Below are 225,097 nucleotides of genomic sequence, written 5' to 3'. Positions count from 1 at the left end.
CTTCACCAGCGCCAGCGCCTCGGCGACGCGCGTCTCGATCTCGCGCTTCGCCACGCCGCGCATCCGGAGGCCATAGCCCACGTTCTTCGCGACATTCATGTGCGGGAACAAAGCGTAGTTCTGGAAGACGACGCCGATCTCGCGATCATAGGGCGCGGTCTCGGTCATCAGCCGTCCGCCGACGAAGATCTCGCCGCCGTCCGCCTCGAGAAACCCGGCGATCAGGTTGAGCAGCGTGGTCTTGCCGCAGCCGGACGGTCCGAGCAGCGTCATGAACTCGCCGTCGGCGATCTTCAGCCACGCCTCGTGCAGAGCGGTGGCATCGCCGAAGCGCTTGGTGACGCCGTCGATCTGGACGCCGGCGACGCGCGCGGCAGCGTCCGCGACAGGCGCGGAGACGGCGGGGGAGACAGGCTCCCGGGGATCGATGCGTTCAGCGGACATGCTCAACGTTCAGAACCTTTCCGAGGCCAAGGAAGGCGTTGGCGATGGTGAGAAGCAGCGCCGTGACCACGATGTAGATGACGGACAGCGCCGCGAGCGTCGGATCGGCGTATTCGCGGACGTAATTGTACATGGCCACCGGCAGCGTCTGCGTCGCCTGGGCGGTGACGAACAGCGAGGCGGTGAACTCGTTGAAGGACAGGATGGCCGCGAACAGCCAGCCCGAGAACAGGCCGGGGATGAGAAGAGGCAGCGTCACGGTGAACAGTGCCCGTCCAGGCCGCGCCCCGAGGCTCGCAGCGGCGAGTTCCAGCCGGCTGTCGAGATTGCGCAGCGAGACATAGACCGAGCGCATCACGAAGGGCAGCACCAGCACCACGTGGCAGACGATGACGAGGGCGAAGGTACGCGTGGCGTGGATCTGCGCCGCGAGGATGAGGAAGCCGAGGCCGATGGTGAAATGCGGGATCACCAGCGGCGAGGTCAGCACCGCCTCCAGCGCCATCTTGCCCCGGAAGCTGTAGCGATCGAGGGCGAAGGCGAAACCGGCGCCCACCACGAGCGCGATGGACGAGGCGAAGGCGGTGATGATGAGGCCGTTGCGAAAACCCTCGGAGAAGTCCCGATAGGAGAAGGCCCGCGCGAACCAGCGCGTGGACCAGGCCTGCGGCGGGAAGGAGAGGATGGCGCGATCGTTGAAGGCCGAGATGCCCACCACCACCGCCGGCAGGATGATGAAGGCCACCACCAGCCACACCACGGTCCAGCCGGCGATGGCGAGAAGCCGCTCGCCGGCCTTGGCGGAGATGAGACGCTTGCGCGGATCGGACATCAGTGGGCTCCGATCTTTTCCAGCGGCTTGATGGCCTGCTTCGCCATGGCGAGCACCGCGAAGGTGAGCGCGAGGCCGGTGACGGAGAGAGCCGCCGCGAAGGGGAAATTGAAGGAGGCGAAACCGAGCTGGTAGACCAGCGTCGAGATCATGCTCACCTTGCCGCCCCCAATCATCTGCGGCGTGGCGAAGGCGGAAAACGTCCAGGCGAAGGCGGTGGAAACGCCCGCCACCACGCCGGGCATGGAAAGAGGCAGCATCACGGTGAGGAAGGCCTTCACTGGCCCCGCGCCGAGGGAGGTCGCGGCCTTCTCGTAATCGCGATCGATGTGGGAGAGCGCGGCCGAGAGCATGATGACCATCACCGGCAGCGTCACATGAACGAGGGCGGTGACGACGCCGAAGGTGGTGAACATCATCTGGATCGGCCGGTCGATGATCCCGAGACCCTTCAGCACCGAATTGATGAAGCCGGTGTTGCCCAGCACGATGATCCAGGAATAGGTGCGCACCACCTCGCCGAGGAAGAGCGGCGTGACTGCGGTAATCAGCAGGAAGGATTTCAGCGCCACGTTCCGCGTCCGCACCAGCGCGAAGGCGAGCGGATACGCCACCACCAAAGTAATGAGCGCGGTGAGGAGGCAGATCCACACGGTCTGGATGAACACCTGCGCATAGAGCGGGCGCAGCAGCGCGAAGAAATTGTCCAGCGTGAGCCCGCCCGGATTGAGCGAGCCCGGCACGTAGGCACGGAAGGCATATTGCAGGATCGCCGCGAGCGCCGCCGCGGAGGCGATGGCCGCCAGCGTCGCGGGGGCGACGAACAGGGCGAGGAAGGGGCGCTTGTTCACGGCTCTCGCTCTTGGTTCTGTGGGAAGCCCCGGCGGAGGCAGGGAAGATGACAGGGGACCCATCTTCCCTGCCCGCCGCGCTACGGAGCCGCTTCCGGGTCAGGGCAGTCTAACGGAAGCGGCTGTCCGCCTCACCCGTCGATCACTCGCCGATCACTCACTTGGCGATCATGTTTTCCGAAAACCACTTGCGCCACTCGGCGGTCTTCTCCGCGCGGAGCTTGTGGTCGATGATGATGGTCTCCTTGTCCCACTGCTCGGCAGTGGTGAAGACGCCGGGAAGCTTCGCGGTCTCGGGGCTCACCTTGGCGCCGAGCACGGTGGGCGAGCCCTTCTTCAGCTCGGCGATCTTGCCCTGCACCTCGGGATCGAGCGCGGTGTTGATGAACTTCTCCGCCAGCTCGCGGTTCTTGGAGCCCTTCATGATGGCCATGGTGTCGATGCCCAGCACGCCGCCCTCCTTCGGGATGACGAGCTTGATCGGGACGCCCTGCGCGATCATGTAATAGGCGTTCATGGACAGCATGATCTGCACCGGCGTCTCGCCGGTGGCGATGAGCTGCTGGGAGTTCGCGTCGTTGGTGTAGAAGGCCTTGAAATTGGGCTTCAGCGCCAGGAGCTTCTGCTCACCCTTCTGCCAGTCCGCCGGCGAGCCGCCCGCCAGCAGGGCCGAAACGGCGATGATGTGGCTCGGGTCGAAATCAGGCGCCGCCAGCATCCCCTTCAGCTCGGGATTCCAGAGGTCTCCCCAGGAGGAGAAGGTGATGTTCTTCGGGGTCAGGTCCGGCCGGTAGCCGATGGTGTAGACATAGGCCCAGGCGCCGATGTGGTAGGGGCTCACCTTGGCCTGCGGCACCAGCTTCGACGCATTCGGGATCTTCGAGAGATCGAGGGTCTCGAACAGATCGTCATTGGCGTAGAGCCAGCCCACATGGGCGGTGGTGAAGGTGATGTCGCTCTCCGGCGAGCCCTTGGCGAGCTTCGCCTTGTTCAGCCGGTCGATGGTGCCGCCGGTGATGTATTCCACCTCGACGCCGGTATCCTTGGTGAATTTCGAGGCGATGGCCTCGGCGATGAGGTCGCGGAAGCTGCCGCCCCACGTGCTCACCACCAGTTTTTCCGCCGCGCTCGCCGGGCCCGCCACGAAGGCGGCCAGCGCGAGCCCGAGGGCAACGATCTTGCCGTTCATCCGTCTCTCCTCTGGATCCGCCTTCTGGCGGTTTCTTTTCGTGTGACCGCGAAGGTCGCCGATACGTAAATCTACGTAATTCGGATGACGATGGAAGCAAAAAATGCCTGTGAGTGGCGATTTTTATTTTGGAAATCAATATTTTATCGAAACAACACAAATATTCCCCGCGCCATTTGCGGCGCGAGGAAAACCGGACGCGGCGTGCCGCTGCAACGCGTGGCGACGCCTCAGGCGCGCTCGGACGGGATCTCGGCGATGATGTCGATTTCCATCAGATATTCGGGCTTGGCGAGCCCCTGCACGATGATGCCGGTGGAGACCGGGAAGACGCCCTTCAGCCACTGGCCCACCACGCGATAGACCGGCTCGCGATAGGCCCGGTCCGTGATGTAGATGACGATCTTCACCACGTCCTCAAGCTTGGCGCCGGCCTCTTCCAGCAGCACCTTGGCGCAGGCCATGGCATTCTCGGTCTGCGCCGCGGCATCACCCACGCCGACGATGTTGCCGTCGAGGTCCATGGCCGTCTGGCCGCGGAGATAGACGGTGTTGCCGGCGCGGACCGCCATGCACACGTCGTTGTCGAGCTTCTGCTCAGGATAGGCTTCCTTCGTGTTGAAGGGGCGGATGCGGGTATGGGTCGGCACGGTTCTTTGCCTCATGCAGCGGTCAGGCGCCGGTAGGCGCGGTTGGCGTAAAGCAGCGGCTCGGCCTCGTCCTCAAGACCATGGACGGCGGTCACGGCGCCGACGACGATGCGGTGGGTGCCGTAGGCGTGATGGGTGGCGAGCCGGCAGTCGAAGCTCATGAGCGCGCCGTCGAGCACCGGCGCGCCGCTCGCCGCCGCCCGCCAGTCCGCGCAGGCGAACTTGTCGTCGCGAAACTGCGGCACCTGCCCCGCGAAGGTGTCGGAGACGTGCGACTGATGGTGCGCCAGCACGTTGGCGACGAACACACCGTTGGCCTCGATCACCTTCAGCGCGTTGCTCTGCTCGTGGATGCAGAGGATGACCGAAGGCGGCTCCATGCACAGCGAGGCCAGCGAGGAAACGGTGAGTCCCGCCCGCCCGGCCGGGCCGTCGGTGGCGATCACCGCGACACCCGACGCCATGCGCCGCATGGCGTCACGAAACAGGCCCGCATCCACGGAGGAGATGTCGCCGGCCGCGCTCATTTCAGCGAGCCTTTGACATTGTCCGAAAGGCCCGCGGTCTTGCGCACGAAGTCGAGGGGTCCGGAAAAATCGAAGCTCTTGTAGACCGCCGCGAGGTGGTTGAAGTGCGGCGCCTGCGCGAACTGCACGAAGGCGAGGCGGTGGCCGGCATAGTCGGAGGACACGAGATCGCGGGCGAAGGCAAGCAGCTTGCGCCGGTCCTCGGACTCCCAATTGTCGTTGAGCGTATAGAACTTCTTCAGCCACTCGGCGGTGCCCTCGGCCTCGAAGGCGGCAACATTGGGCGTGACGCAGATCTGGCCGCCGATCAGCTCGCGGGTGGCATGCATCATGGTTGGCAGCTGCGAGCAGGCGAGCACGCGGCCGGCATAGAGAATGGACTGGTTGGGCATCAGCAGGCCCGCCGGACTCTTCTCGGCGAGGGCGATGGAAGCGGTGAGGTGGGCGTTGATGCCCTCGCGATAGACCGCGAGATCCGCCAGCTTCTCCTGCACCGATTGCAGCTTGTCGAGGCCGGTCTGCTTGGCGTTCCACAAGGCCGCGCCGATCATCATGTCGGCCACGTAGAGCAGGCGCAGGACATAGGGATAGGCGGAGTAGCGGTGCAGCGTGCCGCGCACAAACTGGGCCGCCTTGGTGTAGCGATAGAAGAAGACGTCTTCCCAGGGGATCAGCACGTCATCGAACACCACCAGCGTATCCACCTCGTCATAGCGGTTGGCGAGGGGATAATCCTTTGGGTCCGAGCGGCCGGCGAAGGAGGAGCGGCAGATGTGCTTCACGCCCGGCGCCCCCATCTTCACGATGCAGCCCAGCGCGTAGTCGCTTTCCTTCTCGTCCGTCCAGGCGCCCACGGTGGGCTTGAGATAGGCCTGGTCGGCATAGGCGGCGGCGGTCTCGTATTTGGCGCCGCGGATGATGATGCCGGCGTCCGTCTCCTTGGTGACATGCACCATCATGTCCGGATCGCGCTCGGAGATGTGGCGGGAGCGGTCGCCCTTGGGATCGGTGTTGGCGGAGACGTGGAAGGGATCTTCCTCCACCACGCGCTTGATGTGGTTGTCGATGTTGGCGGCGAAGCGCGGATCGATCTCCGCCAGCATGTCGCGCCCATCCTGCAGCGACCACATCTCGCCGATGGTCTCGTCGCCGACGCGGGTGACGACGCCGCCCACGTCCTTCAGCAGGATGTCGACGCCCTTGCGCTTGGCGTCCCAGTGCGCGGTCTCCGTCGGCGGCTGGTGGAAGACGGAATGCACCGCATTCTCCTCCACATAGGTCAGCGCCGGGGCGGTCGCCTCCTCGTGGTGGAGGTCGTACATGCGCGCCTTGATATCGACGATGGGCTTGAAAGCGGGATGGGTGGTGACGTCGGCCACGCGCTCGCCGTCGATCCAGATCTCGCGGCCGTCGCGCAGGCCTTCCTTGTACGCGGCACCGGTCCTGATCATCACGCCTGCTCCCGAATTGGTCATGCCCACGATTGGAGCAAGAGTGGGCGAGGCCGCGGGATCGATAAAATATTTTATCTTTGGCGAAAAGATTGGCTTTTCTGATCCAGATCAATGCGCGACACTGACGGCTCACCGGAGCCCCGCCCGTGACCAAGCCGACCCCTGCCGGCGCGCCCCTGCGTCCGTGCCATTGCCACGCCCTCGCCTGCGGGGAACGGGCGAAATGAACGTGTCGCTCAGGGCGCTCAAATATGTCGTGGCCGCTGCGGATCTCGGCAACGTCACGGAAGCCGCGCGCCAGCTCAACGTCTCCCAGCCGTCGATTTCCGCCGCCATCGCCCAGACCGAGGCGGAACTCCGCATCCCGCTGTTCATCCGCCATCATGCGCGCGGCATCTCGCTGACACCCGCCGGCCAGCGTTATGTGAACGAGGCCCGGCATCTCCTTGCCCACGCGCGTGATTTCGCCCAGAGCGCGCAGGCGCTGGGAGATACGCTGCGGGGCGAGATTTCGCTGGGTTGCTTCCTCACCATCGCCCCGCGCTTCATGCCAGCCCTGCTGGCCCGTTTCGCGGAGGTGCAGCCCGGCATCACGGTGAAGCTGGAGGAAGGCGACCAGAAGGAGATCTTCGACGGCATCCTCTCCGGCCGGCTGGAGATCGCCGTGTCCTATGGCTATGCGGTGCCTGAGGATTTTTCCGGCGAACTCCTCATCGACCTGCCGCCGCTCCTCGTGCTCGCCGCCGACCATCCCTTGGCGCGCAAGCCCGTGGTTTCGCTGAAGGACGTGGCCGACGAGCCCTTCCTGCTCTACGACCTGCCCCACACGCGCGACTATTTCTTCTCGCTGTTCGATTCCTGCGGCATCACCCCGCGCATCGCCTACCGCTCACGCTCCTACGAGCTGATCCGCGGCCTCGTCGGCCAGAAGCGCGGCTACACGCTGCACAATGCCTCGCCACGCACGACCATGGCCTATGACGGCAGCCGGGTGGCCGTGCGGCCGCTGAAGGAGCAGCTGGCGCCGGTGCGCGTCATGCGGCTGTCGCTCCGCCGCCAGCCCATGCGGCCGGCGGTGGAGGTGTTCGCCCGCTTCCTCGCCGACGCCTTCTCGCCCGGCGGCATGTTCGCGCCGGGCTCGATCGCGCCAGATATGGACTAGAGGCCGTCAGCCGCCGATCTTCTTGCCGGCGGTCCAGCAATCCTGCACCGCGCCGATGGCCTGGCCGGCATCGGTCATGTCCCAGTCGAAGGACTTGCCGGCGATCTTGAGCGAGACACGGCCCCCCTGCCGCAGGGCATTGAGCACGTCGTCCGTGATGAACACCCGCTCGCGCACGCCCGCCTGGCTGGCCACCAGTTCCACCGGCTGCGACGCCTTGCCGATCTCCAGCGATCCCGAGACCTTGCTGCCCGGCTTCAGGCTGAGGTCCGGGAAGGCGATGGCCCACTTGCCGTTGGGATAATAGAGCAGACCGACGATGCCGCCGTTGGTCTTGGTGACGCCCCGGCACAGGAAGAACTTGCCGTCGTCCAGCACGGTCTCGACCTTCCACTGGCCGAACGCGCGGAACTGGGTGTTGGTCTGCTTGCCCGCCTCGGCTGCCCCTGCGGCCATGACCGCCGCCGCCACGATCGCGATTCCCCAGAAACGCATGTCATTCCCCTGAGCATCTGCCCGCCACGCCAAACCGGCACGCCGGAGCCTGGCCGCAGCCAGACCCGGTGCAATTCACCCGCTAAATTTGCCCGCATCGTGTCGGGGGCGGCGTTCGTCCGACGTCCTTACAGCATCGAGCCGATCCGCCCCAGGGAGAGTGACATGCGTGTGATGGTGATCGTGAAGGCGACCGCGGACAGTGAAGCCGGGCTGATGCCCTCCCCGGACCTGCTGGAGGCCATGGGCCGGTTCAACGAGGAACTGGCCAAGGCCGGCATCATGCGCGATGGCGCCGGGCTCAAGCCCTCCAAGCTCGGCAAGCGCATCGGCTTCGACGGTGCCTCCCGCATCGTCATGGACGGTCCGTTCGCCGAGACCAAGGAGCTGATCGCCGGTTACTGGCTGTGGGAGGTCAGGGACATGGAGGAGGCGGTCGCCTGGGTGAAGCGCTGCCCCAATCCCATGCCCGGCCCGAGCGAGATCGAGATCCGCCCGCTCTACGAAATGGAGGATTTCGGTGACGCCGCGACCGAGCAGTCACTGGCGCCGCACGAGCGGGCGCGGGAGATTCTCGCGGGGCGGGACGGGGCTCAGTAGCCCCGCGCCGGGTCCACCCGGTTCTGCACCTCCTCGCCCGCCTCCACCCGCCGGATGTTCTCGGCGATCTGGGCGGAAGCGCTGGCGGGGATGGCGATGGAGGCGAGGTGCGGCGTCACCAGCACATTCTCCATACCCCAGAGCGGGCTTTCGGCCGGCAACGGTTCCACCTCGAACACGTCGAGCGTGGCCTCCGAAATGGCGCCGGAGCGCAGCGCCGCGATCAACGCCGCCTCATCCACCACCGGCCCGCGGGCGACGTTGATGAACTTCGCCCCTTTGGGCAGCAGAGCGAGGCGCCCGGCATCGAGAAGATGGCGCGTCTCGCCGGTGAGCGGCAGCATCACCACGAGGATGTCCGCCTCGGCGAGGAAACCCGGCAGCGCGCCGGCCCCATGGCAGGTCTCCACGCCTTCGAGCTGCTTCGGTGAGCGGGACCAGCCGCGCACGTCGAAGCCGTGCCGCACCAGCTCCAGCGCGGCCGTGGATCCGAGTTCGCCGAGCCCGAGCACGCCGACGCGGATCTCCCCCGCCGTACGCGGATGCACATAATGCCAGCGCCCCTCCCGCTGCGCCCGCTCGAAGGTCGGGATCTCGCGGGCATGGCGCAGCACGCAGAACAGCACGAAGGACGCCATCATCTGCGACATGTTCGGGTCGGAGAGGCGGGTGATGGGCACGTCGGGAAGATCATCCCGGGCGACCAGCGCATCCACGCCCGCGCCGAGATTGATGACCAGCCCGAGGTTGGGAAAGCGCGCGAAGAACCCCTGCGGCGGCTTCCAGACGAGGGCGTAGCGCACATCCGCGGAATCGCCGTCCACGGCACCGGTCGCCACATCTGCGATCCGCACATCGAGGCCCGGCACCGCCGCCTGAAGCGCGGCCTTCCATTCCACGGGATCATCGAAGGCGCTGTAGAACACCAACGCCCCGCGCGAAGTCGCTGTCACTTGCCACCCTCCTTGCGCTCGCCGGCGAGCTTCGCCGCGGCGCCGATGGCAAGCTCGTAGCCCAGCGCGCCGAGCCCTGCCACCACGCCGGTTGCGGCCTTCGACACGAAGGAGTGGTGCCGGAAGGGTTCGCGCTTCCAGATGTTGCTCATGTGGGTCTCGATGATCGGCCCGTCGAAGGCGAGCAGCGCATCGAGGATGGCGATGGACGTGTAGGTGAGGCCGGCCGCGTTGATGACGATGGCATCCGCCTTCAGCCGCGCCTCCTGGATCCAGTCCACGATCTCGCCCTCGTGGTTCGACTGCCGGAAGTCCAGCGCCACGCCAAGCCCGGCGGCATGGGCGAGGCAGCGCCCGCGGATGGCCGGGAAGCTCTCGCGCCCGTACGTGCCGGAGGGATCGAGGCCGTAGAGGTTGGCGTTGGGTCCGTTGAGAAAGAAGATCGTCAGGGCCAAGGGGGTCGTCCTGCTGCGAGAAAGAGGCCGCAACCGTCGCGCCGGAGGGGGCGTCCTGCCAATCGGAAGATGAAATGAGCGGGATCGGCTTTTTTGATGGACCGTATTCGGGAACCGAAGCGCGGCTACGGCGTTTTCAGGCTGCACCTTGGAATGGGCAACAAAAATGACATTTGGGGAAGCCCAGCCGATGGCGGAGCCGGTTCCTCTCACCGTGCTGCTGGTCGAGGATGACGCGCTCGTGCGCATGGTGACAGCCTCGGAGTTGCGTTCCGCCGGATTGCTGGTGATCGAGGCCGTCTCGGCCGAGGAGGCGCATGAGGCCATCATCGCCGGCCTGCATGTGGATGTCGTGTTCTCCGACGTGCACACCGAGGGCGCGCTGGACGGCTATCAGTTTGCCCTGCTGCTCAAGACCGAGCGTCCGCATCTGCCGGTGATCCTCACCTCGGGCCAGTTCGACCGTTCCGTTGCCGCCGTGGTCGCGCCCTTCCTCGCCAAGCCCTACCGGGTCGAGAGCGTGCTGCAGATCATCCAGGCCCAGCTTCAGGGGAAAGCAGGTTCGTAAAACACGATCGAGGAAAGGCGACCGATGAACGACAACCGTCCGAGCGAACTCCCGCCCGTCGTGCTCGTGGTCGAGTCCGACATTCTCGTGCGCCACGTGATCGCGGAGTATCTGCGCACCTGCGGCTATGAGGTGCTGGAAGCCGCGACGGGTGCCGAGGCCGAGATCATCCTGGAAGTCGAGGCCGAGCGGGTCGAAGTGGTGCTGGCCGATGCGTCCGCCACCGGTGATCGCGAGGGCTTCGCTTTGTCCCAGTGGCTGCGCGAGGCACACCCGAAGATCGACGTGATCCTCGCCGGCTCCACCGCCATGGCGGCCGCCCACGCCACCAATCTCTGCGAAGACGGGCCGGGGGTCGACAAGCCTTACCAGCCCCAGCAGATCGTCAACCGCATCAAGTGGCTGAAGTCGCGCCGCGACAAGGCGCGCTGATCCAGCCGGCCACAGTGCTGAAACGAAAACGGGCGGCCCAGGGCCGCCCGTTTTCTTTTGTGTCCTGCACTCACTCCGCCGGAGCGGGATGGGACGGCGGCGGCGCTTCCGCCTCGCGGCGGCGGCCGAGGGACGCGATCCACTGGGCGAAGACGTAGAACACCGGGGTGAAGACGAGGCCGAACAGCGTCACGCCGATCATGCCCGAGAACACCGCCGTGCCCAGCGCCTGCCGCAGCTCCGCGCCCGCGCCGGTGGCCCACACCAGCGGCACGACGCCGAGGATGAAGGCGAGCGAGGTCATGATGATGGGGCGCAGACGCAGCCGTGCCGCCTCCACCGCCGCCTCGCGCCGGCCGTGTCCCTGATCCTGCAATTGCTTGGCGAATTCCACGATGAGGATCGCGTTCTTCGCCGCGAGGCCGATGAGCACGATGAAGCCCACCTGGGTCAGGATGTTGTTGTCCTGCCCCCTCAGGATCACGCCGATCAGCGCCGCGACAAGGCACATGGGCACGATGAGGATGACCGCCAGAGGCAGTGTCAGGCTCTCATACTGCGCCGCCAGCACCAGGAACACGAACACCACGCCGAGAGCAAAGGCGAAGATGGCCGTGTTTCCGGCCCGCTGCTGCTGGTACGCAAGCGCCGTCCACTCATAGGAGAAGCCCTGCGGCAGCACCTTGGCGGCCAGCTCCTGCATGATCTGGATGGCCTGCCCCTGCGAGTAGCCGGGGGCCGGGGAGCCGTCGAGCTCGGCAGTGGGGTAGAGATTGTAGCGCGGCACGCGGTAGGGGCCGGAAATGTCGCGCACGGTGGTGAAGGAGCCGAGCGGCACGGTCTCCCCGTTGGCGGCGCGCACCCGGATGGAGAGCACGTCCTTGGGATCGAGTCGGAACGGCGCATCGGCCTGCACCTGCACCCGGAAGGTGCGGCCGAACAGGTTGAAGTCGTTGACGTAGGACGAGCCGATATAGGTCTGGAGCGCCGAGAACACGTCGGCGATGTTGATCTTCAGCAGCTGGGCCTTCTGCCGGTCGATGTCGAGGAAGAGCTGCGGCGTCGAGGTCTCGAACAAAGAGTAGACCTGCATCAGCCCCGGCGTCTGCGCCGCCGCGCCCATCATGGCATAGGTGGCATTGCGCAAGGCGAGGAGGCCGGCGCCGGAGCGGTCCTCCAGCATCATGCGGAAGCCGCCGGCATTGCCGATGCCCTGCACGGGCGGCGGCTGCACCACGATCATCTGCGCTTCCTGGATGGACGCCACCTTGCCGAACAGCACCTTCTGGATGGCTGCCGCTGTCTGCTCGGGGTGCCCCGCGCGCGAGGTGAACGGATCGAGGATCACGAACATGGCGCCGGCGTTGGGCGCATTGGTGAAGGTGGCGCCGGAAAAGCCGGCGATGTTGACGATGTGGCCGACGCCGGGCGTGCCGAGCACGAGGTTGCCGGCGCGCTTCATCACATCTTCCGTGCGCTGCATGGAGGCGCCGGGCGGCAACTGGGCGACGACGATGAGATAGCCGCGGTCCTGCTGCGGGATGAAGCCCTGCGGCGTGGTCGCGAACAGCCAGCCACCGAAGCCGACGATGCCGGCATAGACGATGAGCACGAGGGCGACGAACCGCACGAGGCGGGCCGTCATCCAGGCATAGCCGTTGCCGACCTTCTCGAAGCCGCGATTGAACAGGCCGAAGAAGCCGACGATGGGCCGGGCATACCAGGCTGGCTTCTCGTGCTTGGAGCGGTGCGGCTTCAGCAGCAGCGCGCACATGGCCGGCGAGAGCGTCAGCGACACGAGCAGCGAGATCAGCGTCGAGCCGGCGATGGTCAGCGCGAACTGCCGGTAGAACTCGCCCGAGATGCCGGTGATGAAGGCGGTGGGCACGAACACCGACGACAGCACGAGGGAGATGGCGACCAGCGCCCCGCCCACCTCGTCCATGGTCTTGTAGGCGGCATCGCGCGGGGAGAGTCCCGCCTCGATGTTGCGCTCCACGTTCTCCACCACGACGATGGCGTCATCCACCACGATGCCGATGGCGAGCACCAGTCCGAACAGCGACAGGTTGTTCAGCGAGAAGCCGAACAGGGCCATGACGAAGAAGGTGCCGATGAGCGAGATCGGGATGGCGAGGATGGGGATGATCGCCGCCCGCCACGTCTGCAGGAACAGGATCACCACCAGCACCACCAGCACGATGGCCTCGCCGATGGTGTGCACCACGGCATCCACCGACTGCTGGATGAACTCGGTGGGGTTGTAATAGATCGCGTACTTCAGGCCGGCCGGAAAGCTCTTGCCGATGCGGGCCATCTCCGCCACCACCGCATTGCCGGTGGCGAGCGCGTTCGAGCCCGGCCGCTGGAAGATGCCGAGGTTAATGGAGATGTCCTTGTCGAGGAACGACGTGGACGCATAGTCCTGCGCCGCGATCTCGACCCGGCCCACATCCTTCAGCCGCACCAGCGCCTGATCGGTCTGCTTGATGACGATGTCGGCGAACGCCTGCGGGTCGGTCAGTCGGCCGAGGGTCCGCACGGCGATCTGGAACGCCCGCTGGTTCGGCACCGGCGGCTGGTTCAGGATGCCTGAGGCCACCTGGACGTTCTGCGCCTTCAGCGCCTGCACCACGTCGGTGGTGGTGAGGTTCAGCGCGGACAGGCGATCGGGATCGAGCCAGATCTGCATCGCATATTCGCGCGAGCCGAACACGGTGATGGAGCCGACGCCGTCGATGCGCGACAGCACGTCCTTCACCTCGATATTGGCGAAGTTCGAGATGAACAGCGGATCGCGCGAGCCATCCGGCGAATAGAGGCTGACCACCAGCAGGAGGTCGGGCGAGGCCTTCGCCGTCACCACGCCCACCTGCTGCACCTCGGCCGGCAGGCGCGGGGCGGCGATGGCGACGCGGTTCTGCACCTGCACCTGGGCGATGTCGAGATTGGTGCCGATGTCGAAGGTGACGGAGATGGAGAAGCGACCGTCCGCCGTCGAGTTCGACGACAGGTAGATCATCTTCTCGACACCGTTGATCTGCTGCTCGATGGGCGCGACCACGGTCTCCGCGACGATCTCGGCCGAGGCGCCGGGATACTGGCCCGTCACCGTGATGACGGGCGGGGCAATGTCCGGATACTGGGCCACCGGCAGGCGCAGGTAGGAAACCGCGCCGAGGATGATGACCACCACCGACACCACCGAGGCGAAGATGGGGCGGTCAATGAAGAAGTGGGAAAAGCGCATGGTTCCGCCTCCTCACTTGGAGGCGGCGGAGGAGGAACCGGCAGGCGCGCCCGGGGCCCCGGCCGCCGGCGCAGCACCGGCAACCTGCGGCGTAACCGTCACGCCGGGCCGCACGCGCATCAGGCCATTCACCACCACCTTGTCGTCCGGGGAAAGGCCCTCGCGGATCACCCGCATGTCGCCCTGGAGCGGACCGAGGGTGACGAACTTCTGGCTGACCTTGTTCTCGGTGCCGACCACGTATACGAACTTCTTCACCTGCTCGGTGCCGATGGCCACATCCGGCACCACCAGCGCCTGATAAGGGTCCGAGGACTGGAGCCTGAGGCGCGCGAACATGCCGGGGCGGAACAGGCCATCCTTGTTGTCGAACACGGCGCGGCCCCGGATGGTACCGGTCTCGCGGTCGACGACGTTGTTGAGGAAGTCGAGCTTGCCCTTGTGGACGAAGTCCTTGTCGTCGATCAGCTTGAGGAAGACGGGCTCGCCCTTGAAGTCGGTACCGCCCTTGCGGCGGGTCAGGCGCAGCAGCGAAGCCTCGTCGATGGTGAACTCGAAGCGGATCGGATCGGTGGAGACGATCACGGCCAGAAGCGTGGGCGTGGCGCCCGTGCCGCCGGTGACATAGTTGCCGACCGACACCCGGCGGTCGCCGATCTGGCCCGACACCGGCGCCTTCACCTCGGTGAAGCCGAGATCGAGCTGGGCGGAGCGCACCTGCGCTTCCTGCGACTGCACGATGGCGGCGGCGGTGCGCTCGGCCTGGGTGCGCTGGTCGAAGGCCTGCTTGGAAATGGCGTTGGAGGTCTTGTCCTCCAGCAGCGTGCGGGCGCGCTCGAGGTCCGCCTTGGTGAAGTCGAGGTTCGCCTTGGCCTGGGCGAGATTGGCCTGGGCCTGATCCACCGCGATCTTGAACGGGCGCTGGTCGATGGTGAAGAGCACGTCGCCCTCCTTCACCATCTGGCCGTCGGTGAAGCCGATCTTGTCCAGATAGCCGGAGACGCGGGCGCGCACGTTCACTTCATCGATGGCGACGAAGCGGCCGACATATTCATCGGTGTCGGTGACGTTCGCGGACGTCGGGGAAGCCACCGTCACCTGGGGCGGCGGGGGCGCACCCTGCTGCTGCGCGGTAGGCTGGCCGCAGCCGGCGAGCGCCAGCGCAAGTGCGAGCACCGGAACGGCCGCAGCGGCCGAAACGAGATGGCTGGGGAGGGCAAGACGCGGGGCAGGCGACATGGGCATCCGGCTCCTGGACGGACGGGTGTCCGCACTTGTTCTTTTCGGAGAAGGTTCGGCACCTCCCGCAACCGATGAGCCGAGACCGGAAAATCGGCGGATCGATAGCACAGCGCGGGTGCGATGCAAAAGGGCAGATTTCCCGAACGTCGATTTTGGAGCGCTTCCGGGCTTCAGACCACGGGCGGCAGGGGCGGAGGTGCCCGCCGTCCGATCACGCCGGCGATGAAGCCCCTGCCCAGCAGCAGCCACAGCCCGGCGAGGTAGGCGGCGCCTCCCCCCAGCACCACCAGCGCCAGCATCAGCTCGTCGCGAGCGCCCATGCCGATGGGAAGGATCGCCGATGCCGCGGCCTGCGCCCCGACGAGCGCGGCGCCCACCACCACGAGCAGGCCCACGAGCCGAACCAGATGCCCGCCGAGGGCCGCATCGCCCACCGGATAGCCCCGCCGCACGGCGAACAGCACGAGCAGGCCCACATTGATCCAGCCGCCCACCGCCGTGGCGAAGGCGAGGCCCACCTGGGCGAAGCTGCCCATGAGCGCGAACTTGAGCGCCACATTGAGCGTCACCGCGCTGAGGGAAGCGATCATCGGCGTCTTGGTGTCGCCGCGGGCGTTGAACGGGGCGATGAAGGCGCGCACCACCACGAAGGCGAGAAGGCCGACGCCATAGGCCCGCAAGGTGGCCGCGGCATCGGCCGCATCCGCCGCAGTGAAGGCGCCGCGGGCGAACAGCGCCCGCATGGTCAGATCCGGCACGAGAAGCGCGGCGGCGACAAAGGGGATGGCCAAAAGCGCCGCCAGCTCGATGGAGCGCGCCTGGGCATGGGCCGCCCCGGCATCGTCCTTCGCCGCGAGGCGCCGGGACATTTCCGGCAGCAATACGGTGCCGACGGCGATGCCGACCACGCCGATGGGCAGCTGGTTGATCCGGTCCGCATAATAGAGCGCCGAGAGCGCGCCCACCGGCAGGAAGGTGGCGATGATGGTGTCGGCGAAGAGGGCGATCTGCACCCCGGCCGAGCCGATGATGGCCGGCCCCAGCGCCTTGAGGAACTGCCGCGTGCCCGGATCGAGCTTCGGCTTGGCGAAGCGCAGCCCGATGCCGTGCCGCTCCGCATCCACACCGACGACGAACAGCTGCGCCACACCCGAAATCAGCACGCCCCACGCCGCCGCATGGCCGGCCGTGGGGAACAGCGCGGCGCAGAGCAGGGTGCTCACCATGCACACGTTGAGCAGGATGGGAGCGGCGGCCGCCACGGCGAAGCGGTCGGAGGCATTGAGCGCGCCCGTCACCAGCGTCGCGATGGAGATGAGCGCCAGATAGGGAAAGGTGATGCGGGTGAGCGTGACCGCGAGGTCGAAACGTTGGCCGTCCTCCGCGAGGCCCGGTGCCAGAAGCGAGACGAATTGCGGCGTGAAGCCCAGCGCCAGCGCCAGCAGCACGATGTGCACCAGCGTCATGGCGGTGAGGATTTCATCGGCGAACCCGCGCGCCACCGGCACCCCGTCCTGCTCCCGGAGCCGGGCATAGGTGGGCACGAAGGCGGCGTTGAAGGCCCCCTCGGCGAAGATCGCGCGGAAATGGTTCGGCAGGCGGAAGGCGATGAGAAAGGCGTCGGCCACCGGCCCGGCGCCGAGCACCGCCGCCATCACCACGTCACGGATGAAGCCGGCGAGGCGGGAGAGCAGCGTCAGGCCGCCGACGGAGAGGATGTTGCGGAACATGGGATGCGGGCGGCCGGCGGTCTGGCGAAAGGGTGGCCGGACCCTAATGGCCCGCGCGCGGCAAGGAAAGCCTTACACCGCCGCCGCGCCCCAGCGCGGCAAGGAAAGCCTCAGCCGTCCGCCTTCGCCTCGCCTCCGGCCGGAAAGGTGAGCCGGTCGTAAAGCTCAGCCATGGAGAGGCCCGCCTCGATGTCCGGCAGGTCGAAGCCGCCGTCGAGCCCCTGGACCTCCTCAAGCTCCCAGCCTGCGGCTCCGCGCCGCCAGAGCAAAGCGTGGGGCACGTCCGGCTCCACGAGCAGGATGTAGGAGAGGCCGGGAACAGATTTGTATTCCTCGAGCTTGCGCACGAGGTCGATGCCGCGCGTGGAGGGGGAGAGCACTTCCACCACCAAGCGAGGGTCGGCGAGTTGCTGTGAACGATCATCCAGCTTTCCACAGCTGACGCTGACGTCCGGCCGCCGCACATTCCCATTGGGCACCACGACGGCGAGGTCATCGGTGGAGGCGCGGCAGGGCGAGCCCCTCAATTTCGCATGCAACGTTGCGAGGATGTTGACCAGCACGAGGTCGTGCCGCTGGCTCGCCCCCGTCATCGCGCGCACCAGAATCCCGTCCACCAGTTCGTAGCGCACGCCCTCCTCGCCGCGATAGGCGAAGAATTCGGCGATGCTCATGGGCGGGAAGGCGCGGGCTCGGTTCGACATGAGAAGCTCCCGCGCCAAGCCTAGCACGAAAGCGCCCGCCCCTCACCCGCCGAGGCGGGCCTTCAGCTTGAACGGGGCCATGCCCTCACGGGCAAGTTCATCGGCGCGCTCGTTCTCGGCGTGGCCGGCGTGGCCCTTCACCCAGTGCCAGCGGATCTCGTGGCGCTTGAGCGCCTCGTCGAGGCGCTCCCACAGGTCCTGGTTTTTCACCGGCTTCTTGTCGGCGGTGCGCCAGCCGTTGCGCTTCCAGCCGTGCATCCACTTGGTGACGCCGTTCTTCAGATATTCGCTGTCCGTGTGCAGATCGACGGTGCACGGCTCCTTCAGCGCCTCAAGGGCGGAAATGGCGCCCATCAGCTCCATGCGGTTGTTGGTGGTCAGCCCCTCGCCGCCGCAGAGCGGCTTCTCGTGGGCGCCGAAGCGGAGCAGCGCGCCCCAGCCGCCGGGGCCGGGATTGCCGGAGCAGGCCCCGTCGGTGAAGATCTCCACGGACTTCATGCGGCGAGACCATAATCCTGCGCCCGCTCCACCGCCTGGTGAAAGCGCAGCTTCTTCAGATATTCCAGCGGGTCCTTGGGCCGCACCAGCGCCCCCTCCGGCACGTTCAGCCAGTCCACAAGGCGCGTCAGCAGGAACCGCAGCGCCGCACCGCGCGCAAGGCGCGGCAGGGCCGCCTTTTCGCCCTCCGAGAGGGGCCGCACGGCCTCATAGCCCGCCAGCAACGCCCGCCCCTTGGTGACGTTGTAGGCCCCGTCCGCCTCGAAGCACCAGGCGTTCAGACAGATAGCGACGTCGTAGGCGAGGAAGTCCGTGCAGGCGAAATAGAAGTCGATGATCCCCGAGAGCTGGTCGTCGAGGAAGAAGGCGTTGTCGGGGAAGAGATCGGCATGGATCACGCCCGAGGGCAGGTCCTGCGGCCAGTTCGCCTCCAGCACGGCAAGCTCGGCCGCGACCGCATCGGACAGGCCCGGAGCCACCGTGTCGGCCGCGGCGCCGGCCGCCTCGAACAGCGGCCGCCAGCCGGCGACGGAGAGCGCATTGGTCCGCTTCAGCGCAAAATCCGCTCCGGCGAGATGCAGCTGGGCGAGGCCCCGCCCAAGCTCGGCGCAATGGTGGGCCGTGGGCCTGCGCACCGAAACGCCCGGCAGGAACGTGACCATCGCCGCCGGCCGCCCCGCCACTTCCGCGAGGATGGCGCCGGAGCGTGCCGCCACCGGCTCGGGGCAGGAGAGCCCCCGCGCGGCGAGGTGCTGCATGAGGCCGACGAAGAACGGCAAATCTTCCCGCTTCACCCGCTTCTCGTAGAGGGTGAGGATGAAGCTGCCGGTCGTCGTCTGGACCAGGAAGTTGGAGTTTTCCACCCCTTCGGCGATGCCGTGGAAGGAAGTGAGGGAGCCGATGTCGTAGCCCGAGAGGAAAGCCTCGAGCTCGGCCGGCGCCACATCCGTATAGACCGCCACGCTCTACTCCGCCGCCGCATCCGGCCGCAGCACGCGCGGCAAGGGGAAAAACACGTCCTCTTCGGTGGAGGTCACGGTCTCCACGCGCACGTCGTAGCGCGCGGCGAAGGCGTCGATGATCTCCTCCACCAGCACTTCCGGGGCCGAGGCCCCTGCGGTGACGCCAAGGCTGGAAAGCCCTGAGAACACCGACCAGTCGATGTCCGACGCCCGCTGCACCAGAGCGGCACGCGGGCAGCCCGCCCGCTCCGCCGCCTCGCGCAGACGCTGGGAATTGGAGGAATTGGGTGCACCCACCACGATCAGCGCGTCCACCTTCGGCGCGATGGCCTTCACGGCCTCCTGCCGGTTGGTGGTGGCGTAGCAGATGTCTTCCTTGTGCGGCTCGGAGAGCTTGGGGAAGCGCCGCCGCAGGATGGCCACCATCTCCGCCGTGTCGTCGAGCGACAGGGTGGTCTGCGTCACATAGGCGAGGTTATCGGCATCCGGTGGCGATACCCGCTCGGCCTCCTCGGCCGTCTCGATCAGGGTGAAGGCGCCGTCCGGCAGCTGGCCGATGGTTCCGACCACCTCGGGATGGCCCTTGTGGCCGATGAGGAGGATGTGCCGGCCACGCTTGAAATGGACCTGCGCCTCGCGATGCACCTTGGTGACGAGCGGACAGGTGGCGTCGATGGCGAAGAGGTTGCGGCCGGCGGCCGCCTCCGGCACCGACTTCGGCACGCCATGGGCCGAGAAGATGACTGGCGCAGTGGTATCCGGCACCTCATCCAGCTCCTCGACGAAGATGGCGCCCTTCCGCTTCAGGTCTTCCACCACATACTTGTTGTGCACGATCTCGTGCCGCACATAGACCGGCGCGCCGTAGAGCTTGAGCGCCTGCTCCACGGCATCGATGGCGCGCACGACGCCGGCGCAGAAGCCGCGCGGCGCCGCGAGCAGGATTTTCAGCGCGGGCCTTTCGGCGGGCGCGGCACGGTCGGGCACGATCGGAGTGTCGGACATGGCGCGAATTGGCGACCTCCTTGGGCCGGTGTCAAGCTTCAGCGGCGATTTCGGGGCCGACGGCGCTGCGGGAATTGCAACTTGTGCCCGGCCCGCTTATGTTGGTGCCATCCCGGACATATGCGATGCATTCCGCGGTCCGCCCCGAAAGGTGGGGTGGCCAGGCGAAGACGCATATGCCCGACCCATTCTTTTCATGACCGGCGCGTCTCACCCCGACGGGCCCGATAGACCAACAAGCCGAAGAGGCCGTCATGTCGAACGTACCTTTGATGCCCAAGGCCACAGCCGTCTGGCTCGTGGACAATACGGCGCTCTCCTTCGAGCAGATCGGCGACTTCTGCAAGCTGCACCCGCTTGAGGTGAAGGGCATCGCCGACGGCGAGGTGGCGCAGGGAATCAAGGGGCTCGACCCCATCTCCACCGGCCAGCTCTCCCGCGACGAGATCACCCTCGCCGAGAAGGACGCCAACCGCCGCCTGCGCCTGCTGGACCCCAAGGTGCGCCTGCCCGAGCAGAAGAAGCGCCGCGGTCCGCGCTACACCCCGGTGTCGCGCCGCCACGACCGGCCCAACGCCATCCTCTGGCTGCTGCGCAACCATGCCGAGCTGAAGGACGCGCAGATCATCCGCCTCGTCGGCACCACCAAGTCGACAATCCAGTCCATCCGCGACCGCACGCACTGGAACTCGCCCCAGCTTTCCCCCATGGACCCGGTGACGCTCGGCCTGTGCAGCCAGATCGACCTCGACCTGGAAGTGCAGCGCGCCGCCAAGGACCGTCCGGCCACCGCCGGCCATGAGGACCGCGGCGCCACCCTGCTGCCGGCGGACGTCACCACCGGTCACGACGAGCACGAGGACGAGCCGCCGAAGGGCCGCACGAGCCTCGACCTCGAGACCGTGTTCGCCAAGCTCGGCGGCTCGAAGAAGAACGAGGCCGAGGACGACGAGGACTGACCTCCGGTCGCCGGCCCATTGCTGCAAATGAAAATGCCCCGGCCATGGCCGGGGCATTTTTGTTTCAGGACCGTCCGGGCTGGAGCGCCCTCAGTGGGCCATCAGCACCGGCACGGTCATGGTGTTGAGGATTTCCCGGGTCACGCCGCCGACGATCATCTCGCGCAGGCGCGAATGATTGTAGCCGCCCATCACCACGAGGTCGGCGCCCTGATCGGAAACCTCGTTGAGGATGGCCGAGGCCACGGACTCGCCCGAGCCCACCGGCAGCTTGCGCACGGTGGCGGAAAGGCCATGGCGCGACAGATGGCGCGCCACCTCGACGCCGGCGGTGTCATCGTCGTCCGCGTGGGTGACGACCCGGAAGATCTCCACCACCTTGGTCCGGTGCAGCAGAGGCAGCGCTTCGGCGAGGGCACGCGCGGCCGGCCGGCTGCCGTCCCAGGCCACCACGGCTCGCTCGGCGGTGAAGGGCTTGGTCTGCACGTAGGGCACGATGAGAACCGCGCGGCCGGACTCCATCAGCACCGTCTCGGAAATCACTTCCTCCGGTCCGGGCCGGTCCGGATCGGGCTGGGCGACGACCGTGAGGTCATACAGCCGCGCCAGCTCGGCGAAGCTGTTGGCCGCGACGCCGAGCGAGGCGGAGAGGCTGCGCACCTCGTGCGACAGCCCCGCGGCCGCGGCAGAGGCGGAGAAGCGGGCGGCGGCCTTTTCGGCGGCGGCCTGATTCTCCAGCACCTGGGCATCGATGAAGTCGGTCGGCAGGGCGCCCATGTAGAAGGGCGGAACGTCGATCTCATACGCCACCGACAGGCCCGTAAGATGGGCACCGAAGCTGGCGGCAAGGCTCGCCGCGTAGTCGCAGGCGACGTCCGTCTCGACCCCTTGGGCGAGATTGACCAGAATGTCGCGAATCATATGGGAAGGCCCCCGTTCGGCCGTTTGAACGACGCGACCTTACCCTAAACTCGCCCAAAGTCTCGGGTCTTGATGTGGAGCAATCGGCTCCGGTCTTCGGGGTCGCACGCATGCGGCGGAAAATGACCGGAACAGCCGAACACCCCCCTGAAATGACGACGCGGCCGCCCTGGGGGAAGGCGGCCGCGCCAATGGCACGATCAATTGGGGGGGATGATCGCGCTGACTTGAAAACGCTGGTTCCGCCGTTGGGTTCCATGCATTCCAAAAAAATTATGCGCAATTGTCCGCAGCCCCGGCTAGATGCGGTCTCCATCCCCGGCGCGGGATCGACGGTAGTATCATGACACCAGACTTAAGCATCGTCATACCGCTATACAACGAGGCCGCCGGCCTTCCCGGTTTCCACGATCGCGTGACGGCCATCGCCTCGGCTGAGGCGGCGCGGCGCGGGATGCGGGTGGAGATCGTCTATGTGGACGACGGCAGCCGCGACGGCTCCGCGGCCGTGGCGGCCTCCCTCCCGGCGGATCGGGCGGACGTGCAGGTGGTGGCGCTGAGCCGCAACTACGGCAAGGAAGCCGCCCTCATGGCGGGCCACGACCATGCCCGCGGCGATGCGGTGATGTTCATGGACGGCGACGGCCAGCACCCGCCCGAGATGATCCCGACCTTCATCGGCCTGTGGAAGGACGAGGGCTGGGACGTGGCCTATGCGGTGAAGGCCGATCGGTCCGACGAGGCGGCGAGCCGGCGCATTTTCGTGCGCACCTTCTACAAGCTGCTGAATTTCGGGGCCACCGCCCGCATTCCAGAGGACGCGGCCGATTTCCGCATCCTCTCGCCGCGCGCTGCTGCGGCCCTGCGGCGGATGCCCGAGCGCAACCGCTTCTTCAAGGGCCTGACGAGCTGGATCGGCTTCCGGCAGGTGGCCGTGCCCTATCGCCCGGCGCCCCGCGCCCACGGCTCCACCTCGTTCAACTTCCTGCGGCTGCTCGGCCTGTCCATGGAGGCGCTGACCTCCTTTTCGCCGGCCCCGCTCCGGCTGGCCGCCTTGTTCGGCGCCTCGCTCGCGGGCCTTGCATTGCTCTATGGCAGCTGGATCGTGGTGGAGCGCCTCGTCTGGGGCATCCCCCTGCCCGGCTATCCCTCCATCGTCGTGGGCCTGATGGTGATCGGGGGCACGCAATTGCTGGTGATGGGGCTGATGGGCGAGTACATCGCCCGCATCCTGTCGGAGATCAAGGCGCGGCCGGTCTATTACGTGGCCGACCACGTCTTCAACCGGGCGCCCGAGGCGGAACTGAACGTGCCGGCGCACGGCCAAGCGCACGGACACGCCCAGGTGATCTCCCATCCGGCGGTGCTCGCCTCGCGGGGCGACCAGTGAAGCGCGTCATCCTCTGCGCCGACGACTACGCCATCTCTCCCGGCGTATCCGAGGCCATCGCGGCGCTGATCGCCGACCGGCGCATCAACGCCACCTCGGTGATGACCGTGTTCGACGGTCTCGGTCCCGCCGCGCGGGCGCTGGACGATGCGGCGGCCGACACTGGCGCCAGCATCGGCCTGCATGTCACCCTCACCGGAGCCTTCGCGCCGCTGACGCCCGGCATGGCCGAGCCGTCAGGCTCCCTCCCCGCCTTGCCCCGCCTGCTGCTCTCGGCCCTGTCGCGCCGGCTCGACGCGAAGGCCGTCGCGGCGGAGGTGGAGGCGCAGTTCGCCGCCTTCCACGACGCCTTCGGCCGCCCGCCCGACCATGTGGACGGCCACCAGCACGTCCATGTGCTGCCGGTGATCCGCACGGCGGTGATCGCCGCCACCGCCCGCCATGCCCCCCGCGCCTTCCTGCGGGATGTGACCCCGGCGCGCGGCGCCCTCAACGGCCTCGACCTCAAGGGCCGGCTGATCGGCGCCTTCTCCACCGGCTTCGCCCGCGATGCGGCGCGGGCGGGGCTTGCCACCAACCGCGGCTTCGGCGGCGCCTACGACTTTTCCGGCGACCATGATTTCGCGACGCTGCTCGGCCATTTCCTCGCCGGCGTGCCGGATGGCGGACTGGTGATGGTGCATCCCGGCCGGGTGGATGACCCGCTCGTCGCCCGCGATCCCCTCACCCATCAGCGGGAAGTGGAATACGGCGTGCTGCGCGGGCCGCAATGGCGCGACATCCTTGACGGCGCCGACGTGAGCCTCGCCTTGCCGGACCTTGCCACTCGAAAAGCCGCCTGAACGAAAAAGGCGCCCGCGAGGGGCGCCTTTCCGAACCGGCTTTTGCGCACAGCGATCAGGCGAGGCCGACCTCGAACTTCGCCTCGGTCTTGGCCTTCACCTCGTCGAGGGTCACGCCCGGCGCCAGTTCCTTGAGCACCAGCGTGCCGCCGCGCTTGGTGAACTCGAACACCGCGAGGTCGGTGATCACGAAGTCGGTCACGTGGGTGCCCGTGAGGGGCAGCGTGCAGCGCGTCACCAGCTTGGGCGCGCCGGACTTCTCCACATGCTCCATGAGCACGATGACTTCCTTGGCGCCGGCCACGAGGTCCATGGCGCCGCCCATGCCCTTCACCATCTTGCCGGGCACCATCCAGTTGGCGATGTCGCCTTCCTCGGACACCTGCATGGAGCCGAGGATGGAGAGGTCCATGTGCCCGCCGCGGATCATGGCGAACGAATCGGCGCTGGAGAAATAGGAGGTGTCGGGCACCTCGGTCACGGTCTGCTTGCCGGCGTTGATGAGGTCGGGATCCTCCTCGCCCTCATAGGGGAAGGGGCCGATGCCGAGCATGCCGTTCTCGCTCTGGAAGCTCACGGTCATGCCGGGCGGCAGGGCGTTGGCGACCAGGGTGGGGATGCCGATGCCGAGGTTCACGTAGAAGCCGTCGCGGATCTGCTGGGCGGCGCGGGCCGCCATCTGCTCACGGGTCCAGGCCATCACTTCACCTCTTCGCGCTTGCGGGTGGTCACCTTCTCGATGCGCTTCTCGGCGCCGACCTCGACCACGATGCGGTCCACATAGATGCCGGGGGTGTGGATGTTCTCGGGATCGAGCTCGCCGACCTCCACCAGTTCCTCCACCTCGACCACGGTGATCTTGCCGGCGGTGGCCATCATCGGATTGAAGTTCCGCGCGGTCTTCCGGTAGATCAGGTTGCCTTCCTTGTCGGCCTTCCACGCCTTGATGATGGAGAGGTCTGCGACGAGGCCGGTCTCGAGCACGTAATGCTGGCCGTTGAACTCGCGGGTCGGCTTGCCCTCGGCGATGATCGTGCCGTAGCCGGTCTTGGTGTAGAAGCCGGCGATACCGGCGCCGCCGGCGCGGATGCGCTCGGCCAGCGTGCCCTGCGGGTTGAATTCCAGCTCGAGGTCGCCGGCGAGATAGAGCTGCTCGAACAGCTTGTTCTCACCCACGTAGGACGAGATCATCTTCTTGATCTGGCCGTTGGCGAGCAGGATGCCGAGGCCGAAATCGTCCACGCCGCAATTGTTGGACACCACGGTCAGGTGCTTGGGCCCGAGGTCGCGGATGGCCGCGATCAGGTTTTCGGCGATGCCGCACAGGCCGAAGCCGCCCGCCATGATCGTCATGCCGTCGGAAACGATGCCCTCAAGGGCACTCTTCGCGTCCGGATACACCTTGTGTCGCATCACTTCCTCCTGGGCGCTCCCTGGGGCGCTGGCACCGAGATGAACTTATTGGGACATGGGGCGAAGCGGAAGCGGGTCCGCTGCGCAATCATGAGCACCTGCGGAATCAGAGCGAAGACACCAGGTGGCCGCCATCGACCGCCAGCGTCGTGCCCGTCACGTAGGCGGAGGCATCGGAACTCAGGAACAGGAGCGGGCCCTCCAGATCGGCGAGGGCGCCGAGCCGCCGGGTGGGGATGCGCCGCACCAGCGCCTGCCCCGCCTCGGTGGCGAAGAAGTCGCGGTTGAGGTCGGTCTCCACATAGCCCGGACACAGGGCGTTGGCGCGGATGGAGTGGCGCGCCCACTCCAGCGCCATGGACTTCGTAAGCTGCACCAGCGCCGCCTTGGACGCGGCATAGGCGGCCACCTGCCCGGCGACGCGCAGCCCGAGGATGGAGGCGACATTGATGATGGAGCCGCCGGTCTTCGCCTTGGCCATGGCCCGTGCCGCCGCCTGGGCGACGAGGAAGGAGCCCTTGAGGTTGGTGTCGATGATGCGGCCGAAATCCTCGGCCGTCTCATCCATCAGCGGCGTGGTGCCGGTGACGCCGGCGTTGTTCACGAGGATGTCGAGCCCCCCGAAAGCCTCGACGGTTGCGGCAACCGCCGCGGCGGCGGACGCCGGATCGGTCACGTCCAGGGCGACGGCGATGGCCGTGCCGCCGGCAGCCTTGATCTCATCGGCGAGGGCGGCACAGGCCTCGGCCCGGCGCGCCGCGAGCGCGACCTTGGCGCCAGAGGCCGCAAGCCGGCCCGCAAAATACGCTCCAAGACCACCGGACGCCCCCGTCACCAACGCGGAGCGCCCGTCCAACGAGACGCGGAAATCCATGAAATTCTTCCCGGTAGCGTTTCTCTCACCTGCGCAGCGACCGTTTGCCGGTTCTTGAAAAGCGAGCGTCCGTTTTCATAGACGCGGCCCGTGCTGCGGCGCAAGTGTCGCAGTGCAGAACGTGTGCGAGAGAGGGCGGCGGGACCTACTCCCGCCAGCGGTCCGCGGCCGCGTCGTCGCTGGCCTTGGCCTCGACCCACCCCCCGGAACGGGCGGCACTGATCGGCTCCTCCTTCTTCCAGAAGGGGGCGCTGGTCTTCAGCCAGTCCATCAGGAATTCGGCGGCGGCGAAGGCGGCGGCGCGGTGGGACGAGGCGGTGGCGACGAACACGATGGGGTCGCCCGGCTCCAGACGCCCGTGCCGATGGACCACGATGGCGCCGGTGAGCGGCCAGCGGTGGCGGGCTTCCTCCACGTGGCGCTCGATCTCCTCTTCCGCCATGCCGGGATAATGCTCCAGCGTTAGCGCGGCGAGACCTGCGCCATCCGGGCCGGCATCGGCGCGGCAGAGGCCGGTGAAGGTCACGATGGCACCCACATCCGTGCGTCCGACGGCGAGCGCGGCGCTTTCCGCCACGGCGTCGAACGGCTCGCGCTGGATGCGGACGGCGAACATGAGCCTCAGCCCCCGGTCATGGGCGGAAAGAACGCCACTTCCCGCGCGCCGGAGATGGCGGAATCCGGCTTCACATGGCGGCGGTCGATGGCGGCGCGCACCACGGCGGGGTTGTCGAAGGCGTGCGCGTGGGCCTCGTCCTGCGATGCCAGCCAGCGGGCGAGGTCGGCGACGGTCACAACCTCGGCAGGAGGGGCAACCTCCTCCTCCGCAAGGCCGACGCGCTCGCGCAGCCAGGCGAAATAGAGCACCTTCACCGCTCGTCCTCCACCAGATGGCGGGCGCCGGCGCGGAAATAATCATAGCCGGTGTAGAGCGTGAGCACGGCCGAGATCCACAGCAGCGTCAGGCCGACGAGCATAACGCCCGGCAGAACAGCCTCGCCGGCCGTGCCGGTGATGAGCACGCCCACGGCGACGAGTTGCAGGGTCGTCTTCCACTTGGCGAGGCGGGAGACCGGGACCGACACCCGAAGCTCGGCCAGGAACTCGCGCAGGCCGGAGACGAGGATCTCCCGGCACAGGATGACAATGGCCGCCCAGAGCGACCAGCCGCGGATGGTGCCATCCGACGCCAGCATCAGCAGGCAGGTGGAGACGAGCAGCTTGTCGGCGATGGGATCGAGCATCCGCCCGATGGCCGATTGCTGGGACCAGGCGCGGGCGAGGTAGCCGTCGAAGAAGTCGGTGATGGCTGCCGCCACATAGATGAACAAGGCGACCCAGCGCAGCCACACGCCGCCGGCCAGGATGTCCGACCAGAACAGGCTCGCGGCCACCAGCGGCACCGCCACGCAGCGCGAATAGGTGAGGATGTTCGGCAGCGACAGGGCATGCCCGCGGGAACGCCGCTCGGTCGCGGGCGGGGCATCGGATCGTGTCGCTGCGTCGGACATGGGCACCACTTCAGAAAGCACGGCCGCGATGGTGGCCATCGCGCCGGCCGTCGTTCCTATTTAGGCCGGGCGGGCGGCCGGCGAAAGCCTTGAGGGCTTTTCATGATGAAGGCCGCTCGTGGAAATAATCATACACCGCCTTGGCCGTACCGGCATTGATGCCCGCCACCTGCTCCAGATCGGCCAGCGAGGCGCGCTCGATGGCCTTCAGCGTGCCGAAATGGCGCAGCAGGGCGCGCTTGCGTGTCGGCCCCACCCCCGGAATGGCCTGAAGCCCGGCTTCCGTGATGTCCTTCTTGCGCCGCGCCCGGTGCGAGCCGATGGCGAAGCGGTGCGCCTCGTCCCGCAGCCGCTGGATATAATAGAGCACCGGATCGCGCGGCTCCATGCGGAACGGCGTGCGGCCGGGCAGGAAGAACTGCTCGCGCCCCGCCTCGCGGTCCAGCCCCTTGGCGATGCCCACGAGCGGCACGTCGGTGATGCCCAGTTCCTCCAGAACCTTCCGCGCGGCATTGAGCTGGCCGAGGCCGCCGTCAATCAGCACGAGGTCGGGCCACGGCGAGGCGCCGGTGGCGTCCGGCAGGGCGTCGGGCTCGTCTTCCATCTCGAGCTCGGCCGGTGTTGTGGCGGAGGGGTCTTCCCCCCTCACCCCACCCCTCTCCCGCAAGGGGAGAGGGGGGCCGGCCGATTTGTCGGTCCCTGCGGCGGCCTCAATCGGCGCCGGACGGCCCTCGGCGTCCCCGCCCAGCACAACGGGGGCTCCCTCTCCCCTTGCGGGAGAATGCGGGGGTGAAGGGGGCGCGGCCTCGGGAACCGGCGCCACCTCCCGCGGCGCCTCCTTCAGCAGGCGGGCGAAACGGCGCGTCAGCACCTCGCGCATCATGCCGAAGTCGTCGCCGGGCACGAGATCGGCCGACTTGATGTTGAACTTGCGGTATTGCGACTTCCGGAACCCCTCCGGGCCGGCCACGATCATGCCGCCCACCGCATTGGTGCCCATGATGTGGGAATTGTCGTAGACCTCGATGCGTTGGGGCGGCGCCTTGAGGCCGAAAGTGGCGGCGACGCCTTCCAGCAGCTTCGCCTGCGTCGCGCTTTCGGCGAGCGTGCGGGCCAGCGCCTCGCGCGCGTTTTGCAAGGCGTGGTCCACGAGGTCGCGCTTCTCCCCGCGCTGGGGCACGGCGATCTCGACCTTGTAGCCGGCCTTCTCGGACAAGGCCTCGACCAGAAGCTCCTGCTCCTCCACCTTGTGGGACAGCAGGAGAAGGCGCGGACAGGGCTTGTCCTCGTAGAACTGGGCAAGGAAGGCGCCGAGCACCTCGGCTTCGGTGAGCGAGCGGTCGGCGCGGGGATAATAGGCGCGGTTGCCCCAATTCTGGCCGGTGCGGAAGAAGAACACCTCCACGCAGGTGGCGCCGCCCTGCTGGTGGCAGGCGAACACGTCCGCCTCCTCCACCCCGCGCGGATTGATGCCCTGCGACCCCTGCACGGCGGAGAGCGCGGCAAGACGATCCCGCAGGCGCGCGGCGCGCTCGAATTCCAGTTCCTCGGCCGCCTGCTCCATCTCCTTCGCCAGTTCCTCCTTGATGGCGCGCGAGCGGCCGGAGAGGAAGGCGCGGGCCTCGCGCACCAGCTCGGCATAGTCCTGATGGCTCACCTCGCCGGTGCAGGGGCCGGCGCAGCGCTTGATCTGGAAGAGAAGGCAGGGCCGCGTGCGATTCTCGTAATAGCTGTCGGAGCACGAGCGCAGCAAAAAGGCCCGCTCCAGCGCGTTGATGGTGCGGTCCACCGCCCAGACGCTGGCGAACGGGCCGTAATAGTCCCCCGGCCGGTTGCGCGCGCCGCGATGCTTGGCGATCTGCGGCGAGGCGTGATCGGCGGTGATGAGGATGTAGGGGAAGGACTTGTCATCCCTCAACAGCACGTTGAAGCGCGGCTTCAGCTGCTTGATGAGGTTCGCCTCCAGCAGCAGCGCCTCGGGCTCGGTGCGGGTGGAGACGAACTCCATCTGCGCCGTCCCGGCGATCATGCGGGCGATGCGGTTGGTGTGGCCCACGGGGCGCGTATAGCTGAGCACGCGCTTCTTGATGCTCTTGGCCTTGCCCACATAGAGCACGGTGCCGTCCGCCGCGATCATGCGGTAGACGCCCGGCCCGTTGGGCGCGTGCTTCACCGCGCGGATGATGGCGGCGCGGCCGGTGGCCAGGCTTTCCTCGCCCGGCAGGGTCTCGTCCGCGGGCTCGAGCTCGAGAAGCACGGCCTCTTCCGTCTCTTCCACCGTCCCCTCACCCACTCCCGGCGGCAAGGCTTCGCCCGGCGCGTCGCCATCGGCGCGGGCAAGGGCAATCTCGGGCGGGTCGGCAGGTCGGCGGCGGGTCATGGATGCGTATGTAATGCGCCCGGCGCCCGGAGGGAACGGCGCACCCGGCCGCTCATTTTCACCGGGCGTCAACCATAGCGGCATTCGCTTCTTTTGCCGGGCCGCGCGCCAGCTCCGCACAAGGCCAAAAATCCACATTCAACGCAAAGTCATAGATAGTTACTACGTCATCAACCATGTGCGCGAACGACAGCAACCGCAGAGAAATAGGCAAGTTTCACCTGCGAGGGTGCGCGGAAGGCCGGATGCCAACCGGCCGCCCCCTCTCGGAGGATGATCCATGCGTATCCGTCTGCTTGCTTCCGCCGCTGCGCTGGCGGGCTTCGCTCTCGCCGCGCCGGTTGAGGCGGCCGACCTTGGCTATCCCGCGCCTTACGTGCAGCCGGTGGCAGCCTTCACATGGACCGGCTTCTATCTGGGCGCCAACGCCGGCTACGGCTGGGGCTCCTCGTCGTTCAGCAGCCCCAGCGGCTTCCTCGGCGGCTTCCAGGCCGGCTACAATTTCCAGTTCGGCAGCCCCTTCGTGCTCGGCATCGAGACGGATTTCGACTTCGCGGGCATGTCGGCCGGCGCTTACAGCCTCAACAATCTCGGCACCGTGCGCGCCCGCCTCGGCTATTCGTTCGACCGCGTGCTCATCTATGGCACCGGCGGCTTCGCTTATGGGCAGGGCAGCGCGAATTTCTTCAGCCTGACCTCCTCCTCGACCCAGACCGGCTGGACGTTGGGTCTTGGTGCGGAGGTAGGATTTGACCGAAACTGGTCCGCAAAGCTTGAATACCTTTATGTAGACTTGGGGAGCGCCACGTTCCCCACTGCAGTCGGTCCGGTCACTACTGGCTTCGACGCAAATATTCTTAGAGCCGGTGTGAATTATCGATTCTGAGGAGAGACGTAACGCAACGAAAAGAAATGCGGCAAAACATGGGAACAATCCCAAATCTGCCGCGTTTACGCGCCAATGTGTCGCGGAGATTAAAGAAAGTTAGGAAAAGGCCACATCTCTGCCCGGTTTGATTTTTCGGGTGTGGCCCGATCGCTACAGACGGCACCGGTCAGGAGCTGTAAGAAAGAACCACCCGACGGCGACCTCCTCAGGGAGCAGCCGGCGAAACCACAAAGGTAGATACTCATGTTGAAGCGTGCACTTCTGGGCGCCACCGCCCTGGTTCTCCTCGCCGGCACCGCCTCTGCGGCCGACCTGGCCACCCGCTATCCGGTGAAGGCCGCCCCGATCCCCGTGCAGGTCTTCTCCTGGACCGGCTTCTACATCGGCGGCAACGTGGGCTGGGGCTGGGCTGACAACACCTACGACTACACCCCCTTCGCTTCGCCCACCTACAGCTACAGCCCCGGCACCTCCAACGGCTTCACCGGCGGTCTGCAGCTCGGCTACAACTACCAGTTCGCCAACAACGTCGTGCTCGGCGTCGAGACGGACTTCAACTGGGCCGACATCAACACCAGCGGCGTGCTGTTCGGCGGCCCGCTCGGCGGCGGCGTGATCGACCAGAAGGTTGACTACTTCGGCACCATCCGCGCCCGCCTCGGCTACGCGATGGACCGCTTCCTGCCGTACATCACCGGCGGCGCGGCCTATGCCAACACCAAGTACACCGACCCCTTCGGCTTCTCCGACAGCAACCTGAAGTGGGGCTGGACCGCCGGCGCCGGCGTCGAGTACGCCATCACCAACAACTGGACGATCAAGGCCGAGTACCTGTACCTCGGCTTCGACAACAGCAAGACCAACTACGTCAACGGCGATCAGCTGTCCGTCGGCAGCAACATCCAGACCGCCCGCCTCGGTGTGAACTACAAGTTCTGATCCGAAGCACCCCCTTGCATTGGGCCCCCGGCATCGCCGGGGGCCTTTTGCTTTGGGCGGTCCATTCAGACATCCGTCCGCAGCGGCACCTTCTTCTCGCAGCCGCGTTCGTCGCGGACCGCGAATCGGTAGGCGCCCGCGCTGTCGCGGGTGACCTCGTAGGTGAGCCGGCCGGTGATGCGGTTCTCCCTGTCGAAGGTCAGTACCTTCGGCCGCAGCGCCACGATCTCCCCTTCCGGCACATAGACCGAATTGCAGATGATGACCTCGTCGCCCGGCTGGCAGGTACGCGCCGCCGCGCCATTGAGGATGCAGCAGCGTGATCCGCGCTCGCCGAGGATGACGTAAGTGGAGATGCGGGCGCCGGAATTGCGGTTCCAGATCTCCACGAATTCCAGCGGCAGGATGCCGGCTTCCTCGCAATGCTCGGGATCGAGCGTGATGGAGCCGTGATAATTGAGGTCGGCCCCGGTCACGGTCAGTCCGTGCAGCTTGCCAGCGACGATCTTGCGCATGCCCCTGTCCCCTCCTCCCGCAGTCTGGTCCCGGCGGGTGATAGGCCGGCCCATCGCCGGAGGGAATAGGACACGGCCATCCCCCGGCGCCGGACCGCGCGGTAACACGGGGATGCAATTCTTGAACGGGGCCAGGGGCCGGATTTGACCCACTGCCTCGCCTTCTCAACTATGATCGTGCTAGAGCGCGCAATCGTTGAACGGCAGAAGAGGGCTGAAATGGCTCATCCGGCAGCGCCCGATCAGGAGCGCGCCTCGAACCGTCCGGTACGCATCGGCGTCACGGGCATCGGCATCATGGGATCGAATCACGCCCGCGTGCTGGCCGAACTCCCCGGCGCGGAACTGGTGGCGGTGGCGGATCCCGACCAGGCACAGGCCCAGCGGGTCGCCAATTTTCTCGGCTGCAAGGCGGTGGGCGACCACCGCGAACTCCTCGCCCTCGGCCTCGACGCCGTCGTGGTGGCAGCGCCCACCCACCTGCACCACTCCATTGCCCTCGACGTGATCGCCGCCGGCTGCTCGGTGCTGGTGGAGAAGCCCGTCGCGTCCACCACCGAGGAAGGCCGCGAGATCGTGGCCGCCGCCCACGACAAGGGCGTCACCCTGATGATCGGCCACGTGGAGCGGTTCAACCCGGCGGTGCGCGCCATCAAGGACGCCATCCGCGACGAGAACCTGCTCTCCATCGCCATCACCCGCGTCGGCCCCTTCCCGCCGCGCATGTCCAATGTGGGCGTGGTGATCGACCTCGCGGTGCACGACATCGACCTGATCCGCTGGTTCACCGGCTCGGACATCCTGGAAGTGCAGCCGCAGACCCGCGCCGCCATCGCCGAGCGCGAGGACATCGCTTTGCTCCAGTTCCGCACCGCCACCGGGGCGCTGGCGCATATCAACACCAACTGGCTGACGCCCTTCAAGGCGCGCACGGTCCACGTCGCCACCTCCAAGAAATACGTCATCGGCGATCTGCTTACCCGTCAGGTGACCGAGCATTTCGACTATCGCCCCGACGGCTCCTATTCCACCCGGCACCTGCCGGTGGCCTATGCCGAGCCGCTGCGCGCGGAGCTGGAGAACTTCCTCTCCGCCGTGCGCACCGGCCGTCCGCCGGAAGTGACCGGCGAGGAGGGCGTGGCGAGCCTGGAGATCGCCATGGCGTGCCTGCCCGGTGCCGCTGCCTCGTCGCGAGGCTCCGCCACCAAGCGCCGCGCGGTGGGCTGAGCCTGCTGCTGAACGCGCGCCGCGCCGGCCCCTGGCCGGCGGGCGGGTGCGCGCCTGCGAAACGCCCGACGACCGGGCCTTCTGAAACGGACCAGAGATGACCTCTCCCGCGTCGGGCGCCAGCGCCCCCATCGCCTTCATCGACCTTGCCGCCCAGCGCGCCCGCATCGGCCGGCGCGTGGATGATGCGGTGCAGGCGGTGCTCGCCTCCTGCCGCTTCATCAACGGCCCGGAAGTGACGGAATTCGAGCAGAAGCTCGCCGCCTTCGCCGGGGCGAAATACGCCGTCTCCTGCTCCAGCGGCACGGATGCGCTGGCCCTGCTGCTGATGGCCTGGGGCGTGAAGGCGGGCGACGCCGTGTTCTGCCCGGCCTTCACCTTCTGCGCCACCGCCGAGGTGGTACCGTGGGTGGGCGCCACCCCTGTCTTCGTGGACGTGAAGGAAGACACCTTCAACATGGACCCGGAGAGCCTGGAGCGGGCGATCCAGGTGGCCATCGAGCAGGGCCTCGACCCGCGCGTGGTGATCCCGGTGGACCTGTTCGGCCAGCCGGCGGACTATGACGCCATCCTGCCGATCGCCGAGAAGTACGGCCTGAAAGTGCTCTGCGACACCGCGCAGGGCTTCGGCGGCACCTGGAACAACCGGCGCACCGGCTCCATCGGCGATGCCACCGCCACCTCCTTCTTCCCCGCCAAGCCGCTGGGCGCCTATGGCGACGGCGGCGCGATCCTCACCGACAACGAGGAACTGGTGACCATCCTCAAGAGCCTGCGCGAGCACGGCCAGGGCGTCGACAAGTACCAGAACGTGCGCATCGGCATGACGGCGCGCCTCGACACCATCCAAGCCGCCGTGCTGCTCGAAAAGCTCGCCATCTTCGAGGAGGAGATCGCGGCGCGCGAGAAGGTGGCGCGGCGCTACAATGAACTCCTCAAGGACGTGGCCGGCGTGCCGGTGGTCGATCCGCGGGCGACGTCGGTGTGGGCGCAGTACACCATCAGGCTCGCCCCCGGCGTGCGCGACGGCCTCGCCGAGAAGCTGAAGGCCGAGGGCGTGCCCACCGCCGTCTACTACCGCCTGCCCATGCACCTCCAGCCGGCCTATCGCCACTACCCCTCCGCCGGCGCCATCCTGCCGGTGTGCGAGGCGCTGGCGGAGGAGGTCATCTCCCTGCCCATGCACGCCTATCTCGACGAGGCGACGCAGGACCGCATCGTCGACGCGGTGAAGCGGGCGCTGGCGGCCTGAAAACGCAGGACGGACCCATAAAAAGGGCCGCGGGAGACGATCTCCCGCGGCCCTTTCTTTTTCAGGCCGGAATGAAACCGGCCGCGCCTCACTTCCCGCGCTTGAAGGTGTTCCAGGTCTTGGTGATGACCCGCTGCACCGGCGGCTCGTTGGTGGTGACGATGAAGAGGCGGTCGAACACCTCCTTCGTCGGATAGATGGACGGGTTATCCATGATATCCTTGTCGATGAACTTCTGCGAGGCGAGGTTGCCGTTCGCGTAGGAAATGAAGTTCGAGTTCTTCGCCGCCACCTCGGGCCTCATCATGTAGTTGATGAAGGTGAGGGCATTGTCGATGTTCTTCGCATCCTTGGGGATGGCGAAGTTGTCGAACCACATGAGCGCGCCTTCCTTCGGCAGCGCATAATCCACGTTCACCAGCTTCTTCTTGGTCTTCTTCGCCGCCTCCTGGGCGCGGGTCCTGGCCTGGTAGATGTCGCCGGACCAGCCGAGGGCGATACAGATGTCGCCGCGGGCAAGAGCGTTGATGTAGCCCGAGGAATCGAACTTCTTGATGTAGGGCCGGACCGTCATGAGCAGAGTGCCGGCCTTGGCGATGTCGTCCGGATTCTTGGAATTGGGATCAAGACCCAGATACTTCATCGCGGTGGGGATCACCTCCTCCGGGCCGTCGAGGAAGTAGACGCCGCAGTCCTTCAGCTTGGAGAGGATCTCCGGCTTGAACATGATGTCCCAGGTGTTGAGTGGGATGTCGCCGAGGCGCTCCTTCACCTTGTCCACGTTGTAGCCGATGCCGGTGGTGCCCCACATGTAGTTGACGGCGTGATCGTTGCCGGGGTCATACACGGCGAGGCGCTTCGTGACCTCGGGCCAGGCGTACTGCAGGTTCGGGATCTTGGACTTGTCGAGGGGGATGAACACGCCCGCCTTGATCTGCCGCTGCAGGAAGGAGCCGGACGGCACCACAACGTCGTAGCCGGTCTTGCCCGCCAGCAGCTTCGTCTCCAGCACCTCGTTGCTGTCGAAGACGTCGTAGCGGACCTTGATGCCGGTTTCCTTGGTGAAATCTTCCAGCACGGTCGGATCGATATAGTCCGACCAGTTGAAGACGTTGACGACCTTTTCCTGGGCCGTCGCCACGCCGGTAAGGCCGAGCGTGGCCACGACGACTGCAGCTAGCGTTTGGCGAAGCATCCGCCGTTCTCCTCTTGCGCGGGGCGGGCTTATCCTGCCGTCCCCGGTGGTGGAAGGCTATTGCGTTGCGGCACAACGCTCAACAGGAAACGGCCACGCCGCAGCGCTCAGAGGTAGGTGTCGTATTCCAGCGGTAGAATCTGCCGGGTAAAGGCGGCAAGCTCCTCCTGCTTCATCACGCCATAGATGCGGCGATAGTCCTCACCGAAGGCGCGGGCGATGAAATCGGATGCAAAGAACCGCCGCACCGCCTCCTCCATGGAGGGGGAAAGGCGCTCGGCCGCGTGCTCGTAGGCATTGCCCGAGAGCGGCGCAGGCGGCTCGATCTCCCGTTCCAGACCCTCCAGCATGCCGGCGAGAATGCCGGCGAGGACGAGATGGGGATGGGCTTCTGCCCCGGCGATGCGATGCTCCAGCCGGCGGGCGGCGGGCGGTCCGTTGGGCACGCGCACGGCCACCGAGCGGTTGTCATAGCCCCAGCTGATGGAGACCGGCGCATAGGAGCCCGGCACCAGGCGGCGATAGCCGTTGTAGCTGGGCACGAACAACAGCGTTGAGTCCGCCATGGTGGCGAGGAGCCCCCCGGCGGCATGGCGCAGGGCCCGGTCGCCCACGCCATCGGGCTTGGCGAAGACATTGCCGCCGCCCGTCTCCATCAGGCTCACATGGACATGCATGCCGTTGCCGGCGAAGTCCACGAGGGGTTTGGCCATGAAGCTGGCGCGCAGGCCGTGGCGCCGTGCGACACCGTCGATGAGCCGGCGCAGCAATATGGCGTCGTCCGCCGCCGCGAGCGCATCCACGCGGTGGTAGAGATTGACCTCGAACTGGCCGGGCGCCGCCTCGGAGATCACCGTATCCGCCGGCAGGCCCTGCTGCTCGCAGGCGGCGCGCATGTCGTGGAGCACCGGCGCGAAGGCGTCGAGGTCCGACATGGAATACATGTTCTGCCGCGCCTGCCCGGTGGCGGGGAACACCGGTTCCGGCGGCGCGCCGGGCACGTCGGACGGCTTCAGCAGATAGAATTCCAGCTCGAAGGCGACGCAGGGGGCAAGGCCCCGCGCGGTGAAGCGGTCCACGATGCCGGCAAGCTGCTGGCGCGGATCGAGCTTCCACGGCGCGCCCTTGGCCGAGCCGTCGGGCTCATGCATGGTGATGAGCACCTGCGCGGTGGGCCGCGGCGCCCAGGGCACGGGCTTCAGCGTGCCCGCCACCGGCCAGCACAGGCCGTCCTTGTCGCCGGTCTCCAGGTGGATCTCGGTGGCCTCCACCTCGCAACCCCAAATATCGAGGCCGAAGATGGAGAGCGGGATGGCCACCCCGTCCTTCCAGATCTTGGTGATGGACCGGCCGGGGATCCATTTGCCGCGCAGCACCGCGGACGTGTCGGGCAGAAGCACTTCCACCACCTCCGGCTCGCCGTAGGTGGAAAGATAGGCCGCGACCTCGTCGGCAGGCTCTGCTGTGGCAGAGGCCTCGTCGGGTCGGCGGCCGGGGAGTGTGACCGGCATGATACTCCGTCTTCAAAAAAGCGACGTTCAAGCCGCATCCAAGCGCTAACGCGGGGAACCTTCAAGCGAGTCCGCACTTATCACACCTTGAGCGGGCGCGGATTGATCCCGTAGAGGTTTCTTGTTACCGCGCCGCCAGAGAGGCGGGACGAAATGGGACAATGGGCGGCTCGCGCCCTCGGTGAGGCGGCTTCCGCGCGCGGCACGGTTAAGGCCCGCTCGGCCACGTTCGGCCGGCGGGCGCATTGGCGCGCGCGCCTTCCCATTCCGCCCGTTGGTACCCCGTCATGACGGCCACCCTCAGCGAAACCGCCCCGCGCCCCTGGCAACGCCGCTTCGCGACACCGGGCCCGACGCTGCTCCTGCTGCTCGGCTTCGCCATCCTCGTCGCCATCAGCGCGTCTTCAATCTCCCTCATCCACCGCGCGCGGTCGGATGCGGAGAGCGTCGCCCATACGCTTCAGGTGATGAACGCCGTTTCCCAATTGCAGGTCCTCATCCGCCGTACGGAAAGTGCCGAACGCGGCTACCTGATCACCGGACGCGAGGGTTTCGCCCGCTTCTATGAGCAATCAAAGGCCCAGACCGGGCCGACGCTCGAACAGATCGGCGCCCTCACCGCAGATAATCCCGAGCAGCAGCAACGCGTGGCGGAGGCCCGCACCCTGATCGCCGAACGCCTTGCCTCCTACGAGCGGTCCATGGCGCTCAGGACCGCGGGCGATCTGGAGAGCGCCACCGCCGACCTCCGGGCCGATCGCACCGAGGGCGCCATGACCCGCCTCGGTACGCTGCTGGTGGAGATGAAGGCGGCGGAGACCGAGCTGCTCGACAAGCGGACCGACGCCTCCCACGACAGCACGGTCTGGCTCACCGTGGTGAGCCTCGCCGGCCTCGCCGTGGTGCTGGTCCTCGGCGCCCTCGCCCTCACCCTCAATCGCCGCCAGGTCGGCGCCTTGCAGGCGGCGCAGCGCGAGCTGGAGGCCGCCAACCAGGGGTTGGAGAAGCGCGTCGCCGAGCGCACCGCCGACCTCAAGGAAGCCAACGACGAGATCCAGAGCTTCGCCTACATCGTCAGCCACGATCTGCGCTCGCCGCTGGTCAACATCATGGGCTTCACCAGCGAGATCGAGGCCATGCGCGGCGACCTGTTCGAACGCCTCGCCCAGCTGAGGGCGCAGGCGGGCGAGGCGCCGGAGGCCGATGCGCAGATCGCCGCCGACTTCGAGGAGGCCCTCGGCTTCATCAAGACGTCCATCACCCGGATGGACCGGCTCATCCACGCCATCCTCGCCTTGTCGCGGGAAGGCCGGAAGGAATTCGTGCCGGTGGACGTGGACATGGGCCAATTGTTCGCGAACCTGCGGGACAGCATGACCCACCAGCTTCACGAGGCCGGCGGCGAGATCGCCATCAAGCGCCTGCCGGTGATCCAGTCCGACCGGCTGGCGCTGGAGCAGATCTTCACCAACCTCCTCGACAACGCCTTCAAATACCGGCGGGACGACGTGCCGCTCCGGGTGGAAGTGAGCGCGGTGGATACGCCCGGCTTCGTCACCTTCGTGATCGCGGACAACGGCCGGGGCATCGATCCCAAGGATCGCGGCCGGGTGTTCGAGCTGTTCCGCCGCTCGGGCCGGCAAGACCGCCCCGGCGAAGGCATCGGCCTGGCCCATGTGCGCGCGCTGGTGCGACGCATGGGTGGCCTCATCTCCCTCGATTCCAAGCTGGGCGAAGGCTCCACCTTCAAGGTGACGGTGCCGCGCCGCCTGCCCACGGAGACCGGAAAGAAGGACCATGGTTGAGCACGTCACCATCATCATGATCGAGGACGATGAGGGCCATGCGCGCCTCATCGAGAAGAACATCCGGCGCGCCGGCGTGAACAACGAGATCGTCGCCTTCAGGGACGGCACCAGCGCCGTCAACTTCCTGTTCGGCGCCGATGGCAGCGGGCGGGAGAGCAGCGGGCGCGCGCTCCTCGTGCTGCTCGACCTCAATCTGCCCGACATGACCGGCGTGGAGATCCTCGGCCGCATCAAGCAGAACGAGCATCTCAAGCGCTCGCCGGTGGTGGTGCTCACCACCACCGACGACAAGGTGGAAATCCAGCGCTGCTATGACCTCGGCGCCAATGTCTATGTGACGAAGCCGGTCAATTACGAGAATTTCGCCAACGCGATCCGGCAGCTTGGCCTGTTCTTTTCCGTCATCCAGGTGCCGGAGACCGACTGATGGAATGCGCCGTGTCCGACCCTCTGGCAACCCAACTGGACGCGGCATCCGCTCCGCCGCCGCCGCTGCGCGTGCTCTATGTGGACGACGACCCCGCCCTCGGGCGGCTGGTGCAGCGCCAGCTCGGCCGGCTCGGGTTCGAGGTGGTTCCGGCCTTCTCGGGCGAAGACGGACTGGCCCGGCTCGGCACCGAGCGGTTCGACGTGGTCGCCCTCGACCACTACATGCCCGGACAGGACGGCATGACCACCCTGCGCGCCATCCGCGCCCTCGAAAACGCCCCGCCGGTGGTCTACGTCACCGGCGCGCAGGACGGGCGCCTCGCCGTCGCCGCGCTCAAGGCGGGCGCGGCCGACTATGTGGTGAAGGAGGTGCAGGCCGACTTCATCGAACTGCTGCGCGCCGCGTTCGTGCTGGCGGTGGAGCAGGTGCGCATGCGCCGCGCCCACGAGGCGGCGGAGGCCGAGATCCGCGCCGCCCGCGACCGGTTCGAGGCGCTGGCCGCCGAGCGGGCGCTGCTGCTGCGCGAGATGAACCACCGCGTCGGCAACTCGCTGCAGATCATCGTCTCGCTGCTCAACGTGCAGGCCGGCGCCACCGATGAGCCCCGGGTGAAGGAAGCGCTGAATTCCGCCCGCAACCGCGTCTCCGCCGTCGCACAGGTGCACCGGCGCCTCTACACCTCCGACCAGATCGCAACCGTTGCGCTCGACCAGTATATCGGCTCGCTGCTGGACGACCTTCAGGTGTCGGCGCACCGCGAGCACGGCGGCATCACCCTCACCTATGATGCGGACCCCATCCACATTGACCCCGATCGTGGCGTGGCCCTGGGCATCATCGCCACCGAACTCGTCATCAATGCCATGAAATACGCCTATCCCGACGGCGAGGGGCCGGTGCGGGTGAAGCTGAAGCGCATGGGCGACCGGCTCGACTTCACCGTGGAAGACGACGGCGCCGGTATCTCCCCGGAAAAGCCCGCGAAGTCCACGGGCCTCGGCAACCGCATCGTCAAGGCCATGTCCATGAAGCTCGGCTGCGAGCCGACATTCGACCCGCGCGATCGCGGCACCTGCGTGCGCCTCACCTTCCGCCTCGCCGATCCCGCCAAGGCGTGAGGCGCGGCCTTCGATGTGATTAGCCGTCATCCCCCGGCTCGTCCGGGGGATCCACCTCTCCGCTTGTCCGGATTGCCGGAAAGCCGTCCCGGCCCGACCGTGGATCGCCCGCACAAGGCGGGCGATGACAGCAGTGAGGACGTTGCCCGCAGACTTTTCAGATGCGGGGAACGATGATGAGCCGCTCCACCGGCTTGCCGCCGAGGAGATGCTCGGTGACGATCTCGTCGATGTCCTCGGGGGTCTTGGGCGTGTACCAGATGCCCTGGGGATAGACGACCATGATCGGCCCCGCCTGACAGAAGCTCAGGCAGCCGGCGGAGGTCATGGCGATGTCGCGGCGGCCGGAGGCTTCCAGCTTCTTGCCCAGACGCTCCCACAAGGGCTGCGCACCGTTGGCCCCGCAGGAGCCGCGCGGATGCATCGGCGGCCGCTGGGTGAAGCAGCAGAAGACGTGGTGGGTGTAGACCTGCGGGATATCGAGGACTTCGACTTCGGCGGCTTCGGACATGACGGCTCGCGGCTCGGTGGGCGTTCCCTGGAGCCATTCAAATTGCATGCCGTCCCATCAAAGCCATCGGAAAGCTTCGGCCGTTCAAGGGAATAGCAGATGCAGAAACGCCGGCGCCCCCGAGGGACGCCGGCGCGAATTGCCGGACTGGCGGGAATGCGACACGCCCCGAGCCCCGCGCCCCGCGCCCCGCGCCCGACGCGTCACACGGTCATTTGCCCACGAACAGGCTGTCGAGCTTGCCGCCGGAAGCGAAATGGGTGGCCTGCACCTTCTCCCACCCGCCGAACACGTCCTCCACCTTCACGAGGCGGATGGGCGGGAACTGGCCCTTGAATTCCTCGACCACCTTGGGGTCCACCACCCGGTGGAAGGCCTTGGCCGCCACCGTCTGCCCGGCCGGAGAATAGAGGAACTCGAGATAGGCCGTGGCGGAGGCGCGGGAGCCGCGCTTGTCCACCACCTTGTCCACCACCGCCACCGGGAACTCGGCGAGAAGGCTCACGGATGGCACGACCGTGAGGAGCTTCTTGTCGGGATAGAGCCCCTCGATGGTGCGGGTCTCGGCCTCGAAGGTCACCAGCACGTCGCCGGTGTCACGCTCCACGAAGGTGGTGGTGGCCGCACGGCCGCCGGTGTCGAACACCGGGACGTTGGCAAGCAGCTTCTTCACGAAGGCATCCGCCTTGGCGGCGTCACCCTTGTTCTGCTCCAGCGCATAGGCATAGGCGGCAAGATAGGTGTAGCGCGCATTGCCCGAGGTCTTGGGGTTCGGGAAGATCACCTTCACGTCGTCACGGACGAGGTCGGACCAGTCCTTGATGTTCTTCGGGTTGCCCGCGCGCACGAGGAAGGCCGGGAAGGAATAATAGGGCGAGGCGGAATTGGGGAATTTCTTCGCCCAGTCCTTGGCCACATAGCCGGCCTTGGCGAGCGTATCCACGTCGATCACCTGGTTGAAGGTGACCACGTCCGCCTCCAGCCCCTCGATGACCGCGCGGGCCTGCCGCGAGGAGCCGGCGTGGCTCTGGTTCACCGTCAGCTGCTGGCCGGTCTTCTCCTTCCAGAACGGGATGAACTCGGCATTGATGGCCGTGAACAGCTCACGGGAGATGTCGTAGGAGACGTTCAGCAGCGTGTTCGGCCCCTGCTGGGCCAGCGACGGCGCGGCGCCGAACGGGGCCGCGGCCGCGCCGGCGAGCGCGGTGGCGAGGAGGGCGCGGCGGGTGATCATGGAACGTGCTCCCGATTTCACATTTCACAAATGATGAAATGTTATATTCACATGCACCATGTCTAGCATGTGAAATCGGGACTGTGAACCTCCCGGCGCGCCCGCCGCCCAGAAACTTTCCCCATGGGAATAGGAAAGGCCCGCGAACAGGTCGCGGGCCTTCAGAAATCGCGGGCGGATCAGACGTCCGGCGTCAGAGATTCAGCATCGCCATGGCGGCCTCGGGATAGCGGGTGCCGGCCACGGCCTCGGGTGCGAAGAGCGCGTCGAGGGTGGCGACCTCCTCCGGCGAGAGGCGGATGCGGGTCGCAGCCACGTTCTCCTCCAGATACTTCTGCCGCCGCGTCCCGGGGATCGGGATCACGTTGTCCTGCTTGTTGAGGATCCAGGCCAAAGCGATCTGCGCACTGGTCGCCCCCTTCCCTGCGGCGAAGTCCTTGAGCGCCTCCACCAGCGTGAGGTTGGCCTTGAGCGCATCGCCGCTGAAGCGGGGATTGGCGCGGCGGAAATCGTCGGCGGCGAGCGTGTCGGGGCTCGTCACCGCACCGGTCAGGAAGGAGCGGCCGAGCGGGGAATAGGCGACGAAGGCGACGCCAAGCTCGCGGCAGGCCGCCAGCATGTCCTCTTCGGGATCACGGCTCCACAGGGAGTATTCGATCTGCACCGCGGAGATGGGATGCACCGCGTGTGCCTTGCGCAGCGTCGCCACCGAGCATTCGGAGAGGCCGAGGAAGCGCACCTTGCCGGCCTCCACCAGCCCCTTCATGGCGCCCACCGTCTCCTCGATGGGTGTCTTGGGGTCCACGCGATGCTGGTAATAGAGGTCGATGGTGTCGATGCCGAGCCGTTCGAGGCTGGCGTCGCAGGCGGAGCGCACATAGTCCGGCGTGCCGGAGACGCCGAGGCGCTCGCCATTGGGGCCGCGCACATTGCCGAACTTGGTGGCGAGGATGATCCTGTCGCGCCGCCCTTTCAGGAAGCGGCCGAGCAGGCGCTCGTTGTGGCCGACGCCGTACATGTCGGCCGTGTCGAAGAAATTTATGCCGAGGTCGAGAGCGGCTGCTAGGGTCGCGAGCGACTGTTCGTCGTCGCTCGGCCCATAGAATTCAGACATGCCCATGCAGCCGAGACCGATGGCGGACACGGACAGACCCGAGCGACCGAGGGAGCGATGGTCCATGGGGGACCTCATATGAAGGGGAAAGAAGGGTACAGCCAGGCGGACCCGCGCTGGCCATGAATGTAAACTACACCGTATAGTGTACTTATGTCAAGCGACAGTCCCTCCCCTCCGCCCGTGCCGGGCGCCGCGACCGATTTCGCACCGGCTGACGCCCGCACGGGGCGCGACCGCCGCACCACCGTGCCGCGCATCCGCGCCGCCGCGCGCCGGCTGTTTCTGGAGCGCGGCTATGAGGGCACCTCCATGGACGCCGTCGCAGCGGCCGCCCCCGTTTCCAAGCGCACGCTCTACCAGCACTTTCCCGGCAAGGCCGAGCTGTTCGCCGCGGTCATCGACGACGCATGGTCCCACTTCACCCGCGCGCCCATGCTGCCCGGCGACACCGCCGGCGATCCCCGAGCGGTATTGCGCGCCTATGTGGGGCGTCTCACCGAGCATTGGGAGCGGCCGGACGTTGTGCCGCTGCTGCGGCTGGTGATCGCCGAGGCGCCGCGCTTTCCCGAACTGTCGCAAGCCTATTTCGCCGTGGGCAAGGAGCCGGCGCTGAAGGGCCTCGGCGCCTATTTCGCCACCCTCGCCGGGGAAGGCCGCCTCGCCACCAGCGATCCGCAGCTGGCGGCGGCGCAATTCCTGGGGGCCATCAAGGAGCCGTTGTTCTGGCCGCGGGTGCTCGGCGTGCCGGTGGCGTTCGATGCCTCCGCCGCGGTGGAGCGGGCCATCGACGGGGTGCTGAAGGACCGCTGAGGGCGGGGCATTTCGCCCCTTCCCTTGCCCCTTGGGCGCCCCCCTGCTAAGAGCCGCGCCATCCGCGGGATGCTCGCGGCATTCCTTTTCCATGAACAGACAGGACGGTCCCCCATGGCGATCGAGCGCACTTTCTCGATCATCAAGCCCGACGCCACGCGTCGGAACCTCACCGGCGCCATCAATGCCGTCATCGAGAATGCAGGCCTCAAGATCGTGGCCCAGAAGCGCATCCGCATGACGCGCGAGGAGGCCGAGACCTTCTACGCCGTCCACAAGGAGCGCCCCTTCTTCGGCGACCTCGTGGCCTTCATGACCTCCGGCCCGGTGGTGGTGCAGGTTCTCGAAGGCGAGAACGCCGTCGCCAAGTACCGCGAAGTGATGGGCGCCACCAACCCGGCGAACGCCGCCGAGGGCACCATCCGCAAGCTGTTCGCCGAGTCCATCGAGGCGAATTCCGCCCACGGCTCCGACAGCACCGACAATGCGAAGGTGGAGATCGCCCAGTTCTTCTCCGGCAATGAAATCGTCGGCTGAACTGGTATTTGATTAGGATTCCGCGGCGCGCGATCGAATTTGTGCGCCGCGGCGTCCGGTTTTTGTTGAGCGTTCCCTTCCGGCAGAATAACGTAGCGTCAAAATCCAAAATACGGCGCACCAGACGCAGAATACAATCTGGCGGTGACGCTGACGCTCTAATGGCCCGGGGTAGGGATCATGTCGCTCGATTCACCAGTGCTCTGGCTGGCACTGCTGCAGATCATATGGATCAACGTCCTGTTGTCCGGCGACAACGCGGTGGTGATTGCCCTCGCCTGCCGCTCATTGCCGGAGAAGGTGCGCCGCACGGGCATCATCCTCGGCGCCGGCGTGGCCGTCGGCCTGCGCATCATCTTCACCGGCATCGTCGCGACACTTCTGGCCCTGCCGTGGCTGAAGCTCGTGGGCTCGCTCGCCCTCATGTGGATCGCGGTGGATCTCGCCAGCCCCGACGAGGGCGGCGAAGAGGCCATTCAATCCAGCGACAACCTCTGGAAGGCCGTGGGCACGGTGGCGGTGGCCGACATCGTCATGAGCCTCGACAACGTGGTGGCCGTGGCCGCCATCGCCGACGGCAACTGGTTCCTGCTGGTCTTCGGCCTCGCCATCTCCATTCCGCTCATCATCGCCGGCTCGTCGCTGGTGATGGCCCTCATCAACCGCTTCCCGCTGCTGGTCTGGGCCGGCGCGGCGCTGCTCGGCTGGGTGGCCGGCGACATGCTGCTCGGCGATGTGGCCATCATCGAGCGCCTGGGCGAAGAGACCACCCATCACCTCCACCGCATCGTTTCGGCTGGAGGCGCCGCGCTTGTGGTCGGCCTCGCGCTGGCCCTGCGCTGGTACAAGGGTCGGCGCGCGCACGCCCACGACGACCTCGCAGTCTGAGACGATCGAGACGAAAGGGGCCGCATCCGGCCCCTTTTTTCTGCCCTTTAATTGACGTAACGGAAGATCTGCTGCGTCATCAACATGACGCAACGTAATAATAACTGCGGCGCGCCCAAACCCGAGGGCCCCGCCCGCATCACCCGCCTGCACCCCATGGAGTGGACGATGGATTTCACCGCGCCGACCTTCTGGGTCGCCCTTCTGCAGATCATCTGGATCGACCTGCTCCTGTCCGGCGACAATGCGGTGGTGATCGCGCTGGCCTGCCGCTCGCTGCCGGCGAAACAGCGCAAATGGGGCATCCTGCTCGGGGCTGGCGCGGCGGTGGGCCTGCGCATCCTGTTCGCGCTGGCGGTGTCCTACCTGCTCGGCGTGCCGTTCCTGAAGGTGGTGGGCGGGCTCCTGCTGTTCTGGATCGCCATCAAGCTCGTCACCGACAACGGCGGCGATGCCCACGAGGTGGCCGCTTCGGACAGCCTGTGGAAGGCGGTGCGAACCATCGCCATCGCCGACGCGGTCATGAGCCTCGACAATGTGGTGGCCATCGCCGCCGCCGCCCGCGGGCATTGGGAATTGTTCGTGTTCGGCCTGCTGCTGACCATCCCGCTCATCATCTTCGGCTCGCAGTTGCTGCTCTCGCTGCTCACACGCTTCCCGATCCTCATCTGGGCTGGCGCGGCGCTGCTCGGCTGGATCGCGGGGGAGATGCTGGTGGGCGACGTGATGGCGCTCAGCTACCTGCAGCACATCAACCCGGCGCTGGTGAAGGTGGCGGAGGACGGGCTCCACCCGGCCGCCCTGCCCCATTATGTGGCCAGCACCATCGGAGCGCTCTTCGTGCTGGGGCTCGGCTACGTCCTGCGCAACCGGGAGCGCGACCGCGCCGCCGAGGCCGGGCACGGCGCCTGAGCCTCTCCTAACGTAAGACCTGAAAAGGGGGCGACGGAACGCGTCGCCCCCTTTATTGTCTCGGGGCCATGAACGTCCATGCCCCGACCGTTTCGCACACCGCCCACAGCCCGGTTGCGACCCACCCGTCCGTCTGTCCCCATGACTGCCCGTCCGTCTGCGCCCTGAAGGTGGACGTGATGGCCGACGGCCGCATCGGCCGGGTGCATGGCTCCAAGGATCAGCGCTATACCGCCGGCGTCATCTGCGCGAAGGTCGCCCGCTATGCCGAGCGGGCGAACCACCCGGACCGCCTGACCCGTCCCCTGCTGCGCACCGGCCCCAAGGGCTCGGGCCAGTTCACCCGCATTTCGTGGGACGAGGCGCTGGACCGGGTGGCCGAAGGCCTCCTGAAGGCCGAGCGCGAGCACGGCGCCGAGTCCGTCTGGCCGTACTATTATGCCGGCACCATGGGCCTCGTGATGCGCGACGGCATCAACCGGTTGACCCATGTGAAGCGCTATTCGCGCTTCTTCGCGTCCATCTGCGTCAATCCCGCCTGGAGCGGCTACATGGCCGGCGCCGGCCAAATCTCCGGCGTGGACCCGAGCGAGATGGCCTCTTCCGGCCTCATCACCCTGTGGGGCACCAATGCGGTGTCCACGCAGGTCAACGTGATGACCCATGCCATCCACGCCCGGAAGAAGCACGGCGCCAAGATCGCGGTGGTGGATGTCTATCGGACGCCCACCATGGAGCAGGCGGACATTCCCCTCCTCATCCGCCCCGGCACCGACGGGGCGCTGGCCTGCGCGGTGATGCACGTGCTCTTCCGCGACGGCCTCGCCGACCGCGCCTATCTGGAGCGCTACGCCCGCGACGCTGCCGCGCTGGAGACGCATCTCGCCACCCGCACGCCCGAATGGGCCTCCGCGCTCTGCGGCCTGCCGGTCGATGAAATCGAGGCCTATGCGCGGCTCGTGGGCACGACGCCCGCCTCCTATTTCCGCATCGGCTATGGCTTCTCCCGCAGCCGCAATGGCGCGGTGAACATGCACTCGGTGGCGTCCATCCCGGTGGTGGCCGGAAGCTGGCAGCATCTCGGCGGCGGCGCGCTGCACTCCATGTCCGGCACCTATGGCTGGCGCAAGAAGATGATCGAGGGGCTGGACCGACTCGATCCCACCGTGCGCGCCCTCGACCAGTCCCGCATCGGCCCCATCCTGATGGGCGAGGAAGATGCGCTGGCGGGCGGCGGCAAGGTGGCGGCGCTGTTCATCCAGAACACCAATCCGGTCGCCGTCGCCCCCGAGCAGGACAAGGTGAAGCGCGGCTTCGCGCGGGACGACCTGTTCGTCGCGGTCCACGAGCAGTTCATGACCGATACGGCGAAGATGGCGGACATCGTGCTGCCCGCCACCATGTTCACCGAGCATGACGACATCTACGGCGCGGGCGGCCATCCCCACATCCAGATCGGCACCAAGCTGGTCGAGCCGCCGGGCGAGTGCCGCACCAACCACGACGTGATCTGCGCTCTGGCCTCACGCCTCGGCGCCGAGCACCCCGGCTTCGCCATGACCGCCCGCGAGCTGATCGACTGGACCCTGCGCGAGAGCGGTCGCGGTCCGGTGGAAGCGCTGGAGGACGCCCGCTTCATGGACGTGGGCCAAGACTTCCGCGCCGCCCATTTCCTCGACGGTTTCGCCCACCGCGACAAGCGCTTCCACCTCGCGGTGGACTGGGCGAACCTCGCATTCCCCGCGCCCGGCAAGTTCGGCCCGGTGGCGGACATGCCGGCCCTGCCCGACCATTGGGCGGTGATCGAGGAGGCGGATGCAGCCCATCCCTTCCGGCTCGTCACCGCGCCGGCCCGCAACTTCCTCAACTCCTCCTTCACCGAGACCCCCACCTCGCAGGAGAAGGAGGGCGCGCCTTCCCTGCTGGTCCATCCGGATGACGCAGCGGCGCTGGGTGTGGCCGAGGACGATCTGGTGGCGGTGGAGAACCCGCGCGGGCGAGTGGAACTGCGCGTCCGCCTGTTCGACGGGCTGCGGCGCGGTGTCGTGGTCTCCGAGCAGATCCAGCCGGCCGGTGCCCATCGCGGCGGGCACGGCATCAATACGCTGACAGGCGCCGATCCGGTGGCACCGGTGGGCGGCGCGGCCTTTCATGACAACAAGGTGCGGGTGGTGAAGGTCGGGGTTTAGAGGAAGGAAACGGCTTGCGGGATCGCCGGAGCTATTGGACCGGTAGTCTGCTGAGGTCACGGGCGGCGTCGCACCGGTTCACGCCCGGCATTGGCGCGAATGCACGCCCCTCGGGGCCGGCGAGGGCGAACCAGCGGTCCTTCAGGGCCGGTACTGCGTGGCCTTTCTCGTCCACTTCGGTGAGTGGAGAGCCGTAGACATAAGCTGCGCCCGAGAAGCCGTAATGATAGAGCGTGCCGGTCAGGATGCAGCGCGCCCGTGAGGCGAGGCTGGCATCCGGCATGATCCGAACGAAGGTTGCGGCTACGTTCGTCGACAGTCGGTATCGCGCCAATCCACATCCGTTCGGCAGCGCTTCCCGATCCACAATGTAATTGTCTTCCGGCAAGAACGCCTTTGCGGCACTCTTCAATTCGTCGTCAGACGACGAAACGAAAAATGACATTTTCCTCACAGATTGGTCGTGCGCTGGCGGAGCGTCTGCATCGGCGACGTACTGAATTGAACGACCGGGGACATATCTCACCTGAATCTTCTGATCCAGATATTGAAGAACGATCAGAGGAGGACGGCTGCTGTTGACCGTGGCATTTATGGAACCATCGGGATTGAGCGCCCGGTTGAAGGTGAGGATGTCGCTCAGGCTGGCCACGTCGCCTATGATGTTCGCGGAGATCGGGGTTACGGACGCGTCGCGGTAGACGCCGCCGTATGTGACCCGCCCAACCTGGCGATCGTCTGAATTCTGGAGATCAGGAGAGTCGCAATTCCCGAACCGGGCTTGAAGGTAGGCCCGCCTCCAGCCGGACAGTGCGCCTTCTTCATCGCAAACGCAGGAGGAAGGGGCCTCAGCCCGCCCGGCAGCCGGAGCGAGGAGCGCCAGCAGAATGATCGCCCAGCTCCCGCGCCCCATTCGACCTCACACCCCTGGCGAAACCAGCGGCGGCAGACCGCCCTTGGCGCCGGTGATCTCCACCCGCTCGTCGGCGACCTTCAGCCGGCCGGCGGCCAGAAGCTCCAGCCCCTTGGGGTAGATCACGTGCTCCTGCGCCAGCACGCGAGCGGCGAGGACGTCCGGCGTGTCGTCGGCTTCCACCGGCACGGCCGCCTGGAGAATGATCGGCCCCTCGTCCATCTCGGCGCGCACGAAATGAACGGTGCAGCCGTGGAACCGCACCCCCGCCTCCAGCGCCCGCTCGTGGGTGTGCAGGCCCTTGAAGCTCGGCAGGAGCGAAGGGTGGACGTTGATCATCCGGTTGCGCCAGCGCTCCACCAGCCAGGGGGTGAGCAGGCGCATAAAGCCGGCGAGGCAGACGATCTCGATGCCCTCGGCCTTCAGATAGGCGTCGAGGGCCGCGTCGAAGGCGAGGCGGTCGGAATAGCCCTTGTGCGACAGCACGAGGGTCGGCACGCCGTGCTCCTTGGCGAAGTCGAGGCCGGCGGCGTCCTCGCGGTTGGAAAGGACCAGCGCGATCTCGGCCGGAAAATCCGGCGCCTCGGCGGCCTTCACCAAAGCCGCCATGTTGGAGCCGCGACCGGAGATGAGGATCGCGGTGCGTTTCGGCGCCGCCTCGCTCATGACGCGAACCCGAAGTCGGCGGCCCCGTCATAGACCACATGGGCCGCGCCGGCGCCGGGCTCGATGACGCCGAGGCGGATCACTGTCTCGCCCGCGGCGGCGAAGGCGTCGGCCACCTCTTCCTCGCGCTCCACCGGCACCACCACGGCCATGCCGACGCCGCAGTTGAAGGCGCGCAGCATCTCTTCCGGCGCCACCGCGCCGACGCTGGCCAGCCAGCGGAAGACCGGGGGGACGATGAGGTTGGAGAGGTCGATGCGGGCGATGGTCCCGGCCGGCAGCACGCGCGGCAGGTTCTCGGTGATGCCGCCGCCGGTGACATGGGCGAGGGCCTTCACCGCGCCGGTCGCGCGGATGACGGAGAGTACGCTCTTCACATAGAGCCGGGTCGGCGTGAGGAGCGCGGTGCCGAGGTTCTGACCCTTGTTGAAGGGCGCCTCGTCGGTCCAGGCGAGGCCGGAACGCTCGACGATGCGGCGCACCAGCGAATAGCCGTTGGAATGCACGCCGTCCGAGGCGAGGCCGAGGATCACGTCGCCCGGGCCAACATCCTTGCGCGGCAAAAGCTCGGTGCGCTCGACGGCGCCGAGGGAGAAGCCGGCGAGGTCATAGTCGCCGTCGCGGTACATGCCCGGCATCTCGGCCGTCTCGCCGCCGATGAGGGCGCAGCCGGCTGCCTTGCAGGCCCGCGCGATGCCCGCGACGATATGGGCGCCCACATCCGGCGCGAGGCGGCCGGTGGCGAAATAATCGAGGAACAGCAGCGGCTCGGCGCCCTGCACCACGAGGTCGTTGACGCACATGGCCACGAGGTCGATGCCGATGGTGTCGTGCACGCCGGTATCGATGGCGATCTTGAGCTTGGTGCCCACGCCGTCGGTGGTGGCGATGAGGAGGGGATCGGCGAATCCCGCCGCCTTCAGGTCGAACACGCCGCCGAAGCCGCCGATGTCCGCGTCGGCGCCCGGCCGGGCGGTGGCCTTCACCAGCGGCTTGATGAGATCGACCAGCCGGTTGCCCGCATCGATGTCCACGCCCGCGTCGCGGTAGGAAAGTCCGTCCTGAGCCATAGGATCCCCGTCTTTGCGCGGGGCTTAGCCGCGAACGCGGGTCAAAGCAAGGCAGAGCGCCGGTCTTCGCCGTCTTGCACAGCCGGGCGGCAGGCCCGGACCATGGCGGCGACCTGCTCCACGTCGTCGCGGAACGGCAACGTGCGCCGCCAGACGAGGCCGATGGTGCGCGACGGAGCGGGATCGGGAAAGCGCAGCAGCCGCACGCGCGGGATGCGCCCGCCCTCTGATGCTACGAACATCTGCGGCAGCAGCGTCACGCCCTGCCCGTTGGCGACCAGTTGAGCCAGCGTGGACAGGCTGGAGGCGCCGAAGCGCCGCAGCTGGCGGGCATCCACCTTGCGGCAGACGTTGAGCGCCTGGTCGCGGAAGCAGTGGCCGTCCTCCAGCAGCAGGAGGTCGGCGGCGAGGATGTCCTCGGCGGCCGCGGTCTCGCCCGGAAAATCCGCCGAACTTTCGGGAACGGCGAGCAGGAACGGGTCCTCGAACAGCGCCTTGGTCTCCAGCGCCGGGTGCTCCACCGGGAGGGAAAGGATGACGAGGTCGAGGTCGCCATGGGCGAGGTCGTTCACCAATTGCTCGGTCTGGCTCTCCCGCAGCGCGATCTCGACGCCCGGCCAGCGGCCCGCCATCTCCGGCAGCAGGCGCGGCAGGAGATAGGGCGCGATGGAGGGGATGACGCCGAGCCGCATCCGCCCTTCCAGCAGGCGCCCGCGATCGCGGATGGTGCGCTCCATGTCCGCGAGGGCCGCGAGCACGCCGCGGGCGCGGGAGGCCGCCTCCTCCCCCACCGGCGTCAGCCGCACACCGCTGCGCCCCCGCTCGACGAGGCGCACGCCGAGCGCCTCCTCCATCTCGCGGATCTGCATGGAAAGGGCCGGCTGGGTGACGGCGCATTCCTCCGCCGCACGGCCGAAATGACGGTGGCGGGCGAGGGCGTCAAAGTAGCGGAGCTGACGGGTGGAGAGCACGTGATAAGATTACCTTATCAAAAACTCAATGCAATCTGATTTGTGCTTATTCCAACTCACGGCCATCCTGCGCTCCGGATGATCCGCAGCCGTCACGGCGCGAATCCAAGCAGGGAGCCCTTCATGACGCGACCCACCCTCACCACCACCGCCGGCAATCCCATCGCCGACAACCAGAATTCGCTCACCGCCGGTCCGCACGGTCCGGTGCTGATGCAGGACTACCAGCTCCTGGAGAAGCTCGCCCACCAGAACCGCGAGCGCATTCCCGAGCGCGTGGTGCACGCCAAGGGCTGGGGCGCCCATGGGACGCTGACCATCACCGGCGACATCTCGAAATACACCAAGGCGAAGGCCCTCCAGCCCGGCGCGCAGACGCCGATGATCGCCCGCTTCTCCACGGTGGCCGGCGAACTCGGCGCGGCGGATGCCGAGCGCGACGTGCGCGGCTTCGCGCTGAAGTTCTACACCCCCGAGGGCAACTGGGACCTCGTGGGCAACAACACCCCGGTCTTCTTCGTCCGCGACGCCTACAAGTTCCCGGACTTCATCCACACCCAGAAGCGCCACCCCAAGACCAATCTGCGCTCTCCCACCGCCATGTGGGACTTCTGGTCCCTCTCCCCGGAAAGCCTGCACCAGGTGACGATCCTGTTCTCCGACCGCGGCCTGCCCGTGGGCGTCAGGAACATGAACGGCTACGGCTCGCACACCTATTCCTTCATCAACGAGGCGGGCGAGCGCTTCTGGGTGAAGTTCCACTTCAAGACCCTGCAGGGCCACAAGCACTGGACCAATGGCGAGGCCACCGAGGTGGTGGGCCGCACCCGCGAATCCACGCAGGAGGATCTGTTCACCGCCATCGAGCGCGGCGAATTTCCCAAGTGGAAGGTGCAGGTGCAGGTGATGCCGGAGATGGATGCGGAGAAGACCTCCTACAATCCCTTCGACCTCACCAAGGTGTGGCCGCACGGCGAGTATCCGCCCATCGACATCGGCGTCATGGAGCTGAACCGCAATCCGGAGAACTATTTCAACGAGATCGAGCAGGCGGCCTTCTCGCCGTCCAACATCGTGCCCGGCATCTCCTTCTCGCCGGACAAGATGCTGCAGGCCCGCATCTTCTCCTATGCGGACGCCCACCGTTATCGCCTGGGCACGCATTACGAGCACCTGCCGGTGAACGCCGCCAAGTGCCCGGTGCATCACTACCACAAGGACGGCGCCATGCGGTTCTTCCCGCAGATGACCGGGAATACCGACGCCTATTACGAGCCCAACTCGTTCAACGGCGCCGCCGAGGATGCCAAATATGCCGAGCCGCCGCTGAAGATCTCGGGCGATGCCGAGCGCTACAGCCACCGCATCGGCAATGACGACTTCTCCCAGCCGCGCGCCCTGTTCGAGCTGTTCGATGCCGGCCAGCGCCAGCGGCTCTTCAGCAACCTCGCGGCGGCCATGTACGGCATTCCGCAGGAGATCGCCGACCGGCAGATCGCCCTCTTCACCAAGGTCCACCCGGAGTACGGGGCGGGCGTGAAGGCGGCGCTGGAGCACGAGACCCGGACCAAGGCGGCGGAGACGGCCCAGCAGCAGAAGAACCCAGCGGGCCCTGTCGCCGCCGAGTGACGTGATCCCGGAGCGGGGGGTTGCCGGGAGCCCCGACCCGGCAAACGGAAAGGGGGCGCGCCTTGCCGGCGCGCCCCCTTTTTATGCGTCCTGCCGACGGAGCCTCAGTCCTCGAGCACCTTCAGCTTGAACAGAAGGCCGGCGAGATAGGCGCCCACCAGCGGCACCACGATGAACAGCCAGAGCTGGGAGATGGCCTTGCCGCCCGCGAACAGGGCCGGGCCGATGGAGCGGGCGGGGTTCACCGACACGCCGGTGACGGGGATGAAGACGATGTGGATCATCACCAGCGACAGGCCGATGGCGAGACCGGCCGCCTGGGTGATGCCGGCCTTGGAGGTGGAGCCGAGGATCACCACCAGGAACACGAAGGTGCCCACCAGCTCGGCGAGGATCGCGGCGCCGAGGCCGTAGCCGCCGATATAGCCCTCGCCCCAGCCGTTCTGGCCGAGACCGGCGGTCTTCACATCGAAGCCGGCCAGCTTGCCGGAAGCGATCATGAACAGGATGGCGGCGCCGGCGATGCCGCCCAGGATCTGGGCGATCCAGTATTTCGGCACTTCGGAGGTGGGGATGCGGCCGGCCGCCCAGACGCCGATGGTGACGGCGGGATTGATGTGGCAGCCGGATACATGGCCGATGCCGTAGGCCATGGAGGTCACGGCAAGGCCGAAGGCGAAGGCGATGGCGAGCATCCCGATGGGCGCGGAGCCGTAGCCGGTGAGCACGGCGGAGCCGCAGCCGAAAAGGACGAGTACCGCGGTTCCGATGAACTCGGCGACGTATTTGTTCATTGCCCAGTCTCCCCCGCGCGCCTCCGCCCGTCGCGACCGGGCAGTTGGCACGCATCCAGCACAGGTTCAGGGGCCGAATTCACCGCCAAGGCCGATCGAAACCGGGCGGATCCGGCTCCCCCGCGGCGCATTGAAGGCGCGCCGCAGCCCAAGCGAACTCCGGCTAACGGCAGAGATCAAGACTGGAATTTCAAATCGGAGCCGCCCCCGCCCACCTTTTTGACGTGCGGCGACGCAGCATCGCGTGCCGCGCTCGCGAAAAGATGAACGGAAGGTAAAGGCCCGTGTCGGCACGGGTTCAGCCCCGGCGTCGTACAAGCAGGATGAAAACATCCTCCATTGAGGGGACGACCTGCCTCGGTCCGGCGTTCTAAGCCGGCCACGCGACGTCGAACAAAGAGCTGCCCCGGACCCTGCCATGAAGACCTCATCCCTGATCGCGGCTGCCGCCACCACCTTCATCGCCATCGCCGCCTGGGGTGGCGGCGACCTCGTGCGTGCCTTCCCCGGCGATGCCGCTCCCGCCATGGCGAAGGCGGACCAGCCTGCGGCACGCAACGTCGCCTACCAGTGGCGCGACTATTGGGATCGCGGCGGGGCAGACGCTGCGACGCGGGCCTGCCCGGCGCGCAAGGCCATCAGCCTGTCGTGGCAGGGGCCGCGCCTCTCTTGGCAGCGCAGCTGCGCCCGGGCTGGCTGAGCTTGATGCCTCGCGCGCCACGGCCGGGCGGAGCAACCCGCAGGCGCCGCGCGGCCACGCTGACGTTCGACTGCGAACATGGTAGGTGTGCGCGCCCCGGTGTTTCGGGAGGGAGGGAGTTCATGAAGCGACTTTGGAGCGGCGCCTCAGCCGCCGCGCTGGTTGCAGCGGCGATGCTGTGGACCGCGACGGCCGACGCCCAGCAACCCCAGTCGACACCTCAGGCGCAGGCCCAGCCCGGAGCCACGCCCTCCGCGCCGCCGACCTGGCCGCGCGTCTATGACCTGCCCGACAATCAGGTCCTCCAGCTCTACCAGCCGCAGATCGACGTGTGGACCGGCGACACCATGTCCGGCCGCGCCGCCGTCGCCATCGGCGTCAAGACGGGGACGCCGACCTACGGCATGGTGAAGTTCACCACCCGCGTCGCCATCGACAAGCCGGCCGGCCTCGTCCATTTCGCCACCTTCACCATCGATGGCGTGCAGGTGCCCACCGAGCCGGCCAAGGCGAGCGAAATCCGCTCCGCCCTCCAGACCCGCCTGCCGCCCGACGGCATGACCGTGCCGCTCGACCAGCTCCAGGCGAGCTATGCGGTGAACCAGGAACTGGCCAAGGTCCAGACCCAGCCGGTGGACAACACTCCGCCGCAGATCCTGTTCGCCACCACGACCACGATCCTCGTCCCGGTCGCCGGCGAGCCGGTGCTGCGCCCGATCAAGGGCGTCAGCGGCTTCCAGCGGGTCGTCAACACCCGCCCGCTGCTGCTGAAGGACGATGCCGGCACCTATCATCTGGAAGCCGCCGGCCACTGGTACGAGACGCCGAACCTCGGCGGCACCTGGATCGTAACCCCTCAGGTCTCCGATGCCCTCGCCTCCGCCGGCAAGGCCGCCATCGCCGAGACCCCGGCCGATCCGCTGCTCAACAACGACAAGAAGCCCATCAACCCGGCCCCGGCCATCATCGCCGTCACCAAGCCGTCCGAGCTGATCCAGACCGACGGCCAGCCGCAGATGCTCCCGGTCGCGGGCACCAACCTGCTCACCATGAACAATGCCGATCATGCGGTGTTCATGGAGACCACCTCCAATTCCTATTACGTCCTGATCTCGGGCCGCTGGTTCAAGGCGCCCGACCTCAAGGGGCCGTGGGCCTTCGTCGCCAGCAACGCGCTGCCCAAGGACTTCTCGAAGATCTCGCCGAACGATCCGAAGGCCAACGTGCTGGTCTCCGTCGCGGGCACGCCGCAGGCGAAGGAAGCGGCCATCGCCGCCACCATCCCGCAGACCGCAACCGTGAAGCGCAGCGTGGAGCTGAAGGTCGCCTATGAGGGCGCGCCCAAGTTCGAGCCCATCAGTGGCACCGCGCTCGCCTATGCGGTGAACACCGCAACGCCGGTGATCCGCCTCGCCCCCGACCGCTTCTATGCGGTCAACAACGGCGCCTGGTTCGCGGCCGTCGATCCCGCCGGCCCCTGGCGGGTCGCCGATGTGGTGCCGGACGTGATCTACACCATCCCGGTGTCCTCGCCGATGCACTACGTCACCTACGTCCGCATCTACGGCTCGACGCCGGACGCGGTGGTGGTGGGCTATACCCCCGGCTACATGGGCGTCGTCGTCTCCCCCGGCGGCACGGTGGTCTACGGCACCGGATACAATTGCGTCGGCTATGTGGGCTTTGCCGACTGGTATTCCTGCCCGGTCACCTACGGCGTCGGCGCTGGCTTCGCGCTGGGCCTCGACACCGGCTTCGCCTTCGGCTTCGCCGCCGGCTGGGGCTGGGGCGCGGCGGTCTATCCCTATTGGGGTCCCTACTGGCATCCCTATGGCCCCTATGGGCCTTACGGACCCTACGGCCCGTGGGGCGGCCACTGGGGCTACACCAACCTGAACCAGACCAACCTCTATGGCCGCTGGGGCGGCGCCGCGACCGTCAACCACGCCTGGGGCACCACCTGGAACGGCACCGACTGGTCAGGCCGCGACTGGCACGGCACCACGGCCAACGGCACCAACTTCGCCGGCCGCTCGGCCGCCGCGTTCAATCCCTATTCCGGCAACTACGCCGCCGGACGGGAGAACGCCCGCTACAACCCCACCACCGGCGCCCGCGGCGAAAGCCGCGCCGGGGTGGAAGGCAACGCCTATACCGGCAATGCCGCCGCCGGGCGTGAATCCGCCGGCGCCAACCCCACCACCGGCACCTATCACGCCTCCCAGACCGGCGTGACCGACAACCACGGCAACGTGAACGTCAACAGCCGCGGCGTCGCCGGCAATGCCAAGACCGGCAATGCGGTGGCCTGGGACAACGGCCATGTGGCGGTGGACCACGACGGCAACGTCTACCAGCACAATGACAATGGCAGCTGGAGCCAGCACACCACCTCCGGCTGGCAGAACACCACCCGCGACACCTCCAGCCTCGATCACGAGGAGCAGGCCCGCTCCTATAGCAATCGGCGGGTGTCGAGCTACGGCGGCGACGGCTTCGGCGGCGACGCCTATGGCCGTGGCGACAGCTTCGGCTCCGGCGGCTTCGACCGCGACTTCGGCGGCTTCGGCGGCGGCGATCGCTTCGGCGGCGGCGGCAGCTGGGGCGGTGGAGACCACTTTGGCGGAGGCTTCGGCGGTGGTCGTGGCTTCGGCGGCGGGTTTGGCGGCGGCTTCGGCCGGCGCTGATCCCACCCCATCGCACAGAACAGGAAAGGCCGGGCTCGCGCCCGGCCTTTTCGTTTCTGCGCCGTTCGAGATCAGGCCGCCCGGCGGGCCTCGAAGCTTTCGCCGGCCAGCAGGCGCTGCACCCGGCTCGGGCGGAACTCCTCCGGCACGGCACACAGGCCAAGGCGCACGCACAGCCGGCCGAGGCGCGGATCGGCGGTGGCCATGGTGAAGGGAATGGCGAGCACGTAGCCCGCCAGCACTGGCGCCGCCCACAGCGCCAGCACCGGCTGCACCGCCAGCAGCGCGGCAAGAACGGCGAGGCCGAACACCGTCTGCGGCCAGAACGCCCGGGCCGCATGGGCGAAGTCCACCCCGTGGCCATCGCGCGCCTGCGCGCGCCACGAGGCCCGCACCCGGCCGAGCAGCAGGCGGACCATCTCCAGCGTCACCGCCATGGCGGTGATGGCGCTGAGCAGGAAGGAGAACACCAGCTCCACCGCCACCGAGCCGGCAAAGCGCAGCGCGCCGCCATAACGGGCGACGCCGCCCGAGGTCAGCAAAACGTCGGCGACACCGGCGAGCTTGGGCAGGAGCGCCATCGCCATCATGCCGGCGTAGAGCGCCAGAGCGAGCGCGGCGGGATAGGCCGGCCCTGCCTCCGCCGCCGCCATCGGCAGCAGCGCCAGAAGCGCCGGATGGGCCGGCACCGTCACGAACATCAGGATGGCCCAGACGAGCTGGAACCGGCTCATGGGCTGGAGGCTCCTTGCGAGGCCCGGCACCGTCAGCAGGCGCAGATACTGGAGATTGCCGAGGCACCAGCGCAGATCGCGGCCGACGAAATCGGTGGCCGCGGGCGGGTTCTCCTCATAGCTCTCGCTCTCCACCGGCAGCACGCGCACCTCGTAGCCGGCGCGACGCATGAGCACCGCTTCCACCTGATCGTGGGAGAGCACGGGCCCGCCGAATGGCGCGCCGCCGGGAAGCTCGGGCAGATGGCAGGCGTCGCGGAAGGGGGCGACGCGGATCACCGCATTGTGCCCCCAGAACGGCCCGCAATCCCCCGCCCACCAGCTCGCGCCGAGGGTGTAGCTGCGCATGCCGTGGCGCATGCCGAACTGGAAGATGCGCCCGAACGCGCTCTGGGAGGGGAGCCCCACCACGAGGCTCTGCAGGATGCCGAGGCGCGGATAGGCCGCCATCAGGCGCACCATGGAGAGGATGGTGTCCGCCCCCATCAGGCTGTCGGCATCGAGCGGCAGCATGAAGTCGTAGCGATCGCCCGCATCCGTGCAGAAGGCGCGGATGTTGCCGGCCTTGAACCCGACATTGTCGGCCCGGCGGCGGTAGAAGATGCGGGACGGCCCCTCCTGCGCCCGCCACGCCGCCACCAGTGCCTCCTCGGCGGCGGCGATCTCCGGCCGCGAGGTGTCGCTGAGCACATGGAAATCGAAGGCGCCGCCGTGGCCGGTGAGATCGAGGTCGGCCTTCACCGCCTTCAGCCGCGCCAGCGCCCGCGACGGGTCCTCATTGCGCACGGTGAGGAGGATGGCGGTGCGCGCCGTGATCGGCCCCTCGGGCAGAGGCGGGGCGAGAAACGGCGCGGCCGCCTCGATGCCCCGGCGCCGCCCGTGCAGCAGATAGAGCCCCACCGCCGCATTCCAGAAGCCGATGGAATTCCACGGCGTGATGGCGAGCGCGCAGATCAGCAGCAGCCCATCCACCAGCGAGAAGCCGTCATGGGCGCCCAACGCCACCATGCCCGCGAGGACGAGGCCCACCGTCGCGAGATTTGCGACCAGCATGAACAGACGGCGCCGCCGGAGCGTTGAGAGCGGCTGGATCAAGGCCGGCGTCAGCGTGGCCGACGCGTGTGCGGGTTTTTCTGGAAGCGTGGACAGTGGACCGGACCTTGAAGACATGCATAGCTCCCTGGGTGCCGGCGGCCCGCGGCGACGAAACCCCAAGCGTATACGAGAGCCAAAGCATGGCCGTTCATCCTGCGTCAACTTGCCACGCTTCGGTTTTCGCCCGCGCCCTCTGGTACGTCGCGCCCGGCGTCAGCGAGCTGAGGCCCGGCGTGTTGCCGGCGGTGGACGAGGCGACCGCACAGGTGCGCACCGAATACAGCGCCATCAGCCGCGGCACCGAGCGGCTGGTGGCCGCCGGGCTCGCCGATCCCGTCCACCGCAAGCGCATGCGCGCGCCGTTGCAGGAGGGCGAGTTCCCGTTTCCGGTGAAGTACGGCTATTGCGCCGTCGGCGCGGTGGAAGTGGGGCCGCCCGAGCTTCTCGGCCGCCGCGTCTTCTCCCTCGCGCCCCATCAGGAGCGCTTTGTGGCGCTCACCGAGATGCTGACCCCGGTGCCCGATGCCGTGCCGGCGCGGCGCGCCACCCTCGCCGCCAACATGGAGACGGCCCTCAACGCGGTGTGGGACGGCGGCGCCGGTCCCGGAGACCGCATCGTGGTGGTGGGCGCGGGGCTCGTCGGCCTGCTGGTCACCTATCTCTGCGGCCGCCTGCCCGGCGCGGAGGTGACGGTGGTGGACACCGATCCCGCCCGCGCGGCGGTGGCCGCGACGTTCGGCGCCGGTTTCCTGCCCGCCGAGCCCGGCCCGACCGATCTCGATGCCGATCTCGTCTTCCACACCTCCGGCTCCTCGGCGGGCCTCAACACCTGCCTCGCCTGCTGCGGCGACGAGGGCCGCGTGATCGAGATGAGCTGGTATGGCGACCGTCCGGTGGACGTGGCGCTGGGCGGCGGCTTCCATCACAAGCGGCTCGCCATTCTCTCCTCGCAGGTGGGGGCCGTGAGCCCGGCCCGCCGCCCGCGCTGGAGCCGGCGCCGCCGCCTGCTCAAGGCGCTGGACCTCCTCGCCGACGACCGGCTCGATGCGCTCATCACCGAGGAGGTCGCCTTCAATGATCTGCCGGCCCGGCTGCCGCGTATTCTCGCAGCCGGTGCGGAAGGGATCGCCACCGTCGTCAAATACGGCTGAAGCCGGACCACCGGACAGAAAGGACATTCCATGTATGCGGTAGAGGTGCGGGACCACATCATGATCGCCCATTCCTTCCGGGGCGACCTGTTCGGCCCGGCGCAGGCGCTGCACGGGGCGACCTTCGTGGTGGATGTGGCCTTCTATCGCGAGGACCTCACCGAAGAGGGCGTGGTGGTGGACATCGCCCGCGCCCACGAGGCGCTGAAGGGCGTGCTCGGTCCGCTCAACTACAAGAACCTCGATGAGGTGCCCGCCTTCGCCGGCCGCAACACCACAACCGAGGTGCTGGCCCGCCACGTGTTCGACCACATGGCCGCCGCTGCCCGCGCGGGCGATCTTGGCACCGGGGGCGACGGCATCGTGCGCATCCGGGTGTCTCTGCACGAATCCCACGTCGCCCGTGCCTGGTACGAGGCCGATATCGGCCCCGCCGCGTGAGCGCTCCCGCGCGGCCGGCGGTGGCGCTGGTCCATCCCGGTGCCATCGACACCCCCAGCGGCGGCTATGCCTATGACCGGCGCATCCTCGCCGGTCTCAAGGCGCAGGGTTTCGATGCGACGCCGCTCTCGCTCAAGGGCAGCTTCCCCTGTCCCACGGCGGACGAGATCGGGGCGGCTCTGGCCGCTCTTGCCGCGACGCCTTCCGGCACCGTGCTGCTGGCCGATGGCCTCGCCCTCGGCGCCCTGCCGGGCGAGGCCCTGCGGCGGCTGGGCCGACCCGTGGTGGCGCTGGTACATCATCCCCTCGCGCTGGAGACCGGCCTTCCGGAGGAGGTCGCGGCCCGTCTGCTGGAAAGCGAGGCGGGGGCGCTTGCCGCCGCCGCCGCCGTCATCGCCGTCAGCCCGGAGACGCGGCGGATGCTGGTGGAGCGCTATGGCGTGCCGCCGGAGAAGATCACCCTCGCCTTGCCCGGCACCGCCCCCGCGGCGCGCGTGCCGGCGGACGGCCACCCGCCGCACCTGATCGCGGTGGGGTCGCTGACGCCCCGCAAGGGCTATGGCGTGCTGCTCGACGCCCTCGACGGCCTCACGGATCTCGACTGGACGCTGACCATCGTCGGCAGCCCGGATTTCGAGCCGGAGACGGCGCGGGAGATCGCCGCGCGCGCGGCCGGGTTCGGCCCCCGCATCCGCCTCGCCGGCGCGCTCCATGTGGCGGCGCTGGATAAGGCCTATGCCGCCGCCGACATCTTCGTCCATCCCTCCTTCTATGAGGGCTACGGCATGGTACTGGCCGAGGCGCTGCGGCGCGGCTTGCCGGTCATCTGCACCACCGGCGGCGCGGCGGGCGAGACCGTTCCCGACGGGGCCGGCCTGAAGGTGCCGCCCGGCGATGCGAACGCCCTCGCCGCGGCGCTGCGCGCGCTGCTCATCGATCCCGCGCGGCGGCGGGCGATGGCCGATGCCGCCTTCGCCGCCGGCACCGCCCTGCCCGACTGGTCCGACACCGTCGCCGTGATCGGCCGGGTTCTGATGGAGGTCGCCGACCGATGAGCGAATGGGCCCCCGCCCCTGCCGCGACGTTCTCCGCCGACTGGCTCGCCCTGCGGGAGGCCGCCGACCATCGCGCCCGATCGGCGGCGCTGGAGGCGAAGCTGGCCGCCCGGCTGTCGTCCCACACGGAGCAGCGCATCGTCGATCTCGGCGCCGGTTCCGGCTCCAACCTCCGCGCCCTCGCGCCGAAGCTCGGACCGCGCCAGCACTGGATATTGGTGGACCACGACGACACCCTCGCCGAGGCCGCCCGGACCGCCTTTCGCACCTTCGCGGACGGCTCGCGGGAGGACGGCGGAACGCTGGTGCTCGATCTCGCGGGCAAGGAGGTGACGGTGGAATTCGCTTTGCGCGACATCGCCGCCGATCCAGCCGCGCCGCTGGCCTTCCAGCCCCATCTCGTCACCGCCTCGGCCTTCTACGATCTCGTGTCGGCGGACTGGTGCCAACGCTTCGCGGCAGCGTTCGCCGGCACCGGCGTGGTGCTCCATGCGGCGCTGACGTGCGACGGCCGGGATGCGTGGTCGCCACCGCATCCGGCGGATGCGGAAATCGCGGACGCCTTCCGCGCCCATCAGGGCACCGACAAGGGCTTCGGCGCCGCCGCAGGTGCGGAGGCCGCCACCATCCTTGGCGAGGCCCTTGGGGCGGCGGGCTACGCCATCGAGACGGCAGACAGCCCGTGGCGGCTCGGTGCCGGCGACAGTCAGCTGATCGCCGAGCTGGCGAAAGGCACCGCGCAGGCGGCGGTGGAGAGCGGGCGCTTATCGGCAGAAGTCGCAGCCGATTGGCATCGGGCGCGGGCGATGGCGCAGGGCTGCGTCATCGGCCATGTGGACCTGCTGGCGGTGCCCCGCGACTAGTCCTCAGCTGCAGTTCGTGACCTGGTTGGAGCAGATGCCGCGCCACCAACCGCGCTTGCCATCCCGGCTCTTGGTCAGCGCCCAGTTGGCCGAGCAGGCGTAGAGGCGCTCCAGCGTGCCGTCGATGGGCAGATTGCCGGAGGGGTCGGCCGCGTCATCGCCGGGCGGGATGTCTTTGGAATCGACGTTCGGCGCCTGATGCAGGCGCATGACAGGCATCTGCGTGTTGGCATAGGCGCCGCCCGCCTTGTCCGCCGGAATCCAGCCGGCGCCCTTGTAGGTCTTCGGGTATGAGCGCGGCGGCGGATCATCGTAAGGCGCGCCGGGCGGGGTGGCGTTGCGGATGCGGAACCAGCCGTCCTTGTAGCCGGTGATCTCGAACTCCGCGTGCCAGCTGTCGTCCTCGCCCTGCCCGGACTCGGGCGTATGGCGCGGCGGGGCGAGGGTGCCCACCACCTTCGCCGTGGCCGAAGGCGCGGCGCGCACGGCAAGGCCCTTGCGGCTGGTGTCTATGGACCATGCCTTGATCTGGCAGGGCTCGACACCCGGCTCCGCCTTCTGCTTCACCAGACCGGCGAGGATATCCGCCTGCTCCTCCGCGAAGGGATCGTCCCCGGCCGGGTCCTGAGGGGTGCGCGGGCGTACGGTGGCGGAGACGACGCGGCGGGCCTCCCCCTCCGGTGCCAGCGTCACCTCCAGCACCTGCCCGGGCGCGAAGGCGCTGCCCGGCGTTTTGGGATCGTCCGCGCCAGCGGGAAAGACGGCGATCAGCGCCGTCTGCCCCATCTCCCCCGTGCGCAGAACGCGGCCGGCCACCAGCGTCTTCGGCAGCTGCGCCGTGGCGGCGGCGACCCACGCCGGGTCTTCCGCGCGGGCCGCGCCCGCCAGCACAGGCACGGCAAGCGCGAGGAGGAGGAGGCGCCTCATTGGGGGGCGATGATCTTCAGCGGGGTGGTGTAGGGCTCGACCCGCAGGCTGTCATTGCCGAGGATGCTCACGCGCGCCACCGGCGCCTGCTCCAGCGCCCCGTCGGCGGCCTTGCGCACCGCATAGCGCCAGAGCGTCACCTCGCCCTTCCCCTTCAGCGCCTTACCGATGGCGGTGACATCGCTGCCGCCGAGGGCCGCCACATCCTGCGGCGAGAGGCCGACGACGATCTCGTCCTTCACCGTGACGATCTTGAACAGCGGCGTCGTTTCCGCAGCAAAAGCCGCTCCGGAGAGGGCCAGAAGCGTCCCTGCGGCCAGCGAGAGGGAGAAGAGGCGTCGGGAAGACAGGGTCATTGCGGCGATCCTCGGGATGGCGCACGGCGGCGCTCAAGGCCGACATTTCCCGAGGAACGGCGGATTCGCAACCGCCGCGTGCCGAAACGGCAGCGGGGCGGCAGAGAGCTACCGCACAGGCGCGAAAGACCTCATTCCAGCCCGGCGATCGCCCGCGCAAAGTCCCGCGCCGCGAACGGCTGGAGGTCGTCCTGCCCCTCGCCCACACCGATCAGATGGATGGGCAGCTTGTGCTTCGCCGCGATGGCCACGAGGATGCCGCCGCGCGCCGTGCCGTCGAGCTTGGTCATGACGAGGCCGGTGACGCCGGCGATGCGCGCGAACGCCTCCACCTGCGAAAGCGCGTTCTGGCCCACGGTGGCGTCGAGCACGAGGAGCACCGCGTGCGGGGCGGTGGGCTCCTGCTTCCTGATGACCCGCACCACCTTTTCCAGCTCGGCCATCAGCTCGGCGCGGTTCTGCAGGCGGCCGGCGGTGTCGATCATCAATATGTCGGCGTTCTGGGCGCGCGCCTCGGTGATGGCGTCATGGGCGACGCCCGCCGCATCGGCCCCCTGCTCGCGAGCGATGACGGTGGCGCCGGTGCGTTCTCCCCACACCTTCAGCTGCTCGATGGCGGCGGCGCGGAAGGTGTCGCCGGCGGCGAGCACCACCTTGCGGCCCTCGGCGCGCCACTGGGAGGCGAGCTTGCCGATGGTGGTGGTCTTGCCCGATCCGTTGACGCCGACCATCAGCAGGATGAACGGCTTGTGCGCGGTGTCCACCACCAGCGGCGTCGCCACCGGGGCGAGGATGCGCTCCACCTCGGCGGCGATGAGGCTCTTCACCTCCTCGGCCGAGATCATCTTGTCGTGCCGGCCGCGCCCCACGTCCTCGACGATGCGCATGGAGGTCTCGACGCCGAGGTCGGCGCGGATCAGCACCTCCTCCAGCTCCTCCAGCGTCGCCGCATCGAGCTTGCGCTTGGAAACAAGGTCGGTGATGCCCTGCCCAAGGCTGGAGGCGGTGCGGGCAAGGCCCGAGGCGAGGCGGCTCCAGAAGCCCTTGCGCGGCTCCGGGGCCGGAGCGGGAGCGACGGGTTCGGGCGACGGCGGGGGAAGATCGGGCGGAGGAGCTTCGGGCGCGACGGCCGGGGTCGGCTCAGGAGCGGGAATTTCGACCGGCTCAGGCTCAGCCGCTGTGACGGGCTCCGGCGCAGCCTCGGCAAGCGCCTCGGGTTCGGCGGGCTCAAGCGCGGGTGCTTCGACGGGCGACGCGGCGACGGGCTCCGGCACCGGCGGCGCGGCAGGCTCCGCCGCAGCGCTCTCCACCGAGGTCGGCAGCGGTACATCCGGCGCAACAAGCGCGGGCGCGGCTTCCGCCGTGTCGGGAACAGGCGCGTCGGGCGGCGGCGCAACCGGCGTTTCGGCCGCCGGCTCGCCCTTCAGCCAGCCCCAGAAGCCGCGCTTCTTCTTGTCGTTTCCGCCGTCCTGCTGGCTCATGCCCAAGATCCCATAAAATGTGTCACGCCGCGATGAGCCGCGCGCCGTCGTGCCCGGCGATCCTCAGATCGGCGAGGCTGCCGCGCACGGCTGCGCCCGAGAGGCGCACCGGGGTGAAATGTTCGGTATGTCCGCGCCCGCCGGCTTCCACCAGCACGGTGCGGCGGCGGCCGACTTCGGCCGACAGGTGCCGGCGCAGCAGCCCTGCCCCGGTCTCGCGCAGCCGCGCCGCGCGCTCGGCCACCAGCGCCGGGGCGAGTTGCGGCATGCGGGCCGCCGCCGTGCCCGGCCGGGCGGAAAAGGGGAAGGCGTGGAGGAAGGCGAGGCCCGCCTCCTCCGCGAAATCGCGCGTGGCGCGGGCCTGCGCCTCGGTCTCGGTGGGAAAGCCGGCGATGATGTCGGCGCCCAGCACCACGTCCGGCCGCGCCTGTCGCAGCGCCGCGATGAAGGCCAGCGCATCGGCGCGGCTGTGGCGGCGCTTCATGCGCTTCAGGATGAGGTCGTCGCCGGACTGGAGGGAGAGGTGCAGATGCGGCATCAGCCGCTCTTCCTCGGCGAGGGCGCGCATCAGCTCGGCATCCGCCTCCACCGCGTCGATGGAGGAGAGGCGCAGCCGCTTCAGCTCCGGCACGCCGGCGAGCACCGCCCGCACCAGCCGCCCGAGGGTCGGCGCGCCCGGAAGGTCGGCGCCATAGGCGGTGAGGTCGACACCGGTCAGCACCACCTCGCCATGGCCGCTTGCGACGAGCCGCGCCACCTGCGCCACCACCGCGCCCATGGGCACGCTGCGCGAGGGGCCGCGCCCAAATGGGATGATGCAGAAGGTGCAGCGGTGGTCGCAGCCGTTCTGCACCTCCACGAAGGCACGGGTATGCCCCTCGAACCGGTCGGCGAGATGGGGCGTCGCCTCGCGCACGGCGGAAATGTCCTGGACCTGCACCTTCTGCTCGGCGCTGATGCCGAAATCGAGGCGGGAAGCGAGCATCTGGCGGGCGCCCGCCCACGTCTCGACGCCGGTCTTGGCGGCATTGCCGAGCACGAGGTCCACCTCCTCCATGGCCGCGAAGGTGGCGGGCTCGGTCTGCGCGGCACAGCCAGTTACGACGACCCGGAGCGCGGGATCGCGCCGCCGGGCACGGCGGATGGCCTGCCGCGCCTGCCGAACGGCCTCAGCCGTCACGGCGCAGGTATTCACCACCAAGGCGCGATCGAGCCCCGCGGCCGCGGCGGCGCGGGCGATACCGTCACCTTCCAGCGCATTCAGGCGACAGCCGAAATTGACCACCTCGACGCCGGCTTGCACGCCCGGTCCCTCCGCCATCAGGCGGCCTCCCCCAGCATGGCAGGGGTGAGGGTGCCGGCGAACTCGTGCTCCACGGGGCCGGTCATCAGCACGTGGCCGTCGCTCTCGCGCCATTCGATCTCCAGCGGCCCGCCGGGCAGCGTCACCGTGACGGCCCGACCGGTGCGGCCCGTGCGAACGGCGGCGACGCCGGTGGCGCAGGCGGCGGTGCCGCAGGCCCGCGTGCGGCCGGCGCCGCGTTCCCACACATGCAGCAGGATGCGATCCGGCGCGGTGAGGCTGGCGAAGGAGATGTTGGCGCGCTCGGGGAAGAGCGGATGGTGCTCCAGCGCGGCGCCGAGGCCTTCCACATCCATGGCGTCCGCGTCGGGGACGAAGAAAATGGCGTGGGGGTTGCCCATGCTCACCATCACCGCCGGCCCGAGAGTCTCGAAGCCGGGCACGAGAATGGAAGCGGTATCGCCCACGTCTTGAGCCAGCGGAATGTCGCGCCAGCCGAGGCGGGGGGCGCCCATGTCCACCTTCACCTGCCCGTCCGGGCGCACGGTGCAGTCGAGCAGCCCCGCCTCGCTCTCGAACAGAACGTGGGGCGTGCCGGTGCGCTCGGCCTCCAGCGCGGCGATGCAGCGGGTGCCGTTGCCGCAGGCGGCGGAAAGCGAGCCGTCATTGTTGAGGATGCGCACGAAGGCGGCGGTGTCGGCGCGGCGCGGGGGATAGAGCACCATGGCCTGGTCGAACGGCAGGACCGAGGGCCGCGCCAGCGCCCGCGCGGCGGCGGGCGGCACCTCCACCGGATCGGCGCGCAGGTCGAGGACGAGGATCTCGTTGCCGAGACCGTTCATCTTCACGAAGGGGCGGTGGCTGAGCGGGTTCACGGGCGTCCGGGCTGTCCGACAAGGTCTTTGCCCTATATGGCGCCGTTCCGTCCATCACACCACCCCCGCGCCGCCCGCAAGGCGCCGCAATCACGCCGAACTGCGCCATGAGAACATGCTAGACAGAGTGCGTCGCGGCCCTTCGGCCCGCGGGAGGATGGACGATGACGGGCGTTTGGGGGACGAGGCTCGGACGGGCGGCAGTTGTTTTCGGGCTCATGATGGCGCTGGCGGCTCCCGCGGTCGCGCAGGCGCCGAAGGATGCGCCGCAGAAGGATGCTCCGCAGAAGGGGCAGGACACGCTGACCCCGCCGCCGGTGGTGGACCCGAAGAAGGTGGAGACGACGCCCGTCACACCCGGCGCGCCCGCCGCATCCACCTTTGCGCCGGACGAACTGACGCTGCCGCCCGTGCCGGTGCTGACGCTCTCGGGCTCGTCCTCGTGGGAAGACGCCTATGACAAGCTGGTGGAGGCCGTCCGCAAGGCCGACACCGAGCTGAAGCGGCTGGGCCTGACGCGGGCCGGCCAAGTGTTCGTCATGTACACCACCAGCGACGACCGCGGCTTCGACTATGAGGTGCAGGTGCCGTTCTCGGGCACCACGACGCAGAAGCCGGCGGAGCCCATGAAGCTCGGCGGCTCCTTCGCGGGCAAGGTTCTACGGTTCGTCCATACCGGCTCGTTCGGCGACATGGACAACACCTACGAGCAGATCGCCAATTATCTCGACGAAAAGAACGTCGAGCAGAACGACCTCTATATCGAGCGTTACCGCACCGACCTCCTGACCGCCTCCCCGGAGGCCCTTGAGATCGAAATCCTCGTGCCCCTGCCCTGAGCAGACACCCCGAGAAAATAGAGCAACATCAAGGAACGACGGCGCCCGCGGATCTAACCTAGGGTCAAAGCGCCGCCACAAGGAGGGCCGCATGGGTGGCATATCCGTAAGAAACTGCGTCAAGGGGCGGACGGGAAACCTCTCGCGCATCGCACTCGCGGCGGTGTTCGGCTGGTCCACCATCTATCCCGCCCTCGCCCAGACCCCGCCTCCCGGCCCGCAGGGCGCCCAGGGCTATCCGCAGGGGGCGCCTCCGGCCGTCCAGCCCGGCGCCGTCCCGCCGCCGCAGGGCCAGCCGCTGCCGCCGCCCCAGCCGGGCGATCAGGTGCAGCCGGCCTATTCGCTCAGCGAGCTCGAATATCTGCTCGGCCCGGTGGCGCTTTATCCGGACCCGCTGCTCGCCATCCTGTTCCCGGCGACCCTGTTCCCGGAACAATTGGTGGAAGCCTACAACTGGATCGTCGCCAATCCCGGCCTCGTGCAGGAGCGCAACTTCACGGCGGTGGATGCCTTCAACTGGGATTCCTCGGTGAAGGCGCTGGTGCGCTTTCCGGACGTGGTCACGCTCCTCCATGAGCACATGGAATGGTCGGAATCCCTCGGCCTCGCTTTCTCGACCCAGCCGCAGGACGTCTCCAACACCATCCAGATGCTGCGCGCCAAGGCGCAGGCCGTCGGCAATCTGCAGACGACGCCGCAGCAGGTGGTGACGACGCAGGAAGTCCCCGCCAGCAGCGGCGGCAGCGGCCCCGCGCGCACCATCTATATCCAGCCGGCCGATCCCGAGCGGATCTACGTGCCGGCCTATGACAGCTCGGAGGTGTTCACCACCTTCGCCACCGGTGCGCTCGCGTTCGGCGCCGGCGTGCTGGTCGGCTCCTACTGGAACAACAACTGGGGCTGGAACAACCGGCCGTGGAATTCGGTGTGGGTCGTGCCGCCGCGCTGGGTGCGCCCGCCCTACTGGGGTCCGGGCTGGGGTGGCCGTCCGCCGGCATGGGGTCCGGGACCGTGGGTTCCCGGCCGTCCCGGCTTCCCGCCGCCGGTCCGTCCCGGCTGGCCGGGTGGCCCCGGAGGTCCCGGTCGTCCGGGCTGGCCCGGTGGTCCTGGTGGTCCTGGTGGCCCCGGCGGTCCCGGTTGGCCGGGTGGACCGGGTGGTCCCGGTCGTCCTGGCTGGCCTGGCGGACCTGGAGGACCTGGTGGTCCCGGTGGACCCGGCCGTCCCGGAATGCCCGGCTATCCGGGTGGACCGGGCGTCGGTCCCGGCCGGCCCGGTATGCCGCTTGTTCCCGGAGCCCCCGGCCGTCCCGGCTATCCCGGTGGTCCGGGCCGTCCCGGCACGCCCGGCTATCCCGGCGGACCCGGCGTCGGACCCGGCCGGCCCGGTATGCCGCTTGTTCCCGGAGCCCCCGGCCGTCCGGGCTATCCCGGTGGTCCGGGCCGTCCCGGCACGCCCGGCTATCCCGGTGGACCCGGCGTTGGTCCCGGCCGTCCCGGTATGCCCGTCGTTCCCGGCACGCCTGGCCGTCCGGGCTATCCCGGGGCGGGACCGGGTCGTCCCGGCTATCCCGGCACACCCGGCGTCGGCCCCGGCCGTCCCGGTCGCCCCGGCATGCCCGGCAATATCCCCGGCCAGCCCGGCGGCCCCGGTGTGGGTCCGGGCCGTCCCGGATATCCCGGCACTCCCGGCGTCGGACCCGGTCGTCCGGGCCGTCCCGGCCAGCCCGGTGTTCCGGGCGCGGGACCGAACCGTCCCGGTTATCCGAATGCCGGCCCGAACCGGCCCGGCTATCCGAACGCGGGTCCCAACCGGCCCAACCGGCCGTCGGTGCAGCCGAACCGGCCGGCCAACCGTCCCGCCAACGTGCGGCCGCAGAACCGGCCGCAGCAGGTTCGCCCGCAGCAGCGACCCCAGCAGATGCGACCCCAGCAAAGGCCGCAGCAGATGCGCCCGCAACAGCGGCCCCAGCAGATGCGGCCTCAGCAACGGCCGCAGCAGATGAGGCCCCAGCAGATGCGTCCGCAGCAGCGGGCCATGCCGCAGCAGCGGGCGGCGCCGCAGAACCGCCCGCGGCCCGGCCAGCGCTGAGCCCAGACATTCCGCCCGGCTTCGGCCGGGCGGTTTGTTTCAGCGCCGCCGAAGACGGGGCAGAGCCCTTTCCTTCGGCGCGCGAATCTCCTTCACTGGAAGCGTTGGGCCCGCGGTTGCGCCGCGGTTCCTCGTGAGACCGGCCCCGTTCCGCCGGCCATCGCGGAGGGTTCAATGCCGCGACTGTTCACCGCCATCGAGATCCCCCCCGAGGTGGGGCTCGACCTCTCCATGCTGCGAGGCGGGCTGTCCGGCGCACGCTGGATCGATTCCGAGAACTATCACGTCACCCTGCGCTTCATCGGCGATGTGGACGACGCCACCGGCCGCGACATCATGCTGATGCTCGGGCAGGTGCGCCGCCCCGCCTTCGATATCGCGCTGGACGGGCTGGACCAGTTCGGCGGCCACAAGCCGCGCGCAGTGTTCGCGGCGGTGAAGGCGAATGCGGCGCTCATGGAGTTGCAGGCCGAGCAGGAGCGCATCATGCAGCGGCTCGGCCTCGGTGCCGAGCGCAACTACAAGCCCCACGTCACCCTCGCCCGGCTGCGCGACGCGTCCTCGCGGCAGGTGGCAGATTACCTTGCCGCGCGCGGCTCCTTCCGCACCCCGCCGTTCCACGTGCCGCGCTTCGTGCTGTTCTCCTCGCGGGATTCGGTGGGCGGCGGCCCCTACCTCGTCGAAGCGGCCTACCCTCTCCTGTAGGGCGCCCCTCTGTAGGACGACCCGCCTCTTGCAGCGCTGTGCGCGGTCCCCATTTCATTGGCATGACCACGCACACGCTGAACTCCGACGATTTCGACCGCCTCTCGGGCGCCGAGCGGGACAAGGCCGCGCAAGACGAGGCCAGCGTCCGCAAGGGCTTCTGGAAGAAGATGCGCGGCGCCGCCCGCCACGTCCCCTTCGCCGAGGACGCGGTTGCGAGCTATTACGCCGCCTTCGACCGCGAGACGCCGCTGCGCGTGCGGGCGACGCTGCTCGGCGCGCTGGCCTATTTCGTCCTGCCGTTCGACATCGCGCCGGATTTCCTGCCGCTCGTGGGCTTCGGCGACGATGCGGCCGTGCTCATGGGCGCGCTGAAGCTGCTCTCCGGCCATGTGAAGCCCGAGCATTATGAAGCGGCCAAGGCAGCCCTCGATCCCGACCATCAGGTGAGCGGGGAGGAAGGCCGCCCGGCCTGAGCTTCAGTCCGCCACGGTCAGCACCACCTTGCCCTTCACCCGGCGACCGGAAATCTCGCCGAGGGCCTCGGCGCAGTGTTCCAGCGGGAAGGTCTTGTCCACGTGCGCGGAGATGCGCCCGTCGCGGGCATAGCCCATCAGTTCGGCCACCGCGTCGCGCAGCCAGCCGGGATTGGCCCGGGCATGGGCACCGAAGGCGACGCCGCGCATGTCGCAATTCTTCACCAGCAGCAGGTTGAGCGGGATCTTCGGGATTTCGCCCGCGGCGAAGCCCACCACCAGGAAGCGGCCGAGTGAGCCCAGCGCACGCAGGGCCTGCTCCGCCATGTCGCCGCCCACGGGGTCGTAGATCACGTCCAGCCCCTTCTCGCCGCCGAACGCCTTGAGCGCGGCCTTGAGGTCGCCGGAGGCATAGTCGAAGCCTTCGTCCGCGCCATGCTCCAGGGCGAAGCGCACCTTCTCCGGCGAGGAGGCGCAAGCGATGATGCGGGCGCCAAGCACCCGGCCGAGCTCCACCGCTGCCAGCCCGACCCCGCCCGAGGCACCGAGCACAGCGAGCCGCTCACCCGCCTTCAGTTCGCCGCGGTCGCGCAGGGCATAGAGCGCCGTGCCGTAGGTGACGATGAGGCCGGCAGCCTTCACGAGGTCGACGTCGTCCGGAACCTTGGCCAGGAATTGGGCCGGTGCCGCGACATACGCGCGCGCCGCGCCGTAGGTCTGATAGCCGCACACCCGATCGCCCACGGCAAAGCCGGTCACGCCCGCGCCCAGCGCCGCCACATGGCCGGCATATTCCGCGCCGGGGGAGAACGGCAGCTCGGGCTTCACCTGGTAGAGATCGCGGATGATGAGCGTGTCGAAGAAGTTGAGGCCGATGGCCGCGACCTTCACCAGAACCTCGCCGGGACCGGGCACCGGCTGCGGCAGGTCGCGAATCTCGAGGGTTTCGGGGGCACCATGGCGCGCGCACACCACCGCTTTCATGAACGCTCCTTCTCTCCCGCGTGACGGGACCGGATTACCAAAAATTAACCCAAACGGGCGGAAGCACGGGGTAAACACGCCCTTCCGCGACGGCACCGGCCCCTTACGATCCCTGCGCCTTGCGCTTCACCGAGCGGCCGGACAGTCTCGCAAAGTCCCATGGCGCAACGAATCGGGCGACTTCGCACGTCCGGCGCATTGAGCGGAGCCGAGCCTTTGGGTTAGGAAAACGCAAGACCACCCCGCCATTTTTTTGACCGCCTGCCTCGCTACCCGACAGCCGGCGGCCAGCCTGAAGTCCGATTGCCTTAAAGGGCCCCAGCGATTTAGGAGAAGCCATGACGCTTCCTCGTGTCCATCCTGCACTCCTGGGCGTGTTCCTCGCCTGCGCCGCAGCCGTCCCGGCCGTCGCGCAGGGTCAGCCTCAGTCGAAAGCGGTGGCGCAGTTCGGCGACTGGAGCGTCTACGTCTCCACCTCCAGTCCGAAGGTCTGCTACGCCATCTCCCAGCCGAAGACCCGCGCGCCCGAAGGGCTGAAGCGCGATCCGGCCTATTTCTTCATCTCCACCCGTCCCGGTGAGAACGTGAAGAACGAAGTGACCGTCACCATGGGCTTCCCCCTGAAGGAGGGCTCGGACGCCACCCTGACGGTCGGCAACGCGACGCTCCAGCTCTACACCAAGGATCAGGGCGCCTGGGTGCGCAACGTGGCGGACGAATCCAAGCTCGTGGAAGCCATGAAGCGCGGCAAGGACCTCACGGTCGCCTCCACCTCCCTGCGCGGCAACGTGACCACCGACAAATATTCGCTGGTCGGCCTCGGCCAGGCCATCGATCGGGTGGCGCAGGAGTGCAAGTGAACGACGTCGGCTGAACGCGTTCAGGTGATGCGGAAGGGACGGGCCAAGCCCGTCCCGGAAATCACCGTCCCGATCGTCACCGGCCGGGCAATCACCGCCCGGGAAGTTCCAGCACGGCGTTGGGGCTGAAGCGGTCGATGATGGCCGGCAGATGCTTGGCCAGGAGTTCCGGCAGCATCTCCGGCTGGAGGCCCAGCCCGTTCGCGATGGCGGTGAGAGGTTCGGCGCCAAGCGCGTTGACGATCTCGTCCGCGCTCACCGGCACGTTGGGGCCGGTGGACAGCCAGCTCTCCACCTCGTGGGCAAGCCCGGCCTCGTGCAGTTGCGCCAGCACGCCCTCGATGCTGCCGTAGGGCGTCTTCGCCAGTGCGCCATCGAGGATGCCGGGCAGCGCCGAGGCCATGGGGCCGCTGAGCAGCGTGTCGATGAGGGCGCCGGCGCCCTCCGGACCGGCGCGTCCGAGCATGTTGGAGAGCATACTGCCCGCCATCTGATCGAACAGGCCCATCCCCATCTCCTCCTGCTGCGCTGCACGATGCGGCGCACTTCGGGTTGGTGTACCGGATCGCCCGAGCGGTGTCGATCTGGCGTGGATCGGTCACGAATGCCTGATCGCCTGCGGCTCCGCGCCGCTGGGACGGCGTGTGACCTATGCACGACGATCGTCAGCCGCTAACGGCTCGCAGGTGATGATCCCACTCCCTCTGTTCACGGCCCTCGCCCTCATGACCGCCGTCGCGGCCCTCGCCGTGCTGTGGCCGCTGTCGCGCGCCCGCACCATGAAGGCGACACGGGAGGCGGACCTCGCGGTTTATCGCGACCAGCTGGCCGAGCTTGCCCGCGATGCCAAGTCCGGCCGCCTGCCCGTCGCCGAGGCGGAGGCCGCGCGCATCGAGGTCGCCCGGCGGATGCTGGCCGCCGACGCAGCGGCCGATGCCGCCTCCGCCGACCCTGCGGTCGCCGGCCGGCGCCGGCGCGCGGCAGCCATCGTGGCGCTGGTCTTCGTGCCGGTCTGTGCCGCCGCGCTCTATGCTTTCATGGGCTCGCCCGGAATCCCCGGCGCCCCCCTCGCCGAGCGCCTGTCGGCGGCGCCGGATCGCAGCGACGTCGCGATCCTGGTGCGCCGCGTGGAGGAGCACCTCCAGAAGAACCCCAATGACGGGCAGGGCTATGAGATCCTCGCCCCCATCTATCTGCGCCTTGGCCGGCCGGAGGATTCCGCCCGCGCCTACGGCGAAGCCATCCGCATCCTCGGCCCCACCGCCGAACGGCTGTCGGCACGGGGCGACGCGCTTGTCGTGGCGGCGGACGGCCTCGTCACCGCAGACGCCGCCAAGGCCTTCGCCGCCGCGCTCGCGCTGAACCCGGACGAGCCGCGCGCCGCCTATTTCCTCGGCCTCGCCGCCGAGCAGGACGGCCGGGCGCAGGATGCGGCGCGCATCTGGAGCGAGCTGCTTGCCCGCACGCCGGCTTCGGCCCCCTACCGGCCCGTGGTGGCGGAGGCGCTGGCCCGGGTCGGTGGCTCGGCTCCGCCCACGGCCACTTCCCCTGCGACACCGGGTCCCGGTGCCGCCGATGTCAATGCGGCCGCCCAAATGTCGCCGCAGGACCGGAACGCCATGATACGTGGCATGGTGGACCGTCTCGCCGCCCGGCTCGACAAGGAGCCGAACGACATCGACGGCTGGGAGCGGCTGATCCGCGCCTACGGCGTGCTCGGCGACAAGGACAAGGCGGACGCCGCGCTCAAGACGGCGCGCGCCGCCTTCAAGGACGATCCGGCGGCCCTCGCCCGTCTCGACGCGGCGGAGAAGGCCCTGCCGACAGGAGGAAAAGGATGACGCGCAAGCAGCGCAGGCTGATCCTCATCGGCGCCGGACTCGGCGTGCTCGCGCTCGCCGCCGGCCTCATCCTCTCGGCGCTCAACGACACCATCGTCTTCTTCCGCACCCCCACCGAGGTGGCGCAGAAGCAGGTGACGCCGGGTGCTCGCCTCAGACTCGGCGGGCTGGTGGAGACCGGCAGCGTGGTGAAGGCCGGCACGCTGACCACCTTCTCCATCACCGACGGCAACGCCGCGGTGAAGGTCGCCTATCAGGGCATCCTGCCGGACCTGTTCCGCGAGGGTCAGGGTGTGGTGGCCGAGGGCGCGTTGCAGCCGGACGGCCAGTTCAAGGCCGACAGCGTGCTTGCCAAGCACGACGAGAAATACATGCCCCGCGAGGTCGCCGACGCGCTGAAGCAGCAGGGTCTGTGGAAGGACGGCGCGCCCGCGCCGGGCGCAGCCTCCCCCTCCACCCGCCAGCCCGGGAGCTGAGGCATGATCGCCGAGATCGGACAATACGCCCTCGCCCTCGCCTTCGCCCTCGCCCTCGCGCAGGTGATCCTGCCCGGCTGGGGCGCGACGCGGGGCGATGCGGTGCTGATGGGGTCGGCAGGGCCGATCGCCCTCGCGCTGTTCGGCTTCGTCGCCTTTGCGTTCGGCGCGCTGGTGCAGCTCTACGTCACCTCCGATTTCACGGTGGTGAACGTGGTGGAGAATTCCCACTCCCAGATGCCGCTCATCTACCGCGTGACCTCCACCTGGGGGAATCACGAAGGTTCCATGCTGCTGTGGGTCTTCGTGCTCGCCATCTTTGGCGCGCTGGTGGTGGTGTTCGGTGCCAACCTGCCGGACCGGCTCAAGGCGCTGGTGCTGTCGGTGCAGGGCGCCGTGGCGTCGGCTTTCCTCTCCTTCATCCTGTTCACCTCCAACCCGTTCGCGCGGATCGTGCCGCCGCCGGCCGAGGGGCGCAGCCTCAATCCCATCCTTCAGGACCCCGGCCTCGCCATCCACCCGCCGCTGCTCTATCTCGGCTATGTGGGGCTCTCCATCTCCTTCTCCTTCGCCATCGCGGCGCTGATCGAGGGGCGGATCGACGCCGCCTGGGCGCGCTGGGTGCGTCCGTGGACGCTGGCGGCCTGGGTGTTCCTCACGCTGGGCATCGCGGTCGGCTCCTACTGGGCCTATTACGAGCTGGGCTGGGGCGGCTGGTGGTTCTGGGACCCGGTGGAAAACGCCTCCCTCATGCCGTGGCTCGCCGCGACCGCGCTCTTGCATTCCGCCGTGGTGATGGAGAAGCGCGACGCGCTGAAGGTGTGGACCATCCTCCTCGCCATCCTCGCCTTCTCGCTGTCGCTGGTCGGCACCTTCCTGGTGCGCTCGGGGGTGCTGACCTCCGTGCACGCCTTCGCCACCGATCCGGCGCGCGGCGTGTTCATCCTCGGCATCCTCACCTTCTTTATTGCCGGCGGGCTGGCGCTGTTCGCCTTCCGCGCCTCGGAGCTGAAGCAGGGCGGCCTCTTCGCGCCCATCTCGCGGGAGGGGGCGCTGGTGTTCAACAACCTGTTCCTCACCGCGGCAGCGGCGGCGGTGCTGGTGGGAACGCTCTATCCGCTGGCGCTTGAAGCCTTCACCGGCGCCAAGATCACGGTCGGCCCGCCCTACTTCAATCTGGTGTTCGGCGGACTGATGCTGCCCCTCATCTTCGCCATGCCGTTCGGCCCGCTGCTGGCCTGGAAGCGGGGCGACATCCTGGGCGCGGCGCAGCGGCTGATGCTCGCCGCCGGCCTCGCCATCGTGGCGGCAGTGGTGACGGCGGCCGCCACCACAGGCGGCCCGGTTCTGGCGCCGCTTGCGGTGGGCCTTGCCGCCTTCATCATGCTCGGCGCCCTGACCGACCTGGCCGAACGTGCCGGCCTCGGCCGGGTGGGGGCGAAGGTGGCTCTGGCCCGGCTCGCCGGCGTGCCCCGCTCCGCCTATGGCACGGCCATCGCCCATTTCGGCGTGGGCGTGTGCCTGCTCGGCATTGTCTGCGAGACCTCGTGGAGCCTTGAGAAGATCGCCGCGGTGAAGCTGGGCGACACCATCACCATCGGTTCGCGCACCCTCACCCTCGACCGGCTGGAAAACCGCACCGGGCCGAACTTCCGCGCCCGCACCGCCGTGTTCTCCATCCGCGACGGCGGCGTCCCGGAAGGCACCGTCGAAGCCTCCCGCCGCACCTTCGCCGCGCGGCAGATGGCAACCACCGAGGCGGGCCTGCGCACCTTCGGCTTCAGCCAGCTCTATGTGAGCATGGCCGAGGAAGCCGCCGACGGCCACGTCTCCGTCCGCGCCACCTTCAAGCCGTTCGTGACGCTGATCTGGCTCGGCGCGGTGGTGATGGCGCTGGGCGGCGTGCTCTCCCTCGCCGACCGGCGCCTGAGGGTCGGCGCCCCACGCCCGGCGGCGAAGAAGCAGCGGCAAGCCGTGGCGCCGGCGGAGTAGGCCGTGGCGCCACGCATACGGCTCGCGCAGCATGCCGAGGTGGTGATGCGCGAGCGCGATATCGCCTCCGCGTGGATCGAGCGAACCCTCGCCGCCCCGGACTGGGATGTGGAGGATCCGAACGATCCCAGGCTGCGGCGATCCTATGCCGCCATTGCCGAGCGCGGCGGCCGCATCCTGCGCGTAGTATATCGACCCGACGAGACGGACATCTTCGTTGTGACCGTCTTTTTCGACCGCGGAGCGCGACGGCCATGAAAGTGGACTACGATAAAGAGACGGACGCCATGTTCGTCCGCTTTGCCACGGGCGCCATCGTGGAGAGCGAGGAAGTCTCGCCCGGCATTGTCCTCGATTTCGATGCCGAAGGGCGGATCGTGGCCATGGAAGTGCTCGACGCGCGCAAGCGGCTTGCGCCCGGCGCCGTCCCCTCGGCGGCGGAGTGAGGGGCATGGCACAGAACACGCGCACGCGCCTCGCCTCCTTCCTCCTCCTGCTCTCCCTCAGCGCCCCGGCCTTCGCCGTGCAGCCGGACGAGGTGCTGGGCGATCCGGTGATGGAGAGCCGGGCGCGGACCATTTCGGCGGAACTGCGCTGCATGGTCTGCCAGAACCAGTCCATCGACGATTCCGACGCCCCGCTGGCCAAAGACCTGCGCATCATCGTGCGCGAGCGGCTGAAGGCGGGCGACAGCGACAGCCAGGTGCTGGACTTCATGGTGGCCCGCTACGGCGAGTTCGTGCTGCTCCGCCCGCGCATGTCCTGGCGCAACGCGCTTTTGTGGGGCGCGCCCATCCTTGTGCTGCTGCTGGGCGGCTTCGGCGCCATCCTCGCCATGCGCCGCCGCAGCGCCGCGCCCCCGGCGCCCCGCCTTTCGGCGGCCGAAGAGGCCCGGCTGAAGGCGTTGCTTGCCGAGGGCGACGGGGCCGGCCCGACCAAGCCCTGAGGCGGACGCGGGACGGCTCCCGCATTCTTCCCGTGGAAAGGTGGGCCGCGAGGGATTATGTGTGGCGGATGATGCCCACGCCCGAAACCATGCCTGAAGCCACGCTCACGCCTGAAACCGCCATGCCCGCCATGGCTCCCGAGGCCGCGCCGGCGCCTGCGCGCGCGTCCCTCGTCGGCCTCGACCGGGACAAGCTGGGCGATGCGCTCGACGCCATCGGCGTGAAGGGCTCGGAGCGGCGCATGCGCGTCAACCAGCTCTGGCACTGGATCTACCTGCGCGGCGCCCTGGATTTTTCGGAGATGACCAACGTCTCCAAGCACCTGCGCGCGCGGCTGGAGGAGGCCTACACCCTCGCCCGCCCCGAGATCGTGGCCGAGCAGGTCTCGCAGGACGGCACCCGAAAGTGGCTGCTGCGCTTCCCGGCCGATCATCCCGGCGAGCGGCCACACGACATCGAGACGGTCTATATCCCCGAGAGCGACCGCGGCACGCTGTGCGTCTCCTCGCAGGTGGGCTGCACGCTCAACTGCTCCTTCTGCCACACCGGCACCCAGCGCCTGGTGCGCAACCTCACCGCCGCCGAGATCGTGGCGCAGGTGATGGTGGCCCGTGACCGGCTGGGCGATTATCCCGGCCGCGAGCGTGCCGTCGGCCCCGGCCTGCCCACCGAGGGCGACCGGCTCGTCACCAACATCGTCTTCATGGGCATGGGCGAGCCGCTCTATGCTTATGACAGCGTGAAGGAAGCCATCGAGACCCTCTCGGACGGCGACGGCCTCGGCCTCGGCAAACGGCGCATCACCGTCTCCACCTCCGGCGTGGTGCCGGAGATCGAGCGGCTGGGCTCGGAAGTTGGCCCCATGCTTGCCATTTCCCTGCACGCGGTGCGCGACGATCTGCGCGACGTGCTGGTGCCCATCAACAAGAAATACCCCATCAGGGAGCTGATGGAGGCCTGCCGCACCTACCCGGCCGCCTCCAACGCCAAGCGCATCACCTTCGAATACGTGATGCTGAAGGGCGTGAACGACTCGCCCGCCGACGCCCGCGCGCTCGTGAAGCTGCTGGAAGGCGTGCCGGCCAAGATCAACCTCATCCCGTTCAATCCCTGGCCCGGCACGCAATATGAGTGCTCGGACTGGGAGACCATCGAGCGCTTCTCGGACATCGTGTTCCGCGCCGGCTATGCGAGCCCGGTGCGCACGCCGCGCGGGCGCGACATCCTCGCCGCCTGCGGCCAGCTCAAGAGCGAGAGCGAGAAGCTCACCGCCCGCGAGCGCCTTGCCTATCGCGCCATGATGGCCCAGGCAGAGGATTAGCCCCCGCCCCTTCCCGGAGACGCGTGCCATGCTCGACCATGTGGGGATCTCGGTGCGCGACGTGTCGCGCTCCCGCGCCTTCTACCTCGCGGCGCTCGCCCCCCTCGGCTACGGCATCCTCATGGAGGCGAGCCCGCCGGGCGGGCATACCTATATCGGTTTCGGCGTGATCGGCTCCGGCAAGCCGGACTTCTGGATCGGCGATGCGCCGGTCGCCACCGGGCACCTGCATCTGGCCTTCGCAGCCAAAGACCGCGCGGTAGTGGATGCCTTCTACGCCGCCGCCATGGCCGCCGGTGCGCGGGACAATGGCGCACCGGGCCTGCGCCCGCACTATCATCCCAATTATTACGGGGCCTTCGTGTTCGACCCGGACGGGCTGAACGTGGAAGCCGTTTGCCACATGCCCGAGACCGCCTGAACCCATGGACAACCTGGTCCGCCTGCTGCTGCGCTTCGTTCTGGTACCGCTCGGCTATTTCGCGTCGGTGATCGCCGGGGCGTGCGTGATCCTCATAGGCGAATGGCGCATCGGTACGCTGTTCACCGCCGACGATCCCAATGTACGGGCGTGGGGCATCATCATCGCCATCATCACCACGGTGGTGGTGCTGTTCCTGCTGCTGATGCTCATGTGGCTGGTGGCGGCGGTGGGCATCCTGTTCTCGGAGGCCTTCGCCATCCGCTCGTGGATGTTCCACGTGGCCAACGGCGTGGTCTCGGCCTGGATCGGCGCCCAGCTCTTCTCGCCCAGCGATGGCGCCCCGGCGGTGGCCGGCGATCCCTTCTACGTGGTGGCGGCGGGTCTTGCCGGCGGGCTCGCCTATTGGCTGGTGGCGGGCTCCACGGCGGGCTTCTTCAAGCCCATCCTGCGCTCCCCCGCCGAGCGGGCCGGCGCCCTTCCCCCGCCGCCGCACCGGCCGGACCTGTCGCCGCCGTCCCCTGAGTCGCCCCCCAGATGAGCCCCGCCGCCGACGATCCCGGTGCGGCCCGGCGCACGGGTCGTCTGGCGTTGGCCTATCTCGCGTCCGTCCTCGTCACCGTAAGCCTGCTGCCGCTCGTGGGCGCCGCCATGGACCGGATAGCGCCCGCGCCCGGCGCGTCCGAGGGGCTGGCGCTGTATTATGGCGTGGCGATCGCGTCCGCCGGCTTCGCCTATCTGCTGGTGGCCGTGTGCGGACTTGCGCCGGCGTTGGTGTGGATGGCCATCTCGGAGCGGAAAAGCCTGCGTCACCTGCTGGCTCATATGGCGGCCGGCGCGATCTGGGCCGCGGCAGGCTGGCTGGGCTTCTCCCTCGTCACCGATTCTCTCGGCGATCCGCTGCTGGCGCGGGTGACGATGGACCTTCTCATTGCCGGTGCCGGCGGCGGCCTTGCCTATTGGGCGGTGGCCGGGCGCAGCGCGGGCGGCGGCACGCCCCTTCCCTGAGGAGCGCACCCACGACGAAAAACCGCGGACGTTGCCGTCCGCGGTTCAAAACGTCTCGGAAAGCCGAAAGCTCAGGCCGCGGCAGCGGCCGCAACGGCCTTGGCGATCTGGCGCTTGAGGTCGAGGGCGACGGGAGACAGCTCCTCGTCGCGGGCCTTGGCGAGGAAGGCGTCGAGACCACCGCGGTGGTCCACGCTCTTCAGCGCATTGGCGCTGACGCGCAGGCGCACGGAACGCTTCAGCGTCTCGCTCTCCAGCGTCACGTTGCACAGGTTCGGCAGGAACCGGCGCTTGGTCTTGCGGTTCGAGTGGCTCACGAGGTTGCCGCTCTGAACCCCCTTGCCGGTCAGGTCACACCGCCGGGACATGGCGAAAGTCCTTTTTTCTTCGTATGGCGCGGGGAACGCGTCGGGGCCAGAAGACCCGCGTGCACTCACCCGCTCTATCGGGAAGCGGCTCGTATAGGGGGAGAGGGGGAGCCAGTCAAGGTGCGGAGCATATTGCGCCCGCCCGCCCCCTGCTGTGAGAATGACGTTACGGTCAGGCTCGACGGGGAACAAGGGTCGGGCTTCACGGCCGGGATGGGGGATTTCATGAAGTTCGGAAACTGGCTGTTCGCCGCCGCTCTGTCGACGGCGGGGATTTTCTGCGCGGGCGAGGTAAGCGCGCAGGGCAGGTTCATCGTCAACCAGCTCTCGGGCAAGTGCATCGATGTCTCGGGTGCACCCGGCGTCAAGAACGGCTCCCCGCTGATCCTTTATACCTGCGAGTTCTCCGCGCTGAACCCCAACGGGTCGCCCACCGACCAGATGTGGGAAATCCTGCCCCAGGGCTTCATCCGCAACGCCCTCTCCGGCAAGTGCATCGACGTGCCCGGCGCCCCCGGCATCAAGGCCGGCACGGCGCTGATCCTTTATGATTGCGAGATGTCGGGGCGGAACCCCAATGGCTCGACCACCGACCAGCAGTGGCAGTTCACCAAAGAGGGTCTGATCCGCCACAAGCTGTCCGGCCTGTGTCTCGATGTGCGCGGCACCCCAGCCACTGCCAACGGCGCGCCCCTCCAGCTCGCGCCGTGCGAGGTGGCCGGAGGGCCGTCCGACCAATACTGGCGCCTGAAGTAGCGCCCGCTTTCAGCCCGGCATCAGCACGCCCCTGCCCTTCTGCGCCGCCTCGGCGATGAAGTCGGCGGCCACGCGGATGCGGGCGAGGTCGCGCGTGTCGGCGTGGGTGAGGAGCCAGAAGGTGCGCGTGAGGCCCACCTCCGTGGGCAGGATGGGCACCAGCCCTTCCGGCCCCTCGCCTGCGAACAGGTCGGCCATGAAGCAGGGCAGCACGCACACGCCGGCACCCGCGCGCGTCGCCGTCATCTGGGCGACGAGGCTGGAGCTTTTCAGCCGCACCCTGAGGTCCTTGGCCACCAGCGGCACGTAATCCAGCTCGGGCGCATAGATCAGGTCGTCCACATAGCCGATGAAACGGTGGCGCTGGAGCGCGGCGCGGCTGTCGATGGCGCCATGCTTCTCCAGATAGGCGCGGGCGGCATAGAGGCCGAGCCGATAGTCCGTGAGCTTCCTCGCATGGAGCCGCCCCTCCTTCGGCCGGGACAGCGAGATGGCGATGTCCGCCTCGCGCTTCGACAGGGAGAACAAGCGCGGCATGGCGAGGAGCTGGATGTCCAGCTCCGGGTGCAGATCCGAAAGCGCCCCGATGCGCGGGGCGAGGAAGAAGGTGCCGAAGCCATCCGGCGCCCCGATCCGCACCGTGCCGGAGACGCCGAGGTCCGATCCGGCGATCTCGCCCTGCGCGGAAAGCGCCAGCGTCTCCATGCCTTCGGCGGCGGCGAGCAGGCGATCCCCGGCGGCGGTCAGCGCATAGCCATGGGGGCGCCGGTCGAACAGCTTCGCCCCCAGTGCCGTCTCCAGCGCGGCGATGCGCCGGCTTACGGTGGAGTGCTCCACCTTCAGCCGCGCCGCCGCCACCGTGAGCCGCCCGGCCCGCGCCACCGCGAGGAAGAAGGTGAGGTCGGACCACTCGAAATCGCCGCCGGGCATGGCTCTCAGGACTGTGAAAGGGCGCACATCAATGGTGCGGAGATTGCCGTAGCTGTGCACAAAAAGATAGGGCAGTGTGCCGGCCAACGAACGTCGTCCCAAAACGGCGTCCCTCGTCTGGAAACGTTTTTCCCAAGAAGGAACCGCATCATGCGCGAGATTGGCCATTTCATCGGCGGCAAGCACGTTGCCGGCACGTCCGGGCGCTTCGCCGACGTCTACCAGCCCATGACGGGCGATGTGGTCGGCCACGTGGCCCTCGCCTCCAAGGACGAGCTGAACGCCGCCGTAGCCAACGCCAAGGCCGCGCAGCCCGCCTGGGCCGCCACCAATCCCCAGCGCCGCGCCCGCGTGCTGATGAAGTTCCTGGAGCTGGTGCACCGCGACTACGACATGCTGGCGGATCTGCTCGCCCGCGAGCACGGCAAGACTGTTCCCGACGCCCGCGGCGACATCCAGCGCGGCCTTGAGGTGATCGAGTTCGCCATCGGCATCCCGCACCTGATGAAGGGCGATTTCTCCGACAGCGCCGGCCCGGGCATCGACATCTATTCCATGCGCCAGCCGCTGGGCGTGGTGGCCGGCATCACGCCGTTCAACTTCCCGGCCATGATCCCCATGTGGAAGTTCGGCCCGGCCATCGCCTGCGGTAACGCCTTCATCCTGAAGCCGTCCGAGCGCGATCCCGGCGTACCCATGCACCTCGCCGAGCTGATGCTGGAAGCCGGCCTGCCCCCCGGCATCCTCAATGTGGTGAACGGCGACAAGGAGGCCGTGGACGGCCTTCTCGACCATCCCGATGTCCACGCCATCGGCTTCGTCGGCTCGTCCAATATCGCCCAGTACATCTATGCCCGCGGCGCGGCCAACGGGAAGCGCATCCAGGGCTTCGGCGGCGCCAAGAACCACATGATCATCATGCCCGACGCGGACATGGACCAGGCCGTGGACGCCCTCATCGGCGCCGGCTACGGCTCCGCCGGCGAGCGCTGCATGGCCATCTCCGTGGCGGTTCCGGTGGGCCCCGAGGCGGCCGACAAGCTGCTGGAGAAGCTCGTTCCCCGTGTCGAGAACCTGAAGATCGGCCCGTCCACCGACGGCTCCGCCGACTTCGGCCCCCTCGTCACCCGCGAGGCGCTGGAGCGCGTGCGCGGCTATGTGGACCTCGGCGTCCAGGAGGGCGCAAAGCTGCTGGTGGATGGCCGCGGCTTCAAGATGCAGGGCTATGAGAACGGCTTCTACATGGGCGGCTGCCTGTTCGACCATGTGACCGCCGACATGCGCATCTACAAGGAAGAGATCTTCGGCCCCGTGCTCTCCGTGGTGCGCGCGCCGGACTACAAGGAGGCCCTGCGCCTTCCCACCGAGCATGAGTATGGCAACGGCGTCGCCATCTTCACCCGCGACGGCGATGCCGCCCGTGACTTCGCCTCCAAGGTGAACGTGGGCATGGTGGGCATCAACGTGCCGATCCCGGTGCCGCTCGCCTACCACACCTTCGGCGGCTGGAAGCGCTCCGGCTTCGGCGACCTGAACCAGCACGGCCCGGACGGCGTGCGCTTCTACACCAAGACCAAGACCGTGACCTCCCGCTGGCCCTCGGGCATCAAGGACGGCGCGGACTTCGTGATCCCCACCATGGGCTGACACGCCGGATCGGCCGCTCCGTCCTCAGGGCGGGGCGGCTCTGGCATCGGCGGGTCCGTCGGGCGCATATCTCGGCGGGCACTGGATGGCTCGCACGAAGGCGCCCCCTACATGTTCACGCTCTCCGAGGACCAGATCGCCATCCGGGACATGGCGCGCGATTTCGCCAATGAGCAGATCGCGCCCTATGCCGTGGAGTGGGACGAGAAGAAGCACTTCCCCGTCGAGCAGTTGCGCGCTGCCGCCGCGCTCGGCATGGGCGGCATCTATGTGCGGGAGGACGTGGGCGGCTCCGGCCTCACCCGCCTCGATGCGGCGCTCATCTTCGAGCAGCTCGCCACCGGCTGCCCCGGCACCTCGGCCTATCTCTCCATCCACAACATGTCGACCTGGATGATCGACCGCTTCGGCGACGACACCCAGCGCAGGCAATGGGTGCCGCGCCTCGCCTCGATGGAGCATTTCGCCTCCTACTGCCTCACCGAGCCCGGCGCGGGATCGGACGCGGCGGCGCTGAAGACGAAGGCGGTGCGGAACGGCGACCATTACATCGTCGACGGCCAGAAGCAGTTCATCTCCGGCGCCGGCTCCGCCGACATCTATGTGGTGATGGTGCGCACCGGCGGCGACGGGCCGAAGGGCATCTCCACCCTCGTCATCGAGGCGGGCGCGCCGGGCCTCTCCTTCGGCGCCAATGAGCGCAAGATGGGCTGGAACGTGCAGCCCACCCGCACCGTCACCTTCGAGGGCGTGCGCGTGCCGGTGGAGAACCGGCTGGGCGAGGAAGGCGAGGGCTTCAGGATCGCCATGGCCGGGCTCGACGGCGGCCGGCTGAACATCGGCGCCTGCTCGCTGGGCGGGGCGCAGGCGGCGTTGGAGAAGGCGCTGTCCTACATGCGCGAGCGCAAAGCGTTCGGAAAGCGCCTCGACGAGTTCCAGGCGCTGCAATTCCGGCTCGCCGACATGGCGACCGAGCTGGAATGCGCCCGCACCTTCCTGTGGCGCGCGGCGTCCGCGCTCGACGCCAAGGCGCCGGACGCGACGCAGCTCTGCGCCATGGCCAAGCGCATCGCCACCGATCGCGGCTTCGAGGTGGCCAACGACGCCCTGCAGATGCACGGCGGCTACGGCTACCTCGCCGACTACGGCATCGAGAAGATCGTGCGCGACCTCAGGGTCCACCAGATCCTCGAAGGCACCAACGAGATCATGCGCCTCATCGTCGCCCGCGCGCTGATCGCGCAGGGGAACTGAGGGCGCGTCTCACGTGCGGCGTCTCTCTCGCGGCGTCATGCCCGGGCTTGTCCCGGGCATCCACGTGGAGAGGCCGGGCGCCCCGTCTGCGGTCGTGCAGGCGGAACGACGTGGATGGCCGGGACAAGCCCGGCCATGACGGCGGCGAAAACCATCCATAGCTGCACCGGCGGCACCCAATTCGGGAGGAAACCATCATGGCCACCATCGCATTCATCGGCCTCGGCAACATGGGCGGGCCCATGGCCGCCAACCTCGTGAAGGCGGGTCACACCGTCACCGGCTTTGACCTCGTGCCCGCCGCGCTGGAGGCGGCGAAGGCCAAGGGCGTCGCCATCGCCGACAGCGCCAAGGCGGCGGTGGCGTCCGCCGATGCGGTCGTCACCATGCTGCCCTCCGGCAAGCATGTGGTGGGCGCCACCACCGGCGCGGACGGCCTGTTCGCGGCGGCGCGGCCCGGTACGCTGTTCATCGACAGCTCCACCATCGACGTCGCCTCCGCCCGCGCCTTCCACGAGGCGGCCAAGGCGGCGGGTCACGCGAGCGTGGATGCCCCCGTCTCCGGCGGCGTCGGCGGGGCGGAGGCGGGCACGCTGACCTTCATGGTGGGCGGCACGGACGAGGCGTTCGCGGCGGCAAAGCCCATCCTGGAGCTGATGGGCAAAAAGATCGTCCATTGCGGCGGCGCCGGCGCGGGTCAGGCGGCGAAGATCTGCAACAACATGATCCTCGGCATCTCGATGATCGCGGCCTCGGAAGCCTTCGTGCTGGCCGAGAAGCTGGGCCTCTCCCATCAGGCGCTGTTCGACGTGGCCTCCACGTCTTCCGGCCAGTGCTGGTCCATCAACACCTATTGCCCCGTGCCCGGCCCGGTGCCGACCAGCCCCGCCAATCGCAACTACCAGCCGGGATTTGCGGCGGCCCTGATGCTGAAGGACCTGAAGCTCTCGCAGGAAGCCGCGGAGACAGCCGGCGCCGCCACCGCGCTGGGGGCGGCGGCGACCGCCCTCTACACCGCCTTCGCGGCCGAGGGGAACGAGGGCAAGGATTTCTCCGGCATCATCGAGTGGATCCGCACGCGGGCGGACGAGACCTGAGCCCGAGCGATCGACGCACGGACATGAAAAAGGCCCGCCGCAGGATGCGCGCGGGCCTTTTTATTGGGCCGGAGACCTACCGCACCGGCAGCAGCGGCGGCCCGTAGACATTGGGCTCGCGCTGGGAGGGCTGCACCCACCAGAACAGGAGCACGAAGAAGCCGAACGGGACGAACAGGATCAGGAACCACCAGCCGGTGCGGCCGATATCGTGCAGCCGCCGCACGGCCACCGCCAGCGAGGGCAGGATCAGGCCGAGGTGGACGACGGTCGAAAGCCAGTTGGGTCCGGCAAAGAAATACCACGCGTCGATCTGGCCACCGCTGACCTGCGTCGCGGTGATGGACCCGGCGAGCAGCATGGTGCCGATGACGAAGGCCGCGATCTCCATCAGCAGGGTGAATACCCAGAACCACCAGAATTCGCTGCGGGGCGCCCGTCCCTGAAAGCCGGCATATTGGCTGAGGCAGCTGCGAACGGCTTGCGTGAATGTCATGGCCCCTCCTCGCGCGCCGAGACTCAAATCATCTCGCGCCTACACTCATGCCCAAATCATTTCTGATTGGCCACCTCGAACCGGTCCCATGCGTTCCCTCCTAGGACCAACAGGGCGCAAGCGCGAATGAAAGCGACGCTCGCCTCCAGCGAAGGCGGGTTGTTCGGGGCCGCGCATACCCCTGGAGCATGGCGAAAGTGATTGGCTGCCTGACGAACTCTCTTCCACTCTTGCCCATCAAGAGAGGGTACTCGCTTAAGTCTACGCCCATCGCCCACAATTTTTTCCATAATTTCCATAGTCTTATAGACATCAAACCAATTGTCGCTTCGATCCAAGTGTATAAAAAGATCGGAAACTAAATCGCTTTTCCCCGAAACACTAAGCCAATCCTGCAAAATCGAGGGTTGATCTCCGTTTTCAAAACCGCCTTCGCCGACCGTCCCCTCCGCCCTAAACCTAACTCTGCCGAGCGTTACGTTAAAATGCCCAGTGACAGCCGGCAATATGAACTCACGTCGCCCGTCCGCATGGAATCGAACAACGTTGCTGACTCCGACTGGCCTATAGTCACTGTGGAGTAACCGCGCCGCACCATTGATGTGCGAGACGATTCGCTGTGCGTCCGCGACGACATCGGAAACGCTCGTGAACTGGGCCCACCCCGAATGGCGCATGTGCGGATTCGGTTCTCCTCCGGAGGCGATATCCTCTATCCAGGGATCGAACGGAAAACGGAGGACACGCCGCAAGTCGTCGATGTCGAACGGCTCGCCCGTTAATTCTACCGCCCAGCCAGAGCTGCTCATGATGCCCCCAACTTGCTGACAAGTCCCAGTGGGGAAACTGGTGGATGGTAGCAGCGGGTGGATTTGAACCACCGACCTCCGGGTTATGAATCCGGCGCTCTCACCGACTGAGCTACGCTGCCACAACACATCCGACGCAAGTTGCGTCAGGAGACGCGCATATAGAGGCGGGGCCACGCGGGTGTCAAGAATCCCCGCGCGCCCTGTGAACAGAAGGCTTGTGGGCAGAAGTTGCGGCCGAAAGGCTCAGGCCGCCTTCTTCTTGATGCGCACCATCTTGAAGAAGCCCACGGGGAAGACGGGGGCGATGCTCACCACTTCCATGTCGGGATACTTGGCCGCCCAGTTGCGCAGGCGGCTCGCCTTGAAGGCGATGCTCCAGCCGATCTTCTTCACCAGCGGGGCGAGGGCCGCCTCCACATGCATGGTCGCGCCTTCATCGGCACCCAGCTTGGAGGCGATGACGATCTCGCCGCCCGGCCGCAGCACGCGGTACATCTCGTCCAGCGCGCCCTCGGGGTCGGGCACCAGCGTGATGACGAAAGGCACGGTGACGGCGTCGAAGCTGTGGTCGGCGAAGCCGAGCTTGCAGGCGTCCATGGCGCAGAGCAGGCCCACCTGCTTCAGGCCCCGCTCCACCTTCTTCTCCACCGCCTTCTGCAGCATGTGGAAGGACAGGTCGATGCCGGTGACGCGGCAGCCGGCGGGGTAATAGGGCAGCACCAGCCCGGTGCCGACGCCCACTTCCAGAATGTCAGGCCCACAGGCGGCGGCGGCAGCGGAGGTCTTGCGCTGGGCGTCCGCCAGCAGCTTCACATAGACCTTGTCGTAGATGGGCGCCCACTTGGCATAGGCCTTCTTCTGGCCTTCGAGATCGTACTGAACCGCCATTGTGCCGTCTCTCCCGCCCCAAGTCCCGAGGGCAACCCGTCCTCAGGCGACCTCTGCGACCGCCTTCGCCACCCGCTCCGCCTTCACGATGGTGCCGCCGCCCAGAAGGCGGGCACCGGCGCCGGGGGCATCGTAGAGCACGCAGGCCTGCCCCGGCGCAACGCCTTCCTCGCCGAGCGCGAGATGCACGGCCGGGGTGCCATCCGCCGTGCGGCCGAGGCGCGCCGGTACCGGGGGACGGGTGGACCGCACCTTCACATGAACTTCAGCCTCGGCATCCAGCGCCGCGGCGAAGGGGATGTCCCCCAGCCAGTTCACGTCGGCCATGGAGATGGCCCGCACCGCCAGCGCCTCGCGCGGGCCGACCCGCACCTCGCGCCGCGAGGCGTCGATGGAGATCACATAGAGCGGCTCGGGGCTGGCGATGCCGAGGCCCTTGCGCTGGCCGATGGTGTAATGGAGCACGCCCTTGTGGCGGCCGAGCACCCGGCCATCCAGATGCACGATGTCGCCCGCCTCGCCCGCTTCGGGCCGCAGGCGCTGCACCACCTCGGCATAGTCGCCGCCGGGCACGAAGCAGATGTCCTGGCTGTCGGGCTTCTCCGCCACCGGCAGGCCGAACTCGGCCGCGAGCGCCCGCACGTCCGCCTTCTGCATCTCGCCGAGGGGGAAGCGCAGCTTGTCGAGCTGGGCGGCCGTGGTGGCATAGAGGAAATAGGATTGGTCCCGCGCCTCTTCCGCCGCGCGGAACAGGGCGCGCCCGCCGCCGGGCAGCGCGCGGCTCGCCACGTAATGGCCGGTCGCGAGATAGCGCGCGCCCAGCTCCTCCGCCGTGGCGAGCAGGTCGCGGAACTTGACGGTGCGGTTGCAGTCCACGCAGGGAATGGGCGTGACGCCGGCCGCATAGCTTGCGGCGAAGCGGTCGATCACCTCCTCGCGGAAGCGGCTTTCGTAATCGAGCACGTAGTGGGGGATGCCCAGCGTGCGCGCCACTTCGCTGGCGTCATAGATGTCCTGCCCCGCGCAGCACGAGCCGGGCCGGTGCGCCGCCTCGCCATGGTCGTAGAGCTGGAGGGTGACGCCCACCACGTCATAGCCGGCGCGGGCCAAAAGGGCCGCCACCACGGACGAATCCACCCCGCCCGACATGGCCACCACGACGCGCGTCGCCGCGCGATCGGCACGGGCGGCGTCGGAAGCATCGAGGAGGAGGTCGTCAGTCATCTCGGTCGTCGGCTTTCGGCCGTGGGGTCGGAAGGAGGCGCGGCAGAACGTATGCCGCACCGTCGCCAAGTGCAAACAAGGTGCAAACGATTGGCATCTGAGCCACGCGAGCGCGGCGAAAAAACGGCCTTCCCGTCCGCGCCGCGGCGCCCCGTCACCCCCGCGCCACCCGGCGCGCCGGCTCCTCGTCCTCCACCGGCCCCTCGAACACCGAGACGAGGGCGCGGCGGATGGTGGACTGGCGGGCGGCGCCGGTGATCTTCGCGCCCATCAGGTCGGTGACGTAGAACACGTCCACCGCCCGTTCGCCGAAGGTGGCGACATGGGCCGAGGCGATGTTGAGGTTGAGCCGCGACAAAGTGTTGGTGAGGGCGAACAGCAGGCCCGGCCGGTCGAGGCCGGAGACCTCCACCACCGTGTGGCGGTTCGACCAGGAATTGTTCACCGTCACCTCGGGCTCCACCGTGAAGGTGCGGCGGCCCTTGGGCAGCTTCTTGGCCATCACCTCCGGCAGGCGCACCTCGCCGGTGAGCGCCTGCTCCACCGCTTCCCGGATGCGGTTGGCGCGGCGCAGTTCGTCCTCGTCATGGTCGAAGGCGCGGCGGATGGCGATGGTGTCCAGCGCCAGCCCGTCCGTGGTGGTGGAGATCTGTGCGTCCACGATGTTGGCGCCCGCCGCGGCGCAGGCGCCGGCGATGATGGACAGGAGCTTGGGATGGTCCGGCGCCAGCACGGTGAGCGTGGTGATGCCGCGGCCCGGCTCCAGCGACGCCTGGGTGGCGATGGAGCGGCCCGCCGTCTCCGCCTCGTCCACAAACCGGGCGTGGCGCAGCTTGGTCTCGAGGTCCACGCGCAGCCAGTAGGGCGGATAATGGCGCGCCACGTAGGCGGCGACCTTCTCGTCGTCCCAGTCGGAGAGGGCCGAGCGGAACTGCGACTGGGCGGCGGTGACGCGCTTGCCCCGGTCCACTTCCGAGAAGCCGCCGGTGAGCACCGGCTCGGTCTCGTAATAAAGCGTGCGCAGAAGCTGCGCCTTCCAGCCGTTCCAGGTGCCCGGCCCCACCGCCTTGATGTCGGCCGTGGTGAGGATGGTGAGCAGCTTCATGCGCTCCAGGTTCTGCACCACGGAGGCGAAATTCTCGATGGTCTTGCGGTCGGAGAGGTCGCGGGACTGGGCGACCGTGGACATGACGAGGTGCTGTTCCACCAGCCAGGCCACCGTCTCGGTCTCCACCGGAGACAGGCCGAAACGCGGGCAGAGCTTGCGGGCAATGCGGGCGCCGGCCACCGAATGGTCCTCCGGGCGACCCTTTGCAATGTCGTGCAGCAGCAGGGCGACATAGAGCAGGTTGCGGTTCTTCACCGTGCCCATCAGCTCGTTGGCGAGCCCGTTCTCCGGGTTCACCTTGCGCTCGATCTCCGAGAGGATGCCGATGCAGCGCAGGAGGTGCTCGTCCACCGTGTAGTGGTGGTACATGTTGAACTGCATCATGGCGACGATCTTGCCGAACTCCGGCAGGAACCGCCCCAGCACGCCCACCTCGTTCATCCGCCGCAGCACCGTCTCGGGCGCGTCCTTGGAGGTGACGATCTCCAGGAACAGGCGGTTCGCCTCCGGATTCTCGCGCACGCTCGCATCGATGAGGCCGAGGGAGCGGGCGGCGAGCTGGCTGGCGTCGGGATGCAGCGCCAGGTTGCGCTTGTCGGCCACGTGGAAGATGCGGATGAGGTTCACCGGGTCGCGGTTGAACGCCTCCGGGTCCGCCACGTTCAGGCGGTCATGGTCGAGGATGAAGTCCGTCGTGTCCTTCAGCGTGATGCGTCGGGAGCCGGCGCGGAAGCGCTCCACCATGCCCTTGAGGCCCGGCACCGGCTTCTCGTGGCGCTCCTCCAGCGCGGCGGAGAGGATGGCGGTGAGATCGCCCACATCCTTCGCCACGAGGAAATAGTGCTTCATGAAGCGTTCCACGTCCTTCTGGCCGGGATGCTCCGTATAGCCGAGGCGCAGCGCCATCTCCCGCTGCAGGTCGAAGGAGAGGCGGTCCTCGGCGCGGCCGGTGAGGAAGTGCAGGTGGCAGCGCACGGACCACAGGAAGTCCTCGCACTTCTTGAAGAGGTTCGCCTCCTCGCGGGTGAACACGCCCTTGGCGACGAGCTGGCTCGCGGTCTGCACCCGGTAGACGTATTTCGAGATCCAGAAGAGGGTGTGCAGATCCCTGAGGCCGCCCTTGCTCTCCTTGACGTTGGGCTCGACGAGGTAGCGCGACTGGCCGGAGCGGCGCAGGCGATCCTCGCGCTCGGCCATCTTGGCGGCGACGAATTCGGCGCCGGTGCCCTCGACCACTTCCTTGTCGAAGCGCTTCTCCAGATCCTCGAACAGCGCCTTGTCGCCGACGAGGAAGCGGGCTTCGAGAATGGAGGTGCGGATGGTGAAGTCGGCCCGGGCCTGCCGCAGGCATTCCTCGACCGAGCGGGTGGCGTGGCCCACCTTCAGCCCGAGATCCCAGAGGATGTAGAGCATGGCCTCGGCGACGCTCTCGCCCCAGGCCGTCTGCTTGTAGGGCAGCACGAACAGGATGTCGGTGTCGGAGCCCGGCGCCATCATGCCGCGGCCGTATCCACCCACCGCCACCACCGCCATGCGCTCGGAGCGGGAGGGATTGTCCACCGGATAGAGGAAGGTGGTGGCCACCTCATAGGCGCTGGAGATGACCGCATCCTGCAGCGCGGAGAGGCGCATGGCGCAGCAGCGGCCGCAGCCGTCTTCCAGCAGCAGGCGCTCGGCGGCGGCGCGGCCTTCCTGCATGCCCTTCTTGAGGCGTGCGACGACGGCGTTGCGCAAATCGAGGTCGCGGCCCTTGTGGGCGGAAGCGATTTCCCGGATCTCGGCCTTGAGGGCCTGGCCTTCGAAGGGTTCGCCGATGACGCGGTTGACCTTGGAGGAACGGACGGTGGGCATTGCTCGGCGATCTGGAGGCACGAAGGACAGGAGCCTTCATCTTTACCGCAATCAGCGCCCGGCCGCGAGCGGCGTTCATTGGTCGCTCTCGAATCGGCCGCAGCGGAACCTATATTTCTGTGATGGAACACATGCCGTACGGACAGCTTCGCGCTCAGGCCGCCCACACATTCCGCAAGGTGATGTACGGCGCAATGGCGCTGGGGATCGCGCTGGCGCCGGCCGGTGCCATGGCCGCGACGGGTGTGGGCACGCCCATCCTGGGCGGAGCGGCGGTCATTCCCCCGACCCAGCGGCCGGCACCGCGTCCCGTGGTGCGGCCGGCCCCGACCGTCCCGCGCGCGCCGACGGTCGTGACGCCCAGGCCGAAGCTACCGGCGCCGAAGCCGGTGGTGCCCGCAGACCCCACGCCCATCATCCAGCCCGCGCCATTCCGCAGCAACACGCCCATCGGCGCCCAGCCCGGCTCCGGCGCGCCGCTCGGCGTGCTGCCGGGCGGCCTCGCCACGCCGCTCGTGGGTCCGGCGCCGGCACCGAATACCTGCTGGTTCTACACGACGCCGGCGAAGACCGTGGGCTACTGGAGCAAGTGCCCGTAAGGCATCCGCCTGAAGACCTCCCGCGAAAACGCTTGCGGCGTAACGCTTCCTTGAGGTGAGGCGGGCACCATCTGCCGCAGCGGCTGATCTTCGCCCCATTTTGGTGGTGGAAGGAGCCGCGCGGCCCGAGAGCAGGCCGGCTATGCGACGGGAATTGGAATGACCGCACAGGGACGGGGGGACGGCATGAGGCGCGAGCCGCTCATGGAGCGGCCCGAATCCCTGTTCGACATCCGCCTCGACCCGCGCGACCGCTCCGCCGCACCGCCCCCGGAACCCCCGCGCCCCGCCCGCAAGCCGGCCGCGCGGCCCAAGGCCAAGGCGGAACCCGACATGCGTCCCGATCCCGCCCCGCGCCGCGGCCGCTCCGAGCCGCCGCCCCGCCGGCCCCGCCGTGGCGGAGGGGGGCGTCTTGTGTTCCGGCTGGTGAAATGGGGCTTCATCCTGGGCATGTGGGCGCTGCTCGCCCTCGCCGGCGTCATCGCCTACGAGGCGTCGAAGCTGCCGCCCATGCAGACGCTGATGATCCCCAAGCGTCCGCCCACCGTCACCGTGCAGGGGGCGGACGGCAAGACCATCGCCACACGCGGCGACATGGGTGGCGTGGCCGTGCCCATCGGCGAGTTGCCGCCCTATCTGCCCAAGGCGTTCGTCGCCATCGAGGACCAGCGCTTCTACAGCCATTTCGGCCTCGATCCCGAAGGCCTCGCGCGCGCCCTCGTCACCAACCTCACCTCCCGGCGCCTCCGGCAAGGCGGCTCGACGCTGACCCAGCAGCTCGCCAAGAACCTGTTCCTGACCCAGGAGCGCACGGCCTCGCGCAAGATGCAGGAGCTGGTGCTGGCCCTGTGGCTGGAGCACAAGTTCACCAAGGACCAGCTGCTCGACCTCTATCTCAACCGCGTCTATTTCGGCGCCGGCGCCTATGGCGTGGAAGCCGCCGCCCAGCGCTATTTCGGCAAGTCCGCCCGGCAGGTGACGCTGGCCGAGGCCGCCATGCTGGCCGGGCTCGTCAATTCGCCCTCGCGCCTCGCCCCGACCCGGAACCTGAAGGGCGCGCAGACCCGCGCCAACCTGGTCCTCGCGGCCATGCGCGACCAGAAGATGATCTCCGCCGACATGGCGAGCACCGCCCAGGCGCGCCCGGCGCAGCTCGCGCGCAGTGGCATGCCGGATTCCTCCGGCTACGTGGCCGACTGGGTGATGGACCAGCTGGATTCCGTGCTCGGCGACGGCGAACTGCCCGGCGACGTCACCGTGCGCACCACCATCGATCCCGCGCTCCAGAAGGCGGGCGAGGCGGCGCTGGAGGACACGCTGGCGAAATCCGGCACCAAATACGGCGTCGGCCAAGGCGCCATCGTGGTGCTCGACCCCGATGGCGGGGTGAAGGCGCTCATCGGCGGTCGCTCCTATGCGGACAGCCAGTACAACCGCGCCGTCACCGCCCGGCGGCAGCCGGGCTCGGCCTTCAAGCCCTTCATCTATCTCACCGCCGTCGAGCACGGCCTGACGCCGGAGAGCGTGCGCGAGGACGCGCCCATCCAGCTCAAGGGCTGGCGGCCGGAGAACTCGACCCGCGACTATCGCGGCCCGGTGACACTCACCACCGCGCTCGCGCTCTCCCTGAACACGGTGTCGGTGCGCCTCGTGCTGGAGTTCGGCCCCAAGGCCGTGGTGCAGACGGCCCACCGCATGGGCATCTCCTCGAACCTCGACCCCAACCCCTCCATCGCGCTCGGCACCTCCGAAGTGTCGGTGCTGGAGCTGGCGGGCGCCTATACGCCCTTTGCCAACGGGGGCCTCGGCGTCATGCCCCACGTCATCGACAGCGTGATCGGGCCGGACGGCAAGCCGCTCTACGAGCGCAACGTCACCGGCATGGGCCGCGTCGTCGCCTCCGAATATGTGGCGATGATGAACCACATGATGACCCAGACGCTGGCCACCGGCACCGCGCGCCGCGCCGACCTGCCGGGCTGGGAGGCGGCCGGCAAGACCGGCACCTCGCAGGATTACCGCGACGCGTGGTTCGTCGGCTACACCGCGAAATACGTGACGGCGGTCTGGCTCGGCAACGACGATTCCTCGCCCACCAAGAAGGCCTCCGGCGCCAACCTGCCGGTGGAGATCTGGAGCCGCGTGATGAAGGCGGCGCACCAGGGCGTGCCGGTGGCGGAGCTTCCGGGCGGCCTCAGATCCTACGGCTTCGGCGGCAACGGCTACGGCCAGCCGGGCGCCACCTACCTGCCGCCGGCCGACATGCCCGACGACCGTCCGTCGGCCGTGGTGGGCCAGATGCCGGCGCCCCCGCCCCAGCAGGAGCCGCCCATGACGCTGGACCGCTGGTTTGCAGAAACCTTCCTCGGCCAGGGCCGGCGGTAGCCGGAGGCGCGCGCCGCGCCACGAGCGCTCCCGCCTTGCGCCCGCCGTCCGGCTCTAGGATAAGGCGTCATGACCGAGACCCCTTCCCCCGCCGACGCCGATCCCTATCTCGAGCCCGGCCGCCTGCTGTTCGCCGGCGACTGGCAGTTCGTCTCCGCGGCACCCACCGTCGAGGTGCTGCCGCCCATGCAGGGCATGGAGATCGCGCTGGCAGGCCGCTCCAACGTGGGCAAGTCCTCCCTCGTCAATGCGCTGACCGGCCGCAAGGCGCTGGCGCGCACCTCGGTGACGCCTGGGCGCACGCAGGAATTGATCTTCTTTCGGGTGGGGCCGGAGCTGTGCCTTGTGGACATGCCCGGCTACGGCTTCGCCAAGGCGCCGAAGGAGAAGGTCGACGCCTGGACGCGCACCATCAAGGATTACCTGCGCGGCCGGGTGAACCTCGCCCGCGTCTTCGTGCTCATCGATTCCCGCCATGGCATCAAGCCGGTGGACGAGGAGATCCTCGACCTCCTCGACAAGGCGGCCGTCTCCTACGCCATCATCCTCACCAAGGTGGATCAGGTGAAGCCGAGCGCTTTGCCCTCGGTGATCGCCGGCGTGGAAGACAAGATCCGCCGGAGGCCGGCGGCCTATCCGAAGATCTTTCCCACCTCCAGCAACACCGGGCAGGGCTTCCCGGAGCTGCGCGCGGCGGTGGCGCAGCTTCTCGCCGAGCAGGGCTGAAGCCCGCGCGGCGCTTGAGCGTGATCTTGCGAAAACCGATTGGCCTCGGTCAAAGACCGAGGCCAAAAGGGCTCAGGCCAGCAGATCGGCAACCGTGAGCGCGATCACCAGCGTCGCCTTGTCGAGGTCGGAGAGCAGCAAATTCTCGTCCGCCCGGTGGCCGTTGGCCTCCTCGATGGTGTGCGGGCCGGCGCCGTAGAGCACCACGGGCACGCCGGCCTCGGCATAGAGGCGCGCGTCGGTGTAGAGCGGCACGCCGGTGGTCTTCACCTCCTCGCCGGTCACGGCCGAGGCGTTGCGGCAGATGACGCCGGCGAGGTGCATGGCCCTGTCGTCCGGCACCAGCGGGCGGGCGATGAGGATGCGCCGAACCTCGGCCTTGGCCTTCGAGCCCTCCAGCGCCTTGGCGATGACGCCACGCACCTCGGCCTCCACCTGTTCCGGGTTCTCGCCGGGCACGATGCGGCGGTCGAGGCGGAAGGTGACGCGATCGGGCACCACATTGGTGTTGATGCCGCCGGAGATGAGACCCACCGTAAGCTGCGGCGAGCCGATGCCGGGCACATCTGAGACTTTCGCCTGCAGCGTGTCGCGATAGGCGTAGAGCGCCGTCAGGATATGGGTCGCGCCCTCCAGCGCGTCGATGCCGGTGAAGGGCAGCGCGGCATGGGCCGACTTGCCGATCACCTCGACTTCGAGGTGCAGGCAGCCGTTGTGGGCCACCACGACGCCATAGGAGAAGCCGGCCGAGACGGCATAGTCCGGCTTGGTGAGGCCGGTTTCCAGAATCCAGCCCGGCCCCACCTCGCCGCCAATCTCCTCGTCATAGGTGAAGTGCAGTTCCACCGTGCCCTTGAGCGGCAGGCCGGAGCGCTTGAGGGCGTCGAGGGCGAAGGCATAGGTGGCGAAATCGGACTTGGAGACGGCGACGCCGCGGCCATACATGCGCCCGTCCACCACCTCGGCACCGTAGGGGTCCTTGGTCCAGCCCTCGCCGGGGGGCACCACGTCACCATGGGCGTTCAGCGCCACCACCGGGCCCGCGTCTCCCTCTGCACCGAAGCGGTGGCGGATGATGAGGTTGGTGGCCGTGACCATGCCCGCCGCCTTCACCCGGTCGGCCGGCACCGCATGGCGCTCCACCGTGTAGCCGAGGGCTTCCAGCAGCTCTGCGGCGCGCGCCGCATGGGGGGCGCAATCGCCGGGGGGATTGTCGGAAGGCACCTTCACCAGCTCCGCCAGGAACTGGCGCTGCGCTTCGGCGCGCTCGGCGATCAGGCTGCGGAGGGTGTCGGCGTCGGCGGTGGACATGACGTCTTCCTTGTTCTTGGGGCGGGCCGCAGCCCGCCGGTTCTCTCGTTTTAGGGTTCTAGGAGGATGCGGTCTATTTGCCGGAAGCCCATTCCTTCAACATGGCCCGATCCTCATCGGACAATTCGGTGATGTTGTTGGGCGGCATGGCGTGGCTCAAGCCGGCCTGGACGAGGATGAGCTTGCGGTTCTTGTAGATGGCCTCCTCCGTGTCGAGGAGGATGCCGCGCGGCGCGATGGCGAAGCCCTCATAGACCGGCTCGGCGGCGTGGCACATGGCGCAGCGGCCCATGACGATGTTCTGCACATCCACCGGCACGCCCACCGCCGGCCCGCTCTTCGCGAAGGCCGGAGAGACCAGCGGCGGCAGGCCCAGCGCCATGCGGCCGGCGGGGGTGGTGGTGGCCGAGATGAATATCGCGAGGATCAGGCACACGGCCGCCACCAGCCAGCACCACGCCTTGTCGCCGCGCCCGGCGTGCCGCTCATTGTAGAAATAGCGGATCACCGTTCCCGCCACGAGCGCCAGCGCCACGATGACGAAGGCGTAGGGCGTGGAATAGGTCAGCGGGTAATGGTTTGAGATCATCAGGAAGACGACGGGCAAAGTGAAGTAGTTGTTGTGCCCGGAGCGGAGCTTGGCGGTCTTGCCGTAATAGGGGTTCGGCACCTCGCCCGCCTTCAGCGCCGCCACCACCTTGTGCTGGTTGGGGATGATGACGAAGAAGACGTTGCCGCTCATGATGGTCGCCATCAGCGCGCCGGTATGGATGAAGGCCGCGCGGGGCGAGAACACCTGCTGGTACAGGAATGCCGCCAGCACCACGCCCGCGAACACGATGATGCCCACCACCAGCGGCTGGTCGCCGAGCTTCGAGCGGCAGAGCTGGTCATAGGCGATCCACCCCGCCGCAAGCCCGCCGAGACCGATGGCGACGGCGGTGACGGGCTTCAAATTCATCACCGCCGGATCGATCAAAAAGATCGAGGACTGGTAGTAATAGACCCAGATGAGCAGAAAGAAGCCGGTGATCCAGGTGGCATAGGACTGCCACTTGTGCCAGCCCAGCTCCTCGGGGAGAAAATCCGGCGCTACCAGATACTTCTTCACCTGGTAGAAGCCGCCGCCATGCACTTCCCACGCCTCCCCACCCTTGCCGGCGGGGATGTCGGGCGTCGCCTTCAGGCTGGCATCGAGGTGCATGAAGTAGAAGGACGCGCCGATCCACGCCATCCCGGCGATGATGTGCGTCCAGCGCAGCAGCAGGCTGCCGTACTCGTGGAGGATGGGTTCCATTGCCGTTTCAGATCCCGTGGCTGGAAGATGCGGGCGCATTGGCCCCTGTCACGCCCACGGACGGGGACCATTGGCCCCGGCCCGCGGCATCGGTATCGTTCTTGTGGCGTCGGGTGAGGGGTGACGAAGCGTGCTGGAGAACATGAAGGCCTTCGTCGCCTCGGTGGAGAGCGAGAGCTTCTCGGAGGCCGGGCGTCGGCTGCATTTGTCGGCCAACGTGGTCAGCCACCGCATCCAGATGCTGGAGAAGCACCTCGGCTGCCGGCTGTTCAACCGCACCACCCGGCGCATGAGCCTGACCGAGCAGGGGCGCGTCTATTACGAGGCGATCACCGAGGCCCTGCGCCTCATCGAGGCGGCGGAGAGCAACGTCTCGGAACTCGGCGCCCTGCCCCGCGGCGCGCTGCGCGTCACCGCCCCGCTCCATCTCGGCCGCCGGCTGGTGGCGCAGGTGGCGGCGCGCTACCAGGAGACCCATCCCGAGATCGACGTGCGCCTGCGCCTGTCGGAACATACCCTCGACCTCATCGCCGAATCCATCGACGTGGCGCTGCGCCTCGCCACCTTCGAGGATTCCAGCATGATCATGCGCAAGGTGGCGCAGGTCGAGCGCATTGTGTGCGCCGCACCCAGCTATCTGGAACGGGCCGGCGTGCCGCAGCGGCCGCAGGATCTGCTCACCCATCAATGCCTCCTCCTGCGGTTCGCGAGCCTTCGGGAATTGCGCTGGATGCTCACCGACGAGGGCCGGGACCTCGCCGTTCCCGTCACCGGCCATCTGGAGGCCGACGACGGCGACGTGCTCACCGTGTGGGCCGTCGAGGGTCGCGGCATCGTGGTGAAGCCGCGGTTCGAGGTGGCGGACGCCCTCGCGGACGGCCGCCTCGTGCCGCTGCTGGAGAAGAACCCGCCCCAGCCGGCGACGCTGGCGGTGCTCTACCCCGCCCGCCAGCTGGTGCCGCTGAAGGTGAAGGCCTTCGCCGACATGCTGGTGGATCAGGGCCGGCGCTACATCGCCCGCGAGCTGGCCAAGATCGGGGAGCGGCTGCCGGCCTGAGCCGGCCCGCGTCCCGATGGTTCCCCTGAAGCCCGCGCGGCGCCTGAGCGAAAGCAACGCCAAACACCCGCGCGGCGCCGGGCTCCGGCGGAAGCCGGAACCCGTCCTTGACCGGCTCAACTCGGGAACACCCGAGTTGAGTGCGTGGCCCACTCGACATCGGTCGCAGACCGATGTCGATGGCACCATCAGTGCGCCTCGGCCTGCTTGGCGGCGGCGACGATCTCCTCGGTGGAGGTCTTCTTCACGCCGTTGAAGAACACGTTGAGCGCCACGGCGACGATGGCGCAGAGCAGGATGCCGCTCTCCAGGAGCGGGTGCAGCTCATGCGGCAGCGCCTTGAAGAAGTTGGGCGACACCAGCGGGATCATGCCGAAGCCCACCGCGATGGCGACGATGAAGAGGTTGTTGCGGTTGGTCTTGAAATCGACGCCGGTGAGGATGCGCGCGCCGGTGGCGGCCACCATGCCGAACATCACGAGACCCGCGCCGCCCAGCACCACCTGCGGCACCGCCTCCACCAGCGCGGCCATCTTCGGCATCAGGCCGAGGCCGAGCATGATGACGCCGCCCGTCACCGTCACCCAGCGCGAGCGCACGCCGGTGACGCCGACGAGGCCCACGTTCTGCGAGAAGGAGGTGTAGGGGAAGGTATTGAAGATGCCGCCGAGCAGCGTGCCCACGCCATCGGCCCTGAGGCCGCGGGCCAGCGCCTTCTCGTCCACCGGCTTGCCGGTCATGTCGGAGAGGGCGAGGAACATGCCCAGCGACTCGATCATGACCACGATCATCACGATGCACATGGTGATGATGGGCACGAGGTGGAACGTGGGCATGCCGAAGTGGAACGGCAGGATGACGTCGAACCACGGCGCTGCCGCCACCTTCTCGAAGTGCATGATGCCGATGACCGAGGCGAGGATCGCGCCGGCGATGATGCCGAGCAGCACCGCCACATTGGCCACGAACCCTTTGCCGAAGCGGATGAAGGCGAGGATCACCAGCAGCACGAACAGGGCGATGCCGAGGCCCTGGAGCTGGGCGTAGTTGGGATTGGCGACCTGCACCACCTTGCCGTCGATGGTCTGGGTGAGGAAGGGAATGCCGCCGCCGGCCCAGTTGATGCCGACCCGCATCAGGGAGATGCCGATCACCATGATGATGGTGCCCGTCACCACCGGCGGGAACAGAGGCAGCAGGCGCGAGATGAAGGGCGCGACGACGATGCCGAAGATGCCGGCGGCGATGACCGAGCCATAGATGCCGAGGATGCCGATGGAGGGATCGTTGGCCATGGACAGCATCGGGCCGACCGAGGCGAAGGTGACGCCCATCATCACCGGCAGGCGGATGCCGACGCCGAGGAAGCCGAGGCATTGGGCCAGGGTCGCGAGACCGCAGGCGAACAGGTCGGCCGAGATCAGGAACGCCACCTGCTCCGGCGGCAGCTTGAGCGCGCGGCCGATGATGAGCGGCACCGCGACCGCGCCGGCATACATGACAAGGACATGCTGGAGGCCGAGCGCGGCGAGTTTCGGCGCCGGCAGGATTTCGTCTACGGGATGAACGGCTTGTGACATCTGGTTCCCCCAAAGGAAGAGCGGTCGAAATCAGGAAGGGCGTTCTTCAAATTTGTTGGCGACGGCAACGCTCCGGCGCGGCTCCGAACGGGCACTGCCCAACGCATCGGCATGCCTCATTGGAGATCAATTCCCGAGCCGGGGAAATACGTGTGGTAATCGAAATATCTTCCGATTTTTTTGGAAAATCGATCCACCCGGCGCGGGTTATGCTGCCGCGCAGCGGAGCGTTCGCCCGGCCGCCGGCCCTGCACCCGCAAGGCTTCCGCCGGGCGCGGCGCCAGAGAGTCAGGAAGGACGAGGAAACGATGGGGCGCCTGTCCACTCACGTGCTCGATACGGTCTCCGGCGGCCCGGCCGCCGATGTGGCGGTGGAACTTTACCGGCTGACGGCCGATGGCGGGCGCACCCTCGTCACCACCCGCCGCACCAATGCGGACGGCCGCACCGATGCCCCCCTGCTTGCGGGCGACGACTTCCTCCCCGGCACCTATGAGCTGGTCTTCCACATCGGCGCGCATTTCCGCGCCACCGGCGCCCCGGTGGCCGACCCGCCCTTCCTCGACGTGGTGCCCCTGCGCGTGACCCTCATCGAAGGGCACTATCACGTGCCGCTGCTCTGCTCCCCGTGGAGCTATTCCACCTATCGGGGGTCCTGAGCCCATGCCCGCTCCCTTCACCGGCCGCGACAATTCCGGCATCCCCACCGATCCCGTCACCGGCAAGCCCTATCCGCGCGATCTCGTGGGCTATGGCCGCAATCCGCCCCACCCCCATTGGCCGGGGGATGCGCGCATCGCCGTGCAGTTCGTGGTGAATTACGAGGAGGGCGGCGAAAACTCGGTGCTCCATGGCGACAATGCCTCGGAGGCCTTCCTCTCCGAGATCATCGGCGCCGTGCCCTGGCCCCGCCAGCGGCACATGAACATGGAGTCCGTCTACGAGTTCGGCGCCCGCGTCGGCATCTGGCGGCTGCTGCGGCTGTTCGGCGAGCGCAACATGCCGGCCACCGTCTATGGCGTCGCCACCGCCCTCGCCCGCAATCCCGATGCCGTCGCCGCCATGCAGGACGCCGGCTGGGAGCTGGCCAGCCACGGCTACAAGTGGATCGAATACAAGGACTTCACCCGCGACGCCGAGCGCGAGCACATCGAGGAGGCCGTGCGCCTGCACGCTGAGGTGACCGGTGCCCGCCCGCTCGGCTTCTACCAGGGCCGCTCCGCCGAGCACACGGTGCCCCTCCTGATGGAGGAAGGCGGCTTCCTCTATGTGGCCGACAGCTATGCGGACGAACTGCCCTACTGGATCTATGGGCCGCGCGGCCCGCAGCTCGTGGTGCCCTATACCCTCGATGCCAACGACATGCGCTTCTCCGTGGCCGCAGGCTTTTCCAACGGCACCGAATTCTTCGACTATCTGAAAGACAGCTTCGACCTGCTCTATGCCGAGGGCGCCACCGCCCCGCGCATGATGTCCATCGGCCTGCATCCGCGCCTGGCGGGACGGCCGGGCCGGGCGCAGGCGCTCGCCCGCTTTCTCGATTACATCGCCGGCCACGAGAAGGTGTGGGTAGCACGCCGCCTCGACATCGCCCGCCACTGGATCGCCCATCACCCGCCCGCCGGGGGATACCGGCCCACCTACATGCCGCGCGGCCTGTTCGTGGAGCGGTTCGGCGGCGTCTACGAGCATTCGCCCTGGATCGCGGAAGGCGCCTACGACAGTGGCCTCACCACCCGCGCCGACACTGCCGAGGGCCTCAACGAAGCCCTTGCCGCCGTGCTGCGCGCTGCGCCCCTTGAGAAGCAGATGGGGGTCATCCACGCCCATCCCGACCTTGCCGGCAAGCTTGCCGAGGCAAAGCTGCTGACCGCCGAGTCCGCCGCCGAGCAGGCCTCCGCCGGCCTCGACCAGCTCACGGCGGAGGAGAAGGCGCGCTTCACCGCGCTGAACGACGCCTACAAGGCGAAGTTCGGCTTCGTCTTCATCATGGCCATCCGCGGACGCAGCAAGGCCGACATCCTCGCCGCCTTCGAGCGCCGCCTCGCGCACGACCGCGACACCGAAGTTGCGGAGGCGCTGGCGCAGATCGAGCGCATCGCGCTGCTGCGCCTCTCCCAGATGCTGCCGGCCGCCCCCTGAACAAGGTCTCTTCCGTGCCCCGATCTGCCCCCGGCTCCGCCCCGCTCCCCTCCCCCCTCGACGGCGAGATCATCGTCTCCCGCCTGAAGGAACTCGCCGCCTGCACCGACGTGCCCGGCGAGATGACCCGCCTGACGCTGACCCCCGCCCACAAGAGGGCGGCGGCGCAGGTGTCGTTCTGGATGCGGGAGGCGGGGCTGGCGCAGGTCCATATGGACGCCACCGGCTCCATCGTCGGGCGCTACGCGGCGGACCGGGCCAATGCGAAAACCCTCGTCCTTGGCTCGCACATCGACACCGTGCGCAATGCCGGCATCTATGACGGCAATCTCGGCGTGCTCACCGCCATCGCCGCCGTGGAAGCGCTGAAGCAGCAGGGCATCCGCCTGCCCTTCGCCATCGAGGTCGCGGCCTTCGCCGACGAGGAGGGCGTGCGCTTCCTCTCCACCCTCACCTCCTCCAAGGCCATGGCCGGCATCTTCGATCCGAAGAGCCTGGAGGATGTGGACGCCCAGGGCATCTCCCGCATGGAGGCGCTGCGTTCGTTCGGGGCGCCGGTGGATCGCGTCGCCGACTGCCGGCGCGATCCCGCCGAGACGCTGGGCTATGTGGAAGTGCATATCGAGCAGGGGCCGGTGCTGGAGGCGGCGGGCGCGCCCCTCGGCATCGTCACCGGCATCGCCGGGGCCTCGCGCGGGCATGTGCGCATCCGGGGCGAGGCCGGCCATTCCGGCACGTTGCCCATGGCCATGCGCCATGACGCGCTCACCGCCGCCGCCGAGATGATCCTCGCCGTGGAGGCGCGCGGCCGCGCCGACGGCAAGGAGCTGGTCGCCACCGTGGGCACGCTCATCATCGCCGGCAGCGCGGTGAACGTGGTGCCCGGCGAGGTGCAGTTCTCCCTCGACGTGCGCGCCCTCTCGGACGACCTGCGCACCCGCGCCGTCGCCGACATCCGTGCCGCCGTGGCCGACATCGCGGCGCGGCGCGGGGTGAAGGCCAGCGTGGACATCGGCCACGAAGTGCCCGCCGCGCCCTGCCACGGCCCCCTCAAGGAGCGCATGGCCAAGGTGGTGGAGGGCCTGCAACTGCCCGTGGTGCGCCTGCCCTCGGGCGCCGGGCACGACGCCATGGTGTTTCGCGGCGTGATGCCCATGGCCATGCTGTTCGTCCGCTCGGAGAACGGCAGCCACAACCCCCGCGAATACGCCGCCCCCGCCGACATCGGCCTCGCGGCGGAAGCGCTCCATGCGTTCCTGCTGAAGACGGCCGAGGAGATGTGAGGGGCGGCGGGCGTCAGCCCTGTGCCAGGGCCAGCTCGCGCACCAGCCGCAGGAACAGATGGGGCCTGTCCGACTGGATCAGGATGTCGCCGTGGCGGCCGTCTAGTAGTGCCGCAAGGTCCGCCGCCGGGAGGTTGCGGGCGAGAACGCCATCGAGAAACGCCGCGAGCGTCCGGTGCTCCGTCGCGTCGAGGCCTTGCAGCGCGCGCACGATCAACTGGCGCTCGCCGTCCGCGCCGAGGTCCGGCGTAACCGGCGCGGCCCAAACCTCACTAAGGTTTCGGCGCCACATTCCCTGAAGAAAAGAGCGCCACCCCGGCGGGGCCGGAAGCGCCCGCCGCGTCCCTGCCGTCTTGCCGCGGCGTCCGGGATGGGGTGCCGCCGGCCGCCCCATCCGCCCCTCACCCGTCCGCCCGGCCGAGAACCTCCTCGGCGGTGAACTTGTAGGTGCGGCCGCAGAATTCGCAGGTCACGGTGACTTTGCCGTCGTCCTGGATCATCTCCCGCCGCTCCTCCGGCCCGAAGGAGGCGAGGACGCCGGAGACCTTCTCCCGCGAGCAGGAGCAGCGCGCGGCGATGGGCAGCGGATCGAACACGCGTACGCCGCGCTCGTGGAACAGCCGGTAGAGCAGCCGCTCGGAGGAGAGGTCGCGGTCGATCAGCTCCACGTCCTCCAGCGTGCCGACGAGGGAGCGGGCCTCCACCCAGGCGTCGTCCTCGTCCACCTTGTGCTCTTCCACGCCCTCGGGCGCATCGCCGGGGGAGAGGTCGGCCATGCGGGCGCGGGAGGCGTCCTGCGGCAGGAACTGGGCGAGCAGGCCGCCGGCCCGCCAAGAGGACTCCTTACCGCCCGGCTTCATCTCCTCGCCCACGGCGAGGCGCACGCGGGTCGGGATCTGCTCGGACTGGTGGAAATATTCGTGCGCCGCCGCCTCCAGCCCCGAGCCGTCGAGGGCGACCACGCCCTGATAGCGGTTGGTGCTGATGCCCTGGTCGATGGTCATGGCGAGATGGCCGCGCCCCAGCAGCGCCGCCGGCGAGGTCTCGTTGCGGCGCTCGGCCTCGGCCAGCGCATCGGCATCGTAGCGGGCATAGGCGCGGATCTTGTCCGGGCTCACGAAGTCGGCCACCACCATGTCCACCGGCCCGTCGGTCTGGGTCTGAAGGATGAAGCGGCCCTCGAACTTCAGCGAGGAGCCGAGCAGCACGGCGAGCGTCACCGCCTCCCCCACCACCCGCTTCACCGCGGGGGGATAGGCGTGATGGGCGAGCAGCGCATCGAGCGTGGGGCCGAGGCGCACCGTGCGGCCACGGATGTCGAGGGCATCCACCTGAAAGGCGGTGACGATGTCGTCCTGCGCGGCCTCGGATGCGGCGCGGGTGGCGGTGCGGGTGCGCTCGCCCTTCATGAATGGTCTCCGGACGTGCCGGACCCGCGTGCCCGCGCTCAATGCACAGCCAATGGGCCCCAAAGGTTTGGTCCCACACATATTCACGAGCCGGGCTGTTTCAACCCGGCTCGCAATGTCCCCGCTGCGGAAGGCTCAGCCACCCACCGCGTCGAAGCACCAGGCGAGCACGCCCTTCTGGGCGTGCAGGCGGTTCTCCGCCTCGTCGAACACCACGGACTGCGGACCGTCCATCACCACGTCCGTCACCTCCTCCCCGCGATGGGCGGGCAGGCAGTGCATGAAGATGGCATCCTTGTCCGCCCGCGCCATCAGGGCCGAATTGACCTGATAGGGCTTGAGGATGTTGTGACGGCGCTCGGCCTCCTTGTCGCCCATGGAGACCCAGGTGTCGGTGATGACGCAATCCACGCCCTCCACCGCCTCTTCCGGGTCGCGCATGAACTTCACCTTGGCCTTGGTGCGCTTCACGAAGTCCTTCAGCGCCTGACGCGGCGACAATTCCTTGGGCGTCGCCACCTTCAGGGTGAAGTCGAAGCGGTCGGCGGCATGAACCCACGAGGCCAGCACGTTGTTGGCGTCGCCCGTCCAGGCCACCGAGCGGCCGGTGATGGGGCCGCGATGCTCCTCGAAGGTCATCACGTCGGCCATCACCTGGCAGGGGTGGCTGATGCGGGTGAGGCCGTTGATGACCGGCACCGTGGCGTATTTCGCCAGCTCGGTCAGGTCGTCATGGTCCAGGATGCGGATCATGATGGCGTCGACGAAGCGCGACAGCACGCGGGCCGTGTCGGCGATGGTCTCGCCGCGGCCGAGCTGCATCTCCTGGCCCGTGAGCATGATGGTCTCGCCGCCCAGCTGGCGCATGGCGAGGTCGAACGACACGCGCGTGCGGGTGGACGGCTTGTCGAACACCATGGCCAGCGACTTGCCGGCGAGCGGCTTTTCCACCGGCTCCCCCGCCTTGCGGCGGGCCTTCAGATCCTTGGAAAAGTCCAGGACCCGGCGCAGTTCCTCGGCCGGGATCTCGGACAGATCGAGAAAATGACGCACCCCATTCCCCTTCATTCGGCCGCTCCCTTCACCGGATCGGCGGCGAGGCGCGCCTCGATGCGCCGGCAGGCGGCTTCGATCTTGTCGGCTGCGATGCCCACCTCTTCCTCGCTCACGGTGAGCGGGGGCAGCAGGCGGATGACGTTCTCGGCGGCGCCGGGCACCAGCATACCCTCCTCCCGCAGCGCGGCGATCAGCTCGGGCGCGGGTACGGCGGCCTTGATGCCGAGCAGCAGGCCCTGCCCGCGCACCTCGGCGATGACGGCCGGATGGGTGTCGCGCAATTCGGCGAGACGCTGCTGGAAGCGGCCGGCGACGCGGTTCACGCGGGGGAGGAAGTCCTCCTCCAGCACCACGTCCAGCACCGCATTGCCCACCGCCATGGCCAGCGGGTTGCCGCCATAGGTGGAGCCGTGGGTACCCACCGTCATGCCCTTGGCGGCTTCTTCGGTGGCAAGGCACGCCCCCATGGGGAAGCCGCCGCCGATGCCCTTGGCCACCGACATGATGTCCGGGGTGATGCCGGTCCACTCATGGGCGAACAGGCGTCCGGTGCGCCCGACACCGCTCTGCACCTCGTCCAGCACCAAGAGCAGGCCGTTCTCGTCGCACAGCTCGCGCAGGCCGGCGAGGAAGCCGGCCGGCGGCACGCGCACGCCGCCCTCGCCCTGCACCGGCTCCACCAGAATGGCGGCGGTCTCGGGTGTCACGGCGGCCCGGGCGGCGTCGAGATCGCCGAACGGCACCTGGTCGAAGCCCGGAAGGTCCGGGCCGAAGCCTTCGAGATATTTCGGGTTGCCGCCGGCGGCGATGGTCGCGAGCGTGCGGCCGTGGAAGGCGCCCTCGAAGGTGATGATGCGGTTCTTCTCGGGATGGCCGCTCACATATTGGTAGCGGCGCGCCATCTTGATGGCGCACTCCAGCGCTTCCGCACCGGAATTGGTGAAGAACATGGTGTCCGCGAAGGTCGCGGCCTTCAGCCGGTCGGCCAGCTTCTCGGCGCCGGGGATGCGGAACAGGTTGGACACATGCCACAGCTTCGTCGCCTGCTCGGAGAGCGCGGCGGCGAGATAGGGATTGGCGTGGCCCAGCACGTTCACGGCGATGCCGGCGGTGAAGTCAAGGAAACGTCGCCCGTCCGTCGTGACGAGCCAGCAGCCCTCTCCCCTCTCGAACTGGAGGTCGATGCGTGCGTAGGTCGGCAGAACGGGGGTGATCACACTATCCTCCTGGTGGACTTCGATGCAGGCTTCCTGGCCTTCGAGGTTGCACGGGTTTGCGAACAACGTGCGACAGCGGGGTTTCGGCCCAGCCGCGCGCACAAACTAAAAAAGGCCGCCCATGCGGGGGCGGCCCGACCGCGCGATTCTAATGAACACGCGCACGAGGTCAACCGATCGCCTGCCATGATGCGAATCGGGACCGCGACCGGCCGCCGCACAAGGGTAAACGAAGCCTTAAGGAGCTGGGGAAAACGCCCCGCGACCCCTTGCCGACTCTGTTGCAGGGACCGGCCATATTGTAGGTTCTTGAGGGTCAGCCACGAGATGTCGTGCGCAGGGGCATCAGGAACCCTCTTCCAGGAACCGCGATCCGGGTCCATCCGAGCGCTTTGCCGCGCACGGGAACGGGGAGGGAGTCCGCCTTGCGGAAATCACGATCCGGGACGCGCCCCAACCGGCGTTCCCGCCCATGGCTGAAGCGGCGCCGAGCGTTTCCGGCGCCCGCGGCGTTCTTGAGATGCTGCCGGTTGAAATGCGGCAAGTAGATGCGGCAAATGGAGAAGAGCGATGAGCTGGAATGACGAGCGCGTCGAACTCTTGAAAAAGCTCTGGAGCGAAGGCCTCTCCGCGAGCCAGATCGCGACCGAGCTTGGCGAGGTGACGCGCAATGCCGTCATCGGCAAGGTGCACCGCCTCGGCCTGTCCGGCCGAGCGAAGGCCGCCCCCGCCCCGGCGCGTCCCCGCGCCAGCGGAACGGCGCCGGCCAAGGCCGGTCCGATGAACGGGCCGATGGGCGCCCCCGCCGGTCGCCCCGACAACCAGGCGCGGCCGCAGCGGCCGACCACCATCGGCAACACCGCCCTCGCGGCCGATTTGGACGAGGCACCGGAAGAGGCACCGGCGCCCGCTCCCGTCATGAGCGACAACGTGGTGCCCATGACCCAGGGCTGCACCATCATGCAGCTCACCGAGAGCACCTGCCGCTGGCCGCTGGGCGAGCCGGGCACCGAGAGCTTCCACTTCTGCGGCGGCAAGGCCAATCCGGGCATGCCCTATTGCCAGACCCACGCCCGCATCGCCTACCAGCCGGTGCAGGACCGCCGCCGCGACCGCCGCCTCGCCTATCTCTGAGGCGGGGAGCGCCGGAAGAGGCCTCCGGCGCGACGAAGCGGTCGAAAACCTGATGTGCGGTGTCATCCCCCGGCTTGTCCGGGGGATCCACGTTTCCGCAAGTTCGGCCCAAGGATGAATGCGCTGGCCTGTCGGCCCGGTGGATGCCTCGGACAAGCCGGGGCATGACGGCTCAAGAACAACAGGTTCGTATGCGGCCGGACGTCCATGACGCCCAGGAAAAGCATGCCCCAAGGAAAAAGGGCCCGCCTCCGGCTGGAGGCGGGCCTTTTTTCGTTCAGGGGACGGCGGGAGGGCTCAGTCGTCCAGGCCCAGAGACGGCGCCGCGCGGCGCTCCAGCACGTCGCGGATGGCGGCGACCATCTCGCTCTCCTTCACCGCGAACTGGGCGGGGCGGGCGGCGCGGTATTCCGCATTGTCGGCGATGCCGGCGGCGATGCGGGCGCCTTCCACCAGATCCTTGATCTGGACCTCGCCGGCGTCCTTCTCGTTCGAGCCCTGGATGATGACGGCCGGGGCGCCGCGACGGTCGGCATATTTCATCTGCGCCTTCATGCCGGCGCCGCCGAGATACATCTCGGCGCGGATGCCGTTGGCGCGCAGCTCGGACACCATCTTCATGTAGTCGGCGATGCGGGCCGGCTCCTTGTCCATGGCCAGCACGACCACCGGGCCGACCTCGGCGTCCGCATCCATCTTGCCGAGGAAGGCGAGGGCCGCGAGCAGGCGGGAGACGCCGATGGAGAAACCGGTGGCCGGCACCTTCTCGCCCCGGAAGCGGGCGACGAGGCCGTCATAGCGCCCCCCGCCGGCCACCGAGCCGAAGCGCACGGGGCGGCCGGTCTCGTCGGTGATCTCGAAGGTCAGCTCTGCCTCGTAGACGGGGCCGGTGTAATATTCGAGGCCGCGCACCACAGAAGGGTCGATCTTCACCCGGTCCTGATAGCCGCCAGCGGCGAGCAGGGTGCGGATGTCGTTCAATTCCGCCATGCCTTCCTGGAAGGCGGCATTGCCGGCCAGCGCGGCGGCAAGCGCGACGTCGTCCAGCTCCACCTCGACGCCCACATCGGTGGCGCGCACGCCCTTGCCGGTGAGCATGGCCAGCACCACGGACGCCTGACGCTCATCGAGGCCCGCGCCCTTGGTGAAATCGCCGCTCTCGTCCTTGCGGCCGGGACCGAGCAGAAGCGCGACGCCCTCGGCGCCGAACTTGTCGAACTTGTCGATGGCCCGCAGCACGGTGAGGCGGCGGCCGGCGTTCTCGTCGCCGCCGAGGCCGATGGCCTCCATCACGCCGTCGAGGACCTTGCGGTTGTTCACCTTCACCACATAGGAGCCGCGCGGAATGCCCACCGCCTCCAGCGTGTCGGCGGCCATCATGCAGATCTCGGCATCCGCCGCGACGGAGGGGGCGCCCACCGTGTCGGCGTCGAACTGCATGAACTGGCGGAAGCGGCCGGGGCCGGGCTTCTCGTTGCGGAAGACGTAGCCCGCCCGGTAGGAGCGGTAGGGCTTGGGCAGCTGCTCGAAATGCTCGGCCACGTAGCGCGCCAGCGGCGCCGTGAGGTCGTAGCGCAGGGAGAGCCACTGTTCGTCGTCGTCCTGGAAGGAGAAGACGCCCTCGTTGGGCCGGTCGAGGTCGGGCAGGAACTTGCCGAGCGCGTCGGTATATTCGATGGCCGGGGTCTCCAGCGCCTCGAAGCCGTAGAGCGCATAGACGGCGCGGATCTTCTCCAGCATGGCGCGGGTGGCGGACAATTCCGCACCGGTGCGGTCGACAAGGCCGCGCGGGAGTCGCGCCTTCGGCTTGAATTCTTTGGCCATGATGCTTCGGGACCTGTGTCCCGCTCGGTCAATAAAGGGGTTGGGGCGTCTTAGAGGACGGGGCCGGTGACGGCAAGGTCGCTGGCCGGGAAGGGCCGGCAACCCGCGAAAAACCTGCCGCTCCGTTACCTCTGCCATGACAGCGCCGTGTTCTGCGCGCATCATGAAGTCGGGTCGCGGCAGCCGTCGCACTGGCCCTCATCCCAGACCTGTCGTCATGCTGCGCCCTAAGGCGTGTGGCGGCGCCATTGCAGCATGGAGGACACGCTTGCCCCACGACACGCCGCTCATTGCGACCCTCGTCGGGGCCTTCGTCCTCGCCTTCGTGCTCGGTGCCATCGCGCAGCGCCTCAAGCTGTCGCCGCTGGTGGGCTATCTCCTCGCCGGCGTGCTGGTGGGGCCGTTCACCCCCGGCTTCGTGGCCGACGAGCATCTGGCGCTGGAACTGGCGGAGATCGGCGTCATCCTCCTCATGTTCGGCGTCGGCCTGCACTTTTCCTTGTCCGATCTCCTCTCGGTGAAAGCCATCGCCATCCCCGGCGCCATCGTGCAGATCACGGCGGCGACCGTCATGGGCATGGGGCTCGCCTGGGCTCTGGGATGGAATCTCGGCGCCGGCCTCGTCTTCGGCATCGCCTTGTCCGTCGCCTCCACCGTCGTGCTTTTGCGCGCCTTGCAGGAGCGGCGGATGGTGGAGAGCGAGCAGGGGCGCATCGCGGTAGGCTGGCTCATCGTCGAGGACCTCGCCATGGTCCTCGCGCTGGTGCTGCTGCCCGCTTTGTCCGGCGCGCTCGGCGGACGGACCGTCACCACCGGCACCATCGACTGGCTGGGCCTCGGCGGCGACGTGTGGACCACCCTCGCCGTCACATTGGTCAAGGTCGCCGGCTTCGTGGTGCTGATGCTGGTGGTGGGCCGCCGCGTCATTCCCTGGATCATGCACTGGGTGGCGCACATCGGCTCGCGCGAGCTGTTCCGTCTGGCGGTGCTGGCCATCGCGCTGGGCGTGGCGTTCGGCTCGGCCAAGCTGTTCGGCGTCTCGTTCGCGCTCGGCGCCTTCTTCGCCGGCATGGTGCTGAGCGAGAGCCCCCTCTCCCACCGCGCCGCCGAGGAGACGCTGCCCCTGCGCGACGCCTTCGCCGTGCTGTTCTTCGTCTCGGTGGGCATGCTGGTGGACCCCTCCATCGTGGTGAAGAGCCCGGTCTCGCTGCTGGTGACGGTGCTGATCGTGCTGTTCGGCAAGTCGCTCGCCGCCTTCTTCATCGTGCGGGCGTTCGGCTACGGCAACTCCACCGCCCTCACCATCTCCGCCTCGCTGGCGCAGATCGGCGAATTCTCCTTCATCCTCGTGGCGCTGGGCGTGGACCTGCAATTGCTGCCGGCCGAGGGACGCGACCTGATCCTGGCCGCGGCGATCATCTCCATCCTCGCCAACCCCTTCTTCTTCCTGGTGCTGGACCGCTACCGCGCGCGCCACGCCCCGCTGCGGCCCGAAAAGGCAGCCCCTGCTGCCGCCGCGCCCGCCCCGGCGCCCCATCCCGCGCCCAAGCCTGTCCCGGCCCTGCCGGAAACCGCGCTCGCCAACCACACCGTGCTGGTCGGCTACGGCCGGGTCGGCCGCCTCGTCGCCGACGGGCTGAAGGCGGCGGGCACGCCCTTCCTCGTCATCGAGGACCAGGGCGACCGGCTGGAGGAGCTGAAGCGCCTGGACATCGAAGCGGTGAACGCCAACGCCGCCTCCGCGCCCGCCATCGCGGCGGCCAATGTCGCCGGGGCGCGCCGCATCATCCTCGCCATCCCGGACGGGTTCGAGGCCAGCAACGTGCTGAAGAAGGCGCGCCAGCTCAATCCCGCCATCGAGATCGTCGCCCGCGCCCATTCGGATGCGGAGGTGGAGCACCTGCGCCAGAGCGGGGCGAACTTCATCATCATGGGCGAGCGGGAGGTGGCGCGCGGCATGCTGGCGCACGTGCTGGAGACCTCCCAGAACGACATCGCCGGCGCGGCCGCCTCAGAGCAGGCGGTGGAAGGCGGAAACCGGGCCGGACCCTCGGTTTCCATGGACACCGCGGCCCCTGTTGACGCTGGGCCCGGTCTTGCGGAGCCGGCGGCTGCGGCGCAGAAAGAGACGCTGTAGCTCGACCTTTATTGCGAATAAGTTGCAATTGCAGGAAGGGTGCGGTAATTTTTGCGAATTGATCGCAACTAAGGCGGCCGCGCCCGTCACGACCGCCGGACCGGAGCATTCCCGTGCCCGACGCCTTTGTCCTGTCCCGCCGGCATTTTCCGGCGCTCGCCCTCGCCGCCGCGGCGGCGTTCTTCGTCTCGAACCCCGCCCGCGCGGCCGCGCCGTTCAAGGTGGTCACCACCTTCACCGTCATCGCCGACATGGCGAAGAACGTGGCGGGCGACGCCGCGCAGGTGGAGAGCATCACCAAGCCCGGCGCCGAGATCCATAATTACCAGCCCACCCCCGGCGACCTCATCAAGGCGCAGGGCGCGAACCTGATCCTGTGGAACGGGCTGAACCTGGAACTGTGGTTCGAGAAATTCTTCTCGCGCCTCAAGAACGTGCCGAGCGTGGTGGTGTCGCAGGGCGTCGAGCCCATGGGCATCACGGACGGCCCCTACAGCGGCAAGCCGAACCCCCACGCCTGGATGTCGCCCTCCGCCGCGCTGATCTACGTGGACAACATCCGCGACGCGCTGGTGAAGTACGATCCGGCCAACGCCGCGACCTACACGGCCAATGCTGCCGCCTACAAGGCGAAGATCACCGCCGCCATCGACCCCATCCGCGCCGAGCTGGAGAAAGTGCCGGCGGAGCAGCGCTGGCTCGTCACCAGCGAGGGCGCCTTCTCCTACCTCGCCCGCGACTTCGGGCTGAAGCCGCTCTATCTCTGGCCCATCAACGCCGACCAGCAGGGCACGCCCCAGCAGGTGCGCCGCGTGGTGGACCTGATGCGGAAGGACCACATCCCGGTCATCTTCTCGGAAAGCACCATCTCCGCCGAGCCGGCCAAGCAGGTGGCGCGGGAGACCGGCGCGCGCTACGGCGGCGTGCTCTATGTGGACTCCCTCTCCGACCCCTCCGGCCCGGTGCCCACCTATCTCGACCTCCTGAAGGTGACGAGCGGCACCATCGCCGCCGGGCTGACCGGGAGCGCCAAGCCATGAACGCCCCCCTTTCCCGCCAGAACCTCGCCGAGGCCGGCGCCGGCCTCCTCGTGGAGCACGTCACCGTCACCTATCGCAACGGCCACACCGCCCTGCGCGATGCGAGCTTCGCCATTCCCACCGGCACCATCACCGCGCTGGTGGGGGTGAACGGCTCGGGCAAGTCCACCCTGTTCAAGACCATCATGGGCTTCCTCAAGGCCGCGCGGGGCGAAGTGCGCATCTTGGGGCTGAGCGTGCCGGAGGCGCTGAAGCGCAACGTGGTCGCCTATGTGCCGCAGGCCGAAGAGGTGGACTGGACCTTCCCCGTCCTCGTCGAGGACGTCGTGATGATGGGCCGCTACGGCCACATGAACCTGCTGCGCATTCCCGGCGCCGCCGACCGTGCGGCGGTGGAGGCGGCGCTTGCCCGCGTCAACATGCTGGACTTCCGCAAGCGGCAGATCGGCGAGCTCTCCGGCGGGCAGAGGAAGCGCGTGTTCCTCGCCCGCGCGCTGGCGCAGGACGCCCGCGTGATCCTGCTGGACGAGCCTTTCACCGGCGTGGACGTGAAGACCGAGGACGCCATCATCGGCCTCCTGCGCGCGCTGCGCGATGAGGGGCGGGTGATGCTGGTCTCCACCCACAATCTCGGCTCGGTGCCGGAGTTCTGCGATCGCACCGTGCTGGTGAAGGGCACCGTGCTCGCCTACGGCCTCACCTCCGAGGTGTTCACACAAGCGAACCTCGAAAAGGCCTTCGGCGGCGTGCTGCGCCATTTCGTGCTGGACGAGACCCACGCCGCCACCCCCGGCACGCTGGGCGTACTCACCGACGACGAGCGCCCCCTCGTCCTCTACAAGGACCGCCCCGCCCAGAGCGGCACGGCGGGCTCGTCAGAGGGGATCGGGTGATGGGCGCACCCGGAACCGTCCTCGCGCCCCGGACAAGCGACCGCGCAGCGGGAGCGCTGAGCCGGGGCCCAGCGCAAGACTCCTGCGCAGCAGTCCCAATCCAGCGGCATTCGCCACAAGGCGCCTTCGGCACGTTCTTGCGCTGGATCCCGGCTCTCCCTCCGCGCCGCTCACGCGCCGCTGCGGTCGGCCGGGATACGGGCCGGCGCCGGGGGGCAACGCCATGACCCTCCTCCTCGAACCCTTCACCTATTCCTACATGGTCAACGCCATGTGGGTGTCGGCGCTGGTGGGTGCCGTGTGCGCCTTCCTCTCGGCCTTCCTGATGCTCAAGGGCTGGTCGCTGATCGGCGATGCCCTCTCCCATTCCATCGTGCCGGGCGTGGCGGGGGCCTACATGCTGGGGCTGCCCTTCTCGGTGGGGGCCTTCTTCGCCGGGGCGCTGGCGGCGGGGGCGATGCTGTTCCTTCAGGAGCGGACCAAGCTGAAGGAGGATGCGGTCATCGGCCTCATCTTCACCTCCTTCTTCGGGCTCGGCCTGTTCATGGTTTCGCTGTCGCCGACGTCTGTGAACGTGCAGACCATCGTGCTCGGCAATATCCTCGCCATCTCGCCCGCCGATACGCTGCAACTGGCCATCATCGGCTTCGTCTCGCTGGCCTTGCTGCTCGTCTTCTGGAAGGACCTGATGGTGACCTTCTTCGACGAGAGCCACGCCCGCTCCATCGGCCTGAAGCCCACCGCGCTCAAGGTGATGTTCTTCACGCTTCTCGCCGCCTCGACGGTCGCAGCCTTGCAGACGGTGGGCGCGTTCCTCGTCATCGCCATGGTGGTGACGCCGGGGGCGACCGCCTATCTCCTCACCGACCGCTTCCCCCGCCTCATCGCCCTGTCGGTGGCCATCGGCGCGACGACCTGCTTCGTCGGCGCCTATGCCTCCTATTTCCTCGATGGCGCGACGGGCGGCATCATCGTGGTGTTGCAGACGCTGATCTTCCTCCTCGCCTTCGTCTTCGCCCCCAAGCACGGCGTGCTGGCGGCGCGGCGGCAGGCGGCCGAGGCGCTGAAGGAGGGCGCGGCATGAGCCTTCTCGCCCCCTTCCAGTTCGATTTCATGCAGACCGCCCTCGTCATCGCCGCTCTGGTGGCGGTGCCCATGGCGCTGCTCTCCTGCTTTCTGGTGCTGAAGGGCTGGTCGCTGATGGGGGATGCCGTCTCCCACGCGGTGCTGCCGGGCGTTGTGCTGGCCTACATGGCCGGCCTGCCGCTGGCTTTCGGCGCCTTCGTGGCGGGTATGGTCTGCGCGCTCGGCACGGGCTATCTCAAGGCCAACAGCCGGGTGAAGGAAGACACGGTGATGGGCGTGGTCTTCTCCGGCATGTTCGGGCTGGGGCTGGTGCTCTACACCAAGATCCAGACCGACGTGCACCTCGACCACATCCTCTTCGGCGACATGCTGGGCGTGAGCTGGGGCGACATCGCCGAGAGCGCGATCATCGCCGGGCTCGTGACGCTCGTGCTGCTGGCCAAATGGCGCGACCTGCTGCTGAACGCCTTCGACCCCGCGCAGGCGAAAGCGGTGGGGCTTCACACCGGCCTCCTGCACTACGGCCTGCTAGTGATGCTTTCGCTGACAATCGTCGCGGCGCTCAAAGCCGTGGGCATCATCCTCGCCGTGGCGCTGCTCATCGCGCCGGGGGCCATCGCGTTTCTCGTGACGAAGCGGTTCGGCTGGATGCTGGTGACGGCGGTTCTGGTGGCCGTCTCCTGCTCGCTCGCCGGCGTCTACCTCTCCTTCTTCCTCGACTCGGCGCCCGCCCCGACCATCGTGCTGCTGATGACGGGCGTGTTCATCGCGGCGTTCGTGGGCGTGCGGGTGAAGGCGCGGCGGGTGGAGGCGGCGCCGGTCTTTACAATCGAAAATGAACCCAGCTGCGGAACAATAAGCGATTCTGAACGTCTCTAATCGCTGTCACATAAAAAACCAGCTTCCGTCAGTCTTCCGATGCGGTCCGCGCTCTTTGAAGCGCGATCTCCATGGCGGCGATCTCCGCGTCAGACAATTCATCGAATTGGCGACGTTTTGCCTGAGACAGCCGGCCGCCGTTCTGCAGCATGAGACGGATCAGGAGCGAGGCACGGCGGTCCGGCATGTCAACGATGTCCCGCACCGCCTCAAGCGCCCGATCGAAGACCGCAAGGAAGCCGAGTTCTTCCTTCAAATCGATGCGGACCGTATCGATGACCCGGTCATAGAGGTATTCGGCGAACCGCGTCGCATCGAAATAGCGGAAGAGAGACGCCGTGTCATTGCGGACGATGATCTCGCGCTCCGCCGTCCATCCCCAGTCGGTGAAGGCGAGAAGCGGTTGTGAGAAACTCTCAAGAACCTCGTCATAGCCGCGCTGGTCCCGGACGATCGCCGCCGATACCGGAAAGATCACGCCGCCGGGGGTAAACCCCGTCCGGCTCAGCACATGGTGGATCAAGAAACGGTGAATGCGCCCGTTGCCGTCCTCAAACGGATGGATGAAGACAAATGCGAAGGCTGTGACGGCCGCCGCGACCACCGGGTCCACGCCAGGACCCATGACACGCCTAGCAGCCTCCATCCATCCCCCCATCAGCAAGGGCACATCCTGCGGACGGGGGCAGATGAAATGGACGTCCTCGCGGAAGTCCACGGTCATCGAGCCGACGAAATTCTGGAAGTCGCGCCAGTCGCGCGCCGCATACCGCGGATCGACGATGGCGTTCTGGAGGTCCACGATCGCCGCCTTGCTACCGGCATCGAAGCTTGCTCCTCGGCGCAGAGCGGCGACGAAGCGTTCCGCACGCTGGGGGCTCGGGCTTTCACCCTCAATGGCGAATGATGATCGCGTTTCCTTCGTGTAGAGGTAGCTGACCGCACGGGCGAGCAAGGCAGGGTCGTAACTTGCCACCAGTTCCCGCGCCTCCTCATCAATGCGGAGCGCCATCCTCTCCGCAAGCCGGGACGTGCGGCGCACGATCGGGCAGAAGGCGGGCGTGCCGAGCAGATTGTCGGCCACGCGCTGGCGCGGCGAATTTCGCCGCGCCCCGGTGATGTGCTTGTCTTCATCCAGCGCGAACACGTAATTACCTGCCGTCGCGTCGGGCAGGTCCAGCCGACAGCCGAGAAAATGCTCGTAGAAAAACCAAGCGCGGCGCGCATAGGCTCCCGTCGGCTCGGCGCGGACCCAAGCCTCGATCGTCTCTGGCCCCATAGCAGCCATCGCGCCGACAAGGACGCGCAGGTCGAGAGGCTCGTAGCGCAGGGCAAAGCGCAAATTGGCAACGGGATCGTCACCCGTGGCGTAGGAGCGCGGATAAAACTCCGTCGTACGGTCGCCGGACGTTTCAGTGCGGCGCGCACCAGCCACGACATAGCTTTCTGTGCAGGGAGCCGGAACACGCACATCGAAAAACGCGCGCAACCACGCTTGGCCGATGCGTCGGCCAGCCAGCATTTCGTGGTTTTCGGCTTGGGCATCGCTCATGCAAAACGCCTTAACATGATGCGAATATGATTACAATTTTTGTATTCTGTACAAAAATGAATATTTTCTGCTCGACACTCATCGAGCGGCCCTGCCCTTGACGCCCCACCCCCTCAGGCGTAACCCCATCCGTGGGACACCTCCCCCCAACGGGAGGCGCCCATCTGTAAGGATGGACCACATGACGACGAATCCTGCTCCGGCCACGCGTCCGGAAAACCCCAATTTTTCCTCCGGCCCCTGCGCCAAGCGTCCCGGCTGGACGCTGGAAGGGCTTTCCGACGCCCCGCTCGGCCGCTCGCACCGTGCCAAGGTCGGCAAGGTGAAGCTGAAGGAAGCCATCGACCTCACTCGTGAGGTGCTGGAAGTCCCGGCCGACTACCGCATCGGCATCGTCCCCGCTTCCGATACCGGCGCCGTGGAAATGGTGCTGTGGTCCGTGCTCGGCGCGCGCCCGGTGGACATGCTGGCCTGGGAAAGCTTCGGCGAGGGCTGGGTGACGGATGTCGTCAAGCAGTTGAAGCTCACCGACGCCCGCGCGCTGACCGCCCCCTATGGCGAACTGCCGGACCTCAAGAGCGTCGATTTCACCCACGACGTGGTCTTCACCTGGAACGGCACCACCTCCGGCGTCATGGTGCCGGACGCGGACTGGATCCCGGCCGACCGCGAGGGCCTGACCATCTGCGACGCCACCTCGGCGGCGTTCGCGCAGAAGCTCGATTTCGCCAAGCTCGATGTGGTCACCTTCTCCTGGCAGAAGGTGCTCGGCGGCGAGGCGGCCCACGGCATGCTCATCCTCTCCCCCCGCGCGGTGGAGCGGCTGGAGAGCTACAAGCCCGCGTGGCCCCTGCCCAAGATCTTCCGCATGACCAAGGGCGGCAAGCTCATCGAAGGCATCTTCGAGGGCGAGACCATCAACACCCCGTCCATGCTGTGCGTCGAGGACTATCTCGATGCGCTCAAGTGGTCGAAGAACATCGGCGGCCTCTCGGCGCTGCAGGAGCGGTCCAACCGCAACTTCGAGGCCATCGCCCAGTGGGTGCACCGCACGGCGTGGGTGGATTTCCTCGCCACCGATCCGGTGACGCGCTCCAACACCTCGGTGTGCCTGAAGGTGGTGGATGCGGACGTGACCGCGCTCCCTGCCGACGCGCAGGCGGCCTTCGCCAAGGCCATCGCCTCGGGCCTCGAGAAGGGCGGCATCGCCTACGACATCGGCGCCTATCGCGATGCCCCTCCCGGCCTGCGGATCTGGTGTGGAGCGACCGTCGAACGCGCCGACGTGGAAGCCCTGACCCACTGGCTCGACTGGGCCTTCAACGAGGCGAAGTCCGCGCTGCCCAAGGCCGCGTGATTTCGGCCGCGTGATTTCGATCGGATGACTGCGGCGGCCTGCGCCGCCTCCTGAACATCGTCATGCCCGGGTTTGTCCCGGGCATCCACGTCGAGCCGCCGGCGCCACGGCCGAAGGTGCGCCCGGACCATCCACGTGGATGGCCGGGACAAGCCCGGCCATGACGGCTGCGCGCGCGGTTCGGCTCATCCGCACCATTCCGGAGCCCATCCCATGGCACCCCGCGTTCTCATCTCCGACAAGCTCTCCCCCGCCGCCATCCAGATCTTCAAGGACCGCGGCGTCGAGGTGGATTTCCAGCCCGACCTCGGCAAGGACAAGGACAAGCTGGCCGAGATCATCGGCAATTATGACGGCCTCGCCATCCGCTCGGCCACCAAGGTGACGCCGAAGATCCTGGAGAAGGCCAACCGCCTCAAGGTCATCGGCCGCGCCGGCATCGGCGTCGACAACGTGGACCTGCCGGCCGCGACCGCCAAGGGCGTGATCGTGATGAACACGCCGTTCGGCAATTCCATCACCACCGCCGAGCACGCCATCGCGATGATGTTCGCCCTCGCCCGCGAGATCCCGGCGGCGGATGCCTCCACCCAGGCCGGCAAGTGGGAGAAGAACCGCTTCATGGGCGTCGAGGTGACGGGCAAGACCCTCGGCATCATCGGCTGCGGCAACATCGGCTCCATCGTCGCCGAGCGCGGCGTGGGGCTGAAGATGAAGGTCATCGCCTTCGACCCCTTCCTCTCGCCCGAGCGCGCCCTCGACCTCGGCGTGGAGAAGGTGGAGCTGGACGACCTCCTCGCCCGCGCCGATTTCATCACGCTGCACACGCCCCTCACCGAGAAGACCAAGAACATCCTCTCGGCCGAGAATCTCGCCAAGACCAAGAAGGGCGTGCGCATCATCAATTGCGCCCGCGGCGGACTGGTGGACGAGGAGGCGCTGCGCGCGGCGCTCGACTCGAAGCACGTGGCCGGCGCCGCCTTCGACGTGTTCACCATCGAGCCGGCGGAGACCAACCCGCTGTTCGGCCATCCCAACGTGGTGTGCACGCCCCACCTCGGCGCCGCCACCACCGAGGCGCAGGAGAATGTCGCGCTGCAGGTCGCCGAGCAGATGAGCGACTATCTCCTCACCGGCGCCATCTCCAATGCGGTGAACTTCCCCTCCATCACCGCGGAAGAGGCGCCGAAGCTGAAGCCCTTCATCGAGCTGGCGGAAAAGCTCGGCTCGTTCGCCGGCCAGCTCACCGACACCGACATCAAGACCGTGCGCATCATCTATGAGGGCGCGGTTGCGGACCTGAAGGTGAAGGCGCTGACCTCTGCCGCCGTGGCCGGCCTGCTGCGCCCGGCGCTGGCCGACATCAACGTCGTCTCCGCCCCCTCCGTCGCCAAGGAGCGCGGCGTTGTCATCGAGGAGACCACCCGCGCCGCCACCGGCGACTATGAGAGCCTCATCACGGTGACGGTCGTGACGGAGCAGTTCGAGCGCTCGGTCTCCGGCACGGTGTTCGCGGACGGCCATCCGCGCATCGTCAACATCAAGGGCATCAAAGTGGATGCCGAGTTCGCCCCCGCCATGGTCTATGTGACCAACGAGGACAAGCCCGGCTTCATCGGCCGCTTCGCCGGCCTGCTCGGCGATGCGGGCATCAACATCGCCACCTTCGCCCTCGGCCGCGACCATGCGGGCGGCGATGCCATCGCGCTGGTGGCGGTGGATGGTGCGGTGCCCGCCGAGCTGCTCGCCAAGGTGCAGGCCCTGCCGCAGGTGAAGGCGGCCAAAGCCCTCGCGTTCTGAGGGCACTCGCCTTCTGAGCCTGACGCCGAAAAAGCAGAAGCCCCGTCCGGCCGGACGGGGCTTCTTTCGTTTCAGGCAGATCACGCCGCGTGCTTCACGTCCGTCCCGCCGCCGGTGCGCCAGAGGGAGAAGAGGATGCCTGCGGCGATCATGGCCACCGTCACGCCCAGCGAGATGGCCGGGTCCACCTTGCCGAAGAAGTGGCTCCAGAAGATCTTGCCGCCGATGAAGACGAGCACGCCGGCCAGCGCGTACTTCAGGTGCGAGAAGCGGTGGACCATGGCAGCCAGCGCGAAGTAGAGGGCGCGCAGGCCGAGGATGGCCATGATGTTGGCGGTGAACACGATGTAGGTGTCCGTGGTGATGGCGAAAATCGCCGGCACCGAATCCACCGCGAACACGAAGTCCGCGATATTGATGACCACGAGGGCGAGGAACAGCGGCGTCGCCCACAGCACGGCCTTGCCGGTGACCGGATGGGGCTGGCGCACGAAGAAGCGCTCGCCGTGCAGCTCGGGCGTCACCCGCATGCGCTTGGTGAGGAAGCGCAGCGCCTTGTTCTGCGAGATGTCCGTCTCGCCTTCGCTGGCGAACAGCATCTTGATGCCGGTGACGACAAGGAACGCGCCGAACAGCAGCAGCACCCAGTCATAGGACTGCACCAGCGCCGCACCCACGCCGATCATCAGCCCGCGCAGCACCAGCACGGCGATGATGCCCCACACCAGCGCCCGGTATTGATAGGCGCGGGGAATGGCGAAGTAGCTGAAGATCAGCGAGATGACGAAGACGTTGTCGATGGAGAGCGCCTTCTCGATGGCATAGCCGGTGAAGTATTGCATGCCGGCCTGCGTCCCCATGGAGGCCCAGATCCAGCCGCCGAACACGGCCGCGACCGCAATGTAGAAGACGGAGAGCCTGAGGCTTTCGGCGATGCCGATTTCCCGCGAGTCGCGGTGGAGCACGCCGAGGTCGAAGGCGAGCAAAGCGAAGACGATGGCGAGGAAGCCGAGCCAGAGCCAGAGCGGCTTGCCGGCGACATCGAGGAAGAGAAGAGTGATCAGCTGGTCCATGGCACGGTCCTGTCAGTGGCCTGCGGCGACCGCCCGAGAGGATCAGGGCGCCGGGCAGGAAACCGGATAGGAGGACCGACATGGCGGGCGGGCACGGACCCGGCCTGCCCCGGGCAGCTGGGACAGGCCGGGCCGCATCCGCGCCCGTCAGAGGGGCCCGGACCTCGCGTGTTGAGGGAATGGGGCCGGGCGCCCAAGGGCGCGCGGGAGTTTTGCGCACGGGCGTTAGGCGCGCGGGACGGGTGCCGCCTATCTCGCCGGCTTGAGAGGAATTTCGGCCCACCTCTTGCGGCGGACCACCACGACGCGGGCCATGTCGGCCCCCTCCCGGCGCAGATATTCGATCTGGTCGCGCAGGCGGAGCTTCATCTTCTTCAGCGCGAGCACGCGGGTGCGATCGGGCTCGGGCCGCGTCTGCTCGGAGGAAATCTCCTCCTCGATCAGGCTGTGGCGCGTCGTCAGCGATTTCATGAACTGGTCCACGACAACCTCCTTTCGATGGAGAAAGGATGGGGCCGGACGCTTGATAGCTCCAATCCATAGTCGCTATATTCATTATAGCTCTGGACTATGAAACCGCCATGCCCTTCCGGCCGCGCCATCGCCAGCTCGAATATGTGGTCGCCCTTGCCGAGACCGGGCACTTCGGCGCGGCGGCCAAGCGCTGCCACGTCTCCCAGCCGACGCTCTCCGTGCAGGTGGCCCTGCTGGAAGAGCAGCTCGGCACGCCGCTGTTCGACCGCACGCGCGGCCGCGTGATCCCCACCGCCGTCGGCGAGCGGATCATCGCCTCGGCCCGTGCCGTGCTTCAGGCGCTGGACGATATCGTCGCCACCGCCGCCACCGGGGCGGACAATCTCGGCGGACTGATCCGGCTGGGCGTCGCGCCCACCTTCGGGCCGTATTTCCTGCCCCACCTGTTGCCGGTGCTGCACCGGCGCTACCCCGGCCTCCAGATCTACATCCGCGAGGAGCGCCCCTCGGTGATCGAGCGGGAAGTGACAGCCGGCAATCTCGATTGCGGCCTCGGCCCGCAGCCTTTGTCCGGCTCGGTGCTCACCTTCCGCCGCCTGTGCCGGGAAGCCATCTATCTCGGCGCCGCCAAGGACCATCGCCTCGCGGACGGCGCCAGCGTGGAGATCGCCCAGCTCAAGGGCGAGCGGCTGCTGACCCTCGGGCGCGGCCATCAGCTGTTCGAGAGCGCGCGGACGCTCGCCGCCGCCTCCGGCGCCCAGGTGCGGGAGGATTACGAGGGCACCAGCCTCGATGCCCTGCGCCAGATGGTCATCATGGGCATGGGCCTGTCGCTCTTCCCCGAGCTTTACGCGCGCTCGGAATTCCGCGTGCAGGACCACATCGCCCTGCTCACGGTGGAAGGCTGGCCGGCGACGCGGGACATGGGCTTCTTCTGGCGCGCGGGCAACAACCGCGCCACCCATTTCGACCAGCTGGCGCGAGAGAGCGAGGGCACCTGCCGGGAGCTCGGCCTCGAACCCGGCTGACGGCCCCCCCCAACGGCGTGCGGCCCACCCGGGGGAAGCGGGCGGGCCGTCACCCCTCGCCCGGGCGGGGGCGGGGCGAGGCGGCGCGCGGCCTGGCGAACGGCCGCGCCTCCGTTTGGGGAGGAGGGATGGGAGCCGATCAGCGGCGCAGCAGGGCAGACACCTCGCGGCGCAGGCGATCGGCATAGCCCGCCACATGATCGGCGATTGACCGCACGCCCACCGCCGCGCGGCGGATGTCGGAGGCGGCATGGGAGACGCCGTCGATGCTTTCGCTGACGGCGCGCGAGGTGGACGACTGCTGCGCCATGGCCGCGGACAGCTCCACGAACAGGTCGCCGAGGTTGGAAATGCTGCGGGTGATGTCGGACACCGCCTCGACGGCGACGCCGCCGTCCTGCTGCACCTGCTCCACCTGATGGCGGATGTCCTGCGTCGCCTTGGCGGTCTGCAGAGCCAGCGCCTTCACCTCCTGCGCCACCACCGCGAAGCCCTTGCCCGCCTCGCCCACGCGTGCCGCCTCGATGGTGGCGTTGAGCGCGAGCAGATTGGTCTGGGCCGCGATCTTCTCGATCAGGGTGGTGACATTCCCGATGCGGCCGACGCTGGTGGCGAGGCTCTCCACCAGTTCGTTGGTGCGCACGGCGCGCTGGGTCGCTTCCTGCGACATGGTGGTGGCACGCTCGATCTGGTGCGAGATGCCGGTGAACGAGGCGGACATCTCCTGCGCCGCCGTTGACACGGCGGTGGACATCTCCTCGGTCCGCTCGGTGAGCTGGAGCAGTTCGGCGGAGGCCGATTGGCCGGCCTCGGAGGTCTGTGTCATCTCCTGGCCGACCGCGGTCACGCCCTCGGCGGTGGCGACGGCGGCCGTCACCACGTCCCAGGTCAGCATGGGGCCGTCATAGCTGCCATCGGCCTTGAAGATGGCCGAGACACGCAGGTCCAGCGTCTCCGGCCCCACCCGGATGCGCGCGTTGTGCGGCAGGTTCGCCGGATCGGCGAGGAGGCCGCGCTGGTGCGCGGGGTGCTTGTGGAACACGTCGATGGACGTGCCCAGCATCTGGTCGGCCTTGACCTTCAAATGGGAGTCGATGCGTCGCAGGGTGTCGATGCTGGTGCGGTTCAGATAGTCGATGACCAGCGTCTCGCGATCGCAGGTCATGATGTTCACCGGCATGTTCTCCATCATCTGCTGGAGCCGCTGCGTGCGGGCCTCTAGGGCGGCGCGGGCGGTGTCGGCGCGCAGCGTGACCATCACATGGGCGATGACGCCGTGCCGGTCCCGCAGGGCCGAGAGGATCACGGCCAGCGTCTCGCCGGCCACCGCGAGGGTCATCTCGCGCGGCAGGAGACCGGGCTCGGCGATATGGCGGCCGAGATCCGCCAGCGCCGGATGAAGCGCGCCGAGGGGCATCCCCTGAAGCCCCGCCGGGGATGCGGCGAGGCCCGAGGCGACGGCGTTCAGGAGTTCGATAGCCGCCGCATTGGCCTGCACCACGGCGAGGCCACGGCCCTCGCACAGCAGCACACCCCATGGCAGAGCCGCCATCAGCTGCGCCGCCATGCCGGTGGCCACCGTGCCGAATTCCCTGGCTGCCCTATCTCGCCCGGAATGCAGGGGCTCGGGCCTGGCCCGCAGCGCGCTTGCCGTCATGCTGTTCGTCCTGTCCTCGGCGGCGATGCCGCGCCGCTTCAGCGCCGCCCTGTGCAGCGCGCGATGCCAGCAAAGGGCTAGGCCGCGTAGCTTGCCCGAAGCTGGGGCGGGCCGACTGACGCTGCGTCGCCAACAGGACTTTCACGTTTGTGCGATGCACATGGCGGGCCGGGTGTGGCCCATGCGCCACCCCCCACCGGCGCGAAGATGCTAGATCAGGGAAATGGCTGGGTAGCCCCGCCCAAGGTTGGGCTTCAACCTTCGGGCGTTAACCTTAACGCCACCTTATCCGGCTTCAATGCAACGGAGCGCAGACAGGAAACTGAAGCGCGGCGTCGTGCGTTGTGTGCGTCGTAGGGTCTCGCATCGTCTGAGTGGTCAAAGCATGCCTCGGTTCCTGCCCCGGTTGTTCCCGAAGGTTCTGGTCAAGGCTTCCCGAGCTACGGCCGAAATGGTGAAGGGTGCCGACGTGCCCGTGATCGGCCGCCGCCTGTTCGTCATGGGCGCGCCGCTGGCGCTGGCCGCGTGCGTCACCAATCCGCCGCCGGCTCCGCTGAGCCGCGCGAACATGATGTACGGCCCGGTGGACGGCGAGCCCTTCCCGGTGGACGCGGTGGACCTCTCCGAAGTGGACCCCAAGTGGCTGCGGCAGGAGGTTCCGGCCCCCGCCGGCTACGCGCCCGGCACCATCGTGGTCGATATCAACGAGCGCTTCCTCTACCTCATCGGCCGCAACGGCACGGCGATCCGTTACGGCGTGGGCGTCGGCAAGCAGGGCTATTCGTTCCGCGGCTGGGCCACCATCAAGCGCAAGGAGAAGTGGCCCCACTGGACGCCCACCGCCAACATGGTGCGCCTCCAGCCCGCGCGTTATGGGCCCTACCAGGCCGGCCTGCCGGGCGGCGAGACCAATCCCCTCGGCCCGCGCGCGCTCTATCTCTATGACGGCGACCGCGACACCATGTTCCGCATCCACGGCACCATCGAGCCGTGGAGCATCGGCCAGCAGGTGTCCTCGGGCTGCATCCGCCTGCTCAACCAGGACATCATCGACCTCTACGAGCGTGTCCCGCTCGGCACCCGGGTCTATGTGAAGGGCTGAAGCCGCGGCACCTGAACGCCCGACGATTCCCGCCGTCGTCATCGCCCGCCTCGTGCGGGCGGTCCATTGTTGGGCACGAAGGGTGTCAGATCACTGAAAGGTGGACGAGCGGATGGCGCGGGGGGCCGGCACTGCCCTGCGAGAATGATTTGCTGCCCTACCCGCCCGCCGCCCGGGGCAGCAGGCGGTAGAGCTGGGCGGCGCCGTCGATGATCTGGAAGCGGTTGCGCGCCTGCGAGAATTCAAGGTTCTCGCGGGTCCCGATGCACAGGAAGCCGCCGCGCACGAGGCTCTGGGCGAAGCGTGCCAGCACCTTGTCCTGCAACGGCGTGGTGAAATAGATCAGCACGTTCCGGCACAGGATGAGATGGGCCTCGCAGAACACCCCGTCGGTGACGAGGTTGTGCTCAGCGAAGGTGACGTTGGCGGTGAGCTTCTGGTCGAGCTTCATCAGCTCGTAGCGGGCGTGGAAATAGTCCGAGAAGCTTCCCGCCCCGCCCGCCGCGCGATAGCGCCGGCCCGCCTCGCGCGCCTCCTGAAGGGGGTAGATTCCCTCCGCCGCGCGGTCGAGGGCGGCCTTCGAGATGTCGGTGGCGAAGATGCGGGTGCGCTCGTAGAGCCCCGCCTCGGTGAGCAGGATGGCGAGGGAATAGATCTCCTCCCCATGGGCGCAGCCGGCCTGCCAGATGTTGATCTCCGGATAGGAGGCGAGCAGCGGGAACACCCGCTCCTTCAGCGCCAGGAAGACGTGCGGATCGCGGAAGAACTCCGACACCGGCACCGAGAGGCCGGCGATGATGTCCGGCAGCCGCTCGGGCGCGTGCAGCATCCGGGTGGTGAGGTCCGAGACGGTGGCGGCGCCGAAGCCGGTGGCGAGGTTGCGCACCCGCCGCGTCAGGGAGGCCTTGCCATAGTCGCGGAAATCGTAGCCGTAGCGGCGGTATAGCGCCTCCACGAAGAGATCCACCTCGATGGTCTCCAGCGCCAGCGCATCCCGCGCCTCCGCGGCCGAACCCGGGGGCGGCGGATCGTCCGGCGCGTCGATGTCCCCCGTCATTGCGCGGCGAGCCAGGTGCGGATCATGGTCAGCAGCTTCGGCACGTCCACGGGCTTGGCGAGATAATCGCTGGCGCCGGCGGCGAGGCACTTCTCGCGGTCGTCCTTCATGGCCTTGGCGGTGAGGGCGATGACCGGCAGCTTGGCGAAGCGCGGCTGGGCGCGGATCTGCGCCATCGCCTCGTAGCCGTCCATCACCGGCATCATCACGTCCATCAGCACGATCTCGATATCCGGCTGCTCGTCGAGCTGCGCCAGCGCCTTGGCGCCGTCCTGCGCCAGCACCACGTTGACGCCGCGCGCGCGCAGCACCTTGGCGAGAGCGTAGATGTTGCGCATGTCGTCGTCGACCAGCAGCAGCTTGCGGCCTTCGAGATCCCCGTCCGGATTGGCCGCGAGCTGTTCCGGCTCGCGCTGCACCGAGTGGAGGAACAGCGACACCTCGTCCAGCAGACGCTCGGGCGAGAGGGCGCCCTTCACCACGATGGCGTCGGTGAAGGCGCGCAGCTTCATGCGCTCCTCGGTGGTGAGGTCGCGGCCCGAATAGACCACCACCGGCACATGCCTGCCGCCCCCGGCGAGGCGCTCGATCAGCTCGAAGCCGGACATGCCGGGCAGACCAAGATCGAGCACGATGCAGTCGAGATCGCCCTGCGCCACCACCTCCAGCGCCTCCTCGGCGCTCCCCGCCTCGACGATCTGCGCCTTCTCACGGGCGAGCAGGGTGCGCACCGCGTGGCGGGCGGCGGCGTCGTCGTCCACCACCAGCACGCGGCGGGGACGGTCTGCGGAATAATGGGTGAGGAGGCCGAGCGCCTCGGACAGCTGGTCCGCGCTCACCGGCTTGGTGAGGAAGCCCACGGCGCCGAGGTCGCGACCGCGCCGGCTCTCGTCCAGCGCCGAGACGAAATGCACCGGGATATGGCGGGTGGCGGGATCGGCCTTCAGCCGCTCGATCACCGTCCAGCCGTCGAGGCCGGGCAGCATCACGTCGAGCAGGATGCCGGTGGGCTTGTAGGTGCGGGCGAGGGCGAGGCCGCTGCCGCCGTCGCCGGCCGCCAGCGCCAGATAGCCCTTGCGCCGCACCAGCCCCACCAGCGTGCGGGCGAACACCGGATCGTCCTCCACCACCAGGATCACGGTGGCGCCGGGGGTGAGGCGGTCGCGGTCGTCCTCCACGCTCACCGCGGGAACGGGCGGCAGGCCGGAGAGCCCGGCCGCCTCGCGCTCCTGCCGGGTCGTGTCGAAGGCCACCTGCCGGGCATCCATCGCCGGCTGGGGCACGGGCGCGGGGATGGGCGCCGCCTCCCCGTCCTCGTCCGGCAACGGCTCGCCGACCGGAATCTCCAGGGTGAAGGTGGAGCCCTGCCCGAGCGCGCTTTCCACGGTCACGCTGCCCCCCAGCAGCCGGGCGAGGCGCTGGGTGATGGCGAGGCCGAGGCCGGTGCCGCCGAACTGGCGGCGGGTGGAGGCGTCCACCTGCTCGAACGCCTCGAAGATGGCGTCGAGCTTGTCCCCGGGAATGCCGATGCCGCTGTCGGCCACCGCCACCCTCAGGATCTTGCCCGCCTCGTCCTTCGAGAAGGTCACGGAGACCCGGCCCTGCATGGTGAACTTCAGCGCATTGCCGACGAGGTTGGTGAGGATCTGGTCGAGCTTGCCGGGATCGGTGAAGACCATGTCCGGCGCGTCGGCGACGGAGACCGCGAGGCGGAGCCTGCGCTCCTGCGCGAGACGCCGGAAGTTGCGCTCCAGCCGCTGCGCCACGCTCGCGATCTTCACCGGCTCGTGCACCACCTCCATCTTGCCGGCCTCGACCTTGGAGAGATCGAGGATGTCGTTGATGAGGCGCAGCAGGTTCGATCCGGACGAGTGGATGATGCTCGCCGCCTCCACCTGGTCGGCATCGAGATTGCCGGTGCGGTTCTCGGCGAGATCCTGGGAGAGGATGAGCAGGCTGTTGAGCGGCGTGCGCAGCTCGTGGGACATGTTGGCGAGGAACTGGGACTTGTACTCGTTGGCCCGCAGCAATTCCTCGGCCCGCGCCTCCATCTGCTGGTTCAGTGCCTCCAGCAGCTCCTTCTGCTCCGTCATCTCCTGCGAGGAGCGGCGCAGCACGTCGTTGGAGGCCTGCAGCTCGTCCGCCTGCACCCTCAGCTCCTCCTCGGAGGCGGCGAGGCGCAGCGAGCGCTCGTGCAGTTGCTCGTTGGTGGCGCGCAGCTCTTCCTGCTGGGTGCGCAGCTCCTCCTCGGCGACGCGCAGCTCCTGCGCCTGCTTCTGGCTCTGCTCCAGCAACTCGCGGGTGCGGGCGGCGCGGACGAGATTGTCGAGGGAGAGGGCGACGAGCGGCGCGACCTCGTGGAGCAGCCTGCGGGCGCGGTCCTCCAGCGGTGCGAGCAGCGCCAGCTCGATGACGCCGAGCAGGCGCTTCTTGAGCACCAGCGGCACCGCGACCACGGAGTGCGCCGACGCCTCCCCGGTGCCGGTGCGGATGCGCAGATGGTCGGCCGGCACGGGAGAGAGGACGATGGTCTTCCTCTCCAGGGCGCACTGGCCGACGAGCCCTTCGCCGATGCGCACGCGGGTGGACAGGTGCCGCCGCTCGGAAAACGCGTAGCTGCCGACCAGTTCCAGTGCCTCCGCGTCCGGCCCGGCCGCCTCGTCATGGGCGTAGAACACGCCGACACCCGCGCCGAGCAGCGGCGCAAGCTCGGTCAGCAGCACGTCGGCGAAGGCGCGCGGCTCCTCCTGCGCCTGGAGGCGGGCGGCGATGGTGTTGAGCCCGCTCTTCACCCAGTCGGTGTCGTGCGCCGCGATGGAGGTCGCCTTGAACACCCGGAGCGCGCGGGCCAGCGTGCCCACCTCGTCCTTGCGCTCGGCGTAGGGCACCTCGATGGTGTGGTCATGCTCGGCGAGGCGCGTCATCAGCTCGGCGAGGCGGCGCAGCGGGATGGCCATGAAAACCGCGCCGAGGAACACGCCCGCCACCGCGACCAACAGCGTCGCCACCAGCGCGATGACATCGATGGCGCCGACGATGGCCTCGGCCCGGTCGAGGTCGGCCTGGGCGCTGACGATCTCGGCGGATGCGGCGGCGCTCAGTTCATCGATGGCACCGATGATGCCGCGATTGCCCTCCTCGCTCGTTTCAGCGGCGAGGAAAACGCGCAGGGCCGCATCGATCGCGGCGGGGTCGCCCTTCTCCGCCGCCGCCAGCAGGGGCGCCGCCACCGCGTCGCTCCAGCGCCCGGCAATGCGCGAGGCCCGCTCGGCGAGGGGCAGGAGCGAGGGCTCGCCCGTCACCGCCGTCCGCAGGGCCGCAAGCTTCTCGCCGGTGAGCGCGGTCGACGCCGAAAGCCGGGCCTTGAGGCCGCGGGGATCGGCGAGCGCGGTGCGCATGCTCTCGAGCTGGCGGCGATTGAAGGCGCGCGTCGCCTCGGCCGCGAGCAGGCTGACCTGGCGGATCTCCTCCACCCGGGCTTCCTGCGTCTTCGCCATGCGGGCCGTCACCCAGTTGGCGCCGAGCAGCAGGGCGAACATGGAGATGAGGAGTCCGACGATCAGCCCGGCCTTGGCCTGCATGCCGAGATTGGCGAACCACGACCGTTCGGTCAGATTTTCCAGCATTCCCCGCGACCCCTTCCGACCCCGCCGCAGAATGCATAGGCGGGGGTGAAGAAGGATTGAAGAGGAAAATCAGGCCCGGCCGCCCGGCCGCCTCAGCGCTGGGCCATGCTCCGCCGCGCCGAGAGCGTCGCCAGCGCGATGCCGGAGATGACCAGCGCATAGCCCGCGAGGTGGTACCAGGCCATGGTCTCGCCGAGGAAGACGATGGCGAGCGCCGTGCCGAACACCGGCAGGAGGTGCAGGAACGGCGCCGCCGCATTCGCGCCCACCAGTTCCACCCCCCGGTTGAAGAACAGGTAGGCCACCAGCGACGGCCCGGTCATCACGTAGGCCAGGGTGAAGAAGGTCACATGGTCCAGCGGCAGCACCTGGCCGTGGAGATATTCCCAGAGCGCGAAGGGCGCGAGCAGCAGCGAGCCCAGCGCCATGATGACGGCGAGGAAGGACAGCGGCCCGAGCGGCGGCCGCTTGCGCAGGATCGCCGCGTAGAAGGCGTAGATCACCAGCGCGATGATGATGACCACGTCGCCGATATTGGGCTTGAGATGGAGGAAGGTGTCGAGGTCGCCGTGGCTGATGATGACCATCACGCCCACGAGGGACGTAATGACCCCTGCCGCCTGGCCGAGGCTGAGCTTTTCCCGGAACAGCACGAAGGTCCACACCGCCACCAGAAGCGGCGCCGTGGACTGCACCAAGAGGCCGTTCACCGCCTGCGTATATTGCAGGCCGTAGTAGCTCATGGCGTTGTAGCAGGCGATGCCGGTGGCCGCGAGCAGCACGAGGAACGGCAGGTTCCTGCGGATGATCGGCGCATCGCGGACGATCTGCTTCCAGGCGAACGGCAGCAGGATGAGCGTCGCGCCGATCCAGCGCACCATGGCAAGCGTGATGGGCGGGATGTGCCCGGCGATGTAGCGCCCCACCACGAGGTTGATGGCCCACAAAAGGGCCACCAGGGTCAGGAGCACATAGGGGGCATCGTAAAGCGCGAAACGGCTGGGGCGGACCGGAGTGGCGGACATGTCTTCTCCCGAGGCGCACCTGTGCGATGCGCCATGTGATGACCTGTTGGCCGGGAGTGCCGTCCGTCCCCTCTTATTGTAACGGCCTGCGGGCCCCTTCCTCTAACCCGAGGGGAGCCATGAGGGAAATCGAATTTCACTGTGTGAAGCATCACAATGGGTGATGACTCAGGCGGTGTCGTGAGATGTTTCGGCCGCGGCCGAAAGGTCAGCGGCCCAGCAGGCGGTTGAGGGTGCCGTCCTGGATCAGCTGGTAGCTGGTCGGGTTGTCGGCGCACAGGCCGGAGCCGCATTCCAGGATGGTGGAGACGCCGTTCGCCAGCGCCAGCAGCAGCACCAGCACGATCGCGGCGGTGCCGAGCAGCGGGCGATGAAGCGGCGCGCCTTCCGGCCGCCGCTCGAACTGGCCGTCGAACAGCAGCAGCACGGCCGAGCCGAGCACGCACACGCCGAACAGCACCAGCGCCCAGGCATAGAAGTGCAGGCCGAAGAAGGCATCGCCATAGGCGCCCTCGCCGGGGATGATGTGCAGCAGCGTCTGCCGGGTGGAGACCGCCCCGCCCGCCAGCGACGACAGGATCATGATGGCGTAGTGCGAGGGGCGCGGGCCGAACTTCACGTTCAGCGCCAGCCCGGCGGCGACGCAGACGAAGCCGGCCCGCTGCAAGAGGCAGAGCGGGCATGGCAGGTCATTGAACACGAGCTGATCGAAGAAGGCGGCGATGAGCACCGCCGACACGGCGAGGAGGCCGAGCGCGTTGAGCACCCGGAAGCGGTCCGCGAGGGTGAGGCCGGTGTCCATGGCGTCCCTCACAGCGCGATGTTGAGCGGATCGGTGACGTGCAGGCGGAACAGCACCAGCATGGTCGCCACCGAGAGCACCCAGAGCGCGAGCGCGGCCATGCGCTGGCCCATGAGCGTCGCCGCGAGGGCGAGGAACACGCCGAAGAACGGCAGCGACATCATGGCTTCGGCCCCCCGGCCCGCACCGGCGCGGATGTGCGATTCGATGCGGACCGAGGGTAGCTGAGCCCTGGCCCAGCGTCACGCTGCGGCGCGGAACTCCACCCCGTTGCCGGAGGGGTCGACGACCCGCAGCGCGCCGTCATCGGACGGCTGCGTCGCCACGCCCGCCGCGGCGAGGCGGGCGGCCAAGGCCGCGAAGGCATCGGCGGCCAGCGTCACGGTGAAATGGTCGAGCCCCACGGTTCCCGCCGCCGGCACCGGGGCGCCGCCCGACTGCCAGACGTTCAGCCCCACATGGTGGTGATAGCCATCCGCGCTCACGAACAGAGCGCCGGGATAGCGGGCCATGATGGAGAGCCCCACCGTGTCCACCCAGAATCGCTTCGCCGCGTCGAGGTCGTTCACCTTGAGATGGACGTGGCCCATGTCGGTGCCGGCCGGGGCGGGACCGCCCGCCGCCTTCGCCTCGCGGGCGAGGGCCTGGAGATCGAGCGGCAGGGTCTGCATGGCGATGGAGCCATCGGGCTGCGTCGGCCATTCCGCGCGCGGCAGGTCGCGATAAATCTCCACGCCGTTGCCGTCCGGGTCGTCCACATAGAGCGCCTCGCTCACCAGATGGTCCGAGCCGCCGAGGCGCAGGCCGGCCCCATGCAGCGCGAGCAGCCGCGCGGCGAGGCTGGCGCGGTCCGGCACGCGGAGCGCCATGTGGAACAGGCCGGGCGCCCGGCGCGGGGCCGGCGGGGCCGAAGGACGGGAAAGGATCTCCACCAGCGGCCTGCCACCCGCGCCGAGCACGGTCGCCTCGCCCTCGGCCAGTACCTCAAGGCCGAGAAGGTCGCGGTAGAAGGCGATCAGGCGGCCGGGGTCGGGGCTGGCGAGGCTGACGGCACCGAGCACGAGGTCGTGCGGCGCGGTCCCGGCGGACAGGTCGGTGGTGGGGGTGGAATGGGGGCCGGTCGAGCCGGCGGGGGCGGCGAAGGTCATGGTGAGGCTCCTTGGCGCCGGGCGGGGTCTGTGCCCTGCCCGGCTGGGCGTTGTCCCAAATATGGACACGGCCCACGCAAGGCGCCATTGCGCAGATGCAAGCAAAGGCTGGCGTCTCAGCCCTCGAACCACTCTTCCGAGACCTTGCGCAGCTTGCCGCGGCGCCATTCGTAGATCTGGGTGCAGCGCATGAAGCGCTCCGGGTTCGGCCGCGTGCAATAGGCCGAGTGGGAGAAGACGATCACCTGCGGCCGCCCGCCGCCCTTCGGCGCGATGACGTCGAAGCCCCGCGCGCCCCGGTCGAAGGCGCGGGTCCAGCGGCCGGGGCCGGTGGAGATGAAGAGGATGTGGCGGAAGCCGTCGGAGCCGATCCAGGGCGTGATGCCGCCGTCGCATTCCATGGCGTGGGTGTCGATGAGATAGTCCGGCCGGCCGTCCGGCGAGACGTTCACCACGTCAAAGACAGTCTTGGGGTTCCATTTGGGCGTTCCCTCTTCCGCCCGACAGGCCGCCTCCAGCTCCTTCACCGCCTTGGCCACCACCTTCGGCAGCCCGGCATAGGGATTGGAGGCGGGAGCCGCGGCCACGAGCGCGGGCGCGGTAGCGTCGGCTGAAGCGGGTGGGGGCGCGGCAGGTGGTGCAGCGGCGGGTGGAGGCGGCGCCTCGGCCGCCCATGCGATGCCGGTCGCGCCCAGCCCCATGGCCGCACAGAATGCCGCGACGAGAACCGTCCTCATGCTCGCCCCCATGCCGGGCCCCAGAGCCCGGACAGGGGACAATCTAGAACCGCGCGCCGCCGGATTGAACAGGCCGCGCCCGGTGCATCACGCGTGGATCACGCCGCCTTCTGGGCCTCGCGGTCCACGATGGTCACGATGTCCGCCATGATCCGGTTCAGCTCGAAATTCTTCGGCGTGTAGACGGCGGCGACGCCGAAGCCCTTGAGCTGGGCCTCGTCCTCCGGCGGGATGATGCCGCCCACCACCACCGGCACGTCGGAGAGGCCTTCCGCCCGCATCCGCTCCATCACGTCGCGCACCAGCGGCACGTGGGAGCCGGAGAGGATGGAGAGGCCCACCACGTGGACGCTCTCCTCCAGCGCGGCGTTGACGATCTCGGCCGGGGTCAGGCGGATGCCCTCGTAGACGACTTCCATGCCGCAATCGCGGGCGCGCACCGCGATCTGCTCGGCGCCGTTGGAATGGCCGTCGAGGCCGGGCTTGCCGACCAGGAACTTGATGCGGCGGCCGAGCTTCTCAGAGACCGCATCCACATTCTTGCGCACCTCCTCGAGGCCCTGCGTGTCCACGCGGGCGGCGCGGCCGACGCCGGTGGGGGCGCGGTATTCGCCGAACACCTCGCGCAGGCAGGTGCCCCACTCGCCCGTCGTCACGCCCGCCTTGGCGCAGACGATGGAGGGCTCCATGATGTTGCGGCCTTCCTGCGCCGCGCTCTTGAGGTCCGCCAGCGCCGCCTCAACGGCCTTCGCATCGCGGGCCTCGCGCCACGCCTGAAGCCGCGCGATCTGCTCGGCCTCGACGCCCTCCGGCACGGTGAGGATGGCGCCTTCGCCCGTGGTGAGCGGCGAGGGCTCGCTCTCGGTCCAGCGGTTGACGCCCACCACCACCTGATCGCCGCGCTCGATATTCTCGAGGCGCCGGGTGTTGGACTCCACCAGCTGCTGCTTCATGTAGGAATTCTCGATGGCCGCGACGGCGCCGCCCATGCCCTCGATGCGGGCCAGCTCCTCGCGCGCCTCGGCCTTCAGCTCCTCCACCTTCTTGGCGATCTCGGTGGAGCCGTCGAAGATGTCGCCGTATTCGAGAAGGTCGGTCTCGTAGGCCACCACCTGCTGCATGCGCAGCGACCATTGCTGGTCGAACGAGCGCGGCAGACCCAGCGCCTCGTTCCAGGCGGGGAGCTGCACCGCGCGGGCGCGGGCCTTCTTGGAGAGGGTGACGGCCAGCATCTCCAGGAGGATGCGGTAGACGTTGTTCTCGGGCTGCTGCTCGGTGAGGCCGAGGGAGTTCACCTGCACGCCGTAGCGGAACAGCTTCTGCTTGGCGTCGGTGATGCCGTAGCGGTTGACGCAGATCTCGTCCCAGAGGTCCACGAACGCGCGCATCTTGCACATCTCGGTGATGAACCGCATGCCCGCGTTCACGAAGAAGGAGATGCGCCCCACCACCTCGCCGAACACGGCGCCTTCCGCCTCGCCCGACTTCTTCACCGTGTCGAGGATGGCGATGGCGTTGGCCAGCGCGAAGGCCAGCTCCTGCACCGGCGTCGCCCCGGCTTCCTGCAAATGGTAGGAGCACACGTTCATCGGGTTCCACCGGGGCAGATGCTCGGTGGTGAAGATGATGGTGTCCTTGGTGAGCCGCATGGAGGGCGCAGGCGGGAACACATAGGTGCCGCGCGAGAGGTATTCCTTGATGATGTCGTTCTGCGTCGTGCCCTGGAGCCGGGTGCGGTCCGCGCCCTGCTCGTCGGCCGTGGCGATGTAGAGCGAGAGCAGCCACGCCGCGCAGGCGTTGATGGTCATGGAGGTATTCATCTCGGCGAGCGGGATGCCCTGGAACAGGGTGCGCATGTCGCCGAGGTGGGAGATGGGAACGCCGACCTTGCCCACTTCCCCGCGGGCGAGGGGATGGTCGCTGTCGTAGCCGGTCTGGGTCGGCAGATCGAAGGCGACGGAGAGGCCGGTCTGTCCCTTGGCGAGGTTGGAGCGATAGAGCTTGTTGGATTCCGCGGCGGTGGAATGCCCCGCGTAGGTGCGGAAGAGCCAGGGTTTGTCGCGGAGCACCATTTCCTAATCCCCATCCATCGCTTTTGGATATTTGCCGCGATTGTGCGTCGCAATGCGCGCGCCGTCGATGGGAAATTTTTCCAATACCGGAGGGCGGCGGCCCCGCGCAGGGCGCCCCGAATCGGGCGCCCGTCTCAACCGTCGCGCCGAACGCATTGATTGTATTTCTAAATAATTTCTCGTTTTGATTGCATTGATGCTAGCCTTCCACCCGTTTCGGATCCGGGGGGACTGGGGTGCGGCAGGTGGTGGTTCTCATGGCGGCGCTGGCGACCGCCGCATGCGCGAAATCGGCCGACAAGGTCTCGGCGGCCTATGTCTCGCCGATGCAGTTCCAGAGCTACAGCTGCCAGCAGCTCGCGCAGGAAGCCGAGCGCATATCGGCCCGCGCCATCGCCCTGACCGGAGCGCAGAACAACCGGGCGACCAGCGATGCGGTGGCGACCACCGTGGCCGTGGTCATCTTCTGGCCCGCCGCCTTTCTGGTCGGCGGCGACGATGCGCAGACCGCGGAACTGGCGCGGCTCAAGGGCGAGATGGACGCCATCGAGCAGGTCTCGATCCAGAAGAAATGCGGCATCTCCTTCCAGCGTGAGGACGCCCAGAAGGCCTCCTGAAACGCGCCGCGAAATCGCGCGCCCGCCCGGCCCATGCTGCCCCGGAACGATGGCGCAGCACGGGCCGACGGCGGGGCTTCGCGCTAGCGCTTCACCAGCGAGATGACGAACAGGAGGATCACCGCACCGATGGTCGCGGAGATGATCTGTCCGATCACGCCGCCCACGAGGATCACGCCGCCGAACAGGAAGCCGCCGATGATGGCGCCGACGATGCCCACGGCGATGTTGCCCACCAGGCCGAAGCCGTAGCCCTGGAAGAGCTGGCCCGCCAGGAAGCCGGCGACCGCCCCGACGATGATCATCCAGATGATGCCCATGAACTTCTCCCATGCCCTTGTGTCGGCGCCGGCCGTCCGGCGCGGAACACCGCCACTCTAGCGGGGCGCGCCGCCGCCGGAAACGCCAGCGCAGCCGGAAACGCCAGCCGGGAAACTCCAGCGGGGTCTTGGGCGTTCATTGTCCTGTGCCGCAGCGCCGCATGGCCGAATGTCGGGGTTGAGAATGACTATCGCCTTGGATTTTTTCTCTGCTACGCTGCATTGCGAGATAGGGACTTAACGACGCGACCGAACGGTCCACACCAGGAGAGGACGACAGCCATGGCCCAGACGGCAGCCGCCAATACGAACGAGGGACCGGTGAAGGACCTTTATGAGCTCGGCGAGATTCCGCCCCTTGGTCACGTGCCCGCCAACATGTACGCCTGGGCCATCCGCCGCGACCGCCACGGGCCGCCGGAGCAGTCGTTCCAGCTGGAGGTGGTGCCCACCTGGGAGCTGGGCGAGCAGGACGTGCTCGTGCTCGTGATGGCCGCGGGTGTGAACTACAACGGCATCTGGGCCGGCCTCGGCGAGCCGATCTCCGTGTTCGACGTGCACAAGGTGCCCTATCACATCGCCGGTTCCGATGCCTCGGGCATCGTCTGGGCGGTGGGCTCCAAGGTGAAGCGCTGGAAGGTGGGCGACGAGGTGGTCGTCCACTGCAACCAGGACGACGGGGACGACGAGGAGTGCAACGGCGGCGACCCGATGTTCTCCCCCTCCCAGCGCATCTGGGGCTATGAGACGCCGGACGGCTCCTTCGCCCAGTTCTGCCGGGTGCAGGCGCGCCAGCTGATGCCGCGCCCCAAGCACCTGACCTGGGAAGAGAGCGCCTGCTACACCCTCACCATGGCCACCGCCTACCGCATGCTGTTCGGCCATCCGCCCCATGATGTGAAGCCGGGCGACTATGTGCTGGTGTGGGGCGCCTCGGGCGGCCTCGGCGTGTTCGGCGTGCAGCTCGCCGCCGCCTCCGGCGCGCACGTCATCGGCGTCATCTCCGACGAGACCAAGCGCGACTACGTGCTCGGCCTCGGCGCCAAGGGCGTCATCAACCGCAAGGACTTCAAGTGCTGGGGCCAGCTGCCCAAGGTGAACTCGCCGGAATATGCGGACTGGCTCAAGGAAGCCCGCAAGTTCGGCAAGGCCATCTGGGACATCACCGGCAAGCGCGACGTGGACATCGTGTTCGAGCATCCCGGCGAGAGCACCTTCCCGGTGTCGACGCTGGTGGGCAAGCGCGGCGGCATGATCGTGTTCTGCGCCGGCACCACCGGCTTCAACATCACGTTTGACGCCCGCTATGTGTGGATGCGCCAGAAGCGCATCCAGGGCTCCCACTTCGCCCACCTCAAGCAGGCCTCCGCCGCCAACCAGTTCATCATCGACCGGCGCGTGGACCCCTGCATGTCGGAAGTGTTCCCGTGGGACCGCATCCCCGAGGCGCACACCAAGATGTGGAAGAACCAGCATGCCCCCGGCAACATGGCGGTGCTGGTGAACGCCCCCCGCACCGGCCTTCGGACCTTCGAGGACGTGCTCGAGGCCCTGCCGAAGAAGTGAGGCGCGCCCTTCCGCGCCATCAGGAACGATCTCAGGGCCGCGGCACGCCGCGGCCCTCTTCATTTGCAAAGGACAGCGCCGCGCCATCAAGCGGCCGCGGTGCCGCAGGCATCCCGGCCGTCTGCGCGGTCATCTCCACCGTCGCGAGGTCCGCCCCAGCCGCCACCACGCGGTTGCGACCGGCGCGCTTGGCGGCATAGAGACCGGCGTCGCCGCGCCGGAACAGGGTTTCGATGGTGGCGCGCTCTCCGGCCGCGATGCTGGCGCAGCCGATGGAGACGCTGCAATCGAGGTGCGACGTCGCCGGCGTGGTCAGCCCGCGCACCGCACGCCGCATCCGCTCTGCCACCACGATGGCCTCCGCTTCCGCCTCGGGCAGCAGCACCGCGAACTCCTCCCCGCCCACCCGGCCGAAGAGATCGTGGGCGCGCAGCGCGCGGTGCAGGCGCTCGGTGACGGCGGCGAGCACCTCGTCGCCGGCCGGATGGCCGAACGTGTCGTTCACGCGCTTGAAGTGGTCGATGTCCACCAGCAGCAGGCTGGCCGGTTCGCCGCGGCCCGCCGCCCGCGCCAGCCGCTCGCGCGCGGCCTCGAAGAAGGCACGGCGGTTGAGGATGCCGGTGAGGGAATCGATGGTCGCGGCGACCAGCAGGCGGCGGTCCACGTCTTCCTTCAGCAGCAGGAGGAAGCCGACCCCAGCACCCACGCAATAGCCGAACATCACCAGAAGCCCCAACGACAGCGCCGGCGGGGCATCGAACACCCCCATCCCGGCGCCGAAGCCGGCATAGGCCCGCATCAGGAAGGCGAGCGACACGAGCAGGTAGAAGCCGGCGATGATGCGCTGGAGGCGCGAGCCCTCCCCATCCCCTGCCAGTGCCGCGAACGCGATGCCGAACAGCGCGCTGATGATGATCGCGGCGTAGCCCACGTAAAGCCCCGGCGTGGTGGCTGCGAGGACGAAGACCACGCTGCCCAGCGTCGCGACGCCGAAGAGCAGCCGGGTGACGCCGCGCCGGTGCTCCCGCGTGTCGACAATGGTCGAGACCTCCAGCGCGAAACTGAAGAAAATGGTGACATTGGCCACATAGACCGAGACGAGGCTGGAGATGTCGCCGCGCAGGCTGATGAGGATGCAGGCAACACCGTGCAGCACCCGGGCGCACACGAAGCGGCGGATGAGCCGCTGCTTGGTCCCCGTTTCGCGATAGCCGAGCAGCAGCAGGCAGACCACGAAGTCCGCCAGGGACATGAGGCGGAAGAGGGTGCGCACATCAAGTGTGCTGAAGAACAGGACGGACAGGCTCATGACCCGTCCCCCCGGACGCCGAGCGCCGAGCGCGAAGGCCCGTCCCGCCGCAGTGCCGCCGCCGCTGCCTGCCCCAAGCCACTGGCCCCCTGCGCTGCCGATGCCCCCCGGCCCGGCATTGCTTTGACCAGTCTATACGCAGATCACCCCGCGGCAGAAGCCGGTGACGACCTCATATTTCAGCTCAACCCCTTCAGGCTGCAGGTTTCAGCGCCTGCAACTCCGCCGGCAGCGCATAGGCCCAGCCCGAGATGGAGCCGGCGCCGAGGCAGATCACATAGTCCCCCGGCTTCGCCAGCCCGGCGACGATGCCGGCCAGCTGCTCCGGCCCGTCCAGCGCCGTCACCGAGCGATGGCCGTGGGCGATGAGGCCCTGCACCAGATGGTCCCGGTCCGCGCCCTCGATGGGCGCCTCGCCGGCGGTGTAGACGGGCGCCACCACCACATGGTCGGCATCGTTGAAGCAGGTGCAGAATTCGTCGAACAGGGAGGCGAGGCGGCTGTAGCGGTGCGGCTGCACCACGGCGATCACCTGCCCCTCGCTCGCCGCGCGGGCGGCCTTGAGCACGGCGGCGATCTCCACCGGGTGGTGGCCGTAATCGTCGTACACGGTCACGCCGTTCCACTCGCCGGTGCGGGTGAAGCGGCGCTTCACGCCGCCGAACTGGGACAGAGCCTCGATGATCTTCTCGTCCGGCACCTTCAGCTCGTGGGCGACGGCGATGGCGGCGGTGGCGTTCAGCGCGTTGTGCTTGCCGGGCATGGGCAGGCGCAGGCCGCGGATCTCGTGCACGGTCTCGCCCGCGCGATTGCGGAACACCACGCCGAACTTGGTGACGCCGCCCTTCAGGTCCACGTCCACCAGGCGCACGTCGGCCTGCGGGTTCTCGCCATAGGTGATGACGCGCCGATCCTCGATGCGGCCCACCAGCGCCTGCACCACCGGATGGTCGATGCACATCACCGCGAAGCCGTAGAAGGGCACGTTCTCCACGAACGCCTTGAACGCCTCCTGCACCTTGTCGAAGGTCTTGAAGTGGTCGAGGTGCTCGGGGTCCACATTGGTGACGATGGCGACTTCCGTGGGCAGCTTCAGGAAGGTGCCGTCGCTCTCGTCCGCCTCCACCACCATCCAGTTGCCGTCGCCGAGGCGGGCGTTGGTGCCGTAGGCGTTGATGATGCCGCCATTGATGACGGTGGGGTCGAAGTTGCCGGCATCGAGCAGGGCCGCCACCAGCGAGGTGGTGGTGGTCTTGCCGTGGGTGCCGGCGATGGAGACGCAGCTCTTCAGCCGCATCAGCTCGGCCAGCATCTCGGCCCGGCGCACCACGGGCAGGCGCTTGGCCCGGGCGGCCATCAGTTCGGGATTGTCGCGCTTGATGGCGGAGGAAACCACCACCACGTCGGCGTCGTCCACGTTGGCGGCGGCGTGGCCGATCATCACCTTGATGCCGCGCTCGCGCAGGCGCTTCACGTTGGCGCTGTCGGCCACGTCCGAGCCCTGCACCTCGTAGCCGAGATTGTGCAGCACCTCGGCGATGCCGCTCATGCCGATGCCGCCGATGCCGACGAAGTGGATGGAGCCGAGGCCGGACGGCAGCTTCATGCGCTGTTTCCCCTGAAGGTTGCGACCGCGCCGCCGCCCGCCAGATGCCGGACGAGACCGCCCAGCCGCTCGGCGGCGTCAAGCACGCTCTGGCTTCTGGCCCGATCGGCCATCCGCGTCAATGATGCGGGTTCGGCGGCAAAGGTATTGAGTTCCAGCGCCAGCCGGTCCGGCTCGAATTCCACCTGCCGCAGCACCAGCGCCGCGCCCACCTCGGCGAGGGTGCGGGCGTTGGCGGCCTGATCCTGGTCCAGCGCATGGGGCAGCGGCACGAGGATGGAGGGCCGGCCCAGCGCGGCGAGTTCCGCCACCGTCCCCGCACCCGAGCGCGAGATGACGAGATGGGCGCGCGCCATGCGCGCCGGCAGATCGTCGAAGAAGGTCTTCACCTCGGCCCGGACGCCGAGCCGGGCATAGGTGTCCTGCACCCGTTGCAGATCCTCCTCCCGCGCCTGCTGGACGAGGACGAGGCGGCTCCGGAGATCGGCGCCGAGCCGCGCGATGGCCTCGGGCACCACATCGGACATCACCCGCGCGCCCTGGCTGCCGCCGAAGACCAGCACATGGAGGTCGCCACCGGGCACGGGCGGGTCATAGGGCGCCGCAGCAGCCGCGATGGCGGCGGGGCGCAGGGGATTGCCCGTCCACACCGCCTTGGCCTTCAGCGCGGGATCGGCATCCACCACGCTGGGAAAGCCGGTGGCGATGGCGGTGACGCGGCGCGCCAGCATCCGGTTGGCCCGGCCCATCACGCCGTTCGCCTCATGCACGATGCTCGGCACGCCGGAAAAGCTCGCCGCCAGCAGCGGCGGCACAGTCGGATAGCCGCCGAAGCCCACCACGGCCACCGGCTTCACCCGGCGCAGCAAGGCGAGGCTGGAGACGAAGCCGGAGGCGAGCGCAAAGCCGGTGCGGGCGAGCGAGATGGGGGAGCGCCCGCGCACCGTATCGGCCGGCAGAACGTGCAGCTCCCGCGCCGGGAAGTGCCCGGCATAGCGGGCGGCGCGGGCGTCGGTGGCGAGATCCACCGTGAAGCCCTGCCGGGTCAGCACGGCGGCCAGCGCCTCGGCCGGAAACAGGTGGCCGCCGGTGCCGCCGGCGGCGAGAAGGACGAGATCGGTCACATTATCCCCTCGGGCCACGGAGCGGCCGAAGCATCAGGCAGCGTGCCGCAGTGCCCCGGCAATGCGGCGGTTCCGCGTCCGCGCGCCGCGCGATCAGGCCGGATCGGGCATCGCGGCGGGCGGCGACACCGGGCGGGCGAGGCTCTCGCCCCGGCGCGGATCGGCGCCATGGCCCTCGCTGAGCCGCGCCAGCGCCGCGGCGCCGGGCCGCTTGCGCGAGAGGGCCAGCAGCATCCCCATGCCGAAGGCGATGGAGATGAGCGAGGAGCCGCCATAGGAGATGAAGGGCAGCGTCATGCCCTTGGCCGGCGCGATATGGACGTTCACCGCCATGTTGATGGAGGCCTGCAGGCTGAACAGCAGCGCAAGGCCGGTGATGGCGAAGCGGGTGAAGGGATCGCTCTCCTTCGAGGCGCGCGAGAGCGAGCGCAGCAGGATGAAGGCGAACAGGGCGAGGATGATGAGGCACAGGATGATGCCGAACTCCTCGCCCGCCACCGCGAACACGAAGTCGGTGTGGCCGTCCGGGAGCATCCGCTTCATGGTGCCCTCGCCCGGCCCGGTGCCGAACCAGCCGCCGCTCCTGAACGAGTTCAGCGCCGCGTCGATCTGGTAGGTGTCGCCGGAATCCGGATTGAGGAAGCGGTTGATGCGCTTCTGCACGTGGGACACGGTCATGTAGGCGATGAAGCCGCCGCCCGCGCCGACGCCCACCAGCCCCACCATCCAGATCCAGCGCAGGCCGGCGAGGAAGAACAGGGACGACCAGACGAGACAGATCAGCAGGCTCTGGCCGAAGTCCGGCTGCTTCACCAGCGGGCCGAGCACGCTGCCGAGCAGGAGGAAGGCGAACAGGGTCGCCGGCATTTCCGGCCGCTTGGTGCTTTCCGCGAACAGCCATGCGGCGAGGATGACGAAGGCCGGCTTGATGAATTCGGACGGCTGCACGGTGATGCCGGCGATGGTGAGCCAGCGCCGCGCGCCCTTCACCTCCGGCCCGAACACCAGCGTGGCCAGCAGCAGCACGAAGAACACGCCGAACACCACGACGCAGGTGCGCCGGATGGTGCGGGGCGACATGAAGGAGGTGGCGATCATCACCACCGCGGCGGGGAGGAGGAACAGCACCTGCCGGTTCACGAAGTGGAACGGGTCGGCGATGTTGAGGCGGGCGGCCACCGCCGGGCTGGCGGCGAGGCACAGGATGATGCCGATCACCATCAGCCCGCAGAGGCTTGCCAGCAGGGCGCGGTCCACCGTCCACCACCATTCGCTCAAGACGGTGCGGTCGGCGCGCGACATCATGGGACGCATACTCCGGGACGAGACATTTCCCGCACCATGCCCCCGCGTTGGTTGACGGCCGATTAAGGATCGTCGTCACGCTCCGGGGGCATCGCGGAACGGCGCCGGGCGCCCTATCTTTGCCTCGTGGCCAGAGCGAGCAAGGCGCGCAGCGCGACACCGTCCGGGGCATCCGCCCTTCCCGAGCCGTTCGCCGGCTGGTTCCGCACGCGGGGCTGGACGCCGCGGGCGCACCAGCTCGACCTCATCGCCGCCGCCGAGAGCGGACACTCGGTGCTGCTCATCGCGCCCACCGGCGCCGGCAAGACGCTGGCCGGCTTCCTGCCGACCCTGATCGAACTGAGCCGGCCGAAGGCGAAGATCCGCAAGGCCGCCGCCCCGGTGGCCGAAACCCCTGAAACAGACGCCGGCGCGGCCCCCGTGCCCTTCGCCCGCTGGCAGGCGGAGCGGCCGGCCTCGCCGCTGCACACGCTCTATATCTCGCCGCTGAAGGCGCTGGCGGTGGACATCGCCCGCAATCTGGAAGCCCCGGTCGAGGAGATGGGGCTCGACATCCGCGTGGAGACCCGCACCGGCGACACGCCCGCCTCGCGCCGCCAGCGCCAGCGGCGCGACCCGCCGCACATCCTCCTCACCACGCCGGAGCAGATCTCCCTGCTGCTCGCCTCCAAGGATGCGGAGCACCTCTTCTCAGGCCTGAAGCGCGTGGTGCTGGACGAACTGCACGCCCTCGTCACCTCCAAGCGCGGCGACCTGCTATCCCTCGCCCTCGCGCGGCTGCGCGCCATTGCCCCCGGCCTGCAATGCGTCGGCCTCTCCGCCACCGTGGCGGAGCCGGACGACCTCAGGCGCTATCTGGTGCCGCAAATCCACAACGAAGATGAGGATGCGGCCGAGCCCGCGCTCGCCGATCTGGTGATCGCGGCGGGCGGGGCGGCCCCCGACATCTCCATGCTGGAGAGCCGGGCGCGCATGCCGTGGGCGAGCCACACGGCCCAGCACGCCTTCGCGGAGATCTACGAGCTGATCGGCGCCAACAAGCTGTCCCTCGTCTTCGTGAACACCCGCTGGCAGGCCGAATTCCTGTTTCAGGAACTCTGGCGCATCAACGACCTCAACTATCCCATCGCCCTCCACCACGGCTCCCTCGCGGTGGAACAGCGGCGCCGGGTCGAGGCGGCCATGGCGGCGGGGAAACTGAAGGCCGTGGTGGCCACCTCCTCCCTCGACCTCGGCATCGACTGGGGCGATGTGGATCTCGTCATCAATGTGGGCGCGCCCAAGGGCGCCTCCCGCCTCATGCAGCGTATCGGCCGCGCCAACCACCGGCTGGACGAGCCCTCCCGCGCCGTGCTGGTCCCGGCCAACCGGTTCGAGGTGCTGGAATGCCGGGCCGCGCTGGAGGCGGTGAAGGCAGGCGCGCAGGACACCCCGCCCGAGCGGGAAGGCGCGTTCGACGTGCTGGCCCAGCACATCCTCGGCATGGCCTGCGCCGCGCCCTTCTCGGCTGATGCGCTCTATGGCGAGGTGCGCTCGGCCGCGCCCTATCGCGCCCTGTCACGCGAAGATTTCGACGCGGCGCTCGATTTCGTCGCCACCGGCGGCTACGCCCTGCGCGCCTATGAGCGCTACGCCAAGATCCGCCGCACCAGGGACGGGCTGTGGCGCGTCGCCAATCCCATGATCGCGCAAGGCTACCGGCTGAACGTGGGCACCATCGTGGAAGCCTCCATGCTGAAGGTGCGCCTCGTCTCGGCGCGCGGCGCAGCCAAGACCGGCGTTGCCGGGCGGGTGCGCTTCGGCGGGCGGCTTTTGGGCGAGGTGGAGGAATATTTCGTCGAGACGCTGGTGCCCGGCGACACCTTCGTCTTCGCGGGGGAGATCCTGCGCTACGAGGTGCTGGTGGAGGACGAGGTTTATGTCTCGCGCACCACCGCCACCGAGCCGAAGGTGCCGGCCTATGCGGGCGGCAAGTTCCCCCTCTCCACCTTCCTCGCCGCCGGGGTGCGGGCGCTGCTCTCCGCCCCCGAGCGCTGGGCCGCCCTGCCGCCGCAGGTGCGCGACTGGCTGGAATTGCAGAAGGCCAAGTCCCGCCTGCCCGGCCGGGACGATCTGCTGGTGGAGACCTTCGAGCGGTCGGGGCGCTATTACCTCGTCACCTACCCGTTCGAGGGCCGGCTCGCCCACCAGACGCTGGGCATGCTGCTGACGCGCCGGCTGGAGCGGGCGCGGCTGAAGCCGCTGGGCTTCGTCGCCAATGATTATGCCCTCGCCGTCTATGCCGCCGGCGACATGGGGGCCGCCATCAGCCAGAGGCGGCTGTCGCTGGACGACCTGTTCGACCAGGACATGCTGGGCGACGATCTGGAAGCGTGGCTGGCCGAGAGCGCGCTGATGAAGCGGACCTTCCGCCATTGCGCCGTCATCGCCGGGCTCATCGAGCGGCGGTTTCCGGGTAAGGAGAAGACCTCGCGCCAGGTCACGGTCTCCACCGACCTCATCTATGACGTGCTGCGCCGGCACGAGCCGGACCACCTGCTGCTGCGCGCGGCGCGGGCGGACGCGGCGACCGGGCTGCTGGACGTGAAGCGGCTGGGGGAAATGCTCGCGCGCATCCGCGGGCATGTGGTGCACCAGCCGCTGCCGCGCGTGTCGCCGCTGGCGGTGCCGGTGCTGCTGGAGATCGGACGGGAGAGCGTGGGCGGCGACGCCAACGAGGCGCTGCTCGCCGAGGCGGAGGAGGAACTGGTGCGGGCGGCGACGGAATGAGCGTCAGGCGCGCCGGGACCGTCAGGCCAGCCTTGCGCGGATCACCTTCCGCGAATCACCAATCCCCGCCTGCGGGCGTCAGGCCCGATGCGCTCAAGCACATGAAATTCCCTCGCGGCAAGCCTTTGCGGCACGCCACGTCCCGTCCCCGTGGCGCATTTCGCACCTGCGAAGACAAATCGGAGCTGTTGCATCCATGAGACGAGCAACTTTGAACCGGCTCCAACTTCATCACAATCGCGTGATCGACCAGGGCACAAAAGGCCCGCACAATCTTCCGCTGACTCAGAAGACCGCGCCCACGACCGTCGCGACCGAAGCGGCGCTGGCCTCGTGGGGGGCGAAAAACGCAGCGATACCAAGGATGGACACCAGAGCGCCCGTGACAGCAAGCTTGCGAAGCATGGCTTTACTCCCAGATCCCGTAAGATCCCGTTCTGCACCGACAACGATGCAGGGGGATTAAGAGTTCCTTAACCAAGTCACCCTGAACCCTTTTTGATGCTTGCGTTAACGAAGTGTTCAGGAAAGTCACGGGTCCGTGACGCCGGGCCCGCGGAAGTCACCGGACCGGCCACCCCGGCGACGACTTCAGCGGTTCGTGATGTTGCGCTGCAAAATAAAGTAACGCGGATGTAACCGGCAGGAGGGGAAGCATGTCGTTGAGCGGCGTACCGTCGAAGAGCCGATGGCACGATGTGGAGGCCCCCGGGCTGGAGGAACTGGAGCAGCTGGCGCAGGAGGCCTTCGCCGCCCTGCCGGACTCGTTCCGCGCCCTGTGCCAGGGCCTCGTCATCAAGGTGGAGGACTTTCCCACCGACGAGGTGCTGGACGAGCTTGGCGCCGAGACCCCGTTCGACCTGCTCGGCCTGTTCCACGGCATCGGCCGCGCGCAGGGCGGGGCGGTGGCCCAGACCGGGCAGATGCCCAACATGGTGTTCCTCTATCGCCGCCCCATCCTCGATTACTGGGCGGAGAACGAGGAAACCCTCGGCGATGTCGTCACCCACGTGCTGGTGCACGAGATCGGCCATCATTTCGGCCTCAGCGACGACGACATGGAGGCCATCGAGGACCGGGCCAATTGACCGCAGGCAAAACACTACCTTGGCACTGGACCCAGCGGCAGCGCTTTCTAGAATGACTCCAAAAAGGAGACCTCCATGCCTGTCGATCCTCGCATGACCCGTTACGGGCCGGCCCTGCGCGCCCTGCACTGGCTCACCGCCATCGCCGTCTTCACGGCATTCGGCGTGACCTACCTGGAACAGTTCTTCGCGCGGGGAACGCCGGCACGGGGCATGGTGTGGTGGGTCCACATCTCGGTTGGCCTCCTGCTCATCGCGCTGGTGGCGGTGCGCATTCCCGTGCGCATCTTCGGCCGCAATCCGCCGGCCTCGACGCAGATCAGCCGGCCGGTGGCCATCGCCTCGCACATCGTGCACGGGCTGCTCTATCTCGCGCTCATCGCCACGCTCGCGCTCGGCGTCTATCTCGCCTTCCTGCGCGGCAATGCGGTGTCCTTCTTCTCGCTCTTCACCATCCCCTCGCCCATCGCGGTGAACCGCGACCTGGGCAAGCAGGTGCAGGAGATCCACGAGCTGATGGCCAACGCCGTGATCGTGCTGGCCCTGCTGCACGCAGCGGCCGCCGTGCTCCATCACGTCGTGCTGAAGGACGACGTGCTGAAGCGCATGCTGCCGGAGCGCCTCGCCCCCTGACGCGCGCGCCGGCGGGGCCAAGGCGCTGTGCAAGGCGCGGCGTGCCTGTTATGGATGAACGTTACGGGCGCGCCCTGCGGGGTGCGTCCGGCGCGCCATAGACACGGGCTGCGCCGCCGGGTTTCAGCCACCGAGGCCCGGTACCCGAGACCCGGCAGACGGATAAGGCAGAAGGTCCCATGGAGAAGTTCACGGTCCTGGAGGGCGTCGCGGCGCCGATGAAGCTGGTCAATGTCGACACCGACATGATCATCCCCAAGCAGTATCTGAAGACGATCCAGCGCACCGGCCTCGGCAAGGGCCTGTTCTCCGAGATGCGCTATCTCGACGACGGCGCCGAGAACCCCGCGTTCGTGCTGAACCAGCCCGCCTACCGCTCTTCCAAGATCCTCGTCGCTGGCGACAATTTCGGCTGCGGCTCCTCGCGCGAGCACGCGCCGTGGGCGCTGCTGGACTTCGGCATCCGCTGCGTGATCTCCACGTCGTTCGCGGACATCTTCTACAACAACTGCTTCAAGAACGGCATTCTGCCCATCGTCGTCTCCAAGGACGACCTGGACAAGCTGTTCGACGACGCCGAGCGCGGCGCCAACGCCACCCTCACCATCGATCTGCCGGCCCAGGAAATCCGCGGCCCCGACGGCGGCGTGGTCAAGTTCGAGATCGACCCCTTCCGCAAGCGCTGCCTGGTCGAGGGTCTGGACGACATCGGCCTCACCCTCCAGAAGGCGCCGGCCATCGACCAGTACGAGACCACCAAGGGCGCCGAGCAGCCCTGGCTGTGACGCCGTGAACCGGCCGCGGCGCTGACGGGAAGGACGGGCGGGCGATGGAACCATCCCCCGACCCTTTCCCCCCGGGCGCGTTCACCCCGGGTATGCGGCCCGCAGCCCGCGCCATCGTCATCGGCGCGTCGGCGGGCGGGCCTCCCGCCCTCGGCCGGTTGCTCGCCGCGCTCGATCCGGAACCGGACGTCGGCATCGCATTGGTCAACCACGTGGGGGCGGACGGCCCGGACCTGCTGCCCGCCATCCTCGCCCGTCTTTCGGGGCGGGCCGTCATTCTCGCGCAGGAGCGGTGCCCCCTTGCGGGTGGCCTTGTCCATGTCGCCCCTAGCGGTTACCACTTGGAAGTGGGGCGGGACCGTTGTTTTTCACTCTCCGTGGACCCGCGGGTGTGCTATTCGCGTCCTGCAATTGACGTTCTGTTCGCCAGCGCCGCCGAGGCCTACGGTGACGCCCTGGCTGGAGTGGTCCTGACCGGCGCCAGCAGCGACGGGGCGGAGGGACTGAAGCGCATTCGCGAACTGGGAGGCCGTGCCTTCGTGCAGGAGCCGTCGGAAGCCGAGGTCGATACCATGCCGCTGGCCGCGCTTCAGCGCGCCGGCGCGGACCTCTGCGCCCCGCTGGCCGTCCTCGCCGAGGCGCTCACGGCGTTCGGCCGTAACCCGCGCGGAGACTTGAGCGGGCACTTGCGACCGAGGATGGCCGAATGAGCATGGCCGATCTGCCCAAGATTCTCGTCGTCGACGACGTGCGCGCCAACCTTGTCGGCATGCGCCGCCTGCTTGCCCCCGTGAAGGCCGAGATCTACGAGGCCCATTCCGGCAACGAGGCGCTGGCGCTCTGCCTCGACCACCGCTTCGCGCTCATCCTGCTCGATGTGCAGATGCCCGATATGGACGGGTTCGAGGTGGCCGCCCTCCTCAACAACGACCCGGCCACCTGCGACGTGCCCATCGTGTTCGTGACCGCGGCCTATCACGACGACATCAACCGGCTGAAGGGCTACACCTTCGGCGCGGTGGACTACATCGCCAAGCCCATCAACGACGCCGTGCTCCTCTCCAAGGTCACGGTCTTCCTCGACCTGCACATCTCCAAGCTGCGCCTCAAGGGCGCGCTGGAGGAGCTGGAGAAGCGCAACCGGCAGCTGGAGATCGAGATCGAGGAGCGCCGCCGGGTCGAGAAGCAGATCCGCCACATGGCGACCCACGATGCCCTGACCGGCCTCGGCAACCGCATCCTGTTCGTGGAGCACCTGACCCGCGCGCGCGCCCAGGCGCAGCGCCACGGGCGGGAATTCGCTTTGCTCTACATCGACATCGACGGCTTCAAGCAGGTCAACGACCGGCACGGCCACGGGGTGGGCGACAAGCTGCTGTGCGCCATCGCCAACCGGCTGCGCGGCAACCTGCGGCAGGAGGATTTCGCCGTCCGCCTGTCGGGCGACGAATTCGCTGTCATCATGGTGGACCTGGCCGAGGGCGATGCCGCCCACGCCCAGGGCCAGCGCCTGTGCGAGGTGCTGCGCGAGCCCTATATCGTCTCCTACAACGATCAGGCCTACACGGTCAGCGTCGGCGCCAGCATCGGCATCGCGCTCTATCCGCGCCACACCACCGACGAGACCGAGCTGATCCGCCTCGCGGATACGGCCATGTACGAGGTGAAGCAGCAGGGCAAGGACGGCGTGCGCCTCGCCATCGCCCGGCCGGTGGTGCAATCGGCCTGAGCCCCCCTGAAGGGGTGCGGGGTGCGGGCGCGGTGCGCCTTCGCAGCCCGGCGCGGCCGTGATATCCGGGACAGTGCGGGCGGATGGCTCCCCCGCGACCAGACCACGGCCCGCCCACCGCCCAGCCACCGCCTTTCGGGAGCTTCATGCCGAAGTCCGCCAGCCGATCCGTCGTCGTCGACCTCATCGCCGTGCTTGCGGCCGTGACCGGCGGCGAGCCGCGGGTGATGACGGTGGAGCATGGCTCGGCCCTGCCCTCCGGCCCGTTCGAGCTGGCGCACCGCTCCCTCCAGCAGGGCCTGCGCGACTGGGTGGAGCAGCGCACCCACCATCCGCTCGGCTATCTCGAGCAGCTCTACACCTTCGCCGACAAGGACCGCGCCGGGGCGGAGAGCGCCGCGCGCACCATCTCCATCTCCTATCTCGGCCTTGCCCGCGAGCAGGCAGCCACGGCCGGCGCCGCCGAGTGGCACGGCTGGTATGAGTACTTCCCGTGGGAGGACCACCGCGACGGGCCGCCGCCCGTCATCGCCACAACGCTCGCGCCAGCCCTCGTCGACTGGGCGGAGGCGGCCCCCTCGGTGGCCGAGCGCAGCCACCGCCGCCAGCGCGCCGCCCTCAGCTTCGGGCTCGACGGCGCGGCCTGGAACGAGGAGCTGACCCTCCAGCGCTACGAACTGCTCTTCGAGGCCGGCATCGTCGCGGAACGGCTGCGCCGCGAGGGGCACGCGGAGGCCGCGGGGGCCGGACGGGCCATGATCGCCGACCACCGGCGCATCCTCGCCACAGCGATTGCGCGGCTGCGCGCCAAGATCAAATACCGCCCGGTGGTGTTCGAGCTGATGCCGCCCACCTTCACTTTGCTCCAGCTGCAACGCTGCGTGGAGGCCATCGCCGGCCGGACGCTGCACAAGCAGAATTTTCGCCGGCTGATGGAGCAGCAGGAACTGGTGGAGGAAGCCGGCGGCGCCACCACCGAAACCCTTGGCCGGCCTGCAAAACTCTTCCGCTTCCGCCATGCGGTGGTGGAGGAGCGGGCCTTCGCCGGAACGAAATTGCCCCTCGCACGCTCTTGACAAGACTTATGCTCAGGATAAGCATATGCCCAACATATGCTCAAACTGAGTATAGACAATGGTCGCATCCACCCTTTCCGCCGCCCCCGTTTCTCCCACTCCGGATGCCCTCGCGGCGGCTTTCGCCCGCACGGCGCCGCTCTACGAGAAGGTCCGCCGGGTGGTGCCGCCCGCCGACTGGGCCTTCCTCGCCGAGGATGCGGAGGCGATCCTCCGGCTGAAGCGCGAGCGCAACGCCGTCATCCTCGCGCACAACTACCAGACGCCGGAAATCTTCCACTGCGTCGCCGACATCGTGGGCGACAGCCTGGCGCTGGCCCGCGAGGCCATGCGGGTGGATGCGGACGTGATCGTGCTGGCCGGCGTCTACTTCATGGCCGAGACGGCGAAGCTGCTGAACCCGGGCAAAACCGTCCTCATTCCCGATCAGGACGCCGGCTGCTCGCTGGCCGATTCCATCACCGCCGCCGACGTGCGCCTCATGCGCGCCGCCCATCCCGGCGTGCCGGTGATCGCCTATGTGAACACGTCCGCCGCCGTGAAGGCCGAGGTGGACGTGTGCTGCACCTCGGGCAATGCGGCGCGGGTGGTGAAGTCGTTCGGCGTGCCCAAGGTCATCATGCTGCCGGACCAGTATCTGGCGAAGAACGTCGCCGCCGAGACTGGCATCGACATCATCTCCTGGGCCGGCCAGTGCGAGGTGCACGAGCTGTTCACCGCCGCCGACGTGCGCGAGCTGCGCGCGGCCAATCCCGGCGTCACCGTGCTCGTCCACCCGGAATGCCCGCCGGAAGTGGTGGCGGAAGCCGATTTCGCCGGCTCCACCGCCGCCATGAGCGACTATGTGAGCGAGAAGCGCCCGCCCCGCGTGGTGCTGCTCACCGAATGCTCCATGGCCGACAATGTGGCGGTCCACTATCCCGACATCGACTTCGTGCGCCCCTGCAATCTCTGCCCGCACATGAAGAAGATCACGCTCCGCAATATCCGCGCCGCGCTGGAGAACAATCTCCACGAAGTCACCATCGACCCCGAGATCGCCGCGCGCGCCCGGGTCTCGGTCGAGCGGATGCTGGCGCTATGACCCACACGCCTTTAGAAGGCCGGCCCGTCATCGTCGGCGCCGGCATCGCCGGGCTCGCGGCCGCCCTCTTCCTCGCCCCCGAGCCGGTGGTGCTCGTCACCCGCGCGCCGCTCGGCACGGACGGCTCCAGCCCGCTGGCGCAGGGCGGCATCGCCGCCAGCGTCGGCGCGGACGACGATGACGCCCTCCACCTCGAAGACACCCTGGCGGCGGGCGACGGCCTTTGCGATGCCGAGGCCGCCCGCCGCATCCTCTCCGCCGGGCCGGAGGCCATCGCCGCACTTGAACGCCTCGGCGTGCGCTTCGACCGCGACGCGGCCGGCGGCCTGCTGCTTGGCCTCGAAGCCGCCCACAGCCGGCGCCGCATCGTCCATGCGGATGGCGACGGCACCGGGCGGGAACTGGTGCGCGCTATGTCGGAAGCCGAGCGGGCCTGCCCCTCCATCACGCTGGTCGAGGGTGAGGCGCGGCGCATCCTGATGCGCGATGGCGCAGTCTGCGGCCTGCTCGTGGCCACCGCCGAAGGCGCGCGGGTGCTCGCCACACGCCGCCTTGTGCTGGCGACGGGCGGGGTCGGCGCGCTCTACGAACACACCACCAATCCCGTCGCCTCCTGGGGCGTGGGCATCGCGCTGGCCGCCGAGGCCGGGGCGGAGCTGGCGGACCTGGAGTTCGTGCAGTTCCACCCCACCGCGCTGGCGACGCCCGCCCGCCCGCTCCCCCTCATCAGCGAGGCGGTGCGTGGCGAAGGCGCGCTCATCGTGGACGGCGCTGGCCGGCGCATTCTGGAGAACGTGCCGGGCAGAGAGCTGGCGCCGCGCGATGTGGTGGCCCGTGCCGTCTGGCGCGAAGTGGTGGCGGGGCGCGAGGTGTTCCTCGATGCCCGCGCCAGCCTCGGCGCGCGCTTCGCCACCCGCTTCCCGCAGGTGGCGGCCGGCTGCCGCGCCGCCGGCATCGATCCGGCCACCGACCTCGTGCCCATCCGCCCTGCCGCGCACTACCACATGGGCGGCATCGCGGTGGACGCGGCAGGCCGCAGCACCGTCCCCGGTCTCTGGGCGGCGGGCGAGTGCGCCGCCACGGGCCTGCACGGCGCCAACCGCCTCGCCTCCAACTCCCTGCTGGAAGCGGTGGTGTGCGGGCGGGAGGTGGCGCACAGCATCGCCGGGCAGGCGGCGGGGCGCGCGATCGCGCCCGCCCCGTCCGGCCTGCCCACGCCGGCCGATACGGCTCCGGCCCGCGCCATCGTCTCCCGCCTCGTCGGCGTCACCCGCGATGCGGAGGGGCTGACGACGGCGCTCGCCCGCCTGCTGCCGCTGGCCGAAGGCTCAGGCCCCGCCGCCGCCCCGGCCCGCGTCGGCCTGATGATGGCGGCCTCGGCCCTCGCCCGCACCGAAAGCCGCGGCGCCCATGCGCGCACGGATTTCCCCGCCACCGCGCCGGTCGCCCGGCGGTCACGCATCACCCTTCCCGCGGCGCTCGCCGCCGCCCGGCGCGTGCGCGTGCCGGACCTCGCCTTCGCCTAAAGCATTTTCGAGCGAAGTGGGTACCGGTTCGCGTGAAGAAAATGCGTCAACTCAATAACGTGGATCATTTCCCCGTTCCGCGAAACGGGGAAATGATCCCATCGAACGGAGCCGCCATGGCCGCCCTCGACCCGCTCCCCGAACTGATGGTGGAGCCCATCGTCCGCGCCGCGCTGCTGGAAGACCTCGGCCGCGCCGGGGACATCACCACCGATGCGGTGGTGCCGGCCGGACACGTCAGCCGCCTCGTGCTCGCCGCCCGTCAGGACGGCGTGGTGGCGGGCCTCGACTGCGCCCGCCTCGCCTTCCGGCTGCTGAATCCGGACGTGCGTTTCACCCCCATCGTAGCGGACGGATCGCGCGTGACGCCCGGTACCGTGCTGGCCGAGGTGGAAGGCCCCTCGCGCGCGCTCCTCACCGGCGAGCGCACAGGCCTCAACCTCACCTGCCGCCTCTCCGGCATCGCCACGGCGACCGCGTCGCTCGCGGATGCGGTGGCGGGCCACAAGGCGCAGATCGTCTGCACCCGCAAGACCTCGCCCGGCCTGCGGGCGCTGGAGAAATACGCCGTGCGCGCCGGCGGTGGCGCCAACCACCGCTTCGGCCTCGATGATGCGGTGCTGGTGAAGGACAACCACGTCGCCATCGCCGGCTCGGTGGCCGAGGCGGTCAGGCGCGTGCGCGCCCGCGCCGGTCACATGGTGAAGGTGGAGGTGGAGGTGGACACCCTCGCCCAGCTGGAAGAGCTGCTGACGCTCGGCGCCGATGCCGTGCTGCTCGACAACATGACCCCCGCCACCCTGACTGAGGCCGTGCGCATGGTGAACGGGCGGATGCTCACCGAGGCCTCGGGCCGGGTGAACCGCGAGACGGCGCCAGCCATCGCAGCGTCGGGCGTGGACCTCATCTCCGTGGGCTGGCTGACCCACAGCGCCCCCATCCTCGACATCGGCCTCGACTGGGTGGGCTGACGGGCGATCACAGCCGCACGCCACGCAGGCTCTGGGAGGGCGCCGCGCCGAAGGTGCGGCGGAAGTCGTGGGTGAAGTGCGCCTGGTCGGCAAAGCCGGCCGCATGAGCGGCGGCGGTGAAGCTGCTGCCGGCGGCGATCTCGCCGATGGCCCGCCGCATCCGCCCCCAGGCGCGATAGCGGCGGAACGGCACGCCCATCTCGGCGGTGAACAGGTGTTGCAGCCGCGAGGGGGAGAGCCCGACCTGCCGCGCGAGGGCGGCAAGCTCCGGCACGCGCTCCGCATCGGTCATCGCCGCCGCCACCCGCTGGATGCGGGGATCGAGCCCGGCACGGGCGCGCCGGCGGGAGACATCCACCACATCGGCCAGGGCCGCGCCGGCCCAGCCGGCCGCGTCCGGCGCCTCCCACAGTTCGCGCAGCAGCGGCAGCCCGCCCCCGCCGCCGAAGAGGGCGCCCTGCTCCTCCCGCGCATTGGCCACCAGAGGCGCCAACGCATGGGCGCCGTCCACGCTCGGCTCCAGATAGAAGACGGCGATGGGCTCGCCGCCCACATCCAGCTCATGCACCACCCCGGCCGGCACCAGCGCGGTGCGGCAGGCCTGCCAGCTACCGCCTTGGACCCTGAGCCCGAACGGGCCGTAGAGACCGGCGAGGAACACCGGGGCGCCGTGCTGGTGCGGGGCATTGTAGACGAGCGGCCCGGCGAAGAAGGTCCGGCCCGCATCCAGGAACCAGAGCGGCCCGAGGCCCTGCCCCGGCGCAGCACGTTCGTACAAGCGGGGCCGCGTGCCCATACCTAGGCTCCTCCCGCCGGCACTTCATCACATCGCCGCGGGCTGCACAAAGCCGCCCGCAGGGGGACCGCCATGCAGACGCCAACGCCCCGCGGCGCGCCCAGCCGCCGCGCCCTTCTCGCCGCCGCCATCGCCGCACCGGCGCTCCTGCGCACGGGGCGCGCGAGCGCCATGGCGCCCCAGCGCGGCGCCCTCCCCGTCACACCCTTCCGCTTCCGGCTGGGCGCGTTCGAGGTGACGACCGTGCTCGATGCCGCCGCCATGATCGACGGGCCGTGGCCCATCGTCGGGGAGGACCGGCCGGCGGCGGAGGTGGCGGCGCTCATGCAGGCCAGCCTGCTGCCGGAAAAGCGCTTCCGGCCCGGCTTCACCCCGACGCTGGTGAACACCGGGTCCCAGCTCCTGCTGTTCGATGCCGGCAATGGCGCGAACGGCTTCATCCCGAGGCCGAACGGGGGCTGGCTCACCCAACAGATCGCCGCCGCCGGCTATGCGCCCGAGCAGGTGGACGTGGTGGTGCTCTCCCACGCCCATGTGGACCATATCGGCGGGCTGGTGGAGGCGGGCAAGGAGATGTTTCCCAAGGCCCGCTACGTCATCGGCGATGCGGAATATGCCTACTGGGCCGCGCCCGAGCGCCTTTCAGCGGCGCCCGACAGCCTCGAACACGCCACCGCGCAGGTGTTCGCCGGCAACCTCGCCCCTTTCGCCGATCGCATCACCCGGGTGCGGCCGGGCGCCGAGATCGTGCCCGGCATCCATGCGGTGGAGGCCTTCGGGCACACGCCCGGCCATCTGGCCTTCCATGTGGAGAGCGGCGGCAAGCGGCTGCTGGTCTGGGGCGATTGCGCCCACCACGAAGTGGCGTCGCTGGCGCATCCCGAGTGGCACGCTCTGTTCGACATGGACAAGACGCAGGGCGCCGCCACCCGCAAGCGCATCTACGACATGGCCGCCACCGACCGCATCCCGGTGGTGGGCTATCACACGTCCTTCCCGTCGGTGGGCTATGTGGAGCGGCAGGGCGGCGCCTATCGCTGGCTGCCGCTCACCTACCAATTGGCGGAGTGAGCCCCGGATACGAAAACGGCCGGGCGATGAAGCCCGGCCGTCCGTGTTCAGGAAGGAAAGAGGCTCACGCCTTCGGCCAGTTCCGCACGTCCACGAAGTGGCCGGCGATGGCCGCCGCCGCCGCCATGGCGGGGGAGACGAGGTGGGTGCGGCCCTTGAAGCCCTGACGGCCCTCGAAATTGCGGTTCGAGGTGGAGGCGCAGCGCTCCTCGGGGGCGAGGCGGTCGGCATTCATGGCGAGGCACATGGAGCAGCCCGGCTCGCGCCACTCGAAGCCCGCCTCGATGAAGATCTTGTCCAGACCCTCGGCCTCGGCCTGCTCCTTCACGAGGCCGGAGCCCGGCACGACCATGGCGGAGACGTTCGGGTTCACCTTGTGGCCGCGGGCGATGGCCGCCGCCTGCCGCAGGTCCTCGATGCGCCCGTTGGTGCAAGAGCCGATGAAGGCCCGGTCGATGGTGATGTCCTGGATCTTCGTGCCCGCCGTGAGGCCCATGTAGCCCAGCGCGCGGATCTTGGCGGCGCGCTTGCCCTCGTCCTCGATGAGCGCCGGATCGGGCACGACGCCCTCGACGGACACCACGTCCTCGGGGCTGGTGCCCCAGGAGACGATGGGCGGCAGGTTGGCGCCGTCGAGATGGATCTCGGCGTCGAAATGCGCGCCCTCGTCCGAGCGCAGGGTCTGCCAGAAGCGGAGCGCGGCATCCCAGTCGGCGCCCTTGGGGGACTTCGGCCGGCCCTTGAGATACTCGAACGCCTTCTCGTCGGGGGCGACCATGCCGGCGCGGGCGCCGCCCTCGATGGACATGTTGCAGACGGTCATCCGCCCTTCCATGGAGAGGGAGGTGATGCCCTCGCCGGCATATTCGATGACGTAGCCCGTGCCGCCGGCGGTGCCGATGGTGCCGATGATGGCGAGCACCACGTCCTTGGCGCCGACGCCTTCGGGCAGCGGCCCGGAGACGGTGACGCGCATGTTCTTCGCCTTCTTCTGGATCAGCGTCTGGGTGGCGAGCACATGCTCCACCTCGGACGTGCCGATGCCGTGGGCGAGGGCGCCGAACGCGCCGTGGGTGGAGGTGTGGCTGTCGCCGCAGACGATGGTGGTGCCGGGCAAGGTGAAGCCCTGCTCGGGGCCGACCACGTGCACCACGCCCTGGCGCTTGTCGAAGCCGTCATAATATTCGACGCCGAATTCCTTGGTGTTCTCGGCGAGCGCGGCGATCTGCGCGACGCTCTCCGGGTCCGGGTTCGGCAAAGTGCGGTCGGTGGTGGGAACATTGTGGTCCACCACCGCGAGGGTCTTCTGCGGGGCGCGCACCTTGCGCCCCGTCATGCGCAGGCCCTCGAAGGCCTGCGGGCTCGTCACCTCGTGCACCAGGTGGCGGTCGATGTAGAGCAGGCAGGTGCCGTCATCCTGCCGGGAGACGACGTGGTCGTCGAAGATCTTGTCGTAGAGCGTCTTGGGGCCGTTGACCGGGGCGTTCATCGCATTGTGTCCTGAGGAGAGGCCGGCGCGCGTCGGTGCGGCCGGGCCGGTAACGATGGAGGGCGGTTGTCCGTCGCGCCGCGTGCGGGCGCGTCAAGGGCGGGCGTCAAAGCACCGAGGACGCCGCCGTGGTGAAGCGGCCGAAGAAGCGGCCGGGCAGGCGCACATGGTCGGGCACCGCCGCGAACTCCATCGTCGTGCGCGCGAAAGGGCCGGCCCCGCAATGGGCCGCCCGGTCGAGGCTGTGGCGATGGTCACGCGTCTGTCGCATGGGGCGGGTTTTTAGCAGTTCCACGCTGACGCGACAATCCGGCGCGCGCAGCTGTGAAACAGGACGGCCGGTCGCACACTGCCCTTGGCTTCGCCATCATCCTGGGCGAGGCGGTATACAGTCGCCGGCGGTGTCGAGGGGGAAGGAGTTTCGGGTGCAGTTCGTTTCCAATTTCCACGGGGTGCAGTTCCTCGATACCGTGGTGAGCCTTGCCGCCGCCTTCCTGTTCGGCACGCTGATCGGCGCCGAGCGGCAATATCGCCAGCGCACCGCCGGGCTTCGCACCAACGTGCTCGTGGCCGTGGGCTCCGCCGCCTTCGTCGATCTCGCCGCCAGCCTCGGCGGCCCGAGCGATGCCATGCGCGTCGCCGCCAACGTGGTGACGGGTGTCGGCTTTCTCGGCGCCGGCGTCATCATGAAGGAAGGCATGAACGTGCGCGGCCTCAACACGGCCGCGACGCTCTGGTGCTCGGCCGCCGTGGGCAGCTGCGCCGGAGCCGACCGCCTGGCCGAGGCGGCGCTCATCACCTTCATCATCATCGCCGGCAACACGGTGCTGCGCCCCGTCGCCCGCGCCATCGACCGCGCGCCCCTCGACGCCCGCCGCTCGGAAGTCAGCTACGAGGTGCGCCTCACGGTGGATTCCGCCGCCGCCGCCGATCTGCGCGACGTGCTCATCGACACGCTGGAGGGCGAGAAATATCTCGTCAGCGACGTGGACGAGGAGCCCGGCACCGACGGCGCCGTGGTGCTGGTGGCGAAGCTCGTGACCACCTCGGTGGTCCCCGCCGAACTGGACGCCATCACCGACCGTCTGGCGAAGCGGCCCCATGCCCGCCATGCCACATGGGAAAGCGTGACGGAGGAATAGCGCCCCCTTCGCCTTGCGGCAGGCAGGGCCGCCGGCTCGTCAGCCCGGCCCCCGCTCCCCCACCAGATGCGCGGCGGCGGAACCGGCCGCATAGAAGGCCGCCTGCGCCGCCCGCCAGCGCGGGACCGTCACCTCGCGTTCCGGCAGCGGCACCTCTTCCGGCCGGATGCGCCCCAGCACCAGATCGGCCAGCAGCCGACCGAACACCGTGCCCGGGCCGATGCCCCGGCCGTTGTAACCGCTGATGGAGACGACGTTGCGCGCGAGGCGCCGGAAGCGCGGCAGGGCGTCGTCGGTCATGCCGATGGTGCCGAACCAGCCGGCCTCGAACGGCGCCGGCGGCAGCTCCGGGAAGAGGCGGGCCAGCGCCCGCCGGGCATAGGCTTCATGCACCCCCGCCAGCCCGCCGAGCGCGCCGATGCTGCCGAACACCAGCCGCCCGGCCGCATCATAGCGCAGGGAGGTGAGCACCTGCTGGGTGTCCCAGATGCCCTGCCGGCCGGGCAGGATGCGCTGGCGAAGGGCGTCCGGCACCGGAGGGGTGGCGAAGTTGAAATAGGGCAGCGGCACCTGCTCGCGGGCGAGGCGCTCCCACGGCCCGAAGCTGTAGGCGTCAGTCGCGACGATGATCCAGTCCGCCACCAGCGTGCCCCCATCGGTGCGCAACACCCAGCCGCCGGCCCCCTCCTCCGCCGACCGCACCGGGCTTGCCGTATGGATCACCGCCCCCGCACCCATCGCCGCGCGGGCAAGGCCCCGGGCGTAAGCGAGGGGTTGGATGGTGCCGGCGCGGTCGTCCAGCAGCGCGCCACGATATCGGCCGCCGCCGATCATCGTGCGGGCCGCGTCGGCATCGAGCAGGTGAACCGGCGCACCGCGCGCCTGCCACTGGGCGGCACGGGCCTCGATCTCGGCCCGCCCGGCGCGACCGACCGCGCAATGCAGCGTGCCGTTGGGCGTCGCCTCGCAGCCGATGGCGTGGCGGGCGACGAGGGCGAACACCTCCGCCGGCGCCCCGCCGAGGAGGGAGAGCAGCCCCTCGCCCTTCTCGGCGCCGAGGGTGGCGACGATGTCGTCGGGCATGACCCAGAGCCCGGCATTGACGAGGCCCACATTGCGCCCCGCTCCGCCCGAGCCAATGCCGGCGGCCTCCAGCACCCTCACCCGCGCGCCCGCCCCGGCCAGCCGGAGCGCGGCGGCAAGGCCGGTATAACCGGCACCCACAACGGCCACATCGACCCGCGCGTCGCCACCCGCGTCACCCGCAAGCGGGGCGGTCTCCGGTGGCGGCGGGGCGGTCATCGCCCACAGGCCGTGGCTTTTCGGATCGGTGCCGGGGGCGGGAGGCATCTGCATGGCCTCTTTGTACAATATCGCCCGGCCACGGGAATGACCTTGCGTCCGCTGGGCGGCAACGAAGAATTAACCATCCCGGCCTCAGGATGGTCCGGGGTCCCCTCAGATTGAATGGAACCCGCCGCCAGTGCGTACCTCCCTCCCGCAAGGAGAATGAAGCGCCGGCTTAGTTGCCATTGAATCGGCACGGCGCATGCTCTTTGGGCGCACTTTTGTGTTTCCTGGGCTCCTTTGATATGAGGAGCGCCCAGTAGAGATTATTCGGAGCTGCGTGATGGCTAATCCGCGCGTCTATGTTTACCAGTTCGCCTCCGGCTCCCAGTGGGCGGCCGGCGACAGCGTGGAGGCGTATCTGCGCCGTCTTCTGGATGTGGACTTCGCCCAGTCGCTCCGCGCCGACCGCCTCGCGGCGGTGACCGCCTTCCTCGACGAAGCCTTCCAGCTGGCCCACACCATCGGCTGGAGCGGCAGCGCGCGGGACATCCCGCAGATGTTCTCCCTGCCCGGCATGCCGGCCGAGGAAGCGGTCCACATGATCGCCTGGGAGCAGGAAGACGGCGTGGCCTTCATCGCCTCGCCCTATCCGCTGCCGTGGCTCGACGCCAAGGCGTCCCGCACCACCGATTCCGACCGCGCGGTTCCGGTGGAGGCCGCCGCCGCCCCCGTCGCCCGCCCGGTGCAGCAGCCGCCGCTGGAAGTGGTCTCGGCCCAGGCCGAGGAAGCGGTGGAAGCCGCCCTCGACCCGTTCTCCGAATATGTGCGCCGCGAGGAGGCCGCCCGCCTCTCGCGTGAGCCCGCGCCCCTCGCCGAGGATCGCGACGCCGCCCGCCGCTTCTTCTGAGCGAACCGATCACCCGATCCGCGATGCGCGCCCCCCAAGGGCGCGCATCGTCGTTCCGGGGCCCCTCTTTCCAGTCTGGAACGATGCCAGAGCGCGCGTGCGCCTTGCTCCGGCCGCAACGCTTGGATAGATGATTCACGGTGTGGACCGCGGCGCAGCCTCTTCGACACAAGCCGGCGCGGTTGACCTTGCGTGATGTTCCGTGGTGCGTGGTGGCGTTTTCCCATCCTGATGGCCCCAAGGTGAATCCAGCGTCCGTCGCAATGCCGCGCGCCGTCCATGCGCGGGGCATCCGGCTTCGGGCATGTTCCAAGGCTGATCGGTCCGGTTCCATGCCGGATGCGGAGACCTGAATTTGCGGTCGTTTCTCGCCGGCGTCCTCGCTCTGCCCGTGGCGCTCCTCCTCCTGCTCTGTGCGCTCACCGGCAGCGCGCAGGCGATGGAGGCAATTGCGCTCCGGCTCGATGCCAAGGTGGTGGACCTGCTGCCGGCCGTCGAGCGCCAGACCACCGAGGACGGCCGCTACCAGATTTCCACCGCCCCTGACGCCGAGGGCGTGGTGCGCCGCATCGAGGTGCCGACCTCCGACGGGCGCAGCCATGGCGAGTGGATCGCCTTCGCCCTCACCAACAATACCGACGAGCAGGTGGACCGCCTCATCGTCGCGCCGCACTACCGCATGTCCGGCTCCGGCCTGTTCTGGCCCGATCTCGGCAACCGCCGCATCCTCTCCCTGACGCCCAGCCAGGGCTTCAAGCCGGAACGCCAGTCGGCGCCGGACGCGGACGTGTTCCTCATCACCCTGGACCCCGGCTCCACCGTCACCTTCGTGGTGGAACTCGGCTCGCCCAGCCTGCCGCAGCTGCAGCTGTGGGAGCCCGACGCCTACAAGGACCGGGTGAACGCCTTCACCCTCTACCACGGCATCGTCATCGGCATCGCCGGCCTGCTGGCGCTGTTCCTCACCATCCTGTTCGTGGTGAAGGGCTCGGTGATGTTCCCGGCCGCGGCGGCGCTGGCCTGGGCCGTGCTCGGCTATATCGGCCTCGACTTCGCCTTCTGGTCGAAGGTGTTCGGCCTCTCCCCCATCGCCGAGCAGTTCTGGCGGGCGGCGGGCGAGGCGATCCTCACCGCGACCTTGCTGGTCTTCCTGTTCGCCTATCTCAACCTCAACCGCTGGCATGTGCGCTACGTGCATGTGGCCGCCGGATGGCTGGTCTTCCTCGCCGCCCTCGTGGTGGTGGCGCTGCTCGATGCGCCGGTGGCGGCGGGCATCGCCCGCCTCTCGCTGCTGGCGGTGGCGGTGGCCGGCTTCGGCGTGGTGATCTGGCTGTCGCAGCACGGCTTCGACCGCGCGGTGCTCATCATCCCCACCTGGTCGCTGCTGGTGGTGTGGGTGCTGATGGCGGGGCTCACGGTCGCCGGCTACGTCACCAACGATCTCGCCGCCCCCGCGCTCTCGGGCGGCCTCGTGCTCATCGTCATGCTCATCGGCTTCACGGTGATGCAGCACGCCTTCGCCGGCATTGGCGGCATCCAGGGCTCCGCCTCGGAGCTGGAGCGCCGCGCGCTGGCGCTGGCCGGCTCCGGCCTCATCGTGTGGGACTGGGATGTGGACACCGACCGCATCTACACCTCCCCCGAGGCTGAGGAGGCGCTGGGCCTGAAGCGCCATTCGCTGGAGACCGAGGCCGCCGGCTGGCTGGAGGTGCTGCACCCCGCCGACCGCGACCGCTTCCGCGCCACGCTCGACGGCATCATCGACCAGCGCCGCGGCCGCATCGACCAGGACTTCCGCCTGCGCGCCATCGACGGCCACTATCTCACCTTCAACCTCAAGGCCCGCCCCGTGGTGGGCGCGGACGGCGAGGTGGTGCGCTGCATCGGCACCCTCACCGACGTGACCGGCGAGCGCATCGCCGCCGAGCGCCTGCTGCACGACGCGGTGCGCGACAACCTCACCGGCCTGCCCAACCGCGAACTCTTCCTCGATCGCCTGCACCAGGCCCTCGTCGCCGCCCGCCTCGACGACAAGGTGAAGCCGACGGTGATGGTGATCGACCTCGACCGCTTCAAGCAGCTCAACGTGCAGGTGGGCATGGCGGTGGCGGATTCCATCCTGCTCACCGTCGCCCGCCGCATGACGCGGCTTCTGAAGCCGCAGGACACTTTGGCCCGCATCTCCGGCGACCAGTTCGGCATCATCCTGATGTCCGAGCGCGACGCCGAGCGCATCACCACCTTCGCCGATACGCTCCGCCGCTCGCTGCGCGCGCCCATCGCCTTCGCCGACCGGGAGGTGTTCGTCACCGCCTCCATCGGCCTCGTCCTGTCCGGCCCGGATCAGGTGAAGCGCGACGAGGTGCTGAAAGACGCCGAGCTGGCCATGTATTACGCCAAGCGCATCGGCGGCGACCGCATCGAGGTGTTCCGCCCTGCCATGCGCCAGCAGAAGATCGACCGCGTGGTGCTGGAGCAGGAGCTGCGCGAGGCGCTGGAGAAGGAGCAGATCTCGGTCCGCTACCAGCCCATCGTGCGCCTCGGCGACCGGGCCATCGGCGGCTTCGAGGCGTATATGCGCTGGAACCACCCGCGCCTCGGCGAGCTTGCCGCCTCGGAATTCATCCTGCTGGCCGAGGAGACCGGGCTCATCCTCGACCTCGGCCTGTTCGTGCTCGACCGCGCGGCGCGCCAGCTCGGCCAGTGGCAGCGCCTCTTGCGCGTGGACCCGCCGCTGTTCATGCACGTCAACGTCTCGTCCCGGCAGCTGCTGCGGCACGATCTGATCCAGGACCTGAAATCGGTGCTCGCCCGCAACACGGTGGCGCCCGGCTCGCTGAAGCTGGAAGTCACCGAAGGGCTGGTGATGGAAAACCCGGAATATGCCGCCGTGGTCCTGGGCCGCATGCGCGAGCTGGGTGCCGGCCTGTGCCTCGATGATTTCGGCACCGGCTATTCCTCCCTCGCCTATCTCCAGCGCTTCCCGTTCGACAGCGTGAAGATCGACCCGCGTTTCGTGCGCTCGGTGGCCAAGGGGCCGTCCCGCGCCGCCCGGCCGGTGATCGTCGGCGCCATGATCGATCTGGCCCACGACCTGGGCATGGACGTGATGGCCGAAGGGCTGGAGAAGGAAGTGGAAGCCGCCGAGATGACCCGCTTCGGCTGCGAATACGGGCAGGGCGTGGTGTTCGGCGAGCCGCTCACCGCCGAGGAATGCCGCCACCTTATCGAGCCGGCGCCGGTGGACGCCCGCAAGAAGAAGACGGGCACGGCGGCGGAATAGGCCCGCTCAGGCGCCTGTCCGGATACCCCCGTCTCTGACGCGCCCGTTCCCTTACGCGCCCGGTTTGGCCCGCGTTCGGGCGCGTTTCACAGGCGCCTGTGCCCCTGTCTGGCTCCCCTTCGCGCCGCGCGGCCAGCGGGCTGGCCAGTTGACGATGTGGTCCACCAGCTCGAACAGGCCGAACTCGCTTTCCAGCCCCGCGACCCGTCCGTGTACCGAGATGCCCGCGCTGACCACCGTGTCCCGCGTGCCGGACACCAAAGGATGCCAGAACGGCAAGTCCTTGCCCTCGCGCACCAGCCGGTAGGCGCAGGTGGGCGGCAGCCAGCCGATGCTCTCCACCGCCTCGGGGGTGAGGCGCACGCAGTCTTCCACGATCTCGGACCGGTTGGGATAGTCGGCGCAGCGGCAGGAGCCGGCATCGAACAGGCGGCAGGCGACGTCCGTGTAGGCGACGGCGCCCGAATCCTCGTCCTCCAGCTTGACGAGGCAGCAGCGGCCGCAGCCGTCGCACAGGCTCTCCCATTCCTCCACCGTCATGGTGGCGAGGGTCTTGGTCCGCCAGAACGGCGCGGGGGTCTGCGCAGGCGCAGAGGTCGCGGCAGGCGCGGGCGCAATCTCGGCGGCGGGCCGGGGTCGGGCGGAGGGAGGCATGCCGCCCCTTTAGCACAGGGACGGCGGCAAGTCGCTCACACTCACTCCCGGTGAGACGCTCACTCGCCGCCGTAGCTCAGCAGCATCTGGTAGACGACGGGCTTGGCCGCCCGCATGTCCTTGTTGTCGGAGCGGAATTCCCGGTCGCCATCCACGTCGCCCTGATAGGCAGCGGGCGGCTCGAACCGGAGCTGCAGCCGGCAGCCGGTGGTTTTGGCGAGCCGGCCGCCGTCCCAGTCCAGCACCGAGCCGCCATAGTCCCAGCCGAAGCCGGAGAGGGTGAAGGGCTTGCCGTTCGCCGCCTCCACCTCGGCCAGCGTCGCGCCGATGCCGATGCCTTCGGCCGTGCGCCACGGGCCGGGGTTATGGACGATCACATCGCCCGGCCGCCGCCGCTTCTTCTCGTCGAGCCAGATGATCTCCACCCGGCGCGCGGAGTCGTCCGGGAACAGCACGGAGGCCTTCACCATCTCGCCCTCGGCGGCGGGCACGCTGCGGTACACCACATTGGCGCGCCCGAACGTACGGATCAGCGCCGCCTCGTCGGTGTCGGCCGCGAACGGGCCGGTGCAGGCGAACGGCGGCAGCGCCTCCGGGCCGGCGGCGGGGGCCAGCGACGGCACCAAAGCGATGGCGAACGGGAGAACGGCGATCAGCCGGCGGAGCATGTGGCGCGTCCCTTCAGCGTGCGGGTCTTTTCGGTGCCGTCCGCATCCACCGTGGTGAGGGTGAGGACATAGCGGCCGGCGAAACTCTCGGCGTCCTTGCCCCGGCTCCTGGTCTCGATCACCAGCTCGGCGGAGCCGGCCTTGGGATCGGGCAGGTCGCGATAGAGGTGAAGGCGCACCTCGTGGCCGTGGAACCAGTGGTGGACCAGCGCCTCGCCGTCCAGTTCCAGCTTGCCGAACGGAGCCGCACCCTTGCCCGCCGGCTTCACCTCCAGCTCGGCGCGGAAATTGTTGAAGCTGCCGCCCATGCCGTGGGAGAAGGCCGTCTGCGCGGCGAAGGACACCGCCGCATCGTCGATGCTGCAATCGAGCGTTCCGGTGGCGTGGGCCGCAGGCGCGCCGATGACCAGAGCGAGCGCGGCGAGGCCGAACGCATGCCCAACAGCCCCGCTCCGGCGGTGCGGCGCGGGAGATGGTCCCCTCGAAGATCCGGTCATGGCGAGGCCCCCAAGGCAGTTGCCGCAGGGAGCCTAGAGCATTTTCAAGCGAAGTGGATTCCGGTTCGCGTGAAGAAAATGCGCATCATCAAAAGCCTTGAGCAGGCGCAGGCCCGGCTGCAACGCGAGCAGGGCCGGCGCCCCGGCTTCAGCGCTTGCCGGCGGTGTAGCGATCGGCCAAAGCGAGGGCCAGAGCGAAGCCGCCGAAGGCGGTGATGATGACGGCGAGCCAGATGGCGGTCTGTGCAGGCATGGTTTCCCCCGAATGTTTATGGGGGAAAGCTAGGCAGCGCGCGGGCCGGGGACTTTGATCAAGATCAAGCCCGGCCGTTCACAGCATCCGCCGCCCGCCGGGCCGCGGGAGGGATCGCGCCTCCGGCGCATCGGGCGGGCCATCCTGCGTGTCGTCCTGCGCGTCTTCCTGGGCGCCATCCTGCGCATCGGCCTCCGGCGGCTCGCGATACTCCGGCTCGAGCTTCTGGTCCGGGGCCGGCGCGTCGGTGGCGAGGCCGTCGCGCCCTTCGGCCTTCGCCACGGCGACGAGGCCCTCGGCCCGGCTCAACAGGCTGTCGAGGCTCTCGCCCTGCCGCTGCTCGGCCACGCCGAAGCTGGCGGTGACGGTGGCGTGGGGCGGCAGCACGGAGAGACGTGCGAAGTCCAGCTCCGCGCGCAACCGGTCGGCGACGCGGGAGGCCCCGACGCGATTGGTGCGCGCCAGCAGGACCACGAACTCCTCCCCGTCCATGCGCGCCGCTGCATCGCGCGGCGAGGTCTCCTGCAGGATCAGGCGGCCGACCACGGAGAGCATCCGGTCGCCGGAGGTGGGGCCGAAATCCTCATTGATCTGCTTGAAGCGGTCCATGTCGAACGCGATGAGCGTCACCGGCCGCGCGCCGGGATCGGCGAGAATGTCCCGCGCCCGCTCCATGAAGTCGCGGCGGGTGCCGAGGCCGGTCAGGGCATCGGAGCGGCCCTCCCGGCGGATCTCGTCGATGGCGTCGGCGGCGATGGACCCGAGCAGGGCGAGGGCGAGCAGGAGGCCGCTGATGAGCAGGGAGAAGTTCAGCACCTGCCAGAACGGCGTCGCGCGGAACAAGGCGGCGAGATCCGCGGGGTCGGCGCCGTTCTCCCGCATCCGGTCGATCTCGAAGAGGTCGCCGGAGATCCGCATGGTGAGGCCGGTGCGGATAAAGAAGTGCAGGCCGAACAGCAGGAAGGTCCAGAACAGCAGCCGGTCGATGGGCCGCCGCCGCTCCAGGGCGACCATCTTGACCGCCGCGACCACGAACATGGTGCCGTAGCCGAGATTCTGCACATAGATGCGGGCGACCAGATCGCGGTCGAAATAGAAGAAATAGAACACCAGCGCGACGATGGCGCAGGCCATGACGAGCAGCAGCCGCCCCGACCCCGCACGGCCGAACCGCACCAGCACGCCTTCCACCAGGGTGAGCACGGCGAAGGTGTAGACGATGGCCGACACCACCGCGTTCGGGCCCGCCTCGCGGGGAAAGCCGGTGATCTGGATCAGCGCGGCCAGCGCATAGGCGCAGAAGGCGGACGCGAAATAGAGCCCGCAGCGGCGCTCGCGATCGTGCAGCCAGACCAGCAGGAACACGACGGCGATCAGCAGCGAGACGATAGGTCCGGCAAAAATATAAAGGCGTCCGTCCGACATGCTCCGCCCACCGACGCCGCCCGACATCGGACGCGCGATCTGGAGGCGGCACAGCCGCCCGCCACCCTAGGTCGCATCGGCCGCCCTGCGCCTACTTGGATGGTTCCCTCGAGGGAAAGTCAAGCCTGAGCCCGGCCATGCGCACAACACAACCTGCTGCAACGCAACAGGAAGTTGCCCTACCGGCGGTAGGCCCACAGGCGCAGCTCGTGCTTCAGCCGGCGGAAATCGTGGAAGGTGAAGGCGAGCAGCACCGTCGCGAGGACCGCCAGCGTGAGGGCGACGCCATTGGACCAGTCCAGCGCCGAGCGGGTGAAATCGTAGACGAGGTAGGCGAGGAACAGCGTCACCGCGAGGGCCGTTCCGTAATAGATGCGCGTATCCAGCCGGGCGATGAGGATGCCGACGCCCGTCCAGATGGCGAGCGCGATCAGGATGGCCCAGCCGAGGCCGAGGCCGAACTGCCGGGCGACGAAATGCCCGCCGACCCAGCACAGCAGCACCGAGGCGGCGAGCACCAGGATTCCCGCGCGCAGCCGGAAGATGTAGGAGCCCTTTGCTCCGGTCGGGGCGGTGGACATGATGCACCTCGGATCGGCGCCCGCGACACGGATGTGGCGGGATGACAGGGAACCACCCGGCCGCGTCAACGCTTGTGCCGGTCTGGAGGATGTCACGATGCGGCGAATGCGGGTCGTACTCAATGCCAAAGCGGGCACCGTCCACGACATGGGCCCCGACAAGGTGCGCGATATCGTCGATGGCGCGCTCACCCGGTCCGACCTCGACGTGGACGTGGTGGTGGCGGAAGGCGACGCCATGGCGGCCGCCATCGCCTCGGCCTCCCGCGACGGCTACGACACGGTGGTGGTGGGTGCCGGCGACGGCACCGTCTCCTATGCCGCCTCGGTGCTCGCCAACACCGACATGACCCTCGGCGTGCTGCCGCTCGGCACCATGAACCTCCTCGCCTACGACATCGGCCTGCCGCGCGACTTGATGGGCGCGCTGGAGGCGCTGCATGACGCAAAGCCCATGCGGGTGGATCTGGGCACCCTCAACGGCCGGCCCTTCCACGGCGTGTCCGGGGTGGGCTTCTTCAGCCAGATGGCCATGGCGCGGGAGCAGTTGCGCGACCGCGGCCGCGTCTTCGGCTGGTTCATGGCGCTGGGGCGGGCGGTGTTCCGCTCCGGGCGGATGTCGCTGGAGGTGGAGGTGGCGGGCGCCCGCGAATCCATCGACGCTTATGCCGCCCTCGTCACGGTGAACGCCTTCGACGCCTCCGGCTGGCACCGCTCGCGCCTCGACGGCGGGCAGCTGGAGGTGCTGGTGGCGGAGGATCGCGGCACCCTGGCGCGGCTGCGCACCGGGGCCGAGGTGCTGGTGGACGCCTGGCGCGGCGCGCCGGGCATCCATTCCTTTTCCGCCCGGCGCGTCACCATCCACGCCCGCCGCCGCCGCGCCTGGGTGGCGACCGACGGCGAGGTGACGCGCGAAACCCTGCCGCTGCGCTACGCCCTCGCCCCCGCCGCCCTCAGCCTTCTCGTCCCGCCCTCGGCCCTGCAATGGCAGGCGCACGAGCGCGAGGTCCACGAGCGCGATGACGTGACATAGGCGCGAGGTGCACGAGCGCGACGACGTGACCTGACACGCGTCAGGCCGGGAGGTCCTGCACCGGCTGGCCGCGGTAGCGGATGAGGAGGGGCACGGTGAGCGTCATGGGGTGGGCGATGCCGTGCTCCCACAGGCCATCCTCGCCCCAGCAATCGCCGTGGTCGCCGCACAGCACGATGGTGGCGCCGGCGAAGCGCTCCAGCAGCGGGGCGAGCTTGCGGTCCACATATTCGCAGCACAGGCGCTGGCGCTCGCGGCATTCGGCCGAGCGGTCCACCTTCTGGAACGGCAGGCAGGGATTGTCCGTGCGGTCCCACGGCGCGCCCTCGAAATAATAGGGCACGTGGGTCTCGCCCACGTTGAGGAACACGAACAGGTCGCGCCGCGTCTCCCGCGCCGCCTGCTTCTCGATGAAGGCGAGTTGGGTGGCGATGCCCTTGTCGCCGGTGAACAGGAACTGTTCGAAGCTGCCGGTGAGCTTCTTCGACACCGGCGTCTTGGGGTCGAACCAGCCCATGGCCGCCGCGCCGATGGTGGCGTAGCGGGCATTGCGGAAACCGTCCACGATGTCGGTGCCGCTCACCGAGAAGCCGGGCCGGGCATGGCCCGCCGCCCCGGCGCGATCCAGCCGGAAGAGCCGCGCGAACTTGGGGTTCAGGAACGGCGTCGCCAGTTCCGCCACGCCGGGCGTGAAGCCCGCGAACATGGCGGCGTGGGAGGCATAGGTGAAATGCGCCGGCGCCTGCGCCTTGTAGAGGGCGGAGACCGTCTTCATGGCCGGGGCATTGGCCGAAACGAAGGTATCGTAACGGCAGGAGTCGATCGTGATGAAGAGCACGCTGTCAGGGGTGACACGCATGGCCGGCGCGGCTCTCAGAAAGGGGTGGTTTCAGTTGCCGCCGTCATTGTTGGCCTCGCCGCATGTGTAGCCGACGAAGCAGCGGGGATTGTCCGTGGTGGGCATCCAGGCCGGAGAGGTGGTCTGGTCGTCCTGGCAATAGCGCTGGTCCAGCACGTAGCGCTGGGCGTTGCCGCCGCCGGTGGGGACGAGGATGAAGCCCTGCTGGCGCACCACCTGACGGACGCCGGAGCAGGTGGAGGGCGGCACGGGAACGGCCATGTAGCCTTCCGGCGGCGGCTGGTTCTGGCCGTAGATGGCGGTGCCGTCCACGGGCACCGGCAGCGGCCCCGCGCCGAGATCGGACGGCGGCGCCAGCGGATCGCCCTGGGCCAGCGCCAGAGAGGGCGCGATAACCAACGGTGCGAAAATCGCCGGCACGAGAACGGCCGCCATCAACATCCGTACGAACAGGACGCGTACCCCGCGCGCAACGGGTCGCGACGTTCCGGACTGGACAGAACGCATCACTTTTTCCCCTCAGTGCCGCCGGGGGAAGCCTGTAGCGCACCTTGCCTCCGCTGGCAAAGAGAACCGCGCGAAATCCGCACCGCAGCTCACTTTCCGCCCCGTTCAAGCTGCGTCGTCCCATTGTCATGGACGGTTTCCGGACTCTGCCGCACCGCACACGGGACGCAAGGCGCGGGTGGCGGCGTCCGGTACCATTAGCCGGCGGGGCTTTGCCCGTTATCCCCACAATCATCCACCGGGGAAAAATCGGCCCGCGCGCCGCTGGCGCAGGGGCATTCGCTCTTGCTACACCACCTTCCCAAAGCAAAAAATTGCCCAAACCCAAGAATTGCCCAACCAAGGGATTGCCGGCTTCATGCTCGATCTGTCGGACAAGGGCGACCTCGAACCCACCTATCGCCAGGCCCCGCACAATGTGGAGGCCGAGCAGGCGCTGCTGGGCGCCATCCTCGTCAACAACGAGGCCTTCTACCGCGTCTCCGACTTCCTTGAGCCGCGCCATTTCTACGAGCCCATCCACGCCCGCGTCTTCGAGCTGGCCTCGGCGCTGATCCGCGCCGGCAAGCTGGCGACGCCGGTCACCATCAAGACCTTCCTGCCCGCGGACCTGGACGTGGCCGGCCTCACCGGACCACAATACCTCGCCCGCCTCGCGGCGGAGGCGACCACCGTCATCAATTCCGAGGATTACGGTCGCACCATCTACGACCTCTCGGTGCGCCGCGACCTGATTCGCATCGGCGAGGAGATCGTCAACGAGGCCTACGACGCCCCGGTGGACGCCACCCCGCAGGACCAGATCGAGGAGGCGGAGAAGCGCCTCTACGAGATCGCCGAGACCGGGCGCTACGACGGCGGCTTCCAGCGCTTCGGCGAGGCGCTGCGCGAATCGGTGGACATGGCCTCCAAGGCCTTCCAGCGCGACGGCCACCTCTCCGGCATCGCCACCGCCCTCGACGACCTCGACCACCAGATGGGCGGCCTCCAGCCCTCGGACTTGGTGATCCTCGCCGGCCGACCGGCCATGGGCAAGACCTCGCTCGCCACCAACATCGCCTTCAACATCGCCGCCGCCTATCGCGGCGAGACCCGGCCGGACGGCTCCACCGAGACGGTGTCCGGCGGCGTGGTCGGCTTCTTCTCGCTGGAAATGTCGGCCGAGCAGCTCGCCACCCGTATCCTCGCCGAGCAGGCGGAGATCGCCTCCTACAAGATCCGCCGCGGCGACATCTCGGAAAGCGAGTTCTCCAAGCTCGCCGCCGCCGCCCAGACCATGCAGACCATCCCGCTCTATATCGACGACACCGGCGGCATCTCCATCGCCCAGTTGGTGGCGCGGGCGCGGCGGCTGAAGCGCCAGCGCGGGCTGGACTTCATGGTCATCGACTATCTCCAGCTGCTCTCCGGCTCGTCCAAGGCGTCGTCGCAGAACCGCGTGCAGGAAATCACCGAGATCACGACGGGCCTGAAAGCCCTGGCGAAGGAGCTGCAGGTGCCGGTCATGGCGCTGTCCCAGCTCTCGCGTCAGGTGGAAGCCCGCGACGACAAACGGCCGCAGCTTTCGGACCTGCGTGAATCCGGCTCCATCGAGCAGGACGCCGACGTCGTCATGTTCGTTTACCGGGAGGAGTATTATCTTAAGAGCAAGGAGCCGAAGCCCGGCACAGAGGAGTGGTTCAAGTGGGAGATCGAGATGAAGGCGGCCGAGAACACGGCCGAAATCATCATCGGAAAGCAGCGCCACGGCCCCACCGGGACGGTGAAGGTGCATTTCGAGCCGCAATTCACCCGCTTCTCCAACCTGGCGCGGGAGGACCACCTGCCGGATCGCCACTGACCGGCGAACCGCAGGCCCCCGAGGACCCCGCCGCCAGCGCTGCGGCAGCAGACCAGGCCGCGCGTGAGGCGCGCGAAGCCGGCGCCATCCTCACCGTCGATCTGTCCGCCATCGCCGACAACTGGCGCACCCTTGCCGCGCTCGCCGCCCCGGCCGAATGCGCGGCGGTGGTGAAGGCCAATGCCTACGGCCTCGGCATCGACCGCGTCGCCCCGGCCCTGTGGAAGGCGGGCGCCCGCACCTTCTTCGTCGCCCACTTCAAGGAAGCCCTCGAACTGCGCGCCCTGCTGCCCGAGGCGGTGATCTACGTGCTCAACGGCCTGTTGCCGGAGACCGCCGCCGACCATGCCGCGGCGCGCCTGCGGCCGGTGCTGGGCTCGGTGCCCGAGATCACCGAATGGAGCGACTTCTGCCGCGACCAGGGGGCGGACCTGCCCACCGCGCTCCATGTGGATACCGGCATGAACCGGCTCGGCCTCTCGGTGGACGAGGCGGTGCAGCTCGCCGGCACGCGCAGGATGCTCGGCTTCACGCCCAGCCTCGTCATGAGCCACCTCGCCTGCGCCGACACGCCCGGCCACGCCCTCACCGCCCGCCAGCGCGCGGTGTTCGCCGACGTGATTCGCCGCTTCCGGGGCGTGCCGGGCTCGCTGGCGAATTCCGCCGGTACCCTGCTGGGCCGCGATTTCCGCTTCGAGCTGGTGCGGCCGGGCATCTTCCTTTACGGCGGCGTCGCCATCACCGGCGTGCCGCCCCTGCGCCCCGTGGTGCGGCTGGAAGCGAAGATCATCCAGGTGTCGAGCGTCGCGGCCGGCGAGACCGTGGGCTATGGCGCCGCCGAGCGGCTGAAGCGGCCGAGCCGCCTCGCCACCGTCTCCATCGGCTATGCGGACGGGCTGTTCCGGGCCGCCGGCTCCTCCGACCTCGCCAAGGGGGTGGAGGCCATGGTCGCCGGCCGGCGCTGCCATCTCGTGGGCCGCGTCTCCATGGACCTCGCCACCCTCGACATCACCGACCTGCCCGAGGGCGCGGTGCAGCGGGGCGACGTGGCGGTCTTCCTCGGCGACGGCATCAGCGTGGACGACCTCGCCGCCCGCTCCGGCACCATCGGCTACGAGGTGCTCACCTCGCTGGGCACCCGCTACGCCCGCCGCTACATCGGCGGCTGAGGGGTGAAGGGCTTGGGGGCGAAGGGCTTGGGGGCGGCGGACTTGGGGGCGGCGGGCTCCCGTGCGGCCTGACTGGCCGCGGCCAGCTCCGCCGCATAGGTCTCCTCGAACCAGCCGATGCGCTTCTCGAAGGCGGGGCTCAGGCGCTGGTCCTCGGTGATCTGGCGGGCGACCTCCTGCTGGCCCTCGCACACCGCATTGTCCTCGGCCAGCACGCGGCGCGCATAGAAGGGCACGATGCGCGAAATCACCTTCTGCGCGAAGCGGTCGAAGACGCCGAGCAGCCCCGGCCGCGGCGGCGCGATGGGCCCCTCGATGAGCCAGCCCTCCAGCCGCGAGCGGTCATGGGCGAGCGGCGCATAGCGCAGCACCATCACCGCATAATAGGAGCGGCCGAGGAGATCGATGACGTGGAACTGGGACGCCCCGAAGGTGGGGAACAGGTTCACGATCAGATAGTCGCGGGCGCGGTAGGTGCCGGCCCGGCAATCGGCGAGCACGCCCCCCAGCGGGTCATCCCCCGGCTCGGTGGTATAGGCGCTGTGCCGGCCGAAGCGGGCATAGGTGACCTCCTTCGCCTTCAGATAGCCGTTGGCGCCGAAGGTGGAGGGGTGGACGGCGACGATGTGGTAGTCGTCCAGCGTCACGTGGGTGAGGAACTTCCAGTTCGCCGGCACCTCGCCGCCGAAGCGGGTGAAGGTGCGCCCGGGCGGGCAGAGCGCGGCGAGCATGGGCGCGGCATCGCCGAGGAAGTCCGCGAGGGATTCCCCCTCCGGATCGGGAAAGCGGCCGAACACGAGGCCGGCGAACGCCTCCACCTCGATGGGCTTCAGGTGCGCGTTGAGCTGCTTCGGCAGGCAGCCGTAGGCCTCGTCGCAGACCGGGATGCCCAGCGCCTGCCCCTCGGCATTGTAGCGCCAGTGGTGGAAGGCGCAGACCATGGCGCCCTTCCCGCTGCGCTCGCGGCGGATGGGGTGGAATCGGTGGGCGCACACATTCTCGAAGCCGCGCAGCCGGTCGCCGAAGCGCTGGATGAAGACCGAGCGCCCGCCGAGATCGGTGCGGAACCACTGGCCGTCCTGCGCCACCTCCGCGTCGAGGCAGAGGAAGGTCCACACCCGCCCCAGCGCCTGCTGCTCGGCGGTGAAGGCCGCGGGATCGGTGGCCGCGCGCACCCATTCGGCGGGCTGGCCAGCGGCCGGCGCGGGCCGGGCCGGCTCTTGCGGCGTGGGTGCGGAAGCAGGGCTGTCTCGGAACACGGGCGATCCCCTGACATGACGGAGAAGGGCAGCGCAGGCTGATTAGCAGAGGTGTTCCGTTCCCGCCATCTGGGGATGCGCCGCAGATACCGCGCAACCCCGGAGGCGAAGCCTGGAGCCTTGACCGGCCCACCGCGCGACCGATGGGGTATATAGAGAACATCGCCCGAGATTCGGGCCTCGTCCTCCAGACCCGGCCGGCCTGCCCGCGCCGAGGGTGATCTTCATGGCCCGGCGCGACACGTCCTTCATCTGCCAGTCCTGCGGGGCGGTCTACACGCGCTGGCAGGGCAAGTGCGAGGCGTGCGGCGGCTGGAACACCATTTCCGAGGAAGTCGCGGTCGCCGCCAGCGTGCCGGCGGCGCAGCGCTCCGGCCGCAAGGGCCGCGCGGTGGTGCTGGAGAGACTGGAGGGCACGGCCAAGCCCGCCCCGCGCCTCGTCTCCGGCATCGGCGAGCTGGACCGGGTGGCGGGCGGCGGCTTTGTGCCAGGCTCCATCCTGCTCATCGGCGGCGATCCCGGCATCGGCAAGTCCACTCTGCTGGTGCAGGCCTCGGCGGCCCTGGCCCAGCGCGGGCAGCGCGTCGTCTACGTCTCCGGCGAGGAGGCGGTGGACCAGGTGCGACTGCGCGCCCAGCGGCTGGGGCTGGAGAAAGCGGACGTGGGGCTCGCCGCCGAGACCAATGCGGAGAACATCATCGCCACCCTGTCGGGCGGCCCGCCCGTTCACATGGTCGTGATCGATTCCATCCAGACCATGTGGTCGGACAGCGTGGAGAGCGCGCCCGGAACGGTGACGCAGGTGCGCACCTCCGCCCAGTTGCTGGTGCGCTACGCCAAGCAGACCGGGGCCTGCGTCATCCTCGTCGGCCATGTCACCAAGGACGGGCAGATCGCCGGCCCGCGCGTGGTAGAGCACATGGTGGATGCCGTGTTCTCCTTCGAGGGCGACGGCGGCCACCAGTTCCGCATCCTGCGCGCCCAGAAGAACCGCTTCGGCCCCACCGACGAGATCGGCGTGTTCGAGATGACGGGGCGCGGCCTGTCCGAGGTGGCGAACCCCTCGGAACTCTTCCTCTCCAACCGCGACGCCGGGGCGCCGGGCACCGCGGTGTTCGCCGGCATGGAGGGCACGCGCCCGGTGCTGGTGGAGATCCAGGCGCTGGTCGCCCCCTCTTCGCTGGGCACGCCGCGCCGGGCGGTGGTGGGGTGGGACCCCAACCGCCTCTCCATGGTGCTGGCGGTGCTGGATGCCCGCTGCGGGGTGCGGCTCGGCGGGCACGACGTCTATCTCAACGTGGCGGGCGGGCTGAAGATCGGCGAGCCGGCGGCGGACCTCGCGGTGGCCGCCGCCCTCGTCTCCTCGCTGACCGGCGCGCCCCTGCCGGCGGATGCGGTGCATTTCGGCGAGGCGAGCCTCACCGGCGCGGTACGGCCGGTGGCGCAGGCGCAGGCGCGGCTGAAGGAGGCGGCGAAGCTCGGCTTCGCCAGCGCCGTCATCCCCGCCGGCGGCCTCGACGGGCTCGACCCGCCGGTCACGGTGCGGCCGGTTTCCTCCCTGGCGGAGCTGGTGGCGGGCATCGCGGCCAGCGCGCCCCGCCGGGCTCCGCGCGAGACGCGCGACACTGCCATGCGCGAAACGCGGGGCTCGAACGACCGCAATCCCCCGCAAAGGGCCGTCCAGCATGCGGATTGGGGCGACGACGAGGAAAGGTGACGCGGGCGGGCGCGCAAGCTATATCAGCCCCGCGGCTGGGCTCTCCGGGGGTGGGCGGGTCGCGCGCATGCGCGTCTGGCGGTGCGCCCATCACGGATCGATGCGCCGATGCCCATAACCTTGCTCGACATTATCGTTCTCTCTGTGATGCTGATTTCCGGCATCCTGGCGATGGTGCGCGGCTTTCTGCGGGAAGTCTTCTCCATCCTGTCCTGGGCTGTCGCGGCCGGCGTCACCGTCTATTTCTACAAGTCCGCTTTGCCTGTGGTGAAGCAATACATCTCGCAGGACTCGGCCGCTCTTGCGGTGACGGTGGCGTTGCTGTTCCTCGGCACACTGCTCATTGCCTCCATCGTCACCGCGCGCATCTCGGACCTGGTACTCGACAGCCGAATCGGCGCCCTCGACCGCACGCTGGGCTTCGCCTTCGGCCTCGCCCGCGGGCTGCTGCTGATGGTAATCGCGCTCTTGTTCTTCAACTGGCTGGTGCCGCCGGAGAAGCAGCCCCCGTGGGTCGCCAACGCAAAATCGCTCCCCGCCATCACGAAAGCGGGGGAGTGGCTGAAGGCGCAGTTGCCGGATGACCCTGAAAACACCATTTTGAACAAGTTGAAGAAGCCGCCCGCCGCTGAGGAGGGCGACACGCCTGCCGCCCCGGCCGCCCCGACGGGGGGACAGCGGTAGGTTTCTTTTTGGGGGCAGCAACTGACCGGCCGGCCGGCCGGGACATCCACGCGGGGGCGCTGAGCCTTCCGCGCTATGGGTGTTCCCGCTCCGACCTCCCGGCGCAAGCTCGCACGGCGCTGCCTGACCGGCCCGCGCGGAGGGTGCATGATGGACTTGGGATGTGACGGGCCGATCTCAGTGGCCGGCGGAGACTCCTTCCGCACGGATGGCGAACCCCTCGCGGGTGGTCGCGCCGATCTCGATCTCGACCTGAACGGCGATCGCCTCCGCGAGGAATGCGGCGTCTTCGGCATCTACAATCACCCCGAGGCCGCGGCGATCACCGCCATCGGCCTCCACGCCCTCCAGCATCGCGGACAGGAAGCCGCCGGCATCGTCTCCTATGACGGCCGCCGCTTCCATTCCGAGCGCCGCCTCGGCCTCGTGGGCGACGCCTTCTCCGACGCCGGAGTCATCGCCCGCCTGCCCGGCGACGCGGCGGTGGGCCATGTGCGCTACTCCACCACCGGCGAGACCCTGCTGCGCAACGTGCAGCCCCTGTTCGCCGAGCTGGATGCCGGCGGCTTCGCCGTGGGCCACAACGGCAACCTCACCAACGGCCTCACGCTCCGCCGCCAACTGGTGCGCGAGGGCGCCATCACCCAGTCCACCACGGACACCGAGGTGATCCTCCATCTCGTGGCGCGCTCCCGCAAGCCGCGCTTCATCGACCGCTTCATCGACGCCATCCGGGCGCTGGAAGGCGCCTATTCGCTGGTGGCGCTCACCAACAAGAAGCTCATCGGCGCCCGCGACCCCCTCGGCATCCGCCCGCTGGTGCTCGGCTCGCTGGACGGCTCCCCCATCCTCGCCTCCGAGACCTGCGCCCTCGACATCATCGGCGCGCGCTATGTGCGCGACATCGAGAACGGCGAGGTCATCGTGATCGACGAGGAGGGCGTGCAGTCCTTCAAGCCGTTCCCGGAGATGGCGGCGCGCCCCTGCATCTTCGAGTACATCTATTTCGCCCGGCCGGATTCCGTGGTGGGCGGGCGCTCCGTCTATCAGGTGCGCAAGAACATGGGCCGCGTGCTGGCCACCGAAAGCCCCGCCCATGCGGACGTGATCGTCCCGGTGCCGGATTCCGGCGTGCCGGCGGCCATCGGCTTCTCCCAGACCTCGGGCATCCCCTACGAGCTGGGCATCATCCGCAACCACTACGTCGGCCGCACCTTCATCCAGCCCACCCAGTCCATCCGCGACCAGGGCGTGCGCATGAAGCACTCCGCCAACCGCTCGGTGGTGGAGGGCAAGAGCATCGTCCTCGTGGATGACAGCCTCGTGCGCGGCACCACCTCGGTGAAGATCGTGCAGATGATGCGCGATGCCGGCGCCAAGGAGGTGCATTTCCGCATCGCCTCGCCGCCCATCACCCACCCCGATTATTACGGCATCGACACGCCGGACCGGGACAAGCTGCTCGCCGCCACCCACGATCTGGAAGGCATGCGCCGCTACATCGGCGCGGATTCGCTGGCTTTCCTCTCGGTGGATGGCGTCTACCGCGCCATGGGCTTCGAGGGCCGCGACCCGGTGAAGCCGCAGTTCACCGACCACTGCTTCACCGGCGACTATCCCACCCCGCTGACCGACCGCGCCGGCGCGGTGGCCCAGCAGCAGCTCTCGCTGCTCGCCGAAGCGAGCTGAGCGCGCAACGCCCTCCCGGATCGGGCGGGCGTCCCTCCCGACCACAGGACCCCGCATGACCGACCGGCCGCTTGCCGAAAAGATCGCCCTCGTCACCGGCGCCACGCGCGGCATCGGCGCCGCCACCGCGGTGGCGCTGGCGAAAGCCGGCGCGCATGTGGTGTGCGTCGGCCGCTCGGAAGGCGGGCTGCAGGAGGTGGACGACGCCATCCGCGCGGTGGGCGGGAGCGCCACGCTGGTGCCGCTGAACCTCAAGGATTCCGACGGCATCGACCGGCTCGGCGGCGCGCTCTACGAGCGCTACGGCCGGCTCGACATCTATGTGGCCAATGCCGGCGTGCTCGGCCCGCTTTCCCCGCTGGGCCACGTCTTCCCCAAGGACTGGGAGGACACGGTGGCGGTGAACCTCACCGCCAACTGGCGCTGCGTGCGCTCTTTCGATCCGCTGCTGAAGCTCTCGCCGGCGGGCCGGGCGGTGGTGGTCACCTCCGGCGCGGCGAGCAAGGCGCGCGCCTATTGGGGGCCCTACGCCATCACCAAGGCGGGGCTCGAGGTGATGGCCCGCACCTGGGCGGACGAGAGCGTGTCGGGCAATCTGAAGGTCAACCTCTTCAACCCCGGCCCCATCCGCACCCTGATGCGCGCCAAGGCCTTCCCCGGCGAAGACCCGTCCAGCCTGCCGGCGCCGGAAGAGGCAGCCGAGGCCATCCTGCCCCTGTGCCTGCCCACCTTCATGGAAACCGGCAAGCTCTACGACTTCCCGCAGAAGAAGCTGCTCAGCTTCCAGATGCCGGCGTAGGGGGGGGCTGGAGGGGCGATGCCTGTAAACTCAACCGCCGTCATGGCCGGGCTTGTCCCGGCCACCCACGTCGGGCCGACAGAATAACCCTCGAAAAGCCATTCCCGGCCGAACCACGTGGATGGCCGGGACAAGCCCGGCCACGACGATTGCACCCGGGATTCCTGCCGCCCGACCCAACCATGGATCGCCCCGCCATGACAGCTTGCGCCTCCCCTCTCCCCTCGCGGGAGAGGGGCCGTAGGTGAGGGGGGCCGCTTCCGCATTCAAGGCGTTGGGACAAGGGGAGACACACCCCTCACCCCAGCCCTCTCCCGCAAGGGGAGAGGGGGCAAGACGGCTCACGCCGCCGCCAGTTCTCCCGCCAGCGCCTTGCGGATCAGTTCGCGCGTCTCGGCCACGCCGTAGATGGCGACGAAGGAGCCGAAGCGGGGGCCGCGTTCCAGGCCCAGCAGCACCTGATAGAGCGTGTTGAACCACTCCACCGAGACGCCCGGCCGCTCGGGCGTGGCGCCCTTGGCCTTGAGGTCCTGGTAGCGCGGGATGGGGCGGGCCACGTCGTAGAGCACGGTCTGGATGTCGTCCGCGCTGGCGCCCGCCGGCAGCGCCGCGAGGGCCGCGTCGAGCTTTTCCAGGGCCTCGCGCTCCACCGCGTCGGGGGTGCGGAAGACCTTGTTGGGCTTCACGAAGTCATGGAAGTAGCGCACCGCATAGCCCACCAGCTCGTGCAGCTTGGGGTGCGTCTGGTCCGACACGCCGGGCACATGGCGCTTCAGGAAGCCCCACAGCACGCTCTCGTCCTCCGTGTTGGAGGCGGAGGCCAAGTTGAGGAGCATGGTGAAGCTCACCGGCATGTCCACATCAGGCGGGTTGCCGGCATGGATGTGATAGACCGGGTTGCCGAAGCGCAGCTTCCAGTCCTGCTGCGCATAGCGGGCGAGGAAGTTGAAATACTCGTCCACCGCCTTCGGGATCACGTCGAAGTGCAGCTTCTTCGCCGAGCGGGGCGACTGGAACATGTAGAGCGCGAGGCTCTCCGGGCTCGCATAGGTCAGCCACTCGTCGATGGTGAGACCGTTGCCCTTGGACTTGGAGATCTTCTGGCCCTTCTCGTCCAGGAACAGCTCATAGACGAAATGCTCCGGCGCGGTGCCGCCGAGGATCTGGCAGATCCTGTCGTAGATCGGCGCGTTGGTCTGGTGGTCCTTGCCGAACATCTCGAAATCGACGTCAAGCGCCGCCCAGCGGGCGCCGAAATCCGGCTTCCACTGCAGCTTCACCTTGCCGCCGGTGACGGGGAGCGTCAGCTCGGTGCCGTCCTCGTCGTCGAAGGTGATGGTGCCGGCCTTGGCGTCCACCTTCTTCAGCGGCACGTAGAGCACGCGGCCGGAGGTGGGCGAGATGGGCAGGAAGGGCGAATAGGTCGCCTGCCGCTCCTCACCGAGGGTGGGCAGCATGACGGCCATGATCTCGTCGTACTTCTCGGCAGCCTTCAGCAGCACGGCGTCCAGCTTGCCGGAGAAGTAGTATTCGGTGGCGCTGGCGAATTCGTAGTCGAAGCCGAAGGTGTCGAGGAAGCGCCGGAGCATGGCGTTGTTGTGCGCGCCGAAGCTCGGATAGTCGCCGCCGAACGGGTTCGGCACCTTGGTGAGCGGCATCTGGAGATAGGGCACGAGGGCGGCCGGGTCCGGCACGTTCTCGGGGATCTTGCGCATGCCGTCCATGTCGTCGGAGAAGCACAGGAGGCGCGTCTTCACCTTGTCTTCGGTGAGGATGCGGAAGGCGTGGCGCACCATGGTGGTGCGCGCCACCTCGCCGAAGGTGCCGATGTGCGGCAGGCCCGAGGGGCCGTAGCCGGTCTCGAACAGCACCTCCTCCTTGGGCCGCTTCTTCAGCCGCTCCACCAGCTTGCGCGCTTCCTCGAACGGCCAGGCGGTGGCCGTTTCCGCGACCGCCTTCAGCTCGGCGGCGAGCTGGGTGGGATCGACGGCGGCGGGCGAGGCTTCGGACGAGGACATGACAGGCTCCGGAAAAGGAGCGCGAACTTAGGAATGCAGCCGCCCGGCGTCAACGCGAAGGCGTGTGGCGGGCTCCCCCGCTCTTGCGTTGACGGCGGGCGGCAAACGCCTATGCTGCACCCGCGTTCCAGCTGCCCCGGCGAAAAGGGCGGAGGGAACGCAAGACATCGGACGATCCCTGCGGGAGAGACCGGCACCCTTGAGTTGAGGTGTGCCGGCGCCGAAGGCGCAACCGCCCCGGAACCGCTCAGGCACCAAGGGCCGCAGGGGGACGAAACTCTGGAAAGCAGCCGTGCTGCGCCTTGAAGGGCGCGGCTGGGCTCACCGAAGGAGTAAGCCGTGCCCTTCCACGAGGCGCGGTGAAATCTCTCAGGTCGGCAGACAGAGGGGGCGCCGCGCGGGCCGCGCAGGACCACCGGAAACGGGGTTCGGCAGGCCCGGAAATTGGCGCTGTTCGTCCCGGAGCCTCCATTGGCATCGTCCCCCGATTCGCATTCCCCCTCCGAGCCTCTGCTCGAAACCCCGCTCGCCGCCGCCCATGGCGCGCTCGGCGCGCGCATGGTCCCGTTCGCGGGCTACCTCATGCCGGTCCAGTATCCCGAGGGCATCCTCGCAGAGCACAATTGGACCCGCACCCATGCCGGCCTGTTCGACGTCTCCCACATGGGCCAGGCGCTGCTCGTCGGCCCGGACCACGAGACCACCGCGCGGGCGCTGGAAGCCCTTGCCCCGGCGGATTTCGTGAGCCTCGCCCCCGGCAAGCAGCGCTATTCGCAGCTGACGGCCGATGACGGCGGCATCCGCGACGACTTCATGGCCACCCGCCCGGCGGACCCTGCCGCTGACGGCACCCTGATCCTCGTGGTCAACGCCGCCTGCAAGGGCGCCGACTTCGCGCACATCGAGGCCAACCTGCCCAGCACCGTGAAGCTGGTGCAGCGCCCGGAGCGGGCCCTCCTCGCCCTTCAGGGTCCGGAGGCGGCCATGGTGATGGCGCGCCATTGCCCGGAGGCGGCGGACCTCGACTTTATGACCGCCTTGCCCCTCGCCTTCGACGGCGTGCCGGTGGAGGTCTCCCGCTCCGGCTATACCGGCGAGGACGGCTACGAAATCTCCGTCGCCGCCGAGGATGCCCCCGCGCTGTGGGCGGCGCTGCTGGCTGAGCCGGAGGTGAAAGCCATCGGCCTCGGCGCCCGCGACAGCCTGAGGCTGGAAGCCGGGCTCTGCCTCTATGGCCACGACATCAACCTCTCCACGTCCCCCATCGAGGCGGCACTCAACTGGTCCATCCAGAAGCGGCGGCGCCTTGAGGGCGGCTTTCCCGGCGCCGATCGCGTGCAGCGCGAGCTGGCGGAAGGCCCGGCGCGCGTGCGCGTCGGCCTGAAGCTGGAGGGCCGCGCGCCGGCCCGCGAGGGGGCGGAGATCGCCTCCAATGGCGAGATCGTCGGCCGCGTCACCTCGGGCGGCTTCGCCCCGACGCTGCAGGCGCCCATCGCCATGGGCTATGTGCCGCCGGCGCTGTCCGCGCCCGGCACCCGCCTCGACATATTGGTGCGCGGCAAGGCCCTGCCGGCCGTCGTCACCGCTCTTCCCTTCGTACCCACGCGCTATGCGCGCAAGCAGAAAACCGGGGGCTGACCATGACCGTGCGCTACACCAAGGACCACGAATACGTCCGCATCGACGGCGACGTGGCGGTGGTCGGCATCTCCGACTACGCCCAGGGCCAGCTCGGCGACGTGGTGTTCGTGGAACTGCCGGAGATCGGCAAGTCCGTCACCCGCGGCAAGGAAGCCGCCGTGGTGGAGAGCGTGAAGGCCGCCAGCGAGGTCTATGCCCCGATCTCCGGCGAGGTGGTGGAGGTGAATTCCGAGCTGGAAGGCGCCCCCGGCCTCGTCAACGAGGATGCCGAGGGCAAGGGCTGGTTCCTGAAGCTCAAGGTGACGAAGCCCGACGAACTGTCCGAGCTGATGGACGAGGCCGCCTACAAGGCCTTCGTCGACACCCTGTGAGGACCGGCATCATGCGCTATCTTCCCCTCACCACCGACGACCGCGCCGAGATGCTGGCGCGCATCGGCGTTCCCTCGGTGGACGATCTGTTCGCCGACATTCCGGCCGCCCAGCGCGCGCATGAGCTGCCGCGCCTGCCGCTCCACAAGAGCGAGATGGAAGTGGAGCGCGCGCTCTCCCGCCTCGCCGCGAAGAATGTGCCGGCGGGATCGGTGCCCTTCTTCGTCGGCGCGGGCGCCTATCGCCACCATGTGCCGGCGAGCGTGGACCATCTGATCCAGCGCTCGGAATTCCTCACCTCCTACACGCCGTACCAGCCGGAGATCGCGCAGGGCACCCTGCAATATCTCTTCGAGTTCCAGACGCAGGTGGCCGAGCTGACCGGCATGGAGGTGGCCAACGCCTCCATGTATGACGGCTCCACCGCCGCCGCCGAGGCGGTGCTGATGGCCCATCGCGTCACCAAGCGCCGCAAGGCGCTTTTGGCCGGCAACCTGCACCCGCACTATCGCGCGACCATCGAGACCGTCTCGCGCTATGCGGCGGACGAGGTGGTGGCGCTGGCGCCGGTGCCCAAGGGCGGGGAAGACATCATCGCCGCCATCGACGCCGGCTGCTCCTGCGTGGTGGTGCAGTCGCCGGACGTGTTCGGCAACATCGTGGACCTGAAGCCCATCGCGGAAGCCGCCCACAAGGCCGGCGCCCTGCTCATCGCCGTCTTCACCGAGGCGGTCAGCCTCGGCCTCATCGAGCCGCCGGGGGCGCAGGGCGCCGACATCGTGGCGGGCGAAGGCCAGTCCATCGGCAATGCGCTGAATTTCGGCGGCCCCTATGTGGGCCTGTTCGCCACAAGGCAGAAGTTCGTGCGGCAGATGCCGGGACGCCTTGCCGGCGAGACGGTGGATGCGGAAGGCCGGCGCGGCTTCGTGCTCACCCTCTCCACCCGCGAGCAGCACATCCGCCGGGAGAAGGCGACCTCCAACATCTGCACCAATTCGGGGCTCTGCGCGCTGGCCTTCACCATTCACATGAGCCTGCTCGGCAAGACCGGGCTCACGCGGCTGGCCCGGGCCAACCACGCGGCGGCCTGCGACCTCGCGGACCGGCTCGCCGCCGTGCCGGGGGTGAGCGTGCTCAACGACACTTTCTTCAACGAATTCACCCTGCGCGTGCCGGGCAAGGCTTCGGACGTGGTGGAAAAGCTCGCCGCCAAAGGCATCCTCGGCGGCGTCCCCTATTCCCGCCTCGCCCCCAAATCCGGGCTCGACGACTTGATCCTCGTCGCCGCCACCGAGACGACCACCGAGGACGACCGCGCCGCCTATGCGGCCGCGCTGAAGGAGGTGCTGTGATGAACCGCGAAGGCCGTGGCGCGACGACGCCGCACATCTTCAGGGGCACCAGCGCAGGCCCCGTCACCTTCACCGGCAACCGGGGGCTGGACCTTGAGGAAGGGCTGATCTTCGAGATCGGCCGCACCGAGGTGACGGGCGTGGACATTCCCGAGCCCGCCCCCTTCAAGGACCGGCTCGGCGGCCACGCGCGCACCGCGCCGCTGGAGCTGCCCGGCCTCTCCGAGCCCGAGGCCATGCGCCATTACGTGCGCCTCTCGCGCATGAATTATGGCATCGACAGCGGGCTATTCCCGCTGGGCTCCTGCACCATGAAGCACAACCCGCGCCTCAACGAGAAGATGGCGCGGCTGCCGGGCTTTGCCGACATCCACCCGCTCCAGCCCCTCTCCACCGTGAAGGGTGCGCTGGAGCTGATGGCGGAGCTGTCGCGCTACCTGCTCGAACTCACCGGCATGAAAGCCGTCGCCCTCACCCCCAAGGCGGGCGCCCACGGCGAACTCTGCGGCATGATGGCCATCAAGGCCGCCCATGCGGCACGCGGCGAGGCGCAGCGCAACGTGGTGCTGGTGCCCGAGAGCGCCCACGGCACCAACCCCGCCACCGCCGCCCTCATCGGCTATGAGGTGCGCTCCATCCCCGCCCGCGCCGACGGCACGGTGGACCCGGAGGCGGTGAAGGCCGCTTTGGGTCCGGAGGTGGCGGCCCTCATGCTCACCAATCCCAACACCTGCGGCCTGTTCGAGCGGGACGTGGTGGCCATCGCCGAGGCGGTGCACGGGGCCGGCGCCTATTTCTATTCGGACGGCGCCAATTTCAACGCCATCCTCGGCAAGGTGCGCATCGCCGACCTCGGGGTCGATGCCATGCACATCAATTTGCACAAGACCTTCTCCACCCCCCACGGCGGTGGCGGTCCGGGCGCGGGGCCGGTGGTGCTCTCCGAGGCCCTCGCCCCCTTCGCCCCGGTGCCGGCGCTGATCGCCACGGCCGATGGGCTGGTGCTGGTGGAGGACCAAGGTGCGGACGGGGCCGAACAGGCCCTCGGCCGCATGAGCGCCTTCCACGGCCAGATGGGCATGTTCGTCCGGGCGCTGAGCTGGATGCTCTCCCATGGGGCGGACGGGATGCGGCAGGCCTCCGAGGACGCCGTCCTCTCCGCCAATTACGTCCGCGCCTGCCTGATGGACGTGATGAGCGCCCCCTTCGCCGAACGCCCCGCCATGCACGAGGCCCTGTTCGACGACACCTGGCTGGCGGACACCGGCATCTCCACCCTCGACGTCGCCAAGGCGCTGATCGACGAGGGGTACCACCCCATGACGGTCTACTTCCCGCTGGTGGTCCACGGGGCGATGCTGATCGAGCCGACGGAGAGCGAATCAAAGGCCTCCCTCGACCTCTTCCTCGGTGCCCTGCGCGACCTCGCCATGGCCGCCAAAACGGGAGACAAGGAGCGCTTCCTCGGTGCCCCCCATTACGCCCCCCGCCGTCGTCTGGACGAGACCCGCGCCGCCCGCGCGCCGGTTTTGCGGTGGGTTCGGCCTGAACCGCTCCCGAACGCCGCCGAATAGGTGGGGTGAACGCACCTGACAGGGTGGTGTGAACCACCCTTTCGTCCGTGCCGGGAGGGGGTATGCTCAGGCATGTTCTCCCCCCTCCCCCTCCTGCGCCGCATGCGCCACGGCATGACTCTCGGTGTCCGGGTACTGGCCACCGACCCGGCCGGACGGCTGCTTTTGGTCCGACATACCTACGTGTCCGGCTGGCATTTTCCCGGCGGCGGGGTGGATCTGGGCGAGACAGCCGAACAGGCGGCCCGGCGCGAACTGCGCGAGGAAGCCAATGTGGAGGCCGAGGGGCCTCTGACGATTTCCGGCTTTTATTTCAACCCCTTGGTGGGTGGACGCGACCACGTTGTCCTGTACCGGACGGCGGCTCTGGTGATCGGTCCCCGGCCCGAGCGGAACCTCGAAATCGTCGCCGCCGATTTCTTCCCGCCCGACGATCTGCCTTCCGACACCAGCCCCGCCACCCTGCGCCGCATCGACGAATGGCAGGGCGCACCTCCCTCCGACCGCTGGTGAGGCGCCCTGTCACGGGCGATTGACCGGCGCGGATTGGATAAATACCGCCGCCCGCGCTATCGTGGCCGTTGACGTTTCATCCCAACCGGCGCGCCATGTCCGTCACCCTGTCCCAGGAAACTGAGGTTTCGCAACGGCTTGCACCGCACGCCGAGGGCGCGGCCGCGTCTGGACTGGGCATGGGCCGCGCCGGTCTCATCGGCCTCGGCGTGGCCTTGGCCATGCTCTGTGCGGGCGGGCTGGCGCTGTGGGCGCGCTACGGCGCGGCCGTGTTCTTCGATCTCCTGAGCGCCGGCTTTTCCGGCTGCCTCTGAGGCTTCCCCGACCGCCCCCAAGGCCTTGAAAACATGTCGCCACGCACGAAGATCATTGCCCTTTTCTCGGCCTTCGCCGCCGGCGCCCTCATCCTCGTCACCGCCGTCACCCTGTTCCTGCCGGAGCCGCCGCCGAAGGTGACGGGACAGGCGGCGGTGGGCGGGCCCTTCAGCCTCACCGACCAGAACGGGCAGCCGATCACCGAAGCCGCCCTCAAAGGCAAGCCAACGCTCATCTTTTTCGGCTTCACCCACTGCCCGGACGTGTGCCCGACCGCCCTGTTCGAGATGTCGGAAATATTCAACGCACTGGGGCCGGACGCGAGCAAGGCGCAGGCCTTCTTCGTCTCGGTGGACCCCGAGCGGGACACGCCGGACGTGCTCAAATCCTACGTTTCAAGCTTCTCGCCGCAGATCGTCGGACTGTCGGGCACACCGGAGGCCACCGAGCAGATCAAGCGGGAGTTCCGCGTCTATTCCCGCAAGGTCCCGCTGAAGGACGGCGACTACACCATGGACCACACCGCCGTGGTCTATCTCATGGACAAGGAAGGCAATTTCGTCGCCCCGTTCAACTCCAAACGCCCTCCGGCCGAGGCTGCGGCGGAGCTGAAGCGCTACTTCTGAGCCCCCCGCCGCCGCCGCGATGGGCGGCGCCGTGCTCGGTCTTCTGCCAGTGGTACGGCCTGCGGATCAGCTCGATCACCGCCCGCCACGCCGCAACCGACAGCAGCAGCCAGTAGAAGGGGATGCCCACGATCGTCCGCCAGCCCGGCCTCATGCCCCGCCGGCCGAGCCCGACGGTCATGGTCGCGGCCGCACCGGCATAGCCGGCGATGAGGGTGGTGTAGGTGAGCGCGCTCGTCACCACCTCCGCCATGTGGGTGCACGGCAGCCCGGCGACGCCGCGAACGATATCGGCGATGAACAGGGCAAGGCACAGCGGATGCACCAGCGCCGCCGCATAGGGCCCGGCCGTGAGCAGCACCAGCGCGAGCGTACCGCCCCGACCGAGATCGCGCACCAGCGCCCGCGGCCGGCGGCCGTGCACCAGCAGGGTCTGCGCCCAGCCCTTCAGCCAGCGGGTGCGCTGGCCGATCCAGGCGCGCCGCGTGACGGGCGCCTCCTCGAAGGTGGTGGAGGAAATGACCCGTGTCTGCCAGCCGGCACGGGCGAGACGGATGCCGAGATCGGCGTCCTCGGTGACGTTGTAGGGGTCCCATCCCCCCACCTGATCGAGCACGCGGCGGCGGAAATGGTTCGAGGTGCCCCCGAGCGGAATGGGCAGGCCGAGGGCGCTGAGCGCTGGCAGCAGAACATCGAACTGGCCGGCATATTCGGCGGCGAACTGGGCCGAGATCCAGCTGTCGCCGCCATTGTCGATGCACAGCCGCGCCTGCACGCAGCCCACCTTCGCCCCGCCCGCATGGAAGGCGGCGACGGCCCGGCGCAGCTGATCGGGCTCCGGCAGATCCTCGGCGTCATAGATCGCGACGATGCTGCCGCGGGCGAAGGGCAGTGCTGCTTCCAGCGCCTTGGGCTTGGTGCGGGGCCCAACCGGCGCGATCACCACCTCGGCCATGTGCGGCGGCAACTCGAGCGCGGCGATGGCTGCGCGGGTGGCATGGTCGTCCGCTTCGACCACGAGCTTGATGTCGAGCTTCTCGGGGGGATAGTCGAGCGCCGAGAGGGCGGCGACCAGCAGCGGCAGGCTCGCCGTCTCATGATAGAGCGGCACCAGGAGGGAATAGACCGGCAGGGACCGCGCATCGAGGGCCGGCACCGGCTCCTCAGGCGGCGCATAGAGGCAGCCGGCGAATCGCAGGGCGATCCAGGCCAGGAAGACGAGCGAAAGAGCCGCCTGAACGGCGAGAAGGCCCATTTCCGGCGCCAGCGCCAGCAGCAGCGCGAGCGGCAGGCCGATGGCGGCGGCCGCGAGCCCGACGATGCGGCCGGGCCGCAGTGTCGACGCCGATTTGAGCGGATCGGACAGGACGAGACGCGCCGTCGCGGCGGCGGCGAAGCTGGGCGCGCAAACCGCGTCGACGCGCCGGGCAAGCGCCGCCGGGCTGATCAATTCCACGCGCGAGGCAAGACCCGCATCCCGCTTCAGCCCCCGTCGAAGCCGCCGGACGATGCGGCCACGCGCCGCCATCACGAAGCGCGGGCGCCCACTGCCGGCCCCCAGCATGAGGGTGCCTGTGCGCAGCACGGCCTCCGCCATCGCCGGGTCGTCCGGCAGGTTCGCCAGGTTTGGCGCCCCAACGGGAAGACCGAGATCGCGGGCGAGGAGACGCGTGGCGGTTTCGTCATCAAGTACGCCCGAGGCGACCAGCACCTCGTCGACACCGACCCCGACGAGCCCGGCTCGCACGGCAGCCGCATGCAGTTCGTCGGCATCCACATGATCGCGATAGGGACGAAGCTCGGAGGCCAGCACGGTGCGCGGGAGGGATGCCGGCAGCGGGACGGCAGCGGCCACATCATTCTGAGCGCGGACCCGCTCGCGCCCAAGGTCGCGATGGTCCTCGCCCGCGTCATGGCTTACATGGCTTCGCCCCTTGCGGGCGGCACCGGCATCCCCCACCATGCCCCGACCCTCATGCAACCCTAGGGTAAGCCTGCCGCAATGCTTCCACCAGCCTCTTTCCTGAGCATCCGTGCGGGCCGCCGCACGCCCACGCTTCAGGCCGGCCTCAAAGCTCTGGTTCTGGCAACGGTAGCGTTGATGGCAGGAGCCGCGGGGGCCCAGCAGCCGCCGGCGGGACAGGCGAAGCCGGCGCAGGGCGGCCCCCCGCCTCTGGTGGAACGGGCCGACAAGATCGCCATCACGCCGGTCGTCGTGCCGAATTTCTGGAACGTGGAGCGCCGGCTCGAGCGCCCCGATGCCGCCAAGCTCCCGAAGGAGTTGCGCTTCGTCACGACGGACGATTACCCGCCCTTCAACTTCATCAATTCCACCGGAGCCCTTTCCGGCTTCAACATCGATCTGGCGCGGGCGATCTGCGCAGAACTTTCCGTCACCTGCAGCTTCCAGACCGCGGCGTTCGCCAATGTGGCGGACGTGGTGGACCAGGGCCGAGCGGAAGCGGCCATCGCCGGCCTCGTCGCAACCCCGGCGTCCCGGGCGACGCTGGATTTTTCCGAGCGTTACCTCGGCACGCCCGCCCGCTTCGTGGGCCGCAGCCAGGAGACGCTGGCGAAGGCGACGCCCGAAGAGGTGGCTTCCAAGAAGGTGGCCGTGGTGAGCCGCACCGCGCACGAAGCCTATCTGCGCTCCTTCTTCAACGAGGCCGCCATCCGCCCCTACCCCGACCTCAAGGCGGCGCAGGAGGCGCTGAAGGCCGGGCAGGTGGACCTTCTGTTCGGCGACGGCATCACCCTTGCGCTCTGGCTGAACGGCACCGACAGCGCCGGCTGCTGTCGCTTTGTCGGCGGTCCCTTCACCGAAAGCCGCTTCTTCGGGGACGGCTTTTCCGTGGCTGTGAAGGACGGCAACGATACCCTGCGCCACGCCATCGACTTCGCCCTCCAGCGCATCTGGGAGAAGGGCGTCTATACCGACCTCTATCTGCGCTGGTTCCCGGTCGGCTTCTACTGACTCGCGCCATCGGAAATGCCGGGCCGGCGCTCAAGAGCCGCCGGGCGGCTGGCCGGCGATAAGCCGTGCCGTGCGTTCGATCGCTGGCGCATCGTCGGCGAGGCGATCGGTCAAAAGGTGCAGCCAGTTGAAGCCGATATAGAGGCCGAGGAGGTCGTCGATCTCCGACGCACGGATTTCACTGCGGTCCGCTGCGCGCTCGAACATGTGGCGCAGGTCGCGGAGCCGGTCGGGCAGGAACTTGTCGCGCAGCGCCGAAAGGGCAGCCTCGGTCGTCTGGGCTTCGGCGATGAGTGCCCGGAAGATGCTGCCCGAGGGCGTGTCCCGCCAGAACCCCCACAAGGCACGGGTATAGGCGAGAAGATCGCTCCAGAGGGCGCCGGTATCGGGCAAGGCCATGTGGCTCGCCTTCTCCGCCGCGTAGACGTCAATCAGCAGGTCTGCCTTGGTCGCCCACCAGCGATAGATGGTCGGTTTACCGGCCCCGGCGCGCCGCGCCACCTCCTCGATGGAAAAGCCGGCATAGCCCCGTTCCGCGAGCAGCGCGCGCGCCGCCGTCAGAATGGCCGCCTCCGCATCCGGATTGCGCCGTGCGCCGATAGATGAGCGCCGACGATCGGCATGGCTGGTGTCGGGCATCTGAAGGCCTTCCGCAACTTTCCTCTTGCATAACGAAACGGGACGTATATATCAAACTGTATCGGAACGGATCGTTTCGTTTATATCAGTCCACGCCACGCTGCTTCGGGAGCTGATGCCATGAGCAGTTTCGCCATTCTCGCCCACCTCCGCTTTCTGGGACTGATGATGATCGGCGCCTATGCCCTCATCAACGCCATCCTGGCGCTCCTGTCGCCCCTCACCGCGGGATGGCCCATCTGGGCCTCCACGCTTCTCGCGGTTCCACCCATGGTGATGGGCATGGTGCACCTCGTGCTGCCCCTCGCACGGCGGCACCTCTCTCGTCCCGACGGCACGCGCGCGTGAGCCGAAACGAAAGAGCCGCCCCGTTCGCACGGGACGGCTCCTGCAGATCGACGCAGAGCGGAAGACAAGGCTTCGCGAAAGGGAAGGCTCAGTGCCGCGGCGCCGGCAGACCGAGCTGCGAGGACGGAGCCGGGCGAGCCGCCTCGGCCCGCTTGTGCTCGCGGCGGGCGGCGCGGGCCTCCCGACGATAACGGCCCTGCCGCGCCCAGGTGACAACCCCGCCGGCGATGACCCCGACGATCACCGCAGCGAAGATGATGGCGAACAGCGGCAGCGTCACCGACAAAGCGGGATGGTCCGGCGCGAACGGATCGAGGGAGAGGACGACCGGCTTTCGATTCGCAACCGCGAGCGCAATCGCAAGGATCGCCAGAGGCAGGCCGATGAGGATGGAGAGGAAGCGGCTCACGGGGCCTACTTTCCAGTGTTGAGACGCTCGCGCATCTCCTTGCCGGTCTTGAAATAGGGAACGGTCTTCTCGCTTACGTCCACCTGCTTGCCGGTGCGCGGGTTGCGGCCGACACGGGCGTCGCGCTTCTTCACCGAGAAGGCGCCGAAGCCGCGCAGTTCGACACGATCACCGCGCTCCAGCGCGGATGCGATCTGCTCCAGGATCGCGTTGACGATGTTCTCCACATCCCTCTGGTAGAGATGCGGATTGGCCTCGGCGATCTTCTGGACGAGCTCGGACTTGATCATGTTGGCCCCAGTTCCCTCGAAATCATCCGCCGAAAGCAAGCCAAAGCCCTGCATCCCTGACGGTGGGCGGCCGGACGTCCGGCGTTGTTATCGGTTTTGTCGGATGGTCGCCAAGCGCTTGTGAACGCAATCTTAACCCTAGCTCCGAGGGTGCCAGAGGGCCAACAGACCGTCAAGCTGACTGCGCTCCAGCGCGCCTTTCGCCGCATCCGTCAGGAGCGCCGCTGCCTGCGGGAAGCCGAGAGCGCTCACGACGCCGCGCGCGGCGCCCAGAAGCCAGCCGAACTCGTCGCCGACCTCCTTGGTGCGCCAGGTGCGGACCTTGAGCGCCTCGCTCACACCCTTCTCACGGGCGAGCCAGGCACGGGCGGTACGCTCGTCGCCGAGTTCATCCACCAGTTGGAGTTCGAGGCCCTGGTGACCGGTGAAAACGCGTCCGTCAGAGACGTTCGCGAGCTTGGCGTCGGAGAGCTTGCGGCGGTCGCCCACAAGATCCTTGAACCAAGCGTAGCTGTCCTTCACCAGCGAATCCACGGCGGCGCGCGCCTCCGGCGTCACCGGCGTGTAGGGGTTGGGCGAAGCCTTGAGCGGAGAGGACTTGATGTCCTCCATGGTCACGCCCACGGTCTTCAGAAGCTCGGTGAAGTTGGGAAACTGGTAGATCACGCCCACCGAGCCGACGAGCGCATTGCGGCGGGCCACGATGTGGTCGGCGCCCAGCGCCGCGATATAGGCGCCGGAGGCGGCGACGCCTTCCACGACGGCCACCACCGGCTTCTTGGCAGCGAGGCGGCGCAGCGCGTCGTACAATTGCTCGGAGCCCGTCACGGTGCCGCCGGGGCTGTCGATGGAGAGGATCACGGCGCTGGCGCGGGAGCGTCCGATCTCCTCCAGAAGCTCCACCCGCTCGCGATCGTTGCGAATGATACCGCCGATCATGATCCGCGCCACATGGGGCGAGGAGGCGGGAATATCGCGGCCGAGCAGGGCCGACACGCCCACCGCCACGGCGGCAACGACGCCGAGCACCCCGAGCACGCGCCAGAATGTGACCTTCCGCCGGAGGCGGCGGCGTTCGACGATCTGGTCGGCATCCAGCGACATGGTGCGCGTTCCTCGGCAGGCAGTCCCAAGCCCCACGCGGACTTAAGCAGGCGGCACGGCGTTGGCAAGCGTTCCCGCGTGGCGAACCTAACCCGCCAGCGCGGCGATCACGGCATTGAGGACCGGAAATCCAGCGGCGGTCACGCACAGCCGTCCGGCATTGAGCGCCACCAGCCCTTCCGCCTCCAGCGTGGCGAGGCGTTCCGGATCCACGCGGCCGCCGAGGCGGGCATGGCGGGCGAGGTCCAAGCCTTCCTTCAGGCGCAGGCCCATGAGCAGCATTTCGTCAGCCTGCTCGGCTGCCGACAGCGTCTCGTCGGAAATAATGCCGTGCCCGGCCGCCTCCACCCGCTTCAGCCACGCTTCCGGCGACCGCTCGGTGAAGGTGGCGTGGCGGATTTTGCCCGATACCAGACGCCCGTGGGCTCCGGCACCAATGCCGGCGTAAGTGCCATAGCGCCAGTAGACGAGATTGTGCCGCGCCTCGGCACCCGGCCGGGCATGGTTGGAAACCTCATAGGCGGGAAGGCCGGCCTGCGCCGTCACCTCCTGCGTCACGTCCCACAAGGCGCGGGACAGATCATCGTCGGGCAGGATAAGTTTGCCGGCACCGTACAGCCGCTCGAACGGCGTGCCTGGCTCGATGGTGAGCTGGTAGAGGGACAGGTGCTCGCAGCCTTCGGCGAGCGCGCGCCGCAGCTCAGCCGCCCAGGCTTCGGGCGTCTGGCGTGGACGGGCATAGATGAGATCGAAGGACACACGATCGAATGCACTGCGCGCGATGCCCACGGCAGCCAGCGCCTCGGCGACCGAGTGCATCCGCCCGAGCCCCTGAAGGTCCGCATCGTCCAGGGCCTGCACCCCGAGGGAGACGCGGTTGACGCCCGCAGCCCGATAGCCGTGGAACCGCTCCGCCTCCACGGAGGTCGGATTCGCCTCCAGCGTCACCTCGGCATCGGCGGTGAGCGGCCAGGCCTCGTTGATGGCCTCCAGGATCGCGCCGACGGTGGCGGGGGCCATGAGGGAAGGCGTGCCGCCGCCGAAGAAGACCGTCTCCGCGTTTCGCGGTCCCGACAGCGCCCGCATGTGGGCGATCTCCCGCCGGAAGGCCGCGATGTAGCGCGCCTCGTCCGGCGGCACGAGCCGGACGTGACTGTTGAAGTCGCAATAGGGGCACTTGGCCTTGCAGAACGGCCAATGCACATAGACACCGAAGCCGCCCTGCGTGTCCTCGATGCCGTCAACACCCTCGCCCCCGATCGGGAGAGGGCGTGCCGGAGGGTTCGCGGACGGAGCCTGATCCAAGATTGCGCTCACCCCTTCAGGCAAGCCTGCGAGAGCTTCAGGAAGGCGCGGGCACGGTGGGAAAGGCCGAAGCCCTTAGGGGGCATGCCGTGCTTCTCGTCGGCCGTCATCTCGGCGAAGGTCTTCACATGGCCCTCGGGGAGGAACATGGGGTCGTAGCCGAACCCCTTGGCGCCACGGGGCGGCCAAACGAGGGTGCCGTCCACGGTGCCCTCGAACTCCTCCAAATGCCCATCCGGCCAGGCGATGCAGAGCGCCGAGACGAAGCGGGCATGGCGCTGGCCGGGCTCTGTGGCGCCGACCTTCTGAAGTTCGGCCTCCACCTTCTCCATGGCCATCTCGAAATCGCGATCCGGACCGGCCCAGCGGGCGGTATGGATGCCCGGCGCCCCGCCGAGGGCATCGATCACGAGGCCGCTGTCGTCGGCAAACGCCGGAAGCTGGGCGGCGTTGGCCGCCGCCACAGCCTTCAGGCGGGCGTTTCCCTCAAAGGTGGTCTCGGTCTCCTCCGGCTCGGGCAGACCGAGCTCGCCGGCGGAGACGGCCTCCACCCCGTGAGGCTCCAGCAGCATCTTCATCTCGATGAGCTTGCCGGGATTGTGGGTGGCCACCACCAGCCGGCCGGTGAGCTGGCGCGCCATCAGCCGATCGCCAGCTTCTGGAGGGAGACGAGCTGATCCACGCCCGAGCGGGCCAGCGACAGCAGCGAGAGCAGTTCGTCCTGGGTGAAGGGCGTCTTCTCCGCCGTGCCCTGGATTTCCACGATGCCGCCAGTTCCGGTCATGACGAAATTGGCGTCCGTCTCGGCCACCGAATCCTCGGCATAATCGAGGTCGAGCACGGGCGTGCCTTCATAGATGCCGCAGGAGACCGCCGCCACGTGCTGCTTGAGCGGCATCTCCTTGATCATGGAGCGGGACTTCATCCAGCTCAGGCAATCATGAAGCGCGATCCAGGCGCCAGTGATGGAGGCGGTGCGGGTGCCGCCGTCGGCCTGGAGCACGTCGCAGTCGATGGTGATCTGCTTCTCGCCCATCGCCACGAGATCCGTGACCGAGCGGAGCGAACGCCCGATCAGGCGCTGGATCTCCTGGGTGCGGCCGGACTGCTTGCCGGTGGTGGATTCGCGTCGGGTGCGGTCGTGGGTGGCGCGGGGCAGCATGGAATATTCCGCCGTCACCCAGCCGCGTCCCTGGCCCTTCAGCCACGGCGGCAGGCGCTCCTCCAGCGTCGCGGAGACGAGAACGTGGGTGTCGCCGAACTTCACGAGGCAGGAGCCTTCCGCGTGGCGCATCACGCCCCGTTCAAAGGACACCGCGCGCATCTCGTCGGGGGCGCGCTTGCTGGGCCGCATAATGGATACCTCTTTGTGCGTCATGGGCGCTCCTTTTAGAGCGCCGCGCGCCGGGAGGAAAGCAAGGGTGGTAGGAGCCGCCGCGTGGCGCTTGAACCCGGCCCCGGCGAGGGACACATTAAAGCCAGCGAAATCCTTTGCTCCGAAGGCTGAACCCGTGGCGCTCGATCCGTTCCTGCCCCTCTCGACCGGCGGCCTCGCGCAGATCGACCAGCGTTCGCGCGAGATTTTCCGCCAGATCGTGGAGAGTTACCTCGCCACCGGTGAGCCGGTGGGCTCGCGCAACATTGCCCGCCTGATCCCCATGACCCTCTCCCCCGCCTCGGTCCGCAACGTGATGGCGGACCTGGAGGCGGCCGGGCTGATCTATGCCCCCCATACCAGCGCCGGGCGCCTGCCCACTGAGCGCGGCCTGCGCTTCTTCGTCGATGCGCTCATGGAGGTGGGCGACGTCAACGAGCGTGACCGGGCCAATATCGAAACGCAGGTGCTCGCCGCCGCCCGCACGACCACAGTGGAAGGCGTTCTGCAGGAAGCCTCCGCTTTGCTCTCGGGCCTCGCCCGCGGTGCCGGGGTCGTCACCGCCACCAAGACCGACCCCCGCCTTAAGCATGTGGAATTCGTGCCCCTGGAACCGGGCCGCGCCCTCGTCATCCTCGTATCGGAGGATGGGCAGGTGGAAAACCGCGCGCTCGCCCTTCCGCCCGGCTTGCCTACCTCCGCCCTCACCGAGGCCACCAATTTCCTCAATGCCCACATCCGTGGCCGCACCCTCTCCGACGCCCGTCAGGAGATGGAGAGCCTGCTCGCCGAGATCAACCGCGACCTCGACACCCTGACCGCGCGCGTGGTGGAGGCGGGGCTCGCTTCCTGGTCCGGCGACGGGCCGGGCGAGCGGACCCTCATTGTGCGCGGTCAGGCGAAGCTGCTGGAGGATCTCAGGGCGCTGGAGGATCTGGAGCGCATCCGCCTGCTGTTCGACGATCTCGAGACCAAGCGCGAGGTCTCCGAACTGCTCGGCCGGGCGGAGGAGGCGCAGGCGCTGCGCATCTTCATCGGCTCGGAGAACCGGCTGTTCTCCCTTTCCGGCTCCTCCACCATTGTCGCACCCTACCGCGATGGGCAGGGTCGCGTGCTGGGCGTGCTGGGTGTCATCGGCCCGACGCGGCTCAATTACGGCCGCATCGTCCCCATGGTGGACTTCACCGCCCGCCTCGTGAGCCGGGTGCTGGGCGCACCGGGTGCGGATGCTGCGTGAGGGATAAGGATCACCACGACTTGATTTTTCCCCCCATCGCCCCGATATGCGCCGGGACAATTGGCCTTTGCCCGGCGGCGTTGTGACCTCGGGCGAATCTCAAGGCAGGGGAAGTAACCGGATGAGCGAGCAGAAGCGCGCGCCCGAGACCGGCGGCGACGCAAGCGAAAACGGTGCCGCGCAGGGCAATGCGCAGGTGAACGAGGCGACCGCCGAGGCGGAAGCCACCGCCATGGCGGACGCCGCCATCGGCGACCCGGCGGGCGACAAGGCGCGCCTGGAAGCCGAGATCGCGAGCCTCAAGGACAAGTTCCTGCGCGCCTTCGCGGAGGCGGAGAACGTGCGCCGCCGCGCCGAGAAGGAAATCCAGGACGCCAAGACCTACGGCATCGCCTCCTTCGCCCGCGACGTGCTGAACGTGGCGGACGATCTCGCCCGAGCCCTCGGCTCGGTGGAGGCGGACGCAAAGGCGACCGCAGAAGGCAGTTTCAAGGCGCTGCTGGACGGACTGGAGCTGACAGAGCGCGGCCTCGTGAAGGCGCTGGAGAAGCACGGCATCCGCAAGATCGAGCCGAAGGGGGAGAAGTTCGATCCCAACCTTCATCAGGCCATGTTCGAGGTGCCGGACCCGAGCGTGCCGACCGGTACCGTGGTGCAGGTGGTGCAGGCCGGCTACGTCATCGGCGAGCGCGTTCTGCGGCCCGCCATGGTCGGTGTCGCCCGCGGTGGCCCGAAGGCTGAGGCGAACAAGGCCGCCGGCGCGGCCTGAATCAGGTTATCTGGAAGATCACATATCGTTGGAGGCGGCGACATCCCGCCTCCCGCGGTCGCTGCCGCCTGGGCCGCGACCCGATCCGATGAGGTCGGCAAGCGCATCGGCGATGACACGGCTGGTGTACGGCTTGGCCACCCGCGGCGCGTCGACGAATTCCGCCGGCATGCGCACGCTGCCAGTATAGCCCGAGCAGAAGATGAAGGGGATGCCGCGCTCGGCCAGGATCGCCGCGGCCGGATAGACCGGCTCGCCTGCAAGGTTCACGTCGAGGATCGCGGCGTCGATGCGTTCGGACGACGCGGCGGAGACCGCGGCGGCGAGGCTCGCGATCGGCCCGACCACGGTGTAGCCCAGCGACCTCAGATTGTCTTCGAGCCCCAGTGCCACGAGAAACTCGTCCTCAACGACGAGCACCCGCCTTCCCGACAAGATCATTCTTCAACGCCTTGGCTGACTGCATGTCCCCTCAGGGCCATGTCGGGGATCAACCAGCGGCCGGGGGAAAAGTTCCACGCGCCGCAGCAAGGTATTGAAAGAAAACCGGAAGGGCCGGAAACGGCCCTTCCGGGATCACGAGCGGAAGGTCAGTCCTTCGCGCGCTCCACGTAGGAAGCGTCGGCGGTCATGACGACAACGCGCGTGCCGGACGCGATGTGCGGCGGCACCATGGTGCGGACGCCGTTGGAGAGCATGGCGGGCTTGTAAGAGGAAGAGGCCGTCTGGCCCTTCACGGTCGGCTCGGTGTCCACGATCTCCAGCACCACGCGGGCCGGCAGCTCGATGGCGATCGGCACGCCATTGTGGGTGGAAAGCATGCATTCCATGCCTTCCTGGAGATAGACGGACTGGTCGCCCATGACATCCTTCGGCACGGTCACCTGATCATAGGTTTCCGGGTTCATGAAAGTGTAGCCGTCGGAATCCTCGTAGAGGAAGGTATGCGGGCGATCTTCCACGAAGGCGCGCTCCACCTGCTCGGTGGTGCGGTAGCGCTCGGAGATCTTCACGCCGTCGGAGATTCGGCGCATGTCGAGCTGCGTCACCGGCGTGCCCTTGCCAGGATGGATATTCTCGGCGGTGAGAACAACGTACAGCTTGTCGTCGATGTCGACCACGTTGCCCTTGCGCAGGGTGCTGGCGATAACCTTGACCACGTCGGCTCTTCCTTGACCTGATGCGCGGCGCCCGCGCCGATTGGAAAACGGTTGACGGCGGCGCCGTCTGGCTGGTTCGGCGCGCACCATAGCGATAATGGCGCGCAACGCCAGTCTTGCACTCGTCTTTCCGGCCCCGAGGCCCAGTGGCGGCGGGCAGTCCAGGTGGCCGCAACGAGGAACTTACGTCATGGCGGTATCGAACTCTTCGCTGGCGCCTCCCTCCCCGCCGTGGTGGCGGCCCGACGTTCACGCGGACCGCCGCCCCTTCCTGCTCGCGCGCGGGCGCATCGCCGCCGCCGTGCGCGCAGCCTTCGCGGAAGATGGTTTCATCGAGGTCGAGACGCCGGCGCTGCAGGTCTCGCCGGGCAACGAGACCCACCTTCACGCCTTCGGGACTGAGCTGATCGGCCCGGACGGGACAACTCACCGACTTTACCTGCGCACCTCACCCGAGTTCGCGGCCAAGAAGCTGCTCGCGGCCGGGGAGCCGAAGATCTTCGAGTTCGCCCGCGTGTTCCGCAATCGGGAGCGTGGCATGGCACACCATCCCGAGTTCACCATGCTGGAATGGTATCGCGCCGGTGCGCCCTACACGGCGATGATGGAGGATTGCGCCGCCCTCCTCGCCCGCGCCGCCGAGGCCGGCGGAGCCTCGGCCTTCCACTATCGCGGCAAGACCTGCGATCCCTTCGCCGCCCCGGAGCGCCTGACGCTCGTCGCGGCCTTCGCCCGCCATGCGGGGATGGACCTTGAGGCCCTTCTGCCGGCCGCGGGGGAAGCACCGGATGCCGCCGCCTTCGCCCGCGCCGCGACCGAGGCCGGCATCCGCACTGCGCCTGACGACACCTGGGGCGACGTGTTCTCGCGCGTGCTGGTGGAGAAGATCGAGCCTCATCTCGGCGTCGGCCGCCCCACCATCCTGACAGACTATCCCGTGAGCGAGGCGGCTCTCGCCCGGCCGAAGCCGGAGGATCCGCGCTTCGCCGAGCGGTTCGAGCTCTATTGCTGCGGGCTGGAACTCGCAAACGCCTTCGGCGAGCTGACGGACGCGGACGAGCAGCGCCGGCGCTTCGAAAAGGACATGGACGAGAAGGAACGGCTCTATGGGGAGCGCTATCCGCTCGACGAGGACTTCCTCGCGGCGCTGGCGCTCATGCCTCCGGCCAGCGGCTGTGCCCTCGGCTTCGACCGGCTCGCTTTGCTGGCAAGCGGAGCGAGGCGGATCGAGGACGTGCTGTGGGCGCCGGTCGCTGGACTTTAGATCAGCCTCGCGACCGCTCCGGCCCCAAGTCTCAGCAGAATCAGTTGATCTCGAACAGGGTCGAGAAGCCGGAGATGTCGAACACCTCACGGATCTGCGGCTGGAGCGAAGAGAGCGCGAGCTTGCGCTTCGCCCCGCGCATGGCCTTGCCAGCCACCAGCAGAGCCCGCAGACCGGAGGAGGACACATAGTCCACTCCGGCGAGGTTCACCACGATCCCCCCGTCGGTCATGGAGACGACCTCCATGAGGCTCGCCTCGAACGGCTTGGCATTGGGCGTGTCGAGACGCCCCGCCACCTTCAGCACCACGTCGCTTCCGACCTGCTCACGTTCGATGTGCATCGGCCCCTACTCGCTTGATGTCCGCCTCCGCGGCGGCCGGACGCTTCGGATTATCCTCATTCTCCGGCGTGCGCAACGCAATCGCGCTGCGGCGCACCAGCCAGATCGCCCTCTCGAACAGGCTGGTCGCCAGCAGCAGCTGCCGCGCATCCGCCCCCGCGTCGAGTGCCGTAGCGGCAAGCTGGCGGCGGATGCGGTTCAACATCTCTGATCGATCGCCGGAGAGCGCGATGATGAGGTCGAGATCATCGGCCGGCCCATCCGTGGCGTCGGCGAGGGACAAAGTGATCGCCCGTAACGATTCCGACAGGGCAAAGGCGAGCGGCGGCACCTCGTCGAAGCCCTCCACCACCTCGGTGAAGTCGTGCAGCGTGTCCTGAAGCGTGCGCACGTTCTCCACAAGCGCCTGGTGATGCAGGGCGATTTCCAGACTGTCGCGGGCGAGGCCGACCGCGACGAGCTCCGAAATAAACTGGTCCACGGCAAGGCCCACCGAGGCAGCGCCACGCCACAGAGCCAGCCGTTCGCCGGCGTCGCCGTTGTCCGTCTGGTCGAGGTCCGGCAGCAGGGTCGGCAGGAGCTTGATGAGCCGCAGGGTCTCGCTAACGGCGAGGTCAAGCGCCGTCGAGGGGTCCGCCAGCGCTTCGTCATGGATGAAGCGCGGGCGGGAGGCGCCGTCCTCCAGCGTGGGCGGGCTCATGGCGGCGGCGAACCTCTCGGAAAGCCCTCGCGCGAAAGCCACCGGGATCGCGCCCGCCACCTGAAGGGCGAGGAACAGAACCGACAGGGACATGGACGCCTTGTCGTTGCCCACGGCAGAGAGGGCCGAGAAGCCGTCGAAGCCAACCACCCCGCCAAGGCCGAAGAAGGCTCCGACGATGAGGCAGCCCACGGCCTTCACCAGCACATGGACATAGCAGAGCTGGCGGCCGGTCCCCTCCAGCCCGCCGGCCGAGAGAATGGCCGCAAACCCGGAACCAAGATTCGCGCCGAGCACGATGAAGACCGCATCGTGGAGGCCGAGGAGGCCCGCCTGCATCAGGGCCAGGACCAGAATCGTGGGCGTCGAGGACGACTGGCTGACGGCGGAAACCGCGAACCCGAGAAAGAAGCCGAGGAGCGGAGTCAGATGGTCGGCGAGGCTGCCCGCGACCGACGCAATGTCCAGCGCCCGCGGCGCCTGCTTGATGAAATCGAGGCCAAGCAGGGCCAGCGCGAGGCCGAAGGCGACGCCCATCCATTGCGCCATGCCGCGACGGCGGTCCAGCTTGAAATGGAAGGCGAGCCCGACGGTGCCGACGATGTAAAGCACGAGCAGGCGGAAATCGATTGCCGCCACGAACACCAGCGCAGACGTCCCCACATTGCCGCCGGCGACGACCGGAATGGCATCGCGCGTAGTGAAGGCACCGCCGCGCACGAGATTGCCGCTGATGACCGCGACGGCGTTGGAGGATTGCGTGGCCGCTCCCGCCAGCGTCCCGCACAGCAGCCCCATCACCGGGGAGCGCGTCGCCCGGCGCAGCAGTGCGCGCACCTTGCGGCCCGTGGCCTGCTGCAGGTGTGTGGCCATGGCCTTGAGGCCAACGAACAGAAGGCCGAGGCCGGCCAGAAGCTCGGCAATGACAAGCATCGATAAGAAAGACCCGACGGCACCAGAGGAAAGCCGCAGACGCGCTCAATGTTCCGCGGATGCTGCGGCACGGCTCCCCGAGCGGACATCATAGACCGCGGAGTGCGACACTCTTGTGAGCAACCTCACCCGGCCGCGTTGGCCACCAGCGTCAGCTGGTTTTCCTCACCTTCCCGGCTGTAGTCGAGCGTCTCGAGGAAATGCCGCATCAGCTGCACGCCGTGACCGCCGATCCGGGCGTCCTCGATGCTGTCGGGGACCACCGGCTCGGCGATGCTGGTGGGATCGAAGGGCACGCCGTTGTCGATCAGGCGCACCGCCACCCGGCCTTCTGGCAAGCGCCAGCATTCGATTCGGATGTGCGGTTGCCGGTCGGTGCCCGCAAAGCCGTAGGAGACGACGTTGGTCAGAGCCTCCTCGAGGCTCAGCTCCAGCGCGAAGCGGGTGGCATCCGGCCAGCCCTGTTCGTCAGCCAGCGTGCCGAGCCAGCCCGTGGCGTCGGTGATGTCGTCGATGCGCGCGCCCACATCGATGGTCGAGACAAGGGTTCCGGCCGCGGGCGTCGCCATGGGATCCGCCGTCAGGTTGCCGGGGAGATGCCCGCCGCCGCGAGCGCCTCGTCCCGCGTGGCGTGGATGCCGACGAGCTGATCGACCCCGGTGGAGCGCAGCACCTTCTCCACCTGAGGGTCACATGCGAAAAGCCCCATGATGCCCCCCTTGCGATGCAGCCCCTTGGCGCCCGCGAGCAGCAGGCGGATGCCGATGGAGGCCATGAACGGCGTGCCGGACAGGTCCACCACGAGCACGCGCGCGGCCTCGCAGGACGACTTGAACTCCGGCTCCACCGCCGCCGCGCCGGCGATGTCGAGCCGGCCTTCCAGGCGCACGAGGATGATGTCGGGGCCGAGGGGGGTCCTCTCGATCTTCATGGGGCCAGTATCTCTCTGGATCGGGATGCCCGCACCGCGTGGGCACAGATTCAGCAAACCATACGACAGTTTCGTGACGCGGAGCAGGGACCCCGGAAGGGCCTGCCCGCTGGGGGTGTCAGGCTTTTCGGGGGCGGGCGTACAGCACGCCGGCAGCGCCGGAATCGGTGCGGCAGCGGGCGTAGCCGTGCCAGCCCTCAGCGAAGAGCTCCTTCTGCCGCGCCGTGTCCAGCGGATCGACCAGAAGGGTCTCCTGCGGATCGAAGGTGGTGAAGTCGCGCACCATCACGTAGCGCGCATAGCCGCCGAAGAAGAGCTGGATGTCGTAGATGGGAAAGCCCTCGACGAGCAGGCTCGCCCAGCTCGGCGTGTTGACCGGCGCCGCTGTGGAAAACAGCACCATGTCCGCGGGCGCCGCATCGACCCGGGCAGCGATCAGCACCCGCTGCAGTCCACGGCCGCGATAGGCCGGATGCACCGAAGCCCCGGCCAGCCGGCCCACCGACAAGGCGGGATCGAGCCCGAGCAGGCGGTGCGGGCCGTCCTTGGGCGAATGATCGTGCTGAAGGATGCCGTAGGCGGCGAGCAACGGGCCGTCATAGAGCCCGATCACCAGGCCGCGGCCGCTGAGGATGCTTTCAAAGTACGAACGGTTTTCCGGCTTCACCACTTCCGGGCGAACCAGCGGCCCGATGGCCAGATGATGAAGGGTGTCGATCGCGTCGAGATCGCCCGGCCCGAGCATGCGCTGCGTCAGCGTAGAGGTCGGCGCGGCCTCGCGCAGGGCGTTCATCACGTGATTACTTCCGCATAATTGAGCATGGCGATGGGCGGGTAGACGCCGAGCTGCTTGGCCACGTTCATGTTGATGATGAGGGCGAAGCGCTTCAGCGTCTCGATCGGGATGTCCTGGGGCGGCACGTGCTGGACCAGGATCTCGGCCGCCTTGGAGGCGGCGAGCTGGCCCACCGAATAATAGCGGCTGACCAGCCCGACAAGCCCCAGCCCCTCGCGCAGGAAGAATTCCGTCGCGCCGAAGGTGGGAAGCCCCGCCGCCAGTGCCGCCGGGCCGACCCGGTCGAAGATGGTGGCAAGGAAGGTGTCGGCCGGCAGATAGAGCCATTCGGCGCCCTGCGCCTTCAGGTTCCTCACGAAATCCTCGACCCCGTCACCGGTCGGCTTGCTGCCCACCATGGTCAGGGGCTGGGCCAGAACCTCGGCACCGATGGTGGCGGAGAAGGCCTTCATCTCGTCGATGATGGCGACCGAGTTGCTCTCGTTCGGCGAATAGATCACGCCGACCTTCTTGAACGCCTTGTAGCTCTGCATGGCGCGCATCTGCACGTCAGTGGGCACCACGTGCACCGCGCCCGTCACGTTGCGCCCCGAAGAGGCGAGCGAAGGAGCGATCTTCACCTGTACCGGCGCCGCCACCAGGGCGAACACCACCGGGATATCGCGCACGAAACCGGCGGTGGACGGCGCGTCATAGGGACCGGCGACGCCGAGCGTCAACGGGGTGCCATAGGTGTAGATGAGGTTGGGCCGGAAGGTCGGCAGCACTTCCGCGAGGATCGGCTTCACCTTGCTCGCGTCCCGCTCCACGTCGCGGGTCATGAACTCGACCTTGATGTCGTTGGCCGCGAAGTAGTCGCGGAAGCCGCGCTCCACATCGGTATCACCGCGGAAGGTGAGCATCAGGACACGGAACGCCTCGCCACGGGCGGCAGGTGCAGGCGTGCCGGCCGGGCGCGGCTGGCCGTTGCCGCCATTGGTCTGGGCGAAGGCGCCGGGGACAGTGCCCACCAGCCCCGCAGCACCCGCGCCGAGGCCGAGTGCGAGGAGGGAACGGCGATCCATCAGGCGGAACTCCCTTCCGAGGCGGCCGCAGAGGATGGGCGGCGCGAATGATGGACGAAGACTCTGCGTCCAGATAGCGCAAATAGCATGGCTCCGGCTACCGCTACAGCGCCGAGGAAACCGGTCGCCGCCGCGAAGCCGAGCGTCGAAAGCAGGAAGCCGGCACTGGCGGGTCCGGCGGCGTTGCCGGACCGCTCCACCAGCCGGAACAGGCCGAGAACTCCGGCCGCCCGGCCCGCCCCCATGCTGGTGGCGGTATCCGCGACCAGCGCCGACTGGGACGCGATGGACATGGCCTGTCCCCAGCCCAGCGCCACCAGCGCAACGACGATCAGCGCCACGGAGGGATGGAGCAGCACGGCCAGGGCGCCGATGCCCGAAACCAGCCCACCCGCCACCACGAATCCGGCGCGGGCGCTGAAGCGATCGGCCAGGGCGGCGAAGAAGGGCACGCCGATCACCATGAGGACCGGATAGATCATCTGGAAGCGGCCAATGGCCGCGGAGGAGAAGCCCTCGCGCTGCAGTTCCAGCGGCACCAGCAGGAAGCACAAGGCGGCAAACAGGAATTTGGCGGGGAAGGCGCAGCCCAGGAGCAGGGACATCAGACCAGGTGCGCGGGCCGCGGCCTTGAGGTCGGCGAGCCCCACATTGGCCACGCTACGATGCCGCTCCGCGGCCGGCAGCGTCAGCCGCGCCACCAGAAGCGCCACGAGGGCGAGACCAGCCGAGGTCGCGAAGGCGACGCCCGGTCCCAGCCTGTCGGCGATGACGCCGCCGATGGGCGGCCCGCACAGGCTCGCCACCATGATGGCCCGCACGAACACGGCCAGAGCCGCGCTGCGGGCCGCGCCGGAGGACAGATCCACCACATGGCCCTGGGCGGAGACGAACACCAGCGCATAGCCCACCGCCGTGGCGACGCGGGCAGCGAGGAAGACGTCGTAATGCGGGCTGATCGCCGAGACCACGTAACCCGCCGCCGCCAGTGCCGCACCGGCAAGGAAGCCCGGACGCCGGCCGAGCCGCTCGGACAGGGAGGCGAACGGCACCTGGCACAGCGCCACCACCGCCATGAAGGCGACGATGGGCAGGCTCGCCGCCACATCGGGACCGAAGCCGGCCGGCACGCCGAGGGCCTGTGCGGCGCGCGGCAGGAAGGGGCGGGTGAGTTCTTCCGCCAGCATGAACAGGAACAGGGCCGGGCGCACCGCGATGGCGGCCTCGCTCTCGGCAGCCTGGACCCGGCCGAGGCCGGTGCGGACCTCGATCTCGTCGAGCCGGGCGAGGGCCTCGGCATCCCCCCTGCGCTCCGCCTCGGCGCGCAGGGAGAGATGGCGACCGGCGAGCGTTTCCACATGCCGGTCGATGGGAAGGATAAGGTCGCCGGCAGCCCCCGCACCGCCCTCCTGGCGGGAGAGCACGCCGCGCTTCAGCGCCTTGAGCCGCCGCTCCACCGCCACCAGCGATTCGAGGCCGCGGGTGCCAACGACGAGAGCCACCAGTTCCAGCGCCACCAGCAGCGCGACGATGCCGATGAAGGCGACATCGACGAGCACCGCACCCACCTGCTGGGACACGACGCTGGGATCGACCACGATCATGACGTCGCCCAGGCGGTGCCCGTCGGCATCCTCCACCGGCACGAAGACCCGTGGCGCGTCGCCGCCGGAAGAGACCGCGCCCGACCGCGCCAGTTCCTTGCCGCCCGCAGCGTTCAGGCTGATCTGGGTGAACTCGACGTTGGCCGCCCGCAGGTCATCGAAATAACGGTTCACCCCGACCAACCGGTCGAAAGGCACGCCGACCGCCGCGGCGCGCTGGACGAGGTCGGCGGCGGCCCGGCCGACCGAATTCGCCTTGGCGACGATCTCCGGTGCGATGGTGCGCTGGGCCGCCTGTTCCGCACCCCAGCCGATCACGGCCAGCGCCGAACAGAGGATGATGACGATGGCGATGGAGATCCCGCCGCGAAGACCGATCATGCGGCGCCCCCACCGGTGACGCCGGAGGCCGGCGGCCCGGCCGTGCGGTGCGCCTCTTCGACCGAGGCGAGCGCGGCGCGGGCGGCGGGCGGCCACAGATGCGGCTCCGCGGCGCGCCGGACCGCCCGCTGCAGCAGCGCTGCGAGAAGCAGGCCGATGACCAGCGTCGCCGCGCCGGCCCACAGGAGCGTGGGAAGGGCGATCCGCCTGAGGTCGGAGGCGAGCGTCGCTGCGCCATCGGTCAGGATCTTGGAATCATATCGAACCACGACGCGGCCGAGACTCTGGCCGATGTCGTTGCGCACCGGACGGGTCAGGCCGCGCTCGGTGTCCCGTGTCGTGTCCAGGCCGACGCGCCCGGGCTCGCTGGAGAACAGGACGATGCCATGCTCGTCTGTGAGGTCCATGGAGCGAATCGCGTCCTCCACGCGGGCCTCCCGCTCCAATACCGCGGTCAGCGTCTGCTGCGCGGGAAGGGCGATGCCGAGGGAAGCGGCCTTTTCAACCACGTCCACCACACGCTGGGCGGCGATACCACAGCGGGCCTCGATGACCCCGCGATGGGCATTGATGAGCGTCACGTAGGAGAAATAGGCGCCGAAGGCGACGCACGCGGCCGCGATCAACGCGAACACGATGATGAGCCCCAGTGTGGTCCGCCTCATGACCCTTCGCGCTCGACCCTTGGCGTCTCGACTTTCGCGCCGAACCCTTCGCGCCCTGCCCTATGGTCCGGCCCCGACCGCCCGACCTTCATGCCACGAAAAGCAAGCTGACAATGCAGGTTTTTTTGGTCGCAGGGGAGTTTTTTGTCTGGTTTGGCCGCGAGTGCGCGGTTAACGTCCGGGCCGTCCACCCCACCGAAGTTCCCCGCATGACTTTCGTAAGCCGGCTCATCCTGGTCGCCGTCGTATCCGTGACCGCTGCGGTGGTGGCGGTCGCGGTGATCGCGTTCTCGGCCAGCGATCGGGTGGGCGAGGAGATCGAGCGTGCCCGCGTCGCCAACCTGCTCGGCACGCTGCGCGCCTCCACCGAGGCGAACCTCTCCATCGGCCTGCTTCTGGACCAGATTTCCCTGCTGCAGCCGCGCATCGAGCGCGAGAAGGCGGGCGACCCCTCCATCCTCGCCATCGACATCTTTAATTCCGCGGGCCGCGCCATCTATTCCACCGACCGCAGCGTGATCGGCGAAGAGGTGAGCCCGGACTGGGTGAAGCGGCTGGGCGACGATAACCAATGGGCTGCGGCCGAGCGCGGCGACACTGTGTTCGGCACCCGCTTCGAGAACGACCTCGGTGTCGCCGGCGGCATCTCGGTCACGGTGTCGGACGAGGCGCGCAGTGCCCGCGCAGACCGGCTCGGCCTCGACCTTCTGATCCGCACGGGGGTGCTTTCGCTCGCCGCGTCCATCGCCGCCATCATTGCCGCCGTGGCGTTCGTCCACGTGCTGACGCGCCCGTTCGACCGGGTGGGAAAGGTGCTGCGGGGGGAAGGCGGGTCCACCGGCGACGATGGCGGCCTTGCGCCCCTTGCCGAGGCCACAGTGAAGAGCTGGCGCGATGCCGAGGCGCGGGTCGACCGGGGCCTTGGCCAGCTTGGAGCACTCGACGATGCGGCCTGAGATCGCCGAAAGCGGCCGCGCGCGCCTGGTCACCGGGCTGTTCGCCCTTATTCTCACACTCGTTCTCGGCGGCATCGCAGCGGCGGTGCTCGTCAACGGCTATCGCGCCCGGGTCGAGGAGAGTGCGCGGCGCGACGCGCTGGTGATCGGCACGTCGGTCGCCCGCACCCTCGCCCAGCAGTTCGAGAAGGCGGCACGCTTCGGCATCCCCCTGAAGCTGCTTCCCGGCGTGGAACAGCACCTCTCCGAGACATTGACCCGCACGCCCGGCCTGACCCAGATCGTGCTGCGCGGATCGGACGGTCGTGAGATCCGCAGCGCCATCGGTGAGCATTCCGGCACCGATTCGGTGAGCGCTCCCGTGGTGGTGGATGGCAATACGGTGGCGGCGGTGGAAGTCACCACAAATCCCGCCGCCCTCGCCACCTCCTTCGCCGACATCGGCCTCAAGGCAGCGATGGTGGTGACGGTCTGTGCGGCGCTGGCGGCGCTGGCCGCCGGCCTGCTGGTGGGCAATGCGCTCGAGCGTGCCCGCACCCGCCTCGCCAACGGCCTGGCCGAGGCGGTGAACGGCCAGTACGGCGAGCGCGACGTGATGATTCAACACCGCCGCCGTCAAGGTGCGCGGGGGGCGGTGGGTCGGGCCTTCCGGGAACTTGAGCACGGCAACCGCAGGGTGGCCGAACGCCGATCGGTATTCGAGGCCTATGCGGAGGAGCTTCTGGCGGTGGATTTCGACGGCGGGCTCAGGCCGGACGTGGAACGGGTCCGGCGCGAGGTGATGGCGCCGCCCGGCCGCGCCGACAAGGTGCGGGGGTCGTGATGCTGCTGCGGACCCGCATCACCCTCATCGTCGCCACCGGCTTCACCGTGCTCATGCTGGGCATCTGGGGTGCCACGGTGCTGCGCGACCGCGTCGCCCAGGCCCGCGAGGGCGAGCTGGCCATCGAGGGTCAGACCGTCCTCTGGCGCGAGATCGTCGCCTTCCAGACCGCCAATCTCGCCCGCATCCTCGAGCGCATCGACACCTCCTCGCCCTTCCGCATCGCGCTGAGCTTCTCGGACCGCCCGGGCATCGCCGCGGCGATCCGAGAGGTCGGCATCGATATCGACGACCCAGCCACCTATTTCGAGGTTGTGGCGGCCGACCGCGAGGTGGTGTTCAGCGACGGCACCACCAATGCCCGCTACATCCTCGACGCCGGCAGCCTCGACCGGGCGCTCAAGGGCGAGGTGCTCTCCGGGCTGCGGCAGATCAGCGGTTCGCAGGTGATCGTCATCACCACCCGCACGGTGGAACTGCCCGGCCGCGGCCGGGCCGTGCTGGTGCTCGGGCGCGATGCCGCGCTCGGCATGGAGCGCTTCGCCCGCGGCATCAGCGCCGCCACCACCCTCATCACCCTCCGCGGGCGGGTGGTCGCCAGCACCGATTTCCGCCTGTGGGAACGGGCCAAGGTCTCCATCACGCCGCGCCGCCCCACCGCCGAGCAATTGTTGCTGGACGGGCGCAACTACAACGTCACTTCCATTCCGATCGCGGACGTGAGCGGCAGCGCCGTGGGCGCGCTTGTGAGCCTGGAAGATACCACCCAGACGGTGCAGGCGACCGCCTTCATCCGCCAGTCGGCCGTGGCCGGCGCCATCGGCCTCGTGCTGCTCGGCGTCATCGGTCTCAATGTCTTCCTCTGGTACAGTTTCCGGCCTCTGGAATCGGCCATCGACGTGCTGCAGGCCCTGTCGCGCGGCGACACCTCGGTCACGGTGGGTCATGCCGGCAATGACGAGATCGGCCGTATCGCCGAGGCGGTGGTGGCACTGCGCGGCAACGTGCAGGCCCTGGCCGAGAGCCGGCGCCAGCGCGAGCGCGTGCGGCGGCGGCAGGAGGTGGTGATCTCCGGCGAGTTGCAGGCGCTTGCCGATGCCATCGACCCGACCGACCGGGAGGAGGTTCTGGCTCTCCTCGCCAAGGGCGAGGAGAACGAGAATGACGACGAGCTGAAGCGCGTCGCCCGCGTGCTCCACGATCTGTCGCGGCGCATCGTCGAGCAACACACCCGCCTCTCGTCCATGGTGGTGGAGCTGCGCGAGGCCCTCATCACCAAGACCAAGCTTGCCGGCCTACAGCAGGAGCTGGAGATTGCCCGTCAGGTGCAGCTCGCCATCCTGCCCAAGGAATTCCCGCCGGATGCGCGTGTCGCCGTGCATGGCCAGATGACGCCCGCGCGCGAGGTGGGCGGCGACTTCTACGACTACTTCATGGTCGACGACACCACGCTCGGCTTCGTGGTGGCGGACGTCTCCGGCAAGGGTGTGCCAGCCGCCCTGTTCATGGCCATCTCCCGCACCCTGCTGCGCTCGACCGCGCTGTTCGAGCGCTCTCCGGCGGGCTGTATCCGCCGCCTGAATGACCTGCTCGCGGTGGAAAACGAGCAGATGCTGTTCGTGACCGTGCTCTATGGCGTGGTGGACCTCTCCTCGGGGAAGGTCACTTATGTGAATGCCGGCCACAACCTGCCCTACCGCATCGCCCGTTCCGGCGAGGTCACCACCGTGCCCTCCACGGGCGGCATGGCGGTGGCAGTGCTGGAAGGCTTCGTCTACCAGCAGCACGAGTTGCACCTCGCCCCCGGCGACACGCTCTTCCTCTATACGGACGGCGTGACCGAGGCCTTCGACATCGACGAGCAGCCCTACGGCGAGGAACGTGTCGAGGAACTGCTGCGCGGCGGCGCCGCCGACTGGTCGGTGGCAGAGCTCAACGAGCGGGTGCTGGCGGCGGTGCACGTCTTCGAGCGTGGTGCGCCCCAGGCCGACGACATCACCTGCCTGACCCTGCGTTACTTCGGCGGCCACGGCCCGCGCCGCACACGCTGATCGTGCCCCCGTGTGACGCCTGATGCTTCGCCAGTGCGGGCGCACGGCAGAATATGCGTGCGTGCCGGGCGCCGAGGCGGTAAGCGTGCCCGGCAGGGTCTTGGAAACACGTGCCTGAAGCATCGAGGGAGCCAACCCTCACCGGAGGTCGACAGCTGACGCCTGAAAGCGCCGGCGCAACGGCCTCCCGCCGACCAGAGAGGGGGAAACGCAGCATCCGGGGCGGCGCAGCCGTGCCGGTCTGATCCCGGTGCCCCGCCGGGGACGGAGAGGATTGTCATGTCCATCGAAGCGCGCGCGGCCCGCTGGCCCGCGGCCGAGGTTTCCTCCATCGGCGCCGTCTGCAGCGCTCATTTCTGCAGCCATTTCCTCCAGCTCGCGCTCGCTCCGCTCTTCATCATGATGCGGGCCGACCTCCAGGTCTCCTTCATCGAGCTGGGACTCGTGCTGTCCGTCTTCTACCTGTTCTCGGGCGCCGGACAGGTGGCGGCCGGGGTGCTGGTGGACCGCTTCGGCGCCGATCGGCTGCTTCTGGCCGGCATCCTCACCCAAGGCGCCGCGACGGCCGCCATGGGATTTGCGCCCACCTATCTTCTGCTGCTGCCGCTGGCTGCGCTCGCCGGCCTGGGCAACTCGGTCTATCACCCGGCCGACCTCTCCATCCTCAGTCACAAGGTTGCGGCACCCCGGCTCGGGCGCGCCTTCGCCGCCCATGTGATCGCGGGGAGCATCGGCTTCGGCCTGTCGCCCATCGTGTCCGGCGCGATCGGCGCGCATTTCGGCTGGCGCACGGCGCTCATCGCCATGGGGCTGCTGGTGCTGCTGGTGGGGCTCCTGCTCGCCGTCTTCCGCGGGCCGCTGCGCGCGCCGGCGGGACGTGCAGCCCACGCGGCGGCCGGAGGGGCACCGCTGTCTTTCCTGCAGGTGCTGGCCATGCCCGTGGTGCTGATGGCCTTTCTCTATTTCACCCTCACCTCGGTGGCCCTTTCCGGCCTGCAGAGCTTCTCCATCGTCGCGCTGCAGGAGGGCTTCGGCGCGGCGGTGGCGCTGGCGACGCTGGCCGTGGCGCTGTTCCAAGTGGGCAACACCGCGGGCGTCGCCATCGGCGGGCATGTGGCGGACCGCTCCGCCCAGCATCACCAGATCGCCATGGGCGGCCTCGCCGCTGCTGCGCTGTTCGGTTTCCTCGCCGCCTGGCTTCAGACGGCGCCGGAGGTGACGGTGGGGCTGATCGCGCTGGTGGGTTTCTTCATGGGGCTCACCACCCCCTCGCGCGACGTGCTCGTGCGCACGGCGGCGCCGGCCGGCGCGACGGGCAAGGTGTTCGGCATCGTCTATTCGGGCTTCGACATCGGCTCACTGGTGGGGCCGCTGCTGTTCGGCCTGATGCTCGACCACCATCATCCGCGCATGGTGATTGCCGGCGCGGCTGCCGCCCTCGCCCTCGCGGTCGGCACCGCCTTCGCTGTGCGCCGCCGGCCGGACTAGGATCCAAGTCCCACAAGCCTGAGCGGTGACAAACCAGAAAACGGCGCGGCTCCTGAAGGGGCCGCGCCTTATGCGTCCCTCAATCCAGCAGCACCTTGCCGGGATTGGAAAGGCCGCGCGGATCCACGGCGCGCTTGATGGCGGCCATCAGTTCCAGCGCCACCTTGTCCTTGTACATGGGCAGTTCCTCGCGCTTGAGGATGCCGATGCCATGCTCCGCCGAGATGGAGCCGCCGAGCGAGGCCACGAGATCGTGGACGATGCGGTTGAACTCCTCCCAGGTGGCGAGGTAGGCCGCCTTGTCCATGCCCTCGGGCTGGCTGAGGTTGTAGTGGATGTTGCCATCGCCCATGTGGCCGAAGGCGCAGATCCGGATGCCCGGCATGTGCGCCTCGCACAGCCGGTTCGCCTCGGCGATGAAATACGGCACCTTCGACACCGGCACGGACACATCGTGCTTGATGGAGCCACCCTCGAACTTCTGCGCGTCGGACATGTCCTCGCGCAGCTTCCACAAGGCGTCGCACTGGGCTTCCGAGGAGCCCACCACCGCGTCCTCGATCTCACCCGCCTCGAACGCCGCCTCGAACGTGTCGAGGGCAAGCTGGGACAGGTCGTCGTTGGGACGGGTGGATGTGAGTTCCGCGAGCACGTACCAAGGATGCCGCTCCGCCAGCGCACGCACCGAGCCGGGCATGTGCTTGAGCACGATCTCCATGCCGAAGTCCGGCATGATCTCGAAGCCGGTCAGGCTGTCGCCGGCCGCATTGCGCAGGCGGCGGAACAGGGAGAGCGCGGTCTCGGGATCGGCAATGCCCAGCAGCGCCGTCGCCCGGGCGCGGGGCGCCGGGAACAGGCGCAGCACGGCAGCGGTGATGATGCCCAGCGTGCCTTCCGCGCCGATGAAGAGGTCCTTCAACGCGTAGCCGGTATTGTCCTTGCGCAGGCGCGAGAGGCCGTTCCAGATGCGCCCGTCCGGCAGCACCACCTCAAGGCCGAAGGCAAGTTCGCGCATGTTGCCGTAGCGAAGAACAGCCGTGCCACCGGCATTGGTGGAGAGGTTGCCGCCGATCTGGCAGGAGCCTTCCGAGCCGATGGAGAGCGGGAACAGGCAGCCCGCCCCCTCCGCCGCCTGCTGCACCTGGTACAGCGTGCAGCCGGCCTCGGCGACGACGGTGAGGTCCACCGGATCGAGGTCGCGGACGCGGTTCAGCCGGCGCAGCGAGAGCAGCAGCGCGCCGAACGGCACCTGCCCGCCGACGAGGCCCGTATTGCCGCCCTGCGGCACCACCGGCACGCCGGCCTCGGCGCAGGCGGCGACCACGAAGGCGACTTCCTCCGTGTTGGCGGGCTCGACCAGCGCAGGGGTCGTTCCCTGGTAGAGGCCCCGCCCCTCCACCAGATGGGGGGCGAGGTCGTGGGCGTCGGTGCGCACATGGGCTGCGCCGATACGGGCGGCGATGCGGTCCAGAAGGCCGGAGAGGCGGACGGCATCGAGAAGGATGGGTTGGGGGGCATGGCTCGACATGGGGGCGCAAGGTGCATCAGCCGCCGCCGCCGGGCAAGCATCCGATGGGCCGCGGGGGAGCGCGAAAGCGCCGCGCGGCGGATGGGGCGCGGGCCTTCCGCTTGGCAAAGCCGGACATAAGAGCTAGAGCCGCTGCCGCCGCCGCCAACCCGTTGAAGGCGCACTGCACCGGAGATCAGATGACCGACCGCGTCCTCGTCGCCCGCATCGGCGCCCCCCATGGCGTGAGGGGCGAGGTGCGGCTGTTCGTCTTCACCGAGGATCCGGCCACGATCCTCGATTACGATCCGCTCACCGACGCCACCGGCCGCACCCGCTATCGCATCACGGCGTTGCGCGCGGCCAAGGACCATTTCGTCGCCCGCCTTGCCCACGTCGCCGACCGCACCGCCGCCGAGGCGCTGACCAATGTGGACCTGTATGTCCCGCGCGAGGCATTGCCCCCGCCGGAGGACGAGGACACCTTCTATCATGCGGACCTGATCGGCCTCGCGGTGGAGGACGAGACCGGCGCGCGCATCGGCACCGTTGTCGCGCTGCACGATTTCGGCGCCGGCGACATCCTCGAATATGCCCCTGCCCTCCCCGGCATCCGGGCGAAGACGCTCATGGTGCCCTTCTCCCGCGACGCCGTGCCGGTGGTGGACGTGAAGGCGGGCCGGGTGGTCATCGCCGAAGCCTTCGTCGAGCGCCGCGACCCCGAGCCCGAGGCGGGCGAAGACAAGGGGGGCTGAGGCAGGCCGATTTGACTCCCGCCCCGCCCAGCGCCCATCTCACCCCATGACCTTCCGCGCCAGCGTCCTCACCCTTTATCCCGAGATGTTCCCCGGCCCGCTCGGCCATGCGCTCGCCGGCCGTGCGCTGACGAACGGGCTATGGAGCCTGGAGGCGGTGCAGATTCGCGACCACGCCCTCGACCGTCACCGCTCGGTGGACGACACCCCGGCGGGCGGGGGACCGGGCATGGTGATGCGGGCCGATGTGCTCGCCCGCGCCATCGACGCCGTCTCCCCGCCCGACGATCCCCGCCCCCGCCTGCTGATGACCCCGCGCGGCCGGCCGCTGACGCAGGCCCGCGTGCGGGAGCTGGCGGCGGGTCCGGGCGCGGTCATCCTCTGCGGGCGGTTCGAGGGGGTGGACGAGCGCATCGTCGCGGCGCGCGGCCTCGAGGAGGTCTGCGTGGGCGATGTGGTGCTCTCAGGCGGCGAGGCGGCGGCGCTCCTGCTGCTCGATGCCTGCGTGCGGCTCATCCCCGGCGTCATGGGCAAGGTGGAGAGCGGCACGGACGAGAGCTTCTCCCACGGCCTGCTGGAATATCCGCAATACACCCGGCCGCAGCTGTTCGAGGGGGCAGGCATCCCCGAGGTGCTGACCTCCGGAGATCATGCCCGCATCGCCCGTTGGCGGCAGGCCGAGGCGGAAGCCGTCACGCGCGCGCGGCGACCTGACCTTCTTGCCCCGGGCCTTCTTGCCCGGGCGCGTGACGGATCCACGACGGAAAGGGAATGACAGCGCCCCTTTTCTCCTGTATGGAGCCGCGTCCCTTAACTTAAAACGACACGACGTGGCGCCGGGGCGACATGCTCCGAAGCGGCACCAAGAGGTTGGCGACAATGAACATTATCCAGACGCTCGAAGCCGAGCAGGCGACCAAGCTCGCCGAGAAGCGGGCCATTCCCGAGTTCCAGCCCGGTGATACCGTGATTGTGAACGTGAAGGTGGTCGAAGGCGAGCGCACCCGCGTGCAGGCCTACGAGGGCGTGGTGATCGCCCGTTCCGGCGGTGGCCTGAACGAGAGCTTCACCGTCCGCAAGATTTCCTACGGCGAAGGCGTGGAGCGCGTGTTCCCGGTCTATTCGCCGCTGATCGATTCCATCAAGGTGGTCCGTCGCGGCAAGGTGCGTCGCGCCAAGCTCTATTACCTGCGCGACCGTCGTGGCAAGTCTGCCCGTATCGCCGAGCGTCAGGACCGCACGACCGACGCCAAGGGTGGCAAGAAGGCCAAGGGCGCCAAGGCTCCCGCCGCCGCCGAGTGAGGCGCGGACCCTTCTTCTGAGTGAAACGCGCCGTCGGCCCAGCCGGCGGCGCTTTTTTATGGGCTGAGCCGCTCCGGGCTCGCCCGAAGGCGCGCGATCAGCCCCTCGGGATCGGCCTCATAGGCCTGCCGCACCCGCTCAAGCGCCCCCGCTCCACCGCCGCGATGGCCGGCGCCGCCCACATGCAACCAGCCGTCCGCTAGCAGGAACGGCTCCATCTCGCCTGTTTCGGGATCCGTGAGATGCACCCGCCGACGGGTCGACATCCGAAGCCCGGCGAGGTCCAGGTGGCGGTAGAGCACGCTCCAGTTCTGCCCGCCGGTGTCGAGGGTGAGCGGCGTGTCGGTGCCAAAGTCGAGCGGCAGGGCCTTCACCGCCGCGGAATCGAAGACGCAATAGCCCGGCCACAGGTACCAGGCGCCATTGCCCTCCCCCTCCCGCACCATGCCATAGCAGGGCTGGCCCGCGAGCCGCGCCGCAAGGTCGGTCGGCTCCAGCGGGATCAGGTCGTGGTCGAGCAAGGCGAAGGCGCGCGGGGCGGCGGGCCGGATGAGGTTCGCATAGATCCAGTTCAGCGCCACGCCGTGGGAGCGGGAGCCGTTGCGCGCGCCGCGATAGGGCGTCGGCGGCAGGGGGCAGTAGATGAGCCCGCGCCGCGCGGACAGCGCCGCTATGGCGGTGCGGGCGGCGGGGGCCGTGGAATTGTCGCAGACGACCAGCGGCGTGCCGGGCAGGAAGCGCCCCATCGCATCAGCCAAGAAATCCACCGCCTGCGGCAGGTTGAAGGCCACCGTGAAGGCGACGACCGGCGCCCTCTCGGCGGCGATCCGCGCCACAACCTCGGCCTGCTCCGGCGTCCGGCGCCGGGCGTAGATGCGATCCACCACGACATTGCGGGCGCGGCGCAGCCGGTGGGCGAGCGGGGTCAGCACGAGCCATTCGGCGGGAGCGTAATCGGCAAGGTCGCGCATGGACGCCTTCAAGGGACCCGGCAGAGTGCCGGGCCGGGACAGGAACGAACTGGCGCGGATCGCCGCAGGCCGGCCTGGCGCCGCGCTCCGCCGCGGGCGTTCTAGAAGGACTTGGCGGGAAGGTCCATGCCGCCGGCCTGCTTCACGCCAAAGCATGGCGCGCCGGGAGACTTGACCGCACCGGCTCCAGAAGGTGAGGTATCATACGAGTCCGCCAGCCCCAGCGGACAGCCCCAGCCCGGACCCCCATGGCGAACGACCTCACCCTCAGGATCGTGATCGTCGACGAGAGCGACGTGCGCGCCGCCATCCTGGAGGAGGGTCTCAAGGAGGCGGGCTTCGAGACGGTGCTGCGCATCACCGGCCGCAACAACCTGCTGGA

General features: G+C 68.6%; 214 protein-coding genes, 1 tRNA gene and 1 riboswitch (2 of these 216 running past the window's edge). Of the genes, 105 read left to right on the top strand and 110 right to left on the bottom strand.

Annotated elements, in window-relative coordinates:
* From EJ105_RS02310 to EJ105_RS02280, 7 genes are all read right to left on the bottom strand, one after another.
* A protein-coding gene (locus EJ105_RS02310; RefSeq protein WP_250165139.1) for an ABC transporter ATP-binding protein crosses the window boundary here: on the bottom strand, positions 1-444 show its 5' portion. The gene continues 714 nt to the left of window position 1, outside the view; 444 of the gene's 1,158 nt are visible here — the first part of the coding sequence; it begins with the start codon at positions 442-444; its stop codon lies off the left edge, out of view.
* On the bottom strand, positions 434-1,276 hold the full coding sequence (locus EJ105_RS02305; RefSeq protein WP_051678982.1) for an ABC transporter permease: 843 nt from the start codon (positions 1,274-1,276) through the stop codon (positions 434-436). The genes EJ105_RS02310 and EJ105_RS02305 overlap by 11 nt, the downstream gene beginning before the upstream one ends.
* Positions 1,276-2,127 (bottom strand): ABC transporter permease, encoded by an 852-nt coding sequence (locus EJ105_RS02300; protein WP_250165138.1) that lies wholly within the window; start codon positions 2,125-2,127, stop codon positions 1,276-1,278. The genes EJ105_RS02305 and EJ105_RS02300 overlap by 1 nt, the downstream gene beginning before the upstream one ends.
* Before the next feature lie 157 nt (positions 2,128-2,284).
* On the bottom strand, positions 2,285-3,316 hold the full coding sequence (locus EJ105_RS02295) for an ABC transporter substrate-binding protein (RefSeq protein WP_250165137.1): 1,032 nt from the start codon (positions 3,314-3,316) through the stop codon (positions 2,285-2,287).
* A 230-nt stretch (positions 3,317-3,546) separates the two neighbouring features.
* Positions 3,547-3,981, bottom strand: a complete 435-nt coding sequence (locus EJ105_RS02290; protein WP_197023998.1) for a RidA family protein — start codon at positions 3,979-3,981, stop codon at positions 3,547-3,549.
* Positions 3,978-4,493 (bottom strand): flavin reductase family protein, encoded by a 516-nt coding sequence (locus EJ105_RS02285; protein ID WP_250165136.1) that lies wholly within the window; start codon positions 4,491-4,493, stop codon positions 3,978-3,980. Before EJ105_RS02285 ends, EJ105_RS02290 begins: the two co-directional genes overlap by 4 nt.
* Positions 4,490-5,944 (bottom strand): 4-hydroxyphenylacetate 3-hydroxylase family protein, encoded by a 1,455-nt coding sequence (locus tag EJ105_RS02280; protein ID WP_250165135.1) that lies wholly within the window; start codon positions 5,942-5,944, stop codon positions 4,490-4,492. Before EJ105_RS02280 ends, EJ105_RS02285 begins: the two co-directional genes overlap by 4 nt.
* Positions 5,945-6,170: 226 nt before the next feature.
* On the opposite strand from EJ105_RS02280, the gene EJ105_RS02275 reads away from it, so the two are divergent.
* A complete protein-coding gene (locus tag EJ105_RS02275; RefSeq protein ID WP_029556912.1) occupies positions 6,171-7,109 on the top strand; it encodes a LysR family transcriptional regulator in 939 nt (312 codons plus the stop codon).
* A 6-nt stretch (positions 7,110-7,115) separates the two neighbouring features.
* Here the strand turns inward: EJ105_RS02275 and EJ105_RS02270 are convergent, their stop codons facing one another.
* Positions 7,116-7,604, bottom strand: a complete 489-nt coding sequence (locus EJ105_RS02270; protein ID WP_024277308.1) for a hypothetical protein — start codon at positions 7,602-7,604, stop codon at positions 7,116-7,118.
* A 165-nt stretch (positions 7,605-7,769) separates the two neighbouring features.
* Here EJ105_RS02270 and EJ105_RS02265 point away from each other — a divergent pair, with 165 nt between their 5' ends.
* Positions 7,770-8,204 (top strand): YciI family protein, encoded by a 435-nt coding sequence (locus EJ105_RS02265; RefSeq protein WP_250165134.1) that lies wholly within the window; start codon positions 7,770-7,772, stop codon positions 8,202-8,204.
* Here EJ105_RS02265 and EJ105_RS02260 read toward each other — a convergent pair.
* On the bottom strand, positions 8,198-9,157 hold the full coding sequence (locus tag EJ105_RS02260) for a 2-hydroxyacid dehydrogenase (RefSeq protein WP_250165133.1): 960 nt from the start codon (positions 9,155-9,157) through the stop codon (positions 8,198-8,200). The genes EJ105_RS02265 and EJ105_RS02260 overlap by 7 nt on opposite strands.
* Positions 9,154-9,612 carry a type II 3-dehydroquinate dehydratase gene (locus EJ105_RS02255; protein ID WP_250165132.1) on the bottom strand — a complete coding sequence of 153 codons (459 nt, stop codon included), beginning with the start codon at positions 9,610-9,612 and terminating at the stop codon, positions 9,154-9,156. Before EJ105_RS02255 ends, EJ105_RS02260 begins: the two co-directional genes overlap by 4 nt.
* Before the next feature lie 190 nt (positions 9,613-9,802).
* Here EJ105_RS02255 and EJ105_RS02250 point away from each other — a divergent pair, with 190 nt between their 5' ends.
* Both EJ105_RS02250 and EJ105_RS02245 read left to right on the top strand, forming a co-directional pair.
* Complete coding sequence (locus tag EJ105_RS02250) at positions 9,803-10,180, top strand: response regulator (protein ID WP_029556908.1); 378 nt, start codon at positions 9,803-9,805, stop codon at positions 10,178-10,180.
* 24 nt (positions 10,181-10,204) lie between these two features.
* Positions 10,205-10,612 (top strand): response regulator, encoded by a 408-nt coding sequence (locus tag EJ105_RS02245; RefSeq protein WP_250165131.1) that lies wholly within the window; start codon positions 10,205-10,207, stop codon positions 10,610-10,612.
* A 70-nt stretch (positions 10,613-10,682) separates the two neighbouring features.
* Here EJ105_RS02245 and EJ105_RS02240 read toward each other — a convergent pair whose 3' ends face one another.
* The 7 genes from EJ105_RS02240 to ispH form a co-directional block, all read right to left on the bottom strand.
* Complete coding sequence (locus tag EJ105_RS02240; RefSeq protein ID WP_024277302.1) at positions 10,683-13,862, bottom strand: efflux RND transporter permease subunit; 3,180 nt, start codon at positions 13,860-13,862, stop codon at positions 10,683-10,685.
* Positions 13,863-13,874: 12 nt separating this feature from the next.
* Positions 13,875-15,101 (bottom strand): efflux RND transporter periplasmic adaptor subunit, encoded by a 1,227-nt coding sequence (locus EJ105_RS02235; RefSeq protein WP_250165130.1) that lies wholly within the window; start codon positions 15,099-15,101, stop codon positions 13,875-13,877.
* A gap of 173 nt (positions 15,102-15,274) precedes the next feature.
* Positions 15,275-16,834, bottom strand: a complete 1,560-nt coding sequence (gene murJ, locus EJ105_RS02230; RefSeq protein WP_250165129.1) for a murein biosynthesis integral membrane protein MurJ — start codon at positions 16,832-16,834, stop codon at positions 15,275-15,277.
* Between the two features lie 110 nt (positions 16,835-16,944).
* Positions 16,945-17,538, bottom strand: coding sequence for a Uma2 family endonuclease (locus EJ105_RS02225; RefSeq protein WP_250165128.1), 594 nt, complete (start codon positions 17,536-17,538; stop codon positions 16,945-16,947).
* A gap of 42 nt (positions 17,539-17,580) precedes the next feature.
* Positions 17,581-18,036 (bottom strand): ribonuclease HI, encoded by a 456-nt coding sequence (gene rnhA, locus EJ105_RS02220; protein WP_029556903.1) that lies wholly within the window; start codon positions 18,034-18,036, stop codon positions 17,581-17,583.
* Entirely contained in the window at positions 18,033-18,998 is a 966-nt protein-coding gene (gene thrB / locus EJ105_RS02215; protein ID WP_024277297.1) for a homoserine kinase, read from the bottom strand. Before thrB ends, rnhA begins: the two co-directional genes overlap by 4 nt.
* A gap of 3 nt (positions 18,999-19,001) precedes the next feature.
* Positions 19,002-20,003: a 4-hydroxy-3-methylbut-2-enyl diphosphate reductase gene (ispH, locus tag EJ105_RS02210; protein ID WP_250165127.1), complete on the bottom strand. Its 1,002-nt coding sequence runs from the start codon at positions 20,001-20,003 to the stop codon at positions 19,002-19,004.
* A 254-nt stretch (positions 20,004-20,257) separates the two neighbouring features.
* Between ispH and EJ105_RS02205 the strand changes: the two genes are divergently transcribed.
* Positions 20,258-20,962 carry a DUF1013 domain-containing protein gene (locus EJ105_RS02205; protein ID WP_029556901.1) on the top strand — a complete coding sequence of 235 codons (705 nt, stop codon included), beginning with the start codon at positions 20,258-20,260 and terminating at the stop codon, positions 20,960-20,962.
* Between the two features lie 90 nt (positions 20,963-21,052).
* Here the strand turns inward: EJ105_RS02205 and EJ105_RS02200 are convergent, their stop codons facing one another.
* Complete coding sequence (locus EJ105_RS02200) at positions 21,053-21,883, bottom strand: universal stress protein (RefSeq protein WP_029556900.1); 831 nt, start codon at positions 21,881-21,883, stop codon at positions 21,053-21,055.
* Between the two features lie 343 nt (positions 21,884-22,226).
* Here EJ105_RS02200 and EJ105_RS02195 point away from each other — a divergent pair, with 343 nt between their 5' ends.
* A complete protein-coding gene (locus EJ105_RS02195) occupies positions 22,227-23,273 on the top strand; it encodes a glycosyltransferase family 2 protein (RefSeq protein ID WP_250165126.1) in 1,047 nt (348 codons plus the stop codon).
* Positions 23,270-24,115, top strand: a complete 846-nt coding sequence (locus EJ105_RS02190; RefSeq protein WP_250165125.1) for a ChbG/HpnK family deacetylase — start codon at positions 23,270-23,272, stop codon at positions 24,113-24,115. Before EJ105_RS02195 ends, EJ105_RS02190 begins: the two co-directional genes overlap by 4 nt.
* Before the next feature lie 55 nt (positions 24,116-24,170).
* On the opposite strand, the gene EJ105_RS02185 is transcribed toward EJ105_RS02190, so the two are convergent.
* The 7 genes from EJ105_RS02185 to uvrC all read right to left on the bottom strand — a co-directional run bounded on the left by EJ105_RS02185 (position 24,171) and on the right by uvrC (position 30,293).
* The gene (locus EJ105_RS02185) at positions 24,171-24,815 is read right to left on the bottom strand and encodes a CoA transferase subunit B (protein ID WP_029556897.1); all 645 of its coding nucleotides are present in this window, start codon (positions 24,813-24,815) and stop codon (positions 24,171-24,173) included.
* Positions 24,815-25,528, bottom strand: coding sequence for a CoA transferase subunit A (locus EJ105_RS02180; RefSeq protein WP_029556896.1), 714 nt, complete (start codon positions 25,526-25,528; stop codon positions 24,815-24,817). Before EJ105_RS02180 ends, EJ105_RS02185 begins: the two co-directional genes overlap by 1 nt.
* Positions 25,529-25,634: 106 nt before the next feature.
* The gene (locus EJ105_RS02175; protein WP_029556895.1) at positions 25,635-26,402 is read right to left on the bottom strand and encodes a glucose 1-dehydrogenase; all 768 of its coding nucleotides are present in this window, start codon (positions 26,400-26,402) and stop codon (positions 25,635-25,637) included.
* Positions 26,403-26,547: 145 nt separating this feature from the next.
* The gene (locus tag EJ105_RS02170) at positions 26,548-27,018 is read right to left on the bottom strand and encodes a molybdenum cofactor biosynthesis protein MoaE (RefSeq protein WP_250165124.1); all 471 of its coding nucleotides are present in this window, start codon (positions 27,016-27,018) and stop codon (positions 26,548-26,550) included.
* A 5-nt stretch (positions 27,019-27,023) separates the two neighbouring features.
* Positions 27,024-27,275, bottom strand: a complete 252-nt coding sequence (gene moaD / locus EJ105_RS02165; RefSeq protein WP_029556893.1) for a molybdopterin converting factor subunit 1 — start codon at positions 27,273-27,275, stop codon at positions 27,024-27,026.
* Positions 27,272-27,913 carry a CDP-diacylglycerol--glycerol-3-phosphate 3-phosphatidyltransferase gene (pgsA, locus tag EJ105_RS02160; protein ID WP_029556892.1) on the bottom strand — a complete coding sequence of 214 codons (642 nt, stop codon included), beginning with the start codon at positions 27,911-27,913 and terminating at the stop codon, positions 27,272-27,274. Before pgsA ends, moaD begins: the two co-directional genes overlap by 4 nt.
* A gap of 100 nt (positions 27,914-28,013) precedes the next feature.
* Positions 28,014-30,293, bottom strand: coding sequence for an excinuclease ABC subunit UvrC (uvrC, locus tag EJ105_RS02155; protein WP_250165123.1), 2,280 nt, complete (start codon positions 30,291-30,293; stop codon positions 28,014-28,016).
* 280 nt (positions 30,294-30,573) lie between these two features.
* Here uvrC and EJ105_RS02150 point away from each other — a divergent pair, with 280 nt between their 5' ends.
* Together EJ105_RS02150 and EJ105_RS02145 are read left to right on the top strand one after the other, a co-directional pair.
* Complete coding sequence (locus EJ105_RS02150) at positions 30,574-31,179, top strand: outer membrane protein (RefSeq protein WP_029556890.1); 606 nt, start codon at positions 30,574-30,576, stop codon at positions 31,177-31,179.
* 246 nt (positions 31,180-31,425) lie between these two features.
* The gene (locus tag EJ105_RS02145; RefSeq protein WP_250165122.1) at positions 31,426-32,121 is read left to right on the top strand and encodes an outer membrane protein; all 696 of its coding nucleotides are present in this window, start codon (positions 31,426-31,428) and stop codon (positions 32,119-32,121) included.
* Between the two features lie 65 nt (positions 32,122-32,186).
* On the opposite strand, the gene panD is transcribed toward EJ105_RS02145, so the two are convergent.
* Complete coding sequence (gene panD, locus EJ105_RS02140; RefSeq protein WP_250165121.1) at positions 32,187-32,636, bottom strand: aspartate 1-decarboxylase; 450 nt, start codon at positions 32,634-32,636, stop codon at positions 32,187-32,189.
* A gap of 219 nt (positions 32,637-32,855) precedes the next feature.
* Between panD and EJ105_RS02135 the strand changes: the two genes are divergently transcribed.
* Positions 32,856-33,863: a Gfo/Idh/MocA family protein gene (locus EJ105_RS02135; protein WP_250165120.1), complete on the top strand. Its 1,008-nt coding sequence runs from the start codon at positions 32,856-32,858 to the stop codon at positions 33,861-33,863.
* Between the two features lie 97 nt (positions 33,864-33,960).
* On the top strand, positions 33,961-35,115 hold the full coding sequence (locus EJ105_RS02130; protein ID WP_250165119.1) for a DegT/DnrJ/EryC1/StrS family aminotransferase: 1,155 nt from the start codon (positions 33,961-33,963) through the stop codon (positions 35,113-35,115).
* 88 nt (positions 35,116-35,203) lie between these two features.
* On the opposite strand, the gene EJ105_RS02125 is transcribed toward EJ105_RS02130, so the two are convergent.
* On the bottom strand, positions 35,204-36,310 hold the full coding sequence (locus EJ105_RS02125) for a polyamine ABC transporter substrate-binding protein (protein ID WP_029556885.1): 1,107 nt from the start codon (positions 36,308-36,310) through the stop codon (positions 35,204-35,206).
* A gap of 107 nt (positions 36,311-36,417) precedes the next feature.
* Positions 36,418-37,821, bottom strand: a complete 1,404-nt coding sequence (locus tag EJ105_RS02120; RefSeq protein ID WP_250165118.1) for a glutamine synthetase family protein — start codon at positions 37,819-37,821, stop codon at positions 36,418-36,420.
* A 287-nt stretch (positions 37,822-38,108) separates the two neighbouring features.
* Here EJ105_RS02120 and EJ105_RS02115 point away from each other — a divergent pair, with 287 nt between their 5' ends.
* From EJ105_RS02115 to EJ105_RS02105, 3 genes are read left to right on the top strand one after another with little or no spacing between them, the layout of a single operon-like run.
* Positions 38,109-39,626 carry a sensor histidine kinase gene (locus tag EJ105_RS02115; RefSeq protein ID WP_250165117.1) on the top strand — a complete coding sequence of 506 codons (1,518 nt, stop codon included), beginning with the start codon at positions 38,109-38,111 and terminating at the stop codon, positions 39,624-39,626.
* Positions 39,619-40,056, top strand: a complete 438-nt coding sequence (locus EJ105_RS02110; protein WP_024277276.1) for a response regulator — start codon at positions 39,619-39,621, stop codon at positions 40,054-40,056. Before EJ105_RS02115 ends, EJ105_RS02110 begins: the two co-directional genes overlap by 8 nt.
* An 11-nt stretch (positions 40,057-40,067) precedes the next feature.
* Positions 40,068-41,177, top strand: a complete 1,110-nt coding sequence (locus EJ105_RS02105; RefSeq protein ID WP_245279323.1) for a histidine kinase dimerization/phosphoacceptor domain -containing protein — start codon at positions 40,068-40,070, stop codon at positions 41,175-41,177.
* A gap of 157 nt (positions 41,178-41,334) precedes the next feature.
* On the opposite strand, the gene EJ105_RS02100 is transcribed toward EJ105_RS02105, so the two are convergent.
* The 3 genes from EJ105_RS02100 to EJ105_RS02090 form a co-directional block, all read right to left on the bottom strand.
* Positions 41,335-41,688 (bottom strand): (2Fe-2S) ferredoxin domain-containing protein, encoded by a 354-nt coding sequence (locus tag EJ105_RS02100; RefSeq protein ID WP_029556881.1) that lies wholly within the window; start codon positions 41,686-41,688, stop codon positions 41,335-41,337.
* Between the two features lie 211 nt (positions 41,689-41,899).
* Positions 41,900-42,922, bottom strand: a complete 1,023-nt coding sequence (locus EJ105_RS02095) for a sulfate ABC transporter substrate-binding protein (protein WP_029556880.1) — start codon at positions 42,920-42,922, stop codon at positions 41,900-41,902.
* Positions 42,923-43,115: 193 nt separating this feature from the next.
* Complete coding sequence (locus tag EJ105_RS02090) at positions 43,116-44,102, bottom strand: aldo/keto reductase (protein ID WP_029556879.1); 987 nt, start codon at positions 44,100-44,102, stop codon at positions 43,116-43,118.
* A gap of 87 nt (positions 44,103-44,189) precedes the next feature.
* Between EJ105_RS02090 and EJ105_RS02085 the strand changes: the two genes are divergently transcribed.
* From EJ105_RS02085 to EJ105_RS02065, 5 genes are all read left to right on the top strand, one after another.
* Entirely contained in the window at positions 44,190-44,849 is a 660-nt protein-coding gene (locus tag EJ105_RS02085) for a TetR/AcrR family transcriptional regulator (protein ID WP_051678977.1), read from the top strand.
* Positions 44,850-44,963: 114 nt separating this feature from the next.
* Positions 44,964-45,386, top strand: coding sequence for a nucleoside-diphosphate kinase (ndk, locus tag EJ105_RS02080; RefSeq protein ID WP_024277270.1), 423 nt, complete (start codon positions 44,964-44,966; stop codon positions 45,384-45,386).
* 180 nt (positions 45,387-45,566) lie between these two features.
* Positions 45,567-46,274: a TerC family protein gene (locus EJ105_RS02075; protein WP_250165116.1), complete on the top strand. Its 708-nt coding sequence runs from the start codon at positions 45,567-45,569 to the stop codon at positions 46,272-46,274.
* Positions 46,275-46,442: 168 nt separating this feature from the next.
* Positions 46,443-47,186, top strand: a complete 744-nt coding sequence (locus EJ105_RS02070) for a TerC family protein (protein WP_250165115.1) — start codon at positions 46,443-46,445, stop codon at positions 47,184-47,186.
* Between the two features lie 68 nt (positions 47,187-47,254).
* Positions 47,255-49,375, top strand: a complete 2,121-nt coding sequence (locus EJ105_RS02065) for a molybdopterin-containing oxidoreductase family protein (protein ID WP_250165114.1) — start codon at positions 47,255-47,257, stop codon at positions 49,373-49,375.
* 31 nt (positions 49,376-49,406) lie between these two features.
* Here EJ105_RS02065 and EJ105_RS02060 read toward each other — a convergent pair whose 3' ends face one another.
* Genes EJ105_RS02060 through EJ105_RS02045 form a run of 4 tightly spaced genes read right to left on the bottom strand, consistent with a single transcriptional unit; the run spans position 49,407 to position 52,995 of the window.
* The gene (locus tag EJ105_RS02060) at positions 49,407-50,288 is read right to left on the bottom strand and encodes a hypothetical protein (protein ID WP_250165113.1); all 882 of its coding nucleotides are present in this window, start codon (positions 50,286-50,288) and stop codon (positions 49,407-49,409) included.
* A 6-nt stretch (positions 50,289-50,294) separates the two neighbouring features.
* Positions 50,295-50,954, bottom strand: coding sequence for a phosphoribosylglycinamide formyltransferase (purN, locus tag EJ105_RS02055; RefSeq protein WP_250165112.1), 660 nt, complete (start codon positions 50,952-50,954; stop codon positions 50,295-50,297).
* Positions 50,951-52,024 carry a phosphoribosylformylglycinamidine cyclo-ligase gene (gene purM, locus EJ105_RS02050; RefSeq protein WP_250165111.1) on the bottom strand — a complete coding sequence of 358 codons (1,074 nt, stop codon included), beginning with the start codon at positions 52,022-52,024 and terminating at the stop codon, positions 50,951-50,953. The genes purN and purM overlap by 4 nt, the downstream gene beginning before the upstream one ends.
* Positions 52,025-52,065: 41 nt before the next feature.
* Positions 52,066-52,995 carry a hydrogen peroxide-inducible genes activator gene (locus tag EJ105_RS02045; protein WP_029556872.1) on the bottom strand — a complete coding sequence of 310 codons (930 nt, stop codon included), beginning with the start codon at positions 52,993-52,995 and terminating at the stop codon, positions 52,066-52,068.
* 123 nt (positions 52,996-53,118) lie between these two features.
* Here EJ105_RS02045 and EJ105_RS02040 point away from each other — a divergent pair, with 123 nt between their 5' ends.
* On the top strand, positions 53,119-54,624 hold the full coding sequence (locus EJ105_RS02040) for a catalase (protein WP_250165110.1): 1,506 nt from the start codon (positions 53,119-53,121) through the stop codon (positions 54,622-54,624).
* Between the two features lie 104 nt (positions 54,625-54,728).
* On the opposite strand, the gene aqpZ is transcribed toward EJ105_RS02040, so the two are convergent.
* Positions 54,729-55,418: an aquaporin Z gene (aqpZ, locus tag EJ105_RS02035; protein WP_029556870.1), complete on the bottom strand. Its 690-nt coding sequence runs from the start codon at positions 55,416-55,418 to the stop codon at positions 54,729-54,731.
* Positions 55,419-55,836: 418 nt separating this feature from the next.
* On the opposite strand from aqpZ, the gene EJ105_RS02030 reads away from it, so the two are divergent.
* Both EJ105_RS02030 and EJ105_RS02025 read left to right on the top strand, forming a co-directional pair.
* The gene (locus EJ105_RS02030) at positions 55,837-56,118 is read left to right on the top strand and encodes a hypothetical protein (protein WP_250165109.1); all 282 of its coding nucleotides are present in this window, start codon (positions 55,837-55,839) and stop codon (positions 56,116-56,118) included.
* 122 nt (positions 56,119-56,240) lie between these two features.
* Positions 56,241-58,805, top strand: coding sequence for a carbohydrate-binding family V/XII (locus EJ105_RS02025; protein ID WP_250165207.1), 2,565 nt, complete (start codon positions 56,241-56,243; stop codon positions 58,803-58,805).
* A 71-nt stretch (positions 58,806-58,876) separates the two neighbouring features.
* Here EJ105_RS02025 and mdoH read toward each other — a convergent pair whose 3' ends face one another.
* Entirely contained in the window at positions 58,877-60,709 is a 1,833-nt protein-coding gene (mdoH, locus tag EJ105_RS02020) for a glucans biosynthesis glucosyltransferase MdoH (RefSeq protein WP_250165108.1), read from the bottom strand.
* Between the two features lie 65 nt (positions 60,710-60,774).
* Here mdoH and EJ105_RS02015 point away from each other — a divergent pair, with 65 nt between their 5' ends.
* Genes EJ105_RS02015 through EJ105_RS02000 form a run of 4 tightly spaced genes read left to right on the top strand, consistent with a single transcriptional unit; the run spans position 60,775 to position 64,144 of the window.
* The gene (locus EJ105_RS02015) at positions 60,775-61,785 is read left to right on the top strand and encodes a zinc-dependent alcohol dehydrogenase (protein WP_250165107.1); all 1,011 of its coding nucleotides are present in this window, start codon (positions 60,775-60,777) and stop codon (positions 61,783-61,785) included.
* A gap of 30 nt (positions 61,786-61,815) precedes the next feature.
* Positions 61,816-62,226 (top strand): 6-pyruvoyl trahydropterin synthase family protein, encoded by a 411-nt coding sequence (locus EJ105_RS02010; protein WP_250165106.1) that lies wholly within the window; start codon positions 61,816-61,818, stop codon positions 62,224-62,226.
* Positions 62,223-63,281, top strand: a complete 1,059-nt coding sequence (locus EJ105_RS02005) for a glycosyltransferase family 4 protein (RefSeq protein WP_250165105.1) — start codon at positions 62,223-62,225, stop codon at positions 63,279-63,281. Before EJ105_RS02010 ends, EJ105_RS02005 begins: the two co-directional genes overlap by 4 nt.
* The gene (locus EJ105_RS02000; RefSeq protein ID WP_250165104.1) at positions 63,278-64,144 is read left to right on the top strand and encodes an SAM-dependent methyltransferase; all 867 of its coding nucleotides are present in this window, start codon (positions 63,278-63,280) and stop codon (positions 64,142-64,144) included. Before EJ105_RS02005 ends, EJ105_RS02000 begins: the two co-directional genes overlap by 4 nt.
* Before the next feature lie 3 nt (positions 64,145-64,147).
* On the opposite strand, the gene EJ105_RS01995 is transcribed toward EJ105_RS02000, so the two are convergent.
* The 5 genes from EJ105_RS01995 to dapF form a co-directional block, all read right to left on the bottom strand.
* Positions 64,148-65,071 carry an SH3 domain-containing protein gene (locus EJ105_RS01995; protein WP_250165103.1) on the bottom strand — a complete coding sequence of 308 codons (924 nt, stop codon included), beginning with the start codon at positions 65,069-65,071 and terminating at the stop codon, positions 64,148-64,150.
* Positions 65,068-65,427 carry a hypothetical protein gene (locus tag EJ105_RS01990; protein ID WP_250165102.1) on the bottom strand — a complete coding sequence of 120 codons (360 nt, stop codon included), beginning with the start codon at positions 65,425-65,427 and terminating at the stop codon, positions 65,068-65,070. Before EJ105_RS01990 ends, EJ105_RS01995 begins: the two co-directional genes overlap by 4 nt.
* Positions 65,428-65,558: 131 nt before the next feature.
* Complete coding sequence (ftsY, locus tag EJ105_RS01985; RefSeq protein WP_250165101.1) at positions 65,559-66,908, bottom strand: signal recognition particle-docking protein FtsY; 1,350 nt, start codon at positions 66,906-66,908, stop codon at positions 65,559-65,561.
* 22 nt (positions 66,909-66,930) lie between these two features.
* The gene (gene mtaB / locus EJ105_RS01980; protein WP_250165100.1) at positions 66,931-68,229 is read right to left on the bottom strand and encodes a tRNA (N(6)-L-threonylcarbamoyladenosine(37)-C(2))-methylthiotransferase MtaB; all 1,299 of its coding nucleotides are present in this window, start codon (positions 68,227-68,229) and stop codon (positions 66,931-66,933) included.
* Entirely contained in the window at positions 68,229-69,086 is an 858-nt protein-coding gene (gene dapF, locus EJ105_RS01975; RefSeq protein ID WP_029556859.1) for a diaminopimelate epimerase, read from the bottom strand. The genes mtaB and dapF overlap by 1 nt, the downstream gene beginning before the upstream one ends.
* Positions 69,087-69,250: 164 nt before the next feature.
* On the opposite strand from dapF, the gene EJ105_RS01970 reads away from it, so the two are divergent.
* From EJ105_RS01970 to EJ105_RS01955, 4 genes are all read left to right on the top strand, one after another.
* Complete coding sequence (locus tag EJ105_RS01970; RefSeq protein ID WP_250165099.1) at positions 69,251-69,925, top strand: GyrI-like domain-containing protein; 675 nt, start codon at positions 69,251-69,253, stop codon at positions 69,923-69,925.
* A 91-nt stretch (positions 69,926-70,016) separates the two neighbouring features.
* Positions 70,017-72,014, top strand: coding sequence for a DUF3300 domain-containing protein (locus EJ105_RS01965; protein ID WP_250165098.1), 1,998 nt, complete (start codon positions 70,017-70,019; stop codon positions 72,012-72,014).
* Between the two features lie 174 nt (positions 72,015-72,188).
* On the top strand, positions 72,189-72,719 hold the full coding sequence (gene thpR, locus EJ105_RS01960; RefSeq protein ID WP_029556856.1) for an RNA 2',3'-cyclic phosphodiesterase: 531 nt from the start codon (positions 72,189-72,191) through the stop codon (positions 72,717-72,719).
* Positions 72,720-72,781: 62 nt separating this feature from the next.
* Complete coding sequence (locus tag EJ105_RS01955) at positions 72,782-73,195, top strand: YkvA family protein (protein WP_250165097.1); 414 nt, start codon at positions 72,782-72,784, stop codon at positions 73,193-73,195.
* 3 nt (positions 73,196-73,198) lie between these two features.
* Here EJ105_RS01955 and EJ105_RS01950 read toward each other — a convergent pair whose 3' ends face one another.
* Positions 73,199-74,179 (bottom strand): NADPH:quinone oxidoreductase family protein, encoded by a 981-nt coding sequence (locus tag EJ105_RS01950; protein WP_250165096.1) that lies wholly within the window; start codon positions 74,177-74,179, stop codon positions 73,199-73,201.
* 338 nt (positions 74,180-74,517) lie between these two features.
* On the opposite strand from EJ105_RS01950, the gene EJ105_RS01945 reads away from it, so the two are divergent.
* Positions 74,518-75,039: an invasion associated locus B family protein gene (locus EJ105_RS01945; protein WP_024277242.1), complete on the top strand. Its 522-nt coding sequence runs from the start codon at positions 74,518-74,520 to the stop codon at positions 75,037-75,039.
* A gap of 91 nt (positions 75,040-75,130) precedes the next feature.
* On the opposite strand, the gene EJ105_RS01940 is transcribed toward EJ105_RS01945, so the two are convergent.
* Positions 75,131-75,547 (bottom strand): YidB family protein, encoded by a 417-nt coding sequence (locus EJ105_RS01940; protein WP_250165095.1) that lies wholly within the window; start codon positions 75,545-75,547, stop codon positions 75,131-75,133.
* A gap of 181 nt (positions 75,548-75,728) precedes the next feature.
* Here EJ105_RS01940 and ccmI point away from each other — a divergent pair, with 181 nt between their 5' ends.
* The 10 genes from ccmI (at position 75,729) to EJ105_RS01890 (ending at position 83,045) form a co-directional block, all read left to right on the top strand.
* Entirely contained in the window at positions 75,729-76,880 is a 1,152-nt protein-coding gene (gene ccmI, locus EJ105_RS01935) for a c-type cytochrome biogenesis protein CcmI (protein WP_250165094.1), read from the top strand.
* On the top strand, positions 76,877-77,356 hold the full coding sequence (gene ccmE, locus EJ105_RS01930; RefSeq protein ID WP_029556851.1) for a cytochrome c maturation protein CcmE: 480 nt from the start codon (positions 76,877-76,879) through the stop codon (positions 77,354-77,356). Before ccmI ends, ccmE begins: the two co-directional genes overlap by 4 nt.
* 3 nt (positions 77,357-77,359) lie before the next feature.
* Complete coding sequence (locus EJ105_RS01925) at positions 77,360-79,348, top strand: heme lyase CcmF/NrfE family subunit (RefSeq protein WP_250165093.1); 1,989 nt, start codon at positions 77,360-77,362, stop codon at positions 79,346-79,348.
* Between the two features lie 3 nt (positions 79,349-79,351).
* The gene (locus tag EJ105_RS01920) at positions 79,352-79,606 is read left to right on the top strand and encodes a DUF4258 domain-containing protein (protein ID WP_250165092.1); all 255 of its coding nucleotides are present in this window, start codon (positions 79,352-79,354) and stop codon (positions 79,604-79,606) included.
* Positions 79,603-79,794, top strand: a complete 192-nt coding sequence (locus tag EJ105_RS01915; RefSeq protein ID WP_029556848.1) for a DUF2283 domain-containing protein — start codon at positions 79,603-79,605, stop codon at positions 79,792-79,794. The genes EJ105_RS01920 and EJ105_RS01915 overlap by 4 nt, the downstream gene beginning before the upstream one ends.
* A 5-nt stretch (positions 79,795-79,799) precedes the next feature.
* Positions 79,800-80,294: a cytochrome c-type biogenesis protein gene (locus EJ105_RS01910; RefSeq protein ID WP_250165091.1), complete on the top strand. Its 495-nt coding sequence runs from the start codon at positions 79,800-79,802 to the stop codon at positions 80,292-80,294.
* Between the two features lie 68 nt (positions 80,295-80,362).
* Positions 80,363-81,616, top strand: a complete 1,254-nt coding sequence (gene rlmN, locus EJ105_RS01905) for a dual-specificity RNA methyltransferase RlmN (protein WP_394041888.1) — start codon at positions 80,363-80,365, stop codon at positions 81,614-81,616.
* 28 nt (positions 81,617-81,644) lie between these two features.
* Complete coding sequence (locus EJ105_RS01900; protein WP_250165090.1) at positions 81,645-82,037, top strand: VOC family protein; 393 nt, start codon at positions 81,645-81,647, stop codon at positions 82,035-82,037.
* Positions 82,038-82,041: 4 nt separating this feature from the next.
* Positions 82,042-82,578, top strand: coding sequence for a hypothetical protein (locus tag EJ105_RS01895; protein ID WP_250165089.1), 537 nt, complete (start codon positions 82,042-82,044; stop codon positions 82,576-82,578).
* On the top strand, positions 82,575-83,045 hold the full coding sequence (locus EJ105_RS01890; RefSeq protein ID WP_250165088.1) for a hypothetical protein: 471 nt from the start codon (positions 82,575-82,577) through the stop codon (positions 83,043-83,045). The genes EJ105_RS01895 and EJ105_RS01890 overlap by 4 nt, the downstream gene beginning before the upstream one ends.
* Positions 83,046-83,116: 71 nt before the next feature.
* Here EJ105_RS01890 and rpmB read toward each other — a convergent pair whose 3' ends face one another.
* On the bottom strand, positions 83,117-83,413 hold the full coding sequence (gene rpmB, locus EJ105_RS01885) for a 50S ribosomal protein L28 (RefSeq protein WP_024277232.1): 297 nt from the start codon (positions 83,411-83,413) through the stop codon (positions 83,117-83,119).
* A gap of 225 nt (positions 83,414-83,638) precedes the next feature.
* Here rpmB and EJ105_RS01880 point away from each other — a divergent pair, with 225 nt between their 5' ends.
* Positions 83,639-84,169, top strand: coding sequence for an RICIN domain-containing protein (locus EJ105_RS01880; protein WP_250165087.1), 531 nt, complete (start codon positions 83,639-83,641; stop codon positions 84,167-84,169).
* 9 nt (positions 84,170-84,178) lie between these two features.
* Here EJ105_RS01880 and EJ105_RS01875 read toward each other — a convergent pair whose 3' ends face one another.
* The gene (locus tag EJ105_RS01875; RefSeq protein ID WP_250165086.1) at positions 84,179-85,099 is read right to left on the bottom strand and encodes a LysR family transcriptional regulator; all 921 of its coding nucleotides are present in this window, start codon (positions 85,097-85,099) and stop codon (positions 84,179-84,181) included.
* 150 nt (positions 85,100-85,249) lie between these two features.
* On the opposite strand from EJ105_RS01875, the gene EJ105_RS01870 reads away from it, so the two are divergent.
* The 3 genes from EJ105_RS01870 (at position 85,250) to mmsB (ending at position 89,097) form a co-directional block, all read left to right on the top strand.
* Positions 85,250-86,746 (top strand): CoA-acylating methylmalonate-semialdehyde dehydrogenase, encoded by a 1,497-nt coding sequence (locus EJ105_RS01870; protein WP_250165085.1) that lies wholly within the window; start codon positions 85,250-85,252, stop codon positions 86,744-86,746.
* A gap of 111 nt (positions 86,747-86,857) precedes the next feature.
* Positions 86,858-88,000, top strand: a complete 1,143-nt coding sequence (locus EJ105_RS01865) for an isobutyryl-CoA dehydrogenase (RefSeq protein ID WP_250165084.1) — start codon at positions 86,858-86,860, stop codon at positions 87,998-88,000.
* 197 nt (positions 88,001-88,197) lie between these two features.
* Positions 88,198-89,097, top strand: coding sequence for a 3-hydroxyisobutyrate dehydrogenase (gene mmsB / locus EJ105_RS01860; protein WP_250165083.1), 900 nt, complete (start codon positions 88,198-88,200; stop codon positions 89,095-89,097).
* A 76-nt stretch (positions 89,098-89,173) separates the two neighbouring features.
* Here mmsB and EJ105_RS01855 read toward each other — a convergent pair whose 3' ends face one another.
* The 6 genes from EJ105_RS01855 to EJ105_RS01830 all read right to left on the bottom strand — a co-directional run bounded on the left by EJ105_RS01855 (position 89,174) and on the right by EJ105_RS01830 (position 95,476).
* Complete coding sequence (locus EJ105_RS01855) at positions 89,174-89,593, bottom strand: DUF805 domain-containing protein (protein ID WP_250165082.1); 420 nt, start codon at positions 89,591-89,593, stop codon at positions 89,174-89,176.
* A 56-nt stretch (positions 89,594-89,649) separates the two neighbouring features.
* Positions 89,650-90,402, bottom strand: coding sequence for a hypothetical protein (locus EJ105_RS01850; RefSeq protein ID WP_250165081.1), 753 nt, complete (start codon positions 90,400-90,402; stop codon positions 89,650-89,652).
* A gap of 45 nt (positions 90,403-90,447) precedes the next feature.
* Positions 90,448-90,524, bottom strand: a tRNA-Met gene (locus tag EJ105_RS01845).
* A gap of 124 nt (positions 90,525-90,648) precedes the next feature.
* The gene (locus EJ105_RS01840) at positions 90,649-91,293 is read right to left on the bottom strand and encodes a class I SAM-dependent methyltransferase (protein WP_029556835.1); all 645 of its coding nucleotides are present in this window, start codon (positions 91,291-91,293) and stop codon (positions 90,649-90,651) included.
* A 42-nt stretch (positions 91,294-91,335) separates the two neighbouring features.
* Positions 91,336-92,517, bottom strand: coding sequence for a tRNA 2-thiouridine(34) synthase MnmA (mnmA, locus tag EJ105_RS01835; RefSeq protein WP_250165080.1), 1,182 nt, complete (start codon positions 92,515-92,517; stop codon positions 91,336-91,338).
* 154 nt (positions 92,518-92,671) lie between these two features.
* Positions 92,672-95,476, bottom strand: a complete 2,805-nt coding sequence (locus tag EJ105_RS01830) for a [protein-PII] uridylyltransferase (RefSeq protein WP_250165079.1) — start codon at positions 95,474-95,476, stop codon at positions 92,672-92,674.
* 131 nt (positions 95,477-95,607) lie between these two features.
* Here EJ105_RS01830 and EJ105_RS01825 point away from each other — a divergent pair, with 131 nt between their 5' ends.
* The 3 genes from EJ105_RS01825 (at position 95,608) to yihA (ending at position 99,186) form a co-directional block, all read left to right on the top strand.
* Entirely contained in the window at positions 95,608-96,075 is a 468-nt protein-coding gene (locus EJ105_RS01825; RefSeq protein WP_250165078.1) for a hypothetical protein, read from the top strand.
* 186 nt (positions 96,076-96,261) lie between these two features.
* A complete protein-coding gene (locus EJ105_RS01820) occupies positions 96,262-98,460 on the top strand; it encodes a transglycosylase domain-containing protein (protein WP_250165077.1) in 2,199 nt (732 codons plus the stop codon).
* A 69-nt stretch (positions 98,461-98,529) separates the two neighbouring features.
* Positions 98,530-99,186, top strand: a complete 657-nt coding sequence (gene yihA, locus EJ105_RS01815) for a ribosome biogenesis GTP-binding protein YihA/YsxC (RefSeq protein WP_029556830.1) — start codon at positions 98,530-98,532, stop codon at positions 99,184-99,186.
* Positions 99,187-99,258: 72 nt separating this feature from the next.
* Here the strand turns inward: yihA and EJ105_RS01810 are convergent, their stop codons facing one another.
* Both EJ105_RS01810 and EJ105_RS01805 read right to left on the bottom strand, forming a co-directional pair.
* A complete protein-coding gene (locus tag EJ105_RS01810) occupies positions 99,259-100,497 on the bottom strand; it encodes an ArgE/DapE family deacylase (protein WP_250165076.1) in 1,239 nt (412 codons plus the stop codon).
* Between the two features lie 73 nt (positions 100,498-100,570).
* Positions 100,571-101,794, bottom strand: a complete 1,224-nt coding sequence (locus tag EJ105_RS01805) for a urate hydroxylase PuuD (protein WP_250165075.1) — start codon at positions 101,792-101,794, stop codon at positions 100,571-100,573.
* A 130-nt stretch (positions 101,795-101,924) separates the two neighbouring features.
* On the opposite strand from EJ105_RS01805, the gene EJ105_RS01800 reads away from it, so the two are divergent.
* Complete coding sequence (locus EJ105_RS01800) at positions 101,925-102,851, top strand: LysR family transcriptional regulator (RefSeq protein WP_024277214.1); 927 nt, start codon at positions 101,925-101,927, stop codon at positions 102,849-102,851.
* Positions 102,852-103,039: 188 nt separating this feature from the next.
* On the opposite strand, the gene EJ105_RS01795 is transcribed toward EJ105_RS01800, so the two are convergent.
* Positions 103,040-104,431, bottom strand: coding sequence for a nucleobase:cation symporter-2 family protein (locus EJ105_RS01795; protein ID WP_250165074.1), 1,392 nt, complete (start codon positions 104,429-104,431; stop codon positions 103,040-103,042).
* Positions 104,432-104,739: 308 nt separating this feature from the next.
* Between EJ105_RS01795 and uraH the strand changes: the two genes are divergently transcribed.
* The 3 genes from uraH to EJ105_RS01780 are packed head-to-tail and all read left to right on the top strand — an operon-like array spanning position 104,740 to position 107,856.
* Entirely contained in the window at positions 104,740-105,090 is a 351-nt protein-coding gene (gene uraH, locus EJ105_RS01790; protein WP_250165073.1) for a hydroxyisourate hydrolase, read from the top strand.
* Between the two features lie 4 nt (positions 105,091-105,094).
* On the top strand, positions 105,095-106,573 hold the full coding sequence (gene puuE / locus EJ105_RS01785; RefSeq protein ID WP_250165072.1) for an allantoinase PuuE: 1,479 nt from the start codon (positions 105,095-105,097) through the stop codon (positions 106,571-106,573).
* 14 nt (positions 106,574-106,587) lie between these two features.
* The gene (locus tag EJ105_RS01780) at positions 106,588-107,856 is read left to right on the top strand and encodes an allantoate amidohydrolase (RefSeq protein WP_250165071.1); all 1,269 of its coding nucleotides are present in this window, start codon (positions 106,588-106,590) and stop codon (positions 107,854-107,856) included.
* Between the two features lie 13 nt (positions 107,857-107,869).
* Here the strand turns inward: EJ105_RS01780 and EJ105_RS01775 are convergent, their stop codons facing one another.
* The 4 genes from EJ105_RS01775 to EJ105_RS01760 all read right to left on the bottom strand — a co-directional run bounded on the left by EJ105_RS01775 (position 107,870) and on the right by EJ105_RS01760 (position 111,538).
* Entirely contained in the window at positions 107,870-108,073 is a 204-nt protein-coding gene (locus EJ105_RS01775; RefSeq protein ID WP_250165070.1) for a hypothetical protein, read from the bottom strand.
* Between the two features lie 184 nt (positions 108,074-108,257).
* Positions 108,258-109,265, bottom strand: coding sequence for an Hsp33 family molecular chaperone (locus tag EJ105_RS01770; RefSeq protein WP_029556822.1), 1,008 nt, complete (start codon positions 109,263-109,265; stop codon positions 108,258-108,260).
* A gap of 135 nt (positions 109,266-109,400) precedes the next feature.
* Complete coding sequence (argF, locus tag EJ105_RS01765) at positions 109,401-110,333, bottom strand: ornithine carbamoyltransferase (RefSeq protein WP_029556821.1); 933 nt, start codon at positions 110,331-110,333, stop codon at positions 109,401-109,403.
* On the bottom strand, positions 110,330-111,538 hold the full coding sequence (locus tag EJ105_RS01760; protein WP_250165069.1) for an aspartate aminotransferase family protein: 1,209 nt from the start codon (positions 111,536-111,538) through the stop codon (positions 110,330-110,332). Before EJ105_RS01760 ends, argF begins: the two co-directional genes overlap by 4 nt.
* A gap of 570 nt (positions 111,539-112,108) precedes the next feature.
* Here EJ105_RS01760 and EJ105_RS01755 point away from each other — a divergent pair.
* Positions 112,109-112,672 carry a GcrA family cell cycle regulator gene (locus tag EJ105_RS01755; RefSeq protein WP_029556819.1) on the top strand — a complete coding sequence of 188 codons (564 nt, stop codon included), beginning with the start codon at positions 112,109-112,111 and terminating at the stop codon, positions 112,670-112,672.
* A gap of 297 nt (positions 112,673-112,969) precedes the next feature.
* Here the strand turns inward: EJ105_RS01755 and hisS are convergent, their stop codons facing one another.
* Positions 112,970-114,499, bottom strand: a complete 1,530-nt coding sequence (gene hisS / locus EJ105_RS01750; RefSeq protein WP_394041933.1) for a histidine--tRNA ligase — start codon at positions 114,497-114,499, stop codon at positions 112,970-112,972.
* A 265-nt stretch (positions 114,500-114,764) separates the two neighbouring features.
* On the opposite strand from hisS, the gene ybaL reads away from it, so the two are divergent.
* The 5 genes from ybaL to EJ105_RS01725 all read left to right on the top strand — a co-directional run bounded on the left by ybaL (position 114,765) and on the right by EJ105_RS01725 (position 120,531).
* Positions 114,765-116,633 carry a YbaL family putative K(+) efflux transporter gene (ybaL, locus tag EJ105_RS01745; RefSeq protein WP_250165067.1) on the top strand — a complete coding sequence of 623 codons (1,869 nt, stop codon included), beginning with the start codon at positions 114,765-114,767 and terminating at the stop codon, positions 116,631-116,633.
* Positions 116,634-116,746: 113 nt separating this feature from the next.
* Positions 116,747-117,673: a metal ABC transporter substrate-binding protein gene (locus EJ105_RS01740; RefSeq protein WP_347881293.1), complete on the top strand. Its 927-nt coding sequence runs from the start codon at positions 116,747-116,749 to the stop codon at positions 117,671-117,673.
* A complete protein-coding gene (locus EJ105_RS01735) occupies positions 117,670-118,566 on the top strand; it encodes a manganese/iron ABC transporter ATP-binding protein (protein ID WP_250165066.1) in 897 nt (298 codons plus the stop codon). Before EJ105_RS01740 ends, EJ105_RS01735 begins: the two co-directional genes overlap by 4 nt.
* A gap of 223 nt (positions 118,567-118,789) precedes the next feature.
* Positions 118,790-119,650: a metal ABC transporter permease gene (locus EJ105_RS01730; RefSeq protein ID WP_209486065.1), complete on the top strand. Its 861-nt coding sequence runs from the start codon at positions 118,790-118,792 to the stop codon at positions 119,648-119,650.
* Positions 119,647-120,531 (top strand): metal ABC transporter permease, encoded by an 885-nt coding sequence (locus EJ105_RS01725; protein ID WP_250165065.1) that lies wholly within the window; start codon positions 119,647-119,649, stop codon positions 120,529-120,531. The genes EJ105_RS01730 and EJ105_RS01725 overlap by 4 nt, the downstream gene beginning before the upstream one ends.
* A 28-nt stretch (positions 120,532-120,559) precedes the next feature.
* Here EJ105_RS01725 and EJ105_RS01720 read toward each other — a convergent pair whose 3' ends face one another.
* Positions 120,560-122,083 carry a Fic family protein gene (locus EJ105_RS01720; RefSeq protein ID WP_250165064.1) on the bottom strand — a complete coding sequence of 508 codons (1,524 nt, stop codon included), beginning with the start codon at positions 122,081-122,083 and terminating at the stop codon, positions 120,560-120,562.
* 181 nt (positions 122,084-122,264) lie between these two features.
* Between EJ105_RS01720 and EJ105_RS01715 the strand changes: the two genes are divergently transcribed.
* On the top strand, positions 122,265-123,440 hold the full coding sequence (locus EJ105_RS01715) for a phosphoserine transaminase (RefSeq protein ID WP_250165063.1): 1,176 nt from the start codon (positions 122,265-122,267) through the stop codon (positions 123,438-123,440).
* Positions 123,441-123,653: 213 nt separating this feature from the next.
* Positions 123,654-125,240, top strand: coding sequence for a phosphoglycerate dehydrogenase (gene serA, locus EJ105_RS01710; RefSeq protein WP_250165062.1), 1,587 nt, complete (start codon positions 123,654-123,656; stop codon positions 125,238-125,240).
* A gap of 80 nt (positions 125,241-125,320) precedes the next feature.
* On the opposite strand, the gene EJ105_RS01705 is transcribed toward serA, so the two are convergent.
* Together EJ105_RS01705 and EJ105_RS01700 are read right to left on the bottom strand one after the other, a co-directional pair.
* Entirely contained in the window at positions 125,321-126,313 is a 993-nt protein-coding gene (locus EJ105_RS01705) for a TerC family protein (RefSeq protein ID WP_250165061.1), read from the bottom strand.
* 249 nt (positions 126,314-126,562) lie between these two features.
* On the bottom strand, positions 126,563-126,796 hold the full coding sequence (locus EJ105_RS01700) for a YdcH family protein (protein ID WP_024277194.1): 234 nt from the start codon (positions 126,794-126,796) through the stop codon (positions 126,563-126,565).
* 98 nt (positions 126,797-126,894) lie between these two features.
* On the opposite strand from EJ105_RS01700, the gene EJ105_RS01695 reads away from it, so the two are divergent.
* Positions 126,895-127,815, top strand: a complete 921-nt coding sequence (locus tag EJ105_RS01695) for a hydrogen peroxide-inducible genes activator (RefSeq protein WP_250165060.1) — start codon at positions 126,895-126,897, stop codon at positions 127,813-127,815.
* A gap of 139 nt (positions 127,816-127,954) precedes the next feature.
* Here EJ105_RS01695 and EJ105_RS01690 read toward each other — a convergent pair whose 3' ends face one another.
* Positions 127,955-129,472: a methyl-accepting chemotaxis protein gene (locus tag EJ105_RS01690; protein ID WP_250165059.1), complete on the bottom strand. Its 1,518-nt coding sequence runs from the start codon at positions 129,470-129,472 to the stop codon at positions 127,955-127,957.
* 451 nt (positions 129,473-129,923) lie between these two features.
* Here EJ105_RS01690 and EJ105_RS01685 point away from each other — a divergent pair, with 451 nt between their 5' ends.
* A complete protein-coding gene (locus tag EJ105_RS01685; RefSeq protein WP_250165058.1) occupies positions 129,924-130,574 on the top strand; it encodes a L,D-transpeptidase in 651 nt (216 codons plus the stop codon).
* 157 nt (positions 130,575-130,731) lie between these two features.
* Here the strand turns inward: EJ105_RS01685 and EJ105_RS01680 are convergent, their stop codons facing one another.
* The 8 genes from EJ105_RS01680 to EJ105_RS01640 all read right to left on the bottom strand — a co-directional run bounded on the left by EJ105_RS01680 (position 130,732) and on the right by EJ105_RS01640 (position 141,041).
* Positions 130,732-131,631 (bottom strand): CheR family methyltransferase, encoded by a 900-nt coding sequence (locus EJ105_RS01680; RefSeq protein WP_250165057.1) that lies wholly within the window; start codon positions 131,629-131,631, stop codon positions 130,732-130,734.
* Positions 131,628-135,257 (bottom strand): response regulator, encoded by a 3,630-nt coding sequence (locus EJ105_RS01670; protein ID WP_284145257.1) that lies wholly within the window; start codon positions 135,255-135,257, stop codon positions 131,628-131,630. The genes EJ105_RS01680 and EJ105_RS01670 overlap by 4 nt, the downstream gene beginning before the upstream one ends.
* Before the next feature lie 92 nt (positions 135,258-135,349).
* Positions 135,350-136,282, bottom strand: coding sequence for a DMT family transporter (locus tag EJ105_RS01665; protein ID WP_029556803.1), 933 nt, complete (start codon positions 136,280-136,282; stop codon positions 135,350-135,352).
* A 208-nt stretch (positions 136,283-136,490) separates the two neighbouring features.
* Positions 136,491-137,084: a disulfide bond formation protein B gene (locus tag EJ105_RS01660; RefSeq protein ID WP_250165056.1), complete on the bottom strand. Its 594-nt coding sequence runs from the start codon at positions 137,082-137,084 to the stop codon at positions 136,491-136,493.
* A gap of 8 nt (positions 137,085-137,092) precedes the next feature.
* Positions 137,093-137,248: a DUF5993 family protein gene (locus tag EJ105_RS01655; RefSeq protein WP_029556801.1), complete on the bottom strand. Its 156-nt coding sequence runs from the start codon at positions 137,246-137,248 to the stop codon at positions 137,093-137,095.
* A 78-nt stretch (positions 137,249-137,326) separates the two neighbouring features.
* Complete coding sequence (locus EJ105_RS01650; protein ID WP_250165055.1) at positions 137,327-138,232, bottom strand: VOC family protein; 906 nt, start codon at positions 138,230-138,232, stop codon at positions 137,327-137,329.
* A gap of 116 nt (positions 138,233-138,348) precedes the next feature.
* Positions 138,349-138,969, bottom strand: a complete 621-nt coding sequence (locus EJ105_RS01645; RefSeq protein WP_250165054.1) for a hypothetical protein — start codon at positions 138,967-138,969, stop codon at positions 138,349-138,351.
* Positions 138,970-139,067: 98 nt separating this feature from the next.
* Positions 139,068-141,041 (bottom strand): protein meaA, encoded by a 1,974-nt coding sequence (locus tag EJ105_RS01640; protein ID WP_250165053.1) that lies wholly within the window; start codon positions 141,039-141,041, stop codon positions 139,068-139,070.
* A 245-nt stretch (positions 141,042-141,286) separates the two neighbouring features.
* Here EJ105_RS01640 and EJ105_RS01635 point away from each other — a divergent pair, with 245 nt between their 5' ends.
* Complete coding sequence (locus tag EJ105_RS01635) at positions 141,287-141,658, top strand: hypothetical protein (protein ID WP_245279319.1); 372 nt, start codon at positions 141,287-141,289, stop codon at positions 141,656-141,658.
* An 83-nt stretch (positions 141,659-141,741) separates the two neighbouring features.
* Here the strand turns inward: EJ105_RS01635 and EJ105_RS01630 are convergent, their stop codons facing one another.
* The gene (locus EJ105_RS01630) at positions 141,742-141,978 is read right to left on the bottom strand and encodes a GlsB/YeaQ/YmgE family stress response membrane protein (protein WP_024277182.1); all 237 of its coding nucleotides are present in this window, start codon (positions 141,976-141,978) and stop codon (positions 141,742-141,744) included.
* A gap of 282 nt (positions 141,979-142,260) precedes the next feature.
* Between EJ105_RS01630 and ccrA the strand changes: the two genes are divergently transcribed.
* A complete protein-coding gene (ccrA, locus tag EJ105_RS01625) occupies positions 142,261-143,544 on the top strand; it encodes a crotonyl-CoA carboxylase/reductase (RefSeq protein ID WP_029556796.1) in 1,284 nt (427 codons plus the stop codon).
* Between the two features lie 31 nt (positions 143,545-143,575).
* Here the strand turns inward: ccrA and EJ105_RS01620 are convergent, their stop codons facing one another.
* From EJ105_RS01620 to ftsW, 4 genes are all read right to left on the bottom strand, one after another.
* Positions 143,576-144,853 (bottom strand): GGDEF domain-containing protein, encoded by a 1,278-nt coding sequence (locus EJ105_RS01620; RefSeq protein ID WP_250165052.1) that lies wholly within the window; start codon positions 144,851-144,853, stop codon positions 143,576-143,578.
* Between the two features lie 193 nt (positions 144,854-145,046).
* The gene (murC, locus tag EJ105_RS01615; RefSeq protein ID WP_029556794.1) at positions 145,047-146,459 is read right to left on the bottom strand and encodes a UDP-N-acetylmuramate--L-alanine ligase; all 1,413 of its coding nucleotides are present in this window, start codon (positions 146,457-146,459) and stop codon (positions 145,047-145,049) included.
* A complete protein-coding gene (gene murG, locus EJ105_RS01610) occupies positions 146,456-147,583 on the bottom strand; it encodes an undecaprenyldiphospho-muramoylpentapeptide beta-N-acetylglucosaminyltransferase (protein ID WP_250165051.1) in 1,128 nt (375 codons plus the stop codon). The genes murC and murG overlap by 4 nt, the downstream gene beginning before the upstream one ends.
* 93 nt (positions 147,584-147,676) lie before the next feature.
* Entirely contained in the window at positions 147,677-148,888 is a 1,212-nt protein-coding gene (gene ftsW, locus EJ105_RS01605) for a putative lipid II flippase FtsW (RefSeq protein WP_029556792.1), read from the bottom strand.
* 126 nt (positions 148,889-149,014) lie between these two features.
* Between ftsW and EJ105_RS01600 the strand changes: the two genes are divergently transcribed.
* From EJ105_RS01600 to nadC, 10 genes are all read left to right on the top strand, one after another.
* Complete coding sequence (locus EJ105_RS01600) at positions 149,015-151,657, top strand: ligase-associated DNA damage response DEXH box helicase (protein ID WP_250165050.1); 2,643 nt, start codon at positions 149,015-149,017, stop codon at positions 151,655-151,657.
* A gap of 656 nt (positions 151,658-152,313) precedes the next feature.
* On the top strand, positions 152,314-152,745 hold the full coding sequence (locus EJ105_RS01595; RefSeq protein WP_024277175.1) for a metallopeptidase family protein: 432 nt from the start codon (positions 152,314-152,316) through the stop codon (positions 152,743-152,745).
* Positions 152,746-152,820: 75 nt separating this feature from the next.
* Positions 152,821-153,378, top strand: coding sequence for a cytochrome b (locus tag EJ105_RS01590; protein WP_029556790.1), 558 nt, complete (start codon positions 152,821-152,823; stop codon positions 153,376-153,378).
* Positions 153,379-153,557: 179 nt separating this feature from the next.
* Positions 153,558-154,163, top strand: coding sequence for a 3-isopropylmalate dehydratase small subunit (gene leuD, locus EJ105_RS01585; RefSeq protein WP_029556789.1), 606 nt, complete (start codon positions 153,558-153,560; stop codon positions 154,161-154,163).
* A 44-nt stretch (positions 154,164-154,207) separates the two neighbouring features.
* Positions 154,208-154,873 (top strand): chemotaxis protein CheB, encoded by a 666-nt coding sequence (locus EJ105_RS01580; protein ID WP_250165049.1) that lies wholly within the window; start codon positions 154,208-154,210, stop codon positions 154,871-154,873.
* A complete protein-coding gene (locus tag EJ105_RS01575) occupies positions 154,870-155,892 on the top strand; it encodes a two-component system response regulator (protein WP_024277171.1) in 1,023 nt (340 codons plus the stop codon). The genes EJ105_RS01580 and EJ105_RS01575 overlap by 4 nt, the downstream gene beginning before the upstream one ends.
* Positions 155,893-156,038: 146 nt before the next feature.
* Positions 156,039-156,968: an NUDIX hydrolase gene (locus tag EJ105_RS01570; protein WP_250165048.1), complete on the top strand. Its 930-nt coding sequence runs from the start codon at positions 156,039-156,041 to the stop codon at positions 156,966-156,968.
* A 58-nt stretch (positions 156,969-157,026) separates the two neighbouring features.
* Positions 157,027-158,052: a quinolinate synthase NadA gene (nadA, locus tag EJ105_RS01565; RefSeq protein ID WP_250165047.1), complete on the top strand. Its 1,026-nt coding sequence runs from the start codon at positions 157,027-157,029 to the stop codon at positions 158,050-158,052.
* A complete protein-coding gene (locus EJ105_RS01560; RefSeq protein ID WP_250165046.1) occupies positions 158,049-159,578 on the top strand; it encodes an L-aspartate oxidase in 1,530 nt (509 codons plus the stop codon). Before nadA ends, EJ105_RS01560 begins: the two co-directional genes overlap by 4 nt.
* Before the next feature lie 116 nt (positions 159,579-159,694).
* Complete coding sequence (gene nadC, locus EJ105_RS01555; protein WP_250165045.1) at positions 159,695-160,549, top strand: carboxylating nicotinate-nucleotide diphosphorylase; 855 nt, start codon at positions 159,695-159,697, stop codon at positions 160,547-160,549.
* Between the two features lie 7 nt (positions 160,550-160,556).
* Here nadC and EJ105_RS01550 read toward each other — a convergent pair whose 3' ends face one another.
* On the bottom strand, positions 160,557-161,327 hold the full coding sequence (locus EJ105_RS01550; RefSeq protein ID WP_250165044.1) for a helix-turn-helix transcriptional regulator: 771 nt from the start codon (positions 161,325-161,327) through the stop codon (positions 160,557-160,559).
* 90 nt (positions 161,328-161,417) lie between these two features.
* Between EJ105_RS01550 and EJ105_RS01545 the strand changes: the two genes are divergently transcribed.
* Positions 161,418-162,416, top strand: coding sequence for an MBL fold metallo-hydrolase (locus EJ105_RS01545; RefSeq protein ID WP_250165043.1), 999 nt, complete (start codon positions 161,418-161,420; stop codon positions 162,414-162,416).
* Positions 162,417-162,480: 64 nt separating this feature from the next.
* Here EJ105_RS01545 and leuC read toward each other — a convergent pair whose 3' ends face one another.
* Positions 162,481-163,905, bottom strand: coding sequence for a 3-isopropylmalate dehydratase large subunit (gene leuC / locus EJ105_RS01540; protein WP_029556781.1), 1,425 nt, complete (start codon positions 163,903-163,905; stop codon positions 162,481-162,483).
* A 106-nt stretch (positions 163,906-164,011) separates the two neighbouring features.
* A complete protein-coding gene (locus EJ105_RS01535; RefSeq protein ID WP_155982206.1) occupies positions 164,012-164,176 on the bottom strand; it encodes a hypothetical protein in 165 nt (54 codons plus the stop codon).
* A 154-nt stretch (positions 164,177-164,330) separates the two neighbouring features.
* On the opposite strand from EJ105_RS01535, the gene EJ105_RS01530 reads away from it, so the two are divergent.
* A complete protein-coding gene (locus EJ105_RS01530) occupies positions 164,331-165,047 on the top strand; it encodes an MgtC/SapB family protein (protein ID WP_029556780.1) in 717 nt (238 codons plus the stop codon).
* 39 nt (positions 165,048-165,086) lie between these two features.
* Here the strand turns inward: EJ105_RS01530 and EJ105_RS01525 are convergent, their stop codons facing one another.
* Positions 165,087-166,403, bottom strand: a complete 1,317-nt coding sequence (locus EJ105_RS01525; protein ID WP_394041907.1) for an NAD(P)/FAD-dependent oxidoreductase — start codon at positions 166,401-166,403, stop codon at positions 165,087-165,089.
* Between the two features lie 274 nt (positions 166,404-166,677).
* Here EJ105_RS01525 and EJ105_RS01520 point away from each other — a divergent pair, with 274 nt between their 5' ends.
* Both EJ105_RS01520 and EJ105_RS01515 read left to right on the top strand, forming a co-directional pair.
* Positions 166,678-167,244: a hypothetical protein gene (locus EJ105_RS01520; RefSeq protein WP_029556778.1), complete on the top strand. Its 567-nt coding sequence runs from the start codon at positions 166,678-166,680 to the stop codon at positions 167,242-167,244.
* Between the two features lie 439 nt (positions 167,245-167,683).
* The gene (locus EJ105_RS01515; protein ID WP_245279447.1) at positions 167,684-170,527 is read left to right on the top strand and encodes an EAL domain-containing protein; all 2,844 of its coding nucleotides are present in this window, start codon (positions 167,684-167,686) and stop codon (positions 170,525-170,527) included.
* A gap of 51 nt (positions 170,528-170,578) precedes the next feature.
* On the opposite strand, the gene EJ105_RS01510 is transcribed toward EJ105_RS01515, so the two are convergent.
* The 5 genes from EJ105_RS01510 to EJ105_RS01490 all read right to left on the bottom strand — a co-directional run bounded on the left by EJ105_RS01510 (position 170,579) and on the right by EJ105_RS01490 (position 174,605).
* Complete coding sequence (locus EJ105_RS01510; RefSeq protein ID WP_284145256.1) at positions 170,579-171,181, bottom strand: YcgN family cysteine cluster protein; 603 nt, start codon at positions 171,179-171,181, stop codon at positions 170,579-170,581.
* Positions 171,182-171,240: 59 nt separating this feature from the next.
* Positions 171,241-171,849, bottom strand: coding sequence for a hypothetical protein (locus EJ105_RS01505; protein ID WP_250165042.1), 609 nt, complete (start codon positions 171,847-171,849; stop codon positions 171,241-171,243).
* Complete coding sequence (locus EJ105_RS01500; RefSeq protein WP_250165041.1) at positions 171,834-172,346, bottom strand: hypothetical protein; 513 nt, start codon at positions 172,344-172,346, stop codon at positions 171,834-171,836. Before EJ105_RS01500 ends, EJ105_RS01505 begins: the two co-directional genes overlap by 16 nt.
* Positions 172,347-172,677: 331 nt before the next feature.
* On the bottom strand, positions 172,678-174,024 hold the full coding sequence (locus tag EJ105_RS01495; protein ID WP_250165040.1) for a GGDEF domain-containing protein: 1,347 nt from the start codon (positions 174,022-174,024) through the stop codon (positions 172,678-172,680).
* Between the two features lie 179 nt (positions 174,025-174,203).
* The gene (locus EJ105_RS01490) at positions 174,204-174,605 is read right to left on the bottom strand and encodes a hypothetical protein (protein ID WP_024277156.1); all 402 of its coding nucleotides are present in this window, start codon (positions 174,603-174,605) and stop codon (positions 174,204-174,206) included.
* A gap of 106 nt (positions 174,606-174,711) precedes the next feature.
* Here EJ105_RS01490 and EJ105_RS01485 point away from each other — a divergent pair, with 106 nt between their 5' ends.
* A complete protein-coding gene (locus EJ105_RS01485; RefSeq protein ID WP_245279318.1) occupies positions 174,712-175,638 on the top strand; it encodes a diacylglycerol/lipid kinase family protein in 927 nt (308 codons plus the stop codon).
* A gap of 40 nt (positions 175,639-175,678) precedes the next feature.
* On the opposite strand, the gene EJ105_RS01480 is transcribed toward EJ105_RS01485, so the two are convergent.
* Together EJ105_RS01480 and EJ105_RS01475 are read right to left on the bottom strand one after the other, a co-directional pair.
* Positions 175,679-176,497, bottom strand: coding sequence for an alkaline phosphatase family protein (locus tag EJ105_RS01480; protein WP_250165039.1), 819 nt, complete (start codon positions 176,495-176,497; stop codon positions 175,679-175,681).
* A 30-nt stretch (positions 176,498-176,527) separates the two neighbouring features.
* Positions 176,528-176,932, bottom strand: coding sequence for a hypothetical protein (locus EJ105_RS01475; protein ID WP_250165038.1), 405 nt, complete (start codon positions 176,930-176,932; stop codon positions 176,528-176,530).
* Positions 176,933-177,362: 430 nt separating this feature from the next.
* On the opposite strand from EJ105_RS01475, the gene EJ105_RS01470 reads away from it, so the two are divergent.
* On the top strand, positions 177,363-178,844 hold the full coding sequence (locus EJ105_RS01470) for a replicative DNA helicase (RefSeq protein ID WP_029556768.1): 1,482 nt from the start codon (positions 177,363-177,365) through the stop codon (positions 178,842-178,844).
* Between the two features lie 86 nt (positions 178,845-178,930).
* Positions 178,931-180,013: an alanine racemase gene (gene alr / locus EJ105_RS01465; RefSeq protein ID WP_250165201.1), complete on the top strand. Its 1,083-nt coding sequence runs from the start codon at positions 178,931-178,933 to the stop codon at positions 180,011-180,013.
* Here alr and EJ105_RS01460 read toward each other — a convergent pair.
* Positions 179,998-181,272: an aromatic ring-hydroxylating oxygenase subunit alpha gene (locus EJ105_RS01460; protein ID WP_250165037.1), complete on the bottom strand. Its 1,275-nt coding sequence runs from the start codon at positions 181,270-181,272 to the stop codon at positions 179,998-180,000. The genes alr and EJ105_RS01460 overlap by 16 nt on opposite strands.
* A gap of 226 nt (positions 181,273-181,498) precedes the next feature.
* On the opposite strand from EJ105_RS01460, the gene radA reads away from it, so the two are divergent.
* The 4 genes from radA (at position 181,499) to EJ105_RS01440 (ending at position 186,161) form a co-directional block, all read left to right on the top strand.
* Positions 181,499-182,989: a DNA repair protein RadA gene (radA, locus tag EJ105_RS01455; RefSeq protein ID WP_250165036.1), complete on the top strand. Its 1,491-nt coding sequence runs from the start codon at positions 181,499-181,501 to the stop codon at positions 182,987-182,989.
* 108 nt (positions 182,990-183,097) lie between these two features.
* Positions 183,098-183,673 (top strand): CvpA family protein, encoded by a 576-nt coding sequence (locus EJ105_RS01450; RefSeq protein WP_024277148.1) that lies wholly within the window; start codon positions 183,098-183,100, stop codon positions 183,671-183,673.
* A 147-nt stretch (positions 183,674-183,820) separates the two neighbouring features.
* Positions 183,821-185,362 (top strand): amidophosphoribosyltransferase, encoded by a 1,542-nt coding sequence (gene purF, locus EJ105_RS01445; RefSeq protein ID WP_374250825.1) that lies wholly within the window; start codon positions 183,821-183,823, stop codon positions 185,360-185,362.
* 55 nt (positions 185,363-185,417) lie between these two features.
* Positions 185,418-186,161, top strand: a complete 744-nt coding sequence (locus tag EJ105_RS01440; RefSeq protein ID WP_029556761.1) for an SDR family NAD(P)-dependent oxidoreductase — start codon at positions 185,418-185,420, stop codon at positions 186,159-186,161.
* Between the two features lie 341 nt (positions 186,162-186,502).
* On the opposite strand, the gene EJ105_RS01435 is transcribed toward EJ105_RS01440, so the two are convergent.
* Positions 186,503-188,179: a lysine--tRNA ligase gene (locus tag EJ105_RS01435; protein ID WP_250165035.1), complete on the bottom strand. Its 1,677-nt coding sequence runs from the start codon at positions 188,177-188,179 to the stop codon at positions 186,503-186,505.
* 171 nt (positions 188,180-188,350) lie between these two features.
* A riboswitch (glycine riboswitch) is annotated at positions 188,351-188,453 on the top strand.
* Between the two features lie 197 nt (positions 188,454-188,650).
* Between EJ105_RS01435 and gcvT the strand changes: the two genes are divergently transcribed.
* From gcvT to EJ105_RS01405, 7 genes are all read left to right on the top strand, one after another.
* Entirely contained in the window at positions 188,651-189,817 is a 1,167-nt protein-coding gene (gene gcvT, locus EJ105_RS01430) for a glycine cleavage system aminomethyltransferase GcvT (RefSeq protein ID WP_250165034.1), read from the top strand.
* A gap of 2 nt (positions 189,818-189,819) precedes the next feature.
* Complete coding sequence (gene gcvH / locus EJ105_RS01425) at positions 189,820-190,191, top strand: glycine cleavage system protein GcvH (protein ID WP_250165033.1); 372 nt, start codon at positions 189,820-189,822, stop codon at positions 190,189-190,191.
* Positions 190,192-190,202: 11 nt separating this feature from the next.
* Positions 190,203-191,543 (top strand): aminomethyl-transferring glycine dehydrogenase subunit GcvPA, encoded by a 1,341-nt coding sequence (gcvPA, locus tag EJ105_RS01420; RefSeq protein WP_250165032.1) that lies wholly within the window; start codon positions 190,203-190,205, stop codon positions 191,541-191,543.
* Positions 191,543-193,117 carry an aminomethyl-transferring glycine dehydrogenase subunit GcvPB gene (gcvPB, locus tag EJ105_RS01415; RefSeq protein ID WP_250165031.1) on the top strand — a complete coding sequence of 525 codons (1,575 nt, stop codon included), beginning with the start codon at positions 191,543-191,545 and terminating at the stop codon, positions 193,115-193,117. Before gcvPA ends, gcvPB begins: the two co-directional genes overlap by 1 nt.
* Positions 193,118-193,189: 72 nt before the next feature.
* Complete coding sequence (locus tag EJ105_RS01410) at positions 193,190-193,630, top strand: NUDIX domain-containing protein (RefSeq protein ID WP_250165030.1); 441 nt, start codon at positions 193,190-193,192, stop codon at positions 193,628-193,630.
* A gap of 179 nt (positions 193,631-193,809) precedes the next feature.
* A complete protein-coding gene (locus tag EJ105_RS27720) occupies positions 193,810-193,944 on the top strand; it encodes a hypothetical protein (RefSeq protein ID WP_280938286.1) in 135 nt (44 codons plus the stop codon).
* A 33-nt stretch (positions 193,945-193,977) separates the two neighbouring features.
* Positions 193,978-194,571, top strand: coding sequence for an SCO family protein (locus tag EJ105_RS01405; RefSeq protein ID WP_024277137.1), 594 nt, complete (start codon positions 193,978-193,980; stop codon positions 194,569-194,571).
* Here the strand turns inward: EJ105_RS01405 and EJ105_RS01400 are convergent.
* Positions 194,516-196,534 carry a glycosyltransferase gene (locus EJ105_RS01400; RefSeq protein WP_250165029.1) on the bottom strand — a complete coding sequence of 673 codons (2,019 nt, stop codon included), beginning with the start codon at positions 196,532-196,534 and terminating at the stop codon, positions 194,516-194,518. The genes EJ105_RS01405 and EJ105_RS01400 overlap by 56 nt on opposite strands.
* Before the next feature lie 138 nt (positions 196,535-196,672).
* Here EJ105_RS01400 and EJ105_RS01395 point away from each other — a divergent pair, with 138 nt between their 5' ends.
* Positions 196,673-197,545, top strand: coding sequence for a transporter substrate-binding domain-containing protein (locus EJ105_RS01395; protein WP_250165028.1), 873 nt, complete (start codon positions 196,673-196,675; stop codon positions 197,543-197,545).
* A gap of 30 nt (positions 197,546-197,575) precedes the next feature.
* Here EJ105_RS01395 and EJ105_RS01390 read toward each other — a convergent pair whose 3' ends face one another.
* Positions 197,576-198,184, bottom strand: a complete 609-nt coding sequence (locus tag EJ105_RS01390) for a TetR/AcrR family transcriptional regulator (RefSeq protein WP_250165027.1) — start codon at positions 198,182-198,184, stop codon at positions 197,576-197,578.
* 120 nt (positions 198,185-198,304) lie between these two features.
* Here EJ105_RS01390 and EJ105_RS01385 point away from each other — a divergent pair, with 120 nt between their 5' ends.
* Positions 198,305-198,532 (top strand): putative antibiotic biosynthesis monooxygenase, encoded by a 228-nt coding sequence (locus EJ105_RS01385; protein ID WP_250165026.1) that lies wholly within the window; start codon positions 198,305-198,307, stop codon positions 198,530-198,532.
* Positions 198,533-198,620: 88 nt separating this feature from the next.
* On the opposite strand, the gene EJ105_RS01380 is transcribed toward EJ105_RS01385, so the two are convergent.
* From EJ105_RS01380 to rph, 6 genes are all read right to left on the bottom strand, one after another.
* Complete coding sequence (locus EJ105_RS01380; RefSeq protein WP_250165025.1) at positions 198,621-198,941, bottom strand: lipopolysaccharide assembly protein LapA domain-containing protein; 321 nt, start codon at positions 198,939-198,941, stop codon at positions 198,621-198,623.
* Between the two features lie 5 nt (positions 198,942-198,946).
* The gene (ihfB, locus tag EJ105_RS01375; RefSeq protein ID WP_024277130.1) at positions 198,947-199,231 is read right to left on the bottom strand and encodes an integration host factor subunit beta; all 285 of its coding nucleotides are present in this window, start codon (positions 199,229-199,231) and stop codon (positions 198,947-198,949) included.
* A 138-nt stretch (positions 199,232-199,369) separates the two neighbouring features.
* Complete coding sequence (sppA, locus tag EJ105_RS01370; RefSeq protein ID WP_250165024.1) at positions 199,370-200,335, bottom strand: signal peptide peptidase SppA; 966 nt, start codon at positions 200,333-200,335, stop codon at positions 199,370-199,372.
* Positions 200,336-200,422: 87 nt separating this feature from the next.
* On the bottom strand, positions 200,423-201,595 hold the full coding sequence (hemW, locus tag EJ105_RS01365; protein WP_250165200.1) for a radical SAM family heme chaperone HemW: 1,173 nt from the start codon (positions 201,593-201,595) through the stop codon (positions 200,423-200,425).
* Between the two features lie 53 nt (positions 201,596-201,648).
* On the bottom strand, positions 201,649-202,281 hold the full coding sequence (gene rdgB / locus EJ105_RS01360; RefSeq protein WP_250165023.1) for an RdgB/HAM1 family non-canonical purine NTP pyrophosphatase: 633 nt from the start codon (positions 202,279-202,281) through the stop codon (positions 201,649-201,651).
* The gene (rph, locus tag EJ105_RS01355; RefSeq protein ID WP_024277126.1) at positions 202,281-202,994 is read right to left on the bottom strand and encodes a ribonuclease PH; all 714 of its coding nucleotides are present in this window, start codon (positions 202,992-202,994) and stop codon (positions 202,281-202,283) included. Before rph ends, rdgB begins: the two co-directional genes overlap by 1 nt.
* A 157-nt stretch (positions 202,995-203,151) precedes the next feature.
* Here rph and hrcA point away from each other — a divergent pair, with 157 nt between their 5' ends.
* Both hrcA and grpE read left to right on the top strand, forming a co-directional pair.
* Positions 203,152-204,252: a heat-inducible transcriptional repressor HrcA gene (gene hrcA / locus EJ105_RS01350; protein WP_024277125.1), complete on the top strand. Its 1,101-nt coding sequence runs from the start codon at positions 203,152-203,154 to the stop codon at positions 204,250-204,252.
* A 121-nt stretch (positions 204,253-204,373) separates the two neighbouring features.
* Entirely contained in the window at positions 204,374-205,021 is a 648-nt protein-coding gene (grpE, locus tag EJ105_RS01345) for a nucleotide exchange factor GrpE (RefSeq protein ID WP_250165022.1), read from the top strand.
* Positions 205,022-205,039: 18 nt separating this feature from the next.
* On the opposite strand, the gene EJ105_RS01340 is transcribed toward grpE, so the two are convergent.
* Positions 205,040-205,441 (bottom strand): response regulator, encoded by a 402-nt coding sequence (locus EJ105_RS01340; RefSeq protein ID WP_197022966.1) that lies wholly within the window; start codon positions 205,439-205,441, stop codon positions 205,040-205,042.
* 170 nt (positions 205,442-205,611) lie between these two features.
* Positions 205,612-206,181, bottom strand: coding sequence for an elongation factor P (gene efp / locus EJ105_RS01335; RefSeq protein ID WP_024277121.1), 570 nt, complete (start codon positions 206,179-206,181; stop codon positions 205,612-205,614).
* Positions 206,182-206,371: 190 nt separating this feature from the next.
* Here efp and epmA point away from each other — a divergent pair, with 190 nt between their 5' ends.
* Positions 206,372-207,445: an EF-P lysine aminoacylase EpmA gene (epmA, locus tag EJ105_RS01330; RefSeq protein ID WP_250165021.1), complete on the top strand. Its 1,074-nt coding sequence runs from the start codon at positions 206,372-206,374 to the stop codon at positions 207,443-207,445.
* A gap of 40 nt (positions 207,446-207,485) precedes the next feature.
* On the opposite strand, the gene EJ105_RS01325 is transcribed toward epmA, so the two are convergent.
* From EJ105_RS01325 to EJ105_RS01290, 8 genes are all read right to left on the bottom strand, one after another.
* Positions 207,486-207,788, bottom strand: coding sequence for an STAS domain-containing protein (locus EJ105_RS01325; protein ID WP_024277119.1), 303 nt, complete (start codon positions 207,786-207,788; stop codon positions 207,486-207,488).
* Positions 207,772-209,421 carry a Na/Pi symporter gene (locus tag EJ105_RS01320; RefSeq protein WP_250165020.1) on the bottom strand — a complete coding sequence of 550 codons (1,650 nt, stop codon included), beginning with the start codon at positions 209,419-209,421 and terminating at the stop codon, positions 207,772-207,774. Before EJ105_RS01320 ends, EJ105_RS01325 begins: the two co-directional genes overlap by 17 nt.
* A 125-nt stretch (positions 209,422-209,546) precedes the next feature.
* Positions 209,547-209,990 (bottom strand): ATP-binding protein, encoded by a 444-nt coding sequence (locus EJ105_RS01315; protein ID WP_051678960.1) that lies wholly within the window; start codon positions 209,988-209,990, stop codon positions 209,547-209,549.
* An 11-nt stretch (positions 209,991-210,001) separates the two neighbouring features.
* Positions 210,002-210,352: an STAS domain-containing protein gene (locus tag EJ105_RS01310; protein WP_024277116.1), complete on the bottom strand. Its 351-nt coding sequence runs from the start codon at positions 210,350-210,352 to the stop codon at positions 210,002-210,004.
* 118 nt (positions 210,353-210,470) lie between these two features.
* The gene (locus EJ105_RS01305) at positions 210,471-211,148 is read right to left on the bottom strand and encodes a hypothetical protein (protein WP_155982199.1); all 678 of its coding nucleotides are present in this window, start codon (positions 211,146-211,148) and stop codon (positions 210,471-210,473) included.
* The gene (locus EJ105_RS01300; protein ID WP_250165019.1) at positions 211,145-212,212 is read right to left on the bottom strand and encodes an ABC transporter substrate-binding protein; all 1,068 of its coding nucleotides are present in this window, start codon (positions 212,210-212,212) and stop codon (positions 211,145-211,147) included. Before EJ105_RS01300 ends, EJ105_RS01305 begins: the two co-directional genes overlap by 4 nt.
* The gene (locus tag EJ105_RS01295; protein WP_250165018.1) at positions 212,212-214,197 is read right to left on the bottom strand and encodes an MFS transporter; all 1,986 of its coding nucleotides are present in this window, start codon (positions 214,195-214,197) and stop codon (positions 212,212-212,214) included. Before EJ105_RS01295 ends, EJ105_RS01300 begins: the two co-directional genes overlap by 1 nt.
* Positions 214,194-214,862, bottom strand: coding sequence for a hypothetical protein (locus tag EJ105_RS01290; RefSeq protein ID WP_250165017.1), 669 nt, complete (start codon positions 214,860-214,862; stop codon positions 214,194-214,196). Before EJ105_RS01290 ends, EJ105_RS01295 begins: the two co-directional genes overlap by 4 nt.
* Before the next feature lie 209 nt (positions 214,863-215,071).
* Here EJ105_RS01290 and EJ105_RS01285 point away from each other — a divergent pair, with 209 nt between their 5' ends.
* The 4 genes from EJ105_RS01285 (at position 215,072) to EJ105_RS01270 (ending at position 220,180) form a co-directional block, all read left to right on the top strand.
* Positions 215,072-215,818: a hypothetical protein gene (locus EJ105_RS01285; protein WP_029556734.1), complete on the top strand. Its 747-nt coding sequence runs from the start codon at positions 215,072-215,074 to the stop codon at positions 215,816-215,818.
* Entirely contained in the window at positions 215,808-216,641 is an 834-nt protein-coding gene (locus tag EJ105_RS01280; protein ID WP_029556733.1) for a hypothetical protein, read from the top strand. The genes EJ105_RS01285 and EJ105_RS01280 overlap by 11 nt, the downstream gene beginning before the upstream one ends.
* Positions 216,641-218,692: a SpoIIE family protein phosphatase gene (locus EJ105_RS01275; protein ID WP_051678958.1), complete on the top strand. Its 2,052-nt coding sequence runs from the start codon at positions 216,641-216,643 to the stop codon at positions 218,690-218,692. Before EJ105_RS01280 ends, EJ105_RS01275 begins: the two co-directional genes overlap by 1 nt.
* Positions 218,693-218,971: 279 nt before the next feature.
* Positions 218,972-220,180: an MFS transporter gene (locus EJ105_RS01270; RefSeq protein ID WP_250165016.1), complete on the top strand. Its 1,209-nt coding sequence runs from the start codon at positions 218,972-218,974 to the stop codon at positions 220,178-220,180.
* A gap of 79 nt (positions 220,181-220,259) precedes the next feature.
* Here the strand turns inward: EJ105_RS01270 and EJ105_RS01265 are convergent, their stop codons facing one another.
* A complete protein-coding gene (locus tag EJ105_RS01265) occupies positions 220,260-221,708 on the bottom strand; it encodes an FAD-binding oxidoreductase (protein ID WP_250165015.1) in 1,449 nt (482 codons plus the stop codon).
* A gap of 179 nt (positions 221,709-221,887) precedes the next feature.
* On the opposite strand from EJ105_RS01265, the gene rimM reads away from it, so the two are divergent.
* From rimM to rplS, 3 genes are all read left to right on the top strand, one after another.
* Entirely contained in the window at positions 221,888-222,442 is a 555-nt protein-coding gene (rimM, locus tag EJ105_RS01260) for a ribosome maturation factor RimM (RefSeq protein ID WP_250165014.1), read from the top strand.
* Positions 222,443-222,488: 46 nt separating this feature from the next.
* Positions 222,489-223,217, top strand: a complete 729-nt coding sequence (trmD, locus tag EJ105_RS01255) for a tRNA (guanosine(37)-N1)-methyltransferase TrmD (protein ID WP_250165013.1) — start codon at positions 222,489-222,491, stop codon at positions 223,215-223,217.
* A 104-nt stretch (positions 223,218-223,321) separates the two neighbouring features.
* Positions 223,322-223,744 (top strand): 50S ribosomal protein L19, encoded by a 423-nt coding sequence (rplS, locus tag EJ105_RS01250; protein ID WP_029556728.1) that lies wholly within the window; start codon positions 223,322-223,324, stop codon positions 223,742-223,744.
* 56 nt (positions 223,745-223,800) lie between these two features.
* On the opposite strand, the gene EJ105_RS01245 is transcribed toward rplS, so the two are convergent.
* The gene (locus EJ105_RS01245) at positions 223,801-224,715 is read right to left on the bottom strand and encodes a hypothetical protein (RefSeq protein WP_250165012.1); all 915 of its coding nucleotides are present in this window, start codon (positions 224,713-224,715) and stop codon (positions 223,801-223,803) included.
* Between the two features lie 248 nt (positions 224,716-224,963).
* Between EJ105_RS01245 and EJ105_RS01240 the strand changes: the two genes are divergently transcribed.
* On the top strand, positions 224,964-225,097 hold the start of the coding sequence (locus EJ105_RS01240; protein ID WP_024277102.1) for an ANTAR domain-containing response regulator. 457 nt of this gene lie beyond the right edge of the window; the window shows 134 of its 591 coding nt (coding positions 1-134); the start codon lies at positions 224,964-224,966; its stop codon lies beyond the right edge, outside the window.

It is taken from the genome of Xanthobacter aminoxidans, from assembly GCF_023571765.1.
Classification (GTDB): Bacteria; Pseudomonadota; Alphaproteobacteria; order Rhizobiales; family Xanthobacteraceae; genus Xanthobacter; species Xanthobacter aminoxidans.
Note: the sequence above shows the minus strand (reverse complement) of the source record. Positions and strands in the feature narration are given on the sequence as shown.

Bases quoted from the DNA above. Each gene is read 5' to 3' on its own strand.
- EJ105_RS02305 (WP_051678982.1), bottom strand. From the start codon at position 1,276: ATGTCCGATCCGCGCAAGCGTCTCATCTCCGCCAAGGCCGGCGAGCGG.
- EJ105_RS02295 (WP_250165137.1), bottom strand. From the start codon at position 3,316: ATGAACGGCAAGATCGTTGCCCTCGGGCTCGCGCTGGCCGCCTTCGTG.
- EJ105_RS02290 (WP_197023998.1), bottom strand. From the start codon at position 3,981: ATGAGGCAAAGAACCGTGCCGACCCATACCCGCATCCGCCCCTTCAAC.
- EJ105_RS02285 (WP_250165136.1), bottom strand. From the start codon at position 4,493: ATGAGCGCGGCCGGCGACATCTCCTCCGTGGATGCGGGCCTGTTTCGT.
- EJ105_RS02280 (WP_250165135.1), bottom strand. From the start codon at position 5,944: ATGATCAGGACCGGTGCCGCGTACAAGGAAGGCCTGCGCGACGGCCGC.
- EJ105_RS02275 (WP_029556912.1), top strand. From the start codon at position 6,171: ATGAACGTGTCGCTCAGGGCGCTCAAATATGTCGTGGCCGCTGCGGAT.
- EJ105_RS02270 (WP_024277308.1), bottom strand. From the start codon at position 7,604: ATGCGTTTCTGGGGAATCGCGATCGTGGCGGCGGCGGTCATGGCCGCA.
- EJ105_RS02265 (WP_250165134.1), top strand. From the start codon at position 7,770: ATGCGTGTGATGGTGATCGTGAAGGCGACCGCGGACAGTGAAGCCGGG.
- EJ105_RS02250 (WP_029556908.1), top strand. From the start codon at position 9,803: ATGGCGGAGCCGGTTCCTCTCACCGTGCTGCTGGTCGAGGATGACGCG.
- EJ105_RS02245 (WP_250165131.1), top strand. From the start codon at position 10,205: ATGAACGACAACCGTCCGAGCGAACTCCCGCCCGTCGTGCTCGTGGTC.
- EJ105_RS02240 (WP_024277302.1), bottom strand. From the start codon at position 13,862: ATGCGCTTTTCCCACTTCTTCATTGACCGCCCCATCTTCGCCTCGGTG.
- EJ105_RS02235 (WP_250165130.1), bottom strand. From the start codon at position 15,101: ATGTCGCCTGCCCCGCGTCTTGCCCTCCCCAGCCATCTCGTTTCGGCC.
- murJ (WP_250165129.1), bottom strand. From the start codon at position 16,834: ATGTTCCGCAACATCCTCTCCGTCGGCGGCCTGACGCTGCTCTCCCGC.
- EJ105_RS02225 (WP_250165128.1), bottom strand. From the start codon at position 17,538: ATGTCGAACCGAGCCCGCGCCTTCCCGCCCATGAGCATCGCCGAATTC.
- rnhA (WP_029556903.1), bottom strand. From the start codon at position 18,036: ATGAAGTCCGTGGAGATCTTCACCGACGGGGCCTGCTCCGGCAATCCC.
- ispH (WP_250165127.1), bottom strand. From the start codon at position 20,003: ATGTCCGACACTCCGATCGTGCCCGACCGTGCCGCGCCCGCCGAAAGG.
- EJ105_RS02205 (WP_029556901.1), top strand. From the start codon at position 20,258: ATGTCGAACGTACCTTTGATGCCCAAGGCCACAGCCGTCTGGCTCGTG.
- EJ105_RS02200 (WP_029556900.1), bottom strand. From the start codon at position 21,883: ATGATTCGCGACATTCTGGTCAATCTCGCCCAAGGGGTCGAGACGGAC.
- EJ105_RS02195 (WP_250165126.1), top strand. From the start codon at position 22,227: ATGACACCAGACTTAAGCATCGTCATACCGCTATACAACGAGGCCGCC.
- EJ105_RS02185 (WP_029556897.1), bottom strand. From the start codon at position 24,815: ATGGCCTGGACCCGTGAGCAGATGGCGGCCCGCGCCGCCCAGCAGATC.
- EJ105_RS02180 (WP_029556896.1), bottom strand. From the start codon at position 25,528: ATGCGACACAAGGTGTATCCGGACGCGAAGAGTGCCCTTGAGGGCATC.
- EJ105_RS02175 (WP_029556895.1), bottom strand. From the start codon at position 26,402: ATGGATTTCCGCGTCTCGTTGGACGGGCGCTCCGCGTTGGTGACGGGG.
- EJ105_RS02170 (WP_250165124.1), bottom strand. From the start codon at position 27,018: ATGTTCGCCGTCCGCATCCAGCGCGAGCCGTTCGACGCCGTGGCGGAA.
- pgsA (WP_029556892.1), bottom strand. From the start codon at position 27,913: ATGTCCGACGCAGCGACACGATCCGATGCCCCGCCCGCGACCGAGCGG.
- uvrC (WP_250165123.1), bottom strand. From the start codon at position 30,293: ATGACCCGCCGCCGACCTGCCGACCCGCCCGAGATTGCCCTTGCCCGC.
- EJ105_RS02150 (WP_029556890.1), top strand. From the start codon at position 30,574: ATGCGTATCCGTCTGCTTGCTTCCGCCGCTGCGCTGGCGGGCTTCGCT.
- EJ105_RS02145 (WP_250165122.1), top strand. From the start codon at position 31,426: ATGTTGAAGCGTGCACTTCTGGGCGCCACCGCCCTGGTTCTCCTCGCC.
- panD (WP_250165121.1), bottom strand. From the start codon at position 32,636: ATGCGCAAGATCGTCGCTGGCAAGCTGCACGGACTGACCGTGACCGGG.
- EJ105_RS02135 (WP_250165120.1), top strand. From the start codon at position 32,856: ATGGCTCATCCGGCAGCGCCCGATCAGGAGCGCGCCTCGAACCGTCCG.
- EJ105_RS02130 (WP_250165119.1), top strand. From the start codon at position 33,961: ATGACCTCTCCCGCGTCGGGCGCCAGCGCCCCCATCGCCTTCATCGAC.
- EJ105_RS02125 (WP_029556885.1), bottom strand. From the start codon at position 36,310: ATGCTTCGCCAAACGCTAGCTGCAGTCGTCGTGGCCACGCTCGGCCTT.
- EJ105_RS02120 (WP_250165118.1), bottom strand. From the start codon at position 37,821: ATGCCGGTCACACTCCCCGGCCGCCGACCCGACGAGGCCTCTGCCACA.
- EJ105_RS02115 (WP_250165117.1), top strand. From the start codon at position 38,109: ATGACGGCCACCCTCAGCGAAACCGCCCCGCGCCCCTGGCAACGCCGC.
- EJ105_RS02110 (WP_024277276.1), top strand. From the start codon at position 39,619: ATGGTTGAGCACGTCACCATCATCATGATCGAGGACGATGAGGGCCAT.
- EJ105_RS02100 (WP_029556881.1), bottom strand. From the start codon at position 41,688: ATGTCCGAAGCCGCCGAAGTCGAAGTCCTCGATATCCCGCAGGTCTAC.
- EJ105_RS02095 (WP_029556880.1), bottom strand. From the start codon at position 42,922: ATGATCACCCGCCGCGCCCTCCTCGCCACCGCGCTCGCCGGCGCGGCC.
- EJ105_RS02090 (WP_029556879.1), bottom strand. From the start codon at position 44,102: ATGGACCATCGCTCCCTCGGTCGCTCGGGTCTGTCCGTGTCCGCCATC.
- EJ105_RS02085 (WP_051678977.1), top strand. From the start codon at position 44,190: ATGTCAAGCGACAGTCCCTCCCCTCCGCCCGTGCCGGGCGCCGCGACC.
- ndk (WP_024277270.1), top strand. From the start codon at position 44,964: ATGGCGATCGAGCGCACTTTCTCGATCATCAAGCCCGACGCCACGCGT.
- EJ105_RS02075 (WP_250165116.1), top strand. From the start codon at position 45,567: ATGTCGCTCGATTCACCAGTGCTCTGGCTGGCACTGCTGCAGATCATA.
- EJ105_RS02070 (WP_250165115.1), top strand. From the start codon at position 46,443: ATGGATTTCACCGCGCCGACCTTCTGGGTCGCCCTTCTGCAGATCATC.
- EJ105_RS02065 (WP_250165114.1), top strand. From the start codon at position 47,255: ATGAACGTCCATGCCCCGACCGTTTCGCACACCGCCCACAGCCCGGTT.
- EJ105_RS02060 (WP_250165113.1), bottom strand. From the start codon at position 50,288: ATGGGGCGCGGGAGCTGGGCGATCATTCTGCTGGCGCTCCTCGCTCCG.
- purN (WP_250165112.1), bottom strand. From the start codon at position 50,954: ATGAGCGAGGCGGCGCCGAAACGCACCGCGATCCTCATCTCCGGTCGC.
- purM (WP_250165111.1), bottom strand. From the start codon at position 52,024: ATGGCTCAGGACGGACTTTCCTACCGCGACGCGGGCGTGGACATCGAT.
- EJ105_RS02040 (WP_250165110.1), top strand. From the start codon at position 53,119: ATGACGCGACCCACCCTCACCACCACCGCCGGCAATCCCATCGCCGAC.
- aqpZ (WP_029556870.1), bottom strand. From the start codon at position 55,418: ATGAACAAATACGTCGCCGAGTTCATCGGAACCGCGGTACTCGTCCTT.
- EJ105_RS02030 (WP_250165109.1), top strand. From the start codon at position 55,837: ATGAAGACCTCATCCCTGATCGCGGCTGCCGCCACCACCTTCATCGCC.
- EJ105_RS02025 (WP_250165207.1), top strand. From the start codon at position 56,241: ATGAAGCGACTTTGGAGCGGCGCCTCAGCCGCCGCGCTGGTTGCAGCG.
- mdoH (WP_250165108.1), bottom strand. From the start codon at position 60,709: ATGTCTTCAAGGTCCGGTCCACTGTCCACGCTTCCAGAAAAACCCGCA.
- EJ105_RS02015 (WP_250165107.1), top strand. From the start codon at position 60,775: ATGGCCGTTCATCCTGCGTCAACTTGCCACGCTTCGGTTTTCGCCCGC.
- EJ105_RS02010 (WP_250165106.1), top strand. From the start codon at position 61,816: ATGTATGCGGTAGAGGTGCGGGACCACATCATGATCGCCCATTCCTTC.
- EJ105_RS02000 (WP_250165104.1), top strand. From the start codon at position 63,278: ATGAGCGAATGGGCCCCCGCCCCTGCCGCGACGTTCTCCGCCGACTGG.
- EJ105_RS01995 (WP_250165103.1), bottom strand. From the start codon at position 65,071: ATGAGGCGCCTCCTCCTCCTCGCGCTTGCCGTGCCTGTGCTGGCGGGC.
- EJ105_RS01990 (WP_250165102.1), bottom strand. From the start codon at position 65,427: ATGACCCTGTCTTCCCGACGCCTCTTCTCCCTCTCGCTGGCCGCAGGG.
- ftsY (WP_250165101.1), bottom strand. From the start codon at position 66,908: ATGAGCCAGCAGGACGGCGGAAACGACAAGAAGAAGCGCGGCTTCTGG.
- mtaB (WP_250165100.1), bottom strand. From the start codon at position 68,229: ATGGCGGAGGGACCGGGCGTGCAAGCCGGCGTCGAGGTGGTCAATTTC.
- EJ105_RS01970 (WP_250165099.1), top strand. From the start codon at position 69,251: ATGACGGGCGTTTGGGGGACGAGGCTCGGACGGGCGGCAGTTGTTTTC.
- EJ105_RS01965 (WP_250165098.1), top strand. From the start codon at position 70,017: ATGGGTGGCATATCCGTAAGAAACTGCGTCAAGGGGCGGACGGGAAAC.
- thpR (WP_029556856.1), top strand. From the start codon at position 72,189: ATGCCGCGACTGTTCACCGCCATCGAGATCCCCCCCGAGGTGGGGCTC.
- EJ105_RS01955 (WP_250165097.1), top strand. From the start codon at position 72,782: ATGACCACGCACACGCTGAACTCCGACGATTTCGACCGCCTCTCGGGC.
- EJ105_RS01950 (WP_250165096.1), bottom strand. From the start codon at position 74,179: ATGAAAGCGGTGGTGTGCGCGCGCCATGGTGCCCCCGAAACCCTCGAG.
- EJ105_RS01945 (WP_024277242.1), top strand. From the start codon at position 74,518: ATGACGCTTCCTCGTGTCCATCCTGCACTCCTGGGCGTGTTCCTCGCC.
- EJ105_RS01940 (WP_250165095.1), bottom strand. From the start codon at position 75,547: ATGGGCCTGTTCGATCAGATGGCGGGCAGTATGCTCTCCAACATGCTC.
- ccmI (WP_250165094.1), top strand. From the start codon at position 75,729: ATGATCCCACTCCCTCTGTTCACGGCCCTCGCCCTCATGACCGCCGTC.
- ccmE (WP_029556851.1), top strand. From the start codon at position 76,877: ATGACGCGCAAGCAGCGCAGGCTGATCCTCATCGGCGCCGGACTCGGC.
- EJ105_RS01925 (WP_250165093.1), top strand. From the start codon at position 77,360: ATGATCGCCGAGATCGGACAATACGCCCTCGCCCTCGCCTTCGCCCTC.
- EJ105_RS01915 (WP_029556848.1), top strand. From the start codon at position 79,603: ATGAAAGTGGACTACGATAAAGAGACGGACGCCATGTTCGTCCGCTTT.
- EJ105_RS01910 (WP_250165091.1), top strand. From the start codon at position 79,800: ATGGCACAGAACACGCGCACGCGCCTCGCCTCCTTCCTCCTCCTGCTC.
- rlmN (WP_394041888.1), top strand. From the start codon at position 80,363: ATGATGCCCACGCCCGAAACCATGCCTGAAGCCACGCTCACGCCTGAA.
- EJ105_RS01900 (WP_250165090.1), top strand. From the start codon at position 81,645: ATGCTCGACCATGTGGGGATCTCGGTGCGCGACGTGTCGCGCTCCCGC.
- EJ105_RS01895 (WP_250165089.1), top strand. From the start codon at position 82,042: ATGGACAACCTGGTCCGCCTGCTGCTGCGCTTCGTTCTGGTACCGCTC.
- EJ105_RS01890 (WP_250165088.1), top strand. From the start codon at position 82,575: ATGAGCCCCGCCGCCGACGATCCCGGTGCGGCCCGGCGCACGGGTCGT.
- rpmB (WP_024277232.1), bottom strand. From the start codon at position 83,413: ATGTCCCGGCGGTGTGACCTGACCGGCAAGGGGGTTCAGAGCGGCAAC.
- EJ105_RS01880 (WP_250165087.1), top strand. From the start codon at position 83,639: ATGAAGTTCGGAAACTGGCTGTTCGCCGCCGCTCTGTCGACGGCGGGG.
- EJ105_RS01875 (WP_250165086.1), bottom strand. From the start codon at position 85,099: ATGCCCGGCGGCGATTTCGAGTGGTCCGACCTCACCTTCTTCCTCGCG.
- EJ105_RS01870 (WP_250165085.1), top strand. From the start codon at position 85,250: ATGCGCGAGATTGGCCATTTCATCGGCGGCAAGCACGTTGCCGGCACG.
- EJ105_RS01865 (WP_250165084.1), top strand. From the start codon at position 86,858: ATGTTCACGCTCTCCGAGGACCAGATCGCCATCCGGGACATGGCGCGC.
- mmsB (WP_250165083.1), top strand. From the start codon at position 88,198: ATGGCCACCATCGCATTCATCGGCCTCGGCAACATGGGCGGGCCCATG.
- EJ105_RS01855 (WP_250165082.1), bottom strand. From the start codon at position 89,593: ATGACATTCACGCAAGCCGTTCGCAGCTGCCTCAGCCAATATGCCGGC.
- EJ105_RS01850 (WP_250165081.1), bottom strand. From the start codon at position 90,402: ATGAGCAGCTCTGGCTGGGCGGTAGAATTAACGGGCGAGCCGTTCGAC.
- EJ105_RS01840 (WP_029556835.1), bottom strand. From the start codon at position 91,293: ATGGCGGTTCAGTACGATCTCGAAGGCCAGAAGAAGGCCTATGCCAAG.
- mnmA (WP_250165080.1), bottom strand. From the start codon at position 92,517: ATGACTGACGACCTCCTCCTCGATGCTTCCGACGCCGCCCGTGCCGAT.
- EJ105_RS01830 (WP_250165079.1), bottom strand. From the start codon at position 95,476: ATGCCCACCGTCCGTTCCTCCAAGGTCAACCGCGTCATCGGCGAACCC.
- EJ105_RS01825 (WP_250165078.1), top strand. From the start codon at position 95,608: ATGCCGTACGGACAGCTTCGCGCTCAGGCCGCCCACACATTCCGCAAG.
- EJ105_RS01820 (WP_250165077.1), top strand. From the start codon at position 96,262: ATGAGGCGCGAGCCGCTCATGGAGCGGCCCGAATCCCTGTTCGACATC.
- yihA (WP_029556830.1), top strand. From the start codon at position 98,530: ATGACCGAGACCCCTTCCCCCGCCGACGCCGATCCCTATCTCGAGCCC.
- EJ105_RS01810 (WP_250165076.1), bottom strand. From the start codon at position 100,497: ATGTCCACCGCCGACGCCGACACCCTCCGCAGCCTGATCGCCGAGCGC.
- EJ105_RS01805 (WP_250165075.1), bottom strand. From the start codon at position 101,794: ATGGAACCCATCCTCCACGAGTACGGCAGCCTGCTGCTGCGCTGGACG.
- EJ105_RS01795 (WP_250165074.1), bottom strand. From the start codon at position 104,431: ATGTCACAAGCCGTTCATCCCGTAGACGAAATCCTGCCGGCGCCGAAA.
- uraH (WP_250165073.1), top strand. From the start codon at position 104,740: ATGGGGCGCCTGTCCACTCACGTGCTCGATACGGTCTCCGGCGGCCCG.
- puuE (WP_250165072.1), top strand. From the start codon at position 105,095: ATGCCCGCTCCCTTCACCGGCCGCGACAATTCCGGCATCCCCACCGAT.
- EJ105_RS01770 (WP_029556822.1), bottom strand. From the start codon at position 109,265: ATGAAGGGCGAGCGCACCCGCACCGCCACCCGCGCCGCATCCGAGGCC.
- argF (WP_029556821.1), bottom strand. From the start codon at position 110,333: ATGAAGGGGAATGGGGTGCGTCATTTTCTCGATCTGTCCGAGATCCCG.
- EJ105_RS01755 (WP_029556819.1), top strand. From the start codon at position 112,109: ATGAGCTGGAATGACGAGCGCGTCGAACTCTTGAAAAAGCTCTGGAGC.
- EJ105_RS01735 (WP_250165066.1), top strand. From the start codon at position 117,670: ATGAACGCCCCCCTTTCCCGCCAGAACCTCGCCGAGGCCGGCGCCGGC.
- EJ105_RS01730 (WP_209486065.1), top strand. From the start codon at position 118,790: ATGACCCTCCTCCTCGAACCCTTCACCTATTCCTACATGGTCAACGCC.
- EJ105_RS01725 (WP_250165065.1), top strand. From the start codon at position 119,647: ATGAGCCTTCTCGCCCCCTTCCAGTTCGATTTCATGCAGACCGCCCTC.
- EJ105_RS01720 (WP_250165064.1), bottom strand. From the start codon at position 122,083: ATGAGCGATGCCCAAGCCGAAAACCACGAAATGCTGGCTGGCCGACGC.
- EJ105_RS01715 (WP_250165063.1), top strand. From the start codon at position 122,265: ATGACGACGAATCCTGCTCCGGCCACGCGTCCGGAAAACCCCAATTTT.
- serA (WP_250165062.1), top strand. From the start codon at position 123,654: ATGGCACCCCGCGTTCTCATCTCCGACAAGCTCTCCCCCGCCGCCATC.
- EJ105_RS01705 (WP_250165061.1), bottom strand. From the start codon at position 126,313: ATGGACCAGCTGATCACTCTTCTCTTCCTCGATGTCGCCGGCAAGCCG.
- EJ105_RS01695 (WP_250165060.1), top strand. From the start codon at position 126,895: ATGCCCTTCCGGCCGCGCCATCGCCAGCTCGAATATGTGGTCGCCCTT.
- EJ105_RS01690 (WP_250165059.1), bottom strand. From the start codon at position 129,472: ATGACGGCAAGCGCGCTGCGGGCCAGGCCCGAGCCCCTGCATTCCGGG.
- EJ105_RS01685 (WP_250165058.1), top strand. From the start codon at position 129,924: ATGGTGAAGGGTGCCGACGTGCCCGTGATCGGCCGCCGCCTGTTCGTC.
- EJ105_RS01680 (WP_250165057.1), bottom strand. From the start codon at position 131,631: ATGACGGGGGACATCGACGCGCCGGACGATCCGCCGCCCCCGGGTTCG.
- EJ105_RS01670 (WP_284145257.1), bottom strand. From the start codon at position 135,257: ATGCTGGAAAATCTGACCGAACGGTCGTGGTTCGCCAATCTCGGCATG.
- EJ105_RS01665 (WP_029556803.1), bottom strand. From the start codon at position 136,282: ATGTCCGCCACTCCGGTCCGCCCCAGCCGTTTCGCGCTTTACGATGCC.
- EJ105_RS01660 (WP_250165056.1), bottom strand. From the start codon at position 137,084: ATGGACACCGGCCTCACCCTCGCGGACCGCTTCCGGGTGCTCAACGCG.
- EJ105_RS01655 (WP_029556801.1), bottom strand. From the start codon at position 137,248: ATGATGTCGCTGCCGTTCTTCGGCGTGTTCCTCGCCCTCGCGGCGACG.
- EJ105_RS01650 (WP_250165055.1), bottom strand. From the start codon at position 138,232: ATGACCTTCGCCGCCCCCGCCGGCTCGACCGGCCCCCATTCCACCCCC.
- EJ105_RS01645 (WP_250165054.1), bottom strand. From the start codon at position 138,969: ATGAGGACGGTTCTCGTCGCGGCATTCTGTGCGGCCATGGGGCTGGGC.
- EJ105_RS01640 (WP_250165053.1), bottom strand. From the start codon at position 141,041: ATGGTGCTCCGCGACAAACCCTGGCTCTTCCGCACCTACGCGGGGCAT.
- EJ105_RS01630 (WP_024277182.1), bottom strand. From the start codon at position 141,978: ATGGGCATCATCTGGATGATCATCGTCGGGGCGGTCGCCGGCTTCCTG.
- ccrA (WP_029556796.1), top strand. From the start codon at position 142,261: ATGGCCCAGACGGCAGCCGCCAATACGAACGAGGGACCGGTGAAGGAC.
- EJ105_RS01620 (WP_250165052.1), bottom strand. From the start codon at position 144,853: ATGAGCCTGTCCGTCCTGTTCTTCAGCACACTTGATGTGCGCACCCTC.
- murC (WP_029556794.1), bottom strand. From the start codon at position 146,459: ATGAAGCTGCCGTCCGGCCTCGGCTCCATCCACTTCGTCGGCATCGGC.
- ftsW (WP_029556792.1), bottom strand. From the start codon at position 148,888: ATGATGTCGCGCGCCGACCGCACCGTCTTGAGCGAATGGTGGTGGACG.
- EJ105_RS01595 (WP_024277175.1), top strand. From the start codon at position 152,314: ATGTCGTTGAGCGGCGTACCGTCGAAGAGCCGATGGCACGATGTGGAG.
- EJ105_RS01590 (WP_029556790.1), top strand. From the start codon at position 152,821: ATGCCTGTCGATCCTCGCATGACCCGTTACGGGCCGGCCCTGCGCGCC.
- leuD (WP_029556789.1), top strand. From the start codon at position 153,558: ATGGAGAAGTTCACGGTCCTGGAGGGCGTCGCGGCGCCGATGAAGCTG.
- EJ105_RS01580 (WP_250165049.1), top strand. From the start codon at position 154,208: ATGGAACCATCCCCCGACCCTTTCCCCCCGGGCGCGTTCACCCCGGGT.
- EJ105_RS01575 (WP_024277171.1), top strand. From the start codon at position 154,870: ATGAGCATGGCCGATCTGCCCAAGATTCTCGTCGTCGACGACGTGCGC.
- EJ105_RS01570 (WP_250165048.1), top strand. From the start codon at position 156,039: ATGCCGAAGTCCGCCAGCCGATCCGTCGTCGTCGACCTCATCGCCGTG.
- nadA (WP_250165047.1), top strand. From the start codon at position 157,027: ATGGTCGCATCCACCCTTTCCGCCGCCCCCGTTTCTCCCACTCCGGAT.
- EJ105_RS01560 (WP_250165046.1), top strand. From the start codon at position 158,049: ATGACCCACACGCCTTTAGAAGGCCGGCCCGTCATCGTCGGCGCCGGC.
- nadC (WP_250165045.1), top strand. From the start codon at position 159,695: ATGGCCGCCCTCGACCCGCTCCCCGAACTGATGGTGGAGCCCATCGTC.
- EJ105_RS01545 (WP_250165043.1), top strand. From the start codon at position 161,418: ATGCAGACGCCAACGCCCCGCGGCGCGCCCAGCCGCCGCGCCCTTCTC.
- leuC (WP_029556781.1), bottom strand. From the start codon at position 163,905: ATGAACGCCCCGGTCAACGGCCCCAAGACGCTCTACGACAAGATCTTC.
- EJ105_RS01535 (WP_155982206.1), bottom strand. From the start codon at position 164,176: ATGCGACAGACGCGTGACCATCGCCACAGCCTCGACCGGGCGGCCCAT.
- EJ105_RS01525 (WP_394041907.1), bottom strand. From the start codon at position 166,403: ATGCAGATGCCTCCCGCCCCCGGCACCGATCCGAAAAGCCACGGCCTG.
- EJ105_RS01520 (WP_029556778.1), top strand. From the start codon at position 166,678: ATGGCTAATCCGCGCGTCTATGTTTACCAGTTCGCCTCCGGCTCCCAG.
- EJ105_RS01515 (WP_245279447.1), top strand. From the start codon at position 167,684: ATGGAGGCAATTGCGCTCCGGCTCGATGCCAAGGTGGTGGACCTGCTG.
- EJ105_RS01510 (WP_284145256.1), bottom strand. From the start codon at position 171,181: ATGCCTCCCTCCGCCCGACCCCGGCCCGCCGCCGAGATTGCGCCCGCG.
- EJ105_RS01505 (WP_250165042.1), bottom strand. From the start codon at position 171,849: ATGCTCCGCCGGCTGATCGCCGTTCTCCCGTTCGCCATCGCTTTGGTG.
- EJ105_RS01500 (WP_250165041.1), bottom strand. From the start codon at position 172,346: ATGACCGGATCTTCGAGGGGACCATCTCCCGCGCCGCACCGCCGGAGC.
- EJ105_RS01495 (WP_250165040.1), bottom strand. From the start codon at position 174,024: ATGTCGGACGGACGCCTTTATATTTTTGCCGGACCTATCGTCTCGCTG.
- EJ105_RS01490 (WP_024277156.1), bottom strand. From the start codon at position 174,605: ATGTCCACCGCCCCGACCGGAGCAAAGGGCTCCTACATCTTCCGGCTG.
- EJ105_RS01485 (WP_245279318.1), top strand. From the start codon at position 174,712: ATGCGGGTCGTACTCAATGCCAAAGCGGGCACCGTCCACGACATGGGC.
- EJ105_RS01480 (WP_250165039.1), bottom strand. From the start codon at position 176,497: ATGCGTGTCACCCCTGACAGCGTGCTCTTCATCACGATCGACTCCTGC.
- EJ105_RS01475 (WP_250165038.1), bottom strand. From the start codon at position 176,932: ATGGCGGCCGTTCTCGTGCCGGCGATTTTCGCACCGTTGGTTATCGCG.
- EJ105_RS01470 (WP_029556768.1), top strand. From the start codon at position 177,363: ATGCTCGATCTGTCGGACAAGGGCGACCTCGAACCCACCTATCGCCAG.
- radA (WP_250165036.1), top strand. From the start codon at position 181,499: ATGGCCCGGCGCGACACGTCCTTCATCTGCCAGTCCTGCGGGGCGGTC.
- EJ105_RS01450 (WP_024277148.1), top strand. From the start codon at position 183,098: ATGCCCATAACCTTGCTCGACATTATCGTTCTCTCTGTGATGCTGATT.
- purF (WP_374250825.1), top strand. From the start codon at position 183,821: ATGATGGACTTGGGATGTGACGGGCCGATCTCAGTGGCCGGCGGAGAC.
- EJ105_RS01440 (WP_029556761.1), top strand. From the start codon at position 185,418: ATGACCGACCGGCCGCTTGCCGAAAAGATCGCCCTCGTCACCGGCGCC.
- EJ105_RS01435 (WP_250165035.1), bottom strand. From the start codon at position 188,179: ATGTCCTCGTCCGAAGCCTCGCCCGCCGCCGTCGATCCCACCCAGCTC.
- gcvH (WP_250165033.1), top strand. From the start codon at position 189,820: ATGACCGTGCGCTACACCAAGGACCACGAATACGTCCGCATCGACGGC.
- gcvPA (WP_250165032.1), top strand. From the start codon at position 190,203: ATGCGCTATCTTCCCCTCACCACCGACGACCGCGCCGAGATGCTGGCG.
- gcvPB (WP_250165031.1), top strand. From the start codon at position 191,543: ATGAACCGCGAAGGCCGTGGCGCGACGACGCCGCACATCTTCAGGGGC.
- EJ105_RS01410 (WP_250165030.1), top strand. From the start codon at position 193,190: ATGTTCTCCCCCCTCCCCCTCCTGCGCCGCATGCGCCACGGCATGACT.
- EJ105_RS27720 (WP_280938286.1), top strand. From the start codon at position 193,810: ATGGGCCGCGCCGGTCTCATCGGCCTCGGCGTGGCCTTGGCCATGCTC.
- EJ105_RS01405 (WP_024277137.1), top strand. From the start codon at position 193,978: ATGTCGCCACGCACGAAGATCATTGCCCTTTTCTCGGCCTTCGCCGCC.
- EJ105_RS01400 (WP_250165029.1), bottom strand. From the start codon at position 196,534: ATGGTGGGGGATGCCGGTGCCGCCCGCAAGGGGCGAAGCCATGTAAGC.
- EJ105_RS01395 (WP_250165028.1), top strand. From the start codon at position 196,673: ATGGCAGGAGCCGCGGGGGCCCAGCAGCCGCCGGCGGGACAGGCGAAG.
- EJ105_RS01390 (WP_250165027.1), bottom strand. From the start codon at position 198,184: ATGCCCGACACCAGCCATGCCGATCGTCGGCGCTCATCTATCGGCGCA.
- EJ105_RS01385 (WP_250165026.1), top strand. From the start codon at position 198,305: ATGAGCAGTTTCGCCATTCTCGCCCACCTCCGCTTTCTGGGACTGATG.
- ihfB (WP_024277130.1), bottom strand. From the start codon at position 199,231: ATGATCAAGTCCGAGCTCGTCCAGAAGATCGCCGAGGCCAATCCGCAT.
- sppA (WP_250165024.1), bottom strand. From the start codon at position 200,335: ATGTCGCTGGATGCCGACCAGATCGTCGAACGCCGCCGCCTCCGGCGG.
- rdgB (WP_250165023.1), bottom strand. From the start codon at position 202,281: ATGGCGCGCCAGCTCACCGGCCGGCTGGTGGTGGCCACCCACAATCCC.
- rph (WP_024277126.1), bottom strand. From the start codon at position 202,994: ATGCGGCCCAGCAAGCGCGCCCCCGACGAGATGCGCGCGGTGTCCTTT.
- grpE (WP_250165022.1), top strand. From the start codon at position 204,374: ATGAGCGAGCAGAAGCGCGCGCCCGAGACCGGCGGCGACGCAAGCGAA.
- epmA (WP_250165021.1), top strand. From the start codon at position 206,372: ATGGCGGTATCGAACTCTTCGCTGGCGCCTCCCTCCCCGCCGTGGTGG.
- EJ105_RS01325 (WP_024277119.1), bottom strand. From the start codon at position 207,788: ATGCACATCGAACGTGAGCAGGTCGGAAGCGACGTGGTGCTGAAGGTG.
- EJ105_RS01320 (WP_250165020.1), bottom strand. From the start codon at position 209,421: ATGCTTGTCATTGCCGAGCTTCTGGCCGGCCTCGGCCTTCTGTTCGTT.
- EJ105_RS01315 (WP_051678960.1), bottom strand. From the start codon at position 209,990: ATGGCGACGCCCGCGGCCGGAACCCTTGTCTCGACCATCGATGTGGGC.
- EJ105_RS01310 (WP_024277116.1), bottom strand. From the start codon at position 210,352: ATGAAGATCGAGAGGACCCCCCTCGGCCCCGACATCATCCTCGTGCGC.
- EJ105_RS01300 (WP_250165019.1), bottom strand. From the start codon at position 212,212: ATGGATCGCCGTTCCCTCCTCGCACTCGGCCTCGGCGCGGGTGCTGCG.
- EJ105_RS01295 (WP_250165018.1), bottom strand. From the start codon at position 214,197: ATGATCGGTCTTCGCGGCGGGATCTCCATCGCCATCGTCATCATCCTC.
- EJ105_RS01290 (WP_250165017.1), bottom strand. From the start codon at position 214,862: ATGAGGCGGACCACACTGGGGCTCATCATCGTGTTCGCGTTGATCGCG.
- EJ105_RS01285 (WP_029556734.1), top strand. From the start codon at position 215,072: ATGACTTTCGTAAGCCGGCTCATCCTGGTCGCCGTCGTATCCGTGACC.
- EJ105_RS01280 (WP_029556733.1), top strand. From the start codon at position 215,808: ATGCGGCCTGAGATCGCCGAAAGCGGCCGCGCGCGCCTGGTCACCGGG.
- EJ105_RS01275 (WP_051678958.1), top strand. From the start codon at position 216,641: ATGCTGCTGCGGACCCGCATCACCCTCATCGTCGCCACCGGCTTCACC.
- EJ105_RS01270 (WP_250165016.1), top strand. From the start codon at position 218,972: ATGTCCATCGAAGCGCGCGCGGCCCGCTGGCCCGCGGCCGAGGTTTCC.
- EJ105_RS01265 (WP_250165015.1), bottom strand. From the start codon at position 221,708: ATGTCGAGCCATGCCCCCCAACCCATCCTTCTCGATGCCGTCCGCCTC.
- rimM (WP_250165014.1), top strand. From the start codon at position 221,888: ATGACCGACCGCGTCCTCGTCGCCCGCATCGGCGCCCCCCATGGCGTG.
- trmD (WP_250165013.1), top strand. From the start codon at position 222,489: ATGACCTTCCGCGCCAGCGTCCTCACCCTTTATCCCGAGATGTTCCCC.
- rplS (WP_029556728.1), top strand. From the start codon at position 223,322: ATGAACATTATCCAGACGCTCGAAGCCGAGCAGGCGACCAAGCTCGCC.
- EJ105_RS01245 (WP_250165012.1), bottom strand. From the start codon at position 224,715: ATGCGCGACCTTGCCGATTACGCTCCCGCCGAATGGCTCGTGCTGACC.